Origin of the sequence: Pontibacter kalidii (assembly GCF_026278245.1) — a bacterium.
Lineage (GTDB): Bacteria > Bacteroidota > Bacteroidia > Cytophagales > Hymenobacteraceae > Pontibacter > Pontibacter kalidii.
This window is the reverse complement of the sequence record NZ_CP111079.1, coordinates 3903186-4133871: the sequence shown is the minus strand read 5'-3', so window position 1 is coordinate 4133871 and position 230686 is coordinate 3903186. Positions and strand designations below refer to the sequence as shown.

The following is a 230686-nucleotide window of genomic DNA, read 5'->3' as shown; positions in this document are numbered from 1 at the left end:
AAGAAAATGGCACACAAAAAAGGAGCTGGTAGTTCTAATAACGGCCGCGAATCGCATTCTAAACGACTGGGTGTTAAGATTTACGGAGGCCAGGACATTATCGCAGGTAACATCATCGTAAGACAAAGAGGTACTTCGCACCACCCAGGCAAAAACGTGGGTATTGGCAGAGACCATACTTTGTTCGCCTTGGTTGACGGCGTGGTAGAGTTCAGAAAGAGCGTGAAAAACCGTTCTTACGTTTCTGTAGTACCTAAGGTAGAAGCAGAAGCTTAATTTAAGCTAAGCTGATAGCAAAAAGAGGGATGCCCGGCAGGTGTCCCTCTTTTTTTAGGAAGTATTTCAGGAATACGTAACCAACCACCATGGCGGGCGTACATATAAGCAGGGATTGGATTTGCGATTAAACGAAAAAGATCCTGAAGGAAAAGGACACGAAAGTGTCCTTTTCTGTTTTTATACCCTCTCCTGCTTGCTTCGGGCCCTTCGCTACAATTTAAGGGCAACTAATTTCCTTTTTCCACGGATATACCTTTACTTTGTTATTCTTATCAAGAAAGACTGAGGGATAGGGCCCGATGACGTCTTAGCAACCATGTATAAAGCTTGGTGCTAACTCCCTCCTGGTGCATCAGTAGCCAGGGAAGATAAGATTGATCCTGTCTCTCTTCAGGTGTCCTTCTTGATAAGTTGTGTAAATGACGAACGAGAAGAAAGACACCGGCCATGACCAAAACACATCCGATTTATACTTTGCTGCGGGAACGCGTGCTTGTGCTTGACGGCGCGATGGGCACCATGATCCAGCGTTACCAGCTCACGGAAGCCGACTTCCGCGGCGAACGCTTTAAAGCCCATCCCTCCGATCTGAAGGGCAACAACGACCTGCTTTCCATCACGCGGCCGGACATCATCCGAGCCATCCATACCGAATACCTGCAGGCCGGTGCCGACATCATCGAGACCAACACCTTCAGCTCTACCAGCATTGCCATGGCCGATTACCACCTGGAGCACCTGGTGTACGAGCTCAACTATGCGTCGGCAAAGGTTGCACGTGAGGCAGCAGATGAGGTGGAGGCGAAAGATCCTGCGCATAAACGTTTCGTGGCGGGCGCCATTGGGCCAACCAACCGCACTGCTTCACTCTCGCCGGATGTGAACAACCCTGGCTACCGCGCCATTACCTTCGATCAGTTAGTAGAAGCATACTATGAGCAGGTGCGTGGTTTGGTGGATGGTGGCTCTGATCTGCTGCTGGTAGAAACCGTGTTTGATACGTTGAACTGTAAGGCGGCTCTTTTTGCCATCCAGCAGTTCGTAAACGATGGCGGCAAAGAACTGCCGATCATGATATCCGGCACCATTACCGACGCCAGTGGTCGTACATTGTCCGGGCAAACCGTAGAGGCTTTCTGGCACTCGATCTCGCACGCGCCCATCCTGAGCGTAGGCTTTAACTGTGCCCTGGGAGCCCGTCAGCTGAAGACCCACATCCAGGAGCTCTCCCGCATTTCAGACTGTTACATCAGTGCTTACCCGAACGCCGGTTTGCCGAACGCCTTTGGCGGCTACGACGAAACAGCCGAGCAAATGGGGGCCATTGTAGAGGAATACCTGAAAGAGGGGCTGGTGAACATACTTGGTGGTTGTTGCGGCACGACGCCCGTGCACACCAAGGTCATTGCAGACTTAGTGCAGAAGTATAAACCGCACGTTCCCACGCCGGTCGCTCCTCTCCCTCGCTACAGCGGCCTCGAGCCCCTTACCATCACTCCTGAAAGCCTTTTTGTGAATGTCGGCGAGCGCACCAACGTGACCGGCTCCAAGATGTTTGCCCGCCTGATCGTAAACGGGCAGTTTGAAGAAGCTTTGGCCGTAGCCCGGCAGCAGGTAGAGGGCGGTGCGCAGATCATTGACGTAAATATGGACGAGGGCATGCTCGACTCGGAGCAGGCCATGACCAATTTCCTCAACCTGATCGCCTCCGAACCCGACATCGCCAAGCTGCCGATCATGATCGACTCCTCGAAGTGGAGCGTGATTGAGGCCGGGCTGAAGTGTGTGCAGGGCAAATCCATCGTTAACTCCATCTCGCTGAAAGAAGGTGAAGAAGCCTTTAAGAAACTGGCCCGCAAGGTGCGTCAGTACGGTGCCGCCGTGGTGGTGATGGCCTTCGACGAACAAGGCCAGGCCGATACGCTGGAGCGCCGGAAAGAAATCTGCGAGCGCTCTTACCGCATTCTGGTAGACGAAGTAGGCTTTCCGCCGCAGGACATCATTTTCGACCCGAACATCCTGGCCATTGCCACGGGCATCGAAGAGCATAACAACTATGCAGTCGATTACATTGAAGTAGTAAAATGGATCAAGGCCAACCTCCCACATGCGCTGGTAAGCGGCGGCGTGAGCAACCTGTCTTTCTCCTTTAGAGGCAATGACCTGGTACGTGAGGCGATGCACACCGTGTTTTTATACTATGCCGTGCAGGCTGGTATGGACATGGGCATTGTGAACGCCGGCATGCTGGGCGTGTACAGCGAAATTCCGACGGAGCTGCGCGACCTGATAGAAGATGTGATCTTTAACCGGCACCCGGAGGCAACCGAAAAGCTCGTGACCTATGCCGAAACGATAAAAGGCAAGGGCAAAACAGCCTCCGCTGCTGATACTTCCTGGCGCGAAACTCCGGTAGAAGAGCGCCTGAAACACGCCCTGGTACGCGGTATTGTTGATTACATTGAAGATGACACGGAGGAGGCGCGCCAAAAAGCTGTAAAAACGCTGGATGTGATCGAAGGGCCGCTGATGGCCGGTATGTCGGTGGTGGGGGACCTGTTTGGTGCCGGTAAGATGTTTCTGCCGCAGGTGGTGAAGAGCGCCCGCGTGATGAAAAAGTCCGTGGCCTACCTGCTGCCCTTTATGGAAAAGGAAAAGCTGGCGTCCGATACCTCCAAATCAACCGCAGGTACGATCCTGATGGCGACCGTGAAAGGCGACGTGCACGACATCGGTAAAAACATTGTGGGCGTGGTGCTGGCCTGTAACAACTACGAGGTGATCGATCTGGGTGTGATGGTGCAGCTAGACAAGATCCTGGCAGAAGCTGAAGCCCATAAAGTAGACATCATTGGCCTGAGCGGCCTGATCACGCCCTCGCTGGACGAGATGGTGTATGTGGCGCAGGAAATGGAACGCCGCGGCATGAAAATTCCGCTCCTGATTGGCGGCGCTACCACGTCGCGGGTGCATACGGCCGTGAAGATTGCGCCGCAGTACAGCGGGCCGGTGGTGCACGTGCACGACGCTTCGCGTAGCGTAACCGTGGTCAGCAGCCTGCTCAGCAGCGAGCGCGATAGCTATATCGCAGAGATTAAGGCGGAGTATCAGAAAGTGAGAGAAGACCATTTGGGCCGCACCAAAGACCGCGCCTTTGCCAGTATAGAAGAAGCCCGCGCCAACAAGTATAAAGTTGACTGGGACACAACGCAGCCAGTAAAACCGAGCTTTATCGGCAACAAGACATACACCAATTTTCCACTTTCGGAGATCGTGCCCTACATCGACTGGACGCCATTCTTCCATACCTGGGAGCTTAAGCGCCAGTACCCGAAAATTCTGAACGATCCGGAGTTAGGTACCGAAGCAACCAAACTGTTTAACGATGCCCAGCAAATGCTGCAGGAGATCGTGGATAAGCAGTTGCTGGAAGCGCGCGCGGTGGTAGGCTTTTATCCGGCCAACGTGGAGGCGGATGATACCATCGAAGTATACGCTGACGATTCACGTGGAAATGTGCTGACGGAGTTCCACACCCTGCGGCAGCAAGGTAAGAAAGGTGCGAATGTGCCGAACCTGGCTTTTTCGGATTTCATAGCACCTAAAGAAACCGGCGTAGCGGATTACATCGGAGGCTTTGTGGTGTCGGCAGGCTTTGGCATCGAGAAACTGCTGGAGCAGTATGAGGCCGAGCACGACGACTATAAGTCCATTATGGTAAAGGCCCTGGCCGACAGATTAGCCGAAGCCTTTGCTGAGTTGATGCACCTGAAAGTACGCAGAGAGCTTTGGGGCTACGCACCGGAAGAGAGCCTGACCAACGAGGACCTGATCAAGGAAAGCTATAAAGGCATTCGTCCTGCACCAGGTTATCCGGGCTGCCCGGACCATACTGAAAAGATCACGCTTTTTAACCTGCTGGATGCCGACAGAACATCAGGTGTTATACTGACCGAGAACCTGGCTATGTACCCGGCTGCTTCGGTGAGCGGTTTATACTTCTCGCATCCGGAATCCCGTTACTTTGGCTTGGGCAAAATTGGCGAAGACCAGGTAGCAGATATTGCGCAGCGCAAAGGTATGGCCAAAGAAGAGCTGGAACGCTGGCTCTCGCCGAACCTGAACTACGAGCCAAAGCCGGTAGCACAGCAGGCGGTGTAGTCTTCGAACCACCCCTACCCCTCCTTAACGAAGGAGGGGAGCTTGTACTTACTGCTGGCTGCTCTTCGGGATTACAAATCCCGAAGCACCTAACATGAGGATTTGCAATCCGACTTTGCTCTTAGCCGCAGCACAACAGATGGCAATATGTATAATCGGATTACAAATCCTGATCATACCATACTTCCGGATTGCAAATCCGAAAGAGCAGAGAGGGAGCCTGATGTTACTGCCGCTCCTGTCATCTTAATAGCATTACTTTACCTTTTTGTCATCCTGAAAGGATCTTGGTGGAAGGAAAATTAACAGCGGCTTCGAAGTATAAACCTACACAGCAGTACAGTAATTCCCCTCCTTGGAGGGGCGCAGGGGTGGGAGAAGCGGATACGGATAACCTCGGGCAGGACAAGTTCCGGATTAGGAAATCTAGAACAACGGATGATCAAAGAAGCATTACTTATAAGCTCCCCGCCTTAGCCAAGGAGGGGGTGGACTCGGTAAAACCAACAACAAAATAGTTATCAGTTTAATCGTCAATATAACTTGAAAGTAACAGACCACTTTAAAAACGCCAACGGCAAAACGCTTTTCACCTTTGAGATACTTCCTCCGCTGAAAGGCGAGAACATGCGGACTTTGTTCAGCCACATCGACCCGTTGATGGAGTTTAAGCCGCCGTTTATTGATGTGACCTACCACCGCGAAGAGTATGTATACAAGCAGCGCGAGAACGGGTTGCTGGAGAAAATTACCACGCGTAAGCGCCCGGGCACGGTAGGTATTTGCGCCGCCATTCAGAACAACTACAAAGTGGACACCGTGCCGCATCTGATCTGCGGGGGCTTTAACAAAGAAGAAACCGAGAACGCGCTCATCGATCTTCATTTTCTGGGGATAGATAATGTGTTGGTGTTGCGTGGCGATTGTGTGAAGAGCGAGCAGCGTTTTGTGCCGGAGCCGGGCGGACACCATTATGCAACGGAGCTGATCGAGCAGGTGGTGGCGATGAACAATGGCTGCTACCTCGATGACGAGCAGGTGAGCAACAGCTGCACCAGTTTCTGTATCGGCGTGGCGGGCTATCCGGAAAAGCATTTTGAGGCGCCGAACATAAAATCGGACCTGCGCTGGCTGAAGAAGAAGGTGGAACTGGGAGCCGAATACGTTGTCACGCAGATGTTTTTTGATAACCAGAAGTACTTCGACTTCGTGAACCGCTGCCGCGAGGAAGGCATCAATGTGCCTATCATCCCGGGCCTGAAGCCGATGACGACCAAATCGCAGCTTAGCTTACTGCCGAGCTTATTTCACATCGAAATCCCCTGTGATCTGGCCGATGCCATCGAGACCTGTCCGGACAACAAAGCGGCGGCTCAGGTGGGTGTGGAGTGGGCTATTCAGCAATCAAAAGAGCTGATGGAATTCGGCGTGCCCTGCCTGCACTACTATTCCATGGGCAAATCAGGATCGGTCAGGAAGGTGGCCGAGGCGCTGTTTTAAAGAGAATACCTATTACACACTACCTATACTTTAACTACCTTAGGCTGGAGCTACAACTCCAGCCTTAATTTTACCCTGTCGGTGCACTGGAGGCCGTTCTCAAAGATTGGCTGCGGATAGTTTCGCAGGAAATAACCTTTGTCTATACTTTCAATAGTAAAACCACAACGCTTATAAAGCGCTAATGCCGGTAGTGTGCTGTTGCCGGTGCAAACAAAGAGCCGCTTTATACTTTGCTGACGTGCCAAATCTATTGCATATGCTACAAGTTGCCGGCCTATCCCTTTTCCCTGCCAATCTTCTTCAACGGCAACATTCATGATCTCAGCAGTAGAGTTATCTTGTAGTTGAAATACCAGGGCGCCCACTATCTCTGTAGCATGTTCGGCAACAAAAGTATGGCTCTGATGCAGGTAGGAAAATATGATTTCCTCGCTTGGGTCGGCAAGCAGAAGCAGTTGCATCGGTGGGGGCTCATCAGGGGCTAAGGCACGAATTTTAAACTGTAGCATTTATACTTGCTCCGGCTTAAAAATTTCCGCGATCATACAGCGCACGCTGCCGCCACCGCACTGCTCGATTACGTGTATCGGGAAGTATAGCAGGTAGTCGTTGTGCTTTTTGAGTCTGGCCAGCTGATTTCCTGAAAGCGAAGTATAAGCCGCCTCAGACATGACAAGTATACGTTGGTTCTGCTTGTTGCGCAGCTGCAGCATGTTGCCGGCAAAATGGTGGTGGGTTTGGCTGGCGGTAAGCTCGATGATCTCTTTTCCGGTACCTTCCAACTGCTGGCGCAGCCGCTCTCTGTCCCCGGCAGCTACCACATCCATCCCTACTACGGCAAAGGTATCGCCCACGCAAAGCATGACGTTGGTATGGTAGATAAGCTCACCGGTAGGTCCGTAGGCGCGAAACGTAACCGGTTTATACTTTAACGTATCGCAAAACGCTTGCAGCGGCCCGGCTTCTGTTCGGGGAGATAAGGCAGCATAAGCGATTCGGTTTTCTCTGTCGAGGACCATACTTCCGGTTCCCTCCAGAAATGCTGGCCGGGGCAGGTCTTCGAAATACTCCAGCTTTACGTGCTCGCGGTAGCCATACTTCTGCGTGAGTAAATCAATCACATCCTGCCGGCGCTCGCCACGTCGGTTTGCGGGAGCCATGGGGTAGGTCACCAGCTGGCCGTTCTGGTGCGTCGAGAACCAGTTGTTGGGGAAGATGGCATCAGGCGTGCAGGAATTCTCCACATCCCGTACCACGATTACCTCCACACCGTTTTCCTGCAGTTGCCGCACCATCTGCCTGAACTCCTCCAGCGCCTTGGTCTGTACTTCTGCCGGCGTTAGTCCCTCGGCCTGTTTCTGGAATTTATTCGTTTCGGCGGCATCCGGATTGTAACAGAAATTGGTCGGCTCAATCATCAGAATGGTGTCGGTGGTCTGCTTCCTGCTTGCCATAGCCTACAACTCCGGAAAAACTGGCGACAAAGTATAAAGTACAGGCTTACTCGGGCTGGCGTCGAGTTGCAGGCTGGCAATCTGCAGGTTCAGCAAGTATAAACCATCGGCAATGTGGTCCGGAACATAGATCAGCTCGGTAATGGTGGCGCCGCAGCGGATGTTTTTAGGATATTGCCAGAACGCGTGGTGGCACAGCAGCTTGCCTTCGTCCATTTCGCGGTCTACGGATGGTAGGTCCAGGAGCAGGTGCTGTACGCCTTTTTCTGCCAAATACTGCCCGATGGTATGCTCCAGGTAAGGCGGATTAGTGCCGGAATAGTGGCGCGTAAGTTTAAGATCAGTGTTTGGCAAGGTGCGAAGTATAAGGGCCTCGGATTTTATACTTTGCAGCTGTGCTTTCACGTCCTCCAGCAGCACCACCTCATCGCCGTTTTCCAGTTTCTGCGGCTGCACGGTTATCAATTGCGCCACAAATAAGAAGCGTTTGAGGCAGTTGTGGATAGTGGCGTTCTCATCAGCGGAGATGTGGCCGTAGCACTCGGTGTGGGTGCCGTTGCCATGGGGCGTCAGGTGCACGCGTTTGTAGTTGGTGCTGCCGCCTGCTGCCACCGATCCCACAAAACTCCCTACCCGGATCACATCAAACTGAACCGGCTCGGCCCAGAAGCACTCCGGCTGCAGCTCCCCGTTGTGCAGCGGCATTGAGATATCCAGCGGCTGCAGCGGGTTAAACGTATACGTTTGGTCGAGGTAGGTGATGGTGGCTTCCATGGGGTGGCAGGCTTTTTGGCAAGTATAGCAGAAAATACCGAAAGCTACGCGCCGCGGCGCCGAAAGTATGGGCGGTTAGTTTTCCAGCAGCCAACGCACGGCTTCCTCTTCCGAGGAAAAGTCGCGGATCTCGTAGGTCAGTTCGCCGGCTGCGCTGGCACGGGTGGTGACGGAGGCCAGAGCCAGTTTCTTGAAGAGGTTGTCGGGCATTACGCGCGCCATCTTCTTCAGCGGTGTGTGGCAATACAAAGCAAAGTAGATGTTAGCGAGCCAGTCCTTTGTTTTAGGGCCGATGACGGACACCTGCATCGCGTTTACCAGCACTCTCTCCGCTTTCCTGGAGGTGATGGCCTCATGGGCCCTCATGGCCTCGACCACAAACCGCTCCTCCACTACGGGCTGCAGCCATTCCGCCCTGACGTACGCATGCGCATCATCAACCTCTATCTTAAATTCGTCTGAGAGAAAAATCGTTCTTGGTTGCAGCATGTGGGTTCCTGTTTCCGGACTAAGGGTTGTGGCTATATGTTGATACGAAATCAGCAGCATTAAGTGCCTGCCATTGATTCTCCCCAGGCGGCAGAAGCGACGCTACTCCATCATCAGGTCCAGCGTGATCTGGTCGGCGAGCAGCTTTCCTTTATCGGTCAGGTAGAGCACGCCATCATTTATACTTGCCAGCTCCTTCTGCTGCAGCTCCTGCAAGTATACCTGGTGCGATGCCTGCGCATCATACTTATACTTGTCGCGGAGCAGAGCCAGGTCGCAGCCCCAGATGGTGCGCAGCGTGGTGAGCAGGTAATCGTTTGCCTGGTCGGCCCGGCTCAGTACCTCTGTTTCGGCAGGGATGGTGCCCTCACCGATGGCGGCCGTATACTTGCGGTTGTTGGACACGTTGTACTGCCGGCTGTGGCCGTTAAACGAGTGGGCGCTCGGGCCCACGCCCAGGTAATGCACCCCGCGCCAGTAGTTGCTGTTGTGTTTAGACTCAAAGCCTGGCTGGCAGAAGTTGGAGATCTCGTACTGCACAAAGCCGTGCCGCGCCATCTGCTCCAGCAGGATCTCGAACTGCTGCGCCGTAAAGTCATCCTCCGATGGCCTGAACTTGCCTTTCTTGCTCCAGCGGCCCAGTGCCGTGTCGGGTTCTATGGTAAGGGCGTAGCAGGAGACGTGCTGCACATGCAGCGAAAACAGTGTTTTTAAATCTTCCCGCCAGATGGTGTGGTCCGGTGCCGGGATGCCGTAGATCAGATCCACGGTGATGTTATCAAAACCCGCTGCCTGGGCGTCATGCACGCATTGCAGGCTTTCGGTGGCGTTGTGGGCGCGGTTCATCAGGCGCAGGTGCGGCTCATGAAACGATTGCAGGCCTATGCTCAGGCGGTTGATGCCAGCCGCCTTCAGCTCCCGCAGCTTCTCCGGAGAGAGGTCATCGGGGTTAGCCTCCAGCGTAATTTCGACATCCCCCGAAACTATAAACAGCTTTTGTATGGTTTGTAGCAATAGCTCCAGCTCTGCCTGTGTGAGCAGCGAGGGGGTGCCGCCGCCAAAGTATATGGTGTGCACCGTTTGCCCCTGCAGGTACTCCTGGCGCAGCTCCAGCTCACGGGCAATGGCCGCTATAGTAGCCGCCTTATGCCCCATCGAGGTGCTGAAGTGGAAATCGCAGTAGTGACAGGCCTGCTTGCAGAAAGGGATATGGAGGTATATGCCGGACAAAATTTAATGTGCTAAAGGTTTAATGCGGTAATGTGCTAATGGATGAATGTCTAAAATTGGTTATTTGTTCATTCCAGAATCATTATGCATGTTTTGCTAACAAACAGCCGCTGATTTGTGCTTAATTTTGCTGAGATTTATACTTGCTGCGGACTCACAGTTAACTAATCATCACATCAGTACATTAAAACCACTAGCACATTACCCAACGCAAATGTACAAAATAGCTGCCTTCTTGTGTTGCCTGATGCTGTGCCTGGTGCAGGTGCGTGCGCAGGAGGTGCAGCCGCCCCCTACCCCGGCGAAGCAGGAGCCGGCCAAAAAAGCGGAGGAGAAGCAGCCTGAGAAGACGCAAAAAGCGCCGCCCGCCAACAGAATGCAGCTGTCGGTGAAGGCGGTGGATGCCGGCGGGGCGCAGGTGCTGCGGCGCTATAACTTCCGGCAGGCCCTGCCCGACTCTGCCGAGGCATTGAAGGAGGTGCGGGCGCTGGTGTACCGGCTGCAGCAGGATGCCTTCCTGCTGGCCTCTGCCGACAGTTTATACTTTGGCCGCGACACGCTCCACGTGAAACTTTATGTGGGGCAGCCCTTTGCGTGGGCGCAGCTGCGCAACGGCAACCTGAGCGAGGGGATTCTGGTGGAGGCCGGGTTCCGGGAGAAGTTCTACAACAATGTGCCCTTTAAGCCTGCCGAGTATGTGAAGCTGCAGCAGCGCATCCTCGACTACGCCGAACGCAACGGCTACCCCTTCGCCAACGTCTGGCTCGACTCTGTAAGTATAAACGGCAACCAGGTGGCGGCCACGCTGATGGTGGAGAAGGCCTTCGCAGTGACGTATGACACGCTCGAGATCGTGGGCAAAACCAAGACGCAGCCCAAGTTCCTGATGCGCTACCTGCAGCTACTGCCCGGCCAGCTCTATAACCAGGACCAGATAAATGCCTCCGAGCGGATGCTCACGCAGCTGCCCTACATCAAAGCCACGCGCCCGGCGCAGGTACGCTTCACCAGCGATAAGGCCAAGGTGTACTATTACCTGGAGGACAGGCAGGCGAATCAGATCGACGGTGTGGTGGGCTTTCTGCCGGACCCTAACCGGCAGGACAAGCTGCTGATCACGGGCGAGGCCAATCTCAATATCCGCAATATCCGGGGCTCGGGCAAGCAGCTAGGGCTGCAGTGGCGGCGGGTAAGCGCGGGTTCGGTGGTGCTGAACGGCGAGTACCTGCACCCCAACTTCCTGGGTAGCCCCTTTGAGGTCGGCACTAAGTTTAGCCTGCTCAAGCAGGATTCCACCTTCATCACCGTGCAGCCGCGCCTGCAGCTAGGCTACTATACTTTGAAGTATGGCAAGTTCAGTGTGTTTACCGAGTGGCGCAACTCCCGCATACTTTCGGAGGTAAGCCCGCAGCGCCTGCAGCAGCTCGACCTGGCCGACGCCCAAACCACCACCTACGGCCTGAACTACCTCTGGAACAACCTCGACGATTTCTACTTCCCGCGGCGCGGGCGGTTGCTGGAGCTGCAGTTCTCTGCCGGCACTAAAAAGCTGCTGCGCAACGCCGATCTGGAGAAAAGCTTTTACGACACGCTGGACATGAAAACCTCACAGCTGAGCCTGAGCCTGCGGCTGGAGAATTTCCTGCGGCTGGGCAAAAACAGCGCCCTGCTCACCAGGCTGCGCGGCGAGGCCCTGCTTAACGACCAGATCTTCCTGAATGATATGTATCGGCTGGGTGGTCTTTCCTCCCTCCGCGGCTTCGACGATTATTTCTTCTATGCCTCCAGCTACGCTGTGGGCACGCTGGAGTACCGCCTCTTCACCGCCTCCGACTCCTACGCGCTGCTTTTCTACGACCAGGGCTATTACCGCAGCGACCTGGAGCGGCTCTCTGCGGAAGATTACCCGTTCGGCGTAGGGGCGGGAATCAGTTTCAGCACGGCGGCAGGCATTTTTCAGTTGGTGTACTCGCTGGGTCAGTCGGAGCAGCAGTCGCTATCGTTTAAGTATTCCAAGATACACTTTGGGATAACGAGTAAATTTTAGCAGGGCCTAACTTTTTTAACGTTTTTAGGTATATACACTTGCATGGTAAACATCTTTAGTATACTTTTGCATCATACAAACAGTGCGGGGTGGAGCAGTTGGTAGCTCGTTGGGCTCATAACCCAAAGGTCGCAAGTTCGAGTCTTGTCCCCGCTACCTCAGAAAAATGCCTGATTCAGAAATGAGTCAGGCATTTTGTTTTATACGTTTACCGCCTCTGTTAAGCCCCTCCAAGTATAAACTCCTTCCACAAAGTATAGCAGCCGAAATTATATTTTAAGCAGGTGCTGTAACTACATATCCAATCCAGTATATTGTGCCCAGAATTATACCTAATCCTGCGATAGCCTATACTATTGATAGCATTGCGGCTGGTGCAGCAGCAGTGCTTGTATTTTTCGGATAGCCTCTCGTTTATTATCAATCCAATCTTTTTACAACCATTTTATGAAACAACTTTACATTTTTCTGGCGCTCCTCGTGTGCGCTTTCTCTTCGAGTGCCCAAACCGACTCCCTGCAGCTGCAGATCCAGGAGATTGAAAACTCGCTCAGCTACCAGTATGGCGAGATAGCACTGGGTGACGGACTGGCTAAGATCACGGTGCCGGAGGGCTTTAAGTACCTGGATGCGGAGCAGTCGGAGTACGTGCTGACGGAGCTTTGGGGCAACCCTGCCTCTGGCACCACCATGGGCATGCTTGTGCCCCAGGATAAAGGCGTACTGGACGACGATGTGTGGGTGTTCGACATAGAGTTCGACGAGATCGGCTACGTGGAGGACAAGGATGCCGGTGACATCGACTATACTGAACTGCTGGCCTCCATGCAGGAGGACATGCTGGCAGTCAGCAGAGAGCGTATGGCCAATGGCTATGAGGAGATTCAGCTCATTGGCTGGGCTTCTGATCCATACTATGACCAGGAAAGCAAGATTCTGCACTGGGCAAAGGAGCTGAAGTTCGGAGAGTCAGAAACAAACACGCTGAACTACAACGTCCGGATACTGGGGCGCAGAGGCGTGTTGATGCTGAATGCCATTGCTAACATGGAGAGCTTGCCCGCGGTGAAACAAAACATTCCGCTCATTATAAGCAGCGTTGCCTTCGAGCAGGGGCACAGTTATTTCGACTTTAACCCCGATATTGATGAGGTGGCCAGTTGGACCATAGGAGGCTTGGTGGCCGGCAAGGTGCTGACAAAAGTAGGCTTCTTTGCGTTGATCCTTAAGTTCTGGAAAGTGATAGCCGTTGCTGTAGTTGGTTTGGGTGGTGCTTTATGGAAGCGCCTTAGAGGCAGAAAAGAAGAGGACGTGCCCGTTGCAGAGGAAGAGCAGGAAAAAGTGGTGAGTTAGTGTCGTCCTTGTTGCTAAGCAAAAACGCCCGGTACAGGAATGTGCCGGGCGTTTTGGTTTTATTCAAGCCTTCACAAGGCCCCAGCTTCCGAGCCACATAAAAGGAGCCCCGCATACTTTAGCGGCATGTGTTCCTGCGCCGGCACTGCGCCTTTCATAGGCACTATATCCGTCAGGTTCTATAGTTGCTCCGGCTGCCTGCCACGGTGTCCCGGTAAGTACTCAGGTTGAGCTTCACCCACCCCTGCCCCTCCCAAGAGGGGAATTTTGAACAAAGCACGTGATTCCCCTCCTCGGAGGGGTTAGGGGTGGGTTAAAGCTTTCAGCTCATTTATTAATCGCAACTTGGGTTAATCAGGTAAACTCCGGGGATCATACACGGCACCCCCGCCTCTGGCTAACACTAACCGGCTCTATGGTGGGCGCAATTACCAATTTACCATCGCTATCCTGGCAGCTGTTCCGGCGGAAAAGGTAACGTTCAGGTGGAGTGGCGTAGGGCTGCTTTGTTTTAAAATATAACCGTTCAAGGTGTGTTCCCTACATGAAAAGGGCTCCAACAACGGTCAGCGATATACCGCGGAGACTGCCCTGATCATTTCCTGTGCCTCCTGCAGCGCCTCGGCATAAGGTTGGTACAGGATGCGTTGCGGTATTTCGCCGGGGAGCTGTTCCGCATCCCAAAGCCCTGCATTGTTCCAGGGTAACAAATGGTCCCAATCCGGGCGGTCGATGACCGGGTAGAGGCAGATGCCCCAGAAAGGAATGCCTTTCTGCAGCACGGCAGCGCACTCTTCGGCAACAAAGCGGATCCAATGGGGGCGGTCTATGCCAGGGTGGCTGGTCTCAGTTAGCACCACGGGTTTGTTGTAGCGCTGGTATACTTCTGCTAACATGTCCCGCAGGCCCAGCCACCGCGCGTCGGCATGCTCTTTTACCCAGTTCAGGGTATCATGCGTGCCTATCTCCCATTGGTTGTTGTAGTAATAGTTTGCGCCCAGTATATCCACGTAATCCCGGGAACCGCCCAGCTCCGGGCAGGTGCGGCCACAAAGTATATCTATTGCCTGGTACTGGGCCTCATGTGCTTGTTGTGCCTCGGCCATCTGTTCAGGGCTTGCATCCAGGGGAGCCACCACATGCACCAGCGGCTCTGTCGTCATGATCCGGACCGAAGGATCAAGCTCCCGCATACCCGCTACCCCTTCAATGTAGGCGCGCATCAACGCATACTTTACCTCCCACCCCAGCCCGGTACAATAAGGAGAGGTGCCCTTTACATCGCCGCCAAGCCAGGAAAGAAAGCTTACTTCGTTGATGGGGGTTACCACCAGAGTATCGTCGGGGGAGTTGGAGCGGTAGAAATCAACAAAAGCGCGGCACATGGCCGCAAAGCGCCTTGCAAACATGGGGTGCAGGGGTGTCAGGTCGTCCGGGAAGCCGAAATGACACAGGTCCCATACTTGCTGTATCCCAAGTGCCCTGCCTTGTTTTAGCATTTGCTCTACCGCTGACCAGTCATATTGATAGGGGCTTTTCTCTACCTGGCTCCAGCGGATGCCTTCCCGCACGGTTCGGATATTGAATGGGAGCAGGTTCTGGTAATCCTCCCGGAGTTGTTGCAGGTGCCCGGTCAGTAAAAGGAAGTCGACCCTGTTGCCAAAGGCGTTAAGTTGGTCGGTGCATTCAAAGCCTGCCATCCAGAAAGAGCGGAATGGGCTTTCCGGCAAGGGTTGGTAAGATTGAATGGAAGATTTGTCTGCCATGCGCTGTTTACAGGGTTAATTCTTGCTGATGATCAAGCGGGGATGCTCACAGCATTAAACAGCTTCCCCATACCCGCTCTTACCGATGTTGAGTTCTGCACCGTGCTGTTTTGAGCCATTAGGCCTTGGTTTTTTTACGCTGTCAAGCAGTTCCGATCTTTCCAGCTCCGCTATTTTTCTAAACAGGGTGAGCGCCTGGGCCACCACCTGGTCCATGTTATAGTATTTGTAGGTGGCCAGCCGGCCCACAAAGTATACACCTGGGGTAGCGTCGGCCAGCTTTTTATACTTGTTGTAGATCGCTGCGTTCTCAGGCCGCGGCACGGGGTAATAGGGGTCGCCCTCGGCCTGCGGGTACTCATACACAATGCTGGTTTTCGGGTGCTGCTGCCCTGTCAGGTATTTAAATTCCGTGATGCGGGTATAAGCATGCTCGTTGGGGTAGTTGACTACGGCGGCAGGTAAGTGTACGGACTTATCCAGTGTCTCATGCCTGAACTCCAGCGAGCGGTAACGCAGTTTGCCATACTTGAAACCAAAATATTCATCCACGGGGCCGGTGTAAACCATCTCCCGGAACGGAATCAGGCCCAGAATTTCATGGTAATCTGTATTAAGCATGATTTTGATGTTAGGGTGCGCCAGGAGCTTTTCGAACATGGCCGTGTACCCGTGCAACGGCATGGCCTGGTAGGTGTCGGTAAAGTAGCGGTCGTCGCGGTTGGTGCGTACCGGCACCCGTGAGGTGACCGACTTGTCCAGCTCCGAGGGGTCCATGCCCCACTGCTTGCGCGTATAGTTGCGGAAGAACTTCTCATACAGCTCGCGCCCCACCCGGCTCACCACCACATCCTCCGAAGTACGAACCGGCAATACCTCCTCCGCCACAGACTTAAAGAAGCCGTCAACATCAAAGGCAGTCAGGTTAAGGCCGTACAGTTTGTTGATGGTGTCGAGGTTAATCGGAATGGGCACCAACTGCCCGTCCACGCTGGCCAGCACCCGGTGCTCGTAGGGGCGCCAGGCTGTGAACCGTGACAGGTACTCGAACACCTCTTTGGAGTTGGTGTGGAAGATGTGCGGGCCATACTTGTGCACCAGTACCCCTTCCTCGTTGTAATGGTCGTAAGCGTTGCCGGCAATGTGGTTCCGCCTGTCGATGATCAGCACCTTTCTGTTCAGTTGCGATGCCAGCCGCTCCGCCAGTACGCTGCCTGCAAAGCCTGCACCCACGATCAGGTAATCAAACATACTACCTCCCCTCGCTTTGGATGCCGCTTTTTCTCTTTACCACATGGGCCATCAACGCTACCATGGCGCGCCAGGTCTGGTCCCAAGACATGTCGCGCATAAAGCTGCTCACCTTTTGCTGCCATGCCTGGTCATTCTGCTGTGTCATGGCCGCCTCCACGGCTTTCACGAATGCCGCCGACGTGCCGGCGATGTGCACCAGGCCCTCCTCACCGTAAGGGCGCACTACGTCCCGGATAGGGGTAGATACCACGGGCTTGCCTGCCGCCAGGTACTCAGGTGTTTTGGTGGGGCTGATAAAGGTTGTGGACGCGTTAAGGGCAAAGGGCAGCAGGGCCACCTGCCAGCCGCTTATGTAGGCTGGCAACTCCTGGTAAGACTTGACTCCCAGGTAATGGATGTTCGGGCGCTGCGGCAGCGTGTCGGGGTCTATTTTCACCACCGGGCCAATCATCACGAGCTGCCAATCCGGCCGTGCGTCGGCGAGCGCCGTTAGCAGGTCCACATCCATCCGCTCGTCTATCACACCGAAGAAACCGAGGCGGGGCATGGGTATGTCCCTCTGATCGGCAGGTGGTGTAAGTGCCTGCTTGGCCCGGGCGAAATGGTCCTTGTCGATGCTGCTGGGGAAGGCCGTTATCGCGGAGTGCCAGCTGCGCTTTGCCTCATACAGGCTCTGGCCTCCCGTAAACACCAGGTCGGCCCTTTTAAAGAGCTCCAGCTCCAGTTCCTTCAGGCGTGGCGGTGCAAACTTAAAAGCCGACAGCTCATCCATGCAGTCGTAAACCGTGAGGGCGGGCTTGAGGTGCCTGGTAAAGCCAAGGGCCATGGGGGTGTAGTACCAGAGAACGGGCGCCTCCAACTTGTGCTCCGCAAAGAACTGGTCCAGAAGGTGGCGCTGGATAGCCTCAATCTGCTCTTCCCGGAGACCGTGCGGTAGTTGTGGTACCACTAACAGGAGGTTCTCACCTCTGGAGGAGGTATGCAGGTATGGCTCCTCCACGTTCTCGAACACCGGCTCCTCTATAAAGAACAGGCGCCCGTAGTGGGCAAAGCGAGATAGAAGGTGCTGCGGCCGCTGGTACACAAAGTCCCAGCGCAAATGCGAGAGGCACACCACATCCCGGAGTTGCTGCAGGAAGCAGCTTATTTCCTTTTGCTGCGGACTATCTGGGCTTTCGCGGGTAACTATCGGAGGTGCAGGGGCAGTCTCGCTCCCTGAGTGTGGCGCGGGCGTGTCTTTGAACATAAGTTTGTTTCTTTAGAATGTATGGGTGTCTGCAGGTGCAATTATAGGGATAGGTACTGCCACTGCCTGATTGGTATAGTACGCTTTCTGCAGGGAAAGGTCATGATGAAAAGTAAATAAATGCAATTTCTGTTTGGCGATGCCGCTGCCTCAGGTGTCCACGCACGCATTTGCTGTGTAGAGTGGGGGTAGGGCCTGTGGTAAAAAGCGCGCCAAATGACTAATTTTGGATGTAGGTTTTACCATATAATGAGAAGGCAAGGGTTGGAGAAGTCTAAAGAGCAGGAAGAGAAAAAGGCAACGAGCAGCGGGATCGGGGTGCAGAACGAACGCTCGCTGCACGCGGCCCTGAAGCAATGGTATGCGCAGCCAGAAGACAATTTTGAAGTGCCGTTAAACGGTTTTTTTATTGACCTGGTGCGGGGCGAGCAGTTGGTGGAGATACAGACGCGCAACTTTGCGGCTATCCGGCAGAAACTGCAGACGCTGGTACAGGAGCACCGCGTGCACCTGCTCCACCCTATTACCTTTGAGAAATGGGTGCTGCAGGTAGATGAGGCAGGTACAAAAGTAAAATCGCGGCGCAAATCTCCGTACCGGGGCAAACTGACGGACATCTTCGAGGAGCTGGTCCGGATTCCGGAACTGATAAAGCATGAGAACTTTACGATGGAGTTTCCGATGATCCGGGAGGAGGAGGTGCGTTGCCGTGACGGCAGGGGCAGCAAGTACAGGAAGCGCGAAAGCATAAAAGACAGAAAGCTCCTCGAAGTGGTCAGTTCCCATCGCTTTACAACAGCGGCTGACTTTCTCCGCTTCCTTCCGGAGGGCTTGGTTCGCCCTTTTTCCAATAAAACGCTGTCAGTAGCGCTTTCCCTGCCTATTCACCGTTGCCGCCAGATTACGTATTGCCTGCGCAAAATGGAAGTGATCCAGGTGGTAGGCAAACAAAAAAATGAACTCCTGTTTGAAAGTGCATGAGGATAAACTCCTCTCTTTCTCTCTGCCAAAGCCGCCTGGTGCGCCCTGTAATCGGGCGGCCCTGTAGTAAGGCTTCGTTGTGGCTGCGGTGGTGCAACTTACAGGCGTACGGTGTCCCGCGCTAGATCGGCAGTGCCTGCAATTCCGGTTGCAGGCACTATTGTTTTAGTGGTCTTTCGGCACAATTTGCAGGAACACAATGCGTTAAGTATTTACATCTTATAAAAATCGAAGACGCCATGTAACCTTTTGTAGGTTTTGGCAATAGAGGTAAAGGGTGGCGTGGCGCCTTTTTTGTCGCTGCCGCTCTTCTGCTGGTCTTTTCTCTTCTGCACAGTGGCTAATGCTAAGCCATTGTGGTCGATACAAAGCTATTAATGGTGTATCTTAATATATATGATTTTCGTAATACAAAACTCTGAGCCTATAGATCACCCTTAACTCCTATCTAGATGCGCCTTCTTTTTCAAAGGTATTTGTTTCTTAGCCTACTCTCCTTATTGCTGCTGCTTAACCACACCGGCGTGGCACAGGATAGTTGCCCTACTACTATTACCGTGAACGGGCGTACCGTACTTTGTGAAGGAGAGACTACTGAGCTGCAGGCGCCTGAAGGAGATGGGCTCAGCTACCAATGGATAAAAGACGGTGCGGACTTAACCGGGCAAACGGGGCGGATACTGCAGGTGAGTGAATCCGGGGCTTATCAGGTGCGGGTTACAGGCAGCACCTGCGATACGAACACCTCCAGCGAACGGGTGATTACCGTAAACCCCAAGCCAACTTCTCCCGGCTTTATCGTTTCCCCTACTCCGGCACCCAACAACCCTATATGCTCCGGCGATGAACTCACCTTCTCTGTAAACGCGCCCGATCCTGACGTAACCTACACCTGGCTTTTTGGGGATGGCAGCACAGCCAGAGGATCAGAAGTGACACACACTTATACTTCGATTGGCGTGGGAGATGAGACGTTTGAAGTAAAGGCTTTTGCTGCCAACTCTCTGGGCTGTGAATCTGATACAGCCAGGCAGGTTATCCGTGTAAACAGCCTCCCGGAAATCAGTTTTTCAGAAGAGAGCAATTTTCAGGTATGCTTGCCGGATACTGTAGAGGATAGTGAGATAGAGGAGTTTGCCATAATCAACAATGAAGTAGCAGAGCCTTATCTCTCCGACATCCGTACCTACTTTGTGGATTGGGGCAACGGAGACCCTGAGCAACAGTACAGCCGCGGCGATTTCCCGATCTCCAACCCCACCGCCTACGATACCATCGGTACGTTTCCCATCACCATCAGGGCTATTGCCGGTAACGGTTGTGAGGTGACCTTTACGCAGGATTTCAACGTGAGCAAGGAGCCTAAGGCCAACTTTTCTATTGCGGAAAAGAAGCGGGTGGAGGAAGACCAGCAACCGCCCTGTGTGCCTATTATCGTTACCCTGGCTGATAGTGCCACGGGGGGCGGGCTTTCCTATAAATGGTCGGTGCAGCCGGCGCAGGGGTGGTCCTTCGAGACAGGCGACTCTGCCTCCGCAGAGCCAAGTATAAGGTTCACGCAGTCCGGCGTCTACACGATTGAGCAGATCGTAACCAACGGCTGTGAGTCTGATACCACCTCGCAGGGTATTGTGGTGGGCTGGCCGCAGGTGCAGCTGCCGCCAAGTGTTACCGTTTGCGGGCCTACGGAAATAGACTACAGCAGCAGCGGCCCGGGCGGTGGTTTTGGCGGCGGCCTGTTTGTGGATAAGAATTTAGGGGAAAATATTACCGTCAGGCTAACCATAACCGGCCCTACCAGCACCACGCAGACCTTTCCCTCTGATGTGTTTCAGTACAAGTATACCTTTTCCCAACCCGGCAAGTATACGGTGTCGTTGGAGGCGATAAATGAGTGCGGCAGCTCCAATGCCATTTACCAGGGGCAGCCGGCGCCGGTGCAAGAGGTGGTTATACTGCAACAGCCCGCAGCGCCTATTGTGCAAACACCCATTACCGCTTGCGAAGGCGATATGATCGAGCTCACCCCATCCGGCCCGGGGCCGATCTTTGCCTGGTTCGATACCAACGATCCCGCTGCAGCACCTTTGTTTACGGGGCCTACTTTCACCACACCTTCCCTAACAAACGATATTACCTTCTATGTAGCGGCCATCGACACGGCTAATGGGGTTGTTTGTATCAGCGACTTTACCCCCGTACCCATCACCGTGGTGCCCGCCATCGACGGTAACACCATAGAGGTGCAGGGAGAGCAGGTGCGAAGCCTGTGCGTAGGGGCTGTGCCGCCCTCCATAACCGGTTCTACTCCTACTGGCGGAGCCCCGGGCGCAGCGCCCCGCTATCGTTGGGAGGTCAGCACCACCAGCCCGACGGCAGGCTTCACGGCTGCTCCCGGGACAAATAATACCAAAGACTATACCCCCACCGAGGCCGTGTCCGGCGATACCTGGTTCAGGCGCGTGGTCTTCTCCGGAAGTTGTGCCGAAAACATCAGCAATGTGGTTTCTATCCTAGCTGTGGATCCGGTGCCAGCCAGCGCCAACACTATCGCGGTTAGCCCTACCGAGATTTGCGAGGGCGACACACCCGGACAGCTTATCGGTTCAGAGCCTACGGGCGGCGGCGGCAGGCCTTATACTTTCCTGTGGGAGGTAAGCACAACCGGCCCTGAAACTGGCTTTGCCAGCGCGCCCGGAACAAACGACGACGTAAACTATGAGATACCGGCAGGCGCGCTGCGGCAGGGGGAGACTTGGTTCCGCAGAGGGGTAACCTCCGGCGGCTGCACGTCCTATTCAGAGGCAGTTAAGGTCACGCTATACCCAAGGCTGGCGAATAATGAGATCAGCACCGACGAGCCTCAGGTGTGTGTCGGTACCGCGCCATCCATCCTTAACGGCACCGAGCCGACTGGCGGCAGTGGCAGCTACAATTACTTATGGCAGAGTAGTACCACGGGGCCAAACGCAGGTTTCAGGGCAGCTGCAGGAGCAAGTACGGGCCAAAACTATTCGCCAGGTATACTTACTACCACCACCTGGTTCCGCCGTGTGGTAAGCTCTGCCTCCTGTAATGCCGACACCTCCGACGTGCTGGAGATAAGGGTGGCCCCTGCTCTGCGCAACAATGCCATCACGGTGGCACAGCCTGAGGTTTGCCAGTCGCAGGAGCCGCCACAGATAACCGGCAGCACGCCTACAGACGGTGCCGGCGGTTATACGTACCTGTGGGAGAGCAGCACTACAGGGCCGGATGCCGGATTTGTGGAAGCGGCTGGTACGAACACTGGGCAGAGCTATCAGCCGGCAGCCCTTATCCGGGAAACCTGGTTCCGCAGGATCGTGTTTTCCGGTGGCTGTTCCGATACCTCTAATGTGGCAAGTATAAACATACTCCCTCTGCCTGCTGCGCCTACAGTTGCCGTGAACAATGCAACAGCATGCTTTGGCGAGTCGGTTACGCTGGCGGTAACCAATGCCAATGGAATGGACTACAGGTGGTATACTTCCTCAACAGGCGGTAACCCTGTCTTTATCGGGGCAGAGTTTCCGGTGGATAATGTTACCCAGTCTACCACCTACTATGTGGAGGCGGTGAATACCCAGCAGTGCGCCAGCACGGCCCGAACTCCGGTTACGGTGTCGGTGGTAGTGGCAGAGGCAAGCGCCGGCGAGGATGTGACCATTATACAAGGCCAGCCCGTGGAGCTGCGCGGCTCCGGCGGCGCAACCTACTTATGGGAGCCAGCCACTGGCCTCAACGACCCGACCCTGCAGAACCCTGTGGCCAGACCAGAGGAAACTATCACTTATACGCTAACCGTCACCACGGCCGAGGGCTGTGTGGATACGGCGAGCGTAACGGTAGAGGTAATCCCTGCCGTCGAGGTGCCGAACGCCTTCTCCCCGAACGGCGACAATGTGAACGAGGTGTGGGAGATCAAGAACTATGAGAATTACCCGGACATGCGGGTGGAGGTATTTAACCGCTGGGGCAACAAGATCTTCAGCTCTAAAGGGTATGGCGTGCCGTGGGATGGTACCTACAATGGAAAGGAGCTGCCGGTTGCCACCTACTACTACCTCATCTACCTGCGCAGCGCCAACGAGGAGCCGCTTTCCGGTAACGTGACCATTATCCGTTAAAACATGACCAAGCCGCTTATACTTATACTTTCGTTGATGGCCGTGGCCATGCAGGCTATGGGGCAGCAACGGCCGCAGCATAGCCAGTACATGCTCAACAACTACCTGCTTAACCCGGCCATCTCAGGCATCGAGGATTACGCCGACATCAGGCTGAGCCACAGGCGGCAGTGGGTAGGGATCGACGGTGCCCCGAGCACGTATTATCTATCGGCGCACACGCCGCTGAACAAAGGTGCGGCCAGCAACAAGTACCACCGCGCGCTGGCCCACCATGGTGTCGGGGCGATCCTGCACACCGATAAAACAGGGCCGCTGCGCCGCACGGGCCTCAGTGTGTCCTATGCTTACCACCTGCCCCTTACCACCAGCCTGAACCTCTCGGGGGGCGTCTCCACCGGCCTTATCCGCAACTCCATCAACGCCAGCGACCTTGACTTCTCGAACGATAACGACCCCTTGCTGGCTGGCGGCAACATCAACAACACCGTGCTGGACCTGAACCTGGGCCTGTGGCTGTACTCGCGTAATTTTTCGGTGGGAGTGGCCGGGGCGCAGCTGCTGGAGGATGCTGGCAGCTTTAACGCAGACAGGAGCGGCGAGGCAGTACTGCCTCTGCAGCGGCATTACTTTATTACCGGCAGCTATCGCCTGGAACCAACCGAAAGTATAGACGTAATCCCGTCGGTGATGGTGAAGCTAGCCGACCCGAGCCCGGCTTCCATCGATGCCAGCCTGCGGGTAATGTATGCCGAGCGCTTCTGGCTGGGCGGCGCCTATCGGCATAACGACGCGCTCACGGCCATGGTGGGTGTTTACATCAGCCCCCTACTCGACCTCTCCTATTCTTATGACTTCACTACCTCCGACCTGAACAGGGTAAGCGCGGGCACGCATGAGGTGGTGCTAGGCTTTAAACTCCTAAATGACAGGCGCATCATTTGCCCGCAGTGGGTTTGGTAAGTATAAACTAAGCTTTCTATACTTCTACAGCACCGCCCCTGCAGCTGCCTCCGCCGCTGCAGGGGCGGTTTGTTTTATTCCAATATATCCTTTAGAAAAAATCTCCGCAGCGCATGTATGCGATGTTACCTTGCTGGCCAGCTGCAATGGGTAAGGTATAAATGCAAAAAGTAATAAATGCCGGGAAGGTGTTTTGTAGAGGAAAATAAGCCTATATTAGTGATATATATGTCTTTGTATATATAGTGCAATGTTATTTGATAATGAATAAATTTAAATTTTTAAGCAAAACTTGTATTGTGCCAAAAATTGTGAAATAATAGGTGTATCATAGAGGATAAATGCATGGTGCCGATTTAATAATTTTTCTATGTAACTTTTAAAGTCTATTATTGCACCTGAAAAATTGACTCAGTGAGTAAAGCCTGCCCGAGGTTGTTGATTTAGTACAATGTAGAATACCAGAGCAAAACTCAATGTTTCACCTTAAAGAGTAAGGATATAAGAAAATTTTACAAATAACTGAATGAGAAGCTGGTTAGAAAAAGTCATACTTCTGGTAGTGTGCTTTTGTGTAGTTGCTGCCGGGGCTGTTGCCCAGACGGCGCCTACGCTTGGGGCTATGTATGAGTTTGGGGCCTTGGCGTCATCATCCATTACGAATACGGATAGTACAGTGGTACAGGCCAAGGTTGGTGGAACTACTGGTGCTGGGAATTTAACTGGTTTCCCCCCCGGAGTAGCAGAGCTGGGAATACATCCAAACGATGCTTTGGCACAGAAGGCGGTGTCCGACGCACGTGCCGCCATGACTTTTATGGCCTCCCGAACTGGGAGCAGTCTCCCTGTTGGCAACCTCGGTGGCCTAACCATCACGCCTGGTGTGTATACCATAAGCGGAGATGCTATACTTAACGGCAAACTTACGTTCAATGGCCAGGATCAAGACGCACCGGTTTTCATTATCAAAGTAACCGGCTCACTGGATATTGTGAAGGCAGAGTATGAGCTATCAGGTGGCGCCGCAGGCATAAATTTATTCTGGCTCGTTGAGGGTGATGTAACGGTACGAAAGAGTGCTGCTGCCCTAGGTAACATTTTCTCCATAAGCAACATCACCATGGAGGATGGTGCGCAGTTACAGGGGCGCCTGGCCGCCATTTCCACTGGTAGTAACGGCAAAATCACCCTCTCCAACAACGTAATTACCCATCCTGCTGATTTAGAGGTTACGCTTACAAAAGAACCTGGTTCCAGGGGGCGCGATACCTACGCCTTTGGAGAGGAAGTTACCTACTACATCAGGGTAAAGAACAACGGACCTACTAATGCAGAGAATGTGGTGGTTTCCGGTGAGGCTCTTACCGGTGTGATTCTGCGGCAATTTTCCACTGATCCTACCGTAACCTTTAGCGGCTCAAGTTGGAGTATAGGAGACCTCGATTACAAAGAAGAAATTATCATTACGGTGGTCACCAAGACAAACAAAGCGGGTATCCGCTCAAGTATGGTGAGTGTGGAAGGTACCACTGTAGACGAGATCCATACGAATAACACCAGCAGCCTTAACTTCTGCGTGCTGGTATCCGAAACCGGTGTCATTTCGGGCCCAACGGAAGTATGCCTTAGCAATGAGTTTGTCTACAGCATCTCGCCTGTAGATGGAGCCACCAGCTATGCATGGAGTGTTCCGTCTGGCTGGAGCTTTACACCAATCGGCACGCCTGGCACGGCCACTTCCATAAGGGTAAAGGTAGGTAGCGCACCTACGGCGGATAGAATGGGATTTGTGAAGGTAACAGCCAGTAATACCTGCGGCGAAGGCCCTGCCAGAACATTAGATATAATGATCCAATCAGACGTACCGCAGCAGCCCGGCCCTGTAACCGGCCCAGAAGCTATTTGCCGGGGCGCGACAGGGCTTACTTACAGCATTGCACCTGTGGCCAATGCCACATCCTATACCTGGATTCTTCCTGCCGGATGGGCTTTTGCTTCAGGGCAAGGCACTACGATGACAGGTAGTAACTTAACAGAGGTTATAGTGAACCCAGGCGACAACAGCGGCACCATCACAGTTATTGCCTCTAATGCCTGCGGCGACAGCGAACCGCAGACCAAGTATGTGCAGGTGGATGACGCCACGCCGGACGCTCCTACCAGTATCACCGGCACGCAGCAGGGTTGTGTGGACACCGTTGTACCATATGAAGTGGGAGAAGTGCCTACAGCAGTTGAGTACCTCTGGGAAGTACCAGCGGATGGCGGCTGGGCTATCGTGTCGGGCAACGGCACCAGCAAGGTAATGGTGAGAGTAGGTTCTACGGCCGGAAACATTACGGTAAGGGCGAAGAACGGGTGCGGTGTGAGCGAGCCTTTCTCCAAGTTTGTAGAGCCAGTTACCTCGCCGAGTCCTGCGCCGGGGCCTATCACAGGAGATGTTTATACTTGCGTAAACCAAACGGGCCTGGAGTACTCCGTTGAGGAAGTGCCTACTGCGCTGTGGTATGAGTGGAGCCTGCCGGAAGGCTGGGAAATTGTGAGCGGGCATAACACCAACAAGATTGTCGTAAACGCCAAAGCCAACGGAGGCGAGATCTCTGTAATAGCATGGAACGACTGCGGCGAGAGCGACCCGAGTACACTAACCGTTATACCTACAGAAGATGTGCCGCAGCAGTTGGGGCCAATCACGGGTGGACAATACGGTTGCGTAGGTAAAACTACCACCTATAGCGTCGAAGAAGCGGATGGGGTTAACTTCTATCAGTGGGAGGTGCCGAATGAAGGAGGATGGGCAATTGTGAGCGGCCAGGGCACAACCAGTATTGAGGTATTAGCAGGGTCTACGAATGGTAAGATAAGCGTAACCGCCGTTAACGGTTGCGGGAGCGGTGCGATGAGCACGTTGGATGTTGTGCCTCAAACGGCGCCTCCTGCTGCCCCCACGCCAATCATCGGCCCTGCAGAGGTCTGCGAGGGAAGGGCTGGCTACGAGTTCCGGGTAAATCCTGTCGTGGGCGTGAACTACTATGAGTGGAATGTGCCGGAGGGCTGGATCATTACCGAGGGCCAAGGAACGGCACGCATCGTTGTAACAGCCGGTGCAGAAGCAGGAACCGTTACAGTGAAGGGCGAAAATGACTGCGGTGAAGGAGCCGAAGCGAGCTTAACGGTAACAGTAGTGCCATCGCCACCAGATCAGCCGGGGGATATTACAGGCCCGCCGTCTGTCTGCATTGGCCAGCAGGGCATAGAGTTTTCCATTGAACCGGTAGCTTTTGCCTCTTCTTACATATGGTCTGTAGGCGAAAACAATGGTTGGGTGATCGTTTCTGGCCACGGCACCACCAGAATTGTGGTGAATGCCGGTCCTGAGCCAACAATTATCAGTGTCAGAGCTGTTAACGCCTGCGGTGTAACCGGCGAGACGCAGCTGGCAACCATCATGACAAGTGAGAAGCCAGCTATGCCGGGCCCTATAACGGGTGAAACAGTACCGTGTGCCGGTGGTACCTACACCTTTAGCATTGGCGAGGTAGAAACAGCCTACAAGTATAACTGGTACTTCCCGGAAGGTTGGAAAGTTATTGAAGATAACGGTATCTCTATCAGTGTGGAGACAAACGGGACAGGCGGAACAGTAAGGGTTTCTGCAGAAAATGGCTGCGGACCTGGTGGTGAGCAGACGCTGCAGGTAGCTCCTAGCACCGTGCCGCCGGCAGCTCCGCTAGCCATACTTGGCGACCTGGATGCCTGTGCAGACAAAGAGGCGACATTCTATGTAGAGGAGGTAAACGAAGCATCAGAATACATCTGGGATCTTCCGCAAGGATGGTCTTTCATATCCGGAGAGGGCACAGCCAGCGTAGTGCTGCAGGTGGGTACTGTTCCGGGAACCATTTCAGTTACTACCAAGAATGGGTGCGGTGTGGGTGGCTCTGTTTCGCGGGAAATTAACCTGAACACAGCACCACCAGCAGCCCCAGGCCCTATTACAGGAGCACCACTGGTATGTACAAAAAGCACCTTCACGTATAGCATTGAGCCGGTAAATACAGCCTCTTCATACTTCTGGCAGGTACCAACCGGTTGGAGAATAATAAGCGGCCAAGGCACTACAAGTATAGAAGTGGAAGTTGGTACAACCACAGGCGATGTGGGCAGCGTGTCTGTGACAGCGATCAACAGCTGCGGCGATAGCGGCACTACTAAACTAGCGGTAAACGCGTCGGATGATACGGCCATCACCATAGGTGCCATTACAGGCCCGGCGACCACCTTCTGCGAGAATACGGAAGGCCTTACGTATAGCATTGAGCCGGTAAACGGTGCTGTTTCCTACGAGTGGACAGTACCAGCCGACTGGACAATCACGGCGGGAAGAGGCACCACCAGTATCACCGTAACAGCCGGCACTGAAGCAGGGGACGTAACAGTAACAGCCAAGAATGCCTGCGGAAACGGAAGCACTGGCCGCAAGGCAGTCATGTCGCAAACCACGCCGCTGACACCGGAAATATCCTTGGGATCGGTAAACCCTTGCCAGGGCGTGACCACCACCTATAGTGTTACGGCCAGCGCCACAGGCAACGTGGATACCTATATCTGGGAAGTGCCGAAGGGCTGGGAGATCGTGTCAGGGCACAACACAAGCACCATCGAAGTTCTCGTGAACGGCACTGCAGGAAAGATCAGGGTAACGGCGAAGAACAGCTGCTCGGAGAGCGGTACTGCCGAGATGGAGGTAATACCATCACCGGCCCTGCCTGAAACACCAAGTGCTATAGTAGGCACTCCGGAGGTATGCGCCGGCGGCACCGTAACCTACAGCGTGCAGAACCCATCCGTTGGGGCAACCTACGAATGGACCACACCGGAGGGATGGGAAATCCTGTCGGGACAGGGCGAAGCTACCATTACAGTAAGAACCGCTCCGGGAACAGGAACAGTTACAGTAAAAGGTACAAACGGTTGCGGCACAACAGCCCCGGCCTCTTTGGATGTAGCGGCTATGGCTGAAGGTGGAGTCACGAGCATAAAAGACCTCAGCACACCGTGCGTTGGTCTGAGCTATGAGGTAGAGCCGGTGCCAGGAGCCACCAATTATACCTGGACGGTTCCGGCAGGCTGGACGATCACCTCTGGGCAGGGCACGACCACCATCACGGTAACGTCTGGTTTCGGCAACGGCGACATCTCGGTAGTGGCCAGCAACGGCGGCTGCACCGACGGACCAGTGTATTATACTCCGAACCCGACATTTGCAAACAGTGAGCTGCATTTCCCGAACGTGTTCTCGCCTAACAGCGACGGTACGCACGACCTGTGGGAGATCCGCAACCTCACCAACTATCCTGACAACGAAGTAACGATCATAAACCGCTGGGGCAACCAGGTATACCACAGTAAGTCTTACAAGAACAACTGGAACGGCGATAACCTGAGCGAAGGCACCTATTTCTACGTGGTGCGCGTGAAGCTCTGCGACGGGCAGGACAAAATGTTTAAAGGTTACGTGATGATAGTAAGGTAAGGAGATGGAAACGAACGTGAAGGCAATACAGAAACTACTCGTGCTGCTAGGTATTGTGCTGGCCCCGGCTGCCTTTGCTCAGCAGGCGCCGCAGTATAGCCAGTACATCTTTAACGAGCTGGTGGTAAACCCCGCCTATGCCGGCAGCAAGGAGATTCTGAGCATTAACGGCACCTACCGTACCCAGTGGACGGGGCTCCCAGGCGCACCAATCTCACAAACCCTGAGCGTGGACGGGCCAACCGGCCACAAAAGCCTGGGTTGGGGCGTGCACCTGGTAAACGACGAGATCGGGGCGCAGAGCCAGACCTCAGCCTATGGTGCCCTTTCCACCCGCATCCGGCTGGACCGCTACTCCGACCTGGCGCTGGGCGTGGCCGTGGGAGCGTCCCAGTATGTGCTGGACGGCACACGTCTGGACCCGGGAAGTGAGATGCCGGATCAGGCTATACCGGAAGGGCGGGTGTCGCAGGTGTTGCCGGACGTGAAAATTGGAGCCTTCTTCAACACCGAGCGCTTCTACGTAGGGCTATCGGCCGCCAACCTGGTCCCGTTTAAAGATGATAAGACCGAGATCGCCACACCGCGCCGCCACTACTTCCTTTCCAGCGGCTATGTGTTCGACCTGAGCCGGGATATCCGCCTGAAACCAAGTATACTTATCAAGGAGGATTTCAGAAGCCCGACCGCCCTGGACGTGAACGCTTTCGTGCTGCTCTACAACCGCTTATGGCTCGGGGCGTCCTACCGTACGGCGGTGCCGATGTTTGCGAATCAGCAGATGAAGCAGCTGGACAAGCGAAACGCCGTGGCGCTGATTGCACAAATTTATGCCACAAAGAAGCTGCGGATTGGATATTCTTACGATATTAGCCTAAACGAACTTAGAAATTACTCTAGCCACGAAGTATCGGTGGGCTACTATTTCCTGAAAAAGAAGTATGGCCGCATCCTGACGCCTCGAAACCTATAGCTTAATGCCACCCTTATATGAAGCGAATTTTTACCCTTGCCCTGGTGCTGGTTTTACTGGCCACCTGCAAGAGCCTGCCTGTGCTGGCACAGGAAATGAAGCAAGCTGACAAGTACTTTAACAACTTTGAGTTTAGCCTGGCCCTGGAGTCCTACAAGAAGGTGCTGGAGAAGGAGGAGCCGAGCCTGAAGGTGGTGCAGCGCATCGCCGATAGCTACCGGATCCTGAACAACAGCAAGGATGCCGAGTTCTGGTATGCGCAGGCTGTCGCCTTCCCCAACGCAGACCCGGCCAACATTTACCTGTATGCGGAGGCAGCTAAGCGAAATGCCAACTACAGCAAAGCCAAGCAGCTGTTTCAGGAGTATGCCGAAAAAGTGCCGGAGCAGCGCGAGACAGCTCTACGCATGGTGGCCTCCTGCGACACGGCCATGAAGTGGATGAAGTACCCGGAGCCCTACGATATGGCACGGCTGGAGGCGATAAACTCCGAAAGCGCTGATTTCGGGCCGGTGCGTACCGAGGCGGGCCTGCTTTTCTCATCAGACAGGCTGGAGGCAAAGGGTAAGCGCAACAACTGGACCGGCAACGGCTTTATCCAGATGTACCTGGCCCCAAAAGAAACAGACAGCACCTGGGCGAAGCCGGAGCTACTCCCCTCGTCCATCAATACTGATTACCACAACGGCCCGGCCGATTACCTGGAGAAAGACAAGACGCTATACTTTACCCGCACGCACGTGGTCAAGAAAAGAGCCGTACCGGGCAATAATTCCGACCCTACCAGCTGGTTTAAGGGCAGCGACAAAGGCACGCACACCAACCGCCACGGCATCTACATGTCCAGGTTCAATGGCAAGAAGTGGGAGAAGCCGCAGGCCTTTAAGTATAACAACACCGATGAGTTCTCGATAGGGCACCCGGCCATTACACCGGATGGTCAGGTTTTATACTTTGTATCGGATATGCCGGGAGGCCACGGCGAGACGGACATATACTACAGCGAGCGCCAGGCAGACGGTTCGTGGGGGCAGCCGACCAATGCTGGTCCCGTAATAAACACCAGCGGCCGCGAAAGCTTCGCAAGCCTGGGAGAGGATGGTAGTTTATACTTCTCTTCCGACGGACACATGGGCATGGGCGGCCTGGACCTGTTCAAGGCTGTTGGCACGCACAAAGCCTGGACAAAGGTGGAAAACCTGAAATACCCGCTCAACACCTCGCAGGACGACTTCGGGATACAAGTAGACAGCACCGGCAAAAAAGGCATGCTTTCATCGAGCCGCTTCTCCGAAAATGGCTTTGACGACATCCTGACCTTCAAAAAGTATGAAGTACCGTGCATCCTGATAGGCACCACCATAGAAAAGCTTGCGCAGGAAGGCACCGTGAAAACACGTATCTCGCCGGTTTCGGAGGCAAAGCTGCAGCTGTATGTAAGTGGAAGCGAAGAGTTTGTGGAGGCGGTTTCTGATGCGAAAGGCAGGTTCTCGTTTCCGGTTGTGGCCGGCACCAAATACGTGATCAGGGGCAGCAAGCCAGGTTACCTGGAGCAGGCGGTAACATTTACCCCGGAATGCCTCTATAAAACCGACACAGTGCAGGTGGAGCTGATATTTATCCGCAGCGCGCTGAACACACCGATCGTGATTGAGAATATTTACTATGACCTGGATAAGTTCGACATTAAGCCCCAGGCCGCAAAGGAGCTGGATAAACTGGCGCAGACACTGGAGGTAAACCCGCTCATCCGCATCGAACTGAGCTCCCACACCGACAGCCGCCAAACACACGAGTACAACCAGGTACTGTCGCAGCTGCGCGCGCAGGCGGCCGTGGATTACCTGGTGTCCAGAGGCATTAGCCGCGACAGGCTGGTGGCAAAAGGCTACGGCGAGACAAAGCTCATCAACAAATGTAAGGACGGCGTAAGCTGTCCGGAGCAGCTGCACCAGGAGAACCGCCGCACCGAGTTTAAGATACTGCGGTAGCAGCAGCAAGAAAGAGTAGCAAGTATAAAAGGGGAGTCCCGCGGCAGCTTGTCGCGGGACTCCCCTTTTATACTTCTAGTAGCTGATTTATACTTGCCCAAAAGGGCCGCCTCTCGCCTAAGAATAGGGGAAGAAAATTTTGCAGCCCTGGGTCCAACCACCCCTACCCCTCCTTAACCAAGGAGGGGAGCCTGTAACTGCTTTAGCCGAGGCATAAATTTCATAGCCTCTGTCTCTACAAGTATAACTCACCCCTAGCCCCTCCCGAGAGGGGAATTGTTCAGTATGCGATTATCATCCCCCTGCCCCCTTCAAAGGGGGACATATACTTGTTCCATAGCAATGGCAGCAGCTATCGAACTGATACCCAGTCCTTGGGTTGAGCGCCTTGTGAGATTCCGGTGCCGCCTTGGCGGCATTGCGACTGAAGGGTAGCAAAGGAAAGGAACACAGCGCGATGCCAAAGGACGAGGCCTCCCGGCCTAGAGGGCACCAAAGTATGAAATGAAACAAGTAAGTTGTAAAGCCGTGGATCAGCGGCAGCTAGCAAGAATAGCCTGGTTCAAGTTGAAGGGAACAACGGCTATGGAAGTATAACTCAAGTATGAAGTATAGCTCTAAGAGTCAGTTGGGTTGCAAACCCGCGGCAGCGATAGAATGAAGTATAGCAGCAAGTAAAGACACAAGCGGACGCTTGCGTCAACAGGAGCAATGAAGTATAAACTGACAAGTATAAAAGTATAGCCCGAGTATAAGGATGGCTTTTCAAGCCAGTCGAGCCACAGACCCGACAGCATAGCAGGACACAAGTCGGAAGATTTGCGCCAGATGAGGCTGGCAAGATAAAAGGGATAACTTCCCTCCGCTTGCAGCAGAACGTATAAGCGAGATGTACCAGCCCAACCTTAACCCCTCCCATACTAGCAGAGCCTCTTTCATAACTTTTATCTATCTAACTACGAAAAAAATCGTAATCAAATTTCCTATTACGAAACAATTCGTATATACTTGCAGTACAAGATCCTAAGACTACTTAACTGCTTATTCGCTATGACTTTACATCAAGTCCCAAAACCCACAGAGTCGGAACTGGAGATACTGCAGGTGCTGTGGCAGCACGGCCCGAGCACGGTGCGCTTTGTGCACGAGGAGCTCCGTAAAACCAAGGATGCCGGCTATACCACTACCCTTAAAATCATGCAGCTGATGACGGAGAAAAAAATGCTGGAGGCCGATAAGTCGAGCCGCTCGCACATTTTCCGGCCGCTGCTGCAGGAGGAGGACACGCAGCAGCAGCTGCTCGACCGATTTCTGGATACGGCCTTCCGGGGTTCGGCCAGCAAACTGGTGATGCAGGCGCTGGGCAACAGCCGCGCATCCAAGGAAGAACTCGACGAAATCAGAGATCTGTTAGATAAACTGGAAGGAGGAACCAAATGAACCTGATACAAAGCCTGATGCCGGAGGGACTGGTGAGCGCCCTCGGCTGGACACTGCTACATGCGTTGTGGCAGGGTGCCCTGGTGGCGCTGCTCCTGAGCCTGCTGCTGGTGCTGCTGCACCGCCACTCGGCCAGAACCCGTTATGCAGTGGCTAGTTCGGCCATGCTGCTGCAACTGCTGCTCTCGGCGGGCACGTTTGCCTTCTACTTTAGCAAAGCAGGTTTTGCAGCAGCACCGATGCAACGTATGGCTGAGGCGGCGGATGCGCCTGCAATACGTATAAATGCCTCGTTCTGGACCGATCCGCTGGGGGTAGCGCAGGTGTACTTTGAGCAGCACCTGCCGCTGTTGGTAACGCTGTGGCTGCTGGGCCTGGTGCTGATGTCGGTACGGTTTATAGGCGGGCTAGCCTACACGCAGCGCCTGCGCCATTACAAAACCACTGCTTTGGGAGAGCAGTGGCAGCAAAAGCTTAATGGCCTACAAAAGCGGCTTGGAATGCAGCAGGCGGTACGGCTGGCAGAGTCGGCGCTGGTGCAGGTGCCCATGGCCATAGGCGTTGCCAAGCCGGTGATCCTGCTTCCGATGGGAGCTGTTACGGGCCTTACGCAGGCGCAGGTGGAGGCCATACTTGCCCATGAGCTGGCGCACATCCTCCGCAAGGACTACCTGCTTAACCTGGTGCAGTCGGTGGTGGACATGCTATACTTTTACCACCCGGCCATGTGGTGGGTTTCCGGGGTGGTGCGTGCCGAGCGTGAGCACTGCTGCGACGATGTGGCTGTGGCCCTCTGCGGCGACTCCCTGACGTATGCCCGCGCCCTTACCGAGCTGGAGGCGATGCGTATGCCCGCCGCACCAGGTATGGCGGTGGCCTTCTCGGGGCAGCGTGGCTCTTTAATGAACCGCATCCGGCGCCTGGTGGGGCAGCCGTTAAAGCCGACTTTCACGGAGGGCTTTGCCGCGGGGCTAGTGCTGGTGGTGGGGATGCTGGCGCTATCGGTTGGGGCGATGGCGGAGCGGCAGCCGCCGAAGGCAGAGAAGCTGCCCCAGCCTGAGAAAGAAGTAGCTGAGGCGGCGGCGAGCGTGGCCGAGGAGGCAGGAGAAGCCATGAGTTTTACCGCACAGGATGCGCAGGGCAACAACCGTAACGTGGTCATTATCACGAATAAAAAAGGCAAGGTAAAAGAACTGTACGTGGATGGGAAGCGCATCCCGAAAAAGGAAATCGATAACTATAAAAGCCTGATAGACCAGCGCCTGCAGGCCACGAATAATGCGCCTGAGGCCACCCGTGAGGAGGTAGAGCTGCTGATGGAGCAGGAGCGCGAGGCTATTGCCCGTACCCAACGCGGCACCCGCCAGGAAAGAATCATCATAAACCGCTACAAGGGGCAAGGTGTTCCGCCGCCGCTGCCGCCAGTGCCGGGCGAGCCGCCACTTCCGCCTTTAGCGCCACAACCGCCTGTTCCCGGGGTGGGCCCTCCACCGCCTCCCCCTGCCCCATCGGCGCCCCCTGTAGGGGCGAGCAAGAAAGAGCAGAAGGCGTATGAGCGCGAGCTGAAAAAGTATGAGGAGGAAATAAAGCGCTACGAGCTAGAAATGGGTCAGGCGATGAGGCGGTATGAACGAGAGGTCGTGGATAGGCGTATAGGGCAAGACAGCCTGAGACACAAAGAAACCATGATCAGAAACCATGAGAGAGCCGCTGAAATGCGCGCCCGGCAGGAGGCGCGCCAGCATGAGATGCAAGCCCGCCGTGCCGAGATGGAGGTGCGCAGGGCAGAAATGGAGAAGCGCCGCCAGCAGCAGGCCGAAAACATGCGCCAGATGAAGGAGGAGATGGTGAAGGATGGCCTGATCGAGAGCGATAGCAGCAACCTGAACATCCAGGTAACGAATGGCGAGATGTTCATCAACGGCAAAAAGCAGCCGCAGAAAGTGTACGACAAGTACCAAAAGTGGATGAGGCCGGAGCGAAAACAGTAGCCTGGGCCTGGGCCGGGGAGATGCAAATTTGATAATAAAGCCTACCTTTAATGTACAGAAAGGTAGGCTTTATACTTTTTAACTGCCTGGCATACTCTATTTTATAGTTTGCTTATACATCCCTAACCGGGGTAAATTGCGTAAGTAGGCGTACCTGCCCCTGGGCCGGCCCTGAAACGTTTGTTTAAAAATGTTATCATCCATACCTTGCTTTATGGCTAAAATGTTTCCCCTAACCCAGACGTGCCTGCGCGCTGCGCATGTATGGCTGCTGCTCCTGCTCTGTTTTGCCGCCTCTGCCTCTGATACCCAGCACATGATACCGCTCTCGCTGCAGGAGCGGGTGCAGCACGCCGAAATGGTGGTAGAGGGCGAGGTGGTGCGGCAGCAGTCTTTCTGGGATGCCCGGCAGGAAAATATCTATACTTCCAACATCATTAAAGTATACAAAGCCTTTAAGGGCGAGGTGCAGGCGGAGCTGATCGAGGTGATTACCGAAGGCGGCACGGTTGGCCTGAAAAAGCACGTTTTCTCCACGGCGCTCAAGCTAAGGCCGGGGCAGCAGGGCCTGTTCTTCCTGAAGCGCCAGCAGATGCTGCAGCGCACGCCCGGCAACCTGCCCCTGAGCACCCGTGCCTATGCCAGTGAGCAGGGCTTTGTACGATACGATGTGGAAAACCGCACTGCACGTGGCGTTTTCGAGAACTACAGCAGTGTGCAGGAGCTCTACAAGGCCGTGAGCGAGAAGACCGGCCAGCAGTTCCGGACCATCTCCGAAAACCAGAAACTGAAGGCATCCTCCGTGCAGAACGGGCAGAAAGAGGAACAGGCCACCACAGCCCCGCTCATCACCGGCTTCTCTCCGACAGTAGCCAGCGCAGGCACCGGCACCATCCTTACCATCACCGGCTCAGGCTTTGGCAGCAGCCGCGGCAATGGCGCTGTGGAGTTCCCGAATGCCGACGATGGCGGGCAAACGTACGTAAGGCCCCTCCCGTCGGAGTACATCTCCTGGAGCAACACGCGCATTACCATGTATATCCCCTCGGTAATGCAGGACGAGGGCACAGCGGGCTCTGGCCGCATCCGCGTAACCACCAACGACGGCAGCTCTTTTACCTCTATTGGCCGTATCGAGCTGGAATTTGCCTACTCTAACATTGATTTTAACGATAGATCCTTCCAACCTATACTTACTAACCAGAACGGAGCCGGTGGCTACACCATTCTCTACTCTGAGAGCATGGACAGCCGGCTGGCTGCCAAGGAGGGCTTCCGCAGGGCAGTGAACACCTGGGTGTGCGTGTCGGAGATTAACTGGAGGCTGGGGGGCCTTACCACCATTAACGCCGCCTCCGACGACGGCTCCTCGGTGGTTCGGTTTGCCCCGCAGACAACGGTGGGCGAGTCGGTGCTGGCGCGAACCATCAGCCGCTACGAAGGCTGCGCCAACCGCGACACCAAAGACACGCTGTTCTGGGTATCGGAGTTCGATATGGAGATCAACAGCGAGATTGACTGGCAGTATGGCCCTGGCGGCCCCGGCGGGAAGCAATTCGACTTCGAAACAGTAATGCTGCATGAGCTGGGCCACGCGCACCAGTTGGGGCACGTCAATATTCCACGCGCTGTTATGTTCTACGCCATAGAGTTTGCCCGCCTGGAGCGCGACCTGAGCCCGCTGGATATCCGGGGGGCGCAGCTGGTGATGGACAAAAGCGCCGGGGAGAACAGCTGTAACGTTGCGCCCATGGTGCCTAACCCGAACGGCGAGTGCAATCTGGCGCCTGAGATACTCACCTTGGAGGCAGCGTTTACCTCGACTAACGCGGTGGAGTTAAACTGGACAAGCCGCGGCGAGCAACAGGTGGTAAGCTACACCGTGCAGCGCAGCCCCGACGGCGTAACATGGGAGGATGTGGGTAGCGTGGTCGCCGAAGGCCCAAGCGACACAGACCTGTACTACACGTTCACCGATCCGGATCCGCTGCGCGAACAGTCCTACTACCGCCTGGAGGTAGTATACGGCAACAGTGAGAGCAGCTTCTCGCCACGCGTGATAGTGGTTAACCCGGCCGACCTCCGCGTACTAAGGTTCTTCCCGAACCCTGTGGCAGGGGAGAATACGCGGGTAACCCTGCGCTACCTGGTTAGCCGCAGCACTACCGTGCAGGCACAGCTCTATGACGCCAAAGGGCAGGCGGTAAGAGAGTATACCATCAGCTTCAGCAGCGGCACCAGCGCCTACACCATAGACTTAGAGGGACTTGCTGCCGGCATTTATTTCCTGAAATGGCAGGAAGGCAACAGAAACGGCACGGAGCGGTTACTGAAACTGTAGCAACAAGTATAAAAACAGCAGTGCCGGGGCTATAAACCCCGGCACTGCTGTTTTTATACTTCCTGTTCTTTTAATCGATCTTGATCTTGCGGGTTGGTTTCTCTTTGTCCTTGCCCTTGGGAACGGTTACGTGCAGCACGCCGTCTTTGTAGCTGGCCTTAATATCATCTTCCCTCACGGAATCCGGCAGGCGGAAGGAGCGGCTGAAAGAGCTGTAATTATACTCCCGGCGGGTGTAGTTCTCCTGCTCGTCATTTTTCTCTTCCTCCCGCTCGGAGCTGATGGTCAGCATGCCTTCGTTCACATCAATGGTGAAGTCCTCTTTCCGCATGCCCGGGGCGGCCACCTCAATGCTGTAGTCCTTGTCGTTCTCGCGGATGTTGGTGGCAGGCACGTTGGCCATCATCTGCTGGCCCATACGCGAGGGCATTCCCCACATGTCGTTCTCAAAGAAGCGGTCTACATCGCTAAAGAAATCGGAGAACACGGAGCGGGCCGGAGCCATGCTTCCCCTGTTTCTCCTTGTCATTAAGTTTGCCATGATTTGGTCCTCCTACTGTCTTTAAGTTTAGCAACTAAATTTAAAACCTAAAACTTTGGCTCTTACCATTTTCTACGAGCGGGTATCGTATACGTTGTGTTGTGGTAGGCCTGTTGGCAGCCAGGATAGGGCACTTCGCTTAAAATACACGCTCGCTCGCCAGGAGATTAACGTATAAGGATGCACTCTGTGGGGGCTGTGCCAGGGCGGAAAACAAAGCAAAAAGGCAGGCAACATGTAGTTGGGGAAACTAGCTGTTGCCTGCCTTTTCAGGTAATGGCACCTGTTATACTTAAGCCTAGCACATGGAAGAAACTACAGGCTCAGTATACCTGCCATAACTGTAGAGGTTTTAGAGCATTAAGGGTTTTCTTAGCTTGGAAGGACTGTGAACGATGAAACAAAAGTGCGCACCTGCTGCCTATAACACAAGGTATTTGGAGACCCTTTTGTAACATCAGGAAACAAGCGTTTTGCTTTTAATTGCAAGCAGAAAAGTGTTATTACAGGAAGTAAAGGCCTTTTTTAGTTGTTGAAAAAGCAGCCATTTGTCACATCAGGCCTCCAAAAAAAATATGTTATACCATTAAAAAACGCTGGCCGCAAGCGTAAAAAACAAGGTGCGGGCGCTGTTACAGGGGTAGTGGGTGGTAATATTATAGGGATAAAAGTATATTTGAGCTAGCCCGGAAGAACCCGGTCTGCCCAGCCGCCAATTATGGAAAAGAAACGACGCAAGTTTACGCAGTGCCCCAACTGCGGCTACATATTTGAGGAGGTAAACAACTACTGCCCCAACTGCGGCCAGGAGAACCACGACCTGAATGTGCCGGTGAAGCACCTGGTGGAGGAGTTTCTGGAGGGCACGCTGCACTACGACGCCAAGTTCTGGCTTACCTTGAAGTACCTGCTGTTTAAACCGGGGCTGCTTACCGAGAAATTTATACTTGGGCAGCGCGCCTCCTACGTGCCACCGTTCCGGCTGTACGTGTTCATCAGCCTTGTTTTCTTTTTCCTGCTGGCCATTAGCCCCAACACCATGCAGGTGGACCTAAACAACCCGGACAGGCTGGCGCAGCTGGACCCGGAGGACAAAGAGGCGCTGGCAGAGCTGGACTCTGTACGTGCCACTTTAGGAGGGCCTGTGGCCGAGCAGCAGGAGCTCGATAAAAGTATGGGGGCCCTGGTGGAGAAGGCACGGGGCGGAGACGTGGATACCAAGCAGGTGCGTGATAAGATGATCAAGAACACCTCTTTCCTGATGTTCCTGCTGATGCCGCTATTCGGGTACCTGCTCTACCTGTTTTACAGAAAGCAGCGCCGCAACTACGTGGAGCACCTTATGTTCTCCATCCATGGGCATTCCTTCTTTTTCATCCTGTTCACGGTTTACCTGGTGCTGAAGTTCTTTTTGCCCCAAAGTGCGGAGATTTTCTTTTTGGTGCCGCTGATTACGGCAGTTTATGTTTACTTTGCCATGCGGCGTGTGTACAAGCAGTCATACCTGCAAACGCTGCTTAAGTTTATACCTGTTTCATTCCTTTACGTGTTCTGCCTGGCCGTTGCTCTTCTCGGAAACGTGGTGGTGAGCCTGCTGCTGAGCTAATTTATACTTCCCCGTTATGCCGCAATCCATACTTACCTGGGACAAGCTGATTTCTAAGAAACGTTTTGAGACCACCGATAGAAAGTATACCTCCGATGAGTCGGTGCGGGGCGAGTTTCAGCGCGACTACGACCGCATCGTGTTTTCCTCGGCCTTCCGGCGGCTGCAGAACAAGACGCAGGTAATGCCCATGCCCGAGAGCGATTTCGTGCACACCCGCCTCACGCACAGCCTGGAGGCATCGGTGGTCGGACGCTCGCTGGGCCGCATCGTGGGCAAAAGCATACTGGAGCGGTACCCGCAGCTGGCGCAGGAGAAGAACATACAGGAGGCCGATTTCGGGGATGTGGTGGCCGCCGCCTGCCTGGCCCACGACATCGGCAACCCGCCTTTTGGGCACTCGGGCGAAGACGCCATCTCGGCATACTTCAAGAGCGATGAGGCCCAGCCATACCTGCAAAACCTGTCCGAGGCTGAGAAAGCAGACTTACACAGCTACGAGGGTAACGCCGCCGGTTTCCGGGTGCTGACCTATACCTATCCGGCGCACTGCAAGCTGCCTGATGGCGTCAGCCACAGCGGCCTTAGCCTGACCTATACCACCCTGGCCACCTTCACAAAGTACCCGAAGGAGTCGCTGCCGAAAATAGCCGGCACTAAGCATACCAGTGAGAAAAAGTATGGCTTCTTTCAGACGGAGAAGGAGTGGTTTAACACCATTGCACAGGAGCTGGGGCTACTGAAGAAGGGCGAGGATGAAGAGGTGTTTTACCACCGCCACCCGCTGGCCTTCCTGGTTGAGGCCGCCGACGATATTTGCTACCGCATCATCGATTTTGAGGACGGCCTGAAACTGGGCCTGGTGCCACAGGAACAGGGTATGGACTTGCTCCGCCAGATCCTCAACGATGACCCCAACCGCAAGTCCAGCCTTACTTTTTATGACTGGAAAGAGGAGATCGGCTACCTGCGGGCGCGTATCATCAACAAGCTGATAGAAGAGACAACGGCCATCTTCCTGCAGCACGAGGAGGAGATGCTGGCCGGCGTCTATGATAAGCCGCTGATCAACGAGGTAAGCAGCAAGCCTGTGCTGGATGAGATAAAGGAGCTATCCATAAAGCTGATCTACCAGAACCGGCCGGTGCTGGAGATTGAGGCTGCCGGCTTTGAGGTGCTGGGAGGCTTGTTGGACGCCGGCATAAAGGCCGTTTTCAGGCCGGAGTCGAAGCACCACCGCAAGTTGGGCGCACTTATCCCCCCGCACTACCTGCAGCTCCCCGAAAACGTCACTGACTACGAGCGCATCCTCCACATCTGCGACTTCGTGACCAGCCTCACCGACCAGGCCGCGCTGGGGCTCTACCGCAAGATAAAGGGAATCGAGTTGCCGAGGATGTATTAGGGAAGTACAGACCTAGCACTACTCGTCCCCTCCTGCTTTATCCACATTTCGTTTGTCTATGAAATGCAAAGGTTCATCTGTGCCCCTGCCCAATCAGCCCTCTCCTAAGTCTCCCATTTCGTCTATGAAAAAACAGGGTTCATCTTTGTCCCTCTCTGATCTGTATAATGAGAGCGCCTGGCGTAGCACAGACTCTTTATTAGCATTACTTTTATACTTTATAGAATAGCGCTACAGGCGTAACCTTCGGGTTAAAATCACCATCCCTAAACAAACAAAAACACATGAAAAGCAAGTTTATTTTCTGCCTGTTGTGGTGCGTTACCAGCCTGTCGGCTATGGCGCAGAGCAATGGCAACAAGATTGAGTTCACGGAGTATACGCTCCCGAACGGCCTGCACGTGATCCTGCACCAGGATAACTCCACGCCTAACGTGGCGGTGTCGGTGCTGTACCACGTGGGCTCTAAAAACGAGGTGGAGGGCCGCTCTGGCTTTGCCCACTTCTTCGAGCACCTGATGTTTGAGGGCACCGAGAACATCGGCCGCGGCGAGTATAGCTCACTGGTGCAGAAAGCTGGCGGCGCCCTGAACGCGAATACCTCTTTCGACCGCACGTATTACTACGAATTGCTGCCGTCTAACCAGGTAGAACTGGGGCTGTGGCTGGAGGCCGAGCGCATGAAGCACGCCAAGGTAGACGAAGTAGGTGTGGAAACCCAGCGCAAGGTGGTGCAGGAGGAGAAGCGCGAGCGCATCGACAACCAGCCTTACGGCTCGATGGGCGAGAACGTGTTTTCCCTGGCTTATACCAAGCACCCTTACAAAACCATGCCGATCGGCTCTTTCGAGGACCTGAACGCCGCCAGCATTGAGGAGTTCCGCGACTTCTACAAGACCTTCTATGTACCGAACAACGCTACACTTTCCGTAGCCGGCGACATCAATGTAGAAGAAACGAAAAAGATGATTGAGAAGTACTTTGCGGGTATCCCGAAAGGTACCAAAGAGATCCCGCGCCCGAACATTACAGAGCCAAAGCAGACGGAGGAGCGCCGCAAAACGGTGTATGACAACATCCAGCTGCCCGCTGTGATTCAGGCATACCATGTGCCGGAGCAGGGAACGGATGATTTCTATGCCCTGTCGATGCTGACCACGCTGCTGAGCGGTGGCGAGAGTGCGCGCCTGCCAAAGGCGCTGGTAGATAAGCAGCAGAAAGCCGTAGCTGCCGCTTCTATCCCCTTCCCTACCGAAGATCCGGGCCTGTTCCTGACCTTTGCCATTGCCAACATGGGCGTAGAGGTAAACGATTTGGAGCAAGCCATGGATGCCGAGATTGAGCGCGTGAAAACCGAGCCGCTTTCTGACCGCGAGTTCCAGAAGCTGCGAAACCAGGTAGAGAGCAACTTTGTGCAGCAGAACCGCACGGTGGCCGGTCGTGCCGAGAGCCTGGCCAACTACCATGTATACTTTGGCGATGCCAACCTGATCAACACGGAGCTGCAGCGCTACCTGAACGTGAAGAAGGAGGACATCCAGCGCGTAGCGAAAGAGTACCTCACCAAGAACAACCGCGTGGTACTGCACTACCTGCCAAAGTCAGCGGAGGCAAAACAGTAGTTTTTAGACAAAGGAATTAGCTAGACAAAGGACTTTATGACAAAGGACAAAAGAGGGATTATACTTTCAAATAGTCTTTTGTCCATCGTCAAACCATCTTTTGTCAAAGTATAATCAACGAAAAATCATGATAAAGAAACTATATAGTACCGCATTGCTATCGCTGGCGCTGCTGTGCGTCATGCCGGCGCAGGCGCAGCAAACCACGCCTCCTGCTCCGGGCCCTGCTCCTAAGATTGAGCTGGGCGAGTATGAGCACTTCACGTTGAAGAACGGCCTGAAAGTATACGTGGTCGAAAACCACAAACTGCCGGTGGTATCCATGTCGCTGGTGCTGGACCGCGACCCGATTCTGGAAGGCGAGAAAGCCGGTTATGTACAGGCCGCCGGCCAGATGATGCGCACCGGTACCGTTAGCCGCACCAAGGACCAGTTCGATGAGCAGGTAGACTTTATCGGCGCCGACCTGAGCTTCTCTTCTACCGGCTTCAACGCCTCTTCCATGAAGAAGCACCTGCCTGCCCTGCTTGATCTGACTACCGACGCCCTGCTGAACCCGAAGTTTACGCAGGAGGAGCTGGACAAGATCAAAAAGCAGATGAAAGCGAACCTGGCGCAGGCTAAGGACAACCCGGATGCCATTGCCAGCCGCACCCGCAACCTGGTGCTGTACGGCAAAGATCACCCTTACGGGGAGCTGATGACCGAGCAGACGGTGGATAACTTCACGCTGGAGGACATTCAGAAGTACTATAACACTTACTACAAACCGAACATCGGTTACCTGGCCGTGGTGGGTGACGTGACGCCGAAGGAGATGAAAAAGCTCCTGAAAAAATCTTTTGTCAAGTGGAAGAAAGGTGATGTGCAGGAGATAAAGTATGACCTGCCGCAGCAGCCGGAGCAAACGCAGGTGGTTATTGTGGATCGCCCAAGCTCGGTGCAAAGCTCGCTTATACTTACCAACCCGGTGGATATGAAGCCGGGTGCGGAGGATGCGGTGGCAGCCTCCCTGATGAACAACATCCTGGGCGGTGGCATGGATGCCCGCCTGTTCCAGAACCTGCGCGAAACGCACGGCTATACCTACGGCGCTTACTCTTCTATCAACTCCGATGAAATATTGGGCCGCTTTAATGCCAGCGCCAACGTGCGCAACGCCGTGACCGATAGTGCCGTGGTAGAGTTCATGAACGAACTAAGCAAGATCCGCAACGAGCGCGTGAGCGAGGAGGAGCTGCAGGACGCCAAGGCTTACATGATGGGTAGCTTTGGCCGTGGCCTGGAGAACCCGGCAACGGTGGCGGTTTACGCCATCAACACCGCCCGCTATGGTTTGCCACAGGATTACTACCCGAACTATCTGAAGAAGGTGGAGGCTGTAACAGCGGAGGACGTGCAGCGCGTGGCGCAGAAGTACATTAACCCCGACAAGATGTACGTGCTGGCCGTAGGCAACGCTTCTGAGATTGCCGATAAGCTGCAGAAGTTCGACAAGGACGACAGCCAGATCACCTACTACAACACGGTGGGTGAGAAAGTAGACCGCGCGGCCATGGGCGTGCCGGCTGGCTTAACGGCAGAGCAGGTGATCAACGACTATATCAAGGCGATCGGCGGCAAAGCCAACATCGAGAAGCTGAAGGATATCAGCATCACAAGCAACGCCACCATCCAAGGCATGACGCTGGTGTTTAAGCAGCAGCAGAAAGGCAACGACAAGTTCCTGGTGCAGGTGCTGATGAACAACAGCCCGATGCAGCGCGTGATCATCAACGGCGACAAAGGCAAAATGGAGGCCCCGATGCAGGGCGTGAACAAGGAGATGACGGCAGAGGAGCTGAAAACGCAGAAGCTGGAGGCAAACCTGTTCCCGGTGCTGCAGTACGAGAAGCTAGGCATTGAAACCAAGCTGACAGGGGTAGAGGATGTTGACGGTACCCAGGCCTACGCCGTAGAGGTGAAACAGCCGAATGGCCAGAAAGCCACCCATTACTTCGCTAAAAACACAGGCCTGCGCCTGAAAGAGGTAAACAGCCTGGAGACGCCTCAGGGCGTTATCACCCAGACCAAAACCTTTGGGAATTATAAAGAGGTGAAGGGCGTGAAGTTCCCATACGTGGTAGAGACAGTGGTTGGCCCGCAGGCAATAAAAGCTGAGGTGCAGACCATTGAGGTAAACAAAAACCTGAGCGACGATACGTTCAAGCTCTAAGGTTTATACTTGCTGATTAAGTATAAAGCGGCTGTTCTTAAAGGAGCAGCCGCTTTTTTGTTGGTGCTTTCCTGATAAAAGCTTCCCTGGCGCAAGCGTCCGCTTGGGCCTCTCTTAGCCGCAGCTTCCTGTAGCTTGAAACTAGCTATCCTTTCTAGCTGCCGTTCACCCTCTAGACTCACTTACCTATCGTTGCATCTTAAGCTTTGGCTCCCTCCAGGCCGGGAGGCCTCGTCTTTGGGCATCGCGCTGTGTTCCCTTCCTGCCTTCGCTGCGCTGCGGCTGCCCTTTCAGGGCACCGGAATCTCACAAGGCGCTCAACCCAAAGACTGGGATCTGGTTCGATAGCCAGAGCAGACAGAGCTTGAACAGAGCTCCTCCCCTTTGATAAGGTGGGATGATTGAGCCTGGCAAAGTATAAACTCAGAACGAGGTAGCTCAGAACAACTCCCCCTGTACCGGCTGCACGTACTTCTTCGGCAGCTTTAAATCAAAGCCGCATACTTTGTTTAGCCTCTCGATAAGGTAGGTAGCCAGCTCCGGGGCCAATGTATTGTCGGGTTCGTGCACGAAGAAGTATAGCTGACGCAGGCCGTTAGCAAACCACTCCTGCAGGCGCTCCACCCAGGCATCGATGCGGGTATAGTCGGTAGGGTGCAGGCCATTGCCTACGAAGCGAATCATGGCGGAGGGTGTGGTGAGGCGCATGTGCAGCACGTCGCGTCGGCCAGCCACATCGGTTATCACGGCGCCCACTTTATACTTCTCCATCACCTCAAAAAGCTCCAGGCTGGCCACATTATCCACAAACCAACCCTCGTGGCGCAGCTCTACGGTAATAGGTATGCTTTCGGGGATGAAAGCAAGGAAGGCCTCCAGGTCGGGCAACTGGGCAGGGGCAAAGTATGGCGGCAACTGCAGAAAGGCCTCCCCTAGCTTGTCCTCCAGCCCGGCAATGGCCGCGCAAAAGGCAGCGGTTACATCCTGGGTGCTACGCAGCGCAGCCTCGTGGCTGATGAGCTGCGGGAACTTAGGGCAGAACTTAAAGCCGCGCGGCACCATGTTGCGCCAGCGGTCGATGGTGTCGGGGCTGGGGATGTGGTAGTGGGTACTGTTAAGCTCAATGGTGTTAAACTGCTTTCCATACCACAGCAGCGATTCCTTCTCGGGCATCCCGGCAGGGTAATACTTCCCCACCCAGGCCTTGTTTACCCACACGGGCAAGCCTACGTATACCTGCGGCTTCAGGTAAGAGCCCGACTGCTGCAGCAGCGGCAGCGTGTCGGGGTGGTTGGAGGGCAGCGTAAAGTCTACGCGGCTGATGTCGGGCAGCTTTCCAAAGTCCATACTTTATGCTTTTAATTGCTATACGTGCATCTGGCTGGCAATGGCAAACGTAGCATAACCTGCGGCTTTGTTTTTGCCAAAACGCAGTAAAAACAAGGCGAAATTTAGGTAAGACCGACTTGACAGGGAGAAAATTTTTAATTATTTTTTATAGCCTATTTTCTATACATCTAACGCATGAAAATATAGCCATACTTACTATAAAAGGCGATTTCTGCATTATCTGCCCCAGGTTAAATTTCTCTCTTCTACCCATATCCCCCCACGCTCTCTGTGCAATAACGGCGTAAAAGGCCTCGTTTAAAAACAAATTCCGTAATTTCGCGGCTTCACCAACTAATAAGTGATATGAAACATAATAGAAAAAAGTGCTTTATTTTTTCCTTAGTCATTTTTCTATTTGTCGGCATTAGCCAACCAACATTTGCACAAAACAACAAGGCCGGCCTGGCTAAACTACAGCAAGGCGAGGCATCCTGGTACGGCAGCCGTTACCATGGCAGGCAAACCAGCAGCGGCGAGCGTTACAATAAAAACGACATGACCGCCGCCCACAAAACGCTTCCTTTCGGCACGAAGGTGAAAGTGACCAACCTCGACAACAACCAGTGGGTCATCCTGCGCATCAACGACAGAGGTCCCTTTGTAGGCGACCGTATTATTGATGTATCAGAGGCGGCTGCCCGTAAGCTCGACTTCCACAGCCAGGGCATTGGCAACGTAAAGGTGGAGGTGCTGGAGACGAAGGCAGACCTGGCTTCGGCCGCAGGCTTCTCGTTCGACGTGCCTTCCTATGCAAAGAACCAGCTTGGCTCCGGCCTGGAGTCTGCGGCCTGGCTTAGCTTAAGGTAAGGTGCGCAGGCTGTTGCAGCCATCTTAATTTCCTGGAGTAATTTACCGCTTTAGAAGCGTGGTGCCTGCAGAGGCACTGCGCTTTTGTTGTATATAGCCGACTTTAGTCTAGAAGTATGCTTGCTTCATCTATAAAAAGCTGTTCTTGAGCTTTTAAGCCACGTCCATACTTTGAGATATAAAATGGAATCGCTATACTTAGATACCGAAACCTAACTCTTTTAAACTTTAACTAACCTGCTATACTTTGAAAAGACGAAATTTCCTCGAATTGTCGGCCCTGGGCTTTGGAGGCTTAATGCTGCCTTCCATCCCTGTCTTCGGTGACACAGTTTCGCCAGAGCGCTTGCTGGAGACCGTTGACACGGCCCTCAAAAAGAAGCTCGCCGACGTTGCCCTAAACACAGCCAAATCCAAGGGCGCCTCTTATGCCGACGTACGCATAGGCCGCTACCTGCAGCAGTATGTCTTCACCCGCGAAAAGCAGGTGCAGAACATCGTGAACGCCGAGTCTTACGGTGTGGGCGTACGCGTGCTGGCCAACGGCACCTGGGGTTTTGCCGCCACTTCTGATGTAACCGACAAAGGCATTGCCAAAGCCGCTGAGCAGGCCGTGGCCATTGCCAAGGCCAATGGCAAGCTGCAAAAGGAGCCGGTGAAGCTGGCCCCGGTGAAAGGCTACGGTGAGGTAAGCTGGAGAACACCCATCGAGAAAAACGCTTTTGAGGTGCCTGTAGGCGAGAAAGCCGACCTGCTGCTGGCTGCCAACGCCAAAGCCATAGACAACGGCGCCAACTTTGTAAACTCGGCCCTGTTCCAGGTGAACGAGCAGAAATACTTTGCCTCTACCGAAGGCTCCTATATCGACCAGGACATCCACCGCATCTGGCCAAACTTTACGGTTACGGCTGTAGATAAGGCTAGCGGCAAGTTCAGAACCCGCGAGGCGCTGAGTGCCCCGATGGGCATGGGCTGGGAATATATGATCCCGAAGGCATCTGAGAAGATAAAAGGACCTGAAGGCACCGGCCTCACCGGCTATCGCTATGCGTACGACATGCTGGAGGATGCGGCCCTGGCCGCCAAGCAAGCCAGGGAGAAGCTAACGGCAAAATCGGTGATGGCAGGTAAGTATGATCTTATACTCGACCCGAACCACCTCGGCCTGACGATACACGAATCCGTGGGGCACCCGCTGGAGCTGGATCGCGTGCTGGGCTACGAGGCCAACTATGCCGGTACCTCTTTCGCTACGCTGGATAAATGGAGATCGAAGGACTTTAAGTATGGGTCCGATAAGGTGAACATCTTCGCCGATAAAATACAGCCAGGCTCGCTCGGCTATGTGGGTTGGGACGACGAAGGCGTGAAAACAAAGCAGTGGGACCTAATCAAGGACGGTGTGCTGGTGAACTACCAGGCCATTCGCGACCAGGCCCACATCATCAACGAGCCGGAGTCGCACGGCTGCTGCTACGCCGATAGTTGGAGTTCGGTGCAGTTCCAGCGTATGCCAAACGTGTCGCTGGCGCCGGGCAAGGAGAAGAAGAATGTGGATCAGTTGATAAGTGGTGTGGATAAAGGCATCTACATCGCGGGGCGCGGCTCCTACTCTATCGACCAGCAGCGCTATAACTTCCAGTTTGGCGGCACTACGTTCTACGAGATCAAGGGAGGTAAGATTGTTGGCCCGCTGGAGGACGTGGCGTACCAGAGCAACACACAGGAGTTCTGGAACTCCTGCTCCGACATGTGCGACCAGAGCGATTACCGCCTGTTCGGCTCGTTCTTCGACGGAAAAGGGCAGCCAAGCCAGATCAGCGCGGTGTCACACGGCTCTGCACACACCCGCTTCGATGGCGTGAACGTGATCAACACAGCGCGTAAGATCTAACGATTTTAAGTTTAGAGTTAAAAGTTGATAGTTAAAAGTGGATTCACTGGAGAGCGGCAGCACTTACAGCAGCCGACTTTCTGGCCTTCTGCCTTTTTAACTTTCTAACTCCCTTAACTCATAACTCTCAACCCTTAACTAACATAAGATGGCAATATTAACGAAAGAGGAAGCTCAGGCGATACTGAAGAAAGCGCTGGGTTTTTCGAAGGCTGATGAGTGTGAGATCACGCTCAACGGCAACACAGGCGGCAACATCCGCTACGCCAGAAACGAGGTATCCACGAGCGGTGCGGAAGAAAACATTTCTATGGCGGTGGAGTCGCGTTTTGGCAAGCGCTCCGGAGTGGCCACTATCAATGAGTTCGACGATGCGTCGCTGGAGAAAGTGATTCGCCGCTCGGAGGAGATCGCGCGCCTGGCGCCGGAGAGCCCGGAGTACGTGGAGCTACTCGGGCCCCAGCAGTACATCACCACCAAGGCCCACTTCGACTCCACAGCCAAGATAGACCCGGCCTACAGAGCCGAGGCAGCAGCCAAAAGTATAAAAGCCGCTACCGCCAAAGGTCTGACAGCCGCCGGCTTCCTGGAGCACTACACCAACTTCACGGCCAAGATGAACAACAAGGGCCTGTTCGCCTATCATCCGTCTACCGTGGTGGACTTCTCGGTAACCATGCGTACCGAGGATGGTACGGGCTCCGGTTATGTAACCCAGGACTTCTCGGATGTGAGCAAACTGGACACGGGCAAAGCCTCGCAGATAGCCGCTGAGAAAGCCGCCAACTCGCGCAACGCCCGTGCACTGGAGCCAGGAAAGTATACGGTTATCCTGGAGCCAGCCGCCTCGATAGACCTGCTGCAGAACATGTTCTACAACATGGACCAGCGTAATGCCGAGGAAGGCCGCAGCTTCCTGAGCAAGCCAGGCGGTAAAACCAAGGTAGGCGAGAAACTGGTGGATGAGCGCATCACGGTATACTCCGACCCAACGCACCTGGAGGTGCCGTCTTCGCCTTTCGCCGGCGATGGCCGTCCGCAGAAAAAAATCACCTGGATAGACAAAGGCGTGGTGAAGAACCTCTACAACAGCCGCTTCTGGGCATCCAATAAAGGAGCTGTCTCCGTACCGCCGCCAAACAACATGATCATGGAAGGCGGCAATACCAGCCTTGAGGATATGATCAAGAACACCAAGCGCGGTATACTGGTTACACGCCTGTGGTACATCCGCTCCGTGGACCCGCAGACGCTGCTCTACACCGGCCTTACCCGCGACGGAACGTTCTACATCGAGAACGGCAAGATCCAGTACCCGGTGAAGAACTTCCGCTTTAACGAGAGCCCGGTGATCATGCTTAACAACCTGGAGGCATTGGGCAAGCCGCAGCGCATCAACGGCAGCCTTATCCCGCCCATGAAGATCCGTGACTTTACGTTTACGAGCCTTTCGGATGCGGTGTAACTGCTGCTGATTTATATCTCGGATGCCGTATGCAGCTTGCTGTGTGCGGCATCTGTTTTTCATGTTTGATGATAAACAATGCCTACTATACTTCGCGTACATGGCTTCAGGTTCTTCTTTTTTAGCAACGAGGGAATGAGCCACCACACATACATGTAGAAAAGGCCGAGGCTTATGCAAAATACTGGCTGGAGCCAGTTGAGCTTGCAAGTTCCTATGCCTTTGATGCAAAGGAACTGAATCAACTCCGTAAATTAGTAACAGAAAACAAGGCGCTCTTTGAGCAAAAATGGCATGAGTATTTTAGCTAGAAAGTCTACACCGCAGGCACAGAAAATATGGTTTACAGATGCTAAGATGTATGTTCTCCTAACAGATGGAAGGGAAGTAGGCGTTCCTTTAGAGTGGTTTCCTACTCTCCGTGATGCCTCTGAGGCAGAACGTATGAACTGGCGCTTAATTGGTGGTGGCGCAGGTATTCACTGGGAGGAGCTTGATGAAGACCTTTCTGTGGCCGGCCTACTGTAAGCAACTCTTAACTCTACACTTTTAACTCTTAACTCCCCTAGTGCAACCCTTCACCTTCGTGCGCCTGCAATACCGCTCCGGCAACTGGGATACCGACCCGCGTATGCCGAGCAATTTGCTGCACTCGCTTATCCAGTACACTACGGTGCCGGTAAACGAGCAGGAGAAGGTGGTGTCGCTGGAGAGCGCGGAGTTGTTTAACTACCCCTTCAGCTACCTGAGCGGGCATAAGCTGGTGCAGTTTAACCAGAAGGAGCGGCAGAACTTTGAGACCTATGTGAAGAACGGCGGCTTTGTATTTGTAGACGACTGCAACCACGACGTTGACGGGCTTTTTGCCAAGTCGTTTGAAGAGCAGATGCGGCAGATATTCGGGGCGAATGTGCTGAAGAAGATCCCGAACAACCACAAGCTCTACCGCAGCTTCTTTACTTTTGAGGAAGGCCCGCCGACCACCAGTTTTGAGCTAAACGGCTGGGGCGATGACCTGGTGCACGATTATCTGAAGGCAATAGAAGTGAATGGGCGCATCGCCGTGCTTTACAGCAACAAAGACTACGGCTGTGAGTGGGATTATGACTTTCGGAACAAGCGCTGGCTGGCCGAGGATAACACCAAGTTCGGCGTCAACATCATCATGTATGCGCTTACCAGTTAATGTTGCCGACCCCGCAGTGTGCGCAGCTCCTGCGAGTGTCTAATCATACTACCTAAGTATAAAATGACTGAACAAGACATAAAACACCTGCTAACAAAGCTGCCCCGGCTAAAGCAGGAGATACAGAAAGTAATTGTGGGCCAGGAGGAGGTGCTCGACGAGGTGCTGATCACCATGATGGCGGGCGGGCACGGCTTGTTGGAAGGCGTGCCGGGCTTGGCCAAAACGCTGCTCGTGCGCACGCTCAGCAACGCCATGGATCTGGGCTTCCGCAGAGTACAGTTCACACCGGACCTAATGCCCACCGACATCCTGGGTACCGAGGTTCTGGAAGAGGACCATGCCACCGGCAAGCGCTTTTTCAAGTTTAATGAAGGGCCGATCTTTTCGAACATCGTGTTGGCTGACGAGATAAACCGCACGCCACCCAAAACACAGGCTGCGCTGCTGGAAGCCATGCAGGAACACGAAGTAACCTATGCCGGCACGACCTATTCGTTACCGAAGCCATTTTTCCTGCTGGCCACCCAGAACCCGATAGAGCAAGCCGGAACGTATCCGCTGCCCGAAGCACAGTTAGACCGTTTTCTCCTGTTCATCAAAATAAAGTACCCAACCGAGCAGGAGGAGCTAAACATACTGTCCAGCACTACAGGCACCAGGCAGGTGCAGGTGCAGCCCATTATAAATGGTGATGAAGTATTGCTGCTAAGGCAATTGGTGCGGGATGTAAGTATAAGCGAAGAGTTCCTGAGCTTTGTAAATCAGCTGGTTCGCGCCACCCGCCCCGACAGCACATCGCTGGAGTTTATCAGAAAATACTGCCGTTGGGGTGCCGGCCCACGTGCCGGGCAGGCTCTTATACTTACTGCCAAAGCCAGGGCATTGCTCAACGGCAGGTTTGCTGTAACGGCAGACGATATTTACACCATGGCTTACCCGGTGCTGCGCCATCGCGTGCTGGTAAGCTTCGCCGCCGAGGCAGAGCGCATCACGCCGGATAAAGTAGTAGAGGAATTGCTGCAAAGTATAAAGCTGCCAAAGGCAGTGCTGGTTTAAAAGACGCTAGACACAAGACTTTTCCTGGCAATATGTGCTCTTTCGGACTTGAGGTTTGGAGCAGCAGTATAATATTCCCCTCCTCGGAGGGGTTGGGGTGGGTTCATACTTGTGAGTGAATGTTTAAAAGCAGAAACAGATGGAAGAGACAGCAACTATAAAGCTGACGGAGGCAAGCACACAGCTCCTGAAGAAGATCGTGGGGGAAAGGATCTGCTACTTCTTTACTGAAAGTATAAAGGTACACGCTACCGATGGCAAGGTGCTGTACTGGGCGCCGGAGTTTGCACTAGGCCTCACAAAGAACAAGCGCGACCAAAGTTTTATCAACATCAGCGCCGATTACAGGCTCTCTGACAAGTCCTCTACCACCTACTATACTTTTGAGGTAGAGGAAAGCAATACTCCGCTTCGCTGCGAAAAGCTGCTGCAGTCCGGGCGGCACTCGGAGCTAAAGCTGCTGTCGTCGCCGGTGCTGATGATAGAGGTGTACCAGGACTGGAACCAGGAGTTCGACGAGGCCATACATTACGACGCTGCCATTGTTTTTTACACTGACGCCCGAAAGTACATGCTAAAAGTGCGCGAGGAGCTAATCGGCGGTGTGGATATCATACTGGATGAAGCAGCTATCGAAGATGAGCTAAGGGATCTGAAGTTGCGGCAGAGTTTGGTGTAGTTATCCTAATTATGAGTATGGTAAGGTAGCATGAATAGGAACTTCAGAAAGATAGCTGTAAGTATTAGTATCACAAGTGTAGTACTAATACTAGGAGGTGTATTCATGCTTTGGTTCGCTCTTGAAAAGAGCTTTTGGCTGACTACGAGAAACATCTGCGTTGAACTAAGTGATCAAGAACAATTAGTAATGATTTCAATTGATGAGCAAGCCACCTATCCTAATTCTATGGAACTGAAAATGACGGGTACAATTAACGGACATGGGCTTCTTAAATTTGGGTGGAGCGATACTTCTTTTTACCGCTCAGATACGCTGAGAGATGACTTTAACATACATTATGAAAGACTGGATTGGTACAGCGATACTTGCTACTTCAAGTATGTGCCATTGACAGCAACAAAGGGTGATTTGAATATTGATTGCAAGATCTTTTCGAGTAGAAAATGATGAGGTAATCCTGACTATACTATAAATCCTGAAAATCCTGATTTACCCTTGACCACCCACAAGTTCATCGATCCAAAGGTATTGGCTACCATAAAAGACCTGCCGCTGTTGGCAAAAACGGTGGTGGAGGGTTTTTTGGCGGGACAAAACCAGAGTTTGCGGCGCGGGGCGGGGCTGGAGTTTAGCCAGTACCGCAGCTACCAGCCTGGCGACGATCTGCGGCAGCTCGACTGGAAGATGTTTGCCCGCTCCGACCGCTATTACATCCGCGAGGCCGAGGTAGACACCAACATTACGGTGCGGTTTATTCTGGATGGCAGCGCCTCGATGGCGCATGAGGATGTGAATGGCATCAGCAAAATGGAGTATGCCCGGTTTCTGGTAGCCTCGCTGGCCTACCTGGCCACCACACAAGGCGACGCGGTGGGGCTGTACGTGCTGCACGAGAACCGGCTCATCAACCTCACGCCGCGCTCCGACAACATGCACCTGCAGCGTTTCTGGCACCAGCTGGCCGAGGTAACCCCGCAGGGCAAGTTTCCGGGCATGGAGGTGGCCGCCAACCTGTTTGCCGACAGGCGGCAGAAGGAGCTCACGGTTTTTCTGTCGGATTTATATGAGCACGAGCACGAGATAAAGGACCTGCTGTATAAGCTGGGTGCGCAAGGACACGAGCTGCTACTGGCCCACCTGATGAGCCGCAACGAGCTCGACTTTGCCTACACCGGCACCCTCACCTTCGAGGACCTGGAAACAGGGAAAACGCTACAGGTAAGCAGCGCCGCCCAAAAGCAAGCCTACTTAGCCAAACAGCAGGAGTGGCTGCAGGACATCGAAAAAGACATGCGCCACAGCCACATCGCCTACGACCGCTTTGTAACCGATGAGCCGCTGGACAAGGCGCTAAGGGCTTTCCTGCAAAAACGACTGCTTTACGGCTAATTTTGAATGAGCGAATGAGTGATCGAGTGAATTGTCAAACACAAAATAACGCTCCCCTGTCATCCTGGAAGAATCTTGTTCGAAGGGAGGTTAAGCCTCCAAACATGGCCACCAGGATTCTTCCAGAATGACAGAAAAAAACTTTCTAACTCTCTAACTCCCAAACTCTCTAACTCCTAAACTCTCTTGACTTTCCTCTCCCCCATATGGCTTTTTGCAGCGTCGGCTATACTTATCCCGATCGCCATTCACCTGTGGAACAAGCGGCAGGGGAAGACGGTGAAGGTGGGTAGCCTGCGCTGGCTGGAGGCCTCGGCGAGTAACCGCTGGAGCAGTATAAAGCTGAGCAACTTCTGGCTGCTGGTGCTGCGCTGCTTTGTACTTATACTTTTAGCGGTGGCGCTGGCGCAGCCGGTGTGGGAGCGTCAGGCACAAAAGCAGCAGGGGAAAAGAGCAGTGGTCATCGGCGAAGAGCTGCTTTATTCTTCCGCCTTAAACCCCCTTAAGCCGACCATAGATTCGCTGTTGCAGCGCGGCTATACCTTGCATAAGTATACACCAGACTTAGAGCAGATACCGCAGGAGGCTTGGCAGCAGATTAGCAATCGGACACAAGATAGTCTGGTAAGTAGCAAGTATAACTACTGGAGTCTGCTACCGGTCCTGGCAGCAAAGTATAAATCGCCCCAGGATAGCGTGCTGCTCCTTACCTCGGACCAGCAGCAGTACTTCGCAGGTGCTCGCCCCGAAGCAGTTCCGCAGCACATCCGCTGGATTCCGGTTGCCACAGCTGCAAGTATAACATGGCTGCAGGCTGCCACTCAGACCACACCCGATAGCCTGCTGCTTATACTTGGCCACAGCTCCCGCGAAGGCACAAAGTACAGCAGGTACAGAACAGCCGCATCCGCACAAAGTATAAACCTGCCCGGCAACCAGAAGCTGCAGCTGCAACGGCAGCAGGACTCGCTACAGGCTACTATTTCCGGTAACATAAGCAAAGTAAAAATACAGACTGAGCCGCTGCAGATAGCCATACTTGCCGGTGAGGCGCAACAGGCGGAGGTATCCTACTTAAGCGCCGCATTGCAGGCCATCAGCAGCTACACCAACTTGCCAATTCAGGTGAAAGCCGATACCGCACAGGCCGATTGGATTTTCTGGCTGCGGAACGAGCCGCTGCCCCAAAGCATAAACCAGCAGGCAAAGCAGGGGCTGCAGGTGTGGGTGCAGCAGGGACAGGAGCCACAGCCGGTAAAAACTAGTTTCACAGGGGCAGGCGGCACCACTATAAGCGTGCATCGGGTTGCGAAACACGAGCTACAACAGCAAATCGGTGAGCTTTGGACAGCAGCGAGCGGAGAACCTTTGCTATACACTAAGAACATTGGCCAGGGCCGAATCTATACTTTCCAGAGCGGGTTTGCCCCAGCTTGGAGCGAACTGGGGCAGAGCGCGCAATTGCCTGAGCTACTGCTGCCGCTGCTTTTGCCGCAGCCGCAGGCAACCTACGACTACCGCGCCCTGGACGAGCAGCAGCTGCTGCCGGCAGCCCGTGTGCAGGCAGCTACAGCAAGTGCAGACAAAACCACCCGCGTGCCACTGCTAAGGTGGTTTGTTTTAGCGGCCTTTGTGTTATTTTTAATCGAGAGAACCATCGCCAGCAGGCGCAGCAGTCTATAAATGGCCATACCAGAGAGCATCCATACCTTACAGCGGATCCGCAGGCAGTACGTGCAGGCGAAGCTGTGGCTGTATGCCCTGCAGGCGCAAGCGGCAATACTGGTAGCGGTGGCTATACTTTGGCGCTGGCAACTCGAGGCCCCTTTGCTGGCTGTAACGGCCTTTGGCATCCTGCTGTCCGCCGTTTTATACTTTATACTTCGCTGGAAATCGGTTTCGAAGATTGGCTTGCAGCACGTAGCGCGCCACCTGAACCGGCAGTACCCGCAACTCGAAGACAGCACCGAACTGCTCCTGCAGGAGCCACAAAACCTGCTGCAACGGCTGCAGCAACAGAAAGTGGCGGCTATCCTTCAGGAGCTTCATCCGGAGAAGGTCTACACGCTGAAAGGCGCACCCACGTATGTGGCGCTGGGGCTGGCATTGGCGCTCTCCGTAGGCATTTTATACTTGCCAGCGGCCCCGCTGGCGGCTCTCTCTCCGGGTAAAGAAGTGGAGATCACGTTCCCGGAGGCACCCGCTGCAGCTGCCGACACCGCTGCGCAGATCCAGAGTATAGACATCGCCATCACACCGCCCCGCTACACGGGCAAGCAAACCTACAAAGCCGAAAGTCCGAACCTGCGCGTGGAGGAGGGGGCTACCGTTACCTGGCGCATCCGCACCAGCAAACCCGCACAACTGCAGCTGGAGCTGAACGAGCAGCCACCGCAGGCCTTTAAGCAGGGGCAGGAAGGGTATGCTTTCTCGCGCAGTTTTACAGAGCCCGGCCTCTACACCATTAACCTGAACGGAGAGAAATCAACCTTTTACACGTTGGAGATCATCCCCGACGAAGCTCCTTCTATCCAAATCAGCAAACCGAAAGAGTATACCGAGATTAGGTTGGGAGAGCAGCAGCGGGTAACGCTACAGGCGCAGTTCAGCGACGACTACGGCATCCGCGAAGCGAACATGGTCGCGACGGTAGCCAAGGGTAGCGGCGAGGCCGTGAAGTTCCGGGAGGAAGAGATCAAGCTGAACCTGCGCGGCAACAGCCGTAGCTACCGTGTCAGTCAAACGCTCGACCTGCAGCAGCTTGAGATGAGCTTCGGCGATGAGCTATACTTTTACCTGCAGGCCTGGGACCACCACCGCGGCTACACCCGCTCCGAAACTTACTTTGTGCAGATCGAGGACACCACCATCGTAGAGGCTGATTTCGACATGACGGCCGGCGTGAACCCGGTACCGGAGTACTTCCGCAGCCAGCGTCAGATTATCATAGATACGGAGAAGCTGATCAAGGAGCAGAAAAGCATCAGTAAGGCAGCTTTTGAAGAGCGCTCCAATAACATTGGCGTGGACCAGAAGCTGCTGCGCCTGCGCTACGGCAAGTTCCTGGGCGAGGAGTTTGAGAGCGGCATCGGTCCGGGAGGCGGCATACCCGAGGGAGCGGAGGAGCATGAGGAAGAAACGCATTTTGAAGGCGACGGACACGACCACCCGGAGTTCGAGAACCAGAACAGCCCCGAAGCCCTGCTGGACCCATACCTGCACAAGCACGATATGGAAGAGGCCGCCACGATTTTTGAGCCTGCCGTGAAAGCCAAGCTGAAGGGCGCGCTGGCGCAGATGTGGGAGGCGGAGCTACGGCTGCGCACGCACAAGCCCAAAGAGGCCCTGCCCTTCGAGTACAAAGCCCTGCGGATGCTGAAGGACGTGCAGCAGTCGCAGCGGGCGTATGTGGCCAAAACCGGCTTTGAGGCACCACCGCTAAAAGAGCCGGAGCTGCGCCTGACCGGAGAACTAAATAAGATCACGCCGCAGAACGGGCAGCAAAGTATAGACCAGCAGCAGGAGCTACCGCATACACGCGCCGTGCTAAGCTGGCTGGCAAAGTATAAACAAACAGGCAAGTATACACCTGCCGATGCGCAGTTGCTGGAGCAGGCAGGGCAAGAGCTGGCGGAGCACGCCCTCAGCAACTCAGGCAAAAATTTAAAAGCGCTGCAGGATGTGCGGCAGCTGATCTCAGAAATAAAAGCAGGCAAAAAGCTGTGCGCCTCATGTTTGGCAGCAGCAGAACAAGCCTGGGCGGAGCTACTGTCCCCAGCCAGGCAAACACCGCAGCCAGGGCAGGCGGTGCGAAGCAAGCTGGCGGAGGAGTATAGGAAGCGGTTAGAGAATTAGAGAGTTTAGGAGTTAGAGAGTTGGGAAGTTAAAAGGTTAGGCAGTGCCGGGTCCAACTACCCCTACCCCTCCTTGGCTAAGGAGGGGAGCTTTTCACCTCTCCCCAGCCCTCTCCTAAAAACAGGAGAGGGAGTTTATACTTACCATTATCCCTGTCATCTCGAGTACTCTTGAGGCGGGAGCCGAGGAGAGCCAGCGTAGCTGTGAGAGATCTATCCAGAGTTCTAAAGAGATCTCTCCCAAGGGTCGAGATGATAAATAGCGGAGGCTATCGAACCTGTTCCCAGTCCTTGGGTTGAGCGCCTTGTAGATTTCCGGTTTCGCTTCAGCGAAATTGCGGAGACCGCAGGTCAAGCAAAGGAAATGTACACCGCGCGATGCCCGAGGACGAGCCCTCCCGGGTTTGAGGGAGCCAAAGCCAGAAATGAAACGAGCTGGTCGTAAAGCCGTGGATGAACAGGACTTAGCAGGGATAGCTTAGCTCAAGATGCGGGAAGCGGCGGCAAGGAAAGTAAGGACAAAGTATAAACCAGGTATGAAAGTATAACTCAAGTATAAATCATGGCTTTTCAAGCCAGTTGGGTTGCAAACCCAACACCATAGCAGGACACAGGTCTGAAGACTTGCGCCATAAAATAATAAAAGGCACAGCCAGGAGAGGCAAAGAAACTATAACACAAGCATGATAACCTTCCAAACCCATATCGGCCTATTACAACACCTCCCCGGCATGCACTACCTGGAAGTGCCGCAGGAGGTAGTGCAGGATTTGGGAACTCTCAACATCCGCCTGATCTGTAAGGTAAACAACACGCTGAACTTTCAGTGCGGGTTGATGGCGCTGGGCGAGGGCAAAGCCTACATCAGCATTAGCAAGAAGCGCATGCAGCAGCTGGGCGTAGCGCTGCACGATGAGGTAACGGTAACGCTGGAGAAAGACGATAGCCAATACGGCACCGAAATGCCTGCCGAAATGGAGGAGCTGCTGCAGCAGGACGAGGAGGGGAACAGGCGTTTTCTGTTGCTCAAGCCCGGCATGCAACGCTACATGCTCAACCATGTGTCGGCGGTAAAAAGCCCGCAGCTGCGCGTGGACCGCGCCATAACCTTAATCGAGAACCTGAAAGAGCTGCCGGAGGGCAAGGAGAACTTCCGGGCCATGCTGGGCCTGCCCCCGCGCTAATAAAATAAGATGATGCAACTAACCTGGCTTATAGCGATACCTGTAATCCTGCTGCTCCTGTGGCTGGCCTGGCGCCGGCCTAACCGGCAACGACTGCCGTGGCGGCTGCTGGCTAGCGCTATGGCCGGAGTGAGCCTGGTGCTGCTGGTGTTTCCGCCCGTAACGCAGCAAGCGATCAGCCCCAGTACGGCTATACTTCTAACAGAAGGCTACCATGCTGATACTTTAGATGGGCTGCTGCAAAGGCTGGAGGCAAAGCCGCAGGTCTATACGTATCAAGCTGCTTCGTTTAAGGGCGAAGCCATTAACTCATTAGCCGAGCTGGAGCAGCGGCAACCGGGCCTGCAGACGGTACATTTACTAGGCTATGGGCTGGACGAGCAAGGTTTAGAGCAGCTGGAGCACCTGAAGTTGCTGCCCCACCTCACGCCGGCGCCTGCCGGGGTGCAGTCGGTAAGTTGGCCGCAACGCATAAAGCTGGGTGAGGCCGTGGAAGTGGCTGGCAAGTATGCTTCCGGGGCAGCAAGTATAAAGCTGTACCTGCACGCCGCTGGCAAAGCACAGGATTCTGTAGAACTGGTTGCTGATAGTACCCACACCTTCCGCCTCCGCTACACCCCGAAAGTGCAGGGCCGCTATACCTATACTTTACTGGCGAATACCGATACGCTGGGGCAGGTACCGGTGCAGGTGGAGCCGCCGCAGGAGCTGGGGACGCTGCTGCTGGCCTCCTCCCCTAACTTCGAATTCAAGTTCCTGAAAAACCACCTGGCGGAGCTGCAGCACCGGGTGGCCTTGCGCACCACCATCAGCAAGGAGATGAGCCAGAGCGAGTGGCTGAACATGCCCCGCACCGATCTCAGCCGCATCACCCCTAAACTGCTGCAGCAGTTTGATGTGGTGATAACCGAACCGGAGGCGCTGCAAAACATAAGTGCCGCCGAAAGAGATGCGCTGAAAAAAGCCGTGACAGAAAACGGGCTGGGCGTGCTAACCATTGCCACTGCGCCTGCTACGCATCGCAGCACAGCCTTTTTTACAAACTTCCGGAGCAGCAGGGTATCGCAGCAGAGCACCCGCAGCGCCCGCGCCAGTTGGGCCGGAGCCACAGAAGTTACACTCACCGCCGCACCTTACGCGTTGGCAGATGCCGCTGCATTAACAGCCTTGGTAGAGGAGCAGGGCAATAACTTATTAGCCGGGGCAAAGCGTGCAGGCTGGGGGAAAGTAGCCATGAGCCTGGTGCCGCAGACATTCCCGTGGCAACTGGAGGGCAAACCCGAAGTATACGCCAGCTACTGGGCCAGCCTGCTGTCGGCGGTAGCCCGGGAGCAGGTGCAGGAGCGGTTCTGGCAGGTAGTGCAGCCGCAGGTGCCACAGCCCGGCGCGCCCGTTATACTTACTTTCACGGATCACGCTTCAGAAGGAGCAGTGCCCACAGCCGCCGTTACCAGTACAACCGACACCACAAGTATAAACCTGCCGCTGGCACAGCATACGCATCAGCCGGAGAAGTATAGCGGCACCTTCTGGCCCCGCAGCAGCGGCTGGCATCGAGTGGAAACAGCAGGCGCCAAACCCTACTTTTTCTTTGTGCAGGATTCCACGGATTGGACGTTTGAAAGCATCGCTACCAGACAAACCGCTACACAGGCTTTTGCCGCGCAGCAACGTATAAGCCCTGCCGAGGCTGCGGTTGCTTATAAAGAAGAGCCGCTGCCGCTAATCTGGTTCTTTGTGCTGTTTGTGCTCAGCAGCGCGTTTCTGTGGCTGGAGGAGAAGTTGTAGTATGATGGTGCAGGTGCCGGACCCGTATAGTCCCGGCATTAAATGCACTTTTAAAGCAGCGGTCGACAACCGCTAGTGCATCAGCGCCGATTTGATCATGATGAACTCGTTGATGTTATCGGTGTTGATAACGCCGGCCAGGCGACCGTTCTCGAGCACAGGGTAAAGCGGCACGCGTGTTTTCTGTAGCTCGGTATAGGCGTCGGAGAGCTTGTCGTGCACGTTAAACGTCTTCACTTCCCCCGACATGACCTTGACCACGGGCGTCTCCATCTGCTCCTCTTTTACCGCTTGTATCAGCTGTGAGCGCGTTAAGGTGCCTACCACCATGCCTTCCTCCTCCACTACGAACTCATGCTCAGAGCCGGTAAGCAGTTTGTTCAGCGCATCACGTACAGTGTCAGTGGGGGCAAGCGTCACAAAATTGGTAATCATGCCCTCCCGTACAACATGGCCGCGCAGAAAGTCGAGGTGCTGTACCACCACGTTCTCCGAGTAGGCTCCGAAAAACACGAAAGCACCGATCAGGATAAGAAAGGGGTTGTAGAACAAACCGATGAACACGAAGAAAATCGCCAGCAGCTGGCCCAGGTTGGCCGCAATCTGCGTGGCCCGCACACGCCCCAGCTTAAAGGCCAGCAGCGCCCGCAGTACCCGGCCGCCATCCATCGGAAAGGCCGGTATGGCATTGAACACCACCAGGACCACGTTCACAAAGAGCAGCAGGTAAAGGAAGTTCGCAGGCGTAATGCGCAGGAAAAACTCCTCGTCGGGCGTGGCTGAGAACGAGGGCAGCACCAGCCAGAGCATAAGCGCGATCACCACGTTTACGGCAGGGCCAGCCAGGGCAACCAACAGCTCCTGCTTCGGCTTTTCGGGCATCTTCTCCAGGCTGGCCACGCCGCCAATGGGTAGCAGCGTAATCATTTTAGTGCTGATGCCGTAGTGCCTGGCCGTAAGGGCGTGCCCCAACTCGTGCAGCACCACACAGAAGAAGACTGCAAGTACAAACCCCACGGCCAAAAATATGGTTGCCGTATCGCTGCCGCGCTGTGCCTCGGTAAAAGCCACCCACCCCAGCAAGAGTGCAAAGGTCCAGTGCACGAGTATTTTTATGCCTGCAATCCTGCCTAAGTTCAGCGACCACTTCATCAGCTTTATACTTTAGTTCTCAGTGGAATAACGCACTACGCAAGCCTAATGTTTACACAGCTCGCCCAGCCCGCCACAAAGCATAAGCCACGGTGCCGGTAAATGTTTTTTCATACTTTTGATAACAGATGAGTAGCTTTAGCCGCTGTCGCCCGTAAACGCCGCACGGGGACTGGGTGCAGGCGCTCACGTACTACAACGTATAAATCCGGAGGAAATGGCAAACTTAGAAGAGAGAGGGCTGGAACGGGAACTGCAGTTTCAGGCATCGCGGAGTGGCGGGGCCGGCGGGCAGAACGTGAACAAGGTGAACACCAAGGTGGAGCTGCGGTTTCAGGTGGAGGGCTCGGAGCTGCTGACAGAGGAGGAAAAGGCGCTGGTGCAGGAGAAGCTCGGCAGCCGCATCAACAACGAAGGCTACCTGCAGGTAGTGTGCCAGACCGAGCGCAGCCAGCTACAGAACAAGGAGCTGTGCGTGCAGCGGTTTTACGAGCTGCTGCGGCAGGCGCTCACCCGGCAAAAGAAGCGCAAAGCCACCAAACCCACCCGCTCCAGCGTGCGCCGCCGCCTGGAGGGCAAGAAAAAACAGGCCGATAAAAAAGCGAGCCGCGGCTTCCGGGGCGATTTTTAGTACAATTTATTACGCACTACCCTTGCTCCTGCTGCGTTAGGTAAGATATTTGCGACAACAGCATCAGCGTTTTTCACCCTTATTTATGATCAAGAGATTACTGTTTTTGGCTTGCCTTGTTTTTGGCGTAAGTATGGCCGCCCAGGCCCAGAAGTATAGAACGGCGGCGGGCGTGCGCCTGGAGAGTGACCGCTTTGGCGTAAGCCTGCAACAGAAACTGCACGAGAGAGGCACCCTGGAGGGCATTGTGCAGGTGGGCTCGCGCGAGTACAGCGGCACCGTGCTCTACGAGTGGCACCGCCCCATCCTGGGCAAGCGCTTTAACTATTACCTGGGCGCAGGCGGGCACATCGGCAACCTGAAGGATAGCGGCGTTTTTACCGGCGTAGACGCCATTCTGGGGGTAGAGTACAAGGTCAATGGGCTGCCGTTCCTGCTCTCAGCCGACGTGAAACCGGCCGTGCACATCAACCACGATGACTGGGTGCACCTCTCCTCCGGCGTATCTATACGCTATGTTATCGTGAAGGAGAAAAAGGAGAAAAAGAAGTTGTGGCCCTTTGGCAGGCAGGCCGACAACGATGACAGAAAAAAGAAGAACCGCAGACAGGAGGAACCACAGCAGCCCCGCATCCTTGATATCTTCAAGAAAAAGGACAACTAGTAGAAGGGCGCTATACGCTTAGCGCCTGTGCATACTCATCGGTCCTGATTTATATAATTAGTAACAAAGGAAGGAAGAACCAGAGACCTCAGCCTATGGTGGAAGTATAGGCTGAGGCTGGTGCAGGGGTAGCAGTGGCAAGCAACTGCTGGCGCGCAGCCACCTGGGCTGGGTAGTCGGTCATGGGCCGTAGGATGTCTTTACCGGCAAGGTAGAGGCTCACAAGTATGGCGACGATCAGGAACAGGATTTTCATAGTTTTATTTTTTTTGCTGATCTGTCCGGACTTAGGCGCGGTTGGCCACCACTTCTACCACAGGCAGCAGGTTCGGCTGCGACTTATACTTGTTCAGCTCCAGGCGCTCGCTGATTTCTTTGGTTTCGCTGGCGGATTTCTTAATGGTGGCGCCAACAGCCAGCAGGATAACGAAGATTAGGATTACGATTTTCATGGTTGTATTTTGATTTGGAGTTTTAGGTATAGGTTAAGAATTGGTCGGATGCGCTGTGCCTTACTTAAGTGCTGGGGCAACGATCTCTACTTCTGGCAGCAGGTTAGGGTAGCGCTTATATTCGTTCAGCTCGATGCGCTTCTTTACTTGCTCCATTTCATCAGCTGACTTTTTGATGGAGGCTCCCATGCCAGTCATTAATGCGAGGATTACGATTACGATTTTCATAGTAGTAGATATTTAAAGGTTTTAGTTTCTTTATCGTTTCTGACTTAATAGATAGCGGCTGGAGGCATATGGTTGCTTGGGCTGCTATAATTTTTTTTATTTCTGATTGTGGTATTACACGTTGTGTGCCAAACTGCATAACTAACTGTGAAACAGTTATTTAAGCTTAAAACCCTGTCTTGTACGGTATAAAAACTGTCCGCTGTCGAACACTTTGCTGTACGCCACCGAACAGTTTATTGCGCCCCTCCTGCAGCTCCTAGTAAATAAGCATATTTCATTCTGCCGCAGGGGTTGCTCAGAGGCATAATGTGGGGCATAGCGCAGGCTCCAGGTCAGCCACCTGGCAGGGCAGGAGCCGCGGCACGTACAGCCTGCAAGTATAAATCCTAAGTATGGAATATAGCTGCCCTGCTCTTTCTTTTGAATTGGTAATCAGTGCTATAGGAGAAGGGTGCGGCAAAGGCAGCTGAAACGAATCAACCTCATCATAATTTATATAGTATAAGAAGGCAGTTTAAGTGCAAAAGAACCTATGAAGCCAGTGAAAGGAACATTGATAGCGTTGGGTGGAGGAGATGATGATGGCTTGATCAGGCTGATCAGGTCGGAAGTGTGCAGCCTGAGCTCCCGCATAGAGGTAATCGCAACGGCTACACCCCGGATTCTGGATGCAATAAATTCGGGTAAGGCCTATAAAGAGGCATTTGAGGAATTAGGCTGCGCCAATGCCCATTTTATGCATATAGACGAGCAAAACCCCGCCGATACACCCGAGCACCTGGAGCGCATCCGCCAGGCCGATGTCGTGTTCTTTACCGGCGGTGACCAGGTACGGCTGGCCAGTTTCCTGAACGGTACTGAGTTGTTGCGTCTCATGCGCCACCGCTACCGCACCGAGAACATCATCATCTCGGGCACCAGCGCCGGCGCCGCCATCATGTCCGACAGCATGATCTACGATGGCTACGGCCACTACTCGCTCATAAAAGGCGAAATGAAGACCACGGAGGGCTGCTCCTTCATCAAGAATGTATACATCGACACCCACTTTGCAGAACGGGGGCGCTTTGGCCGCCTGGCGCATGCCGTTGCCCATGATCCGGAGTATGTAGGCATCGGGCTGAGCGAGGAGACAGGCATCATCATCAAGGAGGGCGACCAGGTGGAGGTTTTTGGGCCGGGCGTGGTAACGGTTATAGATGCCAGCGAGATACGGTTCTCCAATACCCGCGAGGTGAACGACAACGAACCTATAGCCGTGGAGAACCTTAAGATGCACCTGCTGGTGCATGGCTACCGTTACTGCCTGCGCGAACGTCTCTTTCAGGCGGTGCCGCAGGAGCCGAGCGAGGAGGTGGTGTAGAAAGAGGGGGTTATCTGTAATACCCAGGTTGCGCTTTACTAATGCAGTGCAGGTGTAAACCCACCCCAACCCCTCCAAGGAGGGGAATCACCTACTCTTTTGCGAAATTCTCCTCCTCTGGACTAGCCAAAACGCGAGTTTTGAGCTAGCGAGCGCAGCTCTCAGGAGTGGGTGAATCGCACGTGAGTTGTATAGTTGGTGTAGCCTCAGAAAAGGGTTTCGCAAAAAAGGAGATTTGCTTATAGTGGACTATACCTCTTCTCCATTCCCAGCCCCCATATTTTCTAACCTTCTAACTTTTTAACTTTCTAACTCCCAAACTCTTCAACCCTCTAACTTTCATCACTTTCTGTCCTCCTGTTGCAGCTCCATGTTAATGGCTACGCCGGCTTTGGCGCCTTCGGCGGCGGCTACGATAACCATCTGCATGTCGCGGGCGGCGTCACCGGCCACAAAAAGGCCCGGGATGTTGGAGTGCTGTTGCCTTCTGGTCTTGATCACGCCTTTGTTGGTAAACTCACAGCCCAGCTGCTCGCCCAGATCTGATTGTTGTTTGGTGCCCAGCGAGAAGAACATGGCCTGCTGCGGGCGCTTTTCCCCGTTGCCCAGCACAATGTGCTGCAAAGCGCCGTCCTCGCCCTCCAGCCGCACAATCTTCTCCCGCTGCACCTTTACCCCGTTTCGCTCCAGCAGCTCCAGGTCATCGTGGCGCAGGCTGTCGGTGCCGTCGGTGTAGAGGGTTACATCGTCGCTCCAGTTCTTCATGGCCAGGGCCTGGCCAATACCTTTGCGCTCGCGGCCATACACGGCAATGGCTTTGTCGCGGCTTTCCCAACCATCGCAGTAAGGGCAGTGGTGTACACTTTTGCCGTACAGCTCCTCCACCCCCTCCAGTTCAGGCAGTCTGTCTTTCAGGCCTGTGGCCAGCAGCAGCTTACGCGAGCGGTATACTTTGCCATGCTCATCGTTCACTACAAACTCGCCTTTGGTATAGGTAGCGCTTTCTATCACCACATCCACCAGCTCCACCTCATACTTCGCCAGCTCGGCCCGGCCTTTCTGTATGAATTCGCGCGGGTCCATGCCATCGCTCGACAAAAAGCCGTTCATGTTCTGCGACCAGCGGTTGCGTGGTTTGCCACTATCAAACACAACCACTTTGCGGCGCGAGCGGCCCAACAGCATGGCCGCATTTAGCCCCGCAGGCCCGCCGCCTATAATAATTACATCGTACATGTCGTTTGCTTTCGGTTCAGGAGTTTTATAACGCAGGGCAGCTAAATAAGATAGAGCCTGTGACAGGATAATGTTATACTTTACCGCTGTAGCCCTTATTTGCCGCCCGTATTGCCAGTTTATACTTTGCTGAGGCGCGGAGGCCCTTCAACAATGACAAGGGCAGGTATGAACTGATACATTGAATGTGATAAAAAATGCCCTGATGAGCTGTGAGTACAGGAAATGCTCCCTTTATACCTGTTTTTCGACTCATTCTTAAAAATATTTGAAAAAACATTGTGAGCCGATGGAATAAACATATATTTGTTTAGAGCAATTATCTCCCTACAATAACTAATTAAACCTTATGAAAAGCAGAATTTTAGCCTTACTAGGTGGCACGCTTCTGTCAGCGTCGGCCATGGCCGGCGGCTATCAGGTAAACCTGGCCAGCCAGCGGCAGATAGGTATGGGTCATACAGGAACAGGCTTGGTAACCGGCACATCCAGTATCTTCTTTAACCCGGGTGCTATGAGCCATCTGCGTGAAAACGGCGTTACAATCGGTGCAAGTGCACTGGTTTCTAAAATTGCGTACCGGGCACTGGAGCCGGGAAATGCGGAGGCAGAGGTAGATAACCCTGTGAAAACGCCTTTTCAGGTGTATGCCGTGTATGGCATAAATGACAAGCTGAAGGCAGGTATTGGGGTGTATACACCATTTGGTAGCACGGTAAGGTGGGGCGATGAGTGGCCGGGCCGCTTCGGCCTGAATGAGCTCTCGCTGCAGGCTATTTTTGTGCAGCCTACCCTGAGCTACCAGATTACGGACAAATTAGGCGTGGGTGCCGGCCTGGTGTTGGCGTTTGGTAGCGTAAACCTGCAGAAAACGCTTCCGGTGCAGGGCCAGGACGGCCAGGAAGGACAGATTGAGCTGGACGGCGACGCGAACACTGCTGTTGGCTTCAATGCTGGTATCTTCTTCAAGCCTTCAGAAAAACTGTCGCTGGGCCTGAACTACCGTTCCGAAGTAAAGATGGAACTGGAGAATGGCGACGTGACCTTTTCCAACATACCTGCGGCCGCCTCGGGTAACTTTCAGCCAGGCACGCAGTTCTCTGCTTCCCTGCCAATGCCTGCCACTCTTAGCTTTGGTGTAGGCTTTACGCCAACCGAAAAACTGACATTGGCCGCAGACTTAAGCCATGTGGCCTGGAGCGCCTATGAGCGCCTGCAGTTCGACTTTACCAAGCCTGTTGCAGGCAATACCTCCTCCGTAAACGAGCGTAACTACGAAGATGCCTTTATCTACCGTATAGGCGCTGAATATATGGTAACTGATGCCCTTGCCCTTCGTGGCGGTGCTTACCTCGATAAAACGCCGGTTCAGGACGGCTACCTGACCCCTGAGACGCCGGATGCCGACTCGCGCGGCCTCTCCGTTGGCCTGGGTTACACCATTTCCGACAATATCAGCCTTGATGCCTCTTTCCTGTACATCAACAAGAAAGAGAGAACTGACCTTGCTAACAAGTCCAATGGTATTGGCGGCACTTTCAAGTCAATCGCTTACATCCCTGGCCTTGGTCTCAACTTCTCATTCTAATTTCTTCTGAAGAACATGAAAAATTCATTTTATAAAACCGGTGCGCTGGCGCTTTTTGCCAGTGTGCTGCTTACAAGCTGCGACCCTGAGGTTGATGGCACAGCGCCGTCGAAAGGGGAAGCTGATTTTGCGACATATGTCGCCTTAGGTAACTCGCTAACAGCAGGTTTCCAGGATGGCGCTCTTTACAGTGAAGGGCAGGTAAATTCTTACCCGGTTATTCTGGCGCAGCAGTTCCAGGCTGTTGGTGGCAGCAGCACTTTTACCCAGCCGCTGATGGCAGAGGGGGTGAGTGCCGGTACACCTGGTGCTAATGGTGTACCGCAGGCATTAGTGCTAGCGCCATCTACTAACTGCGCAGGAGAGGTGTCTTTATCGCCAAAGGTACCAGGTTATGGGGATATGTCTGTTTTTGCACGGCCTGCCAACCAAGGGCCTTACAATAACTTAGGGGTGCCGGGTGCGAAGGCGATGCACCTGCTAGCTCCAGGTTATGGGAATCCTTCCGGATTGGCAACTCAACCCGCCACAGCGAACCCTTTCTTTGTAAGGTTCGCTACGTCGCCCAATACAAGTGTGCTTGCTGATGCTATGGCGCAGGATCCGACTTTCTTCACCCTTTGGATTGGAAACAACGATGTGCTGGGCTATGCCTTATCAGGAGGAACGGGAGAAGAGCCTACTGCTCCAGCCATGTTCGGAGGAGCTATAAATATGATTCTGACGCAATTGGCAAAAGATGCCCAGGGAGCGATAGCCAACATTCCGGATGTGAGTAAGATACCGTATTTTACCACTGTACCCTATAACGCCTTGGATTTGGATGCCGAGAAAGCAGCTCAATTATCCGGCTATTACAAGCAAATGGACCCTGCCACGGAGATATCCTTCAAAGCCGGCAAAAATCCTTTTGTTATCAAAGAGGACGGTGTTGTAAGGCAAATCAAGCCGACGGAGCTTATACTTATGACAGTGCCTGCGGCTCAGATATGCGAGGGCCTGGGCTCGCTCATCCCGATTGAGGATCAATATGTTTTATCAGAGGCTGAGCTTAAGAAGATCGCAGACGCGACGCAGGCCTATAATACGATTCTAAAGGATGCCGCCAATACGTATAGCCTGGCCCATGTAGATTTTAATGCTTACCTGAACAGGCTGGCAAGCGGGATCAAAATTGATGAAGTAACATATGCACCTACCATGGTTACAGGTAATGTATTCAGCCTAGATGGTATACACTTTACGCCACGCGGAGCGGCGATAGTGGCCAACGAGTTTATTAGTGCGATCAACGCCAAGTATAATGCAAACGTACCTGCCGTAGACATTACAGAGTACCGCACAGTGCTGCTCCCTTAACCAAGGAATGTATAATCAACAAAAAAAGCACCTCCCAAAGGAGGTGCTTTTTTTGTTAGTCTGAATCAAGATTTACAGGATTAGTATGTTCAGAAGCGAGGTATGAGCAGGGCAATTAGTACAGTCTCTATACACTGCGGAACATCCTGCCCATCCAACAATCCTGCAGCTCCAGCTCCTTAATGCGCTTCCAGCCAGTTGTCGCCTACACCCAGGCCAACTTCCATGGGCACGCTGAGCGGGAGGGCATTGGTCATCAGCTCCACAATTTTTGGCGTCACGATCTCGATTTCCTCTTTCGGGGCGTCGAACAACAATTCGTCATGTACCTGCAGGATCATGCGCGTCTGCAGCTTCTCCTGGCGCAGGTAATCGTGTATGTTGATCATGGCGATCTTGATGATATCAGCGGCGGTACCTTGGATAGGCGCGTTGATGGCGTTGCGCTCGGCAAAGGCACGGATGGTTTGGTTGCGCGAGTTAATGTCGCGGAGGTAGCGGCGGCGGCCCAGCAACGTTTCGGCGTACTCCAGCTCACGGGCTTTCTCAATGGTGGTATCCATGTACTCCTTCACGGCCGGGAACTCGTGGAAGTATGCTTCAATGATATCGGCGGCCTCGCGGCGCGCAATGCCCAGGCGCTCTGCCAGGCCAAAGGCCGAAATGCCGTAGATGATGCCGAAGTTTACCGTCTTGGCCTTGCGGCGCATCTCGCTGTCCACCTGCTCCAGGGGCACATGAAACACCTTGCTGGCCGTGGAGGCGTGAATGTCCAGCCCATTCTTGAAGGCTTCCTTCATGGTGGGGTCGCCGCTGAAATCAGCCATAATGCGCAGCTCAATCTGCGAGTAGTCGGCGGAAATGATCTGGTGCTTGCTGTCACGGGCTACAAAGGCCTTTCGGATCTCGCGCCCGCGCTCTGTGCGGATCGGGATGTTCTGCAGGTTCGGGTTCGTGGAGCTGAGGCGGCCTGTGGCCGTCACCGCCTGGTTAAAGGAAGTATGCACACGGCCATCTAGCTCGCACACCAGCTGCGGCAGCGCATCAATGTACGTGGATTTCAGCTTCGTGAGCTGGCGGTGGTCCAGAATAAGCCGGACAATCTCATGCTCGCCCGCCAGTTTCGACAGGATCTCCTCGCCGGTGGCATGTTGCCCGGTTTTGGTTTTCTTGATCTTGGATTTGCCGTGCAGCTCCAGCCTGTCAAACAGGATCTCGCCCAACTGTTTTGGCGACCCGATGTTAAACTGGGTGCCGGCAATCTCGAAAATGCGCTTCTCTATGTTGATGATCTCGCTCTCGAGCTGCGTGGAGAAATCAGCCAGGGCCTCGGAATCAATTCGCATGCCCTCGTTTTCCACGTCGGCCAGCACTTGCACCAGCGGGTTCTCCACATCGCGGAACAGCTTCATCAGGCCCTGTTCCTGCAGTAGCGGTTCAAAGTATAACTTCAGGCGCAGCGTTACGTCGGCATCCTCGCAGGCATAGTCTTTTACCTCCTCCGGCTCCAGGTCGGCCATGGTTTTCTGGTTCTTGCCTTTCGGGCCGATCAGGTCGGTGATGGGTACCGGGCTGTAGTTAAGGTAGGTTTCGGCCAGCACGTCCATGTTGTGGCGCATCTCGGGCTCCAACAGGTAGTGCGCCAGCATGGTGTCAAAGATCGGCCCCTGCACCTCTATTTTATACTTCTTCAGCACCAGGATATCGTACTTGATGTTCTGGCCAACCTTAGCGATGTTCGGGTTCTCCAGCACCGGCCGGAGCTCATCTAGAATACGTTGGGCCTCCTCCAGATTGTGAGGCGGCACCGGCACGTAATAGGCCTCACCGGGGCGGTAGCAGAATGACATGCCCACCAGCTTGGCCGTGATCGGGTCTATGCCGGTGGTCTCGGTGTCCCAGGAGATTTCCTCCTGCTTTAAAAGGTACTGCACCAGGCTTTGGCGCAGCTGGGGGGTATTGATGAGGTGGTAGTCGTGCAGCGTGGTTTTTATACTTTGCATCGTGGCCGGAATGGCGTCTTCGGCCACTTCAGCAGCTTCTGCAGCAGCGGCAGGAGCACCGAAAAGCGACGTTTGGTTAGCGGCCGCGGCCTTGCCTTTTCTGCTTCCCTTAGCGGCGGGCGCGGCAACAGCTGTCTCGCCCAGGCTCTTGCCCAGTACGCGCTGCGTCAGCTGCCGGAACTCCAGCTCGGCAAACAGCTCCGCCACGCGCTCCTCGTTCGGGCCGTCGAAATGCAGGCCCTCCTCACTAAACGGAACCGGCACATCGCAATGTATGGTCGCCAGCTCCTTCGACATCATGCCCTGGTCAGCAAACTTCTCCACGTTCTCTTTCTGCTTGCCCTTCAGCTGGTCGGTGTTGGCGAGCAGGTTCTCCACGGAGCCGAAGCGTTGGATCAGCGATTTTGCTGTTTTCTCGCCGATACCGGGTATGCCCGGGATATTGTCCACGGCATCGCCCTGCAAACCAAGTATATCAATTACCTGCTCCACGCGCTCAATCTCCCATTTCTCCAGCACCTTTTGCACGTCCCATACTTCGATGGCATTGCCCATGAAGGCGGGCTTGTACAGGAAGATGTGCTCGGTTACCAGCTGGCAGTAGTCCTTGTCGGGCGTCATCATGTACACATCGAAACCCGCTTTCTCGGCCTTCTGCGCCAGCGTGCCGATGATGTCGTCGGCCTCGTAGCCATCCATGATGAGCACCGGGATATTAAAAGCCTCCACTATCTTCTTACAGTAAGGGATGGCAATGGAGATATCCTCGGGCTGGGCCTGCCGGTTTGCCTTATAGTCGGCGAAGTTGTCGTGGCGGAAAGTCTTGGCGGCCGAGTCGAAGGCTACGCCGATGTGGGTGGGCTGCTCCTTCTGCAGTACCTCTACCAGGGTGTTGGTAAAGCCAAGGGCGGCGCCGGTGTTCATGCCTTTGGAGTTGATGCGCGGGTTCTTGCTGAAGGCAAAGTGCGCGCGGTAGATCAATGCCAGGGCATCTAGCAGGAAAAGTTTCTTTCGTGGTTCGCTCATGGGGCTAATTTAGTCATTTTCGGGCTAATGAGTGGCACAGCCTCTGGCGGCGGCCTCCTGGTTTATACTTTAACCATACGCGGCAGGTTAGGCTACCCCGCCACTGCCCCTGTTACGATACAGCCTGCGGGCGCTTCTCTACAAACTGTAGAAAATATCAGCAAAACAACAAAATGGCTAATAAAATTTTAAACCATGACCATGTACTGGTAATCAGTGAGTTGCGTGTGTTTTTGGTTTCTGGCACAGTTATCTCATAAGGGAATGGCAGAACAGAACATATTTATAAACTGAACTAACACCATGAAAAAAGTAACTGTACTAGCGTTTGCCTTCGCGGCATTCGGATTTATATCAACTGAAGCAACAGCACAAACTCAAACTAACCCTTCTACGCAGCAGTCACCACAGTCAGAGCAGGTGCAGCAGGGGCAGCAGGATGCCAACAAGCAGCAGATCACAGAAGAGGAGCTGCCTGAGGGCGTAAAGCAGGCGCTGCAGAACGACGCCCTGAAAGACTGGCAGGTAAGCGAAGTATACAAAGTAGCTCCAGACGCTGCAGCCGGTGCTGAAGCTAAAGCCACTTACGAGGTCTTCTTCACCAACGCTGAGCAGAAGAAAGCCGTAGCCCGTTTCGACGAGACTGGCAAGCCGGTAGCACAGGCAGCGGCAGCTGAGGCGGCAGGAGAAGTTAAAGAGTAACCCTTACCATCATTAACCCTAGAAATCTATAATTATGAAAAAGATAAGCGTATTAGCATTCGCCTTCGCGCTGGTTGGCTTTACAGCCCAGGCGCAGGAAGTAGCCACTGAAAATGCCCAGCAGCCTGCCCAGCAGGAGCAGGCCCAGCAAGGGAAGCAGAAAGTTGCCCCTGATGAACTGCCGGATGCCGTGAAGCAGGCCATTACGACAGGCGAGGAGTACCAGGGTCTGACACTGGGCGAGACGTACAAAGTGCAAGGTGCCGAGGAAGGAGCCCCAGCTACCTATGAGGTGCAGTTTATTAACGGCGAAGAGCAGCCGGTAGTGGTTCGTTTCGACGAGACTGGCAAGAAAATAGAAAGCTAGTATACTACCAACGCTTTATATATAATCTACAGGACAGCCCCCGTTGTAAGACGGGGGCTGTCCTGTTTTATGTCTAGCGAAAAAGGAGTTATATTGGCGGTTTATCGGACGGGTAGAACATAAAGCAGGTAGAAATCGTTACTAAGTAGCTTCCTGCATCACCCGGCGGGTAGTAATACGGAGATTCCAACTATGCCAAAAATACTTCTGATTGATGACGATCCAGCTTTCTGCCTGATGCTGAGGGGCTTCCTGCAGCGCCAAGAGTATGAGGTAGCCACGGCCTACACCGCAAACGACGGGCTTCGCCAGCTCAAGGGGCAGAGTTTCGACCTGATCCTGACGGACTTCCGGCTGCCGGATAAAGACGGCCTGGAGCTGCTCTCGCAGATACGCGTGCTGACGCAGGAGGTGCCCGTTATCCTGATGACAACCTATGCTGATATCCGCACGGCGGTGAGAGCGATCAAGATGGGCGCCTTCGAATACATCACCAAGCCCATCAACCCCGACGAGACACTGTTGGTCATCAAAAACGCTTTGGCCAAGAAAGCAGAGCCAAAGCAAGGGACAACCGCTATTGCCCAGGCAGGCAGCCTGCAGTTTGTGCGTGGCCAGAGCGCGCAGGCCGAGCAGATAGAGGAGTTTATCTCGCTGGTGGCCCCCACCAACCTTTCCGTGATAATAGAAGGCGAGAGCGGCACGGGCAAGGAGTATGTGGCCCGCATGATACACCAGCAAAGCAAGCGCCATAACAAGCCCTTTATAGCCATAGACTGCGGCGCCCTGTCGAAAGAACTGGCGGGCAGTGAGCTGTTTGGTTATGTGAGAGGTGCCTTTACGGGTGCCCAGAAAGATAAAGAAGGCCAGTTTGAGGCTGCCGAGGGCGGCACCTTGTTCCTGGATGAGATTGGGAACCTGCCTTACGAGGTGCAGGTAAAACTGCTGCGTGCCCTGCAGGAGCGCAAAGTGCGCAAGTTGGGCAGCACTACCGACCAGGATGTGGACGTGCGCGTGCTGGCCGCCACCAATGAGGACCTGGTGCAGGCCGTGTCGAACGGTCAGTTCAGGGAGGATTTATACCACCGCCTGAACGAGTTTAAGATAAACATACCGGCACTGCGCGAGCGCGATGGCGATGTGGTGCTGTTTGCAGACCATTTTCTACAGCAGGCAAACCGCGAGCTGGAGAAGGAGGTGGAGGGTTTTGATGCCGCCGCCGAAGAGGCGCTGCTAAAGTATAACTGGCCGGGTAACCTGCGCGAGCTCAAGAACGTGGTGAAACGGGCTGTGCTGCTTGCTAAGGCTGAGTATGTTACGCTGCAGGAACTCCCGCAGGAGATCGTGTCCTATACGCCTGCACCGGCACAGCAGGCTGCGGTAAGCTATGCCTCGGCACCTGACCCGATGGAGACGGATCTTAAAAGTATAAATGAGCGCAACGAGCGCGAGATGATCATGACCATGCTGGAGCGCGTGAAGTATAACAAGTCCAAAGCAGCGCGCCTGCTAAACATAGACCGCAAGACACTGTACAACAAACTCAAACTTTATAACATCGAGATCTAATCAGTCGCTTAGCCGGCCTCGGCCATCTCGTTTATACTTTGAAGCTCTCGCTGCAGGGCCCGTAACACCTGCTGTACCTGTGGCTGTACTGCCTCCACGGCTTGCTTCAGCACCGTACCCTCCTGATGTCCGGTGTGCAGCGCCTGCTCCAGTTGCATCAAGTGTGGTGTTACCGTGTGGGCTTTCATATGTTTAAAGGCAGTCAGCATCTTGTGTGCCATGTTGCCTGCCGCTTCCCAATCCTGGGTATCGGCAGCTTGCCGCAATTGCTCCAGGTTCTGCTCCTGGTCCTTTACCAGCACCTCCAGCACGGCGGCCAATGCCTGGTGATCATCTCCTGTGAACAGGCGCATCTCACTCAAGTCATACAACTCTTTTGCTTCAGGTGTTGCTGCGGTCTCTGTGACAGTGCCTCTCGCCGCAGGCACGGCTTCCGGAGCGATAGGGTCGGCAGGCAGGGCCTGGGCTATTTTCTGATGCAGTTCCTGTTCTGTAAACGGCTTTAGCACGTGGCCTGTAATAGCGGAGTTCTTAAAGAAACCGGCGTCGTTGCTCAGAATATTGGCCGTGAGAGCGATGATCGGCACCTGCTTATCGAGCTTGCGGATGTTGCGGGCTACGGTTTTACCGCTCATGCCCGGCAACTGAATATCGGTCAAGACGATATCGAACGAATGCTGCTGCACCAGATCCAGTGCCTCCTGCCCATCGTTGGCCAGGTGCACCTGCATGCCCCAACGGCTCAGGATCAGGTTACAAAGGGTGCGGCTGTAGGCATCATCATCCACCACCAGGGCCTTAAGCCCTCTGAATGAAACAGGTAAAGGCGCAGCCTCAGCCGGAGAAGCAGGCAATTCTTCCTGCGATACCTGCATCGGCAGCACGATGGTAAAGGTGGTGCCCTCGTTGGCTGCACTGTTTACGGTAAGTGTTCCGCCTTGCATATCCACCAGCTTTTTACTGATAGAGAGCCCCAGCCCGGTGCCGCCATACTTGCGAAGGATGGAATCATCGGCCTGGTTAAACTCCCCGAACACGTGCTGCAGGCGCTCCTGCGGTATACCTATGCCGGTATCAGCCACAGCTATACTTAAGGCTACGCGGCTACGGCGGCGGCTGCGCAGGCGCACATCTACATGCACCTGCCCCTGGTGGGTAAACTTAATGGCGTTATCCACCAGGTTAAACAGCACCTGCTTCAGGCGCAGCGCATCGGCACACAAGTTGTCAGGTATGGTTGCGTCAACGCTGAGGCTAAGCTGTATATCTTTGCTGGATGCCTTCAAGGCAAAGGCCTGCTCTACCTGCGTGAGGAGCTGGCGCAGGCTGAACGGCGTATGATTTATCTGCAGCTTGCCCGCTTCCATTTTAGAAAGGTCCAGTACGTCGTTCACGATGTGGAGCAGGTGTTGACCGGCCCCGTCTATGGCCTGCAGGTGCTCTGCCTGCTCCGGTTGCAGCGGGGTATGGCGCAACTGTTGCGTAAAGCCCAGCACCACGTTCAGCGGCGTGCGCATCTCGTGGCTCATGTTAGCCACAAAGGCCTCTTTGGCGCGGGCAAGCTTCACGGCTTCCTTCTGGGCCTTTATCAACCTTGATTTATAGTTGTTGCTGCGTGTAAGGTCGCGGAGGATGATGAGGATAAACCCAATGCCACTACCCAGGCCAAGCAAGCCTATGGCGAGCATGATAGTGGATGTCTCCTGGGCCACCTGGCGTGCCTTGGCAGAGTTAAGCTCGGCCTTTTCATGCTCGTGGCGCTCCAGCTCGTGCATCATGGTCCGAATCTGGTCCATCACCTGCTTGTCCTGCTGCAGCAGGGCCAATTCCTTGGCCTGAAGCTTGCGGGCCTGCTCGTCGGCTTCGCGCTGCACGTTATGCAGAATGCGGCGCACCTGGTTGAGGGAGGCAACCGGTACATCGGCTATGCTGGTATCTATCTCCACCTCCTGCTTTACCTGCAGTTGGGGCATAATGACCTTGGGAGGCGGCGGAAGCTCGGTTACGGGCTTTTCCTTTTTGGTGAACAGCTTGCCGAAAAACCCTCTTTTGTCCTCCTTCTCCTCTACCTGTGGGAGCTCCACCTCTACCTCCTCGTCGGTGCCGTTCAGGTTCAGGCGGTCAGAGATGGTGGTCGTGGTGCTCTTGTGGATAGTGGTAGAGAGCGGCTTCTGCCTGGCCGTGGAGGCGATCTGGCGCATGGCCTTGCCGGAGTAGGTATGCTCTTTCTGCTGCTTTTTCAGGGCCACGTACAGGTCCAGGCTCTTGTGCTTTTCCTGCAGCAGCACGGAGATGGAGTCTACCTGCGCGAGTTCCCGGGGGCTGTCCTGCATCAGGTGCTCCAGGGAGTCTATCCGGCTTTGGATGGTGTCGAGGTGGCCCAGGTAAGCTCTAAAATGCTCCTCGTTGGTGGTAAGGGTATAGGCGCGGATGGCACTCTCGGCGGTGGCAATAGTCGAGAGGGTTTGCTGAAGCTCCACCAGTTTATGATTTGGCTGCGAGAGCATTTCCACGGAATCGAGCAGTTTGGTAAAGCTGGAGTAGGTGAGGTAGATGGCTGCCGCCACGATGCTCAGTGCCAGCGTAAAGCCCACCACCACCTTGGTTTTAATGCTATCCCCGAATATCTTCATGTAGCTAAAATACAGTTTTTCGCGATGCCAGCAGGTGGCTTTGGTCCTTATAACGCCATTACAACAGAAATGATTACAGAAGGGTGCCGGTTTGGGGGATTTAGGGTGATTTTATACTTGCCCTCAGCTGTACTTTATACTTCTAGATCGCTTTTCTGGTATGTCGCTTCCCTGGCGCAAGCGTCCGCTTGTGCCCTCGATGAACCGCTGCTTCTGCTCCCGCTGGCGCGGGCTTGCAACCCGTGTCCTTTTATACTTCTACACTTCTACACTTGCCGGTCTATACTTCTCTGAGCCCCTGCTTCCCGCAACTGGAACTTAGCTATACTTGTTAGCTACCGTTCATCCACGGCTTTACAACCTGCATTGTTTCATTTCATACTTTGGTGCTCTCCAGCCCGAGGACTGGGTATCATTTCGATAGCCACGGCTGACGAAGCTTGAACAGAGCTCCCCTCCTTGGCTAAGGAGGGGTAGGGGTGGTTGGACCAGGTACAGCAGAACTCCCTCTCCTGTTTTGGGGTAGGGGCCCTCGAGAAAAGGAGAGGGCTGGGGTGAGGTATAATTCCCCTCCTCGGAGGGGCCAGGGGTGGGTTTATACTTTACCAGTCTAAAAGGCACAAGCGGGCGCTTGCGCCAGAGGCACTAAGCTGCAGCAGAATTTGTACTTTGAAGATAGCTGTGCAGAGGGGCTTATAGAAGCTAAAATGACAAAATAATAAACCGGGCAGCGGCAAAATTTTCCCTTCGCCACTGCCCGGTTTATATTTTATATCATAAGTTATACTTTTACCAACTGCTGCTGGCGCCGCCGCCTCCGAAAGAGCCCCCGCCAAAGCCGCCGAAGCCTCCCCCGCCTCCACCAAAGCCGCCGCCGCCGCCGCCAAACATACCGCCGCCGGAGCGGAAGGTGCCGAAGCCACCGGGCACAATGATAGGGCCGCCGAAGGTACGGGCATAGCGTCTGCCTCCACGGCCTCCACCTCCTCCGCCAATCCTCGAAAGTATAAACACTACCACCATCACCAATATGATGATAAACAGCAGCGATGGTCCGCCTTCGTTTTCACCTAACTGAGACGGGTCGGCCTGATAAGCGCCGCTCGCCAGTTCTATAATAAGGCTGGTGGCCTGGTCGAGGCCCTGGTAGAACTGCCCTTGCGAGAAGGCTGGCTTTAAGGTCCGCTCGGTGATGCGTTTGGCAATGGCATCCGGAATATACTCTTCCAGCCCGTAGCCGGTCTGAATGGTAACAGTGCGCTCCTCCTTTGCTACAAGTATAATAATGCCGTTGTCATACTCGCCGCCGCCCACGCCCCACAGCTCGCCCAGCTCGGCGGCATACTGGTTCGGGTCGTAGCCGCCGATAGAGGTAACCAGCGCCACCGCGATCTGCGTGGAGGTAGTGTCGGCATAATTCACCAGCTTCTGCTCCAGCGCCTGCTCTTCCTGTGCGGAAAGCATGTCGGCGTAATCGTTGACCAGGCGGTTGGGCTTGGCCGGAAAATCGCTGCTTTGCGCAAAGGCTGCCAGGTTTAGAAAACAGAAGTATAGGAAAAGGGATAAGTGCTTCATACGTATACTTATTCTCCGAAGGAGACGTCGTCGCTTAGTTCGTTGGTGTCGCCGTGGCGATCGTAGGGGAAGTGGGTCTTCAGTTGCTGGCCGGCCATGCGGATACCTTGTGCCAGCCCTTCGGCATACTTTTTATGCTTGAAGTGCTTTATCACCTCGGCCGTAATGTCCTCCCAAAAATGATCCGGCACGGTGGCGTTGATGCCGGCATCGCCGAGCACGGCAAACTGGTGGTCTTCCAGGGCTACGTAAAACAGGACCCCATTGCGGAGCTCGGTCTGGTGCATGTGCAGTTCGGCAAACACCTCGGTGGCGCGGTCCAGCACATCCTTATCGCAGTTGCTCTCCACGTGCACCCGTATCTCGCCAGAGGTTTGCTGCTCAGCTTCCTGTATGGCCGCTATTATCTTCTGCTCCTCGGCGGGCGTTATCGTGTCTCTAGGCATAGGTTTGATTGTTGATAGTTAATTGTTGTTAGTGCTCAGAAAAACAATCAGCAACTAACAATCAGCAATTAAAATTCCACCGTAGGAGCCTGCTGGGCGCCGGCCTCTGCTTCGAAATAGCCCTTCCGCTCGAAATCGAACATGCCGGCTATCAGGTTGCGCGGGAAAGAGCGGATGTAGGAGTTATAGTCCTGGACGGTCTCGTTAAACTTGCGCCGTTCCACGGCAATGCGGTTTTCGGTGCCCTCCAGCTGCGCCTGCAGCTCCAGGAAGTTCTGGTTCGCCTTCAGCTCCGGGTATCTCTCTACGGATACCAGCAAGCGGCTCAAGGCACCGCTCAGCTCGCCCTGTGCCTGCTGGAAGCGCTCAATATTCTCGGGGGTGAGGTTGTCGGGGCTGATGTTGACGCTGGTGGCCTTGGCTCGGGCCTCAATCACGTCAGTAAGGGTTTCGCGCTCGAAGTTGGCGGCTCCCTTTACTGTGTTCACCAGGTTCGGAACCAGGTCGGCGCGGCGCTGGTAAGCGTTCTGCACGTTGGCCCATTGGGATTCCACCGTCTCATCTTTCTGCACCATTGTGTTGTAGCCACACGACGACAAGGAACTGATCATCACGAATCCGATGAGGTAAAAAAACAGTCTTTTCATGGTTTTTAGTCTATATTTAAACTATACGCTTTTGTATGCCGGGAAGGCGATATGAGTACGAATTTAACAAACGCTTGTTAGACAAGGGCAGTAAATATGTAAAAATTAACAGGAAGCTATGTTTAAAGGTTTAGAAGTGCCGCCGTTGCAGGCAAGAATTGTCTGTTTTTATTGCGGTGCTACTACCTGGCAGCCTTTACTTTATGAGATAAAATCAATATATTGCAGGAAATGTATAGTGGATGAAAGCAATTATACCTGTAGCTGGCGTTGGTTCAAAGCTTCGGCCGCACACGCACACGCAGCCTAAGTCGCTAGTGCCTGTGGCCGATAATACCATACTGGGCCATATTATAGATAAACTGCTGGAGGCGGGTATAGACGACTTCGTGTTCATCATCGGGTACTTAGGCGAGAAGGTGGAGCGCTACGTGCGACAGAAGTACCCGCAGGCGAAGGCCGAGTTTGTGGTGCAGGAACCGCGTGAGGGCCTGGGGCATGCGCTGTGGGTGGCGCGCCATACTTTCGAGGGCGAGGAGAGTGTGCTGATCATGCTCGGCGATGCCATTGTGGACGTAGACCTGGAAGCCATCATACAGGCGCCATACTCGGTGCTGGGCGTCAAGAAGGTGGCCAAGCCGTCACTTTTTGGTGTTACCGAGATGGGCCACGATGAGTTTGTGGTGAAGGTGGTGGAGAAGCCGAAGATTCCGAAGTCGAACTTTGCGCTGGTGGGGCTTTACAAGATCGTGCATCCGCAGAAACTCATTGCTTCGTTGCAGCACATCATAACAGAGGACGTGAAAACCCAGGGCGAGTATCACCTGACCGATGCCCTGATGCACATGATCAAGAACGGGGAGAAGATGGTGCCCTGGAGTGTGGACCACTGGTTTGACTGCGGCCGCAAGGAGACGCTGCTGCAGGCCAACGCCACGCTGCTCAGCCGCCCTAAGTTCCGCGAGCGCGATTACAGCAGGCTTTGCCCGGGCTGCATCATCATCCCGCCGGTAAGTATAGGCGAGGGCTGCACCATCACGAACTCTATCATTGGTCCCAATGTAGCTATCGGCGATAGCACCACTATTACCAACTGCGTGCTGAGCAATTCCATTATCGGTTCTTATTCCGAGCTGCGTTTCGCTGTGATGCACGACTCTATCATCGGCAGCGATGCCTCCTTCAAGGGCTTCAGCCACAGCCTCAACATCGGCGACAGCACAGAGATTAATTTCGGACAGTAGGTTTTTAGGCGTAGCACGTATCTCGACCTGGGACAATAGACTTTGTGACAAAAGACAAAAGATCTACATAACAGGTGCAGTCTAAATAGTCCTTTGTCAAGTGGTCTTTTGTCTAAGTGTACGATATCACAATCGTGATACCTGATACGGGCTACGTGCTACCGAACTACAAAAACGTCAGCTCGTTCAATTGGTCCAGCATCCAGCCGGTGAGGCTGTAGCGGTGGCGGGTGGCCACCAGCACCTCGTGCGGGATCATATCCGCTCTGAAGCAGGCCAGGCGGCCGGCGATCGGCAGGATATCCACTTCCTCTTCGGAACCATCCTCCTGCGGCAAGTATAAACGCAGGTTGCCGCCGTGCTCGGGCAGCCAGCTCTCATTCAGATAGCAGATGAAAGACAGGCGACGGTGGTCGTTTTCCTTAAACTGATCGATGTGGCGCTGATATACGGTGCCCGGCGGGTATACTGTGAAGTGGAACTCATAGTCCTTGAGGCCCAAGAAGCAGGTGCGGTTGATATAGCGCATCACCTCGTCCATGCGGTCGAGGAACACCTGGGTGGGCGGTAGCGCCTCTGATGGCTCTATCCAGCGGATATAGTCGCCGCGCACTTCCTTGTCTACCACTACACGGTCGGCAGAGCCGATGCCGGCTTTCTTGAACGTGCCCTGCTCCTTGTGGTGCGCGAGCACCTCCAGCAGGTTACGCACCTCCTGCGGCTCCAGGAAATTGTCGACAATGGCGTATCCCTTCTCAGAAAGCCTGTCGGCGATCTGTTCAAACTTGAGTAGCAGCTTTTCTTCTAACTCTTCTTCTTTCATCCGTAAAATGCTATACTTGTCTCTATGTCAGGAGAAAAGCCTGCAAAAGTAAACGCAAAATAAATCGCTTGTATACCAGCGCTACCAGAATTTTTTCGCGCGGATTTATAGTATACTGCCTGTCGCCGCAAGGGTTGCCGGGAGCAGATTGTGGCATATTTTTCGTAACTTGTGTCGTCGGTTTTCGCCAAAACCTGAAACAAATCACCAGACTAAACACTTATGAAAAAAACAACTGTATTTCTGCTGGCCGGCAGCCTCACGGCTGTGTCGGCCTGCTCATCATCCCAAACCGATACAACTGCCACAGGCATGACGACAGAGACAACCGCCACTGAACAGGCGCTTAATTACCCCGATACTAAGAAGATAGATCACATAGACGATTACTTCGGCACGAAAGTGGCCGACCCGTACCGCTGGCAGGAAGAGCACAACGAGGAGCTGGACGAGTGGATCGCGCAGCAGAACGAGGTAACGCAGGGATACCTGAGCAGCATCGACTTCCGCGATAACATCAAGGACCGCCTCACTGAGATCTGGAACTACCCCAAGTATGGCGCTCCGTTTAAAGAGGGCGGCAAGTACTATTTCTTTAAGAACGATGGCCTGCAGAACCAGAGCGTGCTGTACGTGCAGGAGAGCCTGGAGGCTGAGCCAAAGGTGTTCTTCGACCCGAATAAGCTGAGCGACGACGGTACTGTGGCCCTGACGGCGCTGCAGTTTTCGAAAGACGGCAAATACCTGGCCTACGGCACCTCGAGCGGCGGCTCCGACTGGAACACCTACCATGTGATGGAAACGGCCACCGGCAAGAAGCTGGACGACCAGCTGGAGTGGGTGAAGTTCTCGGGCCCGAGCTGGAGCGGCAACGGCTTCTTCTACAGCCGCTACGATGCCCCGACCGAGGGTAACAAGCTGGCCAACAAGAACGAGTACCACAAAGTATACTACCACAAAGTAGGCACACCGCAGAGCCAGGACCAACTGGTGTATGAGGATAAGCAGAACGCGCTGCGCAACTTCTACGGCCAGACCACGGATGACGAGCGTTTCCTGATCCTGAACGTGTCGGAGGGAGCGAGCGGGGCCAACGCTTTATACTACAAAGACCTGAAGGATCCGAAATCCACCATCAAACCGATTGTGGATAACTTTGAGAGCGAGTATAATGTGGTGGATAACTTCGGCGATCAGCTGCTGGTGATGACGAACAAGAATGCGCCGCGCTACCGCCTGGTGATGATCGACCCGAAAAAACCGCAGGAGCAGCACTGGAAGGTGATTGTGCCGGAGTCGGAGAATGTGCTGCAGGGCGTGTCTGCCGTGGGCGGCCGCATCATTGCCACCTATATGAAAGACGCTACCAGCCAGGTAGTGGTGTTTGACCAAGCAGGCAAGCGCCTGAACACGGTGGAGCTGCCAACGCTGGGCACCGTGAGTGGCTTTAACGGCAAGCAGAGCGATAAAGAAGTGTTCTTCACCTTCACCTCCTTCACCTACCCACCCACCATCTACCGCTACGACGTGCCAAACAACAAGGTAACGCAGTTCCGCAAAACGGAGGTAAACGTAAATACCGATGCCTTTGAAACGAAGCAGGTGTTTTATACTTCCAAGGATGGCACCAAGGTTCCGATGTTCATCGTGCACAAAAAAGGCCTGAAGCTGGACGGCACCAATCCGACCTACCTGTACGCCTACGGCGGCTTTAACATCTCGATGACACCAAGCTTTAGCATTGCCAACATGTTGTGGCTGGAGAACGGCGGCGTGTATGCCATGCCGAACCTGCGCGGTGGCGGCGAGTACGGCGAAGACTGGCACAAAGCCGGCATGACGCCAAACAAGCAAAACGTATTCGACGACTTCATTGCGGCTGCCGAATACCTGATCGACCAGAAGTATACTTCGTCGGAGAGACTGGCTGTGGCCGGTGGCTCTAACGGCGGTTTGCTGGTAGGCGCCTTTATGACGCAGCGCCCGGAACTGGCCAAAGTAGCCCTGCCTGCGGTAGGCGTAATGGACATGCTGCGCTTCCACAAATTCACCATCGGCTGGGCGTGGGTGCCGGAGTACGGCTCATCAGAGGATGAGGCGCAGTTCAAGAACCTGTATACTTTCTCGCCGCTGCACAACATCAAAGAGGGCGTGAAATACCCGGCTACCCTGGTAAAAACCGCCGACCACGACGACCGCGTGGTGCCGGCGCACTCGTTCAAGTTCATCTCTGAGCTGCAGGATAAGGGCGCTCCGGGCAATCCATACTTAATCAGGGTGGATGTGCGCGCTGGGCACGGTGCCGGTAAGCCTACCTCACTCGTAATCCAGGAGTATGCCGATACCTATGCCTTCATTTACGAGAACATGGGCGTGAACCCGTATCAACAAAATCAATAGTAAGTATAGATCTGCCAACTATACTTCTGCCGCGCCGCCTGTATCAGGTGGCGCGGCTTTTTTGTTGGTGGAGGGGCAAAGTAGCCGGAGGCCACAGGATAGCTCACACTCGCCGGAGGCGAGCGAGGCTATGCTAATTTTGTTCATACTAAAACGAAACCACAACGTACCCGTTTCTGGTATATGCCTTTTAGTATATTTAGGAAGAGCTATAAACCTATAACGTATAAACCTGCCGTATGAGACCAGAAACACATAATGACACAGGCCCCAACGAGCTTTACCTGGACGTGAGTCTGCTCCAAAGTCTTTCCGACACAGCCAAATGGGGCAAAGTGCTGGCGGTGCTGGGGTTCATCCTCTCAGGGTTTATACTTGTGTTTGGGCTATTTATGCAGCAGATGCTAAAGTCGCCGGGTATGGAGGAGCGCGCCGCCGACGTGGGCCTCTCCGGCTTTACGCTGGTGGTGTATGCTTTTGTGGCGCTAGTATACTTTTTCCCGTCGCTGTACCTCTACAACTTTGCCTCAAGCATGCAGCAGGGGGTGCAGGAGCGGAGCCGGCAGAAAGTAGGCAAAGCCATCAGCAGGCTGCGGATCCTGTTTAAGTTTATGGTGATTATGCTGCTGCTGTTCCTGGTGCTGTTTGCCGTTTCGCTGCTGATGCTGGCCACCGGGGTAACGGAGCTGGAACTTTAACAAAGTAACGCTGCTACAGTATAGAAGGAGCACCTGCTGCAGAAAGAGGTGCTCTTTTATATGAAAAAAGCGAGATAATAGGGGAGTTGTTGGTGGAGTATAGGAAAATTTTTATACTTTGTAGTATATGTTCACCTAAGCACAAACTTATATGAATACAGAACTTTACGGCAATACACCGGCACGTCTTAACATCACGCCGCACTCGGCAGGGTATCTAAAGGAGGTCGCAAAATGGGGGAGGTTTCTGGCGATAGTCGGTTTCGTGGCAATTGGGCTAGTGGTAGCGGGCGGGTTGTTTGCAGGGGCCGCCATGAGTACGATGTTTCTGCCCCAGGAGTCGGCCGGTACCGCAGCTGGCAGTTTCTTTACGTTTTTTTACCTGCTGTTTGCGCTTTTATACTTCTTCCCGGTGCTCTACCTGTACCGCTTTTCCGGTGGCATGCAGGAGGCGCTGCGCCTGCAGAACGAGGACATGCTCACCGTCTCCTTCAGTAACCTGAAGTCGCTGTTTAAGTTTGTAGGCGTGCTCACCATCATTGTATTGGCCTTTTACGCACTGGGCCTGCTGTTCATGTTCCTGGGCGTGGGCATTGGCGCCATGATGTAAGTATATTGCAGGAGCGCCAACAGCAAGAGCACACCCTACCAACAGGTGTGCTCTTGTTTTTTGGTGGCGCCTGCCGCAATTCTTACGTACCTTAGCATCCGGACAAGTATAAACTGAGCTATGAAATCAAGGGCAGGGGAAAGTGCGTTTACCGTTCGCTCCGGCGAGATAGACTACCGGGGCAGGGCCACCATGCCGGCATTGGTAAGCTATATGCAGGAGGCCGCCTGGGAGAACACCCGCGACCTGGGCATTTCGATGTACGATTTGCTGGAGCGGGGGCTGACGTGGGTGCTGCAGCGCATGCGCGTGGAAATGTTCCGCTACCCCGGCCATAACGATAAGCTAACTGTGGAAACCTGGGCCTCGGGGCGCGAGCGCGTGTTCCTGCACCGCGATTTCAGGGTTTACAGCGAGGAGCGGGAACTGCTGGGGCAGGCCACCAGCGTGTGGCTGGTGATGGATGTGGTGAAGCGGCAGCTCGTCTCGGTGCCCGATTTTATCATGGCCCTGGAGGTTGTGCCGGAAAGCGAGCCACTTCCGTTTGCCAAGGGCAAGCTGCCACAGCTGCAGGAGGCGCAGCACGAGCAGCAAATGCCGGTGCGCTGGCACGACATCGACCTGAACCGCCACGTAACCAACACCCGTTACCTGCAGTGGGCCCTGGACACGCTGCCACTGGAGGTGCTGGAACAGAAGCAACTGCAGGAGGTAGATATCATCTTTAAAGCAGAAAGTATACTGGGCGATACCGTGGTGTCGGCTGTGGCGCCAGCTGAAGCGGAGGGTCGTACATACTTGCACAAGCTCACCAGCCGGGAAAGCGGTAAAGAACTGGTACAAGCCAGGACAGTTTGGGAGTTAGAGAGTTTAGGAGTTTGAGAGTTAGAAGGTTAGAAAGTTTGGAAGTTATAAAGTATGTAGGAGCTTATGCATCAGTAAAGTCTCCTTCATCACTGGCCAAACAATCAACAAGGAGCAATCAACAATTAACATGATAGAGATAAGAAAAGGAACGATAGATGATCTGCCGCAGGTGTATGCGCTGATTAAGGAGTTGGCGGCGTATGAGCGGGCGCCGGATGAGGTTACCAACACGCTGCTGGAAATGGAGCGTGACGGCTTCGGCGAAAACGCGATTTACAAGTTTTTTGTGGCTGAGACCGAGGAAGGCGTGGTAGGCATTGCTTTATACTACACGGCCTACTCCACCTGGAAAGGCAGGATGCTGTTTCTGGAAGACCTGGTGGTAACCGAGCGGCTGCGGCGTACCGGCATTGGTAAGCGGCTGTTTAACGCGGTGGCGCAGGAGGCAAAAGACACGGGCGCCAAGCGCTTTAAGTGGCAGGTGCTGGAGTGGAACGAGCCGGCCATTGCCTTTTACAAGAAGATCGGCGCCGCTTTGGACAGTGAGTGGATCAACTGCAGCCTGAACGAGGAGCAGATACGGCAGTATGCCTCTTAACCTAACATAAGGCAGCGGCGCCAGCGATTTGCAGAAAATCGCTGGCGCCGCTGCCTTATACTTTACTCCTCTCCCTTACGCTCTACATCGCGGGCTACCACCTCCAGCATGGAGCGGAACACCACATACCTGCCCTGGTAACGCTCGTGGTGGCGCAGATCGATCTCAGGAGCCTGCTCGCGCTGGTACTCTTCCAGGTCTTCCAAGCTGTGGCAGGTATACTGCACGGCATAGGTGGTGCCGTCATTGGCCACCTCGTGCATCAGGCGGCTGATCTGGTTGCCCAGAAAGTAACCCGTGTCCATTACTGCCGGAATATGAACTTCCTGCATCCACTGCAGCCACTCATCGGCCACCGTGTTTTCAATACTTATCGTCTCATTATACAGAATCATACTACAAAAATACGAAAATCCCGGCTAACATGGCCGAAAGTATAAAAGAGGAGCCCGCACCTTACCGGCACGGGCTCCTCTTGTTTTTAAAATTGGCTAAGCCTTACCTGCAGCTCCAGCGGCCGATGGTGCCATCGTAGTAGCCATCGCTCGGGTTTGGCTGGTACGCCAGCACGAGTGGCTCCTCGTTGGCCTGTGGCAGTAGTTGCAGCTGCCCCTGGCTTAGTTGCAGAAAGATCTCGCCCTTCTCGCTCACCACGGCGCGCAGCGTGTTGGTGTTGTTGTTCACCTTATAGCTGTTGTTGCTGTTAAGGCCTGTGGCGGTAAGTTCGGTAACTCTGTACACTTTCTGCTGCGTAATGCCTCCTGAGTTTGCCAAATACGCTTTGCTCTGGCTTTCAAGCTTGCCCCCGAACCACAGGTCTTCGCCCAGGCAGCTGGAGGTATTGGCAATCAGGTCGAAATAAACCTCATCGGATTGGCTCTGGAAAGAGGCTACCGTAACGCTGGGCACCTTTTTAGAGGCTACCACGGCCACGGTAGTATCCTGCTGCTTCTTGTCTGTCTCGCGCTCCACGTGGGCAGAACAGGCAGCTATAAAAAGCACTGGCAGCAGTAACAAAACAAATCGGTTTAATACGGAAATAACAGAAGTAGAAATTCTAAACATAGGCATAGATATTATTAAATATGTTTTTAACTATATTTAGTTATACTATGCTACTCTGATTAATGTTGCCCCTGTGTTAGGAAATCTTTAAAATAGGCCCTTAGCAGGCGCTGGGGAGGGATGAAGAAGACAGCTGTAGTGCGTAGTGCTGGTTTATACTTATGCCGTAAGCATAAAGTTGCCGGCTGGATTCGGCAGTTGTTAAAATGCCTGCATCAGGTGCAGGAGTGCAATTTTTGTAGTAATTTAGTCAGGGTTATACTTCTCAACTCCTAACTATACGATGGCAGACCTCGGAAAGAAACTACAGCTCAAAAAAGAGCAAGCTATACTTTTGTTGATGGCCCCTGAGGGTGCAGCGCAGGCACTGCGGCAGGAGGGATATACGTTTACAAGAGCCGATGAAGCACCAGGTATAGGTTCCTACGAGGCGGTGCTCCTGTTCGTGCAGCAGGCCAGCGAGCTGGCGCAACTGGCCCCACAGGCAGTGGCCTTGCTGCAGCCCGAAGGCATACTTTGGGTGGCTTATCCTAAAAAATCATCCGGTATAAAAACAGACCTTACCCGCGACAATGGCTGGCAGGTGATGGCCCAGATGCAGTATGAGGCGGTGCGGCAGGTGGCGGTGGATGAGGTATGGTCTGCCTTGCGGTTCAGGCCGCAGGCGGAGCGCAAACAGGCCTCCATGTTTGGCGTGGACATGCCCGGCATCGACCGGAAAGCTAAAACCGTGGTGTTGCCCGATGACCTGAAGGAGGCGCTGCAGGAGGCAAGCCTGCTGGAGGCATTTGAAAGTATGGCTTTTACGCACCGCAAAGAGTACGCAGTGGCCGTGCTGGAGGCCAAAAGACCCGAAACCCGGGCTCGGCGCGTAGCCAAAGCCGTGGAGGAGGTCGCTAAGAGGAAAGTATAAGTATTAAGTATAGGTCAAAGTATAAATGAAGAGGCGCAGCTCAAACGAGCTGCGCCTCTTCTTACTTTTATATAGCCTATACTGCTACTGAATCGTTACTTTGAAGGTCGCTGCGACGTCTGTTTCACCAACGGTTATATCGCTTTCGTCGTTTTTCAGGTCTGGCTGGTGCTTCAGTGTAATTTTCAAATCTCCTGTTCCTCCGGCATTGCCAGTAACCATTCTGGTCGTCAGTCCAACCGGACGGCCGTTACTGTCAAAGTCTTCCGGGATGATCTTCTGTACCACTACCAGGTCCTCAGACACTTCAAAGAAAATTTCATGGTCTTCTGCCTCTTCCCTGATTTCGTCCTCAATCTTATCGTTGAAGGTGATGGTGGCGGTATACTGCGTATTTGACCTCAGGTTTAAAGCTGGTGTAGTGCCAGCCGTAAAAGTTGCTTCTACAGGATCAATGCCTTTATCAGTGGCAACTGGCTCTAGCCTCAAGGTCATCGAGGTGATATTTTCCTCTTCAACGATTGGCTCCGGATCATCGTCGTCGCCGCAAGAGGTGGTGGAGATAAGTAGGGCGCCTAGTAAGAATGCAGTAAGATAAGGTCTAAATAGTTTTTTCATGATATAGGTGTTTAGGAATATACAACAATACGAGGTTTCAAAATAAATGATACTTAATTTTTTTGGTTTACTAAAACTTGAGCGGCACCCGTACCCGCAAGAGCAGCATTCGGCCTAACTCATCGGCGAAATAACGTTGCTTGTTCAGGTAGTCGCGGTAGACGGTGTTTAGCAGGTTGTTGCCGGTTATGCCTACCTCAATTGGTTGCTTGCCAACGTGGAGGGTGGTGCCTGCCTCCGCCTGTAACAGGAAGTACCCCTCCGGCGCCGGGGCATAATCCTGCTCGGTTTTTTCGGGGGCACGATTCTGTCTGGCCACATACACCCCTCCCACCGACACAAAGGCATCTGAGAGCTTACTGCCATCGGCAGAGGCAAACTCATAACGCAGGCTGTTGTCGAAGCGGTTGGCCGGCATGTAGATCAGGTAATCGTTGGTATCGAGGTTACGTGCATACAGCAGCGAAGTTTTCGAGTCCAGCACCAACCCCGTGGCAATTTTATAATCCCAGCTCAGGTCCACGCCCGAAAGTGTGGCATCGGCCTGGGTATAGGCAAACGCCGGGAAAGCCCCACGAATGGTAAGTACCGGCTCCGGCAGAGGCTTCAGATAAATGTAGTCGCGGATGTAGTTGTGGTACAGGCTCAGCGTGCCGTTCAGGCGCGGATTGCTGAAATAATCCACCGAGAACTCCAGGTTATACGCCTGCTCCGACCTGAGATTGGGGTTGCTCTTCTCGTAGGCGGCTGCGCTGTGGTGTACCCCCTCGCTGAACAGCTCGTTCGCGCCCGGCGCGCGCCAGGCCGAGGTGGCGCTCAGGCCAAAGGTCAGGTGGTAGCCCACATCGTACATGGCTGCCAGGGTGCCGGAGAGGTTGTTGAACTTGTACTCCGGCTTGATCAGGATGCGTTTACTGCCAGAGGTTTCCTCATCCTCCTTTTCATACTTTTTTACTAGCAGGTGCTTGTAGTCGTAGCGCAGGCCCGCCTCCAGCTGCAGGCGGTTTTTCTTCCATGTTTCCGTGGCAAAGATGCCTGCTGTGGTGCCGGTAAAGTATGGCAGGAAGTCGCTGTAGCGGTAGGTGTTCTTCTGGTAGATGGTGCTGATGCCCACAGAGCCGGTAAAGTTGCCCAGGGGTTTGTGCGCGAAAATGGCCTCGGTGGTGTGGGTGTTGAGGGTAAGCTGCAAGGTAGGCGCCTGGCTTACGCGCCTGCGCATGTCGTACTCCTGGCGCAGGTTGCGCTGCCAGCCGTACACAAACTCCAGCTTGCCCGCCTCACCCAGTTGCCAGAAGCCCTTGGCCTTGAACAGGTCGTGCTGCACATCCTGGTAAGGGCGATCGATGTCATACGTGAACTCTGCGTTATCGGCTTTGCTGGGCCTGCCGCGCTCGATGGCGTAGAGCAAATCCTGCACGCTGCCGATGTGCGACTCGCGCAGCACCCCCAGTTCCGTGCTGAAGCGGCTGTAGAACAGCTCCGCGCCGTACGTCTCCTTGTTATAGCCCAGCGCTGCCGAGAAATTCTGCTCCCGCAGGCCGGTGTTCTCCAGGTAATAGTCCGGCGTTTTGGCGTTGCCGGCCTTGCGCAGGGTACCCTGCAGGCGCCAGCTCAGCGGCGGAATTTTTTCGAAGTTGCCCTCTACCGTGGCCGAGGTTGTCAGCTGGCGGTTATTGGTGCTGCCCAGCAAGTATACATCGCCGCTGACACCGGGTGTGGTAGGCAGCGCCTTGGGCTCTACCAACACGACCCCGCCAATGGCGTCGGCGCCGTAGCGCACCCCGGCAGCCCCTTTAATCACCTTCATCTCAGAGGCGATAAAAGGATCTATCTCCGGCGCGTGTTCGGCTCCCCACTGCTGTCCCTCCTGGCGCACGCCATTGTTGAGCAGCAGCACGCGGTTGCTGTGCAGGCCATGGATAACAGGCTTGGAAATGGTAGGCCCGGTTTGCAAGGTGGTAACGCCAGCAATGCCTTTCAACGTTTCGGCCAGCGCCAGGCCACGCGTTTGCTCCAGCTCCCGGCCGCTTATACTTTGCTGCGTCTGGGCCTGCTCGCGCAAGTGCTCCCCGGTTACCTCCACCGTGCGCAGCAGGCGGGCATCGGCGTGCAGTTGCAGGTCGCGGGTGAGCGAAGAAGCCAGCCTTACGGCAAATTGCTCGTCCTCATAACCCACATACCTTACCTGCAGCGTATAGGCACCACGGCATAGCTGGTGGAAATGGTAGTTGCCGTACTCGTCAGACATGGTGGCACGATCCAACTCTGGTAAGTAGATCGTAGCCCCGATCAGGGGCTCACGCGTGTCGTGGTCCAGCACCTTGCCCGAGAGCGTAAGGCCGCAATCCTGCTCTGCATCCCCTATCATCGGGGCGGGCAGCGACTGCGCCAGCAGCTGCGGTGTTGGCAGCGCCAGCATCGCCAGGGCAAAAAGTATGGTTTTCCGGATTGGTTTCGTCTTCAACGCTTCTTTGTTTTTCAGCAATAACTAAAGAGTGGCTATAGCAAGTACAGCCAACGCCCTGCGGCGGCTGCACCTTGCCAGTAGCAAGCGTGTGCCCCAAAGGCTTTTAAAGTGTAAAAAGGAGGGTATGCACGCCCTAAACCATACAGTATAAAGTATAGCCGGAGTAGCGGTGCAGGTTTGCTGAAAGTCAGGCCACAGGCGGGCCGCGAAGATAATATAAAGCGGGTTTGCTGCCTTGCCAGCTGCAAGTATAAGCATCGGCATAAACAGCAGTGTGGGTAATGTTTGTAAAGCTAAGGGAGAGCGCTGCGCCTTGGTAGGGTGTGTTGAACACATCCTCTACGGTGCAGTGCTTGTGCTTCATACCTACCTGTGCCTCGTGGGTATCCGAGTGATCGGTGTGCACGGTATGCGTGTGCGGGTGCAGCTCCTGAATAAGCTCGTCCGGAACCATGGCTCTGCTAAAGAGCAGCAGCAAGGCAAGGGCGATATGTTGGATGTAGCGGTGCACCTTCAGTATTCGGGTTAAAACAAAGATATGTTATTTTCTACAATGTTGCATTTAGCCGGGCAAATGTTTCTACTTTTATTGTAGGCACAAGTATAAATTGTATGCACAAGTATAAAACGGGTGCCATGGCAGGAGGTTAGATGAAAGATTGGCGCCAAGGTTTAAAATGGGGTGTCCGAAAGTATGCCGCGGCTGTAGTTTTTTTCTCCTCTCTCTGACATCCTGTCACTCCCCTGCCCTCTGGAACAGGATTTGAAAGCAGGGCTGAAGCGTAAAGCAGCAAAAGATCAACCTTAACCATATAACGTTTAGACAATGGAAGAAAGAGGTAATATCTCCATCCACACCGAGAATATTTTCCCGATCATCAAGAAATTCCTGTACTCCGACCACGAGATCTTCCTGCGCGAGCTGGTGAGCAACGCCGTGGACGCGACACAGAAGATCAAGCGCCTGTCGTCTATCGGCGAGTACAAAGGCGAGCTGGGCGAGCTGAAGGTGAAAGTAGCCGTTGACAAGGAGGCCAAGACCATCACCATCTCTGACAACGGCCTGGGCATGACAGCCGGGGAGATCAAGAAGTACATCAACCAGATCGCGTTTTCGGGTGCCACGGAGTTTGTGGAGCGCTACAAGGACGCCTCTGCCGACAAGGACCAGATCATCGGCCAGTTTGGTTTGGGCTTCTACTCGGCCTTTATGGTGGCTGAGCGCGTGGAGATCGTAACCAGGTCGTACCAGGAGGGCGCTGAGGCCGCTCGCTGGGATTGCGACGGCAGCACCGAGTTCACGATCACAGCAGCTGAGCGGGCAGAACGCGGCACGGACGTGATCCTGCACGTAGCCCAGGACTCGGAGGAGTTCCTGGAGACGGCCCGCATCCGCACGATACTGGACAAGTACTGCAAGTTCCTGCCCGTGCCGGTAGAGTTTGAGGGCGAGACGATCAACAACCCGAACCCGATCTGGACCAAGCAGCCTTCGGAGCTGAAGGACGAGGACTACAAGGAGTTCTACAAGGAGCTGTACCCGTTCTCAGAGCCGCCGCTGTTCTGGATTCACCTCAACGTAGACTATCCGTTCAACCTGACGGGTATTCTATACTTCCCGAAACTCAAAAACGACTTTGAGATTCAGCGCAACAAGATCCAGCTTTACTCGCGCCAGGTGTTTATTACCGACGAGGTGAAGGACGTGGTGCCGGAGTTTCTGATGCTGCTGCACGGCGTGATCGACTCGCCGGACATTCCGCTGAACGTGAGCCGCTCGTTCCTGCAGGCCGATGCCAGCGTGAAGAAGATCAACACCTACATCACCAAAAAGGTAGCCGACAAGCTAGCCGAGATCTTCCGCAAAGACCGTGAGACGTTTGAGAAGAACTGGGAAGACATCAGCGTGTTTGTGAAGTATGGCATGCTGAGCGATGACAAGTTCTATGAGAAAGCGAAGGATTTTGTGCTGCTGCAGAATACGGAAGGCAAATACCATACGTTAGAAGAGTACAAGGCGCTGGTGCAGGCTAACCAGACTGACAAAAACGAGCAGCTGGTGCTGCTCTACACCACCGACGCCGACAAGCAGCACGCCTTTGTGGAAGCCGCCCAGAACCGTGGCTACGACGTGCTGAAGCTGGACACGGTGATAGACAGCCACTTTATCGGTATGCTGGAGCAGAAACTGGAGAAAACTACCCTCAAGCGCGTGGACTCCGAGACAGTAGACAAGCTCATCGAGAAGGACGAGGCGAAGGAAAGCGTGCTGAGCGACAGCGAGAAAGAGGAACTGAAGAAAGTATACGAGGAGGCTATCAGCAACCAGCACATGACTGTGGAGGTAGCGCCGCTTGCCCCGGACGACGCGCCGGTGGTGATAACGCTGCCCGAGTTTATGCGCCGCATGAAGGATATGAGCCGTGCCGGCGGTGGCGGCATGATGTTTATGGGCGATATGCCGGATACGTATAACGTGACCATCAACGCCAACCACCCGCTGAACCAGCGCGTGTTGAAGGCGGAGGAAAAAGGCAAACTGGCGCGCCAGGCCTTCGATCTGGCCCTGCTGTCGCAGAACATGCTGTCGGGGGCAGCCCTCACCAGCTTCGTGAAGCGCAGCTTTGAGCTGATGACCAAAGAGTAGTACCTTTATTATTAATACCTAACAGCTAAGGCAGTGTCCGTTTGGGCGCTGCCTTTTTTGCTTTTAACTGATCCTAAAGTATAAATGAAACTTACCCGTTGCGGGTACAGTTATAGGGGGCGAAGCGCGTGTTGGTGCGTATACTTATATTATAATTGCTAAATTGCTTTATTGTTAAATTGTTGGTTTTCCTGAAGAAGAGTTATAGTATAATAAGACCAGCCATTTGGCAGTTTAACCGTTAAACAATAGAACGATTCAAAATTGAAGAACCCGGTTTATACTTTGTTGATAAGCGTTATGGTGCTAAGCCTGGGCAGCTGCGGTCAGCCTCAGTGGAACAGTGATTATAACCTGAACATGGCGCGCCTGAAAGAGGGCAGCAAAGCGAAGGCCGATGCCCTGGCCGCTGCCGACACCACCCAGCCAACCGTTGAGACGCGCAACCCGCTGGAGGAGGAGATTGCGGAGAAAAAGAAGAAGCGCAAGGTAAAGCGTAGCAAGCGCGAGTTTCTGGGCTACAAGATAAAGCGCGGCTACACCAAGAGCGGCGGCCGCTACAAAGAAACGGTCGAGACCTTTGGCTACCTGCCCGAGTACCAGGAGCCGGACCGTTACGCCCCCCTCAAGTATTATTATGACACCGACAAGCGCAAGCTGGCCCGCTCCGGCTCTAACGTAACAGACACCGACCGCTACAAGGTGCTGCATGGCCCCTACAAAAAGACCCTTGATGGCGAGGTGGTGGAGGAAGGCTACTTTTACGTGGGAACCAAACACCTGCGCTGGGAAAAGTACCGGAACAACGACGATCATACCCTGGTGGATAAGGAGCACTATGAAAAGGGCTTCCTGCGCGATGCAGTCGTGACTTACTACGGCGATACTAAAAAGATAAAAGAGGTGATCCCTTACGAGTATGGCCAGGTGCAGGGCACGTATTACCGTTTCTATGAAAACGGGCAGCTGGAGTGGAGCGGGCAGTATGAGAAAGGCCGCAAGGTAGGTGTCTGGATCAACTACTACGATTTCCGTAACCGCCGCCGCTACGAGTACCAGTATCCTAAGACTGCCTACGATGCACCGCACGAGCCCTACCTGATCAGGGAGTACGACCGCCACGCCACACCCATCTACGAGCGCGGCAAGTTCGATAAACGCTCGCAGGCAAGCAGTAAGTAGGAACTAGCCACCGTCCTCGTGTAGGTGGTTTTATATAAACTCACCCCCTGGCCTTCCCAAGAGGGGAATTGTCCGGCATGTGATTATCATTCCCCAGTCCCCTTACAAAGCGTAAACCCACCCCTAACTCCTCCGAGGAGGGGAATTATACTTACTCCTCTCCGTGTCATCTCGAGCAGGGCGAGAGATCTATGCAGAGTTCTAAATAGATCTCTCACTACGTTCGAGATGACAAATAGCTGTGGCTATCGAAATGATACCCAGTCTTTGGGTTGAGCGCCTTGTGAGATTCCGGTGCCGCGACAGCGGCATTGCGACCGAAGGGTAGCAAAGGAAGGGAACACAGCGCGATGCGGGAAGACGAGCCCTCTCGGGCTTGAGAGCACCAAGGCATGAGATGCAACAGTAGGTTTGTGGGAACTAGAGGATCAGCGGTTGCTAGCAAGTATAGCTTGGTTCAAATAGAAGGAAGCAGCGGCTAGTGAAGTATAAATCAGCAAGTATAAAAGTATGGCTAGGGCAAGTACAAGTATAACCTCAGTAAAAAGCATCCTCAATATGATGAATCTCCGGCGGAGAGGTTAAAGTAACCGAGATGATATCAAACCGCACCTCATGCTGCCACTCCTCCTGAAGTATAAACTCCTCGGCGGCACCCAGCAGCAGCGCCTCCTTCCTATCATTAACCGCCTCTTCCGGATACCCGTACCTATTAGTAGCCCTGGTCTTTACCTCCACAAACACCAGCAGCTTGTCTTTCTGTGCAATCAGGTCTATCTCGGCGCGTTTATACCTGTAGTTCTGCCGCAGGATAGTATAGCCCTGGCCCCGCAGGTAAGCGGCGGCGTGGTTTTCGCCCAACCGGCCGGTATGGAGGTGCTTGCTTATTTGAGAAGCCATATAAAACTTGTACTTTGCGGGCAGCTAAGGCTGCTGCACCAACTTTAGCGACTATGAAACAACATATCGAAGGCTTTACCCAGCAGCTGCGCCACGCCCTGGAAATTGGGGAGGGCGCTGCTGTTACTTTCCCCCGCCCCAAGTATAACCACGTAGTCATGGCCGGCATGGGCGGTTCGGGCATCTGCAGCAGCATTCTGCAGGCTTACGTAGCCGATAAGCTAAAGGTGCCTGTGGTGGTGCAGAAAGGCTATACCTTGCCGGCTTTCGCCGGCCCAAGTACCTTGGTGATTGCGTCCTCCTTCTCCGGGAATACGGAGGAGGCCCTTTCGGTGGTGCGGCAGGCCATGGAGGCGGAAGCCGGCGTGGCCTTTGTGACCTCGGGTGGGGAGATGCTCCGCATGGCGCAGGCCAACAACATGCCGCACATCGTCATCCCTTCGGATGCGGGGCAGCCGCGCGCCAGTCTGGGCTTCACGCTGGTGCAACAGTTATACTTGCTGCATTATGCAGAGCTTTTGGACGATACCTTTAAAACGGAGCTCAGGCAAAGTATAACCCTGCTGGAGGAGCAGGCCGGGAGTATAAAAGTACAGGCCAGCGCACTGGCCAGCTCGCTGCGGGGCAAGCTACCCATGCTGTACGCCAGCGATGCCCTGGCGCCGGTGGCGCTGCGCTTCCAGCAGCAGCTTAATACCAACGCCAAGCAACTGGCCCACGTGAATGTCTTGCCCGAAGCGAGCCACAACGAGGTGGAGGGCTGGCAGCAGCCGGCGGAACTATTCAGTAACCTGGCTGTTGTGTACATCAAAACCGGCTACGACCACCCCCGCGCCAGGCTGCGCATGGAGCTGGCCAGGCCGGTGCTGGAGCACAAGGTGCAGGATGTGCTGGAGGTAGAGGCCGTGGGTGCCACTTTGCTGGAGCAGATGCTCTACCTCATCCACCTGTTCGACTGGGTATCGCTGTACCTGGCCGGGCTGAACAAAGTGGACCCGAACACGACTGATAATATTAACTACCTGAAAGTAGAACTTTCCAAAGTATAACGTGCAAAAGAATACCGACATACAGTTTCAGCACCTGGGCCTGATCGACTACAAAGAGGCGTGGGACTACCAGGACAAGCTCTTTACCGCCACCCTGGAGTTAAAAGTACAGAACCGCGCCGCTGCACCGGAGGCGCAGGTGCCAACGCCCAACTACCTCCTTTTCTGCCAGCACCCCCATGTATACACGCTGGGCAAGAGCGGCCATGAGGAGCACCTGTTGCTGAACCAGGAGGGGCTGCAGGCCAAGGGCGCCACCTACTATAAGATCAACCGAGGCGGTGACATCACCTACCACGGCCCCGGCCAGATTGTAGGCTACCCCATCCTGGACCTGGAGAACTACTTCACCGACATCCACAAGTACCTGCGTTTCCTGGAGGAGGCGATCATACTTACCCTGGCAGACTACGGCGTTGCCGCTGGCCGCATCCCGGGTCTTACCGGCGTGTGGCTCGACCACGTGGAACAGCGCAGCCCGCGCAAGATCTGCGCCATGGGCGTAAAGTGCAGCCGCTGGGTAACCATGCACGGCTTTGCCTTCAACATCAACACCGACCTGGATTACTTTAATAACATCGTGCCGTGCGGGATTTCTGATAAAGCCGTAACTTCGCTGGCCAAAGAGCTGGGGCATGAGGTGCCGCTGGCCGAGGTAGAGGAGAAACTGTTAAAGCACCTGGGCGCCTTGTTCGGGTCCACTATTACAACTGCTGCGCATGAAGAAGGACATTGATTTCGGGACGGTAGAGGGCATTGCGGTGGCCGTTGCCAGATCCGCAGACGCCACCACCGACCAGCCTGCCTGGAGTGTATACCTGATCAACTATAATAATTTCCCGGTGGAGAACGTGCTGGTGGCTTCCAAGGGCTACGGCCTGGTTGGCGGGGAGGAGGTAAAGACCTCGGTGCTGCGCCATATGTTCGAGCACGTGGAGGCCAAGAGCTTCGTACAGGTAGAGCCCATCGATCCGGCCATCTTCCATATCAACAACGAGTACTGGGTAAGCTACTACATCGGCCGCCAGATCTACGACAAGCGCTTCGTGTTCGTGCCCGACTCTATTGTGGAGGATAACCTGATTGAGATAGGCATGCTGCAGCTGCAGGGGGTGCTGCACTCTTAAGCACACTCAGCAAAAGTATAAGTATAAAGTATAATCCGGCTGTCGCCGCTGTACTCCGTTAACCGTTTACGCCGTGCCCAGAGCGTTTCCAAAGTATAACTTCATTTTTCTGCTGCTTTTTATAGGATGGCAGGTGCCCCTGCAGGGGCAGGTATTGCCGCTGGAGCAGAAAAACACCATCACGGGCAACTGGCTGGTGCAGCCGGGCGGGGAGGCCCAGTTGGTGCCGTATGTGGCTGGCCAGCACGCCAGGTATAACGCCCTGCATCAGTGGCTGCCTATTACGCAGGCGCAGCCCTTCAACATTGCCTTTGCCGCCCCGCGCGACCTGTGCCTGTTCCTGAACAACCGGCTCATCTTTAAAGCCGACTCTACCGCGAATTATACGTTAGACCTGGCCAGGTATAGCGGTGGCACCGAGCCCGTGGAAGGCAAATACCTGCTCACGGTATGGCACCCGGCGCAGCAGCCAAACGTAGCCACCTTCCGGAATGTGCCTCTGGTGGCCGCCACCAAGCAGGAGGAAGGGCAGCGCCCCTTCTCGGTGCAGGTGCGGGAGTACGTGAACCATAACGCCTTCATTATTTTTATGCTGCTGATCGGGCTGATCTATGGTTTGCTGCGCGTCAGCTACCCTGCCGACTTCAGAAGCCAATTCGACCTCAACCGTTTTCTGCATTCCAGCCCCCAGGAGGGCCTTTACTCGGTGGGCAAGCCCGTAGGGGCCGTCTCCAACATGCTGTTTGTGCTGGCCTTCTCGCTGTCGATGGCCCTGCTCATTGCCGCCATCCATACCAATGTGCAGCACGTGCGGCTGTTTAACCGGCTTTTCCCGGTCTCCGAGGCCGACATTACCACCAAGATTCTGTTCTATACGTTGCTGATCTTTGGCATCGTGCTGCTAAAGTATGTTTTTTTGAAGGTGATGGCGTTCGTGTTCGGGCTCGAGAGCCTGGTGCAGCTGCAGTACCGCGAGTTTCTGCGCTCGCTGCTGTTTATGGGCCTGTTCCTGCCGCTCGTCATGCTGCTCTACCTCTCGCTGAACATGATGATGCCCGAAACAATCCTGCTTATTTCGAGCCTGGCGGTGGCGTTGTTGCTGGTTATCACGATACTGCGCGTGTTTTACGCCGTAAATAAGAAAGCCTCGGTGATAAATTTGCATTTATTTTCGTACCTTTGCGCCACAGAAGTGATTCCGCTGGCGATAATGCTGGAGCTGATCGTTTTCAATTTTTAAGCAAGATTACGGCGGATATCGCAGCAGGCGAACTTATAAGCATCATTTTATAATATGGCTGAAAGCAAAGCAAAGGGCTCTGCGAACCCTGAAAGACACAAGATTCCTATTAAGAGTATTCTGGTTACACAACCACAGCCAACCACCGACAACTCCCCCTATTTGTCTATTGCGGAGAAGTATGGGATCAAGGTTGACTTTAGGGCGTTTATAGAGGTGGAGCCGGTCCCTTATAAGGAGTTCCGCAAAGACAAAGTGGATATCCTGTCGCACACGGCTGTGATCTTCACGAGCCGCAACGCCGTGGACCACTTTTTCCGCATCTGCCAGGAGAGCAAGATCGAGATGCCTGCCGACATGAAGTACTTCTGTATCTCCGACCAGACAGCCTATTACCTGCAGAAATACATCACGCTGCGCAAGCGCAAGTTGTTTGTGGGCGAGAAAACGGCCAAGGACCTGTTCGAGGTGATCAAGAAGCACAAGAACGAGAACTTCCTGTTCCCGTGCTCGAATATCCGCAAAGATGATATCCCGGAGTTCCTGAAGGCAAACAAGATCAAGCACACCGAGGCGATCATCTACAAGACCGTTGCCGCCGACCTGTCTGACCTGGACGACGTGACCTATGACTGCCTGGCCTTCTTCAGCCCGTCAGGCATCCACTCGCTGTTCATCAACTTCCCGGACTTTAAGCAGAATAACACGCGTATTGCTGCTTTTGGCCCCACCACAGCCAAAGCCGTGCGCGATGCAGGTCTGGAGCTGGACATTGAGGCGCCGCACCCAAATGCGCCATCTATGACCGGCGCCATAGAGGTATACATACAGAACCAGATGCAGGAGGCAAAAAAGTAGTTCGTAACGCAACTTTTAAGCCTTTTTTGCATACTAACTAAAACGCAAACGCTAGCACTGCACTACGCAGCGCGGCATTTGCGTTTTAGTGTTTAATAGCTATATTTGAAAAGCGTTCTGTCCAAAATAGCTCATCTTAACCTTGCCTTCTTGCCGCAGCCTATGAAAAAGCTTCTACCTGTCTTGTTGCTGGTGCTCCTGATGGCAGCGCCATGCGCCTATGCGCAGCAGCAACCCCAGTTTACCCACTATGGGTTTAATGGCATGCAGATAAGCCCTGCTTACGCGGGCATCACCAACCGGCCGGAGTTCATGTCTATTTACCGCTACCAGTGGCTGGGCTATGATGCCTCCTTCGATGATGGCGGTGCCCCGCAGACGCTCTTCCTGTCAGCGCACACGCCGGTGAGGTTGCTGCACGGCGGCGTGGGCCTCAACCTGATGCGCGACAAGATTGCCAACACCACCATCCTGACGGCAGCCCTCTCCTATTCCTTCCACATCAACATAGGCGAGACAGGAAAGCTGGGGCTGGGCATACAAGGGAATGTGAACAACTATAAAAAAGGCCGCTACCGGGCCATTGATGAAGGCGACCCCAACGTGCCCTTCAACAGCGAGGACACGAAGTTTGACCTAGGCGCAGGCGTGTGGTATGAGTCGGAAACATTTTACGCCGGCGGTAGCGTAACGAACCTGCGGAAGGCAGAGTATGAGTTCGCAGACTCCACCAATACCGGAAAGGGAACGCTGCTGGGCGAGAACCACGTGTATGTTACGGCCGGCTATCACATGCCGCTGACTAATGACCTGGTTCTCACGCCGACGGTGCTGCTCAAGCACGACACCGAAACTTTTTCGTTCGATGCAGGAGGGCGGGTAACCTATCAGGAAAAATATTGGGCCGGAGTGAATTATCGACATGAAGAAGCTGTTAGTGCCCTTGTGGGAGTGTCTCTGCTTCAGGATAATGCGCTACGGATAGGATATGCATTGGATTTAACCACCTTTCATACATCTGCCAAGGCTGCCACTTCGCACGAGGTAATGGTGAACTACCGCCTGCCCGAGCCGGTGATACGGTTTAAGCCGCCTGTAAGAACGCCCCGCTACTTTTTTACAAGGTAAGATGGTTGGTAATTGTAATTGCTTTTTTACTTTTAGGGGCTATTCTTAAAAAAGTGCACAAAAAAATACTTGTACATCACAATAATAATCAATGCCTTAACGCGTTAAAAAAATTAAAAAAGGTGTTGTAGTGAATTGTTTTTTATTTATTCCTAATTCTCATATATTTGCTACACTCGTAGAAGTGTGCTAAAATCTATTACAGAAAATTTACTTTTTAACAGTCATCATGAATAAACTACTTAAGCTGTCTTCCTTCGCATTGGCGGTGGTACTGCTTGCAAGCTGTGGGATGAGACGCGGGCCGCAAGGAGATCTTGTAGGTGCCGAGGACAGACCAGAGTACAATCCGCAGGAAGTGCCTTATGGCATGGTGGCCTGCCCAGGCGGTACGTTCCACATGGGCCAGGCTGACCAGGATATAGCGGCATCTATGGCAAACTTAAACAAGCAAGTGACGATTGGTGGCTTCTACATGGATGAAACCGAGATCACAAACAACGAGTACCGTCAGTTCATTAACGTGATGATGGAAGACTCGCTGGATGTCTTGGGTGAGGAGTACGTGATGACGCAGCTGTATCCCGATACCACTGTATGGGTGAAGGATTATACATACCACATGGGCGATCCGCTGATGGAGTACTACTTCTCGCACCCTGCGTTCGATGACTACCCGGTAGTGGGTGTGGATTGGTTTGCTGCCAAGTATTTTAGCGAGTGGCGCACCAAGCACAAAAACCAGGCAAATGCTGAAAATGGACGTGCTCCCATGCCGCAGTTCCGTCTGCCTACAGAGGCAGAGTGGGAATATGCAGCACGTGGCGGCCGTGATATGGCCGTTTACCCTTGGGGTGGCCCATACCTGCGTAACGCCAAAGGTTGCTTGCTAGCTAACTTTAAGCCAGGACGTGGCGACTACTACAGCGATGGCTTTACGTATACGGCCCCTGTCGCACAGTTCTTCCCGAACGACTTCGGCCTGTATGATATGGCCGGAAACGTTGCCGAGTGGTGCGAAGATGCCTATTCTGATGCCACTGTTCCGATTACCTGGGACTTGAACCCTGTTTACAACGATGACAACGAGCCGCGTAAAGTAGTAAGAGGAGGTTCCTGGAAAGATATCGCCTACTTCCTGGAGACAGGTACACGTAACTTTGAATTCCAGGACTCTGCCCGATCATACATTGGTTTCCGTAATGCGATGATTTACCTGGGACGTTCTTCAGGCAGAGAGTTTTAATAGAAAATAATCAAATATTTTTATTCCCAATCCCCCATTTATCCTTTTAATCAATCGTTCACTACTTAATTAGAAAACAAAATGAGCAAAGCTAAAGGTCGCAGTTTCTTGTTCGACGTTTTGATGCCAAAAATTTATGGTATTGGTGCTGCCGTCGTAATTGTGGGTGCGTTGTTCAAGATCCAGCACTGGCCAGGAGCCGACTTGATGCTGATCCTTGGTCTGAGCACAGAGGCAGTTATATTTTTCCTGAGCGCCTTCCAGCCACAGCATGCTGAGCCGGATTGGGCCAGAGTATACCCACAACTTGCGGATGACTTCGCCGGAGAGGGCATCGTGCCTGCTACAAGTGCCGTAGCTGGTGGTCCGTCCGTTACAGGTAAACTCGACGAAATGATGCGTAATGCTGATATTACGCCAGAAACAATAAACCAACTTGGTCTGGGCCTGAACCGCCTGAGCGAAACTGCCGCGAGCATGGCTGACATGAGCAACGCAGCTGCCGCTACAGAAGAGTACACCGTGCGTGTAAGAGCTGCCGCCGGCCAATTGGATAAGATCAACAGCGCGTACGCTACTACAGCGGATGCTATCTCTCAGATGGCAGTTTCTGCTACAGATGCACAAGAGTACCATGCGCAGATACAGGGCATGACCCGCAACCTGGGTGCTCTGAACGCAGTGTACGAGATGGAGCTTCAGGATTCTAACAACCACCTGAAGACCATGAATAAATTCTATGGCAACCTGAGCATGGCCATGGAAAACTTAACTGACGCCAGCAAAGATACAGAACAGTTTAAGCAGGAAGTTTCTCGCCTGACGCAAAACCTACACTCTCTGAACACGGTGTATGGCAACATGCTGTCAGCTATGAAAGGCTAATTTCCGGTTTAAATAAGTTCTATCTAAAGAAAACACAGTTAATATAGTATAAAATGGCTGGAGGAAAAGAGACACCAAGGCAGAAGATGATCGGTATGATGTACCTTGTACTGACCGCGCTTCTGGCCCTTAACGTGAGCTCGGCGATCCTGTTAAAGTTTCAGTTCCTAGACGAGTCTTTACAGACTGTGAACCGAAAAACAGTAACAGATAACGCCGGGGTCGTATCAAACATACAGGCTGCCATTGCAGAGAATAAGAACCCTTCTGCCAATGACCAGCGTGTGCTGAAAACAGCACAGGAAGTACGTAATCAGACATCAGAAATGGTTTCCTATATCCAGGGTCTGAGAAAACTTCTGATTGAACAATCAGGAGGAATGAATGATGAAGGTACGGCATACAAGCAGCCGGAAGGAAATGACATTGTGGCCATGAATATGATTGGCGCGGCAAGCAAGAACAATGGTAAAGGATATGAGCTGGAGCAAAAGCTGAATGACTACGCCAAATTCCTGCGCCAGTACAATGAGCAGGTTCCACAAAAACTAGCCTTGAGTGGCAAAGAGGATCCGGTAGCACAGAATGACCCGGCACAGAAGCGTAAGGACTTCGCTCAGCTGAACTTCGAGGAAACACCCATGGTGGCTGCCCTGGCAGTACTTTCTCAGAAAGAAGCAGAGGTTTTGAAGTATGAGGCGGATGTGCTGCAGAAACTTGCCCAGCAGGTAGGTGCTGACATCATTAAGTTCGAGAAGATTTTTGCCATGGCCCGCGCCGAGTCTAAAACGGTGGCAGCTGGTACAAAATACTCAGCCGATATGTTCATTGCGGCTTCATCTGATAACATCACCCCTAAAATGTCTTACCAAGGCAAGCCAATCAAAGTTGAGAATGGCATGGGTAAAGTAGAGTTCGTGGCTTCTGCCTCTAACTACGATGCCGATGGAAACTCAAAGCAGACATGGAAAGGCCAGGTAACAATCAACCAGAACGGTAGAGACACTACCTTCACCGTAACAGAGGAGTATATCGTTGCCAAGCCTGTGATTCAGGTGCAGTCTGCTTCTGTGCAGGCGCTGTACTTCCAGTGTGCCAACGAGCTGAACATCCAGGTGCCAGCGTTGGGTGCGGTATATGATCCTAGCTTTAGCGCTAACGGTGGTACTGCCATCAAAGGGGCTAAGAAAGGTGAAGTAACCATTATCCCTAGCGGTACCGAGGTAACCATCAACGTGAGCAGCGGCGGTAACGCCATCGGTTCAGAGAAATTCAAAGTGCGTCCGATCCCTAAGCCAGAGCTGGTGGCGCTGGTAAATGGCAAGCCAATTGATGTGAAGCGCGGCGTACCGGCACAATCCTTCAGAGCCGTAGAAATACAGGCTGTGCCAGAGGAAGGCTTCAAACAATTATTACCTAACGAGGCGCGTTATAGAGTAACCAAGTGGAGAGCCTACCTGGTGCGCGGTAACCAGCCGGTAGACCAGGGCGAGTTTAGCGGACCTACTGCTAACCTAACCAGCTTTGCGGCCAAAGCCAATAAAGGCGACCGCGTAGTGATTGAGGTGCTGGATGTGAAGCGCCTCAACTACAAAGGCCAGGCGGTGGATGTGAACGTAGGAACACCGAACTTCCAGGTTCCTTTAAATTAACATTTAGAAGCTTACAAGGAGTATGAAATTAGTTAAAGCAATAGGTGTAGCAGCCGGTTTGATGTTATCTGTAGGTGCCATGGCACAGCAGGTATCAAACACAACAGCCAGCAACCCTTCGGCAAGGCCTATTCCGGAGTCTGATATCCTGTTCAAGAAAACAGTATGGCGAAAAATTGACCTGCGTGAGAAGCAGAACAAGCCACTGTTCTCTGAAAACAGAGAAATCACGAAGGTAATTATAGAGGCTGTTAAAAGCGGTGAGCTGACGGCCTACAGAAGCGACTCTGTAAGTACACCTATCACGCGCGAGGAATTCATGCAAAACCTGACGCCAAAAGAGGCAGAAGGTGGCCTGAGCGAAGAGGAACTTGCAGCTGGTTTCGGTGAAGTAGAAGAGGAGGATGATGCCTGGGGTGAAGCCTTAGGTTCATCGGCCGGAACGACAGAAGCGGCTCCTGTAAGCAATGAGTACTTCCCTAAGCAGCTTTACCTGCTGGAGCTGAAGGAGAACGTGGTGTTCGATAAGAAGCGTTCGCGCATGTACCACGATATCCAGACGATCAGCATTAAAGTGCCTGCCACGCTTAACCCCCTGGGATTTGAGCAGAATGTGGCAAGCTTTAAGATGAGTGACCTGGTAACCCTGTTCCGTAACAACCCGGAGACAGCGATCTGGTATAACGCACAGAACGATGCACAGCACAAGAACCTGGCTGACGCATTTGACCTGTGGCTGTTCAGCTCCTACATCACCAAGATATCGAACCCAGGCGACCAAAACCTGGCCTCGATCTACGGTGGTGGCAAAAAAGGCCTGCTGGCTGCACAAGATGCACTGGAAGCACTGATCGAGTATGAGTATAGCCTGTGGAGCTACTAAGCAATACAGTAACAAGCAATATAAAAGGAGGCTCAGTGAGCCTCCTTTTTCTTTTTATACCTGGTGAGGATAAAAGGGCAGCTAAAAATGCTGCAGTGGAAGTTTATTTTATACTTGCTTCCCCTCCTCCGCAGCGTGCAGGTAGGTATAAAGTATAGCCGCTTTGGCTTTTCCAATCTCTGCTGTAAGCTCATCCATTGTCAGGTCACGGAGCTTTTTAACCGATCTGTACTTTTGCAGCAGCGCGTCTGCCGTAGAGGGACCGATGCCCTTGATATCGGTCAGGGCGGTTTTGAGGGTTCCGGCATCGCGCTTGCTGCGGTGGAACGTGATGGCAAAGCGGTGCGCCTCGTTGCGCAGGCGTTGTATAAGCTTCAGCGACTCAGATTTCTTGTCGATATAAAGCGGTAGGGAGTCGCCGGGGTAGAAAATCTCCTCCAGGCGTTTGGCGATCCCGACCACAGCGACCTGTCCATAAATGCCAAGATCGCGTAAGGCCTTCACCGCCATACCCAGCTGGCCCTTGCCCCCGTCAATCACGATCAGCTGCGGGAGGGGCTGGTGCTCGTCCAGCAGGCGGCGGTAGCGACGGGTCACGATCTCATACATCGAAGCAAAATCGTCTGGCCCTACCACAGTTTTGATGTGAAAGTGGCGGTAATCTTTCTTGCTGGGCTTGCCGTTCTTGAAGCAGACCATCGAAGCAACGGGGTTGGCACCCTGGAAGTTGGAATTGTCGAAGCACTCGATCTGGCGGGGCAGCTCCGTAAGGCGAAGGTCCTTCTTCAGCGTCTCGAGCACCCGCAGCTCCCGCTGCTCGCTTAGCTCCTTGTTCTTTTCCTGCCGCCCCTCGCGCTCCTTACGCAAGTATAAGGCGTTCTTCAGCGACAGACTCAGAAGCTTTTTCTTATCCCCTATCTGTGGGTAGGTAACCGTGATGCTATCCAGCGGAAGCTGTAACTCAATGTTGGTGATCACCTCGCGCGAGGTGCTCTCGAACTCCTGCCGCAGCTGCACCACCACAGAGGCAAGGATGTCGGCATCCTCCTCGTCCAGCTTCTTCTCCAGCTCCAGCGACTGGGTAAGTATAATGGAGCCGTTCATGACCTTGAGGTAGTTGATGAAGGCGCACTGCTCGTTGCTGGTGATGGTGAAGACATCGATGTTGGTAAGCGTGTTGCTAACCACCGTGGACTTGGCTTGGAAATCTTCCAGCATATCCAGCTTCTGTTTATACTTGTGGGCCAGCTCAAATTGGTAATCGGCGGCGGCGGCGGCCATATGCTCCTTAAAATAGGCCTTGGCTACGGAGAGGTTCCCCGAGAGGATGTTCTTGATCTGCGCGATATTGGCATTATACTCCGTTTCATCCACCAGGGCCTCGCAAGGGCCCTTGCAGTTGCCGATGTGGTACTCCAGGCATACTTTAAACTTGCCTGCGGCGATGTTCTCCGGCGAGAGGTTGTAGGTGCAGGTGCGCAGCGGATAGAGGGTCCGGATCAAGTCGAGAACGACGTACATGGCCGTGCCGCTCGGGTAAGGGCCAAAGTAGCGCGAGCCATCGTTCTTTTTGTTACGGGTGGTGATAACGCGCGGGAAGCGCTCATTCACAATGCAAATGTAGGGGTAGGTCTTGCCGTCCTTCAGCAGGATGTTATACTTTGGCTGGTACTGCTTGATGAGGTTGTTCTCCAGCAAGAACGCATCAGCCTCCGTGTCTACGATCGTAAACTCAATGTCCTTTATTTGCGAGACGAGCTTGAGCGTCTTTTTATTATGCTGGGTAGAGCGGTTGAAATAGGAGCTGACGCGTTTCCGGATATCAACCGCTTTGCCCACATAGATAATGCCATGCTCGTCGAAGAACTTGTAGATGCCGGGTTTGTGCGGCAGGTGCGATATTTTCTCCTTCAGCTTCTCGTTTGCTGGCATACGTATGGGAATTAGATCTCTGCGTCCAGGTTAATCTCGGTTGGCAGGTTCAGGAACTCGTCTTGCTGCGCCGAGTCAACCTGAATGCCGCGATTATACTTTTCACAATCTAATTCTACAGATATAGGCATAGAAGGTTTAGGGAACGGGTCTTTTGACACATCCAGCGATTTATCATTGTATACTTTTTGCATAAAGGAGCCGTAGATAGGCATAGCCAGCCTGCCGCCCTGCCCAAGAGCAATCGTCCTGAAGTGGATGGAGCGATCCTCGCCGCCTACCCAGGTGCCGGCAACCAGGTCAGGGGTGATGCCCATGAACCAGGCGTCGGAGTAGTTCTGGCTTGTGCCGGTTTTTGCACCCATCTCGTTCTTTAAACCGTTCCGGAAGCGCAGGCCATAATAGGCAGTACCGCCCGGCTCTGCCGCTGCTTTGAGCATATGCACCATCATGTAAGCGGTTTCCTCGCTAAGGGCCTCCACCGTTTTGGGAACAAACTCCGCGACGACGTTGCCATGCTTGTCCTCGATGCGGGTGATGTAGTTGGGCTGCACCCAGGTTCCGCCGTTCACGAAGGTGCCATAAGCGCCCACCATGTCAAACAGCGTCACATCACTGGTGCCAAGCACCAGCGCAGGTGTTTCATCCAGTTTGGTAGTGATGCCCATGCGGCGGGCAGTTTGTGCCACAGCCGGGGCGCCAAGTTTGTTCACCAGAAAGGCTGAAATAGAGTTCACCGACTCGGCCAATGCTTTGCGCAGCGTATACTTCTCGCCGCTAAACTTGTTGTCCGCGTTTTTAGGGCACCACATCTTGCCATCCGGCAACGGAATACAGTTTTCCGTGTCCAGCACCTCGTAGCAAGGCGGGTAGCCGTTTTCGATGGCTGTGGTATAGAGGAAAGGCTTGAAGGTGGAGCCCGGCTGGCGAGCGGCCTGCCTCACGTGGTCATACTTAAAGTGCTTGAAATTAATGCCACCTACCCAGGCCTTGATGTGGCCCGTCTGCGGTTCCATGGCCATAAAGCCCGTCTGCAGGAAGTGTTTGTAGTACTTGAGCGAGTCCATTGGGCTCATTTCTACCTGCTTATCACCATCCCAGGTAAAGATGGTCATCGGTACTTTCTTGTTCAGGTAATAGTTGATGGAGTCTGTGTCATCCCCGAAACGGGCTTTCAGGCGGCGGTAACGGTCGCTGCGCTTGATGGCCATCTCGGGGAATCCTTTAAGCTCGCGCATGTTCTCGTCTACCCACGGGTTGCGGCCCTTCCAGTGCTCAAAAAAGACCTTCTGGCGATCCTTCATATGCTCCGCTACGGCCTCTTCGGCATACTTCTGCATGCGTGAATCGATGGTGGTGAAAACACGGAGGCCATCGGCGTAGAGGTCGTAACCGTTTTCACGGCACCACTGCAGCAGGTCCTTGCTTACCTCGGTGCGGAAGTAGGGCGCCATGCCAACGTTATGGCTCTCCACACGGTAATCGAGCGCGATATCCTCTCCCTTCAGCTGGTTAAACTCCGCATCGGTCATGAAGCCATACTTGACCATCTGGGCCAGCACGGTGTTGCGGCGGCGCTTGGAGTTCTCCGGGTAAAACTTAGGGCTGTAGTAACTCGGAGCCTTCAGCAGGCCTACCAGTACCGCCGACTCCTGTACCTCCAGCTCCTCGGTCTTTTTGTTGAAGAAAGTTCTGGCTGCCACCTTGATTCCAAAGGCGTTCGAGCCAAAGTTCACCGTGTTCAGGTACATGGTCAGGATCTCACGCTTGGTGTAAGAGCGCTCCAGCTTTACAGCCATAATCCATTCCTTTGTCTTCAGGATGAGCATGCCCAGCCCAGGTATATCGTTCAGGGCACCATTGTTGAGTTCCTCACTACGTGTATCAAACAGGTTTTTGGCTACCTGCTGCGTGAGCGTACTGCCCCCGCCCTTTTGCTCCCCAGTAAGGATACCTGCTGCCACACGCACCATAGACTGCGGGTCGATGCCGGCGTGTTCCTCAAAGCGTATGTCCTCGGTAGCGATTAGCGCGTTGACCAGGTTATCCGGTAGCTCCTCATACTCCACCGGCGTGCGGTTCTCGCGGAAATATTTGCCCAGCAGCTGGTTATCGGCAGAGTACAGTTCCGAGGCTACCTCACTCTTCGGGTTCTCGAGCGTGCGCAGGTCGGGCATCTCCCCGAACAAATTCAGGAAGTTGATGCTTACCGCGTAGATATAAAGTATAAAAGCTGCGAAGCCGCCGATAAATAGCAGCCACAGTGTCGATACAACTTTTGGGTAAAAGGATCTTTTCGGAGTGAGGGTTTTTTGACGCGTAGTCATGTAATTAATAATTGTCTTTGAAGAAGGTCAGGTAAACTTCAGGATCTTTCCTCTGTATGAATTTCTGGTAATTGGCAGAAGAGATAACAAAGGTAATGAAATCTATGCCTCTAATTCTACCTATCGGCGCCTGCGGTGCCTTTTGTTTGATGTTATAAGAGGTGGCCAATTGCGGATCCTGAAAAGAGCGGGACACCAACATGGTTTTCCCGCCTCCAAAGTCCAGCGTATCTATAGTCAGTCCCTCTTTTTTATAGTACATGCCGTTATACTTCTCATACTTTTGCGCAATACCGGCAAATGCCTTGGCATCGCTTGGGTAGATCAGCACGAAATAATATGCTGAGTCGGCCTCTGCTTTGTACGCCAGCGGGTCGGCTGCAGGCTCTGCTAAGGAATCCCTGGCCGCTGCTACCGGCTGTTCCGCTGCCTGCTGCATCAGCGTGTCTGCCGCTGTTGTTGCCGGCAGCGCGGTGTCTGCGGTTGGCGGCGTCGCTACAGGAGGTAAGACAGGCGTGGCCCTGGCGGCTGATGCGGTAGCCTGTGCAATTTCTGTGCTAACTTTTTGCTCCGGCGTCTGTTCCTCCCTTTTCTGTTTGGGCGCCGGCGGGGCAGGAGCCTCCGCACGAAGCTGGTTTTTCTGCTCCAGCTCCTGGTAGGTGGCCAGCAACTTGTCGGCCTGCTTCACCAGCGGGCTGCCTTTGTGTTCTTTCTTAAAGCGGTTCAGTTTATCGCGCAGCACCTCCGGCTTCTCGGTGCGGGCGGCTACCATGGCATCCAGGAACATTACCTTATCCTGAATATCGTTGAAGGGGTACTGCGCCGTGATGATGTTGAGCTGCTCCACGGCCCGTTTGTACTCCTGCGCTTCGTAGTGCGCATAGGCCGAGTCGTACAGGGCGTGCACCCTGATGTTCTCCGCGGCGGTTTTGGCCATAAAGCCTTTGTCATCCAGCAGGCGGGCGTAGGTGGTGTTCGGGAACTGCTGCTTTATCTTGGTATAGTAGGCCTGCTGCTGCTCCTGGTTGCCGGCGCGGCCATAGAGCAAGTATAAACTATAGTAGGCTTCGGCGGCATGGGAGGTTTGCGGAAAGCGCTGCAGCAGCTGTTCATAGGTGGCAATGGCCTCCTGTGGTGCCTGCAGGTTCTGGGCATAGATGACCGCCAGGCGGAAAAGTGCCTCCTCCACCATCCGCTCGGACTGCTGCAGCGCGGCGATGGTCAGCGGCAGGTTCTGCAGGTACGCCTCTACCTGAGCCTGCATGCGCTCCTGTGGGTTATCCTCTGCTTCCGGTTCGGCTATACTTTCCGGAGCCTGGGCCACTACGGCAGGTGTGTTCCCTGTCTCGCCGCGGGTACGGGTGCGCCAGAAATCCTGGTTGGGCCGGTCGCCCCAGCGGCGGGTAAACTCGGCGCGCGCCGTGGCCATGGCCGTAGGGTTGTCGAAATACCATACACCGCCTGTACTGCTAGTGCCGAAGGTTTCATTTCTGTTAGAAGTGGTGCGCCCCTGGTTGCGGCGGTTGTTCTGCTCCTGGCGCTGTGTCTGCTCCTGCTGTTGCGCCAGCAGGGCTATTCTTTCTTCCTCCTCGCGTTGCGCCAGTTGCTGCAGGAGCTCCATCCGCTCCGTTTCCGGTAATTTGGCGATGCGCTGCAGGCTATCCTGCGTCTGGATGGTGGTGTATTGGCGGGCAAAGTCCGCCAGAATATCACGCCGCTCTGCCACAGCTTCATACTGTAGGGCCTGTTGCGGATACACCTGCACGGCGCTGTCGTAGTAGGCGGCGGCAAACTCATACTTGTTCAGGTGCTCGAAATAAATCTCACCGGCCAGCACATAACTATAGGCTTTCTGGTTCGGCAAGGCGCCCGGCGTACGCAACGACTGGTTTAGGTACTCCAGCGCCTTGTCGTAGTGCTGCTGGCGTAGCGCGAAGCGCGCCATCTCATAGTATATCTTGTCGTGGTACTCCTTGTTCTTCTCGTCTTTCAGGAGCTTCTGGTAATAGCCTTCGATGCGCTCTATGTCGTTGTGATCGGCCAGCTCGGTTACCTGCCCCAGGTTCAGGCGGCTGAAGAAGCCCAGGTCGTAAGGCGGGTTGTTGCGCAGCACCTTGCTGTATTGCTTGTCGGCCTCCTTGTTCTGGCCCGTCAGTTGGTAGAGTTGTCCTAATGTATAGCGCACCCGCGATTCCGCATCCTTCTCATCAAAGTTGGGTAGCGAGAGCGCCAGGTTCTCGATCACCAGGGCCGTATCGCCCTGGAGGCGGTGGTATTGGGCGCGGGTCAAGTATAGCTCGCGGGCGTTTTCCCTGTTCAGGCGCTCCTTGCGCAGGTACTCCGATACCTGCTGCGCATTTTCCATCTCACCTAATATAATAAAGGAGCGCATCAGCCACACCAGCGCTTCGTGCCGCTCGTCTTTGCCCTTGCCGTTGGCGTTTACATACTTAAAAGTGCGCACGGCCTCCTCGAAATTCAGTCCATAGAAGTTGGCCTGGCCAATCAACACATAGCTATTGTCTACCCACTTGCTGTTGGGATGGTACTGTATCGGGAAAGAGGCCTTCTTCTTGATGTCTTCCAGGTCGGCGGCTAGGGCCGTGGCGGTGGCGGTGTCGAGGGGCGGAAAGATGGGAAGCACCTGGCTATAGTCATAGGTCGTCTGCTCCTGCAGCTGCTCCTCCAGCAGACGCATTTTCTCCTTCGCTAGGAAATAACCGTTGTAGCGGGCGGTGGTGTTGTGGTAAGTCTTGCTGAGCGGGTTGTTGCGCTCGGCAGAGCATGCCGCCAGCAACAGTCCGGCAAGTATAAAAAATATGTGCAGCGGTTTCTTGTTCAAGGCGATGGTGTGCAGCAGGTTTGGGTGCTCCTTATATATAAAGTAAAAACGTTCTCGCGGCGGCTAAAAGTATAGCCATGCTTGCTGTAGCAGCGTATGCAGCAACTCTTCTCAAGTTACTACGTTCAGGGCTATCTACAAAAATACAATAATCATCGGATAGTTAAGCATATAGCCCATTTGTAGCCTGCTATTGAACTATACAAAAAACCAAATGGTTTCAGACGGGGTATTCTTTGCCGATGTTGCACTGCTTTCGCGTATAAGCCCGTAAAAAAGAGTACCTTTGCAAACTTCTGAAGCACATGGAAAACGATCCGGAGAAAGAGCAGAAGCCTGAGCAGCGCAGGCAGGACAGTATCAAACCATACGTGAAGTACTCGGGCATGGCGTTTCAGATGATCGGGGCGCTGGTGCTGGCCGCCTTTGCCGGGCAGTGGCTGGATGATAAGGTAGGCAACGACAAGCCCTGGTTTACCATCGGGCTGCTGCTGACAGCCGTTATCGCCACCATGGTGCTGACCATCGTATCCATCAACAAAAAATAACCCCAAGTGAAGTTTGTTCGGAACCTGGCCATGCTTACGGCCATACTTTGTGTGATAATAGGCGTGCTGCTGCAATTTACCGGTTATGCCCTGCTGCACAGTTATATATGGTATATACTTGCCTTCTTCGTCTTTATCACCGGTTTTACCTATTACCTCACGCAGTTGGGGTATAAAAACGACCCTGAAAACTTTCAGGTGTACTATTTTGCCTCCATGGGGTTCCGGGTGGTGCTGAGTATCGGGGTGGTGGCGCTCTACGTGTGGTTCTTCCAGGAGGGCAGGTTGCAGTTCGTTTTCAACTTCTTTGCGTTATATTTCCTGTTTACCGGGTTTGAAATTTACAGTTTGTTGGCTAACTTGCGCCCGCATTTGAGAGGGCAGAATTAACGGTAGGTTCTGCTTGTAAAATATTGCTTCTAAATCATTCTTAATGAAGAGGTTATTCGTTCTATTGTTTTCCTTCCTTACGCTGAACGCTTTTGCTGAGGCACCTGCGGAGGGCGGTGAGTTTGAGCCAGGCGCTATGATCACGCACCACATCGCGGATGATTATACATGGCATTTTGCAGACGGTGCAGTAGTTTACCTGCCCGTTATACTGGTAGACAATGGTGAGTTCAAAGTATTCTCTTCTCACAATTTCTACAACGAGAGCCACGAGACAGTGCCCTACGACGGGTATGCGCTGGACCATGGCCATATTATTAAAGTAGATGAGGCCGGTGAGCCGCTGGCAGAGCAGGCAGGCTTGCTTGACTTCTCTATTACCAAGAACGTCGCCTCCATGCTGGTTAGTGTGGCGTTGCTGCTGGGTGTTTTCTTCGTGATCGCGGGCCGTTATAAGAACAACCCGAAGGCTGCCCCGCGCGGTGTTCAGTCTTTCTTTGAGCCAATCATCATTTTTATCCGCGACGAGATAGCTAAGGCGAACATCGGCCCGAAGTATGAGCGCTACATGCCCTACCTGCTCACTGTGTTCTTCTTTATCTGGTTTAACAACCTGCTGGGCCTGATGCCGGGCGGCGCTAACCTTACCGGTAATATTGCGGTAACGCTGGTGCTGGCAGTGCTTACCTTGCTTATCACCATCTTTAGCGGTAACAAGAGCTACTGGAAGCACATCTTTGCTACTCCTGGCGTGCCAACATGGCTTGCCCCGATCATGATCCCGGTGGAGCTCATCGGCATCCTGACAAAGCCATTCTCCCTGATGGTCCGACTTTTTGCCAACATCACAGCCGGCCACATCATCATTCTGTCGCTGTTCAGCCTGATCTTTATTTTCGAGAGTATATCGGTGGCGCCGCTAAGCGTGGCCTTCTCCATCTTCATGATGTTCCTGGAGCTGTTCGTAGCCCTGCTGCAAGCTTACATCTTCACGCTGCTTTCTGCCATGTACTTTGGCGGGGCGGTAGAAGAGCATGACCATGTGGATGATATGGGACACGGCGACGGAGCCCATCATTAATACGAATTTTATTTTTTTAACTATATATAACTATAACTATGTTGTTAGCAATTCTGCTTCAAGCTGTTTCTGAAGGTGCTGGTCTTGGTATCATGGGTGCCGGTATCGGTGCAGGTCTAGTTGCCCTTGGCGCTGGTCTTGGTATCGGTCGTATCGGTGGCTCAGCTATGGAATCTATTGCTCGTCAGCCAGAGGCTGGTGGCAAAATCCAGACTGCCATGATCATCTCTGCCGCTCTGATCGAGGGTGTAACCCTGTTCGGCGTGGTAGTGTGTCTTCTGATCGCTATTGCTTAATTACTTTTTCTGAAAGTAACGAGCTAACATTATCTGATCTCACGTCTGGGCGCATGGCCCAGACGATGAGGTCAAAACGCATAGTTCTGATATAGTTAATTAGCGGCCAAAATGGCTGCTGCAAAAGAACCTAATATTCAACTTACATAAACGATGGAATTAGTAACCCCTGGTATTGGTCTGATTTTCTGGCAGACGGTAGTGTTCCTACTCGTACTGTTCCTGCTTGGCAAGTTTGCTTGGAAGCCAATCATGAGCGCCCTTCACGAGCGCGAGACTTCTATCGAGAACGCCCTGAGCGCAGCGGAGAAAGCAAAGCTGGAGATGCAGGCGCTGAAAGCCGACAACGAGAAGCTGCTGGCTGAAGCCCGTATGGAGCGCGACAAGATTCTGAGAGAAGCTTCAGAGGCAGCCAACAACATTGTGGAGGCCTCCAAGCAGAAGGCGAACGAAGAGGGTGCCCGTATGATTGAGCAGGCTCGTGAGGCTATCGAGAACGAGAAGCGCGCCGCTATCACGGAAGTGAAAAACATGGCCGCCTCCCTATCGCTGGAGATCGCTGAGCAGATCCTGAGAAGAGAACTGAGCGACAAGACCTCACAGCAGGCGCTGGCGCAGGACTACATCCGTGAAGTAACGCTTAACTAACAACGTATAAACGCGGCTGCCCCGGCAGCTTGCTGCATTATAAACAAGCACTATGTCAGATATTAGAGTTGCTTCCAGGTATGCGAAGTCGCTGATTGAGCTGGCTGCGGAGAAAAATGTGCTGGAGCAGGTACACGCAGACATGCAACTGTTCTCGCAGGTAGTTTCCCAGAACCGCGATTTCAGGCTGCTGCTGCAAAACCCGATCGTAAAGTCAGACAAGAAACTGGCGATTTTAAACGGGGTGTTTAAAGGGAAAGTGAACGAGATGACACTCGCTTTCTTTATCCTGATAGCCCGCAAGAACCGGGAGGCTATACTGGATGCCGTGGCGACCGCCTTCCAGGAGCAGTACCGCGTGCTGCAGGGCATTCAAAGCGCCGAGGTAGTTTCTGCCGTGCCGCTCACACCGGCCCTGCGCGATGAGCTTGGCCAGAAACTGGTCGCCCAAACGGGCAAGCGCATCGAGTTGGTAGAGCGCGTAGATCCATCTCTGATCGGAGGATTTGTACTGCGTGTAGGAGATAAACAAATCGACAACTCTGTGAAGAATAGCCTTCGCAAGTTGAAAAATCAATTTAAAGACAACCCATACATTAATAAACTATAATCATGGCAGAAGTAAGACCTGACGAAGTATCAGCCATATTAAGAGAACAGCTGTCTAACTTCCGTACCGAGGCGGAACTGGAAGAAGTAGGTACTGTACTGCAAGTGGGTGACGGTGTCGCTCGTATCTATGGCCTTTCCAAGGCTCAGTCTGGTGAGCTTTTAGAGTTCGAGAACGGCCTGCAGGCACTCGTTCTGAACCTGGAGGAGGACAACGTAGGTGCCGTATTGCTCGGTGACTACAGCGAGATTAAAGAGGGCGCCACTGTAAGAAGAACCAACCGTATTGCCTCTATTAAAGTAGGTGAAGGTATTGTTGGCCGCGTTGTCAACACCCTGGGCCAGCCAATCGATGGCAAAGGCCCTATCGCCGGTGAGATGTACGAGATGCCACTGGAGCGCAAGGCTCCGGGCGTGATCTACCGCCAGCCGGTAAACGAGCCAATGCAAACTGGTATCAAGGCGATCGACTCCATGATTCCGATCGGCCGTGGCCAGCGTGAACTGATCATCGGTGACCGCCAGACAGGAAAGACTGCGGTTGCTATCGATACTATCCTGAACCAGCGTGAGTTCTACGACAGAGGCGAGCCCGTTTTCTGTATCTACGTAGCCGTTGGTCAGAAAGCTTCTACGGTAGCCCAGGTGGTGAAGGCCCTGCAAGAGGGTGGTGCCATGGACTATACTGTAGTAGTAGCTGCTTCTGCTGCTGACCCTGCTCCAATGCAGTTCTTCGCGCCGTTTACAGGTGCTGCCATCGGGGAGTTCTTCCGTGATACCGGCCGTCCTGCACTGGTGGTGTATGACGACCTTTCAAAGCAGGCGGTGGCTTACCGTGAGGTGTCCCTGCTGCTGCGTCGTCCGCCAGGGCGTGAGGCTTACCCAGGTGACGTGTTCTACCTGCACTCCCGCTTACTGGAGCGCGCCGCGAAGATCAACGCATCGGATGAGATCGCTCAGAACATGAACGACCTGCCAGAGTCTATCAAACACCTGGTGAAAGGTGGAGGCTCCTTAACAGCCCTTCCCATCATCGAGACGCAGGCTGGTGACGTTTCTGCCTATATCCCGACAAACGTGATCTCGATCACAGACGGTCAGATCTTCCTGGAGACAAACCTGTTCAACGCAGGTATCCGCCCGGCCATTAACGTGGGTATCTCGGTATCGCGTGTGGGTGGTTCTGCGCAGATCAAGTCGATGAAGAAAGTAGCCGGTACCCTGAAGCTGGACCAGGCGCAGTTCCGTGAACTGGAGGCTTTCGCCAAGTTCGGTTCCGACCTGGATGCCGCCACCAAGCTTACCATTGAGCGTGGTCGCCGCAACCTGGAGATCCTGAAGCAGGCGCAGTACTCGCCGGTATCAGTAGAAGAGCAGGTAGCAACCATCTACGCCGCCACAAACGGCCTGCTGGACACGGTGCCGGTAACGGAGGTGAGGAACTTTGAGAAAGACTTCCTGCGCACGCTGCGTGCCCAGTATGCAGGCGTCCTGCAGGCGCTGAGAGCCGGTAAGCTGGATGACGAGACAACTGCCGTTATCAAGCAGGTGGCGAAGGAAACTTCTGCCAAGTACAACAAATAAGACGTTAAGTAACGAGGCTGGGGTTAGAGGCGATGCGCCTCTGACCTTTGGCTTTTGCTCATAGCAAAAATATATGGCAAGTTTAAAAGAGGTTAGAGGCCGCATTACATCGATCTCATCGACGCAGCAAATTACCAAAGCCATGAAAATGGTGTCGGCTGCTAAGTTACGGCGTGCACAGGACAACATACTGCGTATGCGCCCTTACGCACAGCGCCTGAGCGGCATCCTGACGAACCTGTCGTCTATGGCTGAGGGATCTGTAACAAACCCCTATGCGGAGAAGCGTGACGCCGTAAACAACGTGCTGATCATTGCGGTAACCTCTGACCGTGGTCTGGCGGGTGCCTTTAACTCCAACATTGTAAAAGGCGTGACGGCACTGGTAAGTGGCAAGTATAAAAGCCAGTTCGAGGCCGGTAATGTGACTATCCTGGCCATTGGCCGCAAAGGATTAGACGCCTTCCGCAAGAGAGGCTACAATGTGATAGGCGACTACAGCAACGTTTTCGCTACCCTGTCCTTCGACGCTGTGCGTGTTGCTGCGGAGCGTGCCATGGCCGGTTTTGTGGCAGGAGAGTTCGATCAGGTGGACCTGGTGTACAACGAGTTCAAAAACGTGGCAACGCAGATCGTGCGCCAGGAGCAGTTCCTTCCTATCGAGGAGAAGCCGGCTGAGGAGGCAGATGCGGAGATGACGCTGATCGACTATACCTTTGAGCCGTCTAAGGAGCAGATTGTGGAGGAGCTTATCCCGAAATCGCTGAAGATCCAGGTCTACAAAGCGGTGCTGGAGTCCAACGCCTCGGAACACGGTGCCCGTATGACAGCCATGGACAAGGCGACGGAAAACGCCGGCGAGCTACTGAAGCAGCTGAAACTGACTTACAACAGAACAAGGCAGGCCGCCATCACGAAGGAGATCCTCGAGATTGTTGGTGGTGCAGAGGCCTTAGCTTCAGAATAAGCAAAAGCAAAAGATTCAAAAGCAGCGCCCACCCGTACAAGTGGGCGCTGCTTCATTTATAAGCACCATCAAAAAGAGGTGTTCCCAATTCATGAAATAAGCGTTACGACACTGAGAAAAGCGCATTAGTGAGCGGTACTTCTTATATTTGTTGGAAACGAGCTATAGAAGAATGAGATACAACCGGTTATTGACGTCACTGGGATGGGCAAAAGCTACGGTAGCCGCTGTGCTGCTGCTAAGCGCCTGCGCCGGGACTACACCCAACGCACCTGTCGCATCCAACGGGAGCGAGCACCTGAATACAGAAGAGAGCCCGATGCTGCAGCGGCCAAAGCTGGTAGTAGGCATTGTGGTCGACCAGATGCGCTACGACTACCTGTACCGTTACTGGAGCAAGTATGGCAACGATGGCTTTAAGAAGATTCTGTCGCAGGGCTTTAACTTCAAGAACACACAGTACAGCTACGTGCCGACCTATACCGGCCCCGGACATGCCTCTATCTACACAGGAAGCGTGCCGGCCCTGAACGGCATCATCGGCAACAGCTGGTACGACCGGAATCAGAAGAAAGATATTTACTGCGTAGAAGACAATACCGTGCAAACCGTAGGCAGCAGCTCCAATGCAGGGTTGATGTCGCCGGCTAACCTCAAGACCACGACCATAACCGACGAGCTTCGCTTAGCCACAAACAAGCAGGCCAAAGTGGTGGGGGTGGCCCTGAAGGACAGGGGCTCCATACTTCCGGCCGGGCATTTGGCCAATGGCGCTTATTGGTTCGACTCGCAGAGCGGCAACTGGATCACGAGCACGTATTACCAGGAGCAGCTGCCACAGTGGGTGCAGGAGTTTAACAACCGCAAACTGGCGGATCAGTACCTGAGCCAGCCCTGGGAAACACTGTTGCCGCTAGCGGAGTATACCGAGAGCACCGCCGATGACATGCCATGGGAAAGGCCGCTGAAGGGCGAGGAGAAGCCGGTGTTCCCGCACAATGTGCCTGCCATCAGAGGGAAGGATTTTGACCTGATCCGTTCTGTACCTGCCGGTAACACCATTACCAAGGACTTTGCCCTGGCAGCCCTGAAAGGGGAGGAACTTGGGAAAGATGACGTAACCGATTTTTTGACGGTAAGTTTCTCCACGCCGGATTATGTAGGGCACGCTTTCGGACCGAACTCCATAGAGGCACAAGATGTATTCCTGCGCCTGGACCGTGAGATGGCGGAGCTGATCAGCACCATAGAAAAGGAGGTAGGAAAAGGTGAGGTACTTTTCTTCCTGACAGCCGACCACGGTGCCGCGCACGTGCCAGCCTTCCTGCAGGAGATGAAGGTACCGGCAGGAGTAGGCTCCTCTGCTATCGTACGCGATTCGGTGGACGCATACCTGGATAAAACCTATGGCAAAGCCGATTGGATAGAACGCTACATGAACCAGCAGATCTACCTGAACAGAGCCGTCATTGAAAGCAAAAAGCTGGACATAGCTGAGGTGCAGCAGCGAGTGGCAAATTACGTGCTGCGTATTAATGGCGTGATGCGCGCTGTGCCAGCCACGACCCTGCAGAGCAGTAACTGGGGCACCGGCATGATGGCCCGCGTGGAGAACGGCTACAACGCGAAGCGCTCCGGCGACGTGGTACTGCTGTTGGAGCCAGGCTGGTTCGAGGGGTACGGGAAAGAGCCGAAGGGCACCACGCACGGCTCCCAGGCCAACTACGACACCCACGTGCCGTTGCTGTGGTACGGCTGGCAGGTAAAGGCAGGCGAGAGCGACGCACAGGCAGAGGTGGCTGACATCGCGGCCACACTGGCAGCCTGGCTATACATTCAGGAGCCAAACGGAAGCGTGGGCAAACCTTTACAAGTATACATGAAATAAAACCACAGCGCCTGAAGAAGAGCATAGGATTGACGGCGCCCTTAAAACTAATGTTGAATATGGAGAACACAGAGGACAAGAACAACCCCTGGCATAGTGTGAGCTACGGCGAAGCATCGCCGGAAGTGGTAACGGCTATCATTGAGATACCGAAGGGATCGAAGGCAAAATATGAATTGGACAAGGATAGCGGGATGCTGAAGCTGGACCGTGTGCTTTTCTCTTCGGTGAACTACCCGGCCAACTATGGCTTTATCCCACAAACTTACTGCGACGACAAAGACCCGCTTGATATACTGGTGATCTGCTCGATTGATGTACAGCCCATGTGCCTGATCGATGCAAAGGTGATTGGTGTGATGCAGATGATCGACAACAACGAGGAAGACGACAAAATCATTGCCGTAGCCTACAACGACATGTCGGTGCGCCACATCAATGATATCTCGGAGCTGCCGCCGCACACGTTGCTGGAGATGCGCCGCTTCTTTGAAGACTACAAGAAGCTGGAGAACAAGGAAGTGGTCGTGGAGCAGTTCCTCGGGCGTGAGCACGCTTACAGGATCATCCAGGAGAGCATAGAGCTTTACAACACGACCTTTGGCGAGCCCACTAAAAAGGAGCAAACGCTTTAACCCTATTACTTTTCCTGTTAAAGCCTGGCATGGGGTAACCCGGGCCGGGCTTTTGTTTTTTCAGGTAGTATCAGCACAAAGTAGAAAGCGCCCCCGTACAGCCGCAGTTAAATGCGTTTGATTGGCGGAAGATTTGTTGCGTACTTGCAAAGTAGATGAGCGCGAACAGAGACATCGGCATAAGAGAGGCGGAGCGCCACCCGTACAGGCTGCTGGAGGGGCTGCTGTACAGCAGCGTCTTTATCGCTTTCTGCGGCTTTGCGCTGACCGTAGAAACCTACCTGCTGGCGGAACTGCCGGTGTCATGGGCCATGGCGGTATTCGTATTTCTGGCCACCCTCTTTACCTACAACATGAGCAGCGTGCAGAGCATCCTACGGCGGCCGAATCAACCTGAAAAGAGGTATGATCCTATCTGGAGCCAGCGGCATAAAAAAGAGCTGGCGGTGCTGGGGCTGCTAAGCATAGCCGTGGCGGTGGGGGTGTACTTTTGGTTTAATCTCCGGATAAACCTGTGGTTTGTGTTGCACCTGGCGGTGATCTCGGTGGGGTACACGGTGCCGGTGCTCTACAAGCGGAGGCGCGTAAGGCCCCTGCGCAGCGTGCCGCTGCTGAAGGTGTTTCTGATCGCCTATGTGTGGGCGGTGGTAACGGCCTTGTTCCCGCTGCTGGATGCCGGCCTGGAAGTATGGCAACCGGAAGCCCTGTGGCTGTTTCTGCGCCGCTTCCTGTTCATCCTTGCCCTCGCCCTCCTGTTCGATATCCGCGATTATGCCTATGACCGCGACATGAACACGCTGACGTTTCCGGGCTGGATAGGCGTGCGCAACACCAAACGGCTCTCACTGGGGCTGCTGTTGTTGTACATGCTGGTGGTGCTGGCAAGTGGCGAGAGCGGCCTCATACTTGGGGCATTGCTGGCAAGTGCCGTGGGGGCGGCAATTATCGTGTGGCGGTCAGCGGAAAACCGGCCACGGGTATACTTTGCCATATTGGCTGATGGAGCTATGCTGCTGCACGCGGGGCTGGTGCTGCTGGCTATGGCAGTGGCCGGGTGAGGTGCAGGAAAGCCTTGGGCAGGTGGTCGATCACATCAGAGGCTGTCATGGCAATGTCTCCTACGGTTTGCAGCGCCAGGTCGGCGGCAAGCCCATGTATAAATACCCCCAGCCGGCAGGCCTCTTCTAAAGTATATTGCTGCCCCACCAATGCCGTAATGATGCCCGTCAGCACATCGCCGGTGCCGCCGGTAGCCAGGCCGGGGTTGCCGGTGGTGTTCATGTATACCTTGCCCTCCGGCGTGCCTACAGCGGTGTGGCTGCCCTTTAGCACCACGTAGCAGCCATACTCCAGGCAGAACTCCCGCAGGTGCTGCAGGCGGTCGTAATCGTTTTTTACCTTGCCCACCAACCGCTCAAACTCCTTGGGGTGCGGTGTAAAAATGAGTTTTTTCTTGTACAGCTGCCCTTTCAGCTTCTCACTCGCAGCTATAAGGTTGATGGCATCCGCATCTAGTATGATGGGGTGCGGGGCGGTAGCCAGCAGCTGGCCTATGGCTGTTTTGGTGACACGCTCTGTACCGATGCCCGGGCCGATGCCGATTACGTTATACTTGTCCATGTCCTGCGGCAGTTCCGAAAGGTGCTTCCGGTTCTTGTCGGTCAGCGTCATGGCTTCGGGCACGGCAGTTTGCAGGATGGGATAGCCGGCCTGCGGCACCTGCACCGTCAATAGGCCGATGCCGCTGCGCAGGCAGGCGCGGGCCGCCAGTACGGCGGCCCCCATTTTGCCGTATCCGCCGCAAAGCAGCAGTGCGTGGCCGTAGGTGCCCTTGTGCGAGAACTTTTTACGGGGTCTCAGCAGTTGCTGCACATCTTCCTGCCTGGTGCAGTATACATCAGATTTTGCTGCTGCGATAAATTTTTGACTCAGCCCGATCGGCACCACATGCCACTCGCCCACGTAGGGCTCGTGCTGTGGTAGCAGAAACGCTAATTTAGGCAGCTCAAAGCTGATAGTATACTTTGACCGGATGATGGCCCCTTCGTCGGGCGTCTGGCTGTCGGAGAAGAGGCCGGAGGGGATATCGATAGAGGAGATGGTAGCGCCGCTGCTGTTGAGCTTCTCGATCACCTTGCCATACAAACCCATGGCCGGGCGGTTTAGACCGGTGCCGAAGAGGGCATCGATCACCAGTACATGGCTATCCAGGGCAGGTATAGCATCTTCCTGTTCCACGTGGATAGGCTGCAGCTCCTGCGGCAGGCGCTGCAGGTTTACGTTAAAATCATCGGAAGCCTTGGAGGTATCACCCACCAGGTAAGGCTGCACCTTATACTTGCGTTCGTGCAGCAGCCGCGCCACTGCCAGCCCGTCGCCGCCGTTATTGCCGGGGCCGCAGAAAAGGTGCACCTCCGCGCCCGGTTGAAACTTATTCTCGAACCACCCGGTAAATGCTTTTGCTGCCCGTTCCATCAAATCGGTGGAGGAGATGCCTTCTTCACGGATGGTATAAGCGTCTGCTTCGCGTGTTTGGGCGGAGGTCAGGATTTTCATGTGGAACAGTTGTGTTAGGTACGCCTACTTATACTTTGTGGCCATGCTTCGGTTGCGGGTGTTGCGAGAGGTTTTACCGGTTCCACTTTTTATCGGACTCACTAAAGCCTGCCCATAAAAAAGCAGCGGCTGTGGCACAAAATAGGTTAAAAAGCAGTTTATTAGCTACTGCTCAACTTAAACCAAAGAATAGAAATTGAATCTGAAGAATAGACTAACCATTTTTTTGTTGGGGCTGGTCATGCTGGCAAACCCTGTGCTGGCGCAGCAGCCAAGTATAAGCAAGGATAGTAGCACTGTGCTGACGGACACGGGTATCTCAATTGCTGCAGATACCGCCCAACCACCAGGCCTTGAATTGCGCAACAAGGCCATCATTACGACAGAGGGTGACACGATTTATCCGGGCCAGAAAGAGCCTTTCACGGAGGCACAACTACGGGAGGGTGAGAACAAGCGCTTCCTGAAGCGTGCCGTGCTGCCATCCACCGTCCTGATCGGCCTAGGCATTTACACCATACAGGACCGGGGCTTGTTCAGCAGCTTTGATGCCCGCGATGCGCGCAACCGGCATACCCCCGACTTCGCCACCAAGGTGGATGATTATGTTTTCTTCGTGCCGCTGGCTTACTTGTACGGCTTCAACGCCTTCTCCTCCCAGAACCGGCACGAGGTGGGCCGGCAGACAAAACTGCTGATCGCCTCCGGCGCCCTGACCTCCGCCCTGGTGTGGCCTACCAAAAAGCTAACGGATATTGATCGCCCGAATGGGGATCCAACCGCCTTCCCGTCGGGCCACACGGCCTATGCCTTTACCATCGCCACGGTGGTGGATAAGGAGTTTCGGCACAAGAGTCCTTGGGTAAGTGTGGGCAGCTATGCCATAGCCACTGGCACGGGTGTAATGCGCATGCTCAACAACGAGCACTGGATGGCCGATGTGCTGGCCGGGGCCGGCGTAGGCATCCTTTCGGTAAACACGGTATACTGGCTGCACGATAAATTTGCCAAGGATAAAGGCCTGAACACGATGGTGGTGCCCACGGTGCTGCCAAACGGAAGCCCGGGTGTGGGGCTGAGTGTAACCTTTTAAGTCCTACTATATGAAGAGCGGAAGGCGCTGCAGGAGTGGCGCCTTTTCTTTTTAACTTTACCCGATGCCATACGTCCGCCACCTCCTGCTTTTATACTTGTGCTTGCTCTGCGGCACTGCCTTAGCGCAGGTACGGCAAGTGCAGGGGGTGGTGCGCGATGCGGCCACCGGCGAGCGGCTGCCCTTTGTAAGTATAACAGCCAACGAGGGGGAGACCGGCACCACCACCAACCTGGAGGGGGAGTACTTGCTGCGCCACCGGCAGCCTCTCCGGAGCCTGCGCTTCAGCTATGTGGGGTATCTGCCCAGTATCATCTATCCGGACTCGGTGGAAAGTATAAATGTGCAGCTGCAGCCCACAGCGGCGCGGCTGCAGGAGGTGGTGGTGCTGGGCACCGGCGAGAACCCGGCCCATCGCATCATTAGATTAGCTGCGGAAAATCGGGAGCAGCACCGCCTGCAGCACCTCGATAACTATACCTACCGCACCTACAATAAATTCATACTTACCGCCGCCGACGTGGGGGAGCAGGAGCTGCGCGATACCCTGCAGCTCACTAAACGCGACTCGGCCTACCTGAAGATGCGCAGCCTGCTGGGGCAGCAGCACCTGTTCCTGCTTGAGAGTGTGACCGACTACGCCTTTCTGCAGCCTAACCTCACCAGAGAAACCATCCTGGCCACGCGCGTGTCGGGGCTGCAGCAGCCGAGCTTTGGCGTAGTGGCCGCCGAGGCACGGGAGTTCTCGGTGTACGACGACCTGCCCGTGTTCTTTGGCAAGCGCTACCTGAGCCCTTTGAGCCCGGGCAGCACCCGCAAGTATAACTTTGTGCTGCAGGAGACGGTGGTGCAAGGCCAGGACAGCATCTTTATCATCTCTTTTGAGCCGGAGCAGGGCAAGAATTTCGAGGGGCTGGAGGGGTTGCTCTACATCAACAGCAGCGGCTGGGCGGTGCAAAATGTGCTGGCTGGCTCGGCAGGCGACGACGAAAAGCGCAACATCCGGCTGCAGCAGCGCTACGAACGGGTGGGGCCGCAAAAGCGGTGGTTCCCCACCGAACTAGACGTGGAGCTGACCATCCCGCAACTCAGCCTGAACGGGCACCAGCCTTATGCCCGCCTGCGCACCTACATCACCAACATCAACCTAAACCCAAACCTGCAGCCCACCGACTTTGGGGTGGTGGCCCTGAAGCAGCAACCAGACGCCCACCGCCAGCCCGACAGTTTTTTTCAGGCCTACCGCCCCGACTCGCTCACACAGTTGGAACAGCGCACCTACGAGCGCCTCGACAGCGTGGGCCGTGCCCGGAAACTGGACCGCACCATCCGGACCATGGAGTACCTGATGAGCAAACAGATCCCCATAGGGGCGATAAGTTTGGACCTGAGGCGCCTGTTGCGCGTGGGTGCTCTTGAGGGCATGCGGTTAGGCATGGGCGCCTATACCAACGACCGTTTCTCGGAGAGATGGAAGGTAGGTGGCTACGGGGGCTATGCCTTAAAGGACCGCAAGGCCAAATATGGCGCCGATGCCGCGGTTATACTTTACCGGCCGCTGGAGCTGCAGTTAAAAGCTACCTACTTTAAGGATATCCTGGAAACCGGCGGCCGCAGACTGGCTTTTGAAGAAGGCTACGGGTTACTGGGGAACCTGCGCCGGGCGCTCCTGACGGACATGGATTACACCACCCACCAAAGTATAGCCCTGCAGGGCCGCGTGCTGCGCTACCTGCAGGCCAACGCCCAACTGCGGCAGGAGGAGCGGCAGCCGACCTTGCTGCAGCAGGAAGGGCAGCCGCTATCCACCTTTAACCTTGCGGAGGCGGTGCTGAGCCTGCGCTACGCCCCGGGCGAGAAGTACATGCAGCAGTTCAACCGCCTGGTGCCGATGACGGGGGAGGAACAGCCGGTGCTGTGGCTGCAGTACACCCGCGGCCTGGATGGCTTTCTGGAGGGCGATTACGGCTACCACAAGTATGACCTGCGGCTGAAGACTTTGCTGCGCCACCGCACCTTCGGCGAGAGCAGGGTTATACTTGCGGGGGGATGGGTAGAGGGCAATGCACCCCTGGTAACGCGCTACAACGGCTACGGCAGCAACAACCGCGACTACAAGCTGTACACCAGCGAAGGCTTTGAGACCATGTACCCCTACGAGTTCTTCACCGACCGGTATGCTGCCCTGTTCTTCTCCCAGAACTTCGGCAAGCGCCTGCTCAACACCCGCTTCTTCGCCCCCGACCTGGTGGCGGTCACCAACATTGGCTTCGGAAGTATGGAGGAACCGCTGCAGGAGCTGCCGGAAGTGGCTTTCAGAAGTATGCGCAAAGGTTTTTTTGAGTCCGGGCTGATGCTCAACAATATCATCAGTTCCCCGTTCAGCGGTGTGGGAGTAGGGGCTTTTTACCGTTACGGCCCATACGCTCTTCAAAACTCCCGCGAAAACCTCCGTATAAAGCTTACCGTGAGCCTGTTGTTTTAAGGATGCCCAAGGGGTGGAAGTACAAGGTATGGGGTAAACCAGCTATTGTCAATTATATAATAATATAGCTGTGATGATGCGATTATGCTTGCGGATCAGAGGATTAATAAACAATTTTCAAAGTATAACGCAAGCTAAACTAGAAATCAATAACTTAGCAGGACCTTCTTTTTACTCAGAAATACGATACCATGACAGTTTCTAAAATGGCGCAGAACCTGATCGGCTCCGAGATTATTCGGGTGGCCGGCGAGGTGAACGCAATGATTGCAAAGGGCGAGCCTATCTGCAACCTCACCATCGGCGACTTTAACCCTGGCATATACCCCATCCCGGAGGAATTGCGCAAGGGCATCACCAAAGCCTACGAGCAGGGGCACACTAACTATCCACCTGCCAATGGCGTGGCGGTGTTGCGCAAGGCGGTGGTGGCTTTCACGCAGGAGTGCCTGGGCCTTACCTACCCGGAGAACGACATCCTGGTGGCAGGCGGCTCACGCCCCCTTATCTATGCCACCTACCTGGCGCTGGTAGACCCGGGCGACAAGGTGGTATACCCCACCCCGTCCTGGAACAACAACCACTACTGCCACCTATCCGGCGCTACGCCGGTGGAGGTAAAGACGCGGCCGGAGAATAACTTTATGCCAACCGCTGCCGACGTAAAGCCGCACCTGAAAGGCGCCACCATGCTGGCCCTGTGCTCGCCGCTGAACCCGACAGGCACGATGTTCTCCAAAAAAGACCTGGAGGAGATCTGCGACCTGGTGCTGGAGGAGAACCGCACCCGCAGTGAAGGTGAGAAGCCGTTGTACATGCTCTACGACCAGATCTACTGGATGCTAACTTTTGGCAGCGCCGAGCACTACGACCCGGTGAGCCTGCGCCCGGAGATGCGCGACTATACGATCTACATCGACGGTACCTCCAAATGTTTTGCCGCCACAGGCGTACGCGTGGGCTACGCCTTCGGTCCGACGGTGGTGATGGATAAGATGAAATCCATACTTGGCCACGTGGGTGCCTGGGCGCCTAAGGCGGAACAGATGGCTATGGCCGAGTTCCTGCAGAACCGGCAAGCGGTGGATACCTTTATGAATGAGTTTAAGCCGAAGGTGCAGGAGAGCCTGAACGTGCTCTATAACGGTTTCCGGGAGCTGAAGTCGGAAGGCTTTGCCGTGGATGCTATTGAGCCAATGGGTGCGATTTATCTTTCTGCCAAGATCGACCTTGCCGGCAAAACCACGCCGGAGGGCAAGGTGTTGGAGACAAGCCAGGATGTGACGTTCTACGTGCTGCAAGAGGCGAAGCTGGCCGTGGTGCCGTTCTCGGCCTTTGGCTCCGGCAAAGACGTTAACTGGTTCAGACTATCGGTAGGTGGTGCCTCTCTGGAGGATATCAAAGCATCGCTGGGCAGGCTGCGTGAGGCGCTGCAGAAACTGCAGTAGTATGACCCTCTCCCCAGAGGGGGAGGGCTACAATTTATACACATGCTGTACCTGCCGTAAGATGGCATCTTGTGGCTTTTGATGAGGCAAGCTTTCAGCTTGCAAAGGTATAAGGGAGCCCTCTGACGGCAAACGTAAGCTGAAAGCTTACCATCATGGCAAACCACGAGTTGAAAACTCGCGGTAGGGGCCCGCATCATAAACCAATAAAATAATCCCCCTTTAAAGGGTTAGGGGACAATCATTTCCCAAAAACATACTTTATACTTTGTAGAGACGCTCTAACCGGCGTCTCTATCTTTTACCCGTTACTCGATCTTGATCTGCCGGTTTATACTTTCCTCCAGCGAGATCAGCGTCTCGGTGCGCTGCACCCCCTCTATAGACTGCAGTTTCTCGTTCAGCACCTCGCGCAGGTGCTTGGTGTCGCGGCACACGATCTTGGCAAACATGCTGTAGGCACCGGTGGTGTAGTGTAGTTCCACAATCTCAGGGATGTTCTGCATCTTCTCCACCGTCTCCTTATACTCCGAGCCCTTCTCCAGGAACACCCCGATAAACGCGCAGATATCAAAGCCAACCGCTGAAGGGTTTACCAGCAGTTGGGCCCCCTTCACCACGCCCATTTCCGTCAGTTTCTTCATCCGCACGTGTATCGTACCGCCCGAAACATTCAGTTCTTTGGCAATATCAGTGTAAGCGCGGGTCACATCCTGCATCAGCAGGCGCAGAATCTGCTTATCCAGGTTATCAATTTCGTAATTCATAGGCTCCTGTACGTGCTGCTGTTAACATAATCACAAAGATAAGACTATATCTTTGAAAATATATCAACCTTCGAAAATTTTTTTTAACAAATTCGCATATTAAAGCAACTGTAATTATCTTTGTGATGTAAAAATCTTTAATTCTTTAACAAAATTTCAAAAAAATGACAGAAGAAGTTACACTTACGCAATCGGCGGTGCTCGATGACACCGTGAGCCACCTGAGCCGGGCATCGCTGCCCAAGATCCTGAAAGTGCAGCAGGGCATTGTGCGCGCCGCCCACGATTTTATGTACCGCAAGGGCCTGACGCAACTCATGCCGCTCATGCTCTCCCCCATCACCGACCCGCTGAACCATGGTGTGGTAGATGCCTCCATTAGCTACGCCGAGCAGCGCTGGAGCCTTACCAAGTCCATGATCTTCCACAAGCAACTGGCCCTGATGAACCCCGGGCTCGACAGCCTCTACATCGTGTCGCCGAACGTGCGCCTGGAGTTCTCTGACCGCGCTGAGACCGGCCGCCACCTGTTCGAGTTTACGCAGATCGACTTTGAGTTTAAGGGCAAAGACCGCTTTTTTGTGATGGAGTTTATGGAGGAGCTGGTAAACTTCGTGTTCCGCCGCCTGAACGAGGAGTTACCGGACATCATACTTGAGCTACGTGGCGAGCTGCTGCCGCAGTATGAGAAGTGGGAAGTATGCCGCACCGAGAAGCTGGAAGCCGCCCTGGGGTCAGACTATGAGCATCTTAAGTCGAAGGAGGCCACGGAGCCGTTCTGGCTGCTGAACCACAAGCGCGAGTTTTACGACAAGGAGGATCCGAAGAAGCCGGGCACCTACCTGAACTACGATGTGATCTGGCCAGAGGGCTTTGGCGAAGGGTTATCGGGAGCAGAGCGCGAGTATGAGTATCACCAGATCAAAAAGCGCATGGCAGAGGTTGGCACCAACCAGGAGGCTTTTGCGCATTACCTGGAGGTGGCTAAGGAAGGCGGCATACCAAGAACTGCCGGTGGTGGCTTCGGTGTGGAGCGCATGACCCGCTTTATCTGCCGCCTGAAAGATGTGAATGAGGTAACCGTGTTCTCGCGCAAGCCTTTTACCAAAGCCATTTTCTAACACGCGCTAATGTATGCTTAAATGAATAGGATATGGATGACAATAGCGATAATGCGGACAATCCTGCGAATTATAGGATAGTCGACTGGTTTAAGATGATGTAAGAAGGCCTGCTGCTATGATGCTGCAGGCCTTTTTCTTGAGCCAGCACGGCGGTTAAAAGGGATTAGGTAGCTTTGTGCCTGCAGCCTCCTCTAAAGTATGAATGTATACTTTGCCCGAGTTCAGCACCTGCATCGCCAGGCACTTAGTTCATTCTCTAAGTAGGAATTAATACTAGTATTAAGTGGCTCGTGCGCATCTAAAAAACATTAACCCACCCCTACCCCTCCAAGGAGGGGAATTGGCTTTACTTGACAAAGCATCTAATGTGCTTAAATGAATTCATATTGGTATAACATACATCAGAAACAAAAAAGGCAGAAGCCGTAGCCCCTGCCTTTCATACTTGCCGGCGTTTACACGTTAGAAGTTCAGGATCACGTCCTCAATGATGTCGCTGCACTCCTGCAGTTGCTCCTCCGTCATCACCAGCGGTGGTGCGAAGCGGATGATGTCGCCGTGGGTTGGCTTGGCCAGCAGGCCTTTTTCCTTCAGCTCCACGCACACATCCCAGGCGGTGCGGCCATCCGGTGTCGGGTTGATGATGATGGCGTTCAAAAGGCCTCTGCCGCGCACCAGTGTTACCAGCTCCGGCCGCTTCTCGATCAGGCGCTGCATGCGCTCCCGGAACAGCTCTCCCAGTCTATAAGCGTTCTCCGTCAGGTTTTCATCTTTGATTACCTCCAGCGCGGCAATGGCCACCATGGCAGCCAGCGGGTTGCCGCCGAAGGTAGAGCCGTGCTCGCCCGGCTGTATGCACAGCATGATCTCGTCGTTGGCCAGTACGCAGGAAACCGGCAGCACGCCTCCGGAGAGCGCCTTGCCAAGTATAAGTATGTCGGCCTTCACCTCGTCGTAGTAGCTGGCCAGCAGCTTGCCGGTGCGCCCGATGCCGGTCTGTATCTCATCGGTCATCAACAGCACATCGTACTCCCTGCACAGCGCGTGGGCCTTGGACAGGTAGCCCTCGTCAGGCACCACTACGCCCGCCTCGCCCTGGATCGGCTCCACCAGGAAACCGCACACGTTCGGGTTCTCCTTCAGGGCACGCTCCAGCGCCTCCACATCGTTGTAAGGAATCACCTTATAGCCCGGCATGTAGGGGCCGAAGCCCTTGGTGGAGTCCGGGTCGGTGGAAAAGGAGATGATGCCCGTGGTGCGACCATGGAAGTTATGCTCCACCACAATAATCTCGGCGTTATGCGGCGCGATGCCCTTTTTGGTATAGCCCCACTTGCGGGCCAGTTTAATGGCCGTCTCCACGGCCTCGGCACCGGAGTTCATGTACAGGGCCTTATCGTAGCCAAACAGCTCGCAGATGTACTTCTCGGCCAGGCCAAGCTTATCGTTGTAAAAGGCGCGGGAGGTGAGCGTGAGCTGCTGTGCCTGCTCAGTGAGGGCGCCCACGATCTTCGGGTGGCAGTGGCCCTGGTTCACGGCACTGTAGGCCGAGAGGAAGTCGTAGTAATGCTTTCCTTCCACATCCCAGAGGTGCACCCCTTCGCCGCGGCTTAGCACCACGGGCAGTGGATGGTAGTTGTGGGCACCGTACTTGTGTTCGGTATCAATTGCCTGCTGGCTGGAGGTGATGGTTTGAGTGTTCATAGTTTTCAATTATCAGCTTCTTTGGAGGACGGCAGCGTGGCTGCTTACCATTATTACAGAATATGGGCTTTATTGTTGTCAAAATTACACATTTCAGGCCCACTTCAAAATCTACGGCAGGCGCCTGCCCCAGGTGGCAGATGAAGGCTTTCATGGCCGGGCAGCGGGCAATTAGGAGCAGGCCTTGGCCCGGAATGTATAAATGACGTACTTTGCGTAACAGATAAGTATAACGGTGGCGCAGAAGTTAACAGAGGGCGAGGACTTTTACTTCAACCAGCAGGGGCTGATGGTGCTGACGGCAAAATACCTGCTCAAGCGCGGGTACTGCTGCAAAAACGCCTGCAAACACTGCCCCTACGGCTTTCATGAGAAGGTGGCGGCAGCGCAGAAGAAAGTATAAAACATGTTACCGGGGCAGGTGCCGCGAAGCAGATTCTACACGGCAAAAGTAAAATTTTAGCTATAGGTTTGATATTGTGTATCTTTTTATAGATATTTGCACCCCTATTGAATAAACCAGAAAAGAATACAAGATGGCACGAGTTTGCGACTTAACAGGTAAAAGACCACAGGTAGGTAATAACGTTTCGCACGCTAACAACAAGACGAAGCGTAAGTTTTATCCAAACCTCCAGAAGAAGCGCTTCTACATCCCGGAAGAGGATGCTTGGGTAACGCTGAAAGTTTCTACTTCTGCACTGAGAACCATCAACAAGAATGGTATCACTGCGGTATTGAAGAAGGCTGTAGAGCAAGGTTACATCCTGTACTAGTAGTGCTGTATTTCCGGCCGCGCCGTCGGCGGTAGCTTCAAAGCGCCGCGGCAACAGGCACATCCGGAGAAAGCCATCTGGTACTTTAAGATAAAACATCGGCAACGGAGAGAAGCTGTAGATGCTTTCCTCCGTTGCTCTTTTTTTGACCTTTGCCGTTTCCGCTGTGGCAGCAGGAGCGGCACGCTACGGCAAGTGTAAATTGTGTGAAGCGCCGAAGGGTGGTTCTGCAAGAAAATTTATACATTGTTTGTAATTAGAGATTTAAGCTTTTATATTTGCAGTCCTAAATAAAAAATTACTGTCGAGATGGCTAAAAAAGCAAAAGGTAATAGAATCCAGGTTATTATGGAGTGCACAGAGCATAAGGCTACTGGCATGCCTGGAACTTCAAGGTACATCACTACCAAAAACAGAAAGAATACTCCCGAGCGCCTTGAGCTGAAGAAGTATAACCCTGTGTTGAAAAAAGTAACTGTACATAAAGAAATTAAATAACCATGGCTAAGAAGGTAGTTGCAACCCTAAAGACCGCTACAGGTAAAGACTGGGCAAAAGTGATCAAAGCTGTGAAGTCTCCAAAAACTGGTGCTTACAGCTTTAAAGAGGAGATGGTGCCTGTTGACAAAGTACAGGAGTTCCTATCCAAAAAGTAATACAGCCTACTCTACATCGATAGATAGATAACATGAAGAAGTCCCTTTACCGGGACTTTTTTAGTATATTACCGTATCAGTGAGATAGCATTCACCCTACATCAAGAACCGGCATGGGAATTTTTGACTTTTTCAGCAAAGAGAAGAAAAAAGAATCGCTGGATAAAGGCCTCGAGAAAACCAAGAGCAACTTTTTCGGTCAGCTAAGCAAAGCCGTTATGGGCAAATCCACCGTGGACGTGGAGGTGCTCGACGAACTGGAGGAAATCCTGGTGCACGCCGATGTGGGGGTAGAGACCACGGTGAAGATCATCGACCGCATTGAGAAGCGCGTGGCCCGCGACAAGTACGTGAGCACCGACGAGCTGGACAACATCCTGCGCGAGGAGATAGCCGCGATGCTGGAGGAGAACCGGGCCGGCGACGGCGCCAACTTCGACCTGCCCAAAGACATCAAGCCATACGTAATTATGGTGGTGGGCGTGAACGGCGTAGGCAAGACCACCACCATTGGCAAGTTGGCATCCCAATTCCATAAAGCCGGCAAGAAAGTCGTGCTGGGTGCTGCCGATACGTTCCGTGCCGCGGCGGTGGATCAATTGATCATCTGGGGCGAGCGCGTGGGTGTACCGGTTATCTCACATGGCATGAACACCGACCCCGCCTCTGTGGCATACGATGCCGTGAAGAAGGGCGTGGAACTGAATGCCGATGTGGTGATCATCGACACCGCCGGACGACTGCACAACAAGGTGGGGCTGATGAACGAGCTTTCCAAGATCAAGCGCGTGATGCAGAAGATAACACCGGACACGCCGCATGAGGTGCTGCTGGTGCTGGATGGCAGTACGGGTCAGAACGCCCTGCTGCAGGCCCGCGAATTTACCAAGGCCACCGATGTGACGGCGCTGGCCATCACCAAACTGGATGGCACGGCCAAAGGCGGTGTGGTGATCGGTATTTCCGATGAATTTAAGATTCCGGTGAAGTATATCGGTGTAGGCGAGAAAATTGAGGACCTGCAACTGTTCGACAAGCACGAATTTGTGGACTCCTTCTTTTCACGTAAATAAAGTATAGCCATGGCAAAGTTCCTGCTGCTGGCGCTGTTCCTCTCGCAGTGCAACGGTGCCAACCAATCCCATCAAAACACACAAGAACCGATGGAGAACCAGGAACAGGCAAAAGACGCACAGGAGCAACAAGCTCCCATAGCACAGGGCATAAGTGGCCAGGTGCTGTGGGTGTCGGGTAACCAGATGCCCTCCCCGGACGCGCCTCCCAGCAAAGGCCGGGGTGTGGAGCGCACACTTTATATCTACGAACTCACCAACGCCAGCCAAGCCCAAACCACAGACGGTGTTTTTCACACCAACATCCAAACTAATCTAGTGACTCAGGTTGATACAGATGCTAACGGCAACTTTGCGGTCAGCCTGAAGCCCGGTACCTACAGCCTTTTCTCGAAGGAGGAAAAAGGCTTGTTTGCCAGCCTTTACGATGGGGAGATGAACATCAACCCAGTGGAGGTGCAAGAGGGGCAGGTAACCAGCGTAGAGTTTCTGATAAACTACCAGGCAAGTTATTAGGCCGGTAGTATAACATCGCCTGCGTCATATAACTGCCAGAAGGGGAGCGCTGCTACAAGTATAAAACAAGTGCCAGAAAGAGCTTCAGGAAAACGGTGCAAAGCGATCGGGTTTAGATAAATTTTAATTAAGTTAGGACTCATTTTAGAATTTCGACTGAATGAGTGTTACCAGGTATGACTTAATGGAATTAGCCTACGATGAAGCGAAAGGTATCCTGCATGTATCCTGGTCGGATGACCTTAGCGTAGAGTCGGCCCGGTTCCTGCAAACAGTAGTCTACTTATTCACTACCATTCAGGAGCAAAAAGTATCACATCTGATCATCGACTCCGGTTTGCCTGCCGGTGGTGTGTTAACCGAAGAAGTGATCCAGTGCTTTATCCATCACATCCCCCACACGACCCTCCGAAAAATCGCCCTTCTGGATTCCCCGGACTATCTCTGGGACTACAACTTGTTACAGGTGATCTCACTGCTCGTTGCTAATTATAAACTGCCGATTGAGGTAAAGCTGGTGAGTAGCCATGCAGCCGGCCTCAGGTGGTTTGCTGAGACCGAGTAGGTCAGCATCAAAGCAAGCTAACATTTTGGCAGCTTCCTCTCTTTAAGACTCATTTCCCTTTTGATCTTTGTGTTAAGACTAAGGGTTTGATTGTCAATTTCTTGTGTGATTTTCCTTTATTAGCTAAACATGTTGTACCTTTGCGGGCTGATATCCGGAACGAACCAATCTGCCTTGGCAGAGGTTTTTATCAATTGTAGCGTATCTCATTAATTAATAATACATCAGTGAAAGTAAGATCACTTAAGAAAGATAAAGTAAACGTAGTTACCTTGGGTTGCTCTAAAAACCTGGTGGACTCGGAAGTGTTGATGGGGCAGCTGCGCGCCAACGAGTTTGAGGTGGCGCACGAGTCTGATAAGGATGATTCCAACATCATCATCGTGAACACCTGTGGCTTTATCGACAACGCCAAGCAGGAGTCTATCGATACCATTCTGCGTTACGCCGAGGCCAAGGAGGCAGGGCAGATCGACAAGCTGTACGTGACAGGCTGCTTGTCGCAGCGCTACAAGGACTCGCTGGAGCAGGAGATCCCACAGGTGGATGCCTACTTCGGTACGCTGGAATTGCCGCGCCTGCTTAAAACACTGGAGGCCGACTACAAGCACGAACTCATTGGAGAGCGCCTGTTGACGACTCCTTCGCACTTTGCTTACTTTAAAATTGCCGAGGGTTGTAACCGGCCTTGCTCGTTTTGCGCCATCCCACTCATGCGCGGCAAGCACGTGGACCGTCCGATTGAGGATCTGGTGCGCGAGGCAAAGCGCCTGGCAAGTATGGGCACGAAGGAACTGGTGCTGATTGCCCAGGACCTGACCTATTACGGCCTGCAGCACTATGGTGAGCGTAAACTGGCCGACCTGCTGCGTAACCTGTCGGATGTAGACGGCATTGAGTGGATCAGGATGCAGTATGCTTACCCGTCGCAGTTTCCGATGGACGTGTTCGACGTGATGAACGAGCGCGAGAACATCTGCAAGTACCTCGACATGCCGCTGCAGCATATTTCCGATAACATGCTGAAGTCGATGCGCCGTGGTATAAGCAAGCGCCGCACTATTGAGCTGGTAGACCAGATCCGTCAGCGCGTGCCGGACATCGCTTTAAGAACGACCCTTATAGCCGGCCACCCGGGCGAGACCGATCAGGACTTTCAGGAGCTGTATGACTGGGTAGAGGAGACCAGGTTCGATAGGCTGGGCATCTTTACCTACTCGCATGAAGACAACACTCACTCTTATACGCTGGAGGACAGCGTGCCGGAGGAAGTAAAGCAGGAGCGCGCCGATGCGATTATGGAGCTGCAGCAGGGCATTTCAGTCGAACTGAACGAGGAAAAGATCGGCAAGACCTACAAAGTGCTCTTCGACCGCAAGGAGAGCGGTTATTTTGTGGGCCGCACCCAATACGACTCTCCGGAGGTAGACAACGAGGTACTCGTACCAGCCGACAGCACCTATGTACGTTTAGGTGACTTTGCGAACGTGAAGATCACGGATGCCTCGGATTTTGACTTGTATGGGGAAGTGGTGAGTTAGGACCTCCCCCTGCCCCCTCCTAAAAACAGGAGGGGGTGTAAAGATATTTTTCGACAAAGACCTTTCTCTGTCTATTAGAGAAAGGCCTTTGCTTTTTGGAACATTAATAATAGGAGTAAATGTTAGCCGACAAAGTATAAAAAATGCGGAAAGATCAGCTACACAATATTCCTAACCTGAGGCAGGAGCGATCCATACTGAGAAATAGCTTAACTCCTGCGGAAGAGGAACTGTGGCGTTTGCTTCGGAAGCATAAATTAGGTGGTCGTAAGTTCAGGAGGCAGCACAGCATTGGGAGCTACATCGTGGATTTCTACTGCGCCTCTGAAAAAATGATCATAGAAATAGATGGCTCTGTGCATGATACGCCCGAAGCCATCGCAAATGACCAAGTACGCGACGAAAAGCTACAGCATCTGGGCTACAAAGTTATCCGCATCAGAAACAGTGAGATTTTTGAGCAGCCGGAAAAGGTGCTACAAAAGATAACTGCATTATTTAAAAATGGCTAAAACACCCCCTCCTGTTTTTAGGAGGGGGCAGGGGGAGGTCCTACTTCAGCACATACCTGCTCAGCACCCGGTAGGCCTCGTTAATATTGTCGCCTTTCCTGAAATCCTGCTTAATAGTCGGTTCCACCTCCCCCGTAAGCCAGATCTTCAGTTCCGCGTCCAGGTCGCCGATGCCGGCGCTTTCTTTGGAGAACATCTTGATGCTACCGTAGGGTATACTTTGGTAGTCGGTTTTAGAGCCCGTAAGGCCCTGCTTGTTCACAAGTATCAGCCGCTTGTTGGTAAACACCAGCATGTCCCGGATCAGTTTGTAGGCGCGCTCGATCCGCTCGTCGTCGATCAGGATCGGCTGAAATTCCTTCGCCAGTTTTTCGATTGACACCTCGGAGGCGTGTCCCATCATGCCGCTCAGTAATCCCATAGGTATAGAAGTATAAGTTACAAGTATGATACTTCCTGCTTTACGTGCAAGGGCCGCATCCGTAAGTATAAAGTATAAAATAATGCAGGCCGCAGGCAGTAGAACTGTGAGTGCGGTATAACCCCCTCCGGCGCAAATTCCCCGAACCCTGGCACAGAAAAGAAAATAAACGCGTACTTTGTGCAGCGGCGGCAAAGTATGAATTAGCTGCAACACATTTCGCACTAAACTGTTAAAAGGGCTAAACCTACGGCTATAAAGCAGATGGAAGTACAAACCATGAAGATCACCAAAATAGACTACGCCGCCACCGGCGCCTTCTCCAAGACGATAAGCGACTACCTTTGTTGTAGCGAGCAGCTGCAACCGTTCTATAACCACTTCCCGACCTTAGCGTCCTTCGCGGCCCAGCTGCAGGAGAAAAACTTTGACCAGGAGCAACGCCAGACCTTGCATCAGGCACTGCAGGAGCAATATACTTCCATCCCCGACATCAGCCCAAAAGTACAGCAGCACATCGATCTGCTGTTGCAGCCCAACACCTACACCGTTACCACTGGCCACCAGCTCAACATCTTTACCGGCCCGCTATACTTCGTTTACAAGATCATCACCGCCATAAACACCTGTAAGCAACTGCAGGAGAAGTACCCGGACTACAACTTCGTGCCGGTATACTGGATGGCCACCGAAGACCACGATTTCGCCGAGATCAACCACTTTAACCTATTTGGGAAAACGTATACCTGGGAGACAGACCAGGCCGGTGCCGTGGGCAGGTTCTCCACCGAAAGCATGGCTCAGCTGCTGGAGGAGCTTCCGGAAGTGTACCCTGTGTTTGAGGAGGCTTACCGCAACAGCAAAACCCTGGCAGATGCCACGCGTGCCATTACGCATGCCCTGTTTGGAGAGTATGGCCTGGTAAGTATAGACGGTGACCACGCAACACTGAAGAAGGCACTTACGCCGGTAGTAGAGCAGGAGCTGACCGGGCAGCTATCGAACCAACTGGTGGAGGAGGCGAGCGCGCAGCTGGAGGAGCTAGGTTACAAGCCGCAAGTATACTCGCGCGAGATAAACCTTTTTTACCTGACCGATGACCTGCGCGAGCGCATTGTGGAGGAGGACGGCAAGTATAAGGTCCTTAACACAGATCTCACCTTTACGCGGGAGCAGATACGGCAGGAGGCGCAGGAGCATCCGGAGCGCTTCAGCCCGAACGTGATCCTTCGCCCGCTGTACGAGGAGCTTATACTTCCGAACCTGGCCTACATTGGCGGCGCCGCCGAGGTGGCCTACTGGTTTCAGCTAAAAAAGCTGTTTGCTAAGTATAAAGTGGCCTTTCCGCTGCTGATGCTGCGCAACTCGGCCCTGTACATCAGCCGCAGCAACGCCAGCCGTATGCACAAACTGGGCCTGCAGCCGCAAGACCTGTTCCAGGACTTCCAGGAGCTGAAAAAGCAGCTATCCGGCCAGCTGCACGAGGAGGAGATTAGCCTGGCGGCGCAGCGCGAGGCGGTGGCCGCTGCCTATGCCGAGGTGGAGAAGCTGGCCGAGAGCATAGACCCGACCTTGGTGAAGGCCGTGGGAGCCGAGGCGCAGAAAGCGGCCAACTCGCTGCAGATGCTGGAGAAGAAGCTCTCCAAAGCCCGCGACAGCAAGCACGAGCAGACCTTTAAGCAGCTGGAGAACCTGAAGGAGAAGCTCTTCCCGGGAGGTAGCCTGCAGGAGCGTAAAGATAACCTGCTTACCTTCCAGACCAACAACCCGGACTTTATACCGGCGCTGGTGGAGGCCTTTGATCCGCTGGAGTTCAAGTTTACCATCCTGGAGGAGGCGTGATGCTGAAGGCAGATCTACGAAAACACATGCTGCGGCAGCGGCGCACTTTGCCGCAGGAGGAGGTGCAGCAACGCAGCCAGCGCATCGCCGAGGTGTTTTTCAGGCACTTCCCGTTGCGGGCTGGCCAGACGGTGCACGTGTTTCTGCCTATCCTCAAAAACAACGAAGTAAACACCTGGGCCATTATCGAGCGGCTGCGGCAGGAGCACCCCGAGGTGCGCGTGGCGGTGCCGGTAACCGATGCCGGGCAGAACGTACTCACCCACCACCACCTCACCGACGAGGCTGTGCTGATAGAGAATGCCTGGGGCATCCCCGAGCCGCAGGACGCGCACATCATCCATGCCCGCGAGGTGGATGTGGTGCTGGTGCCGCTGCTGGCCTTCGATAGGGCAGGCCACCGCGTAGGCTACGGCAAAGGCTTTTACGACCGCTTCCTGGCCGACTGCCGCCCCGATGTGCTCAAGGTTGGCCTCTCGCTGGAGCCACCCGTGGAAAGCATCGCCGATCCTAACCCGTTTGACGTGCCGCTGGATGCCGTGGTGATGCCACAGGGGGTATGGCGCGCGGCAGTATAACAACAGACGAATTTTTTAATTAATTTGTGGAAACAAATGTATTGTCTCAGGTGCTTAATTATTAATTAGCTATATTGTACTTTTGTATTTAGCCTTAACAGGCATATAGCAAAGCACTGTACCTGCCAAACCTGTTGCTGATGTAAGAATAACCTGCTATTTAGTACCAAGATGCCCAAAACCAAGAAAGAAATCATCCTAGACACTGCATTAAACCTCTTTGCTGAAAAAGGGTACGATGCCACTCCCACCAGCCAGATAGCCAAAGCTGCCGGCGTATCAGAAGGACTTATTTTTAAGCATTACATCAGCAAGGAGAACCTGCTGGAGGCAGTCGTGAAAGCCGGCTACAGGCGTATTACCGAGAAGAGCAAGAAATCGGTGGAGGAGAACGACCCCGCCAAACTGATCAGCAACGTGCTGGACATGCCACAGAAACTGGTGGAGGATGAAAGGGATTTCTGGCGGATGCAGTTCCGCATGGTGGACGAGGAGGTGGCGCAGCGCCATCACCAGCGCTACCTTAACTCGGTGAAGGCAAAGCTGGTAGAGGCATTCCGTAAGCTGGGCCACCAGGAGCCGGAGCTGGAGACGGAGATCCTGATGCTGTTGGTAGAGGGCCTCTGGAGAGCCTACCTCACCAACGAGGACAAGACGCACTTTACTAAAATGCTGGACCTGACGAAGGCAAAGTTCATAAAGCAGAGCTAGCGCATAGAACCGACGTCGTTATAAACAGAAGCGCCTCCCGATTGCTACCGGGAGGCGCTTCTGTTTCAGGGCTTTGTAAAAGTACTTAGCCTTTGTAGACGATGTTGAATTTCTTTAGCTCGTCCACCGGTCCGAAGTGTTGCTTCTCGATGGTTCTGCCGCGGCGCTTCAGGTGCACCTCCACTGGGGCCATGGTTCTGGTCATGTCGGAGTTGATCACTTTTACGTAGAATTTCCTGGCTTCCTCGGAGGCGCCCTTCTCAAAGGTGTGCTTTTGCTGGTTGCCGTTTACCGGATGGCCCGGGATTACCTGGTAAGAGGTGCAAACCACTTCATACTTAGGAAGAAATGGCTTGATGATGCTAGAAGATACTTTTCTAAGTAAGCTTTTCATATGGTGAACGATTAGGGGATACTTTTCTGAAGTGCAATGTAAGGTTTTATTTCTTATTTCAAAGTATGGCACCTGCAAAAAAGTGCAATTTAGTCCCTAACTATTCTGTTTTAAATTAGGTTCATCTTTGATGCAGACAATCCTGAAAAAAGTAAGCCATGTCCCGGAAGCGCTCACGCGCAATGCAGCCTTGTTGGGAAACAGTGCAATGCGTAGTATAACTATTTGAATGTCAGGGCAGGTGTAAGGGCTACCTGTCGGCAGGCAGGGGCTTCAGGCCGCGCGTCATCTCGCGTTTGCCCGGAGGGCCGGGCAGTGCCTCCACTACAAAGCCGGCGGCTTTCAGGCTGCGCTTAAACGAGCCTTTGGCGCAGTAGGTAACCAGTATGCCGCCCGGCCGGATGGCCTTGTACAGTTTCTCAAACATGGCGTCTGACCAGAGCTCCGGCTGCTTCTCAGGGGCAAAGGCATCAAAGAATACCACATCGTAGTAGGAGTTCGGGGCCACGTACTCCTCCAGGGACTCGTGCATTTTCTGCAGCGTGAAGTAGGGGATAATATCGGTGGGCTCGTTCCAGGGCGCCGCGTGCAGCTTCAGGAAATATTCGTACAGTTCTGGATTCAGGATGATGTTTTCGTAGTGCAGCTGCTGCACCACCTCCCCGGCAAGCGGGTACTTCTCCAGCGTGTCGTACTGGATAAAAGCCTTCTTGGCCAGCGCAGACGGGAACGCAAGGATGGCATTCAGGCCGGTGCCGAAGCCGACCTCCAGCACCTTCAAATCCTTCTTCTGCTCCAGCGCATACTCCAGGCCATGCTTTATAAACACATGCTGCGACTCCTGCAGGGCCCCATGCACCGAGTGGTAGTGCTCGTTCAGTTCGGGCACGTAAAGGGTGTTGGAGCCGTCTTTCGTCTGTCGTATTTCGAGGTGCATGGTTTTTGTGTTACCTTGCAAAGGTACGCATTACTGCCTTGAGGCCGCAATATATCATAATCAGAATTTAATAAAATTATATAAGCCGGGCAGAAAAAATAAAAGTATAGCTGCAGCGGCACCCATATCATGGCACGAGTTAAAGTAGACATCCCCGCCCACACCCACTTTACGGCCCACATTCCGGTGCGCGTAACCGACCTGAACTACGGCAATCACCTCGGCAACGACGCCCTGCTCTCCATCATGCACGAGGCGCGCATGCAACTGCTAAACCACTTCGGCTGGAGCGAACTAAGTATAATCGGGGCCAGTATGATTATGGCCGATGTGGCGATAGCGTACAAAGGCGAGGGTTTTTACGGCGATGTGTTAGCTATAAGTATGGCCTTTGATGACCTGAACAAGTATGGCTTCGATATCACCTACCACATCACCAACCAAAACGGCAAGGAGGTGGCCCGCGCCAAGACCGGTATGCTGTGCTTTGATTACCAGGAGCGCAAACTAATGCCCCTGCCCGCTGAAGTAAAGGCAAAGATTGAAACTAAAGCCTGAGGATTTTTGTAATTTTGCAGTATGACTTTGATTGCAGATATAAATATCATAAACAGGAAGGATATCCGGAAGCTGACGCTGGATGACCTGAAGGCGTGGCTCGTGGAGAACGGGGAAAAGCCTTTCCGGGCCAAGCAGGTATACGAGTGGCTCTGGAAGCATTCGGCCCAGTCGTTTGCGGAGATGAACAACGTGAGCCTGGCTTTGCGCGAGAAACTAGAGCAGCACTTTGCCATTAACGCCGTGCAGGTGGCTACCGAGCAGCTGAGCAAAGACGGCACGATTAAGTCTGCCTTCAAACTGTATGACAGCAATATTGTAGAGGGCGTGCTGATTCCGCACGACGAGCGCAAAACGGCCTGCGTGAGCAGCCAGGTAGGTTGCTCGCTTACCTGTAAGTTCTGCGCCACCGGCTACATGGACCGCGTGCGCAACCTCGACGCCGCCGAGATCTACGACCAGGTGGTACGCATCAACGAGCAAAGTATCCGGCAGTATGGCCAGCCGCTCACCAACATCGTGTACATGGGCATGGGCGAGCCGATGCTCAACTACGCCAACGTGATGAAGAGCATCGAGCGCATCACGGCGCATGATGGCCTGGGCATGGCCGCGCGGCGCATCACGGTAAGCACGGCCGGTATTGCCAAGCTGATCAAGAAAATGGCCGACGATGGCGTGAAGGCTAACCTGGCCCTGTCGCTGCACGCAGCCAATGATGAGAAGCGTAACCAGATCATGCCGATCAACGAGACAAACTCGTTGGAGGCCTTGAAGGATGCCCTGAAGCACTATCACCAGGTAACCGGCCGCAAGGTAACGTATGAGTACATCGTGTTCGATAACTTTAACGATACCCTGCAAGATGCCGAAGAGCTGCTGCGCTTCTCCAAAATCATCCCGTGCAAGATCAACCTGATCGAGTATAACCCGATCGAGAACGCCGACTTTGTAAACACCGACGACGACCGCCTGCAGGCGTTTATCTATTATCTGGCCGACCGTGGCCTGCAGGTAAATGTGCGCCGCAGCCGTGGCAAGGATATCGACGCGGCCTGCGGCCAGCTGGCCGTGAAGGAGAAGCAGCCGGCGTAGTTTTCTGTAGCTCGTATTCCGTAGCATGACTTTCGCAGCCAATTAGCTAGCGCAATAATAAAATATAAAAACCGGCTCCTGCTAAATTTAGCAAGAGCCGGTTTTTATATTTTATCTATACCTGGAGTGTTACCCCTGGCGCAAGTGTCCGCTTGTGTCTCGATTAGCCGCTGCCTTCTGCAATCCGAACCAAGCTATACTTGCTAGCTCCCGTTCATCCACGGCTTTACAACCAACTTGTTCCATTTATACTTTCTGCTCTCCAGCCCGAGAGGGCTCGTCCTGGGGGTAGGGGCCCTCGATAAGGGCATCGCGCGGTGTACATTTCCTTTGCTTGACCTGCGGTCTCCGCAATTTCGCTAAAGCGAAACCGGAAATCTACAAGGCGCTCCACCCAAGGACTGGGATCAGATTCGATAGCTCCCGCCCTTGCTGTCATCTCGACCTATGGGAGAGATCTCTTTAGAATTCCGGCTAGATATCTCGCCCTGCTCGAGAGGACAACAGAAGTAGCAGAGCTCCCTCCTCTGTTCTTAGGGGAGGGTTGGGGTGGGGTGACAATTCCTCTTGGGAGGAGCGGTTTCATACTTTGTAGGGACAGGTCGCAACCTGCCCTCGCAAAGACTGTAGCTATAGAACTCATACTTGTGCTAAAGTAGTTACAGGCTCCCCTCCTTGGATAAGGAGGGGTAGGGGTGGTTGGAGCCGGACTGCAGGCAACCACTTGAAGCAAAGACAAACTGTTACAGCAGACTATTTGCCAAACAACGAACAACGAATAACTACCCCTCAAACCTACCCTCGGATTTTGGCCGGCCGGTGCCCCTGCGCTCTTCGCGCTTATCCACCACCTCGCGCTCCTCAATAAACACGGCGTGTGCCTTTGGCGTGATGCGCTGGCCATACTTATGAGCGTACTGCTGCGTAAACTCCGCCCCGAAGAACACGATCATGGAGGAGTAGTAGATCCAGACAAGTATCAGGATGATGGAGCCCGCCGCACCGTAGGCCGAGCCGGGGTCGGAGGTGCCCAGGTACCAGCTGATAAGGAATTTACCAATCGTGAAGAGCAGCGCCGTGATCAGGCCCCCGATGAGCGTGTCTTTCCAGCGGATGTAGGCATCAGGCAAATACTTCATGATCAGGGCGAAGAGCAGGGTGGTCAGACCGATGGATATCGTGAAGTCGAGAAACTTGATGAGCCATACGCTGATGTCCGGCAATAAGCGACCGAGGTAATCGCTCAGCACGGAGATAGCCGCGCTGATGACGAAGGAGATGAGCATCAGGAGCGAGATGCTCAGGATAAGCCCGAAGGAGAACATTCGCTCCTTGGCCATGCGCAGGATGCCGCTGGTGGGCTTTACTTTCAGGTTCCAGACGCTGTTAAGCGACTGTTGCAGGGTAACAAAGAAAGTGGTGGCGGCAAAAACGAGCGTACCGATGCCCACCCACATGGCCCATCCTGTGGATTCGGTCGTGCTGGCGTTCTGCACCATGGTTTGGATAGAGGAAGCCGCTTCCGGGCTGATGGCCGCGGACGCCTGCTCCTCCAGCTTGCCCGACACGGCCTTCTCGCCAAAGAAGAACCCCGCCGCCTTAATGATGATGAGCAGCAGCGGGGGAATGGAGAAAATAGCATTGAAGGCGAGCGCCGCCGCCAGCCGCAGCGCGTTAGCATCCAGGAAGCCATTAACAGAGATTTTGAGCAGCTGGAAAATTCCTCTAGGTGTATATTTGGCCATAGGGCATATTTGTCGTCTCTGGTGTGGCTTAAACTACGCAGCGCCTTTACGTTGGGTTGGTATACCCTTGCCGGCAAGCCTTTAGGAGCATCCTGTGCCAGTATAAATCCGTACACGGGAGCGCAAATAAACACGTACGCTTATGCTCCTTCGATACCTGCTAAAACCACTGCTCCTGTGTCTGGTGCTGTTACCCCTCTCCTGCGCACAATCCCCTGAAGAAAAAGCCCAGCGTATTGCCCGGGAGGTGATAGACAATATGGGCGGCGAAGAAGGCTGGAAGGATACCCGCTACCTCGCCTGGACCTTCAATGACCAGTATCAGGTGTGGGACAAGCAGCAGAACAGCTTCCGCTGGGAGAAAGACAGCCTGGTGGCCATCATCAACACCGAAACCAAGGATGGCAAAGTATACGCAGACGGCAAGGAGCTGCAGGGCCCGGAGGAGAAGCAAAAGCTGCTGGAGCGCGCCTATGCCCTCTGGATAAACAACTCCTACTGGCTCGTGATGCCCTTTAAGCTACTGGACCCCGGCGTTAATCTGACTTATTTAGGCGAGGAAGAAACCATGGACGGAGCCCCGGCTGATGTGTTGGAGATGACCTTTGCGCAGGTGGGGCTGACGCCCCAGAACAAGTATAAAGTATGGGTGGATAAGGAGCAGGGGCTGGTAACGCAATGGGCCTTCTTCCGGAGCGCTGAGGATGCCGAGCCCTCCTTTACCCGCCGCTGGAGCGATTACAGTGACTACGGAAGTATAAAACTGGCCTCCGACCGCAGCAACTCCCAAAGCGATTTCGTGCTGACCGACATAGCCGCCCCCGCCACGGTGCCGGAAGAGGTCTTTAACAGCCCCAGGCCAATCGGAAAGCTCTGATTCTTGACAAAAGACGAAAGGCGTATCACGTATCCTTGACAAATGACCATTAGACAAAGGACAAAGGACTTCTTCCGGGCAAAGTAATCCCTTTGTCTTTTGTCACACAGTCTTTTGTCGTGCTACGTGATACGCAGCTAGAGCTTATCTACTGTAGCAGTTAGCGTGCCTCTGGCATTTACCACGGCTTTTATGCCATCCTGGGTCAGGTACAGGTTATCCGGGGCGATGTGGTTTATACTTCCGCGCAGCAGCACCGACTCGTGCACACGGGCCTGCTTATCCAGCGTGGCCTGCAGCATTTTGCGGGCGTTCTCCAGTTCATGCTGCACCGGTATACTTACCTGCTGCTGTATCATCTCCTCAAACTTGTTCTGGGCCAGCCAGCTGGCAGTGCTCAAGATTCTGTCTTTCGTGTCGAGGTCGTAGGCCACGTCGCGCACCCGGATGGAGGCAGTCTCGGCATCGTAGTAGGGCGTGCCGCGCAGGTATACTTTGCCCTCTATCTTCTTTATGAAAATACCGGCCTTGGTCTTGCCTTTCACGTCCAGCATCAGCACCAGCTGGTTGCCGCCGGGCGTAATGGCCGCCTCGTTTACCGTAATCTCACTCTTGCCACCATCGAAAGTATACGTTTGCCTGGCCACCTGCTCCTGCAGCATTTTGCTGGCATGGGCGTAGGGTATGCTGGCCGTTAAACCGATCTGTACGTCGTCACTCATGCGGCTATCCACGATCAGCCTGGGCAGAGTTCGGTTTACCTGCACCTGCGGCTTACCGTCGGTGGTAACGGTAATGTAGGAGGTAATGCCGAGGCGGGTGTTCAAATGGCCGTTGTGAGCTTGCAGCGGCGCCATGCGTATCTCCTGCGGCACCACCGTAAGCCAGGCATTCAGGTTATCGTCGAGTTTTACGGGCTGCTGCAGCTGCTGCCATGCCTCCGCAATATACTGCTTCACGTTCAGGCGGTTCTGTAGCTCCGTGTCCAGTTGCCTCGATATCTTGCTCATTTGCTGGCGCAGCGCCGGCTCCACAAAACGCGCCAGGCCAATGCGCAGTGGTCCCAGCTCGATTACGGGCTTGGTGTTGCCCCACTCAAAGTCGCCGCTCGTGATGGTGTTGATCTTGTAATCCTCCGTCAGGCCGATTTTGCTCTCGGTCTTGATGATCATGTCGAAGGAGGTGTCCTCGGTCTTGTCGATGGAAGGACAGATCTTACACGGGTCCCACTTCCAGCGGCCTTTGGCGTAGATGCGCAGCGGCACTGAGAAGTATACTTTGTCCTTGTCGGCGCGCATGCTCAGGTTGCCGTTCCGGGCCACCGTCACGGCCAGGTTGTCGTCGCTGAGATTGGTGTCTTTGTAGAGGATGTCGGCGATCTCCTGGTTCAGCCTGCCCTCCAGGGCGGCTACGGAGATGGAAATGGGCACGGTAACTGACGATAGCTGTGGCTTATACACAGGAATCGCCGCGGCTGTGGCGGCAGGAGCAGCCGGGTCGAGTTGCTCGGTGCTGGAGCAGCCAGGTAGGCCGAAGCCGGAGGCCACGAGCAGAAGCAGCACAGGAAGTGTACGGAGAGTTCTTAGGGTCACGTTTAGCTGGTTAAAAAAGCGGCGCAAGGTAGCACAGGTTTTCCTTAACAGCTACAGGGCAAAGGTCGTTCCGAAAAAAAGGAAGGGTCAGGAAAGTTGCAACAGCCTGCGCAGCATTTCCCGCAGCTCTTCCTCGGTGGCGGCGATGCCGCAGTCGGTCAGGGTGCCGTTGTGGTAGGTGGCAAAAAAAGGGGTGCCTTTCAGCTTCACCTCCCGGCTCGACACGGGGTTCTCCTTCGCATCCATCCGCAGGAAGGAGATCTCTTGATACACAGGTTCTTCTGAGATCTTTCTATACTTCGGTTCCAGCGCCTTGCACACGGGGCAGTCCTTAGCTGTAAACTTCACAATTACCTTACTTCTCTCGAATATTATTTTCCTTAGTTCGTTGTCGTTTGATTCTGTTACCATCATAGTTTGTTTTCATCAGTGGCGCCACAGGTGCAGGTAGTATAGACGTGTTCTTTGAAATATGGGTTAAGGCAGATATTAGCCTAGGCCGGGAATGGGCAGGGAAATAAATAAAGAAGGGCAGCAAACTGAATTGCCGCCCTTGCTCCGGAAACCGCTTCTCTTTAGAAGGCAAAGCCAATCCTTAAGTTGCCATTCGTAAAGGTTCTAAAATCAAGTCCATAATGCCCCTCTGAGTTGATGTTACGTGTAAAGTCATCTTTATACTTTACTTCCACATCGGCATAGTTCAGGTAGCTTAAGCCTATGCCTGCCTCAAAGCCTACATAAAAGTTTTTTACAATATAGAGGTCCACTCCCGCAAGCCCGTTTACACCGGCAGAGAAGTAGGAGCGGTTGTAGTTTCCGTATACGCCAGGGGAGTCTGCCCCCTTCGCCTCCACCTGGTCATCCTTGTAGCTTTTGGTGCTAACGGCGATCGGGACAGCAAAACCCAGGTACGGAGAGAGTCTTCTGGTCCTCCCAAAATGTTTCTCAAAGCCAGGGGCAAAACTTAAGGTAAGGTTGGAACTGCTAGCATCTTCAGCAGGCTTTGTGTAGCTGTAGGATATGCCTGTAGTATAGCGTAGTGCCACTTGCTCAGACTTGAACTTGCGGAACTTTATTTGTGTGGAGGGACCTCCGGAAAAGTTCAGGGTTGCTTCCAGGGTCTTGTTGCCGGCAACAGGTTTTAGGGTTTCTTCCTCTACAGTTTGTGCGTGGGCAGCAAAGGAGAGGCCGCAGGCAAGAGCCAGCAGGGCAAGTTTGTTTTTCATGATTATTTAAATATTTAGTTATGAATATCTAAATATATCACTTTCTTATATTAGAACAAATCTATGAAGCTGACCCCAAGCCAAGTGTCCACTTTTTATACTTCACTTCCGCCTGGTAGAGTGCCTGCGCCAGTTCGTTGTCGTCCTTGTATTGCAGCTGCGTTAGCAGCCGGTATTCTACCCGCACCTCCAGCTGCTGCTGCGCGAAAGGCCAAGGTTCCACGTGTACCGTTCCGGCTTGCAGCTGCCTTACAAAGTATGGCTTCCCATCCGGGCCCGTGGTTATTTCCAGCGCGCGTTCATCGGCGGGAAGTTCGTTGCGGCAAAGTATAAGCGAAAGGCGGTCGCACCACTGCATGATGGCGTAGGCCTGTCGAGCTTGTTTTTGAGTGATGCCGAGGCTGCGGCGGCAGTTTTGCTGTAGCGCCTGCTGTTCATCCAGAAAGGTGTCGGTGCCTTTGCGCTCGCCGCGGCGGGGCTCGTAGAGGTAGCTCATGTGCATGGAGGTGAGCAGCGCCACCCATCTCCCCTGGAAGCGCACTGCATGCATCAGCGCCCTGGCCTGCTCCAACGTGTTGGGCTGCAGCATGAAGTCGGCGGGAGCGCCGGCAGGTGTCAGCCCATCCTTGCCGCGCCAGGTGCGCTGGCGGTTGTCGTGGTTCGCGATAGCCACGAGCGTCTCTACCCAATGTGCACACTGCAGCTCCGGCTTCAGTTGGTAGGCCAGCTCCGCGGCCAGTATGCCGTGCGCCTGCTGGTAAATCACCTCCCAGCCTTCGGGTATCTGGTTTACGATCATAGATCAGGGTTTACGGGATTTAAGGATGATCAGGACGTTGCTAGCGGCAGATTAGTGCGGTGTACTACCTTGGGGCCTCAGAACTGCGTATCCATCCACCCTTTTCACCCCTCCCCAGCCCTCCCCTAAAAACAGGGGAGGGAGCTCGGTAACTGCTCATAATAAAGTATAAGTTTCATAGCGGCTGTTCTCGCGCGGACAGGTCACGACCTGTCCCTACAAGTATAAACCCACCCCTAGCCCCTCCCGAGAGGGGAATTCAGCACTTATTATACTTTATTGTCATCTCGAGCAGGGCGAGAGCTCTATCGGGAATTCTAAAGAGAGCTCTCCCATAGGTCGAGATGACAGTAAAGCAGCGGCTATCGAATCTGATCCCAGTCCTTGGGTTGAGCGCCTTGTGAGATCCGGTGCCCGCAGGGCAGCGCCTTGGCGCAGGAGGGAGCACAGCGCGATGCCCGAGGACGAGCCCTCTCGGGCTTGAGAGCTCCAAAGTATAGGTGCAACGATAGGTTTGTAAAGCTGGGGGATCAGCAGCGGCTAGCAAGTATAGCTTATGTCAAGTTGAAAGAAGCAGCGGCTAATCGAGACACAGGCGGACGCTTACTCCAGCAAAAGACAAACCATACAAAAGCAAAAGGCGATGCTGCTGCACCGCCTTCTCTTAGGGTTTATACTTTTAGAACCGAAGTTATACAGCCTGCTCCTGTTTTATCTTTTTCAGGTTCACCAGCATGTCCTCGGTCATGGCATCCAGATCGTATGCCGGGTTCCAGCCCCAATCCTGCTGGGCGGCGCTGTCGTCTATACTTTGCGGCCAAGAGTCGGCGATCTGCTGGCGAGAGTCCGGCTTATAGGCAATCTCGAACCCGGGGATATGCTTCCGGATAGAGGCGGCAATCTCCTTCGGGGAGAAGCTCATGGCGCTCAGGTTGTAGGAGTCGCGCACTTTTATCTGCTCTGCCGGGGCGTGCATCAGGTCCAGGGTAGCTTTCAGGGCGTCTGGCATGTACATCATCGGCAGATAGGTGTCTTCGCTCAGGAAGCATTCGAAAACTTCTCCTTCCAGGGCTTTGTGATAGATGTCCACAGCGTAATCGGTTGTTCCGCCGCCCGGCAGGGCTTTGTAGCCGATCAGGCCGGGGTAGCGGAGGCTGCGCACATCCAGGCCATACTTCTGGAAGTAATACTCGCACCAGCGTTCACCAGCCTGCTTGCTGATACCGTATACGGTGTTCGGGTCCATCACGGTCTGCTGCGGCGTATGCTGGCGCGGCGTGCTCGGGCCGAAAACAGCAATAGAGCTTGGCCAGTATATGCGTTCCACTTTCTGCTCCAGGGCCAGGTCCAGCACGTTAAAGAGGCCGTCCATGTTCAGCTTCCAGGCGAACTTGGGGTTCTTCTCGCCGGTGGCCGACAACACAGCCGCCAGGTGGTAAATATGCCTGAATTTATACTTTGATGCTAACCCGGCCAGCACGTTTGTGTCCAGCACGTCTACCTTTTCAAAAGGACCTGAGTCGCGCAGGTCGGCTTGCTTGGGAGCCGCAATGTCTGCTGCCACCACGTTTGCATCCCCATACATCCTGCGCAGCTCCATCGTTAGTTCAGAGCCCAGCTGCCCGCAGGCACCAATCACCAATACCGTGTCACTTGTGTTTGCCATAGCGAATAAAAATCTTTGCACAAAGTAACCGAATTCGGTACAATCCTGAAAGTATACTTGCCAAGAAAGCTTTTGCTCCAGCAGGTATGGAAAGCAAAGAAGCCGCAAACTCCGGGTCCGCGGCCTCTTCATCAACCTAATTAACTAACTAACCTTTATTTCACCTTGGCAACAAAGGTAAAACAGCTTTGGGGCGGCTGAAAGAGGGAAGGGCAGAGTTAATGATTAGATAACCCCGCGTAAAGTATAGGTAACCTTTGCCCGGCGTGGCAGGCGGATTTTCTTATATTTGTAGGGATGCCGGTACAAAGCAACGCGCAGGTAGCCATTTTGAGCCTGAAAACGTAACTTGCGGCACCAAAGGCCTGTAACGTATGACATTTGAGGAGTTTCTGGTAAAAAAGCGGATAAGCAAGGCGGCCTTTGAGGCGGCTGATCCGGGGCGCTTTGCGGCCTGGCAGGAAATGTACGCCCAGATGCATCCGAACAGCTTCCTGGTGCAGGTGAAGATGGTGCTGAACGATGTGCGCCTGCGTTACCACCTGGCCGAGGCAGATATTCTCAAGCCAGCGCCGGCCGCCGCTGCCCGTCCGGCCGCAGTACGCAGGGCTGTTGCGCCCAAGCCTGCCACGGAGGAAGCTGCCGCCTCCGAAGAAAGTATGCCCAAGCCAAGGCCAGTGTTGCGCCGACCTGCCGTTGTGCAGAAGCCGGCGGAGGGTGAGGCCACAGAAAAGCCGGCAGAAGCAGCCGATGCAGCAGAGGCCAAGCCAGCCGCACGCCCAAGGCCTGTGGTGAAGCAGCCCGTTGTGCCCAAGCCAGCGGCAGAGGGAACAGAAAGTATAAAAGAGCCGGATGCATCTGAAGCTGCGAAACCAGCTGCACGGCCGAGGCCGGTGATCAAGCGGCCTGCTGCGTTGCAGCGGCCGGAGGGGGAGAGTGCTGCTGCCAAACCATCAGAGGAAAGTATAAAACCGGCTGCCGGGGAAGCGCCAGAGGCCAAGCCTGCGCGTCCGCGGCCGGTGATTAAACGCCCGGCGGCACTACAGCAGTCTGAGCCGGGAGAAGAAAAGCAGGAGCAGACTTCGGCAGAAGCCCCAGCGGAAAGTGTGGCTAAACCGCCTCGGCCACGGCCAGTGATAAAAAGGCCAACCGCCTTGCAGCAACCGGAAGAGGAGACGCCAACGCCTGAAGAAACACCGGTACAGCCAACCGAAGAGGCTACAGCAAAGCCGCTCCGCCCGAGGCCGGTGATCAAGAGGCCGGTGGCCCTGCAGCAGCCAAAAGAGGAGGCGCCGAAGGAGGATCAAAGTATAAAAGAGGCATCTGCACCTGCAGGGGAAGATAAACCAAAGTCTCCGCGTCCGCGACCTGTGATCAAACGGCCTGTGGCGTTGCAAAAACCAGCTACGGAGGCATCAGAAACAGAAAGTACAAGTATAAATCCGCCTGAAAAGGAGGCAGAGCAGCCGCAGGAGCCAAGCCAGGAGCAGCCAAAGCCGAAGCCCCCCAGGCCAAGGCCCATCATGCGCAGGCCACCGGCAAAGCCCGATGAGACCGGCGACGCCACCGGCCTATAGATCATACTTTAAGAAAAGCCAACAACGAGCAACGTATAACGATAAACGAGACTATGTACGAGACCTTAAAACCAGACTTAGAACAGCAGCTTGCCGAGATAAAAGAGGCAGGGTTGTATAAACAAGAGCGTATCATCACCACGCCGCAGGGCGCTGATATCGATACCACGCAGATGCATCACGTGCTTAACTTCTGCGCCAACAACTACCTGGGGCTGTCGGCGCACCCGAAGGTAGTGGAGGCGGCCAAGCAGGCTATCGACACACACGGTTACGGCATGAGTTCGGTACGTTTTATTTGCGGCACCCAGAATATCCACAAAGAGCTAGAGCGCAAGATATCGGAGTTCTTGGGCACCGAGGATACCATCTTGTACGCGGCCGCTTTCGATGCCAACGGTGGTGTTTTCGAGCCTTTGTTTGATGCAGAATCAGCCATTATTTCCGATGCCCTGAACCACGCCTCTATCATTGATGGGGTGCGTCTGTGCAAGGCGCAGCGTTTCCGCTACGAGCACAATAACATGGCCGACCTGGAGGCGAAGCTGCAGGAGGCTGTGAACGCCAATACCAAGCACCGCATCATTGTGACGGACGGCTCTTTCTCGATGGATGGAACGGTGGCTCAGCTGGATAAGATTGTAGCACTGGCCGATAAGTATAATGCCCTGATCATGGTGGATGATTCCCACTCGACCGGCTTTATGGGCAAGACCGGCCGTGGCGTGCACGAGTATCATAACGTGATGGGCAAGATCGATATCATCACGGGCACACTGGGCAAAGCCCTGGGCGGCGCGATGGGTGGCTTCACGTCAGGTCACAAGGAGATCATCGATATGCTGCGCCAGCGTTCGCGCCCCTACCTGTTCTCTAACTCACTGGCGCCATCTATTGTGGGTGCCTCTATTGCGGTGCTGGACATGCTGAGCTCTACCACCGAACTGCGCGACAAGCTGGAGTGGAACACCAAGTACTTCCGCGAGCAGATCACTATGGCAGGTTTTGACATTAAGCCAGGTGACCATCCGATTGTGCCGGTGATGCTGTACGATGCCCCGCTGGCGCAGGAGTTTGCTGCCCGCATGCTCGACAGAGGCATCTATGTGATCGGCTTCTACTACCCGGTGGTGCCGAAAGGCCAGGCCCGAATCCGTGTGCAGTTATCCGCCGTGCACGACAAGGAGCACATCGACAAATGTATCGCTGCTTTCGTGGCAGTAGGCAAAGAACTGGGCGTGATCAAGTAAGTATACACCCACGTTAAAGTATAGAAAAGCCACTCCTGCCATGGGAGTGGCTTTATTTTTTTATACCTTGTGCCGAACTCAGGATACATCAGAAGTATGAATAACATCAAGATAAAGCCGGGGCAAGTACTATTGGGGACCGTGTTGTCGTGGATGGTGATCTCCTTTCTGGCCTATACCACGGCCGGGCTGCGCGGGGAGGCCGACATTGTGTACACGCTGCTACAGATCGCGTTCTACTTCTCGTTGCTGCTGTCGGTGGAGGCGTACCTGAGCATGCTGCTGAACCCGCAGTGGACCCGCGTAAACTTCGGCACCATTCTGCTGCTGATCGCGCCGGCGCTGCTGTACCTGATGTGGTTTGTAAGCGAAATCCTGTTCTAGCCCATGGAGCTGCTTGCACGTAACCCCGAGATTTTCCTGCTGGTCACGCTGAACTACCTGTTGGTTGCCGTGGCGCTTATCCATCTCATCTTTAAGTCTGATTACCCGGTAGGCTCCCGCCTTATCTGGATGGCTATACTATGGCTGGTGCCGGCGCTCGGCATTGCCCTTTATTGGCTAGTGTGGTACAGGAGGGAGGGAAGGATTTAAAGTATGAGTTGAGGAGTTTGGGAGTTAGAGAGTTATAGAGACGCCATGCGTTGCGCCTTTACAGTTAGGAAGTTAGAAAGTATAAATGCCTGGCGCCAGTATCCAACCGGTGACGCACAGTGGGCGGCGAGTCTCCAGACTCGCTTGTGTCTGTTGCACCAAGGCAGGCCACTCTTTATACTTACACGCTGCTGCCGCCTGTTCTGGCTTGTTCGGGAGAGTAGCTTCGATAAACTCTTCTCTTAAAGTATAAAGCATACCTATACCGTGGTGCTCACGGATTTCTCGGAGGCTGCCACAGCTGGTTTCTGGTCGGTGTCGAACAGGAACTGATTGAGCTTGACGCGCAGGTCGGCGGATGAAAGGTTGCGGTAGGCCTCTCCGTTACGCACTAGGGCAATCTGCCCCGTTTCTTCGGAAACGACCAGCACAATGCTGTCGGTGATCTCGGTAAGCCCGATGGCGGCGCGGTGGCGCAGGCCCATGGAGGCCGGGATCTCCTGGTTTTCTGAAACGGGAAGGATACAGCGGGCCGCTTTGATGCGGTTGCCCGAGATGATGACGGCGCCATCGTGCAGCGGGCTGTGCTTGTTGAAGATGGACAAGAGGAGGCGCTTCGATATCACGGCATCAATCAAGTCGCCCGACTCGGCGTAGTACTTCAGCTCGGAGCTTTTGGCGAACACGATAAGGGCACCGGTGTTCTTGCCTGCCAACGATTTGGCAGCCTCAATGAAAGGCGTCAGACTCAGTTTCTCGCTCTGCTCACGGCGCCAGGCAAAGCCCCAGAAACGGTCGTGGTTGAGGGAGGTGGTTTTGCCGATCAGCAGCAGGAAGCGCCGTATCTCGGGCTGGAAAAGTATGATGGCGGCTAGCACACCCACGCCCATGAACTGGCCAAGTATAATGGTTAGCAGTTCCATGCCCGCGGCACGCACCACCAGGTATAAAAGGTACACCGACAGCAGGCCCAGGAAGATCTTTAGCGCCACACTGCCCGTCAGTAGCTTGTACAACTGGTACAGCAGCGCCGTAACAAGCAGGATGTCGATTATTTCGGTCCATCCGATCTCTAAAAACCCTATGCTGAATAAAAAGATCAAAGTTTAGTCTTTTCTAAAAGTATAATAGTTTGCTTAGTTTCTTTTACGTCGTGCACTCGCAAAATGTCGGCACCTTTCATCAACGCCACCGTGTTCACGGCTATTGTGCCCGTCAGGGCATCGGCCTGGTGTATGCCCAGCGATTTGTATACCATGGACTTGCGCGACAGCCCGGCCAGTACGGGCAGGCCTAAGATACGGAAATCCTCCATGTGGCGCAGCAGCTCGAAGTTTTGTTCCACGGTTTTGGCAAACCCGAAGCCCGGGTCCAGGATCACGTCCCGCACACCTAGCTGCTGAAGTTTGGCGAGTTGCACCTGCAGCTCGCTAAGCACGTCTACCACCAGGTTATCATACTTTGTAAGGCTTGCCATGGTCTGCGGAGTTCCCCGCATGTGCATTAAGATGTAAGGCACCTGCAGCCGGGCGATGGTCTCGAACATGGTATTGTCCAATAAGCCGCCGCCAACATCGTTGATGATGTGGGCACCGGCGGCTATACTTGCCTCGGCCACGTCGGCCCTAAACGTATCTACGGAAATAATGGCCTCCGGGAAGCTGCGGTGTATGGCCTCAATGGCCGGCAGAATACGGTCCTGCTCCTCCTGCGCCGATACCTCTGCCGCGCCGGGGCGGGTACTGTAGCCGCCAATATCCAGCATGTCAGCGCCGTCGGCCAGCATCTGTTCTGCCTTGCGCACAGCCTCTTCGGCGGAGCTCAGGCGGCTACCGGGGAAAAAGGAATCCGGGGTAAGGTTCAGGATGCCCATCACGAGCGGCACCTCCAGCGAGAGCAGCTTTCCGCGACAGTTTAGTGTGGAATTTTTCTTAAAAAGCGTATCTTTCGCTTCCAATGTTGGCATGTAAGTCAATTGTTTTTAAAATTAAAGCTAAAAAGTTGATTAGTCAAACACTGCAGGAATATAATCAGGTAGTACAACGCTGCAAGGATACCTTCGTGAAGAAGACCAAGGATTACGGCACCGCCTGGCGTGTGCTGCGGCTGCCTTCCATCACCGATCAGATCTTCATCAAGGCCCAGCGCATCCGCTCCATCCAGGAGAAGGGCACGCAACTGGTGGCCGACGATATCAACGGCGAGTTTGTCGGCATCATCAACTATAGCGTGATCGCGCTGATGCAGCTGAACCTGCCCGCCGACGCCCCGCTGAGCCTTTCGGCGGAGGAGGTGGAGCGGGAGTATAGCCGCCACATCGAGGAGAACATCCAACTGCTGAACGCCAAGAACCACGACTACGGCGAGGCCTGGCGCGACATGCGCGTGAGCTCCATCACCGACATTATCCTGATGAAGCTCTACCGCACCAAGCAGATCGAGGACAACGAGGGGCAGACGTTGATCTCTGAGGGTGTGGAGGCCAACTACCGTGACATGATCAACTATGCCGTGTTTGCGCTCATAAAGTCAGGATTTGCGGAGAAGGTCGGCTAAGGTACGAGCTGCAAGCTCGCACCAGCGGTAGGTGGTTGGATACACAAGTATAACTTTCTAACCTTCTAACTTCCTAACCCTAAAGTCGCAAGTGTTGCGTCTCTGCAACTCCCAAACTCCTAAATTCTTTAACTCCCAAACTCTCTAACTCCCAAGGTTGATGAAGTTCATAAGTAATATTTTCTGGCTGTTTGTAGCCGTGCTGTTCATTTTTTCAGGGCTGATTAAGATAAATGACCCAGTGGGTACGGCGATTAAACTGGAAGAGTATTTTGAGGTGTTCTCGCAGGATATCGCGCCCTTCTTCAAGAGCTTTGAGCCCTACTCGCTGTTTTTGTCCATCTTCCTGAGCGCGGCCGAGATCGTGCTGGGCGTGGCGCTGCTGGTGCGGTTCAAACTCAAGGCGGTGCTGTGGTTGCTGCTCGTCATGATCGTGTTCTTCACCTTCCTCACCTTTTACTCTGCCTACTTTAACAAAGTAACCGACTGCGGCTGCTTCGGCGACGCCATCAAGCTGACACCGTGGGAGTCGTTCACGAAGGACGTGGTGCTGCTGGTGATGATCCTGGTGCTGCTGTTTACGCAACAGTACCTGCAACCCTTCATGCGCGCCTCTTCCGGAGCTATTATCACCATCATCACCACAGCGCTGTCGGTGGCGGTGGGCTGGTACGCCTACGAGCACCTGCCCTACATCGACTTTAGGGCCTACAAAGTGGGCAACGATATCCCTGCGCTCATGCAGCCATCGGAGCCGCTGCGCTACAAGTATATCATGACAAAGGGCGGCCAGGACGAGGAGTTTGAGGAATACCCGATGGACACCACCTATACTTACAAGGCGATGGTGGCCATAAACCCGGAGGCAGGCCCTAAGATCACCGACTTTAACGTATGGAACGACGAGGCTGACCATACGCAGGAGGTGCTGACGGGTAAGAAACTGCTGATCATAGTGCACAGTGTGCACAAGGCTGAGCAGGAGAACATGGGCGATATTAATAAGCTGGTAAAGGCCGCCGAGGCGGCGGGCATTACACCGTTGGTGGTAACCAGCAGCAGTGCCGCCGACTTTGAAAAGTTCCGCCACGAGGTGAACCTGGCTGTGCCCTATTACTTCGGTGACGACACCGTGCTTAAGACCATTATCCGCTCCAGCCCCGGCCTTGTGCTGCTGCAGGACGGCACCGTAAAAGGCAAATGGCACCACAACGACACCCCGGAGATTGAGGAGGTGCAGGAGTTGCTGGCAGAGGAGTAGTTGGCTAGGTGCCAGGTTCTCTTTTTCCTAACAGCTCTACTCCCAAACTCTCTAACTCTCAAACTCTCTAACTTCTGATGCGGATCTTTCTGATAGGCATGATGGGCAGTGGCAAAACCACGCTGGGGCGGCGACTGGCGCAGCAGCTCGGCTATACTTTCGTGGACCTGGACGAGTACCTGGTGCAGCGGCAGGGGCAAAGCATTGCGCAGATTTTTGAGCGGCAGGGGCAGGAACACTTCCGGAAGCTGGAGCGGCAGGCGCTGGAGGAGGTGGTGCAGCAGTATGAGAAAGCTGTGATCTCCACCGGAGGTGGGGCTCCCTGCTTTTTTAATAACATCGAATACATTAACCAACATGGCAGGAGTTTCTACCTGGATGTGCCGGTAGAGCAGCTGGTGCATAGGTTGTTAGCTCAGGGGCTGGAGGCGCGCCCGCTGCTGGCGGGCAAAAGCCCCGCAGAATTAAATTTATACCTCACCGAAACATTAGCCCACCGAAAGCAGTTCTACGAACGCGCAACGTATACTTTGGCAGGGGACAACGCCATCTCCCAGCGCTTGCTGCGCCTGCTCAACTAATAGCAGACGCACCTCGTTAATAGCAGTACAAATGCAGCCCGTTCGGGCAAACTTTAAAATTTTAAGTAGTTTTGCAGCGTTAACTGATACAGCAAAATCTAACTATGAAACCTAATCACAAAGGAAGCGCACAGCTTTTCAAGAACCCGATTCTGGAGAAGATGACCAGAACGCACATTGCCGTACCCATCACTATATTCTTGGTGATAGCCACGGGGCTGATCTACTATGGCATCACCCACGGGTTTATCAATATTTTTGAGGCGATCGGTTTCTTTTTCCTGGGCTGGTTTATCTTTACGCTGCTGGAGTACCTGGCACACCGCTATGTTTTCCATATGGACACCGACACGCCGCTGAAGGCGCGCCTGCAGTACCTGTTCCATGGCAACCACCACGAGTACCCGAAAGACAAGAAGCGCCTGGCCATGCCTCCGGTGGTGAGTATACTTTATGCTTCCGCTTTCTTTTTCATCTTTAAGGTGATCTTCGGCACGTTTGTGTTCGGCGTGGTGGCCGGCATGCTGTTTGGCTACGCCATGTACCTGCTGGTGCACTATGTGGTGCATGCGTACCCGCCGCCAAAAAATATCCTGAAGCAGCTCTGGATCAACCATAGCATCCATCATTACAAAGACCCTGAGGCAGCCTTTGGCGTGTCAACGCCGCTCTGGGACTATATCCTGGGCACCATGCCGAAGCGTGCTAACAAATAGAGAGCAGCAAAATATAGAACGCAGAAAAGGAGCCTTTATAGCTCCTTTTCTTTTGTGTGGCATTACCTGGTTTACCTTCTGAACTTGCGGAAAAGCCAGGTGACCAGCAGTACGATCAGCACGATAATGATCAGCGCTGCCCACATCCCGGCCTCAAAAATGTCTCCTATCACCTCGCAGCTACTCATAGTAAAGGTTAGTAGCACGAGTACTACCATCAGGTATGGTTTTATATTTTTCATTGTTTTTATACTTTAATCCATGCGCTGGCCTTAAGCAAATTGGCAACAGTACAGCCAGGGCTAAATATGATAGTATCGCCATTTATAGTTACTGTAAATCAGTAGAAAAGGTTAGCAGGAGGGCTGTACGGGAGTAGCGGAGCAAGTGTAAAATAAAAACAGGCACCCGGGTTTCGGGTGCCTGTTCTGTAGTATCAAGCCTTAGCGTAGCTTAGTTCTGCTTGCCTGTCTTCCACTCGTTGTATGCCGTAACAACAGCCGGAATCTCCAGTATCTCAAACTCCTTGTTCTCTATTCTGGCGGCCAGCTCGGGGTAGTCGGCAAAGTACTCGCCAGCCAGTTTCCGGAAGGTTCTATTGATGTTGATGCCGATGGCGCCAGAGGTGAAGTACATCCCCACCATGCTGGCCCCCTCCTCATCGGTACGCTTTGTAAAAAAGCTGATATCGTTCACGTTGTGGTTAAAGCCGCTGCGCTGGAAGCTCATCCTGGAGCCTGTTGCGTAGAGCGATACCGGCCCTTCCATCAGTTTCTGCGCCCAGGTCGGCTCTTTTCTCTTCTTGCCATTATACATCAGGTATATCGGCACGTATTCTGCCGAGTCTAACGTGAAGTAAATTTTGCTCAGTTCGCTGCTGCTGATCTTCTCGTTTTTAGAACCCGCCTCAGCCGCCCTGTACACGATGCTCTTTTCGCCAACCGATGAGGCCTTTACCAGGCCAGTAAGTTCCTTGCCATCGGCAAACAGCACTTTGGCCTGCTGGAAATCTTGTGCAAAAACGATGGTGCTGCAAAACAGCAAAACAAGTGTAAAGAGTGTTTTCATAATAGTATATGTTAAAGGTTATTAATGGGTTCAAATATATTAATTAAGTTATATATACTATTGTGCCGGTGCGGGATTTTTTTGGTGTCTTACTTCAGATCGCTTGTTGGGTTTGCACGCCAGGCAGCATGTTTATACTTGTAGCCTGTGGAGGCATGGCAGGTTTCATACTTTAAGCCGACGGGCAGCTATGGCGGCAGGCAACGGCAGGGCTTTCCTGGCCGGGTATAAAGTATAAAAATCAGTGCAAAAAAATAATCCCCGGCTTACGTGATGCAATTGGTGCTGAACCTTGTAGCTTTGTAATGTGAAAAGCCCTGTAAAATACATTCTGCTGCTCATCTCCGCGGTGCTTGCTTTTGCTAGCTCCAGCGAGGGCAATGGCGGAAGCGCGTTTTATACTTTGCCGCAGGCTGTTGAGGGGGAGTACTCCCCGGAGAGCTTGTCGGGCAACGAGCTGCACAAGTATGTGGGGCTACAGCGGGCAGAGGAGCAGGTTAATGTTCTGAATAACCTGCCGGCCCCACCTTCAAACAACCACATCAGTGGCTTTGCCGCCAACCCGTATGCCTTTGAGTTAAGAGTGCAGGCCATTGCCTCGCGGTATATCTTGTACTCAAAATGCATGCAGCGGAGCCTGACCATCGGCGACATTATCTTTCCTTCCCACTATTTTTGGTAATCCGTCTTATACTTCCTGACCTGGGCTGAGCACTCCTCAGCCAGTTAAAGCCGTATGGGCGCCAGCAAAAATGTTGCTGCGTGCGCTGCTATGGCATGTTTTGCATGTAAAGAAATATCAAAGATGGATTTAACAACAATAGTAATAGGATGCCTTGCCCTGGCGGTTTTCATTGTACCGATCATGTATCTCCAGCGCAAGCAGAAAGAGAAAACCGGGAAGGCTTCGGCCGAGTTCCTGGCCATGGGCGAGCAACAGCAAGTGAGGCTTGCAAAGTATGAGCTTTGGAACGACCGCTACGGCATTGGCCTCGATGAGGAGCAAAAGAAGCTGTTCTACCTGAGAAAAGATGATGCGCAGGAGCAAAAGCTGCTCCTAAACCTGGCCGACTTTAAAAAGTCCTCGGTAAGCAGTGCGAGCAGAGACGTCAACGGCACCAAGGTTTTCGACCTGATTGAACTTCGGCTTACTTCGCGCAACGCTAAGCATTCTGAACTGCGCCTGGAGGTTTATGACAAAGAGGTGAGCATTATGCTAAGCGGGGAACTGCAGCTCGCCGAGAAATGGAACACCCTAATCAACGCCAGTATCGCGGCAGCCACCCCGGCTGACCTAGCCTCTGAGAAGGCAGTTTCAGCTTAGCACAGCGCTTAATCCATACTTTAAAAAGGACCGGGAGCCATGCTTCCGGTCCTTTCTTGTTTATTACTTACCACAACTTTTTTTGATTGATATTTTCAAATTAATCGTTGAAAAATCTAATATCCGCGTATCGCGTATAGTTTATTGTTGTCTTATACAGGCTGTAAATATTTATACTATTCACTCCCTTTTGATCAATTCAGCGAACTATGCAAAAGAATACAGTCAGCAACTTAGACGCTAAGACTCTAAGTGCTTCTAAAGTAGAAGTTATCACTGGTGATAGGGTATATAAACTACTGTCAGATACAGCTTTTCTATCCGGCTGGACAAACCTGTATGAAGCTTGCCCATGGGCTACGGTTTTTCAGAGCAAAGAATTTGTAAGCGTATGGTATAAAGTATATGGCCAGGAACACATGCCAGTTGTGGTAAAAGAGGAGCTTAATGGTTGCCTTACAGGGCTTCTAACGCTGGCGAAGGATGTAAAAGGTTTGGGTGTTACGGCTGCAGGGGGATGGAGCGCATACTATCATACATGGCTTGTGGCTGATTATGGCGATAATGAATTTATAAAGAAGGCGTTAACGTTGATCAGGCAGAAGTTTCCCGGGCAAAAAATCACGTTTAAGTATATTCCTCCCCATACGCCTCTTGGTTGGTTAGTAGGAGGTACCTACTGGAGCAGGCGGCACATCATCCGCCCGTTCCTGCGGCCGGTGATGGACTTTGCAGCCCCCGATGTGGGGAAGCTCTTCAGCAAAAAACAGTTCAGGGAGGGCCGCAACCGCCTGAGTAGACTCGGCAACCTTACCTATGAGCAGGTTACGGATTATGATGCCTTCGTTTCCGTACTGGATGAGCTTGCCGACCAGTATGACTTCCGGAAAGCGGTGACACTGAATAAAACCCCGTTCAGAAAGAACCTGCAGAAAAAAGAGTTTCTAATAGCCCTCTACGAGCAAAACATCCTGCATGTAACTGTGCTAAGGGTGAACGGCCATATCGCTGCCTCACTTGTGGCTACCGAAGGCAAAAACAGGTGGCTTCACGGTGCCGGTATAAACACGCACTCTCCTCTTTATGGCAAGTATTCCCCGGGCTATTTGATCATGGTGATGCTCGGTCAGCATTTGTACGGGAAAGGGTACCAGGCCTTTGACCTAACCCCAGGAGGGCACGAGTATAAAGAAAGGTTAGCCAATGCACACGAACAGCTCTACGAGCTCTGCATCACAAGCCAATGGGATGCGGTGTCCACAAAGTTATACTATGACTACCTTAAGGAGGGGAGCAAGTTACTCTTCTCTGGTGCAGGCATTAACCTGAAGCACGTGAAGCGTTCTATTGATAAGAAGCTAAAGCTTGGGAAAGAAAAGCTTAAACTAGCCAGGCGTGGAAGTATAGGAGCCTTGGCTGATCGGGGCAGTAGGGTGGAAAGCAGTAGAGTCTTCAGGATAGAACTGGCTATAAGTAATGCTGCTGCTGGTGTCCTTGTAAAAGTTAACAGCCTGAGTGATCTCCTTGGTTTTGACGCTGGAGGAGGGGCTATCACACGCTGGGAGTTTCTAAAAGAGAGTGTGCAACGATTTGAGAATGGGGAGCAGGCGTATACTTGGGTAAAAAACGGACGATTGGCAGCCTGCGTGTGGATGTTGCTGGAAAACAAAAGTAAACAGGAAGGCGCAATTTTGCTGGACGGGATGTACTGCCATACAGATGCCCAGGAAGCGCTTCCTGAGTTTTTAACGGCTGTTACCACCCAGGTTCGGATAGGTAAAGAGAATCAGCCCATCTATGCCAGGGTGAGCGCCGCCGATAAAGCAATGATTGCCGCGCTACAGCAGGTACCTTTTGCTACAGAGGTTTCTGATGAGGTTTACTCTCATTAGGCCTAACTTGAAAGGTGGGTAGCGCCGGGTCTTGCGCTTTACCTGGACTCGAGGAGCTGCGTCAGCGCGTTGAGCGGATTTCTGTGGCCGGGGTGTGTTGCTTATCCTTGTATGCTGGAAATTGTTCTAAAGCCGTAGCATCGGCTTCGCTTTAGTTTTCATGCGACTAGAAGTAGTAACTCCAAAAATTAAATCATATCTGGCTGATTATACCACAGAAAAAACAAAACCCCAGGTATACCTGGGGTTTTGAGAGCTGTTTCAACGGATTAAAAGAAACCTACCGGTGATTTGTCATAAGAAATAAGCATGTTCTTCACTACTCGGTAGTGATCCAGAGCCATTTTATGGTTTTCACGACCGAATCCTGATTCTTTTACACCGCCGAACGGGGCATGAGCAGGATATGTGTGGTATTGATTTACCCATACTCTACCGGCTTGTATAGCTCTTGGTACCTGATAGAGCTCGTGTGCATCTCTACTCCATACGCCAGCACCTAAACCATAAGCAGTGTCATTGGCAATAGCAATAGCTTCTTCAGTAGACTTAAAAGTTGTTAAAGAAACTACCGGACCAAAGATTTCTTCCTGGAAAACGCGCATACCATTATTACCCTTCAGAACGGTTGGCTGAATATAATATCCTTCAGACAGTTCTCCTTCGTAATTACCTGGCTCTCCACCGGCCAGAACAGTAGCACCCTCTTCTTTGCCTATTTTAATGTAGTTGAGAATTTTATCAAATTGTGCTTTAGAAACCTGAGAACCAATCATTGTCTCAGGATCCAGGGGATTGCCGGTCTTTATCTTTTTCAAACGCTCTTGCATTCTTTCAATAAACACGTCGGCAATATCTTCATGCACAAGAATGCGCGTTGGAGCAGTACAGATTTCTCCCTGATTAAGGGCAAACATGAGGGCTCCTTCAACAGCTTTGTTGAAGAACTCATCATCCTTATCTGCCACAGACGGGAAGAATATATTAGGAGATTTGCCACCCAGTTCCATCGTCACAGGAATCACATTTTCCGCAGCATTGTGTAAAACTTTACGTCCGGTTGCTGTAGAACCTGTAAACGATAGCTTTGCTACACGCTTAGAGCTAGCCAAAGCTTCTCCTGCTTCGTTTCCAAAACCTGTCACAATGTTTAGCACACCTTTTGGTAAAATATCACCAATGAGCTCCATTAAGCACATTACGCTGGTTGGTGTTTGTTCTGCCGGTTTAACAACTGCTGTACAACCTGCTGCCAGTGCCGGAGCTATTTTCCAGGCTAACATCAGCATCGGGAAGTTCCACGGGATAATCTCACCCACTACACCAACAGGCTCATGCAAAACTATGCTTACTGTATTTTTGTCGTGCTCAGAAATACTTCCTTCATCTGCCCGAATAACGCCGGCAAAGTATCTGAAGTGATCAATGCAGTAAGGAATATCTGCTGCTCTGGCTTCGCGAATAGGCTTACCATTGTCAATGGTTTCTAGAGTAGCTAAATACTCAAAGTTATCTTCCATAACCTGCGCAATCCGTAACAACAGGTTGCTGCGCTCTGTAGCAGAAGTTGTGCTCCAGCTTGAGAAAGCTTCATGTGCTGCGTCTAAGGCAAGGTTCACATCTTCTTCTGTAGAGCGGGCGGCTTTAGTAAAAACTTTGCCATCTACAGGAGATACATTATCAAAATATTGTCCTTTTACCGGCGGCACAAATTCACCGTTAATAAAATTGCCGTACTTTTCTTTAAAAGTGGGCTTAGTTACATTTGCCATAATTACTGTTTGTGTTTCTAATTGAACTCGATACAAAGGTATGGCCATTGTCTTGAACCGAGGTTTTCAAAAAGAGTCAGATAATTATGATAAAAGGTCGTTTTTCGGATGGGGGTATTCAGACGGAAGCTGACTTGGAGAAGTCCTTCGGACTAAAACCAAACCTATTCTTGAAAGCCGTACTAAAGCTGGACAAGTTGTTATACCCGATCTCCATATAGATATCCGATGGACTCAGTTGGGTTTGCTCTAAAAGTAACTTTGCCTTTTGCAGGCGCTTTTCTATTAACCATTTGCCGGGGGTAACCTTATATTCATTAATGAAATGCCGCTTGAAGGTAGACAAACTCATATTGCATAAGAATGCTATTTCCTCCAGTTTTAGATCAGAGTAGATATAGCGCTCTACAATTTCTTTGAATGTAGAAGTTTCATCTACTATCAAGGATCTTAAATAAGACTTCATACCATTGCCATACTTGCCGATGAGATAAAGCATAATCTCTTCGAATTTTACAGATAGAAATTTGTCGGATAGCAAGGATGGATAATCGTTGATCGAAGACAGCGAATCCAAATAGGAAGTGATGTATTGGTCATTTTCTATAGTGAAAAAAGGCGCTTCCTTTCTATGTTCGAAGGGATCGAGTATGTGCTCCTGCAGAAAGTTCTTCAGAATCCTTTCTGAAAAGAAAAACAACTTACAATAGTAAATCCTTTCGGTATCTAACAACTCAGTCCATAGGCAATTCCCTTTTCTTATCAATAAAGACTGATCTTTATTTACGGCTACGGAGGTTCCGGCAAAGTGAACCTGCTTCTTACCTACCTGTAAAAAGCTGAACATATTCATTCTTAGATTCACCTTGGTCTTTAAGGTGTCGGTAGTCATCTTAAAATCGTGAACAAAAAGGTCCTGATTTTCTTTAGGCGTGCTAATGAATGTATCCGGTATGTTTTCTATAAGCATGAGGCTATATCTTCTTTGAGTAGAAGTGACAAAAGTAACACGGAAAAACTAAACTGTTTCCGCTTAGCAGTCTGTGTCCTGCTGAGAATGGGGGAACAATTGTAACTTAGAGATTAGGTCCCAGCCTAAGCTGCGTTTTTTCTTTGTCCGCAAATTTGATATAATTTACATGGCACTAGCTGAAGTAGGGGCAAGTGTACAAAGTAGCTCGAAGGAAGCTTTCCAGGAGCTATTTGAGGCGCAATGAAAGCGCTGCTTTTCTATATTTTTTAGAAGCTGTCTCATAAATAGGGATGATCTTTAGTTGTACGGTGTTTATTTGTCATGAAGTTGACGGATAAGCAATGGGAAAAGTTAAAGGATTTAATTCCTGATGGAGTAAAGAGGCCAGATGGCCGTGGCAGGCCCTGGAGAGATAAGCGGGAGGCGCTCGAGGGGATTCTCTGGATCTTGAAGACCGGGGCCCAATGGAGCCACTTGCCGCCCGTGTATCCTCCATACCAGACCTGCCACCGCAGGTTTCAACAGTGGCAGGAGCAGGGCGTGATGCAGCGGGTGGTGGAGGCGCTGGCCAGGGACCTTCACGAAAGAGGCGGTGTGGACCTGAGCGAGTGCTATATTGACGGCTCCTTCTGCATGGCCAAAAAGGGGGATCTTCTGTTGGCAAGACTAAACGAGGGAAGGGGACCAAGGTCATGGCAGTCACAGACGCTGGTGGTACTGTATTATCTGTCTCAGTCGAATCAGCATCTCCCCACGAGGTGAAACTAGTGGGAAAGGTGTTGGAGGAGCGATTCATTGAACCTTTGCCTGAGAGGCTCATTGGTGATAAAGCCTATGACTCTGATCCTCTGGATCAAGCGCTGCAGCAGAAAGGCATTGAAATGATCGCGCCTCACAGAGGCAACAGAAAAAAGAAGAAGACACAGGATGGCAGAAAGCTCCGCCGTTACAAGCGCAGATGGAAGGTAGAGCGCTTCTTTGCCTGGCTCTTCAATTACAGAAGATGCGTGACCAGGTATGAGTACAAAGTAGAAAACTACAAAGCTTTTATTTTGCTGGCGTGCATGTTAATTCTGCTGAAACCATTTATGAGATAGCTTCTAATATTTTAGGAACAGGCTGAAGGTTCGGAGCAACCACGTGTAAATCTTATGCTTTGAATGCTTACCACCACTATTTAATTAACAGTAAGCTGTTCGGGAAAACTACCAGATAGTTGATTTAGGTTGTTCCCGGCGGGGAAGGGCAGCCTGTTAACGGTTAATACTTTTCCACAAGTTAGATACTGGGGATCAAGCGGAATAGTTGTGGGGTAGCTCTTCTCAGGCATAGATGTTGGCTAGTCGGAAGAGGAAAAACGTTGTATCTCTGACTCCCCTGAAGGTGGCTCTGAAGGCTTTTACCTTAGCATTGAAGGATTCGGCCGAGGCATTGGTGCTGCGGTTATTGAAGAAATTGAGGATGTGCTCATAATGATTCTGTACCGACCGGGCCACCGTGCGAAAGGAGTCTATACCGGAGGCCTCCACTTCATTGTACCAGATGGCCAGGCGCTTGAATGCCTGCTGCTTGCTTTTGCAATAGGTAAAGATCTGGCCCAGCTCCATGGCCAGGTCATAGGCCCTGCCCAGCAGCGGATACCTGTAGAAGAGCATATCGGCTCTTTCCTTTTGGGAGGCGCTCCATCTGCTTCGGTGCTTGAAGAGCAGGTAGCGGCTGCGGGCCAGCAGCTGCTTCAACGTGTCCCCGTTAGATGGTACTTCCGCGTCAAAACGCTGCCTGCTCCTTTTCGCCTGCTCTAACCGCTGGTTTTCCTCATCCAGGGCTTGCCAGCGGTACTTGATACGAAGCTCCTGCACCGCTTCATAAGCCAGCTTCTGGACATGGAAACGGTCAATGACCCGGCAAGCTTTGGGAAAGCAGCCTCTCACAGCCTTGGCCATGTCCAGGGTCACCTCCCGGACTTTGGCTCTGGCCGTCTGGGGTATGCCTTCCAGCACTGTGATAATGTCTTCTGCCTGTGTGCCCCTGACCATCGCCACCAGCGCGCCTTTTCTGCCTTTAGCGGCTTTGTTGGTCAGGATGGTGTAGAGCTCTCCATTGGAGAGGGCTGTCTCATCAATGCTCAGCTCTTGGCCAACGTTCTGGGGAAAGCGCATCCAGTCGGAGGCGTGCTCCCGCTGCTCCCATTGGTGAAAGTGGCTGATGTGCTCCTTGTACTGCTCCTGGAGCTGTTTGCCGTCCAGGTGGAAGTAGCTGGCCAGTTGCCGGCAGCTGACGGGGGTGTTATCCAAGTGCTGCTTTTAAAAAAGCGGCGAATTCACTTGTCATTCGCGTTCCCTGTTGTACCAGTTTCCAGTCTCTGGTGATTACCTCTCCCGAGTCAGGTAAGTGCCAGCGGCGTCTTTTGATGCAGAGGGTGACCTGCTGGCCACGGATAGGGAAATCCTGCAGCTTAATCTCAGGCAGGAAACCTTTGGACTCAGAGCGCTGGCCATGATAAACTTCGGGGAGGAGGTTCTTCTCCTCCAACTGCAGCTGCAGGCCTGCCGGGCCTTGCAGGACATGTGTTACGTTGAAGTACTCCAGAATACCTTCTGGCAAGAGACAGCGGATAAGAGTGAGGTAAGGATCTTGCAAGGGAAAAGCGTGTGTGGTGAATTATACGCACGCAAAGCTGCTCTTTTTTTCACTGCCCCACAAGTTTTCGGATTGATCCGATACTGGGAAGGGGAATGCCACCGGAATTGAGAGGTGCAGCAGCAGAAAGAGCGTGCATTTGTATGCAAACAAAAAAGCCACTCATTTCTGAGTGGCTTTTGCTCCCCCTCCTGGGCTCGAACCAGGGACCCCCTGATTAACAGTCGTAATATTAGTTCTACACCTGATAATATCTGTTTTCCTATACTTGCCTTAGGGAGCAAAATAAGCTGTTTTTCTTGTCAACCAATGATACCCGGTAAGATGTATTTTCCGGATCCGTATGCAAATCGTATGCAAATGGCTTTCGGTGAACCTCAGGGACGCATGGTCGAGCTAGGGCAGGCACTATGGCGTCACTTCGGCCTGTGCTGCTTCCTCTCCAACACTAAAGTCCATCAGCTTGTCAGATATCTCCCGCTTCACGCTCTCCTCAAAACCGCTCCAGTAGTGCATGGTGGTTTTAATGTCGCTGTGCCCCAGGCTCTCCTGGATCATCTCCAGGCTTGCACCGTGCCGCACCGCGTTGGTGGCGTAGGAGTGCCTGGCCCAGTAGGTGGAGATGTCACCGGTCACACCCGCGGCCTTCGCTAGCGGTTTAATGTGCTGGTTTATATAGCGGGTGAAGTTCTTGACAGCCCTGTCCTGCTGTGTTGCATCCATTCCCTTGGAGAGTATAGGAAACACGTAGTTGTCCCGGCTCTTGTTCTTATTGCCGTACCTCTCTATCATAGACAGCGGAAAAAAGGACAGCGGCACGAGGATGGGCTTCTGATTTGCCTTCGAAGTGTCAGCCGTCTTGGCCCGTGTGAACACTAACCTATCCTCCTGCAGATCGCCGTACCTTAGGTTCGCGATGTCTTTTACGTTCATGCCGTTGCAGGCATAGCTAAAGAACCAGAAGTCCCGCGCCTTCACCTGATCGGGCACAAGGGGCTCAAACGAGAAGAGTTTCCCCAACTGCTCCTTGCCCAGCGCCTTCTTCAGGTTACGCCCTGCCGGGATCTGATACTTCCTTTTGCCAAAGGGGTACGTGTCTCTGATGATATCCCCCTCCTCAAGCGCCAGGTTGAAGATACACCGTAGTGGCCGCAAATAAATCCCCACGGTCGTTCGGCTCTTTCCCTTCGAGAGCATCCACCGTTCATACCGATTCAGGAAATCCACCGTAATGCTGTCAAAGAACAGGTTTTTGGTCTCCTTTCTTCCATGGCTGTTGACAAAAGCCAGGAGGCTTTTCAGGCTCAGGTCGTAATTGGAGGCAGTAGTGACTTTTCCCGCAGCCTGCAGCTTGCTGATGTAGCTCCGGTAGTGATAGGCAGCGTCGCCGTCTGCGTACTTCTCCCGGAAAAGCTCCCGCTCGAACTTCTCGAACGTAAATACCTTCATGCCATCCAGGATCTCATAGGCATGCTTCTCCTTGGCAATGAGTTCCAGCTTTAGGTCCTTAAAGTCGCCCCTTGGCTTCGGCGCCAGGTAGGAGCGCTCAAAGTCCTCTATGGTGAGGTCTATGCCCAGCGGGTAAAGTTTCTGCTTGCGCTGCTCACCGCTGCTCAGGTACACCCGAAGCTTGATGGGGTACAGACCGTTCCCTTTTGCTCTCCTCGTATCCTGGTAGATGTTTATGATGGGCTTCAACATAACGTTAACTATTTGGAGTATATACTGTCTTTAACCTCATTCTGGGTCTTTTTTCTTCCCGCCTCTACCCACTCGGTTAGCTCACCGCGGTCGAAGTACAGCTTGCTGCCCTGCTTTCGGAATGGCACCTCCCGGTTGCTCACCCGCTTGTAGAGGGTGGACACTGATATGTTCAGGTACGCAGCAGCTTCCTGGGCGCTCATCGGCTTGTCCGATGACGCATGCGATACGGCACAGGTGACGTTATGGATGGCTCTGAAGATTTCCTCAAGTATACCTTCCATTCTTTGCTGGCTTGAGTACAGTGTTTCAAAAGGGTTTTCCATTTTGCTGGTTAATAATGAGTTAGTGTTGATTTAAATTAAATACGGCTTAGAATCTCATTCTATTGATGAGTTCAACATCTCCGAGCAGTAGTTCTTCAGATTTTATCCAGGCTTTTACTAATTCCCCACCTAGTTCAACGGTTTCTATCATAGAACAAATGACCCAGATTGTTCCATATCTACCTTTAGATGAGGTTACCAGCACCTGATGATATTGGTACTGAGCATCTGAATTTCCTCGCATACCAATGTAATTTAACCTGTACGTGCTTATTAATTTAATACGGCTTGTTCCTCGCCTATGCGATGTTATATAAGGCAGTCTAAACGAAAAGGCCAAAGTCAGAATCTCAAAATATCCAATATTCTCCTGTATGCTCTTGTACTTTTCTACGTCGTCTATACCATGGAACTCCAGTGTTGCTATCATCATCTGTTCCCAATCCGTAAAATACTTCACCATTTAAGCGTTTTTGTTAAACATTAAACAATAAGAAACCACCCTTCTCGCTCCATGGCTGCGACAAGGCAATAACGTTCCGGTGGCCCCACGGCTATGGAGCCTGTAGTGATACCAGGAAAATCAGTGATTGAATTAAGACGTAACTATATTTATATATAGTAGTCTTTTTTGTGGTTGCATCCTATTATACTGATTTCAGAGGAAAATGTTACACCGTCCTTTTAGAATTTTGAGGCTCAAATTAAGGTGTTGATTACGAGTGTTTTAGGAAAATCCTGTCTTGTAGGTGCTATATGGGCAACAAAGGCGGGGTAAGCCCAGGGAAGGAATTACAGGTGGCCTGTGGCTATGACAGGAGCAGTTGCAAAACCTGGTGGGGGTGTAGCTAAGCCGGCACTCAGTAACTCCTATACTACCCACTAGCCCGGTAGTTATAGGTCCTCTGTCTTGCCGGATGCGGCTAGCTGCACCTGTGCTTAAAACTACCTATAACTGGTAGAGGGGTGGGGAAGAGCCAGGAAGGGCATCAAGGGCAAAGGTATAATTTGGCAGAGCCACACGTAAAGCTTGCGCAGCCTTATGCCACAACGGTAATAGTAGCTTGAACAGGCAAAGGCTACGCAAAGTACACCTGCAGGCCCTCCCGCTCCAGAGCGATGTCTATACTCTCCAGGACGGACCTGTAGTTAGGGTGGGAAGGGGCAGCCAGGTGGCGTTCCAAGTCAGTGATGGTAGTGGCACCTGAATCGCCGTCAAAGAACCGAAGCCAAAGTTCTCCCTCTCCGGCTTCCTGCTCCAGTTGCCGAAGCCCGATCAGTAGCTCCTGTGCATCGCCTGTCTGGTGAAATTCCTTAAAGAGGGCTTTTACTGCCTCAGTTTGTGATATCGCTCTTTCCATGTCGTAAGATAGCTTTTTTCTGGTATTCTTCATCCGGAAAATAAAGGCTTCCTTTTATGACCTACTCCAAAGTTTAAACTTGCACCAAGTATACTATTTTCCCTATCTTGTTGTACCTTGTCTGGTTTTACCGGTCCTATACCGAGAATACAACTTTTAGCTTACCCATGTCTGAAAACCACAAACGACAAATAGAACAACAACTCTGGAACATCGCCAACACCCTGCGCGGCAAGATGGATGCTGACGAGTTCCGGGATTATATACTTGGCTTTATCTTCTACAAATACCTGTCGGAGAAGATGGCGCTGTACGCCAATAAGATACTGGCAGAAGACGGCATCAAATACCACGATATAAACGAAGCCAGCGAAGAGGGGCAGGAGTACCTGGAAGCGATAAAGGAAGAGGCGCTGGCCAGCCTGGGTTACTTCCTGAAGCCGACCGAGCTATTTAGTGAACTGGCCCGCAAAGGCAACGCCAACAGCAAAGAGGAGGGGGCGAGCAATTTTATACTTGACGAGCTGACGCAGGTGCTCAGGCACATTGAGCAGAGCACCATGGGCACCGAGAGCGAGGACGACTTTAACAAGCTTTTCGAAGATCTGGACCTGACTTCTACCAAACTGGGCCGTACCGAAGCTGCCAAGAACGATTTGATAGCAAAGGTGCTGGGCCACCTGGACAAGATAGACTTTAAGCTGGAAGACACCGAGGCCGACGTACTGGGCGATGCCTACGAGTACCTGATCGGGCAGTTTGCGAGCGGCGCAGGCAAGAAGGCGGGAGAATTTTACACCCCGCAGGAGGTATCGAAGGTACTGGCCAAACTGGTGACCACCGGCAAGGACAAACTCAAGTCGGTGTATGACCCTACCTGCGGCTCGGGCTCGCTCTTGCTGCGCGTGGCCAAGGAGGTGAAGGAGGTGTCTACCTTCTATGGGCAGGAGCTCAACCGCACCACCTACAACCTAGCCCGTATGAACATGATCCTGCACGACGTGCACTTCCGGAAATTCGACATCCGGCAGGAGGACACGCTGGAGCACCCGCAGCACCTGGAGCACCGCTTCGAGGCCATAGTGGCGAACCCGCCGTTCTCGGCCAACTGGAGCGCCAGTCCGCTGCACCTCTCCGACGACCGCTTCAGCCAGTACGGCAAGCTGGCCCCAAGCTCGAAGGCCGACTTTGCCTTTGTGCAGCACATGATCCACCACCTGGCCGAGAACGGAACCATGGCCGTGGTGCTGCCGCATGGCGTGCTGTTCCGTGGCGCGGCCGAGGGGCACATCCGCCAGTACCTGATCGAGGACCGCAACTACCTGGATGCCGTGATCGGACTGCCAGCCAACATCTTCTACGGCACAAGTATACCTACCTGCATCCTGGTGTTCAAGAAGTGCCGTGAGCAGGCCGACAACATCCTGTTCATCGACGCCAGCCAGCACTACGAGAAGGCTAAGACGCAGCACTACCTGCGTGACACCGACATTGAGAAGATCATCACAACCTACCGCGAGCGCCGCTCTGAGGACAAGTATAGCTATGTGGCCAGCCTGGAGGAGGTGCGCGAGAACGACTACAATCTGAACATCCCGCGCTACGTGGACACCTTTGAGGAGGAGGAGCCGGTAGACCTGAACGAAGTAGCCGTCGCCCTTGCTCAGCTGGAAGACGAAATGCAGGCGACCGACAGCACCATTGCCGCCTACTGTGAGGAATTGGGTATAGCTAAACCGTTTTAACTATGGAAGCAACAGCAGAAATAACAGCAGCCGTGAAAAACGTGCCTGCGCTTCGCTTTCCGGAGTTTGAAGGGGAGTGGGTGAAAAAGAGTATTGGAAGTATAGCAGTTAAAGTTGGAAGTGGCAGCACTCCTTTAGGTGGTGAGAAAGCATATCAAGACACAGGTATACCGTTTATCAGAAGCCAGAATGTTAATGATGATAAACTTATACTTGGAAATGTTTCTTTCATTTCAGAAGAGATAAATGATAAGATGAAAGGAAGTATAGTTCGGGCAAACGATATGCTTCTGAACATTACTGGTGGCTCTATAGGAAGAAGTTGTGTTGTTCCCGATGATTTTATAGTTGGGAATGTAAACCAGCACGTTTGTATAATCAGACTGGATAAACAAAATAATCCAGCTTTTTTGCAGGCCCACTTGAGCTCTTATAATGGTCAGAAATCATTAGAGAGAAGCCAGGTAGGAAGTGGAAGAGAAGGTTTGAATTTTCAGAGTATAAGACTGATCAAATTTGCTTTCCCAACTATAGCCGAACAGCAAAAAATAGCTTCTTTCCTCTCGGCCGTTAATGACAAGCTCCAGCAGCTGAGCAAGAAGAAGGAGCTGTTGGAGAAGTATAAAAAAGGGGCGATGCAGCAGCTCTTCTCCCGGCAAATCCGCTTCAAGGACGACAACGGTCATGACTTTCCGGAGTGGGAGGAGAAGAGGCTAAAAGACGTTGCTAAGAGAGTAACAATCAAGAACAAAAAGGACGACATCAACTTTGTATTGACCAACTCTGCCACACAAGGTATAGTTAGCCAGCAGGACTACTTCGATAAAGACATTGCCAACCAAGAGAACCTGGAAGGCTACTATGTAGTGGACGTAGATGATTTTGTTTACAACCCGAGGATATCAACTGCCGCACCTGTTGGGCCGATCAAGAGGAACAAACTGGCTAAAGGTGTCATGTCGCCTCTCTATACAGTATTCCGCTTCGAGAAGCAGAACCTGGAGTTTCTGGAGTTCTTCTTTGAGACTACGGTTTGGCACAGGTATATGAAGAGCGTCGCCAATTACGGTGCACGACACGACAGGATGAGCATCACCAATGATGACCTTCTTGGTCTACCAATCCCTGTACCTTGTCAGGCAGAACAGCAGAAAATTACGGCGTTCTTATCAGCAATAGATAACAAATTATACTATACCAAAACTCAACTGGAGCAGGCGCAGCAGTTCAAGAAAGGCTTGCTGCAGCAGATGTTCGTGTAAGAGAAATAAATGATAAGCGAAGAAAAACTTAGTCACCTGCTGGGCCACACCAAGACGATCATCGATCATCAGCGGGAGCTGAAGAAAGCGCGGGGCGAGACGTTCAACGTGTTCTCCATCCTCAGCATGGAGCGCAGCGAGAACAAAACTCACTCTGTCTTTCTGGCCGAGCTGCTGAGCCCCAAAGGCTCCCACCTGAAGGGGAATGCTTTCCTGCGCCTCTTCCTGAAGGTGCTAAAGGAGGAGAGCATCGATGTCGCCACTGCCCAGGTAAAGGTAGAGCACTACATCGGTCTGCGTGACGACAAAGCCAAAACCGGCGGCCGCATAGACATCTACCTCTGGGACAAGAACGGAAATAGCATCTCGATTGAGAACAAGATAGACGCTGGCGACCAGAACGCACAGGTCGAACGCTACTGCAATTACAGGAAGGGGAGCAACAAAGTATACTACCTCACCCTGAAAGGCGCAGAGCCATCCGAGGCTAGTAAAGGCAAACTGCAGAACGGAGAAGACTTCCATACCATCTCCTACCGCGACCAGATACAGGAGTGGCTGGAGCGGTGCATTAAAGAGGCCGCCGAACAGCCCATACTTCGCGAGTCCATCAAACAATACAAGATCCTGATCCAAAAGCTTACCTCCACCATGGATAAAACGCACCAGAAGAACCTGAACGAGATCATGCTAAGTCATATCCGGGAGTCAGCTTACATAGCCGAGAACTTCGCTAAAGTCAGCGCGACCATAAAGGAGGGGGTAAGACGAAGTGTCCTGGAAAAGTTAAAGGAGCGCTTTGGAGCTACCCTTACTATGGCAGCAGGTAGAGACATAAATGATCGTTACTCCCAGATCTGGATAAAGTTGAAAGGGATGGAGAAGCGTAAAATGTTTTTTGGCTTAGAGTCCTTCAGCGGTCAGGGGCATAAAGGGGGAGTGCTGTTTATCGGGGTTTATAATAACAGCAATAAGAAAAACGAATACACAGAAAAAAGCGAGCGTTTCACCAGCAACTGGTATAATTTAAAAGAGCTGCCCAACTATGACGGGTACGTGCTGAATTTTGGGAACCCTGACACCCTTCAGAAGCTACACGCCGACGCCAGCTTTAAGGAAAATCTCGTCGACCACATCGTGAACGAGGTAGGGGTCTATCTTGAACAGCATGCCGACCTATTACGTGCCTATCTTGAATCTGAAAACTAAGATATGGGAACGCAACCGGAACAAGTACTCGAAGACAACTTAATAAAGCAGCTGCAGGGGCTGGGCTACAGCTACGTCGCCATCAAAGACGAGCGCGACCTCCTGGCCAATCTGAAAACCCAGCTAGAGAAGCACAACGGGGTTACGCTGACCGAGAAGGAGTTCGAGCGCGTCCTGAACCACCTCAACAAAGGCAACGTGTTTGACCGCGCCAAGATTCTGCGCGACCGCATGCAGCTGACCAAGGACGACGGCACGAGCGCGTACCTGGAGTTCCTGCAGCAGGAGCACTGGTGCCAGAACCTCTTCCAGGTAACCCAGCAGGTAACGATGGAGGGCACCTACAAGAACCGCTACGACGTGACCCTACTGGTGAACGGCCTGCCCCTGGTGCAGATCGAATTGAAACGGCGCGGCCTGGAACTGAAAGAGGCCTTCAACCAGGTAAACCGCTACCACCGGCACTCCTTTAGCTCGTCCTACGGCCTGTTCCAGTACGTGCAGCTGTTTGTCATCAGCAACGGCGTCAACACCAAGTACTACGCCAACAACCGCCACCAGTCCTTCAAGCAAACCTTCTACTGGGCCGACAAGGATAACAGGCTCATCACCCAGCTGGAGGCCTTCACCAAGGCTTTCCTGGAGCCCTGCCACATGGCCAAGATGGTCACCAAGTACATCGTGCTCAACCAGACGCACAAGATCCTGATGGCGCTGCGCCCTTACCAGTTCTACGCCACCGAAGCTATCATCGACAAAGTAAAAAACTCGGATAAGAACGGCTACATCTGGCACACCACCGGCTCCGGCAAGACGCTCACCTCCTTCAAGGCCAGCCAGATCCTGATGCAGCTGCCCAAGGTGCACAAGGTCCTGTTCGTGGTGGACCGCAAGGACCTGGACTACCAGACCACCAAAGAATTCAACAGCTTCTCGGCCGGAAGCATCGACGGCACCGACGACACCCGCGCCCTGGTGGGGCAACTCGCCGGCGACACCAAGCTCATCGTCACCACCATCCAGAAGCTCAACAACGCCATCGGTACTGCCCGCTACTCCGGAAAGCTGGAGCATCTCCGGGAAGAGCGCGTGGTGTTCATCTTCGACGAGTGCCACCGCAGCCAGTTCGGCGAGACGCACAACCGCATCAAGGGCTTCTTCACCAAGGCGCAACTGTTCGGCTTCACCGGCACCCCGATCTTTGCCGAGAACGTGATCAAGAACGACCTGGGCAAGCGCACCACTAGAGATTTGTTTGACGAGTGCCTGCACAAGTACCTGATCACCGACGCCATCAAGGACGAGAACGTGCTCAAGTTCTCCGTGGAGTACGTGGGCCGCTATAGGGAGAAGGAAGGCAGCAATACCGAGATTGACATTGAGGTGGAGGACATCGACACCAAAGAGCTGCTGGAGGCTCCGCAGCGCCTGGAGAAGATCGTGGACTACATCATCGAGCACCACCCCCGCAAAACGCACGGCAGGGAGCTGACCGGCATGTTCTGCGTGGGCAGCGTAGAGACGCTCATCGCCTATTACGAGCTGTTCCAGCAGCGCAAGGCAGAGGGCAGACACAACCTGAAAATCGGCACCATCTTCAGTTTTACTTCCAATGAGCAGGACAGGGAGGCCACCGGTATACTTCCGGACTATGACGAGGAGGTGCTGACGGCCGCAGAGCCCAAGCTAGCTTACGTGGCCAACAGCCACACCCGCGAGAAGCTGGACGCCTTCATCGCCGATTACAACACGATGTTCGGCACCAAGTTCTCCACCAAGGATAACCAAGGTTTCTACAACTACTACAACGACCTGTCGAAGCGGGTGAAGAACAAGGAGGTGGACATCCTGCTGGTGGTGAACATGTTCCTCACGGGCTTTGACTCGCCGCCGCTCAACACGCTCTACGTCGATAAGAACCTGAAGTACCACGGCCTGATACAGGCCTTCAGCCGCACCAACAGGCTCTACACCGAGCAGAAGTCGCAGGGCAACATCGTTGTCTTCCGCAACCTCAAGCAGGCCACCGACGAGGCCATCACGCTTTTCTCGAACAAGGAGGCGAAGGATACGATCCTGATGGCGCCGTACGAGGAGTATGTGGCCAAGTTCAACATGGCCTTTGCCGAGCTGCTGAAAGTGGCGCCCACCGTGGGCAGCGTGGACAGCCTCCCGAGCGAGGAGGAGGAGCTGGCGTTCATCAAGGCCTTCCGTGAGCTGATGCGCCTCAAGAACGTGCTCACCACCTTCGTCGACTTTAGCTTCAGCGATCTGGCCATGGCCGAGCAAAGCTTCGAGGACTACAAGAGCAAGTACCTGGACTTCTACGACAAGGTGAAGACCGGTACTGTGAAGGAGAAGGAGTCGATCCTGGACGACGTGGACTTTGAGCTGGAGCTCATCCACCGCGACGAGATCAACGTGGCCTACATCCTCAAGCTGCTGGCCAGGCTGAAGACCGCCAGCCAGGAGGAGCAGGAGCGCCAGAAGCAGCAGATCATCGACACGCTCACCGGCGAGGCCACCCTGCGCAGCAAGCGCGAGCTGATCCGCAAGTTCATCGAAGAGAACCTGCCGCACATCGAGGACATCGACGACATCCCGGAGCAGTTCGAGAGCTTCTGGGCCCGCGAGCAGCAGCTAGCCTTCCATGCCATGGCCGCTGAGGAAAAGCTAGACCCGGTGAAGCTACAAGCCGTGCTGGGCAACTACCTGTTCACCGAGCGCAAACCACTGCGCGACGAGGTGCTGGACATGCTTCCGGCCAGGCCAAAGCTGCTGGAGCGCAAGCCGATCGCCGAGCGCATCACCGCCAGGATGATCGGCTTTGTGGAGACGTTTATCAGTGGAATGGGACTGAGGGGATAGGGTTTTCTACATTAATGTTTTTATAGAGCGAGAATTATACTGATTTTTCCTTTTCTAACGATAGAGGTAACCTCTGCCAACACTGTATCCCAGATTTCGATCATCCCAGGCTTCAGTTCGTGGTGCTGTTGCAGCAGTCCGGACTTTAGCTCAGAATTAGTGAGAATATTTTTGAATCGAAGATTGTAACCTTCGAACCTGAATGTAGCATGAGGCTGTATAGCTTTTAACCTTGTTAGTGCCTTGTCTTTGAAAAGCTCTGGTGCAGACTGATAAATGCTTGTTTGGGTGTAATCCTTTAATGTTTTCAGGGGTTTGTATTTTATCATTATACAGAAAATGTGAGGCAGGTTTTAAATTGTTAATGCTTGCAGTATAACTTTTTTATAAATCATTGATTATGAGTATGGTTCTTTTTGCTGAACGTACAACCATGACCCAGGAGGAGTTCCTTATCCAGCACCTGACAGAGGATAAAAGCTACAAGAGCATCCTGAGCGAGAACCCAAGTCTGGAGCTCCACATGCTGCAGGAGTGGTGGGCGACTGGTACCGACCTGAGGGATAAGATCAAAAAGTCTAATGCCCTCTTCTCAAGCAGGAAGGGCAAGCCGGCTTTCGCTGCCTTTGAGCAGGCGGGCAAGCGGCCATTCTTTGAGTGGTTCCGAAAGCAGCCAAGGATCTGCGCCTACTGCGGTATAGAGGAGCACAAGCTGGAGGAGCTGTTTGCCGCCGGCGTGCTCTCCACTAAGCGGGGGCGCGGAAAGTCGTTGGAGCTGGAGCGGAAAGATTCCAAGTCGAACCTATACACAGAAGGGAACTGCGTGCTGGCCTGCTATTTCTGCAATAACCATAAAAGCGACATCATCTCCGAGGAGGACCACCGCCAGTACTTCGCACCCCACATCAGGAAGTTCCTGGAGGACAAGTACAGCCACTTCAAAGGCCATGGTAACTGATAGGGAGACGAACCAGGTATACTTCTCAGAACTGCTCGCCACAGACGGGCGCTACAGGGATGCCTGGCGCAGCATCACGGCTGCGCTGGATAAGCACGGAGTCCGGTACGGTCTGCTGAAAGGCACCAAAGACATCTGGTGCCGGGACTACATGCCGGTGCAGCAGTCTGCAGACAGCTTCATCCAGTTCCGGTACGAGCCTTCCTACCTGAGCGCGCATCCGCACCTTAAGACAGATCCGGCGCACGTCCTGCAGGTGTACGGGCTACGGGCGCAGCACAGCGACATCAACCTGGACGGCGGCAACGTTCTTCGCTGGACTGACAGGGTGATTCTCACCGACCGGGTATTTGAGGAGAACCCTGCTCTCACTAAAGCCAGGCTGCACGACCAACTGGAGAATCTGTTCGAGGCGGAGGTCATCATTATCCCTGCTATCCGATCGGACATGACGGGCCACGCCGATGGGCTGGTACGGTTCTACGACCGGCAAACGCTTATCTGTAACCGTATGGCAGATGAGTACCAGTACTGGCAGAGGGGCATGAGGAAGGTTATCAGCCAGTATGGCTTCGACTACGTGGAGCTGCCCCTGTTCGAGTACAAGGAGAAGCAGTATCCCTTATCTGCCATCGGATGCTATGTCAACTACCTGGAAATAGGCGACCTTATCCTGGTGCCAGTGTTCGACGTTCCCGGCAACAAGGATCAGGAGGCTATCGATACCCTGGCTCAGGTTTTCTCGAACCGCACTATTGAAACAGTGAATATCAACGCCGTCGCCAGGCAGGGTGGGCTGCTGAACTGCGTGACGTGGAATGTCCTAGATGATAAAGTATAATCTTCGGTGAGGATGTTGCCAATAAATGTACTGAGATAGGTTAGAGCCTGCTAGAACATTTCAACTGCCCCTATTTTACCTGCCGCTCACCAACTAGGTCTTCCTGCTGCAACAAAATTTTTACGCCTCATAGCGACACCGTCGATATTAAAACCTAAGTCTAATACTCATTTACACAGCACACCAGCAGTTTTAGACTGTATATGTTTGTATTAACTTATAATTATATTTAAATATATTTGTCCTTTAGATATAGTTTCTCTAATAATATAACCAATACATGATAAAAGGACCTGATAGAAGCATGAAAACGAACACATTAAAGGCATTGATGCTGATTGCTGTACTTTTATACCTATGCGTGCAGCCCTTGCTGGCTCAGACGCCAGTTAGGAAGGTATGGGATAAACGGTATGGTGGAAGTGGAAATGATGCAGTAACAGCCATAGTTAATGATAATGATGGAGGGTACATCATTGGGGGGGTATCCAACTCTTTGGAATCAGGTGGCGATAAGAGCAGTGGGACCAAAGGAAAAGCCGACTTTTGGGTGGTGAAGGTAAACTCCTCCGGTGAGAAAGTATGGGATAGAACTTTAGGAGGGAGTGGGGTCGACTTTTTGACTAGTATAACTCTCACACCAGACGGGGGTTTTCTGCTGGGCGGCAGGTCAGACTCGGGCGTCGGCGGCGACAAGACTGAGGCGTCGAGAGGGAGCAATGACTTCTGGGTGGTTAAAATGAACGCCGCCGGCGAGAAGGTGTGGGACAGGACCTATGGAGGAGAAGGTGATGACGGGGTCAGGGTCATAGCCACTGCTCCAGATGGAGGCTATCTACTGAGTGGGTATTCGTCTTCAGATATAAGCGGCGATAAAAATAGTGAGAACAAAGGCTCCTATGACTACTGGATAGTAAAAATAGATGCTAATGGTAAAAAGATTTGGGATAAATCATTCGGAGGGTTACATAGTGAGGACCAGTATGCAGGAAAGACTATTCCACTAACTGGAGGAGGATATTTGATAGGAGGCGCTTCTAACTCTGGTGTTAGTGGTGATAAGTCAGAAAGCTCTAGAGGATATGCTGACTATTGGGTGGTGAAGGTAAACTCCGCTGGCGAGAAGGTGTGGGACAAGACCTTCGGGGGAATGAGTAGTGAAGAACTATATGGATTAGCAGAAACGGGCGATGGTGGCTATCTGCTGAGTGGATGGTCCACATCCGGAATAGAAGGTGATAAAACCGCACCTCCAAAAGGACGTCATAGAGCATACTGGGTAATCAAGATAGATGCCGCCGGCACCAAAGTATGGGACAAGACATTTGGGGGCAGTGACAATGACGAGCCGTTTGCTCTAGCCCCCACACCAGACGGAGGCTTTCTACTGGGCGGCAGGTCAGACTCAGGCGTCGGCGGAGACAAGACCGAAGCGTCAAGAGGAGGCTATGACTTCTGGGTGGTTAAAATGAACGCCGCCGGCGAGAAGGTGTGGGACAAGACCTATGGGGGGAGCGATGATGACGGTATACAGGCCATAGCGGTCACTCCTGATGGGCAATTTATTGTTGGAGGCTATTCACACTCAGGTGCGAGCGGCGATAGAACGGAGGAGTCTAGAGGAGGCGGTGATTTTTGGGTGGTAAAGTTCGCCGAAGGATCAGCGCCTGTCATAACTGCTCATCCTACCTCAAGAACTATTACCGGTGGGCAGAACACCAGCTTTACAGTAACCGCCAACGGCACAGACCTTGCCTATCAGTGGCAGGTGAGCAAGGACGGGGGTAACACCTTCTCCAATATCAGTAATGGCTTGGGCTATAGTGGCGCAACTACGGCCACACTGGCTATCACCAAGGCGCCGATTTCCATGAATGGCTACAGATATCGGGTAATGGTGAGTAACGGCACCGTTTCTACTTCCACTACAGCAATGTTAACCGTTAACTTACCGGGCTTTAACAATTCCCGCGTTTGGCAACCAATTGGCACATCCGGCTTTTCCACTGGCCAAGCCTCATGGAATAAAGTCATTATAGATGCTAACGGTACGCCTTATGTGGCGTTTACGGATGTTGCTAGAGAGGGAAGGATTACAGTCATGAAGTATAACGGCTCCGTCTGGACAGTCGTAGGGGCGCCTGGTTTCTCTGGACGTCTGGACCCCGGCCTCGACAACCTTTCATTCGCGTTGGATAGAAACGGGGTCCCTTACGTGGCCTACGAGGATGAGGATAATGGCAGAAATGTTTCTGTTATGAAGTTTGATGGCGTCAGATGGGTATATGTAGGCACGGCCGGTATCGCTGTGTATGTAGGAAGCTCTCCATCTTTAGCTTTTAGTACTGATAACACACCTTACCTAGCTTATTCAAATTACACTGGTGTGGGTTATAGTGGTAAAGCCATTGTAAAGAAGTTCAACGGCCGAGATTGGGAAAATGTAGGTGACGCGGACTTTTCGGCCGGTCATGCCTCAGGTCTTTCTTTGGCCTTTGACACTAACGGTACACCCTATGTGGCTTTTAGTGAGTCACCATTTGGGACGGGTGAGGCTGATTACAAAACCACAGTGATGAAGTTCAATGACACAGATTGGGAGAATGTAGGTGCCCCTCGTTTTTCGCCCGGATACGCAATGGGTCTATCTTTAGCCTTAGATGCCAATGGCACACCATATTTAGCCTATTACGATAAATCTTATGGAGACCATGGGGGCCAAGTGGTGAGAAAGTTCGATGGCAGCAACTGGGTATCGACAGGCGGCGATGTAGTTTCATTCGGTGGTAGCGCTGTCAATATTTCTCTTACTGTAGATACTAGTGGTGTTCCTTACATAGCGTTTGAGGAGACCAATAATCCTACTTTGATGCGGTTTGACGGTACCAGCTGGATCAAAGTAAACAGATCAGGTCTTTCTAAAGGCATGTACACCTATGCTTCCCTAGATGCTAATGATGTGCCTTACATCGCTTATAGCGATGAGATTAGTGGCAAAGCGACTGTAATGAAGTTTACACCCGTTCAGAACGCAAGGCCATCAAATATTGATCTCTCCAATTCATCTGTAGAAGAAAACATGCCTGCAAATACACTTGTGGGGACATTTATCACTACGGACGCAGACGCTGGTGACACCCACACCTATACCTTGGTGGCTGGCGAGGGCTCTTCAGGTAATGCCGCCTTCACCATCGACGGCGACAAGCTGAAGATTCTACAGTCACCGGATTATGAAATCAAGAACTCCTATAGCATCCGTGTGAGAACCGATGACGGAAAGCCTGGCGGCACCTTCGAAAAGGTGTTTGTAATTCAGGTAACCGATGTGGAAGAAGTACCAAGCGCATTCGAAGTTTATATTTCATCCAACAATGCCGATTCCACCATGGCCAAAGTTGGTGACGTGGTGCTGGTGCACATGCATAGTTTCAACCCAGACCAAATACGAAATGGTGTGGCTACCATTGCTGGCCATACTACTACCCCATCTGGAGGAATGCTTGATAATACGTTTCGTTACACCATGACGGCCCAGGACGCAGAGGGTGTCATTCCATTTACCCTCACCTTCTACGACGTGGCAATCAGCAAAGAGGTCACCGTGACGGCTGTCACACGCGGCAAGCGGGTGGTGTTCGATAAGACGCCTCCATCCCCATCTATTACTAGCACGGTGAGCGGCACCACCAATAAGGGAGTCATCCCGCTGACCCTAACCTTCTCGGAGGCGGTAACAGACCTGGAGGCAAGTGATTTCAAGGTGGTGAACGGCAGCGTGAGCCGCATTTCCACCACGAATAATGTTACTTACACTGTGGACTTCACCCCATCAGCAAGCGGGGCCGTGTCCGTGACACTCCCTGCCGGGAAGGTGAAGGATGCCGCCTCTAACCTGAACACCGCCTCCAACACCTGGACGGCCTCCTATGACGGTACCCGCCCTACAGTAACGCTGTCCACACAGGCACCCGAGGTTATGAACGTACCCTTCACAGTGAGCTTCACCTTCAGCAAGGCTGTGACAGGCTTTGCCGTGGGCGACATCACGGTGGAGAATGGCACGGCCTCAAGCTTCACGGTCAAAAGTAGTACTACCTATGAGGCTAAGATCACCCCAGCCAGTCAGGGCCAGGTGCGCGTAAACGTGGCGGCCGACGTGGCACAGGATGCGGCCAAGAACGGCAACACGGCCTCCTCTGTCCTCACCAGGACTTATGACAGCCTTGCACCAACCGGTTATGCTGTAGCCTTTAACCAGACAGTTATCAACTACGGCAATGAGAGAAGCGCCTCTGTGAAGGTGACCGGCGCGGAGGTGGGCGCTACTTACAGTTACGCTATTACGAGTGCCGGGGGCGGTACAGCTGTTTCGGGAACAGGGCAGGCAGGGGCAGCCACCTTCGACATCCCTAACCTCAACCTCTCCGGCCTGGGGAACGGGCAGCTAACCCTGGTGCTGCGGATGACAGATGCGGCCTCCAACGCAGGCCCCGAGGCCAAGGCTCAGGTGATGAAGCACAGTCGGAACCTCAACTCCTACACCAAGCCGGCAGAGATCCGGGTGCCGTTCCGCACCACCTTTGGCCGATTGAAAACCCTGCTTCCCTCTCAGGTGGAGGTGACTTACTCGGACAACACCAAAGGTATGGTGAGCGTGGCATGGCAGGAAGGAGCCTATGACGGGACTATGGCAGGAAGCTATACCCTCAGTGGCACCCTGACGCCAGCAGAGGGAACAACCAACCTGGACAATATAGCCGCCAGCGTGACGGTGGTAGTGGGGGCCAGCAGGGCTGCCACGGCCATTGCCCTTAGCCGTAGCGACATGGACGAGAATAATGAGGTGGGTGCCGAGATCGGCACGCTTTCGGCCAGCGACCCGGATCAAGGCGACACCCACACCTTTGCCCTGGTGGCAGGTGAGGGCGCCGCAGACAACGCTTCCTTCACCATTGAGGACAGCGTACTCAAGGCTGCTGTTGCCTTCGATTACGAAACCAGGAGCAGCTACAGCATCCGCATCCGCACCACAGACAGCGGCGGCGCTTCCTTCGAGGCCATCCATACCATCACAGTCAACGATGTGGAGGATGTGGTAACGGGCATCGCCGAGAAGGAGGATACAATGCTGAAGATCTACCCGAATCCGACCAGCCGCTACATGGTGGTGAGCTTCGACAAGGTGATGGACTCCGTGTCACTGGTCAGCGGCACCGGCAGTGTTGTGCTGCGGGAGGAAGGACGCTTCACGCAGGCTAGGCTGGACACTGACGCACTTGCCCCAGGAGTTTACGTCGTAATGATCCACGCCCAAGGCAAGGTTTATACCAAGCGTATTCTTGTAAGTAAATAAGGTTGGCTATCGGAAAAACCAAAGCTACCTCTTGAAGTACTCATGTTCTACTGTTAGCACTCCTGGTATGGCGGTTAGGTGACTTTATGGCGGTGAGGCTGTTGCAAAGCCTCACCGCCTTTTTTATGAAGCTACAATCAAGATAGCACCTGAACTTCAGGGGTGCCCTTAGTGCGGCAGGTAGTTTTACCATTGCTTTGATGCAAAAGCCAGTCTTCAAAGAACCGCTTGTTCAACTTTAGTTGAAGACAGTAAACGATTGTGCATAAAGTATAAAAATGATTTTAGCAGGATATGTATGGTTAAACTTTAATATAATAATATTATTATATATTTTCGCCCCGCAATGAAAGGGGCTGACACTTCAGCCCCGCCTCCTTGAAAACAAATCTTAATACATACATAATGCTAACAAGAAAGCTTACGGCCATGGCACTCTGCTGCCTGGTTTTATTCTCTGGCTGCGATAAGGATGACAGCAGCGCAGAGGTGGAGCAGCTCGAGAAGGAGCTGATCGCCGAGAAAGGCAAAACAGTCGTGGACCTCAGGAAAGAGGGCGATAACCTCGTTATCGTCTACAGCAACGGAACGACATCTACGGTGCCCTATACCGAAGCCATGAAAGGCAACATCGGGGCGGCACAGGACGGAGTGGGCATCAAGAACATCACCTACAACGGGGAAACCGGCATCCTGACCATCACGCTCACCAACGGGGAGGTGAGCGAGTTCAAAATCACCACCACGGACATGGAGTGGGACGCCGTACTGGTGGGGGACACCAACGGCAGCCTGTTCATTACCGAGGCGCTGCTTGGATCTGTGCCCGTGATAAAGGCCGAGTACAACGACGCTTTCCAGCTAACCTATCTGGAAAGCAACAAGGCGGTCGACATGCAGATACGCAAAGACTTTGACCTAACCAAGGCTTATAAAGGGGACGCTTTAGAAACCTATACACTCAGGACGTATTCTCTGGAAGAAAAGGTAAACCACTCCTACGAGTATGTCCCCGGAATGGAGCCTGTGGAGACCGTGTTCATCGAGCACAAAGGCAACTACTTTAAGACTTCCAATGGGGATGGTACCTATACGATTTACCGGTATCATAGCTCGAAATGGGAGAACAATGCCGAAAAGTTCGTTTATCAGAAGCTAGCAACCAAAGCCATCGTAATCTCATCCGGAGAGCAAGAGTATTACTACTCGGAGATTATGAGAAAAAAGAGCGACAGTGAGTATTACTATTACAGGCAAGTCAGCAACTGGTACGCTGAAAATGAGCGTGCGTACGTGCTGAGCGAGATTATCAAGGTTGGCAGCAAAAACCCAGCGGGTACCCTTTTAAGTACGAAAGTGGTTAACGTGGAAACCGATGCCCAGGGGCGCGTGACCAAAGCATACGAGGCGCAGGGTGAGGGAGAGCAAGCCACCCGCTACATGAGTTATGAGTACAACGCAGCCGGGCTGGTGAAGACGACAAAAGTCTTTGTAAAGAATACAAAGGGAGCCTGGGTGGCCAGCGGTGAGTTTGAAACCTACACTTATAATTTAGACAACCGTCTGGCCTCTATCGTTCGCACGTTCGCTGATGGAACGACCCAGCAGGTGCAGAAGGCCAACTATGACAAGAACGGTAACCCGACAGAAATCTGGGCGTGGCAGCCGGCTGAGCGAGAGTATCGCTGGAGGTCGAACCCTGCGACAGGCAGCTGGTATGGGTACGTGGAGACTATCCGGGAGGCTGGCCTGTACAAGGTGGCCACGATAGAGTATGACTACGCCTTCAAGAACTTCTTTGGAAATACTGTCACGGCGCTGGTACCGGAACTGGAAGGGTACAAGGTGGTGAACGCCATCAAGCGCGCCACCGTGCCGAACTCCTATTCTTTCGCCCATGTGGAGTACAAGGATTTCAATGAGCATGGCTATCCCCGTAGAATGGTGATGAATGCCTCTGGCGACGTGGGTGACTTCGACAACGCGGCCCACCTGGAAGTGGTGCTCAACTACAAGGTGAAGAGCAAGTAGTAAATTTATTGCATGCCCCCTGCCACGCGGTAGGGGGCTTTTGCTGTTATGAGGGGTTCGGTACTACTCTTATTGCTTATACTCTCTCCTGCCTGGCTGTTTGCCCAAGTGGAGGGTACTGTGTTCGATGCAGAAACCAGGCTACCGATAGCGGAGGTAGTCATCAGCACCCCGTCAGCCCATGCGGTCAGCGATGGGAGGGGGCGCTTTTCCCTGCCTGCCTGCATCCCAATAGATAGTCTCCTTCCGCTTCGCATGAGCCACACCCGCTACCAGGATACCACCGTGCTGGTAAGGCCCAAAGTGCAGCTAAGCCTGTACCTAAAGCGGGACAACATCAGTTTGGGGGAGGTGGAAATTATTGCCCCCGCATCACCCGGTACCGAGACAGCAAAACTTTCCCGAAAAGAACTGGAAGCCATAGGCAAGCCGCTGGGGGAGGCGGACCTGATGCGGGGCCTGCAATACAAGCCGGGGGTGCTCCAAACAGGCGAGATGCAGTCTGGTCTCTTTGTGCGCGGCGGAAGCAACTCCCATACGGCCATTCTCCTGCAGGGTGTACCTGTCTTCAACCCGGCCCACCTCATGGGAATCAACAACTCCCTGGACCCAGACGCCTATGAGTCTGTTTCCCTTACCTCTGGCGGGTTCGCAGCGAGCAAGGGCGGTTGGCTGTCGGCTTACCTGGAGGCAACGCCTCGCGCCAGGGAGGTTTCCTCACCCCAGCTGAAGGTAGGGGTGGGGGTGCTGAGCTCAGAATTAAGTTACCAGCAGCACCTGCCCAAGTACAAGACCAGCGTGTTTGCGAAGGCCAAGTCTTCCTACTACCAGCTTCTGGCGAAAGCCTATGAGCAGCTGCACCGTGAAGAGGGACAGGACAACCCGCTGCCGGACTACGCCTTCCAGGACATGAACCTACAGGTGTACACAGCCCTGCCGAAGGGGAGCCTGTCGGTGGCGCTGTTCGGGAGCCGGGACAGTTACGACGGCACCACGAACCGCTTCTCGCTTGCCTCCGGCTGGGGCAACCGGCTCCTGTCTGCCCGTTGGAAGCACCGCTTTGGCCCCGCTTGGCTGGAGCTCACCCAAGGGTACAGCCGCTACGCCTTCTCCATGGAGCACAGGCGCCAGGAGACGCGGTTGCTGGACCAAGCCACCTCCGGACACTTCTCCAAGCTATTGCTGGGCATGCCTCTGGGCAAAACGGGTTTCGTGGAGGCTGGGGCTTTCCTGCAGCACCTGCAGGCCGAGATGGCATCCATTCAGGAGGACCGGGAGGGACGCCTGCTGCAGGAGAGCGCTTATACGGAGAAACTGCCCCTCCTTGGCGCGTTCGCGCAGGCGCAGGCCACAGCGGGCAGGGTCACCTACTCCGCCGGAGCACGCCTGTACAGGCATAACGGGACTGTGCTATCTGCCCCGCGTCTGAAGCTGGAGATAAGTGAAGATAACTGGACAGGCAGCCTCTACTACGACCGCACTTATCAGTTCCACCACCAGGTGAACGTGCTGGGCATCCACATGCCCTTCGACTTCTTCCGCTTCGCCTCCGGCAGGCTGCCTGTGCAGCGCTCGGACCAGGTAGGGCTATCATTAAGCAGGCCCGTGAAGCAATATAAGCTGGCTGCCGGGGTGTACCACCGCTGGCTGGAGGGGCAGCTCCACTACGCCAACGCCTCGGAGCTGCTGTCGGACTTTACCACCTCCTTCGAGCCTCATGCAGGCCGTGCCTACGGCGCGGAGCTGGAGCTGCAGGCCCAGTGGTCTCGCCTGGCGCTGACGGCAAGCTACACCCTGGCCTACAGCAGGCTGGTGATGGAGGGGGAGAACGGTCAGAGGGAGTGGCTATACCCCGTGCAGGACGTGCGGCACCAGCTTTCCACCACTGCCCGGTACACCTTCAACGAGCGATGGCAGCTGTCGGGGCAGTGGTTCCTCCAGACGGGCAGCCCCTATACCTTCCCGGTGGGCATCATCCCGGCGCAGGGCATGATACCCATAGAGGCCCCAAGGATACTGCCTGCCTTCGGGCAGTTCAATAACGTTCGCACGCCTATGCGTCATAGGCTTGATGTAGGCGTCACTTATAAGAAACGCCATACCAGCAGTACTTCGGAGTGGAACGTGGGTATCTACAATGCCTACAACCGCGCCAACCCGTACTTCCTCTACTTCGACGTGGTGCGCCAGGAGGACGGCACGGGCCGGATCGTCTCCAGGCAGCGTTCACTGCTTCCCTTCACTCCAACCCTTCGCTACACATGCACCTTCGACCTTTAGTATTTCTGCTGCTGCTCCTCATAAGCTCCTGCTCGCTGAAGGAGGAGTCTGAGCTGGTGATGCCGTTTAGTCCCGCTAAACTCTTCGTAGAGGGCTACCTCGTGCCGGGGGAGCCCATCCGTCTGAGCCTAATCCGTACCAGCACCTTTCAGGAGGACCTGGCCCTGCAGTTGGTTTGGAATGCGGAGGCGGAGCTCCTGCTTCCTGATACAACGATACAGCTGCAGAACATCTTCTACAAAGAGAAGGAAAGCGGAAAACTAGTCAACTACGCCAGCGCCTACATAATGCCTGCCATCCTTCCGGGAGACTCGGTGCGGCTGCGGATCATCACCGGGGACAAGGCCGACACGCTCTATGCCGCCACGGAGCCTGTGGAGCAGGTAAAGATCATCGGCTGGGCCTTTGACGGCACCCAGATCAGGGTTAGGTGCGAGAACGGTGCCGAGCCTAGGAACCGCTTCTACGGTATCTACCTGGAGTACGAGCAGGAGGGGAAGACCAAGAGGAAAGCGGAGTACTATGATCACTCGCTCTCAGGAGAGGGGGAGTTGACGTTCCGACTGGACGTTCCTGCCACACACTATCCCTACCGCGTCGTCTTATACCGGGTCACTCAAGCCAACTACTACTTTCAGCGGGCACTGCAGCAGGCTGCCCGTGCCAACGAGGATCCATTTGAGCCGCCCGTCGTGCTGCCGACGAATGTTCGGGGAGGGCAGGGGATCTTTACTTATAGCACACAGGATACTTTGGTCATAGGAGAGTAGGTCGCATACATTTACATTCAACCAATTTTTTAAGACGAGGCTTACTGCTATACCATTCTAGTTACGGGATTCTTTATAATTTTTTATAATCCTTAAGTATCCCACTAAGATTCTTACCCCAAAAAATTTTATTCCCTGGCCCGCGTGGAGGGGGGTAGCTTCTTGAATTCTGAATCCAAAATTTTGCAAGGTCCGGTACAAGTAGTACCCACAACATTATCTCCCCTCCCACCAGTGGTAGGGGAGAGGGGATACAACCACCTCCTCCCGGGGGAGGGTATATAACCTAACAGCAGAGGCTTTAGCGGCCCAGTTTCCATACCTTATTAGGTAGTTTTGGTGCCGATAAACTTAGGTTATGGTACGCATAAATTTCCCCGCCTCAACTATCTTGAAAGCCCCAGCAGGGGCCCCTGATGGGCATCCAGGCACTTCCCCTAACAACCAGCGGGCAATAGCCAACGATACACCACCGAATCATAGCCCCCCTGTGTGCGTGAGGGGAGGCCGACACGTCTATAAAAGCGAGGCTACGCTGCGGTGCCTCGCTTGCAATTTCCTCTACCGTGTCAAACTCCCCCACCGGCCACACCGTGGGCGTGGCTTCGGCAGGTGCCGTGTCGTCGGTCACCAGGAGCGTCATGGCGTATTCCATTCGCTCCAGTACCTGCCTAGTCTTTTCCGGGCTGCACCAGTCGATGTGATCCTTCACCAGCAACCTGATTTTCTCTTGGTTTTGCTGGGTGTTCCCCTTATAGCCGTATCTCTGGCTGTAGCGGGTAACCGGCAGGAGCCTGTACTCTCCCTCGCGGATGTCACGCTGCATGGAGTGTATTACCTCAATGTCGCCCTCGGCTAGGTAGCGGCTGACACACTCCCGGATCTCCCTGCGGTCTGCCCTGATTCTCCTGGCCTCGTCGGACAACCCTGCTTTCTTCCTTGGCTGGAGCTCCTCCACCTCGAAGAGGTCCTTGTTGAGCAGACTGATAGGCTCAGACGTATAATTAGGGAGGCTAAGATTAGCCTTGTTCTCCTTCAGGTTGAAGTCCAGGTTCTTCCCCACCGCATGCATGAAGATGGACCACAGGAACCCCTGCTCGACCAGCCTGCTGATAGGAATGTCGAAGTCACCCAGATACTGGCTCCCCATCCTCTCCTCAATCCTGGTTATACCCCTCTTGTCGTTTAGGTCGAATTCAAGGCGTTCGAAGTGGTCCAGTATCCACTGCTTTTCGTTGTCCCTAGCCTCCTTCACCTTGTTTGGATATATAGAGATGACTTTCCCTGTCTTCTGGCTTCCGATAATGATGGAATTCTTGGATTCTGTGAGAGTTGCCTTCCCACACTTGGTGAAGGTGTGCTTGGTGCTTATCTCTTCACAGTAGTGTAAAAGGAACTTAAGGATTTTAAACTTGCCGTAGCTGTCGTAGGCGATGTCGAGGCGGTGGAGGCTGTGCTCCACCAGCCCCAGCGTCTCGGTGATCAGCATGTAGTACTCCAGCCAATCACCGTACAGCAGCTCGTTCTCCATCTTGAGCTTGACAAGGTCCTTATTCCATCTTATCGGCTCAATGCTCAGCCTGGCCACGCGTTGGCCGTCACAGCTGACCTGGAGCACGTACCGGTAGTTCTCTCCCTTCTCTGTCTCACGCAGCAGGCTCAGGTGCATCCTGTCGTTGATGTGGAACTCATTCGTCAGCACCTGGCCCTCCTGCTGGTATCTTTCTCGCAGGCCTGCCAGGGTGAGCTTTCCCACCAGGGATGTCAGGTTGACCTCCAGCCAGTCCAATACACAGGCTGCTTGGACGTCATCTTTATAGTGTTCCCCCAGGAGAATCGCCTGGAGCTGTTTGTTGAACTTCTTATCTGTCAACTCACATGTCAATATGGGTTTGGCTATAACTAGCCGGCTACCCTTGGAGCCCTGAGGTTATTTGCTAATCCCGGTTCGCGACTATGCCGAATCCGGGACGGGAAAGGTGTGTGATGCGACAGACGCACCACTCCGGGGCTATGCAACGGCCCCACACCTCCCTTCTTTGACGAACATATGTTTAATATTTGGGATTTGTAGCGATAGCCTGGAAGAAACAGGGGGGAATAAGGTGTAGAATTGTAACTCCCTGAATATGAGCCTTTAATTTTTTAAGTGAGTTCAGCAACCCAGGAACCGCAGCAGGGGATCTCTGACCGCAGGGTTCCAAGGGGTGGGCCCCCTAACGTACATGGGACCTCTACGGCAGCATACCACTAGGGTTTTATCATAGAGTTCCTCTGGCCCCTTCGGCATAGTAACTATGTGCATAGTCGCATAGCTTGAAATACTGGTAGTGCTAGGACCTCTACAGGGTTGTCGTCCAGTAGGAGTAGGGGGATCCTATTTTGTCTAGAGGAATATAGTCTATACTCTAGACTATAGTATAGTCTCTAACATAGTCTTTATTATAGTCTCTATTGTAATGGATTAAAGGTATGGGGCTCCTTTTCCTGCTGTTCCTCTTTTTCTATGAAGGGCGAAAAAGGGCACCTCTTTCCAGTAAGGAGGCAAGGTGGCACCTCCCTTTCACCTATCTTTTACGTGCTTTGGTGCTGACGTTTTTTGCTTAAAAACTATGCTTAATAGTATAAGGAAATTACCTCCGCGCTCAGCGGCACAGAGCCCCTACAAGCACACTTGCTCCGTAGACCGACTAACCTTTCCCCGGCTCTCTCGGTATGCTGAAAACGCAGTATATTGCGCTCACAAACCATTTCAGGAAGACAGACATGTTCAGGCACCTACCATCCCTCTACAGAGAGTTCCCTGCCCGAAGGGTACGGCCTTACAGCGCCATGGAGTGCCGCTTCGTCGAGTTGGGCTTTAGCGAGGCAGAAATCGGTTGGCTCTGGGTCCATGAGGAGCACGGCCTGGTCATTGAGGTGTTCGGGAGCTTCTCCGGCACGATGTTCGAAGGGATCATACCCAAGTGCCTGCTTTACCACAAGGGACAGCGGGGGGACGTAAGCAGCTTTGAGGGTATCGCCAGAGGCAGCGAGAAGGAAGTGGCCTCTGTGGCAGAGCGTATGATGGCCGAAAGGTGCCTTGGCTAAGACGAATACTACTACGGCGTCACCACATGCCAGGTAAGGAGTTGGCCTTTGCCAGGCATACACATGATGCGGCTTCTTGTTATCTTTAACCTCATAAGTAGTAGTGTCGATAAAGCTTACCAGTCCAAAGTGCGGTAGGGAAAAGTGAAGTCGTCGGTTTGCCAAAAGTAGCATTTAAGGCCTTTTGTATGCAAATCGTATGCAAATAAAAAGAGCCACTTAACGATTTGACTCGTAAGTGGCTCTCTATCAGGCTCCCCCTCCTGGGCTCGAACCAGGGACCCCCTGATTAACAGTCAGGTGCTCTAACCGACTGAGCTAAGGAGGAATCTCGACATTATCATAAGCAGTCTCCCGCCGTTTGATGATGCAATATTACGGCAGTAAAGCTTAATACGCAAGTATGGCCTCAAAAAAATCTTTTAAAATAGTTTAAGCTGCTGTAAATCAATTCTAAAAAATCAGTTGGAAATATAGAGTGTAGAGGCTACCAGCGAAGTTCGATACTGTAGGAGGGCTGAAATAGCCGGACCGCCGATTACTTGCCCCTGCAGGTTGAACTGAGAGCCGCAGCACGGGTCGGTGATGTACAGCCGCGAAGGGTCTACTTCCAGCACACACTCGTTGGTGGGATCGTAAGTGCAGGTGCGCTCGAAGGCGAGGTAGCTGCCAGCGTTCTGCCGTACCACAATAATCCCTTTGTAGCCATCCGGCAGGTAAGCATAACCACCATCCTGGCGCAGGTCGGGGTATAGCTGGCTGTTGATGTTGAGCTGTGCGTTTACCGGCACATAAGGTATAATGGGGCTGTTGCTGTTGTCTTTGCTACAGGCACCGGCAAGTATGGCCAGCAGGGGCAGCAACAGTAACTTACTTCTCATATGTATAAAAGCCTTTGCCTGACTTGCGGCCGTGGTGCCCTGCATCCACTTTCTGCTGCTGAATGCGGCTTGGCCTGAATTTGGCGTCATAATGGAAAGCCTCGAACATGGAGGTGGTTACGGAGTAATTCGTATCAACACCAATCAGGTCCATGAGCTCAAAAGGGCCCATTTTGAAGCCGCTGGCCTGCATTAGCTTGTCTATAGTTTCCACGTCTGCCACACCTTCCTCAAGCAGCTTCAGGCCCTCCACGTAAAAATGGCGCGCCACGCGGTTCACGATAAAGCCCGGCGAGTCCTGGGCCATCACGGCAGTCTTGCCGAGCTTCTCGGCCAGTTGCCTTATAGTTTGTGCCACCTCAGGGGAGGTAGCAGCACCGGAGATTACCTCCACCAATTTCATGATATGAGCCGGGTTAAAGAAGTGCATCCCCACCACGCGCTCCGGGTTAGGTACGGCAGCGGCAATCTGGGTTATCGGAATAGAGGAGGTGTTAGAGGCAAGTATGGTATCGGGTGTGTTGATGCTGGCCAGCTCCTGGAAAATGCTCTGCTTCACCTCCAGCCGCTCTACCACTGCCTCTATGATCACATCGCAGCTCAGCTGCAGCGTGTCGCCGGTATAGGTAAGGTTTGCCAAAGCAGTTTCTTTTTCGGTCTCGGTCAGCTTACCTCGCTCAATGCCCTTATCCAGGTTTTGGATGGTGGTCTGCTGCGCCTTCTCCAGCACCTGTGCGTTGATGTCGAACAGGATGGTAGTGTACCCTGCCTGCGCGCAAATCTGTGCAATGCCCTGGCCCATGGTTCCGGCACCGACTACGCCTATGGTTTTGATATCCGCTAACGTCATCTGGTGAGTGGTTACATTGTTAAATAGTTAAACGGCTGGATCGATGTTAAGCTCGGCTATACTTGAAAATTAACTACCAGCGAAGCTCAACAATTAAACAATTTAACAACCAGCAATTAAATCACCCCCTCAAACTGGCGCAGGAAGCGCACGTCGTTTTCGGTGAAGAGGCGCAGGTCCTTGATCTGGTACCTGAGCATGGTGATACGTTCGATGCCCATGCCGAAGGCAAAGCCGGAGTATACTTCCGGGTCGATGCCCGAGCTCTGGAGCACGGCAGGGTCTACCATACCGGAGCCACCAATCTCTACCCAGCCTGTACCTTTGCAAATGTTGCAGCCCTCACCTTTGCAGATGAAGCAGGTAATATCGATCTCGGCGCTAGGCTCGGTGAAGGGGAAGAACGACGGGCGGAAGCGTATCTGTGTGTCCTGCCCGAACATCTCCTTGGCAAAGTAGTACAGCGTCTCTTTCAGGTCTTTGAAACTCACCCCCTTGTTTACGTACAGGCCTTCTACCTGGTGGAACACCATGTGCGCACGTGCCGAGATGGCCTCGTTGCGGTACACACGGCCCGGCATGATGCTGCGTAGTGGCGGCTGGTTATTCTCCATCAGGCGTACCTGCACGGTGGAAGTATGGGTGCGGAGCAATTTATCCTTATTCTCGCTCAGGAAGAAGGTGTCCTGCATTTCGCGGGCCGGGTGATTCTCCGGGAAGTTGAGAGCAGAGAAGTTGTGCCAGTCGTCCTCCATCTCCGGCCCCTCAGCTACGTTAAAGCCGATGCGCTCGAAAATGCGCACGATCTCCTGGCGCACCAGCGAGAGCGGGTGGCGCGTACCCAATGTGTTTGGTATAGTGGGCAGGGTAAAATCGAAGCCCGTGTCGCTGGTAGCATCGGTGGCGCTGGCCAGTTGCTCCTGTGCCTGGTCAAAGCGCTCCTGGGCACGGTTCTTCAGCGTGTTCAGTTGCTGGCCCACCTCGCGGCGCTGCTCCGGCGCCACATCCTTCAAGTTATTAAACAGGTCAGCGATGCGGCCTTTACGACCTATATAGGCAATACGGAATTGCTCCAGCTCGGCAGCGTTGCTAAGCGCTGCTGCTTCTATCTCTTGTGCTACTTGTTGTATTTTCTCCACCATAATTCACAAAGATAATAATTTGGTGTGTTTTCACTCTATTTAGGTCATGCTGAGTTACAAGAGGAATGTAGGGGGAGTACCGATTCCAACCGCCCCTGTCCAAAATAGGGGGAGCTCTGTGCTCGCTTTGGCTAAAGTATAAGTTTCATGGCTACTGCCATCGCGCGGACAGGTATAAACCCACCCCTAGCTCCTCGGAGGAGGGGAGTTCTGTAGCACTTGGTCCAACCACCCCTGCCCCTCCTTATCCAAGGAGGGGAGCCATACTTACTCCTTCCCCTGTCATCTCGACCTTTGGGAGAGATCTATCCGAAATTCTAAAGAGATCTCTCCCAAAGGTCGAGATGACAAATAGCCACAGCTATCGAATCTGATCCCAGTCTTTCCGTTGAGCGCCTTGTAGATTTCCGGTGCCCTGAAAGGGCATTGCGACGTTAGGAGCAAAGGAAATGTACACAGCGCGATGCGGGAAGACGAGCCCTCTCGGGCTGGAGAGCACCACAGTCAGAGATGAAACTTTAGGCTCGTAAGTCTGGAGGATGAACGGCAGCTAGTAAGAATAGCTTGTATCAAGCTGCGGGAAGCAGGGGCTAATAGAGGCACAAGCGGACGCTTGCGCCAGAGAAGTATAAGGTATGGCCGAAGAATAAGTATGACTCTTCAAGCTAGCCAAGCTGCAAGCCCGACGCCATTCATAGACACAAGCCTGGAGACTTGCGCCATGCGAATGAACTTAGGGTAATCGGAAAGGATAACCCACAGAAGCTTAACTCCCCAAACCTACCGGTAAATTGCAGAACCACCTTTGCCTTCGTAGCTTACCGACCCAAACCTGCAGCTTACCGATTTCTCTCCCGCATCCGCCTATTACAACTAGACGCGCGGGCTCGATTAGAGTACCTTTACAACAGAAACCTAAAGAAAAGGAACTATGGAAAATAGAAATCAAACTCCAAACAGTAACTACGGCGACAACTGGCCAAACCAGCGCGGTGGTACCAGCGGCAAAGTGCTGGCAGGCTTGCTGCTCATAGCGGTGGGCGTGGTTATACTTGCCTCTAAACTTCATATCTTTTTCCTGCCGAGTTGGGTGTTCTCGTGGCAGATGCTCCTGATCGTAATCGGCCTTTTCGTGGGCTTTCGGCAGAACTTCAGACGGTCGGGATGGTTGGTGCTGGTGTTGATCGGTACGGTTTTCCTGATAAACGATTTGGTGGCGGGCTTTAACCTGCGCATCTACTTCTGGCCTATCCTGCTAATAGGCATTGGCTTATGGGTGATGCTGAAGCCACGCAACCGCTATGACCACCGCCTGGACCCGCCCGCCTCCGACGCAGGGCAGGCAAGCCAGCCTTACACCCCCCACGGCGACGCCAGCGCCCCCCACACAAGTACCTATAACGATGCCACTTATTCCACCGAAGATATAGTGGATGCCACAGCCATACTTGGCGGTATCAAGAAGAACATCATCTCCAAGAATTTCCTGGGAGGCGAAGTGGTGAGCGTATTTGGTGGCACGGAGCTAAACCTGAGCCAGTCCGATATACAGCACCCGGTTATACTGGAGGCAACCCAGATATTCGGAGGCACCACGCTGATCATTCCGCCGCACTGGCAGGTGAAGTCGGAAATGGTGGCCATACTGGGAGGCATAGATGACAAGCGCCCGATGCTGCCCGACGGCTACGATCCAAGGAAAGTCCTGATCCTGAAAGGCACTACGCTCTTCGGCGGCCTCAACATCAAGAGCTACTAAAGTATGGAGTAGTTGTTAGTTATTGGTTGTTAGTTATTAGTGTTTGATTGCTGATTTTCTTAACACCAAACTTTCTAACCTTTTAACTTTCTAACTTTCTAACTCTCTAACTCCCAAACTCTCTAACTCCTCAACTCTCTAACTCCAAAGCATGTCTCCGGGTCGGGTTATACTTGCATACCTTGTGTGGGCGCTGCTGTGGGCGGCGGTGCAAACGGTGCTGTTAGCGTCGGTGGGCTTTAGCCTGCAGGTAGCCGCTACCGACGCGCTGCTCACCAACCTGCTGCTCACGGCCGGCGGCTATGCCATGGGTACAGGCCTGCGCTACTACCAGCCAAGTATAAAAGAGGCCGCCTACCTGCTGGGCTGGAGCATGGGCTTGGCTACTATCAGCATGGTGCTGTTTTACTGGATCTCTTCCAGGCTATTTGCAGGCGATGTGGTATACCTGGACTTTGTGGAGGCCACCTTGGCGGTACGCTTTGTGTTTACCTGGCTGATGGTGCTGCTGCTGTTGCTGCTGAGTTGGTTCTGGTTTTATACCCTGGAAAGGCAGCAGGACGAGCAGCGAAAGGCCACGGCCGAGAAACTGGCCCGCGAGGCGGAGCTCCATACCTTGCGCCAGCAGCTGCAGCCCCACTTCCTGTTCAACAGCCTCAACTCCATCTCGGCATTGGTGGTGGCGCGGCCGGAGCAGGCGCGCAGGATGATACAGCAGCTTTCCGATTTTTTGCGCGGCACTTTGCGCAAAGACGACCAGCAGCAGGTAAGCCTCTCTGACGAGTTACAGCAGCTGGAGCTTTACCTGGAGATAGAGAAAGTGCGCTTCGGGCACCGCCTGCAAACCGCCATTGAGGTACAGGATGAAGCGACGCACATGCGCCTGCCGGCCCTGCTGCTGCAGCCCGTGGTGGAGAATGCCATCAAGTTTGGCCTTTACGATACCGTAGATGACACCGTGATAAGTATAAAAGCCACTGCCCAGGACCACCAGCTGCTGCTACAGGTACAGAACCCTTACGACCCCGCCACTTCCCATCCGCAGCGCGGCACCGGCTTCGGCCTCAGCTCTGTGCAGCGCCGCCTGTACCTGCTCTACGCCCGGCAGGACCTGCTGCAGACGCGGCAGGAGGAGAATCAGTTTATCACCAGCATTAAAATCCCGCAGAAAAATGATTAAATGTTTAGTTATAGACGATGAGCCGCTGGCTCGCAGCATTGTGGTGGAGTACCTGCAGCAGCACCCCGAGATACAGGTGGCGCAGGAGTGCGGCGATGGGTTTGAAGGACTAAAGGCCATCCAGCACCACCAGCCCGATCTGATTTTTCTGGACATTCAGATGCCCAAGATAAACGGCTTCGAGATGCTGGAGTTGGTGGAGCAGGCGCCAGGGGTAATCTTTACCACCGCCTTCGACGAGTATGCCCTGAAGGCTTTTGAGGCCAACGCCGTGGATTATCTGCTCAAACCCTTCAGCCAGGAGCGTTTTGATGCCGCCGTAAAAAAGTGGCTGGAGAAGCAAAGTACAAGGGCAGCGGAAAGCAACGTAGAGGACCTGAATGAAGTACCGGCCAAGCAGCCCGAGGAGCACCTGCGCATCGTGGTAAAGGCCGCCAACGACATCCGCATCATCCCGGTAAAGGACGTGTTATACTTAGAGGCTTATGATGATTATGTGAAAGTGCATACCTCAGAGGGCCTCTTCCTCAAAAAGAAAACCATGGGCTACTACGAGCGCGTGCTTGACCCGAAGCAGTTCGTGCGCGTGCACCGCTCTTACATCATTCCCCTCACCCAACTCACCCGCATAGAGCCCCTGGAGAAAGACAGTCATGTGGCGCTGCTCAGGAGCGGCGTGCGCGTGCCCCTGAGCCGCAGCGGCTACAGCAAGCTGCGCTCGGTGCTGGGCATTTAAGCAAGAAAAATTTTTATGTGATACTGTCGTGTCGCCTGCCTTCGTAACGGCCGGCGCATGCTTGTCTGTTCGTCTGCAGAAAATATGGTTTGGTCTGTACATTCCTGCGGTTTGTCTTTAAACCTGGCGTCAGGCAATAGCTAAATGCTAGCCACAGGCTTTGTAAGTAAGCTATAAATGAGGATCATAGGCTCCGTGAACGCGCTGATTTTTAGAGTAGGAAACTTTTGATACAAAAAATGTTTCCATAGTTTTGCCGCTCAAACAACTGATATGGAGATCGCAGAGAAGTCGGGAATAGAGTTGAGAATCCTGAAAGCCTCTTTTGAGATGTTCCGCCAGCGGGGCTTCAAAAGCGTGTCTATGGACGATATTGCCCAGCACCTGGGCATGTCGAAAAAGACGCTTTACAAGTGGTTCCGCAACAAGGACCAGGTGGTGTACGATGCCACGGCTTGTTACCTGCGCAGCATTCAGGAGGAGTGTGAGGGATACATTTGCCAGGCCCCGAACGCCCTGGAGGAGCTCTTCCGCATTATGGCGCTGACCAAGCAGGTCTTCTCTGATATGCACCCCTCTATTTTCTACGATCTGCAAAGGTATCACCCCGACAGCTGGGAGCTGTGGATGAAGCACAAAAACGGCTTCATGCTGGAGAAGGTGAAGGACAACATTCGGCGGGGCATAAAGGAGGGACTCTACCGCAAAGATCTGGATGTGGAGGTGCTGGCCCGGATGCGCCTGGCCCTGATTGAGCTGCCTTTTAACCGGGAAGTTTTCCCGTCGCACGAGTTCAACATCAGCCAGGTGCAGCTGGCGGTGCTGGAGCATTATATGTTGGGGATGGCCACCCTAAAAGGGCACAAGCTGATAAATGAATACAAGCAGATTACTGAAGAGGAATAATCACTACCTACCACTACCAATCAAGATAAAACATGAAAAAACAGATTAGCCTGCTTTTAGCCATACTTGCCCTGTGCGGAACCGGCCTCGCCCAGGGGCAGCAGCAGGAACCCATGCGCCTGAGTCTGCAGGAAAGCATAGACTACGCCCTGCAGCACCGCGCCAGCCTGCAGGCCACCCGCAACGAGGAGCGCAGCGCCAAGGCCAGGGTGGGCGAGATACGCGCCATGGGCCTGCCGCAGATAGATGCTACGCTGGATGCCGGCGATAACTTTATACAGCAGCAGAGTTTCCTGCCAGCCGAGTTCTTCAACGACCCGGACGACCCCAACTCGCCGCAGCCAGGCACCTTCGTGCCGGTTACCTTTACGCCAGCTTATACCAGCAATGCCGTAATTTCAGCCAGTCAGTTGCTTTTCGATGGGTCCTACCTGATTGGTTTGAAGGCAGCCAAGACATACACGGAGTTGTCCCGCAAAAATACCACGCAGAGCGAAATTGAGGTGGCCGAGCAGGTAAGCAAGGCCTACTACAGTGTGCTGGTGAGCGGGGAGCGCATGGAGTTGCTGGAGCAGAACATCATCCGGCTCGACACGCTGCTGTTCCAAACGCGCATTATGTTTGAGAACGGCGTGGCCGAAAAACTAGACGTAGACCGCCTGCGCGTGCAGCTGAACAACCTGAAGGTGGAGCATCAGAAAACGCAGCGCCTGCTGCAGCTGAGCGAAAACCTGCTCAAGTTCCAGATGGGGCTGCCGCAGAGGCAGCCCGTGCTGCTAACCGACAAGCTGGAAGAGGTGGATATTGACATGAGCCAGCTGCACCCCCAGCACTTCGACTACAGCAACCGCATCGAGTACTCGCTGCTGGAGACGCAGCAGAACCTGGCTGAGTTGGACTTGCGCAACACCCGCTCCGGCTACCTGCCAAAACTATACTTAAATGCCCGCTACGGCTATAACGCCGCCAGCAATGAGTTTAAAGAAATCACCACCACCAGCAATTACCTGGAGTATGGCTATGCAGGCGTACAGCTCCGGGTGCCGATCTTCGACGGGTTGCGCAAGCACTACCAGATACAGCAGAGCAAAATAACGCTGGAGAACACTAAGCTGGGCTTCGAAACGCTGCGCCAAAGTATAGACCTGGAGCTGGAGCAGGCCTCCACAGAGCTAACCAATGCCCTGGATGTGCTGAAGGCACAGCAGGAGAACCTGACGCTGGCCGAAGACATCGCCCGCGTGGCCAAGATCAAGTTCCAAGAGGGCGTGGGCTCGAACCTGGAGGTGGTAACCGCCGAAACCGACCTGCGCGAGGCCCAGACCAACTACTACGCCGCCATGTATGACGCCCTCGTTGCCAAGGTAAACCTGGAAAAAGCCACCGGAACACTACTTGTAAAATAAAACTATCGAAAAACCAATCCTACCACACCAAACCATGAACCGAATTATAGCAATAGCAGCCTTTGCCTGTATACTTGGCCTCGCCTCCTGCGGCGGTGCCGATGATAAAAAAGCCCAGTTAGAAGACCTGAAGGCCCAGCAGGCCAAGCTGCAGGAGCAGATCGGAGCGCTGGAGGCAGATCTGAAAGCGGAGGGCAAGGCGGTGGCCGTGCAGCAAAAAACCGTGCCGGTATCGGTAACGGCGCTGGCTCAGGATACTTTCCGCCACTACCTGCAGGTGCAGGGCCGGGTAGACTTTACGCAGAACGTGCTGGTGAGTCCCAAAGTACCGGGCGTACTCACGAGCGTGCGCGTAGAGCGCGGCGACCGCGTGTCGAAGGGGCAGACCATGGCCACTATTGATGCGCAGGTGCTGGAGCAGAATATCGCTGAGGTGAAGACCCGCCTCGACCTGGCCCGCGTGGCCTACGAGAAGCAGAAGAACCTCTGGGACCAGAAAATAGGCACCGAGATGCAGTACCTCACGGCCAAGAACAACAAGGAGGCCCTGGAACGCGGCCTGGCGGCTTTGCAGCAGCAGCGCGACCAGTACAACATCAAAGCGCCTATCAGCGGCGTGGTGGATGAGGTGAGACCGAATGCCGGAGAGGCCGTGTCGCCGGGCATGGGCATTATCCGGGTGGTAAACCTGCAGGGCGGCAAGATCGTGGCCGAGGTATCGGAGGCCTACCAGGACAAGATCAGCAAAGGCGATGAGGCCGTGGTATACTTCCCGGACCTGAAGAAGGAAGTGCAGACGAGCGTGGAGGTGGTGAGCAGCTTTATCGACCCGACCAGCCGCACCTTTACGGTGGAGCTGCGCCTGAAGCGTGACGCAGCTATTGCGCTGCGCCCCAACATGGTGGCCGTGGTGCGCATCCAGGACTATAAAAACGAGGGAGTGCTGACGCTGCCGGTGAACCTGGTGCAGCGAGACGAGAAATCAAGCTATGTGTACGTGGCCCAGAAAAAAGGCAATGAGTACGTAGCTACCCGCAAGGAGATAGAGACAGGCCTGAGCTACGGTGGTAAAGTGGAGGTGCTGCGTGGCCTTGCGGCGGAAGACAAGGTGATCACGGCAGGCTACCAGAGCGTGAATGAGGGGCAGCCGGTGGTGTTTGCTGAGAGCAGCCTCACGCAGAAGTAATACGCTAAAGTATAAAACTATGAAAGAGTTTAAGCCAACCAGTTGGTCGATCGATAACAAGACCAGTATCTATATCATCACCATCATCATCTCACTGGCGGGTATTTTCTCCTATGTTAACCTGCAGAAAGAGAACTTCCCGGACATCGTGATCCCGACGATGTTTGTGAGCACGATTTACCAGGGCACCTCGCCGTCGGATATGGAGAACCTGGTGACGCGCCCGATCGAGAAGGAGATAAAGGCCATCTCCGGGGTGAAGAAGGTGACTTCCAACTCCATGCAGGACTTCTCCATGATCGTGGTGGAGTTTAACACGGACGTAGAAGTGTCGGATGCGAAGCAGCAGGTGAAGGATGCCGTGGACAAGGCCCGCACCGACCTGCCCACCGACCTCACCCGTGAGCCGGACGTGCAGGAGGTGAACTTCTCGGAGTTCCCGATCATGTACGTGAACGTGTCGGGTAACTATAGCCTGGACCAGCTGAAAGATTATGCCGAGGAGCTGCAGGACCGCTTTGAGGCCTTCCCGGAGATTACGCGCGTGGACATGGTGGGTGCCCTGGACAAGGAGGTGCAGGTAAACGTAGACCTTTACAAAATGCAGGCTGCCCAGGTGACTTTTAACGATATCTCCGCGGCCATTGCGCGTGAGAACATGACCATCTCAGGTGGTAACGTTACCGTGGGCGAGGCTAAGCGCTCGGTGCGCGTGGTAGGGCAGTATACCGACCCGGAGAAGATCGGCGATATCGTGCTGCAGTCGCTGGGTGGTGCCAACATTAAGCTGAGAGACATTGCCGAGGTGAAGGAAGGCTTTGAGGAGCAGGAGAGCTACGCGCGCCTGGGCAACGAGCCGGTGATCACGCTTAACGTCATCAAGCGCAGTGGCGAGAACCTGATCGAGGCCTCCGATAAGGTGCGCGAGACGATCGAGGAAATGCAGGGCTCCGCGCTGCCGGCCGATCTCAACATCACCCTCACCGGTGACCAGTCCAAGATGACGCGCCATACGTTGAACGACCTGCTTAACACCATCGTCATCGGCTTTGTGCTGGTAACCCTCATCCTGATGTTCTTCATGGGAACCACCAACGCCATATTCGTGGGCCTGTCGGTACCGATCTCCATGTTCCTAGCCTTTATCCTGATGCCCACGTTTGGCTTCTCACTGAACATGATCGTGCTGTTCTCGTTCCTGCTGGCTCTGGGTATAGTGGTGGACGATGCCATTGTAGTGATTGAGAACACGCACCGCATTTACCATACCTCTAACCTGAGCATCATGAAATCGGCGAAGGTGGCCGCCGGTGAAGTGTTTGTGCCGGTGCTGGCCGGCACACTGACTACCGTGGCGCCGTTCCTGCCGCTTGCCTTCTGGCCGGGCGTAGTGGGCAAGTTCATGTTCTTCCTGCCGATCACGCTCATCGTTACCCTGGTGTCGTCGTTGCTGGTGGCCTTTATCATCAACCCGGTTTTTGCCGTGTCTTTTATGAAGAAGCACGATGCGGAGCCGGCCGCGTCGCGCGGCAGCAAGCGTTTCTGGATACTGACGGGTATTGGCTTTGCCGTGGCTACTGTAGGTTATATTTCGGGCTGGTATGGCACGGCTAACCTGGTGCTGCTGCTGGTGCTGCTGGTGTTGCTGAACAAGTTTGTGCTCAATAGCCTGATCGCCCGGTTCCAGGAGCGGGTGCTGCCGCGCTTTATGTCGGGTTACGAAAGGCTGCTGCGCTGGATGCTGGTGGGCTGGCGGCCGGTAGGCGTGTTTGTGGGGACGGTTCTCCTGCTGTTCTTTTCTGTCATCATAACCTTCCTGTTTCCGCCTAAGGTAGACTTCTTCCCGAGCGGCGACCCGAACTTTGTCTATACTTACATCAACATGCCGATCGGTACCGACCAGGCTGTGACGGACTCAGTGACGAAGATCGTGGAGAAGCGGATTTACAGCGTGATAGGAGAAGATAATCCCGATGTAGAGTCCGTTATCTCGAACGTGGCCATCGGCGCCGGAGACGAGAATGATCGCTCCACCACGGCACAATCTCACAAGGGAAAGGTTACCGTTGCCTTTGTGGAGTATAAAGACCGGGCGGGCGAGAAATCGACCACCGATTACCTGACCGGCATACGCGAAGCCGTGAAAGGCATACCGGGGGTAGATATTACGGTGGATAAGGAGCAGAATGGCCCGCCGGTGGGCAAGCCGATCTCCATCGAGATTGCCGGAGAGGACTTTGAGGACCTGATCGCGCTCTCGAAGCAGGTGGAGCAGTACCTGGACCAGCAGCAGATTGGCGGCATAGAGGAACTTCGCTCCGACCTGGAGGACAGCAAGCCGGAGATCGTGGTGAATATAGACCGTGACCGTGCTAACCGTGAGGGCATCAGCACTGGCCAGATTGGGCAGGAGGTGCGCACGGCTATTTTCGGTACCGAGGCCTCTAAGTTTAAGCTGGATGAGGAGGAGTACCCGATACAGGTGCGCTACGCCAAGCCGTACCGCGAGAACATCGATGCCCTGATGGATATGCGCATCACGTACCGCGACATGAATTCCGGCCTCATCCGTCAGATCCCGCTCTCGTCGGTGGCGACGCTGGAGTATACGAACACGTATGGCGGCATCAAGCGCAAGAACCTGAAGCGCGTGGTAACGCTGGAGTCTAACGTGCTGGATGGCTACAACGCCAACGAGGTGGTGCAGCAGATACAGCAGTCGCTGCAGCAGCTGGAGACGCCGGAGGGCTACGGGATAAGTATGGGGGGCGAGCAGGAGGAGCAGCAGGAAACGGCAAACTTTCTGCTGATCGCGCTGGTAGCGGCTTTCTGCATCATCTTTCTGATACTGGTCACGCAGTTTAACTCAGTATCGAAGCCGTTCATCATCCTCTCGGAGGTGCTCTTCTCGATCATCGGGGTGCTGCTAGGCTTTACCATCTTCGGCATGGATATGTCCATCGTGATGACCGGGGTGGGCATTGTGGCGCTGGCCGGCATCGTGGTGAAGAACGGTATACTTATTGTGGAGTTTACGGACATGCTGATCGGCGAGGGCCGGGAGCTGAAAGAGGCCATCGTAGAAGCCGGTAAAACGCGCCTGAACCCGGTGCTGCTGACAGCCACGGCCACCATACTTGGCCTGATTCCGCTGGCAATTGGCTTAAACCTTAACTTCTATACTTTGTTTACGGAGTTTGAGGCGGGCTTCTTCCTGGGCGGCGACAGTGTGGCGTTCTGGGGCCCGCTGGCCTGGACCATCATTTTTGGCCTGGGCTTTGCTACCATCGTAACCCTGCTGATCGTGCCGGTGATGTACCTGCTGAACGAGAAGCTGAAAGACAGAGTGATCGGAAGAAAAAAACGCCATGTGCTCAGGCTGCAACAGCAGGAGGAGCAGAAGGTGAACGGAAAAGTTAGAGAATACACATTATAACCCTATGCTTATAACAGATACCGCTATTGAGAAGGAAGTGATCCGTATCATTAGCAAGACCAAAGAGATTACACCGGACCGCTTGTGGGCAGACAGACTGCTGAAGGATTTCGGCTTCGACACTGTAGACGTAGTGGACATTATCCTGGAGTTGGAGAAGATCTTCAAGATCACCATACCGGATGAGGTGCCGATAGATACCGTGGGCGACTTTGTTGAATTTGTGGCGACCCACACGATAAAGAAAACTACCAGCTGATCGGAGGGATTTATTCTTAAAAGCAGAAGCACCGGGACCTAGGTTCCGGTGCTTTTTTTATGATCTGTATCAAAGAGCTGTGGATTTGTGGCTTATACTTTATACCTGCACCAGGCTTCCCTAGCCTCTACTAGCTACTGCTTCCCACAACCTGAACCAAGCTATACTTGCTAGCTGCCGTTCAACCACGGCTTTACAATTTACTCGCTTCATTTCCGGCTTTGGCTCCCTCCTGGCCGGGAGGCCTCGTCCTCGGGCATCGCGCGGTGTACATTTCCTTTGCTTGACCTGCGGTCCCCGCAATTTCGCTAAAGCGAAACCGTAAATCTACAAGGCGCTCCACCCAAGGACTGGGATCAGTTCGATAGCAGCTGCTTTGCAACATGAACCGAACTCCCTCTCCTGTTTTTAGGAGAGGGTTGGGGAGAGGTGAATTCCCCTCTCGGGAGGGGCTAAGGGGTGGGTTTATACTTTGTGCGGACAGGTCGTGACCTGTCCGCGCGAGAACAGCTGTCATGAAACTTATACATTAGCAGCAGCAATGACAGACTCTCCTCCTTCTACAAGCCTCGGACCCCGGACTTGTTTCGGGGGAGGGGCAGGGGGAACCGCTAATAAACAACTCAGCAAATCCGAAGCGACAGGTTATACTACCAAAAACAAAAAGCGCTGCAGGTTAGCCTGCAGCGCTTTTATTGTGCGCCCAGCCGTAGAGAAAGGGCGCAGTTATACTTTTGAGCAGCAGCCTCCCGGGCCGTTGCCAGTTTGTTCTCAATCAGCAAGTATGAATCGGGTTAGTAAAGTATGGCAATAGGCAAGTTCTTAGAAAATGGAGATTCTGTAGGCTTTCAGTTTTTTGTCAAGGGCTCTGGCGTTGCCACAGACACTGTCCAGCAAAGACCAGAAGCGCGGGCCGTGGTTTTTCTCTACCGTGTGCGCCAGCTCATGCAGGATCACATAGTCGCAGAGAGCGTCGGGCAGGCGCATCAGGTGCAGGTTCAGGTTAATGTTGTTGGTGTGCGAGCAGCTGCCCCAACGGCTTTTGGCGTTCTTAATGAACACGCTCTGGTACTCAAACCCAAACTTGTCGGCGAAGTAGGCCACGCGCTCCGGCAGGTACTGCTTGGCCTCCTTGCGGTAAGCCTCCTCAATGGACTTGCGGATAAATTTCTGCACGTCCGGGTCGTTGACCTCCTTGAAAGCCGGATAAAATACATTGATGTGGCCGTTCTGGATAACGCAGCGCATGTCGTAGCGGGCATGGGTGAGCAACCGCAGTGCGTGGTACTTGGTGCTGAATTCACTGTTGTGGTCATACACGGTTACCTGCTGCTCCTGCTGCTGCATGCGCGTCTGATGCTCTTTAATCCAGTCGGCCTTGGTGTAGATGAGCTGTTCTGCTTTCTCAAAGCTGATGTGCGGCGGCACCGCTACCCGCACCCCCTTCAGGGGCCGAACGCTGATGCTTAGTCGCTTAGCTTTGTCGCTCCGCTCAAACAGCACCTTTCCGATCCCGTCGATGTGTAGGTTGACGGAAGTAAGACGTAAGAATGATGAAGACACTGGCTAAAAGTTAAAGTACAAATTTCTTTGTCCAAAGATAGATAATAATTTAATTAAAAAAAGACTGAGGCATAAGCTTTTGTAGCTTTTTATTTAAATTAATGTATTTAAATTGTTATATATTTTAAAGATTAGGGATAAGAAAACCCGCTAAAATGACACTGCTGCACGAGGCGTTTAAGCTGAGCAAAGTACAAGAAAGCAGGAGCGGCAGACCATAGAATGACCTGCCGCTCCTGCTCTGTGGTGGGAATGGTGGTTTAACGGACGTTGCCGCCGGTAGGGGCTTCGTCGTTACTGCTTTTTGGCGCCCGGCTGCTGTCGGTGGTGGCAGAGCGCAGGGTCTCCTCGTTGGTGTTGGTCACGGTGCCTTTGGCATCAGTGCCGTGGCCCTGCGATGTGTGCTTCGCTTGGGGTTTGTCTTCCGGCGCCTCCTGCTGGTCTCTGGCTTTCTTGCCCCGGTCTTTTTTGTTCGCTTCCATAGTATGAGTAAGTGTGTTAGTATCCTGGTTTAGATTCGGTCTGGATATCGCCGGCGGAGCGGTCGCTATACTTAGGCGTGCCGAACGAGATGTCGGCGTCGTGCTTCTCGGGCGTGTGGTGCTCCGCTTCTTTCGGGGCTACCCTTATCGGGCGGGTGGCCTCCCACTCCTTAAACTTATCGAGCTCAGTTTTTATACTTGCCATGAACCAGGCTAGCAGGCTGGCGTCGTCCAGCAGGCCAATCACCGGAATCACGTCCGGAATGATATCTATCGGCATTAGGAAATAAATGAGTACGGCCACGCCGCCAACCAGTGTAGCGGTGGGGATGCCCTTGTACTCGCCGGAGCTGGCGGCTTTGAGCATGCGCGTGAGCAGCTGCAGATTCTCCCATACTTCGCCGGCTATGGCGCCCACGCCTTTCTTGGCGGTGGCCTTCTTCAGGGTCTCGCTAATCAGCCTGGCCACCTCCGAGGGGTGCTTCAGGTAGGCCTCTGCCTTCTCCAGTAACTTCTTGAAAATGGGGCTCTCGGCAACCTTTTTGCCTTCCGGTTCTTTGTTATCTGTCATTCTTGTTTTGCTTATACTTGTTTTGCCTGAGCTGCTTGCCCGGGCTGGTTCGGCTGCAATTTTCGTAAACAAACGGTAACCTTCCTATACTTGCTCCCTATAAAATTGTTATGGTTTAAGCTCATAAAAAGCGAAGGAGGAGTAAGGTTTAGCATGTGGGCTAGGCCTTGTAGGGTAGCAGAGATAGTGCGTATTACGAAGAACTGTTCCCTCAGGTGGAACAACCTGCCACAAGTCAGGCCGCGCTAAACCCGCAGCATGCTCTAAAAAGCCCCGTTGTCCTTATTCCGTTGCCAAGTAAGCAGTCGCTGCCAGTTAATTTACCCGGCCGGCGGCGAAGTAGCGTTTGCGGAAGTATGGCTCCGAAAGCGAGCTAACCATAACGCCCTTGCTGGTGGAGGAGTGGATGAACTTGTTGTTTTTCAGATAGATGCCCACATGGGAGATCGGGCTTTTGGCGCTGCGACGGAAGAACACAATGTCGCCGGTACGCACGCTGTCTTTCTGTACACGGGCCACATCCTGGAACATGGAGCGGGAACTGCGGCTGAGGTTGATGCCGTATACTTCCTGGTACAGGCTGGTAACGAAGCCGGAGCAGTCGGTGCCGCGCTTGCTGCTGCTGCCGTAGCGGTAAGGGGTGCCTATCCACTTAGAGGCGGCCTCTACCAGCTCGCGGTAATCGGGGTTCCGGAACCGGAGGCCCAGCGATTTTACGTAATACTCCTCGCGGGGTTCTTCGGCTGGCAGCGGCTGGTGCCATTCTATCGCCCGTAGCATGTCTTCGGGCGTGTTGATGGCGTAAGGCGTTACCAGGCTGACCTGCTCCGGGGCGGGCTCGCCGGTTGGGGCCACCTCGTAAAAGTAGGAAAGCACCAGCGACAGGATCGCCAGAGCACTTAGTATGGTTGCTTTTTTCATAGAGCTGAGCAAATCCTGGGTCGCCGCAGCGGCTAGGTTTTGCTGTTAAAAGTATGGTGCCGGCTTCAGCAGCAGGTACTGCCAGGGGAGCCAGCGCATCCCGATCAGTGCAAAAATACGTTATACCCTGCTAAGTATAAAATGTTTAAGGGGCGCCCTGGGGCCGGGGGGCGCGCAATTTCTGCCCCAGGCGGGTAACTTTCAGAGCCGGCACCTAAGTATAACAGTTATATGTAGCCTCGCAGGAAGCACTATTCTTTAGGTTGATCTATGGATTTTAAAGTTGTAGAACGCTCGTTTTTTGCCAGAATTGCGCGCATGGTGCTCAAGAGTAGCAATGTAGCCATGGTGCTGGGTAAAACCATATACCTGAGCGGTGTCAGCCGCGATACATTTCTGAAGGATGAGGGCTGGCTGGCGCATGAACTGTGTCATATCCGGCAGTTCAGGGAGCATGGCTTTTTCTGGTTCCTGTGGCTGTACTTGAAGGAATCGTGGCGGGTGGGCTACTATAACAATAAGTATGAGGTAGAGGCGCGTTTAGAAGGCATGAAGCACCGCCGCTATAGGAGCCCGGCGCAAAAGGCAGCCAGCGCCATTGCGCCCACAGAAGCCCCACTGCCTATAGACACCAAAAAAACAGAATAGCTAGCCGCCCGACGTATACTTTATTCCTCGCCAGTGGCAACCTCACGCCCACTCCTGGACCACTCGCTCCAGGAGCCAACATATAGTTTTGGCATCTCCATGCCGGCATAATCCATGGCCAGTAAGGTATGGCAAGCCGTAACGCCGGAGCCGCAATGCACCATCACCTCCGCCGGTTTCCGGTTGCCAAGTGCCGCTTCATACTTGCTGCGTAGCTCCTTCTGCGGCAGGTAAAAGCCGTTGCTGTCGAGATTGGAGGTATAGGGGATATTTACCGCACCCGGAATATGGCCCGCCACCAGATCAATTGGTTCCACCTCGCCACGGAAGCGCGCGGCGGCACGCACGTCTATCACCAGGCTGTCGGGGTGCTGCACTGCTTTTTCTATTTCCTCAACGGTTGCTGTAGGCAGCTGCCAGCCTTTTTGCGGGTAAGGCGGCTGTGGCGTAGGCTGCTCCGATTGGCTGTTGACCGAAATACCGGCTGCCACGGCGGCATCGTAACCGCCATCCAGCACCTGCACTTTCTTATGGCCTATGGCCCGTAGCATCCACCAGAAACGCGCGGCGGCGTTGGCTCCGCTCACATCATCATACACCACCACATGGCTATCGGGCTGTATACCAAGCTGCCCCAGAAACTTGGCAAAGATGGCAGCATCCGGCAGCGGATGCCTGCCGCCCTCGGCGGCGTTGGCCGGAGGGGTAGCCAGGTCGCTCTCCAGGTCTACAAATTGCGCGCCCTGTAAGTGCCCGGTCTTATACTTGTCGCGGGCGGTTGGGCCGGAGCGGGCGTCTACAAGTATGGGTGCTTCGTTTTGGATGAGGGTAACTAATTCCTGTGGTTTGATGATAGGTTTCATAGTTTTAGCATTTAGGGTGTTGATGTTGAGGGGTAGCTGCTCCGGGCATCAGGGCTACGCCCGGAGCAGCAGTTGGTTTGGTCTTTTACTCGCCGCCGGCTACCACGTTCCAGGGGCGCACCTGCCACTCTACAATCAACCCATTCTTTACATAGGGGTCGTTGTTGGCAAAGGCCTCGGCCGCTTGGGTGTTATCACCTTTAAAGATAAATACGGCGCTGTCGGCAGGCTCGGCCAGGGCACCGGCCATCACCAGGTCGCCATTTGCATGGGCTTTGTTGATCAGGTTCAGGTGTTCGGGGCGGTAAGCGCCGCGCTTTTCGAGGTAGTCTTCGGTGGTTTTGTAAAAAAGGATGTAGTACATGTTTAGGTATGGATAAGTGGTTTTAGGTAGGGGTAACGGACTTGTGTAAACTGCGGCGAAAGCCGTTGGCCAAGATGCCATTTACACTTTGTTGGGCGTAGGTTTTTCTATTCGTACATCTGGAAAGTTTCCGAGTCACTGGTTTTAACTATACCATAGTTTTCTTCATCACGGAAATTCACAACACCTGATTTTATTGTTTCTTTATCTTCACTAAGTTCCTTTGCTAGCTTTCCTATTTCTAGGGCAATTTGTTCTTTTTCAGCTGGAGAGTAATCAACAAATTTTGGGTCAATAAGTGATACAGTCAATTCGTTATTGTTCTTGATGTTTATTTCAACTTTCTCCGTTTCATATTTCTGGGATATAGATTCTTTTAGTTGATTCATGTATTTAAATTCTCCGCTCATTTCTGAACAGCTGAATAAGGTAGTTAGCAGAATCGTTAGGATAGCAGATGTGATTTTTTTCATTCTCATGGTTTTGGTTTATCATTAAATATTTTGTGGAACTTACGATCAACTATGATATAAACGGAAGTCTATTCGGTTTATCTGCACTATGTGCGGAGGTGGATTTACCTGTTTTAGCTCGGTTTATGGAGCTTTTAAATGGTGATTATAACCCTTTTATGTAGGCAAATTAATATAGTCGATAAGTTACTTTACTTCAGGTAAGCATGCGAGTTGGCCGTATCGTCGCAGCCTTTGCCGCGTGCTTTGTCGGCTGCAGGTGTTACTGTTTTTTGTTATCATGCAACCAGGCTACTTTTTGTTCCGGATGATGGACCTGGCCAATGATGTCTTTATATAGCTCCGGCCGTCTGGCTTTTAGGTATCTGTACCCGCCAGCCTGCGTCAGTTTTTCAGGCGTTAAGGTCACTGTTACCAAATCATCTCCCAAAGTGCGGCACTCTCCCAATACATCCCCAAAAGGATCGATGATCATAGAACAGCCGTTTTTCAACTGGTCGTCATCCATGCCTATGGGATTCGAAAAAACAGCATAAATAGCATTGTCGTAAGCCCTAGCCGGCAGCCATTTCATTAACCAGTCGCGGCCTTTCATGCCATCAAATTCCAGGCGCAAGGAGGTAGGGTCCGTCTCCCTGTTTTCCCAAAGTTCTGGTGCTACAAAGCCTGCTCCCGGTCGGGCGGATGGGGTACACATCGTTACATGAGGCATAAAAATAATATCAGCACCCAACAGGGTAGTGGCCCTCACGTTTTCAATGATGTTATTGTCGTAACAGATCAGGATGCCGCACTTCCAGCCAAAAAGCTCGAAAACGCAGTACTGATCACCCGGAGTAATATGTGGGTTGATGAAGGGGTGGAGCTTTCTATACTTAGCTACCAGGCCATTTTTATCCACACAGACATAAGCCTTGAAAATGTTATCCGCTTCATCTTTCTCAAAAAGACCGGCCAGAATAACAATATTGTACTTCCCGGCTATTTCGGTCAGCCTGCGCACGCTTTCGCCATCAGGTATAAATTCAGCAACATCCAGCAGTTGTTCCTTCGATAAATGGCGGGCAAAGGTATAGCCGGTAATAGAGCATTCGTGAAAGGCAATCACCTGGGAGCCTTCTAAGGAAGCTTTTCTGGAGAGCTTTTCGATGACTAAAAGGTTATAGGCTTTATCAGCACTTCTATTCTCAAACTGAGCAGTTGAAATTTTTATCTTTTCCATTACAGATAATTTCGTTTCGAATTAGTGAGGCTTCCAGGCTAACTTATAGCAATATAGTTAAGTTAGCATATTGTATTATCAAATCAAAAAAGCCATACTTATTGCAGTTATTAAATGTTTAGGGGTGGGTACCGGGGCCAATCATCTCTGGCCAAGTATAAACCCCTCCCCAGCCCTCCCTTAAGAACAGGGGAGGGAGCTATACTTGCTACTTTTCTGTCCTCCTGAGCGCTTCTTGTGGGAAGGGAGGTGAAGTTGAGGCTACTAGCTACGAAATCCAACCACCCCTGCCCCTCCTTGTCTAAGGCGGGGAGCCTGCTTTTACTTTTGCAAAGTATAAGTTCTATAGCAAGAGAAACTGGAGGAACATCCCCCTGTCCCCTTCGAAGGGGGACTCTGGTTCTTGTTTCTTAGCAAAGGCCGTAGCTATCGAACCAGATCCCAGCCTTTGGGTTGAGCGCCTTGTGGATGTTGCGGTGCCCGGCAAGGGCAGCCCGCAGCGCCAGCGAGGAGCAGCTTCAGGCACGCCGCGCGATGCCCGAAGGCGAGGCCTCCCGGCCTAGGAGGGAGCCAAAGCAGGAAATGCAACTGTAGGCTAGTGGGAACTAGAGGATCAGCGGTAGCTAGTGAGGATAGCTCGGTTCAAATGGAAGGAAGCAGGGGCTTAGGGAAGGCACAAGCGGACGCTTACGCCAAGTAAGTTCCAGGTAAGTCTAAAGTATAGCCGATGTATAAAGTATAGCCAAAGCAAGTATGGCTCTGTGAGCCAGTCGGGTTACAAACCCAACGCCATTGTAGGACACAAGTCTGAAGACTTGCGCCAGAAACAGAGGAATAAAAAAACCGCCAGGGCTTAAAGTATAAACCATGGCGGTGGAGAATCTTTATAGCTTAGAATTTAGCTGGCTAAGGTGGCATGCGCCGTAGTGCGGATAACTTTTCCGGGTTTCTTCTTTTTGCGGAGCTTGTTAATCCAGATCAGCGTTCCGGTAATCGGCAGGCTGGTGGCCACAAGACAGGCGATGAAGTATAAGATCTTGGAAAAAGTGCCATATACGTTGCCCAGGTGCAGCGGCTTTATCAGCCCTACAATTTGTTCGTTTAGCGGCTTATCGGAGAACTTCTCTACTTTCAGCGGCTCGGCGGTGTGTTTGTTCAGCTGTACTTTATCGGAGGCGGCCAGGGCAAAAAATCCGGTCTGGCTTTTCTGGATCACAACGGCGGTGGTGTCATCGGCTGGCAGCGATACGCGCAGGTCGCCGGCGTAGGGTAGCAGCAGGCTAGCCTGTGCTATATAATCTTCCGGTGTAGCTGTGGTTGGTGCAGCGGCAATAGTGGCAGGCTTCTCTTTACGGCCTTTAAACACCTCGGCGCCCATCACTTCGCTCAGTCCATTGCGGTACCACTCAAACGACCAGCAAAGGCCGGTAAGCGCCATGATCAGCAGCAGGATGGAGGAGTAGAAGCCCAATGTGTTGTGCAGGTCGTGGTTAACACGTTTCCACTTGGCGTTGGTCTTGATCTTGAGCCCTTGTTTCCAGTTCTTGCGCTTCACGGGGAACCACAGCACCAGCCCTGTCAGCACCAGAAATGTAAAAATGATCGTGGCGGCGCCCACTATCACACGGCCCACACTATCGCCTAACAGCAGCCAGCGGTGCATCTTCATCACGGTTGTGAAGAACTCTGCCGTGGCGCTCTCGGGAGTGCCGACTACCGCGCCGGTGTAAGGGTTAACAAAGTAGGTAGCTGGTTTGCCGCCACCTTGACCTTTCCCTTTTTCTCCGCCCTTTGCGCTGCCTTCGCCTTTTTTAGCGCCCGCTGCGGCGGCGGGGGCCACGCTTATACTATAGGTGCTGGCCTTATCCTCGGGTATGCTTATACTTACCACCCGCCCTTTCAGCTCCTGCTCCAGCTGCGCAATAAGGGCGTTGGTAGCCATAGGCTGCGCGTTGGCCGGCACTTCCACGGTATACTTCTCAGGGGCCATCAGTTCCTCCACTTCCTCCCGGAAAGTATAAATCGTGCCCGTGAGGCATACTACAAACAGTACTAGGCCGCTGGCAATGCCCAGCCACAGGTGCACATCATTAAACAGGTTTCTTAAAGTATACTTTTTCATGGTGTTGTAGGAGAGTGGGTTTGGAGGCTGCTAAAAAAAGCTACCGGTAAATATCGGTAGCTTTTTTATTATTTGGAATCAATCTAATTAAAATTTATAGGTAACTACACCGGAAACGTTTCTGGGCTGTATTCTGTCGATGAAGCTGCTGCGGTACGCATCGTAGCCAACCGTATCGAACACGTTGTTGAACAGCGCCCGCACGCCCCAGTGCTTCTTAAACTCATAGCCGATCTGCGCATTCACGATGGTGTAAGCCTTGTTGTACCAGGGCGCGGTATTCGGCTCGATGTTGTGGTACTGCACCCCCTCGATGGTCCAGTCGTTGTAAGGGCGCTCACCCAGGTAATAGGCGCCGGCACCGAAGTTAAGGCCTTGCAGCAGGCCGCTGCGCAGGGTATAGTTGGCGTAGGCGTTAAAGGTGTGCTTTGGGGTGTTGTTGGGCGCAGAGCCCGGTACAAAGGTGGTGTGGTCCTTATACTGCGCGTCGATGTAAGCGTAGCCCGTTACGATCTCCAGGTTCTCGAGCACGCGGCCGGTCAGTTCCACCTCTATGCCTTTGCGCTCGTCGTTGCCGCCTTTCGTGTAGTAGCCGGTTTCCAGCACAACGCCGTTTTCATCCACGGTAAAGGCCTTCAGGTTCATGTCTTTGTTGTTGATCTTGAAGAAGGTCAGGTTAAAGCGCAGGCGGTCGTTAAACCACTCCGACTTGATACCTGCCTCTAGCTGATCGATGCGCTCGGCACCCAGCGGGTCGCCGTTCACGTCTACCACGGAGGCAGAGCGCGGGTTGGTGCTGTTGGTGTAGGAGCCGAAGATGTTGAGGCCATCCTTTACGGTGAACATCACCCCGGCGAGCGGGTTCCAGAACTCCGTGGTGGCGCTTTCCTCGCCCTCGTCTTTGGTTTTATTGGTGCTGTAGCGCACGCCACCGTATACCCTGGCCCACTTCGTCAGCTGGATCACATCCTGGAAGGTAACGCCAAAACGGTAATCGTAAGCCCTTGTGCCGCCGGTGCGCTCAAAAGCTGGCACATTCTCTGGCAAAGTATGCGAAATAGTAGCCGGGTCGAACACGTTGATCTCGTCGATCGCAATTGAGTTGTACGTTGGCTGGAACAGGTCGATGTAGCGGTAATCAGCACCTAGCTGGAACGTGTGGTTGATCTTGCCCGTCTCAATTTTGCGGCCCACCAGGTCCAGCTGCAGCACAGTGCTGTTGTCCTCGCGGGCAGAGTTGTGGGCAATGGAGCGGCGGTACAGGTTCACCTGGTCCACGTTTACGCCCGTTTCCGGGTTCGCTTTTAAAGCCGACAGGTTCGACTTGATGGCGTCGTAGTTGTAGTTGGAGTTAAAGACGGCGGCACGCACGTATACATTGTTGGTGATGTTGTAGTTGTAGCGTGCGGTATAGGTTGTATGCTTCAGGTCTGTTTTGTCCGACTCAAAGCCCAGGAAGCGTTCCGATGGCAGGTCGTAGATCTTGTTCTCTTTGTTGCCAACCGACAGGTTCACGGTGCCCACGTCGATGCCCTGCTCCTCTTTGAAGTAGTCCATCTCCAGTGTTAAGGTGCTGCGGTTGTTTGGCCGCCACTCCAAAGATGGGTTAATGTAGAATGATTCATTGTCCATGTGGTCGCGGAACTTGCCGCCGTTCTCGTAGGCGCCGTTCAGGCGGATGGCCACCTTGTTGTCCTTGTCCAGCACGCGCTGCACATCGAACGTCGGTCTGATGAGGCCCCAGCTGCCTGCGCGCAACGACACGCTGCCGGAGTTCTCGAATTTAGGCGTCTTGGTGACGATGTTCACGATGCCGCCCGGGCCACCCAGGTCGGTGGCGGCACCCATGGTCACAGAGCTGGCGCCTTTCAGCACCTGCACGCTCTCCACCCCCTGCATATCGGTGGAGAAGCCCTGGCCGCGGAAGTCGGTCATCACGCGCACCCCGTTCTTCAGGGTCGGGATGCCCCGGAAACCGCGCGACGAGATGCTCTCCCGCACGCCGCCGTAGGTAGCATAAGTATAAACGCCCGGCACGTTGCGCACGCCTTCGATCACGGTGAGCGCGCCCTGCTGCTCAATGAGTTTTTCCGAGATCACGGAGATGCTCTGGATCTGCTCGCTCGGCTTCAGTGGGAGGCGGGTGATAGCATCCAGCTTCTCCGGCTGCTTGTCCCTCACCCCGAAGACCTCGATCTCGGACACCTGGTTCGCCTTGACAGCCAGGCTAAAATCGATGGTTTTTGTTTCATCGTGGGCTAGCTGCACCTTAGCGGTACTGCTGTTGTAGCCCATCATCATGGCTCTTACCTGGTAGGTGCCCTCTGGCAGGCGCCCGATTTCGAAGTAACCGTTCTCGTCGGTAACAGTGCCCAGCTGTGTGTTTTCGATCACGATGCTAGCCGCGGCTACTGGCTTGCCATCTGCCTCCAGCACGCGGCCCTTAATGGCGGCGCCCTTGTGATGGGAGCGGTGTTGCTGTTGCTGCTGGTGTTGTTGCGCCGACGCCGTGTGGCAGAGCGTGAGTAGCGCAGCGAATAAAGTATACTTTTTAAGCATATAGCGGTTTAGTTTATGGCGGCCCCTGCGGTGCATTCGGTTTGCTGCAGGAGTGTTTTTTTATTTAGACTAATTACAAATAGTGCTGCAAACTTAGGCTGAGCATTCCAGAACCACAAATAAAATTTGATAAAATATTAGCAAACCTGAAGATACAGGGGTGAAGCAGCAGCAAAACCGAGTTAACAAAAGGCGTACTACACCGTTATCTACATAAGACATGTTTAACCACTAAAAACAAACTTAACAATGGCGAATAAACTAGAAGGAAAGAAGATTGCGATACTAGTAGAAGAAGGATTTGAGCAGGTGGAACTGACCAAGCCACTACAGGCCCTGAAAGATGAGGGGGCGGAGGCGCACATCATCTCCCCGAACAAGAACAATGAGATAAAGGCGTGGAACCACACTGAGTGGGGCGATAAATTTAAGGTGGATAAGAAGCTAGGCGAGGTAAGCGCGGACGATTACAACGGCCTGCTGCTGCCTGGCGGGGTAATGAACCCGGACCACCTGCGTGGCAACAAGGAGGCCGTGCGCTTCGTGAACAAGTTTATGGAGAGCGGCAAGCCAGTGGCTGCCATTTGCCACGGCCCCTGGACCCTGATCGAGACGGGTAAGGTGAAAGGCAGGAAAATGACCAGCTACCACACCTTGCAAACCGACCTGAAAAACGCCGGCGCCGAGTGGGTGGACCAGGAAGTGGTGGTAGACCAGGGCCTGGTAACCAGCCGCAACCCGGACGATATTCCTGCCTTTAACAGGAAGATGGTTGAAGAGTTTGCCGAAGGAAAGCACAACCGCTAAGCCGGTTTATACTTTATAACTGAAACGGGCCGCACTTTATACATTAAAGTGCGGCCCGTTTGTATCTTGAAGATGTAGCTCACTCCTGTTTCCTTCGAAACGGACTTGGTTCAAGCTCCGTCAGTGGTATTATTTAACCACTCCTAGCCCCTCTCCCGGAACAAGTCCGGGATCCGAGACTTAGCCAAGGAGGGGAATTCTGCAGTTACTGATGCTGAAGTATAAGTTTCATAGCCGCTATCTCGCGGATAGGTCGCGGCCTGTCCCTACAAGTATAAACCCACCCCTACCCCTCCAAGGAGGGGAATTTAGTATTTGTTATACTCCACTGTCATCTCGAATGAAATGAGAGATCTATCGGGAATTCTAAAGAGATCTCTCCCATAGGTCGAGATGACATATAGCGGCGGCTATCGCACCTGTTCCCGGTCCTTGTCCAGAAGCAGATTATCATCCCCCTACCCCCTTCCAAGGGGGACTTGGTTCTAGTTCCATAGCAATGGCTGTGGCTATCGAATTGATCCCAGTCCTTGGGTTGAGCGCCTTGTGAGATCCGGTGCCGCGCAAGCGGCAGCGCCTTGGCGCAGGAGGGAACACAGCGCGATGCCCGAGGACGAGCCCTCTCGGGCTAGAGAGCACCAAAGCAGTAGATGAAACAGTAGGTTTGTGGGAACTATAGGATGAACAGTCGCTAGTAAGTATAGCTTGGCTCAAGTGGAAGGAAGCGGTTGCTAAAGGCACAAGCGGACGCTTGCGCCAGAGAAGTATAAAAGTATAGCCAAAGCATGTATGGCTTTTCAAGCCAATCGAATTACAAACTTGATATCATCATAGGACAAAAGTCTGGAGACTTGCGCCAGAAGGGGTAAATAGTAAGTTTTAACTGGAAAGTATAGATTACACTTTATCACTCTACTGCACCATCCGGAAAAGTGGCTCCGCATAATTCTCCAGCAGCACCACCAGCACCACGTCCAGCAATAGCAGGAAAGCTCCCTGAAGTACAATGGACTGCCCCCAGCCCTGCAGCTGTTCCGCTTTTATGGCGGTGCGGGAGCGCTCTTTCAGGTAGGCTCCTAATAGTATAAAACCAAAGTCGAGGCCAATGCTCAGGTACAGTACTTTCTTAAACGAGTCGTGCAGTTGCAGGCTTTCGGCAAGGCTAAGGGTGGCGCTGTCCCTGGAAAGGATAACATAGAGCGCGAAGCTGGCAATCAGCAGGTTGATGATGTTCCAGTACACGTTCATCTGGTAAAGATACTTGCGGTGGCGTGTGGCCTTCGTCAGCTTAAAGCTGCTGAAAAGTATGTTGAGAATGGCCCACCCGCCAAGTACAAGCATACCTGTCTCCAGCGTGCGTGCCTGCCCCTGGTTAAGTTGGCTCAGGCTCTGGCCCTGGGCGTTGGCTGTGAGGCTAAGGAAAAGCAGTGGGAGCAGGTAGAGGTATTTTCTCATAGGTAAACGGTGGTTTTAAGAGTAGGAACGCACAAAAAACGGCTTTAGCATGCGGCTACAGGTGTTTGTGCCGGCAGCACCGCAAAGTATACCTTGCGGCTGCAGTATAAGTTGCTGCATGCTAGGGTTTTCGTCGGGTTGCTACTATGTCCAGGCCAATGTTAACCTCGGGGTGTATGGTTTTGTCTCCTAAAGAATTATCGGAGCGGTACACGAGGCCCCACTTGGTGCGGTCTATGTTGAAGTTGGCTTTCGCGCGCAGCAGGGTATCCTCCAGGGTTACCCTTGCCGGAAAGGACACGCTCTTGGTCTGGCTGCGGATGGTGAGGTTGCCGGTAATGCGGTGCGAGGGGTTTTTTATGCGCAGTTCGTCGTAGCGGGTGCTGGCGCTGCCGCCCTGCTGTGCGCCGGTGCTGTCGTAAGGGGCGATTCCGGTCAGCTCAAAAGAGGCCGAAGGGTACCGCTCCGAGTCGAAGAAGTCGGGGGAGCGCAGGTGCGTCGTAAGCTTCTGGTTGCCCTTCTCATCTATGGTCTTGTCCTCGGCCCGCACCGTGGTCATGTCCAGTTCTATGTTGCCGCCGGTCACCAGACCGTTGGTCATATACAGTTCGCCCTGCTGAATATCTATCACGCCGTTATGGCGGCCGGTCATCTTCGCCCCGATCCAGGCTACCTCGCTGCGGGTGGTGTCGATGGCAAAGGTATCGGTGGGCAAGGCGCGCTCCTCCTTCACTACGGCATCGCCTATCATCGCCTCGTCGGTTTTAACGGTAGTGTCGCAGGCGCTGGCCACAAGAAGAAGCAGGCCCAGCTGCAGGAAGGGGTGTCGGAGTATGTTGCCCATACTAGTTTGCTCGGGTGAATGTTGTGCCGCCAAAAGGCGGCGGTTTCACCTCATCGTACGCTTTAGAAGGCCAAAACGATATAGTTTATACTTGCTGCGCGTTCCGCAAGGTACGGAAGCAGGCGGAGTTCTCTGTACTTGGCGGAGCGGGGAGCACTTAGAAACTGACGCCCACGTATACTTGTATCACCCCATTTTTGATGCTCTCGTCTATGCTGTTGCCGCTGTCATCCTGCTTGCGCAGGTCGCCAAAGCCGTGGGCGTAGCGAGCCCCCAGCCTAAACCTATCCAACTTACCCTCCAGACCGGCGGCAAGGCCATAGTCAAAGGTGTTGTAGGGCTCCAGGTCTCTTTCCTTGTCCTCCACCTTCGCCGACATCATCACGCCCACCTGCGGGCCTAGGTGCACGCTCAGGTTATCGGAAATGTTAAACACTGCCAGCACCGGCACCTCCAGGTAATCATACCTGAAAACGGAGTCCTGGCGCTCGAATCCCTTGCGCGAGTACAGCAGCTCGGGCTGCAACGAGAAGAAGTCGCTCAGGCCGAACTGGGCGAAAACACCGGCGTGGAAGGAGGTATGGCTGTTGGTAGAGCCGAATTTGTCTTTGTCGCTGCCGTGCACGCTGGCAAAGTTTACGCCCCCCTTAATGCCAATGCCTGAGTTAGGCGAGCGGCTGAGTAGATTGTGGTTCTGCATAATCTTGCTGGGGACCTCTGCCTCCTCCTGTGCAAAGCCTGTTACTGACCAAAGCAGTAGCAACGCCGCAAAAAGTGTTTTTTTCATCTTTCCGGGGGTTAATTCCGAGCCCTTTTACTTTTAGAGCTATATATAGGGCTTATACTTTGTTCAGCGCCAGAAGTTTTGCGCCAGCGGGGAATAGTTCAGGGGAAATTTAAGTATAAAACACAGGCAGTCTGGGTGTGGGTTTTTTTGTGTTTTAGAGTGAATAGAAAAAGTGATATTACCCCACTCGGTGGGTGTGGCAACATTTACCGGGAGTGTGGATAAATTCTACAGTTCAGCAGATTTTCACTGAAATATCAGAAAAACAAGCCCTTCTTAACATGGAGTTAACATAATTTGGTGGATAAACACGTGTAATCAACATAGTTATCCACATTTATCTACGGGAAAACGGCGGAAAACTGCGCATCTGCTTGTAAATTGGAATGGTTGCAAAAGTTATCCACCGGTAGTTAAGGAATTACAACAAATTGTATTAAACTTCTTTAGGTTTTAGGGTTAAGATATGTGCTTTTTCTGCTGGGTTTGCTGAACATGGAGAGGGGTATTCTTGTTAGTTTTGTGCTATGCTGAAGATTGCCTGGTCCGAAATATTTGCCCACAGTCTGCCCAAAGGCCACCGCTTCCCGATGGCGAAGTATGATTTGCTGCCCGAGCAGCTGCTGTACGAGGGCACCATTACCCGCGATAACCTGTTTGCGCCGGAGCCGCTGGAAGAGCGTTTTATACTTGACACCCACGATACCGATTACTGGCAGCGGCTAAGCAACCTGCAGCTCACACGTTCCGAGATCCGCAAGACGGGTTTTCCGCTCTCAGAGCAGCTGGTGCAGCGCGAGGTGGTGATCATGAACGGCACCGTGCAGGCCAGCCTGTTCGCGCTGGAGTACGGCATCGGGATGAACATTGCCGGTGGCACCCACCACGCCTTCACCGACCGCGGCGAGGGCTTCTGTCTGCTCAACGATATCGCCATCGCCGCCAACCACCTCCTCAAGTATAAAAACATAGGCAAAGTGCTGGTGGTGGACCTGGATGTGCACCAGGGCAATGGCACCGCACAAATTTTCGAACACGAGCCGCGCGTGTTCACCTTCAGCATGCACTGCGGCCACAACTATCCGTTCCATAAAGAAAAGTCGGACCTGGACGTGCCGCTGGCCGAGGGCACCGACGACAAGACGTACCTAACTATACTTCGGGAGAAGCTGCCGCGCCTGCTCGACGAAGTGCAGCCGGAGTTTGTGTTCTTCCAGTCGGGGGTGGATGTGCTGGCCACGGATAAGCTGGGCAAGCTGGGCATGAGTATAGAGGGCTGCAAAGAACGCGACCGTATGGTGCTGGAGCTGTGCCGGAAAAACAACCTGCCGGTAACGGTAAGCATGGGCGGCGGCTACTCCGAGAAGATCGCGCATATTGTGGAGGCGCACGCCAATACGTTTAGGTTGGCGCAGCAGCTGTGGTTTTAGGGGAGGAATTTTGAATGAGTGAACTTCTAATCCTGCGCACCCTTCAATCCTGTAAGTTCTGATTCAGTCAGTAAG

At 53.4% G+C, this 230686-nt stretch carries 197 protein-coding genes, 2 tRNA genes and 1 riboswitch; of the genes, 124 read left to right on the top strand and 75 right to left on the bottom strand.

Annotation, left to right across the window (positions count from 1 at the left end):
- Positions 1–6 precede the first annotated feature (6 nt).
- The 3 genes from rpmA to metF all read left to right on the top strand — a co-directional run bounded on the left by rpmA (position 7) and on the right by metF (position 5940).
- On the top strand, positions 7–276 hold the full coding sequence (gene rpmA / locus OH144_RS17290) for a 50S ribosomal protein L27 (RefSeq protein ID WP_266203526.1): 270 nt from the start codon (positions 7–9) through the stop codon (positions 274–276).
- Between the two features lie 269 nt (positions 277–545).
- Positions 546–654, top strand: a riboswitch (SAM riboswitch).
- 72 nt (positions 655–726) lie between these two features.
- Entirely contained in the window at positions 727–4440 is a 3714-nt protein-coding gene (gene metH, locus OH144_RS17285) for a methionine synthase (protein ID WP_266203525.1), read from the top strand.
- A 543-nt stretch (positions 4441–4983) separates the two neighbouring features.
- Positions 4984–5940 carry a methylenetetrahydrofolate reductase [NAD(P)H] gene (gene metF, locus OH144_RS17280; RefSeq protein WP_266203524.1) on the top strand — a complete coding sequence of 319 codons (957 nt, stop codon included), beginning with the start codon at positions 4984–4986 and terminating at the stop codon, positions 5938–5940.
- Between the two features lie 50 nt (positions 5941–5990).
- On the opposite strand, the gene OH144_RS17275 is transcribed toward metF, so the two are convergent.
- The 5 genes from OH144_RS17275 to hemW form a co-directional block, all read right to left on the bottom strand.
- Positions 5991–6452: a GNAT family N-acetyltransferase gene (locus tag OH144_RS17275; RefSeq protein ID WP_266203523.1), complete on the bottom strand. Its 462-nt coding sequence runs from the start codon at positions 6450–6452 to the stop codon at positions 5991–5993.
- On the bottom strand, positions 6453–7397 hold the full coding sequence (ctlX, locus tag OH144_RS17270; RefSeq protein WP_266203522.1) for a citrulline utilization hydrolase CtlX: 945 nt from the start codon (positions 7395–7397) through the stop codon (positions 6453–6455).
- 3 nt (positions 7398–7400) lie between these two features.
- Positions 7401–8171 carry a cyclase family protein gene (locus OH144_RS17265; protein WP_266203521.1) on the bottom strand — a complete coding sequence of 257 codons (771 nt, stop codon included), beginning with the start codon at positions 8169–8171 and terminating at the stop codon, positions 7401–7403.
- 75 nt (positions 8172–8246) lie between these two features.
- Positions 8247–8660, bottom strand: a complete 414-nt coding sequence (locus OH144_RS17260) for a hypothetical protein (RefSeq protein WP_266203520.1) — start codon at positions 8658–8660, stop codon at positions 8247–8249.
- Between the two features lie 102 nt (positions 8661–8762).
- Positions 8763–9890: a radical SAM family heme chaperone HemW gene (hemW, locus tag OH144_RS17255; RefSeq protein WP_266203519.1), complete on the bottom strand. Its 1128-nt coding sequence runs from the start codon at positions 9888–9890 to the stop codon at positions 8763–8765.
- Positions 9891–10104: 214 nt separating this feature from the next.
- Here hemW and OH144_RS17250 point away from each other — a divergent pair, with 214 nt between their 5' ends.
- The 3 genes from OH144_RS17250 (at position 10105) to OH144_RS17240 (ending at position 13290) form a co-directional block, all read left to right on the top strand.
- Positions 10105–11937: a BamA/OMP85 family outer membrane protein gene (locus OH144_RS17250; RefSeq protein ID WP_266203518.1), complete on the top strand. Its 1833-nt coding sequence runs from the start codon at positions 10105–10107 to the stop codon at positions 11935–11937.
- An 83-nt stretch (positions 11938–12020) separates the two neighbouring features.
- A tRNA-Met gene (locus tag OH144_RS17245) sits at positions 12021–12093 on the top strand.
- 291 nt (positions 12094–12384) lie between these two features.
- The gene (locus tag OH144_RS17240; protein WP_266203517.1) at positions 12385–13290 is read left to right on the top strand and encodes a DUF2167 domain-containing protein; all 906 of its coding nucleotides are present in this window, start codon (positions 12385–12387) and stop codon (positions 13288–13290) included.
- 566 nt (positions 13291–13856) lie between these two features.
- Here OH144_RS17240 and OH144_RS17235 read toward each other — a convergent pair.
- From OH144_RS17235 to OH144_RS17225, 3 genes are read right to left on the bottom strand one after another with little or no spacing between them, the layout of a single operon-like run.
- Positions 13857–15056 (bottom strand): glycoside hydrolase family 1 protein, encoded by a 1200-nt coding sequence (locus OH144_RS17235; protein ID WP_266203516.1) that lies wholly within the window; start codon positions 15054–15056, stop codon positions 13857–13859.
- A gap of 54 nt (positions 15057–15110) precedes the next feature.
- Positions 15111–16307 (bottom strand): UDP-galactopyranose mutase, encoded by a 1197-nt coding sequence (gene glf, locus OH144_RS17230; protein WP_266203515.1) that lies wholly within the window; start codon positions 16305–16307, stop codon positions 15111–15113.
- A gap of 1 nt (position 16308) precedes the next feature.
- The gene (locus OH144_RS17225) at positions 16309–17556 is read right to left on the bottom strand and encodes a glycosyltransferase family 1 protein (protein ID WP_266203514.1); all 1248 of its coding nucleotides are present in this window, start codon (positions 17554–17556) and stop codon (positions 16309–16311) included.
- 249 nt (positions 17557–17805) lie between these two features.
- Between OH144_RS17225 and OH144_RS17220 the strand changes: the two genes are divergently transcribed.
- On the top strand, positions 17806–18537 hold the full coding sequence (locus OH144_RS17220; RefSeq protein WP_266203513.1) for a hypothetical protein: 732 nt from the start codon (positions 17806–17808) through the stop codon (positions 18535–18537).
- 212 nt (positions 18538–18749) lie between these two features.
- On the opposite strand, the gene OH144_RS17215 is transcribed toward OH144_RS17220, so the two are convergent.
- On the bottom strand, positions 18750–18872 hold the full coding sequence (locus OH144_RS17215) for a hypothetical protein (RefSeq protein ID WP_266203512.1): 123 nt from the start codon (positions 18870–18872) through the stop codon (positions 18750–18752).
- A gap of 189 nt (positions 18873–19061) precedes the next feature.
- Here OH144_RS17215 and OH144_RS17210 point away from each other — a divergent pair, with 189 nt between their 5' ends.
- The 8 genes from OH144_RS17210 to OH144_RS17175 all read left to right on the top strand — a co-directional run bounded on the left by OH144_RS17210 (position 19062) and on the right by OH144_RS17175 (position 37920).
- On the top strand, positions 19062–22685 hold the full coding sequence (locus OH144_RS17210) for an Ig-like domain-containing protein (protein WP_266203511.1): 3624 nt from the start codon (positions 19062–19064) through the stop codon (positions 22683–22685).
- A 3-nt stretch (positions 22686–22688) separates the two neighbouring features.
- Positions 22689–23648 (top strand): PorP/SprF family type IX secretion system membrane protein, encoded by a 960-nt coding sequence (locus OH144_RS17205; RefSeq protein ID WP_266203510.1) that lies wholly within the window; start codon positions 22689–22691, stop codon positions 23646–23648.
- A gap of 526 nt (positions 23649–24174) precedes the next feature.
- Positions 24175–29184, top strand: coding sequence for an ice-binding family protein (locus tag OH144_RS17200; RefSeq protein WP_266203509.1), 5010 nt, complete (start codon positions 24175–24177; stop codon positions 29182–29184).
- Positions 29185–29188: 4 nt separating this feature from the next.
- Entirely contained in the window at positions 29189–30157 is a 969-nt protein-coding gene (locus OH144_RS17195) for a PorP/SprF family type IX secretion system membrane protein (RefSeq protein ID WP_266203508.1), read from the top strand.
- Between the two features lie 17 nt (positions 30158–30174).
- The gene (locus OH144_RS17190) at positions 30175–32148 is read left to right on the top strand and encodes an OmpA family protein (protein WP_266203507.1); all 1974 of its coding nucleotides are present in this window, start codon (positions 30175–30177) and stop codon (positions 32146–32148) included.
- A gap of 1050 nt (positions 32149–33198) precedes the next feature.
- Entirely contained in the window at positions 33199–33588 is a 390-nt protein-coding gene (locus tag OH144_RS17185) for a BlaI/MecI/CopY family transcriptional regulator (protein ID WP_266203506.1), read from the top strand.
- Entirely contained in the window at positions 33585–35579 is a 1995-nt protein-coding gene (locus tag OH144_RS17180) for a M56 family metallopeptidase (protein WP_266203505.1), read from the top strand. The genes OH144_RS17185 and OH144_RS17180 overlap by 4 nt, the downstream gene beginning before the upstream one ends.
- 214 nt (positions 35580–35793) lie before the next feature.
- Complete coding sequence (locus OH144_RS17175; protein WP_266203504.1) at positions 35794–37920, top strand: T9SS type A sorting domain-containing protein; 2127 nt, start codon at positions 35794–35796, stop codon at positions 37918–37920.
- Between the two features lie 70 nt (positions 37921–37990).
- On the opposite strand, the gene OH144_RS17170 is transcribed toward OH144_RS17175, so the two are convergent.
- On the bottom strand, positions 37991–38449 hold the full coding sequence (locus tag OH144_RS17170; protein ID WP_266203503.1) for an Hsp20/alpha crystallin family protein: 459 nt from the start codon (positions 38447–38449) through the stop codon (positions 37991–37993).
- Positions 38450–39179: 730 nt separating this feature from the next.
- On the opposite strand from OH144_RS17170, the gene OH144_RS17165 reads away from it, so the two are divergent.
- From OH144_RS17165 to OH144_RS17150, 4 genes are all read left to right on the top strand, one after another.
- Complete coding sequence (locus OH144_RS17165) at positions 39180–40067, top strand: DUF3667 domain-containing protein (RefSeq protein WP_266203502.1); 888 nt, start codon at positions 39180–39182, stop codon at positions 40065–40067.
- A 16-nt stretch (positions 40068–40083) separates the two neighbouring features.
- Complete coding sequence (dgt, locus tag OH144_RS17160) at positions 40084–41472, top strand: dGTP triphosphohydrolase (protein WP_266203501.1); 1389 nt, start codon at positions 40084–40086, stop codon at positions 41470–41472.
- A 284-nt stretch (positions 41473–41756) separates the two neighbouring features.
- Positions 41757–43094 carry a M16 family metallopeptidase gene (locus OH144_RS17155; RefSeq protein ID WP_266203500.1) on the top strand — a complete coding sequence of 446 codons (1338 nt, stop codon included), beginning with the start codon at positions 41757–41759 and terminating at the stop codon, positions 43092–43094.
- A 127-nt stretch (positions 43095–43221) separates the two neighbouring features.
- Complete coding sequence (locus tag OH144_RS17150; RefSeq protein WP_266203499.1) at positions 43222–45309, top strand: M16 family metallopeptidase; 2088 nt, start codon at positions 43222–43224, stop codon at positions 45307–45309.
- A gap of 438 nt (positions 45310–45747) precedes the next feature.
- Here the strand turns inward: OH144_RS17150 and OH144_RS17145 are convergent, their stop codons facing one another.
- Positions 45748–46656, bottom strand: coding sequence for a DUF72 domain-containing protein (locus OH144_RS17145; RefSeq protein WP_266203498.1), 909 nt, complete (start codon positions 46654–46656; stop codon positions 45748–45750).
- A 348-nt stretch (positions 46657–47004) separates the two neighbouring features.
- On the opposite strand from OH144_RS17145, the gene OH144_RS17140 reads away from it, so the two are divergent.
- The 14 genes from OH144_RS17140 to OH144_RS17075 all read left to right on the top strand — a co-directional run bounded on the left by OH144_RS17140 (position 47005) and on the right by OH144_RS17075 (position 62009).
- The gene (locus OH144_RS17140) at positions 47005–47508 is read left to right on the top strand and encodes a septal ring lytic transglycosylase RlpA family protein (RefSeq protein ID WP_266203497.1); all 504 of its coding nucleotides are present in this window, start codon (positions 47005–47007) and stop codon (positions 47506–47508) included.
- A gap of 247 nt (positions 47509–47755) precedes the next feature.
- Entirely contained in the window at positions 47756–49402 is a 1647-nt protein-coding gene (locus OH144_RS17135; protein WP_266203496.1) for a TldD/PmbA family protein, read from the top strand.
- 148 nt (positions 49403–49550) lie between these two features.
- Positions 49551–50867, top strand: a complete 1317-nt coding sequence (locus tag OH144_RS17130) for a TldD/PmbA family protein (RefSeq protein WP_266203495.1) — start codon at positions 49551–49553, stop codon at positions 50865–50867.
- Positions 50868–51016: 149 nt separating this feature from the next.
- Positions 51017–51178 (top strand): DUF4160 domain-containing protein, encoded by a 162-nt coding sequence (locus OH144_RS21585; RefSeq protein WP_323670677.1) that lies wholly within the window; start codon positions 51017–51019, stop codon positions 51176–51178.
- Entirely contained in the window at positions 51147–51395 is a 249-nt protein-coding gene (locus OH144_RS17120) for a DUF2442 domain-containing protein (RefSeq protein WP_266203494.1), read from the top strand. Before OH144_RS21585 ends, OH144_RS17120 begins: the two co-directional genes overlap by 32 nt.
- 40 nt (positions 51396–51435) lie before the next feature.
- Entirely contained in the window at positions 51436–52053 is a 618-nt protein-coding gene (locus OH144_RS17115; protein WP_266203493.1) for a DUF4159 domain-containing protein, read from the top strand.
- A 63-nt stretch (positions 52054–52116) separates the two neighbouring features.
- The gene (locus tag OH144_RS17110; RefSeq protein WP_266203492.1) at positions 52117–53112 is read left to right on the top strand and encodes an AAA family ATPase; all 996 of its coding nucleotides are present in this window, start codon (positions 52117–52119) and stop codon (positions 53110–53112) included.
- 139 nt (positions 53113–53251) lie between these two features.
- Positions 53252–53791, top strand: coding sequence for a hypothetical protein (locus OH144_RS17105; RefSeq protein ID WP_266203491.1), 540 nt, complete (start codon positions 53252–53254; stop codon positions 53789–53791).
- A 189-nt stretch (positions 53792–53980) separates the two neighbouring features.
- Positions 53981–54241, top strand: coding sequence for a hypothetical protein (locus tag OH144_RS17100; protein ID WP_266203490.1), 261 nt, complete (start codon positions 53981–53983; stop codon positions 54239–54241).
- Between the two features lie 48 nt (positions 54242–54289).
- The gene (locus OH144_RS17095; protein ID WP_266203489.1) at positions 54290–55183 is read left to right on the top strand and encodes a DUF58 domain-containing protein; all 894 of its coding nucleotides are present in this window, start codon (positions 54290–54292) and stop codon (positions 55181–55183) included.
- Between the two features lie 186 nt (positions 55184–55369).
- Positions 55370–56866: a BatA domain-containing protein gene (locus tag OH144_RS17090; protein WP_266203488.1), complete on the top strand. Its 1497-nt coding sequence runs from the start codon at positions 55370–55372 to the stop codon at positions 56864–56866.
- The gene (locus OH144_RS17085; protein ID WP_266203487.1) at positions 56867–59038 is read left to right on the top strand and encodes a DUF4175 family protein; all 2172 of its coding nucleotides are present in this window, start codon (positions 56867–56869) and stop codon (positions 59036–59038) included.
- A gap of 682 nt (positions 59039–59720) precedes the next feature.
- Complete coding sequence (locus OH144_RS17080; RefSeq protein WP_266203486.1) at positions 59721–60221, top strand: DUF1905 domain-containing protein; 501 nt, start codon at positions 59721–59723, stop codon at positions 60219–60221.
- 9 nt (positions 60222–60230) lie between these two features.
- Entirely contained in the window at positions 60231–62009 is a 1779-nt protein-coding gene (locus tag OH144_RS17075) for a hypothetical protein (protein WP_266203485.1), read from the top strand.
- Positions 62010–62081: 72 nt separating this feature from the next.
- Here OH144_RS17075 and OH144_RS17070 read toward each other — a convergent pair whose 3' ends face one another.
- Positions 62082–63161, bottom strand: a complete 1080-nt coding sequence (locus OH144_RS17070) for a site-2 protease family protein (RefSeq protein ID WP_266203484.1) — start codon at positions 63159–63161, stop codon at positions 62082–62084.
- A 217-nt stretch (positions 63162–63378) separates the two neighbouring features.
- On the opposite strand from OH144_RS17070, the gene arfB reads away from it, so the two are divergent.
- Both arfB and OH144_RS17060 read left to right on the top strand, forming a co-directional pair.
- Positions 63379–63792, top strand: a complete 414-nt coding sequence (gene arfB / locus OH144_RS17065; RefSeq protein WP_266203483.1) for an alternative ribosome rescue aminoacyl-tRNA hydrolase ArfB — start codon at positions 63379–63381, stop codon at positions 63790–63792.
- A gap of 85 nt (positions 63793–63877) precedes the next feature.
- Positions 63878–64456, top strand: coding sequence for a hypothetical protein (locus OH144_RS17060; RefSeq protein ID WP_266203482.1), 579 nt, complete (start codon positions 63878–63880; stop codon positions 64454–64456).
- Between the two features lie 88 nt (positions 64457–64544).
- Here OH144_RS17060 and OH144_RS17055 read toward each other — a convergent pair whose 3' ends face one another.
- The 3 genes from OH144_RS17055 to OH144_RS17045 are packed head-to-tail and all read right to left on the bottom strand — an operon-like array spanning position 64545 to position 65136.
- Entirely contained in the window at positions 64545–64712 is a 168-nt protein-coding gene (locus OH144_RS17055) for a hypothetical protein (protein WP_266203481.1), read from the bottom strand.
- Between the two features lie 31 nt (positions 64713–64743).
- Positions 64744–64908 carry a hypothetical protein gene (locus OH144_RS17050; protein WP_266203480.1) on the bottom strand — a complete coding sequence of 55 codons (165 nt, stop codon included), beginning with the start codon at positions 64906–64908 and terminating at the stop codon, positions 64744–64746.
- Between the two features lie 60 nt (positions 64909–64968).
- Positions 64969–65136: a hypothetical protein gene (locus OH144_RS17045; protein ID WP_266203479.1), complete on the bottom strand. Its 168-nt coding sequence runs from the start codon at positions 65134–65136 to the stop codon at positions 64969–64971.
- Positions 65137–65671: 535 nt separating this feature from the next.
- Between OH144_RS17045 and OH144_RS17040 the strand changes: the two genes are divergently transcribed.
- Positions 65672–66502, top strand: coding sequence for a cyanophycinase (locus OH144_RS17040; RefSeq protein ID WP_266203478.1), 831 nt, complete (start codon positions 65672–65674; stop codon positions 66500–66502).
- A gap of 342 nt (positions 66503–66844) precedes the next feature.
- On the opposite strand, the gene OH144_RS17035 is transcribed toward OH144_RS17040, so the two are convergent.
- On the bottom strand, positions 66845–67738 hold the full coding sequence (locus OH144_RS17035) for an NAD(P)/FAD-dependent oxidoreductase (RefSeq protein WP_266203477.1): 894 nt from the start codon (positions 67736–67738) through the stop codon (positions 66845–66847).
- A 349-nt stretch (positions 67739–68087) separates the two neighbouring features.
- Between OH144_RS17035 and OH144_RS17030 the strand changes: the two genes are divergently transcribed.
- Together OH144_RS17030 and OH144_RS17025 are read left to right on the top strand one after the other, a co-directional pair.
- Positions 68088–69326: an OmpP1/FadL family transporter gene (locus tag OH144_RS17030; RefSeq protein WP_266203476.1), complete on the top strand. Its 1239-nt coding sequence runs from the start codon at positions 68088–68090 to the stop codon at positions 69324–69326.
- Positions 69327–69341: 15 nt separating this feature from the next.
- Entirely contained in the window at positions 69342–70685 is a 1344-nt protein-coding gene (locus tag OH144_RS17025; RefSeq protein WP_266203475.1) for an SGNH/GDSL hydrolase family protein, read from the top strand.
- Positions 70686–70864: 179 nt separating this feature from the next.
- Here OH144_RS17025 and polA read toward each other — a convergent pair whose 3' ends face one another.
- Positions 70865–73714, bottom strand: a complete 2850-nt coding sequence (gene polA, locus OH144_RS17020) for a DNA polymerase I (protein ID WP_266203474.1) — start codon at positions 73712–73714, stop codon at positions 70865–70867.
- A 303-nt stretch (positions 73715–74017) separates the two neighbouring features.
- On the opposite strand from polA, the gene OH144_RS17015 reads away from it, so the two are divergent.
- From OH144_RS17015 to OH144_RS17005, 3 genes are all read left to right on the top strand, one after another.
- The gene (locus tag OH144_RS17015) at positions 74018–74416 is read left to right on the top strand and encodes a hypothetical protein (RefSeq protein ID WP_266203473.1); all 399 of its coding nucleotides are present in this window, start codon (positions 74018–74020) and stop codon (positions 74414–74416) included.
- 34 nt (positions 74417–74450) lie between these two features.
- Entirely contained in the window at positions 74451–74783 is a 333-nt protein-coding gene (locus tag OH144_RS17010; RefSeq protein ID WP_266203472.1) for a hypothetical protein, read from the top strand.
- A 192-nt stretch (positions 74784–74975) separates the two neighbouring features.
- The gene (locus tag OH144_RS17005) at positions 74976–76352 is read left to right on the top strand and encodes a sigma-54-dependent transcriptional regulator (protein WP_266203471.1); all 1377 of its coding nucleotides are present in this window, start codon (positions 74976–74978) and stop codon (positions 76350–76352) included.
- 8 nt (positions 76353–76360) lie between these two features.
- Here the strand turns inward: OH144_RS17005 and OH144_RS17000 are convergent, their stop codons facing one another.
- The 4 genes from OH144_RS17000 to OH144_RS16985 form a co-directional block, all read right to left on the bottom strand.
- A complete protein-coding gene (locus OH144_RS17000; protein WP_266203470.1) occupies positions 76361–78985 on the bottom strand; it encodes an ATP-binding protein in 2625 nt (874 codons plus the stop codon).
- A 789-nt stretch (positions 78986–79774) separates the two neighbouring features.
- The gene (locus tag OH144_RS16995; RefSeq protein ID WP_266203469.1) at positions 79775–80560 is read right to left on the bottom strand and encodes a TPM domain-containing protein; all 786 of its coding nucleotides are present in this window, start codon (positions 80558–80560) and stop codon (positions 79775–79777) included.
- Positions 80561–80568: 8 nt separating this feature from the next.
- Complete coding sequence (locus OH144_RS16990) at positions 80569–81006, bottom strand: TPM domain-containing protein (RefSeq protein WP_266203468.1); 438 nt, start codon at positions 81004–81006, stop codon at positions 80569–80571.
- 68 nt (positions 81007–81074) lie between these two features.
- Positions 81075–81653 (bottom strand): LemA family protein, encoded by a 579-nt coding sequence (locus tag OH144_RS16985; RefSeq protein ID WP_266203467.1) that lies wholly within the window; start codon positions 81651–81653, stop codon positions 81075–81077.
- A gap of 242 nt (positions 81654–81895) precedes the next feature.
- Between OH144_RS16985 and OH144_RS16980 the strand changes: the two genes are divergently transcribed.
- Positions 81896–82897, top strand: a complete 1002-nt coding sequence (locus OH144_RS16980) for a sugar phosphate nucleotidyltransferase (RefSeq protein ID WP_266203466.1) — start codon at positions 81896–81898, stop codon at positions 82895–82897.
- 166 nt (positions 82898–83063) lie between these two features.
- Here the strand turns inward: OH144_RS16980 and OH144_RS16975 are convergent, their stop codons facing one another.
- Entirely contained in the window at positions 83064–83720 is a 657-nt protein-coding gene (locus tag OH144_RS16975; RefSeq protein ID WP_266203465.1) for a 2OG-Fe(II) oxygenase, read from the bottom strand.
- A 222-nt stretch (positions 83721–83942) separates the two neighbouring features.
- Here OH144_RS16975 and OH144_RS16970 point away from each other — a divergent pair, with 222 nt between their 5' ends.
- Positions 83943–86120 carry a prolyl oligopeptidase family serine peptidase gene (locus tag OH144_RS16970; protein ID WP_266203464.1) on the top strand — a complete coding sequence of 726 codons (2178 nt, stop codon included), beginning with the start codon at positions 83943–83945 and terminating at the stop codon, positions 86118–86120.
- A gap of 18 nt (positions 86121–86138) precedes the next feature.
- Here the strand turns inward: OH144_RS16970 and OH144_RS16965 are convergent, their stop codons facing one another.
- Positions 86139–86267, bottom strand: coding sequence for a hypothetical protein (locus tag OH144_RS16965; RefSeq protein ID WP_266203463.1), 129 nt, complete (start codon positions 86265–86267; stop codon positions 86139–86141).
- Positions 86268–86359: 92 nt separating this feature from the next.
- Between OH144_RS16965 and OH144_RS16960 the strand changes: the two genes are divergently transcribed.
- The 4 genes from OH144_RS16960 to OH144_RS16945 all read left to right on the top strand — a co-directional run bounded on the left by OH144_RS16960 (position 86360) and on the right by OH144_RS16945 (position 88893).
- Positions 86360–86818, top strand: a complete 459-nt coding sequence (locus OH144_RS16960; protein ID WP_266203462.1) for a hypothetical protein — start codon at positions 86360–86362, stop codon at positions 86816–86818.
- Between the two features lie 151 nt (positions 86819–86969).
- Positions 86970–87428: a DUF5362 family protein gene (locus OH144_RS16955; RefSeq protein ID WP_266203461.1), complete on the top strand. Its 459-nt coding sequence runs from the start codon at positions 86970–86972 to the stop codon at positions 87426–87428.
- A 120-nt stretch (positions 87429–87548) separates the two neighbouring features.
- Positions 87549–88310, top strand: a complete 762-nt coding sequence (locus OH144_RS16950) for an acyl-[acyl-carrier-protein] thioesterase (RefSeq protein ID WP_266203460.1) — start codon at positions 87549–87551, stop codon at positions 88308–88310.
- 112 nt (positions 88311–88422) lie between these two features.
- Complete coding sequence (locus OH144_RS16945; protein ID WP_266203459.1) at positions 88423–88893, top strand: GNAT family N-acetyltransferase; 471 nt, start codon at positions 88423–88425, stop codon at positions 88891–88893.
- A gap of 62 nt (positions 88894–88955) precedes the next feature.
- Here the strand turns inward: OH144_RS16945 and OH144_RS16940 are convergent, their stop codons facing one another.
- On the bottom strand, positions 88956–89288 hold the full coding sequence (locus OH144_RS16940) for a DUF4286 family protein (protein WP_266203458.1): 333 nt from the start codon (positions 89286–89288) through the stop codon (positions 88956–88958).
- Between the two features lie 103 nt (positions 89289–89391).
- A complete protein-coding gene (locus OH144_RS16935; protein WP_266203457.1) occupies positions 89392–89910 on the bottom strand; it encodes a hypothetical protein in 519 nt (172 codons plus the stop codon).
- Positions 89911–90241: 331 nt separating this feature from the next.
- Between OH144_RS16935 and OH144_RS16930 the strand changes: the two genes are divergently transcribed.
- Positions 90242–90871 (top strand): YdeI/OmpD-associated family protein, encoded by a 630-nt coding sequence (locus OH144_RS16930; RefSeq protein WP_266203456.1) that lies wholly within the window; start codon positions 90242–90244, stop codon positions 90869–90871.
- An 84-nt stretch (positions 90872–90955) separates the two neighbouring features.
- On the opposite strand, the gene OH144_RS16925 is transcribed toward OH144_RS16930, so the two are convergent.
- From OH144_RS16925 to OH144_RS16915, 3 genes are all read right to left on the bottom strand, one after another.
- Positions 90956–91489, bottom strand: a complete 534-nt coding sequence (locus tag OH144_RS16925) for a hypothetical protein (RefSeq protein ID WP_266203455.1) — start codon at positions 91487–91489, stop codon at positions 90956–90958.
- A 70-nt stretch (positions 91490–91559) separates the two neighbouring features.
- Positions 91560–93953, bottom strand: a complete 2394-nt coding sequence (locus tag OH144_RS16920; protein WP_266203454.1) for a TonB-dependent receptor — start codon at positions 93951–93953, stop codon at positions 91560–91562.
- 190 nt (positions 93954–94143) lie between these two features.
- Complete coding sequence (locus OH144_RS16915) at positions 94144–94467, bottom strand: hypothetical protein (RefSeq protein WP_266203453.1); 324 nt, start codon at positions 94465–94467, stop codon at positions 94144–94146.
- Positions 94468–94782: 315 nt separating this feature from the next.
- On the opposite strand from OH144_RS16915, the gene htpG reads away from it, so the two are divergent.
- Together htpG and OH144_RS16905 are read left to right on the top strand one after the other, a co-directional pair.
- Positions 94783–96603, top strand: coding sequence for a molecular chaperone HtpG (htpG, locus tag OH144_RS16910; RefSeq protein WP_266203452.1), 1821 nt, complete (start codon positions 94783–94785; stop codon positions 96601–96603).
- Positions 96604–96888: 285 nt separating this feature from the next.
- Positions 96889–97785: a toxin-antitoxin system YwqK family antitoxin gene (locus OH144_RS16905; protein ID WP_266203451.1), complete on the top strand. Its 897-nt coding sequence runs from the start codon at positions 96889–96891 to the stop codon at positions 97783–97785.
- Between the two features lie 537 nt (positions 97786–98322).
- Here OH144_RS16905 and OH144_RS16900 read toward each other — a convergent pair.
- Positions 98323–98685 carry a YraN family protein gene (locus tag OH144_RS16900; RefSeq protein WP_266203450.1) on the bottom strand — a complete coding sequence of 121 codons (363 nt, stop codon included), beginning with the start codon at positions 98683–98685 and terminating at the stop codon, positions 98323–98325.
- A 53-nt stretch (positions 98686–98738) separates the two neighbouring features.
- Between OH144_RS16900 and OH144_RS16895 the strand changes: the two genes are divergently transcribed.
- The 10 genes from OH144_RS16895 to porN all read left to right on the top strand — a co-directional run bounded on the left by OH144_RS16895 (position 98739) and on the right by porN (position 108753).
- Positions 98739–99734 carry a bifunctional phosphoglucose/phosphomannose isomerase gene (locus OH144_RS16895; RefSeq protein ID WP_266203449.1) on the top strand — a complete coding sequence of 332 codons (996 nt, stop codon included), beginning with the start codon at positions 98739–98741 and terminating at the stop codon, positions 99732–99734.
- A 1-nt stretch (position 99735) separates the two neighbouring features.
- Positions 99736–100470: a lipoyl(octanoyl) transferase LipB gene (gene lipB / locus OH144_RS16890; RefSeq protein WP_266203448.1), complete on the top strand. Its 735-nt coding sequence runs from the start codon at positions 99736–99738 to the stop codon at positions 100468–100470.
- Complete coding sequence (locus tag OH144_RS16885; RefSeq protein ID WP_266203447.1) at positions 100454–100861, top strand: hypothetical protein; 408 nt, start codon at positions 100454–100456, stop codon at positions 100859–100861. The genes lipB and OH144_RS16885 overlap by 17 nt, the downstream gene beginning before the upstream one ends.
- A 73-nt stretch (positions 100862–100934) precedes the next feature.
- On the top strand, positions 100935–102101 hold the full coding sequence (locus OH144_RS16880; protein WP_266203446.1) for a DUF4271 domain-containing protein: 1167 nt from the start codon (positions 100935–100937) through the stop codon (positions 102099–102101).
- Positions 102102–102155: 54 nt separating this feature from the next.
- On the top strand, positions 102156–102959 hold the full coding sequence (locus OH144_RS16875) for a uroporphyrinogen-III synthase (protein WP_266203445.1): 804 nt from the start codon (positions 102156–102158) through the stop codon (positions 102957–102959).
- Positions 102960–103121: 162 nt separating this feature from the next.
- Positions 103122–104087, top strand: coding sequence for a PorP/SprF family type IX secretion system membrane protein (locus OH144_RS16870; protein ID WP_266203444.1), 966 nt, complete (start codon positions 103122–103124; stop codon positions 104085–104087).
- A gap of 229 nt (positions 104088–104316) precedes the next feature.
- Positions 104317–105333, top strand: coding sequence for a T9SS ring complex lipoprotein PorK/GldK (porK, locus tag OH144_RS16865; RefSeq protein WP_266203443.1), 1017 nt, complete (start codon positions 104317–104319; stop codon positions 105331–105333).
- A gap of 81 nt (positions 105334–105414) precedes the next feature.
- Entirely contained in the window at positions 105415–106218 is an 804-nt protein-coding gene (gene porL, locus OH144_RS16860) for a type IX secretion system motor protein PorL/GldL (protein WP_266203442.1), read from the top strand.
- Between the two features lie 53 nt (positions 106219–106271).
- Positions 106272–107870, top strand: coding sequence for a type IX secretion system motor protein PorM/GldM (porM, locus tag OH144_RS16855; RefSeq protein WP_266203441.1), 1599 nt, complete (start codon positions 106272–106274; stop codon positions 107868–107870).
- A 22-nt stretch (positions 107871–107892) separates the two neighbouring features.
- Positions 107893–108753 (top strand): type IX secretion system ring subunit PorN/GldN, encoded by an 861-nt coding sequence (porN, locus tag OH144_RS16850; protein WP_266203440.1) that lies wholly within the window; start codon positions 107893–107895, stop codon positions 108751–108753.
- 108 nt (positions 108754–108861) lie between these two features.
- On the opposite strand, the gene uvrC is transcribed toward porN, so the two are convergent.
- From uvrC to porW, 3 genes are read right to left on the bottom strand one after another with little or no spacing between them, the layout of a single operon-like run.
- Positions 108862–110685 carry an excinuclease ABC subunit UvrC gene (uvrC, locus tag OH144_RS16845; RefSeq protein ID WP_266203439.1) on the bottom strand — a complete coding sequence of 608 codons (1824 nt, stop codon included), beginning with the start codon at positions 110683–110685 and terminating at the stop codon, positions 108862–108864.
- Between the two features lie 11 nt (positions 110686–110696).
- A complete protein-coding gene (locus tag OH144_RS16840) occupies positions 110697–113012 on the bottom strand; it encodes a penicillin-binding protein 1A (RefSeq protein ID WP_266203438.1) in 2316 nt (771 codons plus the stop codon).
- Between the two features lie 4 nt (positions 113013–113016).
- Positions 113017–115854 (bottom strand): type IX secretion system periplasmic lipoprotein PorW/SprE, encoded by a 2838-nt coding sequence (gene porW, locus OH144_RS16835; RefSeq protein ID WP_266203437.1) that lies wholly within the window; start codon positions 115852–115854, stop codon positions 113017–113019.
- A gap of 305 nt (positions 115855–116159) precedes the next feature.
- On the opposite strand from porW, the gene OH144_RS16830 reads away from it, so the two are divergent.
- The 11 genes from OH144_RS16830 (at position 116160) to OH144_RS16780 (ending at position 125558) form a co-directional block, all read left to right on the top strand.
- Positions 116160–116402, top strand: coding sequence for an AtpZ/AtpI family protein (locus OH144_RS16830; protein ID WP_266203436.1), 243 nt, complete (start codon positions 116160–116162; stop codon positions 116400–116402).
- Positions 116403–116408: 6 nt separating this feature from the next.
- Positions 116409–116792 (top strand): hypothetical protein, encoded by a 384-nt coding sequence (locus OH144_RS16825; RefSeq protein WP_266203435.1) that lies wholly within the window; start codon positions 116409–116411, stop codon positions 116790–116792.
- Positions 116793–116835: 43 nt separating this feature from the next.
- Entirely contained in the window at positions 116836–117873 is a 1038-nt protein-coding gene (gene atpB, locus OH144_RS16820; RefSeq protein WP_266203434.1) for a F0F1 ATP synthase subunit A, read from the top strand.
- Positions 117874–117911: 38 nt separating this feature from the next.
- Positions 117912–118169: an ATP synthase F0 subunit C gene (gene atpE, locus OH144_RS16815; protein WP_266203433.1), complete on the top strand. Its 258-nt coding sequence runs from the start codon at positions 117912–117914 to the stop codon at positions 118167–118169.
- A gap of 153 nt (positions 118170–118322) precedes the next feature.
- Positions 118323–118817: a F0F1 ATP synthase subunit B gene (locus OH144_RS16810; protein WP_266203432.1), complete on the top strand. Its 495-nt coding sequence runs from the start codon at positions 118323–118325 to the stop codon at positions 118815–118817.
- 52 nt (positions 118818–118869) lie between these two features.
- The gene (atpH, locus tag OH144_RS16805) at positions 118870–119427 is read left to right on the top strand and encodes an ATP synthase F1 subunit delta (RefSeq protein ID WP_266203431.1); all 558 of its coding nucleotides are present in this window, start codon (positions 118870–118872) and stop codon (positions 119425–119427) included.
- A gap of 2 nt (positions 119428–119429) precedes the next feature.
- A complete protein-coding gene (gene atpA / locus OH144_RS16800; RefSeq protein ID WP_266203430.1) occupies positions 119430–121010 on the top strand; it encodes a F0F1 ATP synthase subunit alpha in 1581 nt (526 codons plus the stop codon).
- A gap of 73 nt (positions 121011–121083) precedes the next feature.
- Positions 121084–121977 carry an ATP synthase F1 subunit gamma gene (gene atpG / locus OH144_RS16795; protein WP_266203429.1) on the top strand — a complete coding sequence of 298 codons (894 nt, stop codon included), beginning with the start codon at positions 121084–121086 and terminating at the stop codon, positions 121975–121977.
- A 172-nt stretch (positions 121978–122149) separates the two neighbouring features.
- On the top strand, positions 122150–123865 hold the full coding sequence (gene pafA, locus OH144_RS16790) for an alkaline phosphatase PafA (protein WP_266203428.1): 1716 nt from the start codon (positions 122150–122152) through the stop codon (positions 123863–123865).
- 59 nt (positions 123866–123924) lie between these two features.
- The gene (locus OH144_RS16785) at positions 123925–124500 is read left to right on the top strand and encodes an inorganic diphosphatase (RefSeq protein WP_266203427.1); all 576 of its coding nucleotides are present in this window, start codon (positions 123925–123927) and stop codon (positions 124498–124500) included.
- Between the two features lie 155 nt (positions 124501–124655).
- Positions 124656–125558 (top strand): UbiA family prenyltransferase, encoded by a 903-nt coding sequence (locus tag OH144_RS16780; protein ID WP_266203426.1) that lies wholly within the window; start codon positions 124656–124658, stop codon positions 125556–125558.
- Here the strand turns inward: OH144_RS16780 and OH144_RS16775 are convergent.
- Entirely contained in the window at positions 125539–127056 is a 1518-nt protein-coding gene (locus OH144_RS16775) for an NAD(P)H-hydrate dehydratase (RefSeq protein ID WP_266203425.1), read from the bottom strand. The genes OH144_RS16780 and OH144_RS16775 overlap by 20 nt on opposite strands.
- A 196-nt stretch (positions 127057–127252) precedes the next feature.
- On the opposite strand from OH144_RS16775, the gene OH144_RS16770 reads away from it, so the two are divergent.
- The 3 genes from OH144_RS16770 to OH144_RS16760 all read left to right on the top strand — a co-directional run bounded on the left by OH144_RS16770 (position 127253) and on the right by OH144_RS16760 (position 132082).
- Positions 127253–128149 (top strand): phosphatase PAP2 family protein, encoded by an 897-nt coding sequence (locus tag OH144_RS16770; protein ID WP_266203424.1) that lies wholly within the window; start codon positions 127253–127255, stop codon positions 128147–128149.
- Between the two features lie 64 nt (positions 128150–128213).
- Complete coding sequence (locus OH144_RS16765) at positions 128214–130634, top strand: DUF5686 and carboxypeptidase-like regulatory domain-containing protein (RefSeq protein ID WP_266203423.1); 2421 nt, start codon at positions 128214–128216, stop codon at positions 130632–130634.
- Between the two features lie 191 nt (positions 130635–130825).
- Positions 130826–132082 carry a pyridoxal phosphate-dependent aminotransferase gene (locus OH144_RS16760; RefSeq protein WP_266203422.1) on the top strand — a complete coding sequence of 419 codons (1257 nt, stop codon included), beginning with the start codon at positions 130826–130828 and terminating at the stop codon, positions 132080–132082.
- Positions 132083–132390: 308 nt separating this feature from the next.
- Here OH144_RS16760 and OH144_RS16755 read toward each other — a convergent pair whose 3' ends face one another.
- Positions 132391–132849 (bottom strand): Lrp/AsnC ligand binding domain-containing protein, encoded by a 459-nt coding sequence (locus OH144_RS16755; RefSeq protein ID WP_266203421.1) that lies wholly within the window; start codon positions 132847–132849, stop codon positions 132391–132393.
- Between the two features lie 164 nt (positions 132850–133013).
- Here OH144_RS16755 and OH144_RS16750 point away from each other — a divergent pair, with 164 nt between their 5' ends.
- The gene (locus OH144_RS16750) at positions 133014–133970 is read left to right on the top strand and encodes an asparagine synthetase A (RefSeq protein ID WP_266203420.1); all 957 of its coding nucleotides are present in this window, start codon (positions 133014–133016) and stop codon (positions 133968–133970) included.
- 465 nt (positions 133971–134435) lie between these two features.
- Here the strand turns inward: OH144_RS16750 and rocD are convergent, their stop codons facing one another.
- Complete coding sequence (rocD, locus tag OH144_RS16745) at positions 134436–135677, bottom strand: ornithine--oxo-acid transaminase (RefSeq protein ID WP_266203419.1); 1242 nt, start codon at positions 135675–135677, stop codon at positions 134436–134438.
- Positions 135678–135912: 235 nt separating this feature from the next.
- Here rocD and OH144_RS16740 point away from each other — a divergent pair, with 235 nt between their 5' ends.
- From OH144_RS16740 to OH144_RS16700, 9 genes are all read left to right on the top strand, one after another.
- Positions 135913–136080 (top strand): DUF5522 domain-containing protein, encoded by a 168-nt coding sequence (locus OH144_RS16740; RefSeq protein ID WP_266203418.1) that lies wholly within the window; start codon positions 135913–135915, stop codon positions 136078–136080.
- A gap of 133 nt (positions 136081–136213) precedes the next feature.
- A complete protein-coding gene (gene rpmB / locus OH144_RS16735; protein WP_073851608.1) occupies positions 136214–136453 on the top strand; it encodes a 50S ribosomal protein L28 in 240 nt (79 codons plus the stop codon).
- A 309-nt stretch (positions 136454–136762) separates the two neighbouring features.
- Positions 136763–136951 carry a 50S ribosomal protein L33 gene (rpmG, locus tag OH144_RS16730; RefSeq protein WP_073851609.1) on the top strand — a complete coding sequence of 63 codons (189 nt, stop codon included), beginning with the start codon at positions 136763–136765 and terminating at the stop codon, positions 136949–136951.
- Positions 136952–136953: 2 nt separating this feature from the next.
- Positions 136954–137109 (top strand): DUF4295 domain-containing protein, encoded by a 156-nt coding sequence (locus OH144_RS16725; protein WP_140620040.1) that lies wholly within the window; start codon positions 136954–136956, stop codon positions 137107–137109.
- Between the two features lie 113 nt (positions 137110–137222).
- Positions 137223–138182, top strand: coding sequence for a signal recognition particle-docking protein FtsY (ftsY, locus tag OH144_RS16720; protein WP_266203417.1), 960 nt, complete (start codon positions 137223–137225; stop codon positions 138180–138182).
- Positions 138183–138191: 9 nt separating this feature from the next.
- Positions 138192–138698: a carboxypeptidase-like regulatory domain-containing protein gene (locus tag OH144_RS16715; RefSeq protein WP_266203416.1), complete on the top strand. Its 507-nt coding sequence runs from the start codon at positions 138192–138194 to the stop codon at positions 138696–138698.
- Positions 138699–138882: 184 nt separating this feature from the next.
- Positions 138883–139263, top strand: coding sequence for a hypothetical protein (locus OH144_RS16710; RefSeq protein WP_266203415.1), 381 nt, complete (start codon positions 138883–138885; stop codon positions 139261–139263).
- A 227-nt stretch (positions 139264–139490) separates the two neighbouring features.
- The gene (gene rimO / locus OH144_RS16705; protein WP_266203414.1) at positions 139491–140804 is read left to right on the top strand and encodes a 30S ribosomal protein S12 methylthiotransferase RimO; all 1314 of its coding nucleotides are present in this window, start codon (positions 139491–139493) and stop codon (positions 140802–140804) included.
- 143 nt (positions 140805–140947) lie between these two features.
- Positions 140948–141316: an endonuclease domain-containing protein gene (locus tag OH144_RS16700; protein ID WP_266203413.1), complete on the top strand. Its 369-nt coding sequence runs from the start codon at positions 140948–140950 to the stop codon at positions 141314–141316.
- A gap of 40 nt (positions 141317–141356) precedes the next feature.
- Here the strand turns inward: OH144_RS16700 and OH144_RS16695 are convergent, their stop codons facing one another.
- Positions 141357–141737 (bottom strand): PH domain-containing protein, encoded by a 381-nt coding sequence (locus OH144_RS16695; protein WP_266203412.1) that lies wholly within the window; start codon positions 141735–141737, stop codon positions 141357–141359.
- 264 nt (positions 141738–142001) lie between these two features.
- Between OH144_RS16695 and bshC the strand changes: the two genes are divergently transcribed.
- The 3 genes from bshC (at position 142002) to OH144_RS16680 (ending at position 144868) form a co-directional block, all read left to right on the top strand.
- A complete protein-coding gene (bshC, locus tag OH144_RS16690; RefSeq protein WP_266203411.1) occupies positions 142002–143579 on the top strand; it encodes a bacillithiol biosynthesis cysteine-adding enzyme BshC in 1578 nt (525 codons plus the stop codon).
- On the top strand, positions 143579–144157 hold the full coding sequence (locus OH144_RS16685) for a 5-formyltetrahydrofolate cyclo-ligase (protein WP_266203410.1): 579 nt from the start codon (positions 143579–143581) through the stop codon (positions 144155–144157). The genes bshC and OH144_RS16685 overlap by 1 nt, the downstream gene beginning before the upstream one ends.
- 171 nt (positions 144158–144328) lie before the next feature.
- A complete protein-coding gene (locus OH144_RS16680; protein ID WP_266203409.1) occupies positions 144329–144868 on the top strand; it encodes a TetR/AcrR family transcriptional regulator in 540 nt (179 codons plus the stop codon).
- 85 nt (positions 144869–144953) lie between these two features.
- Here OH144_RS16680 and OH144_RS16675 read toward each other — a convergent pair whose 3' ends face one another.
- Complete coding sequence (locus tag OH144_RS16675; protein ID WP_266203408.1) at positions 144954–145262, bottom strand: hypothetical protein; 309 nt, start codon at positions 145260–145262, stop codon at positions 144954–144956.
- Between the two features lie 250 nt (positions 145263–145512).
- Entirely contained in the window at positions 145513–146199 is a 687-nt protein-coding gene (gene mnmD, locus OH144_RS16670) for a tRNA (5-methylaminomethyl-2-thiouridine)(34)-methyltransferase MnmD (protein WP_266203407.1), read from the bottom strand.
- A 129-nt stretch (positions 146200–146328) separates the two neighbouring features.
- On the opposite strand from mnmD, the gene OH144_RS16665 reads away from it, so the two are divergent.
- The gene (locus tag OH144_RS16665) at positions 146329–146757 is read left to right on the top strand and encodes an acyl-CoA thioesterase (RefSeq protein ID WP_266203406.1); all 429 of its coding nucleotides are present in this window, start codon (positions 146329–146331) and stop codon (positions 146755–146757) included.
- Between the two features lie 21 nt (positions 146758–146778).
- The gene (gene rlmN, locus OH144_RS16660; RefSeq protein ID WP_266203405.1) at positions 146779–147852 is read left to right on the top strand and encodes a 23S rRNA (adenine(2503)-C(2))-methyltransferase RlmN; all 1074 of its coding nucleotides are present in this window, start codon (positions 146779–146781) and stop codon (positions 147850–147852) included.
- Between the two features lie 782 nt (positions 147853–148634).
- Here the strand turns inward: rlmN and OH144_RS16655 are convergent.
- On the bottom strand, positions 148635–149597 hold the full coding sequence (locus OH144_RS16655; RefSeq protein ID WP_266203404.1) for a YihY/virulence factor BrkB family protein: 963 nt from the start codon (positions 149595–149597) through the stop codon (positions 148635–148637).
- Between the two features lie 142 nt (positions 149598–149739).
- Between OH144_RS16655 and OH144_RS16650 the strand changes: the two genes are divergently transcribed.
- Complete coding sequence (locus OH144_RS16650) at positions 149740–150474, top strand: hypothetical protein (RefSeq protein WP_266203403.1); 735 nt, start codon at positions 149740–149742, stop codon at positions 150472–150474.
- Positions 150475–150611: 137 nt separating this feature from the next.
- Here OH144_RS16650 and OH144_RS16645 read toward each other — a convergent pair whose 3' ends face one another.
- The 5 genes from OH144_RS16645 to OH144_RS16625 form a co-directional block, all read right to left on the bottom strand.
- The gene (locus OH144_RS16645) at positions 150612–152066 is read right to left on the bottom strand and encodes a DUF4403 family protein (RefSeq protein ID WP_266203402.1); all 1455 of its coding nucleotides are present in this window, start codon (positions 152064–152066) and stop codon (positions 150612–150614) included.
- An 87-nt stretch (positions 152067–152153) separates the two neighbouring features.
- On the bottom strand, positions 152154–152480 hold the full coding sequence (locus tag OH144_RS16640; protein ID WP_266203401.1) for a thioredoxin family protein: 327 nt from the start codon (positions 152478–152480) through the stop codon (positions 152154–152156).
- Positions 152481–152641: 161 nt separating this feature from the next.
- Positions 152642–153292: a hypothetical protein gene (locus tag OH144_RS16635; RefSeq protein ID WP_266203400.1), complete on the bottom strand. Its 651-nt coding sequence runs from the start codon at positions 153290–153292 to the stop codon at positions 152642–152644.
- A gap of 61 nt (positions 153293–153353) precedes the next feature.
- Complete coding sequence (locus OH144_RS16630) at positions 153354–154091, bottom strand: DUF3891 family protein (RefSeq protein WP_266203399.1); 738 nt, start codon at positions 154089–154091, stop codon at positions 153354–153356.
- Positions 154092–154782: 691 nt separating this feature from the next.
- On the bottom strand, positions 154783–155757 hold the full coding sequence (locus tag OH144_RS16625) for an NAD-dependent epimerase/dehydratase family protein (protein ID WP_266203398.1): 975 nt from the start codon (positions 155755–155757) through the stop codon (positions 154783–154785).
- A 374-nt stretch (positions 155758–156131) separates the two neighbouring features.
- On the opposite strand from OH144_RS16625, the gene OH144_RS16620 reads away from it, so the two are divergent.
- The 4 genes from OH144_RS16620 (at position 156132) to OH144_RS16605 (ending at position 159178) form a co-directional block, all read left to right on the top strand.
- Positions 156132–157334: a hypothetical protein gene (locus OH144_RS16620; protein ID WP_266203397.1), complete on the top strand. Its 1203-nt coding sequence runs from the start codon at positions 156132–156134 to the stop codon at positions 157332–157334.
- Positions 157335–157387: 53 nt separating this feature from the next.
- On the top strand, positions 157388–158584 hold the full coding sequence (gene kbl / locus OH144_RS16615) for a glycine C-acetyltransferase (RefSeq protein ID WP_266203396.1): 1197 nt from the start codon (positions 157388–157390) through the stop codon (positions 158582–158584).
- A 96-nt stretch (positions 158585–158680) separates the two neighbouring features.
- Positions 158681–158968 carry a hypothetical protein gene (locus OH144_RS16610; protein WP_266203395.1) on the top strand — a complete coding sequence of 96 codons (288 nt, stop codon included), beginning with the start codon at positions 158681–158683 and terminating at the stop codon, positions 158966–158968.
- Between the two features lie 3 nt (positions 158969–158971).
- Positions 158972–159178, top strand: a complete 207-nt coding sequence (locus tag OH144_RS16605; RefSeq protein WP_266203394.1) for a PLDc N-terminal domain-containing protein — start codon at positions 158972–158974, stop codon at positions 159176–159178.
- Positions 159179–159438: 260 nt separating this feature from the next.
- Here OH144_RS16605 and cdaA read toward each other — a convergent pair whose 3' ends face one another.
- Both cdaA and folP read right to left on the bottom strand, forming a co-directional pair.
- Entirely contained in the window at positions 159439–160281 is an 843-nt protein-coding gene (gene cdaA / locus OH144_RS16600) for a diadenylate cyclase CdaA (RefSeq protein ID WP_266203393.1), read from the bottom strand.
- Positions 160278–161144 carry a dihydropteroate synthase gene (folP, locus tag OH144_RS16595; protein WP_266203392.1) on the bottom strand — a complete coding sequence of 289 codons (867 nt, stop codon included), beginning with the start codon at positions 161142–161144 and terminating at the stop codon, positions 160278–160280. Before folP ends, cdaA begins: the two co-directional genes overlap by 4 nt.
- Positions 161145–161179: 35 nt before the next feature.
- On the opposite strand from folP, the gene OH144_RS16590 reads away from it, so the two are divergent.
- The 4 genes from OH144_RS16590 (at position 161180) to OH144_RS16575 (ending at position 164292) form a co-directional block, all read left to right on the top strand.
- A complete protein-coding gene (locus OH144_RS16590; RefSeq protein WP_266203391.1) occupies positions 161180–161734 on the top strand; it encodes a DUF1599 domain-containing protein in 555 nt (184 codons plus the stop codon).
- A gap of 160 nt (positions 161735–161894) precedes the next feature.
- Entirely contained in the window at positions 161895–162995 is a 1101-nt protein-coding gene (locus OH144_RS16585; protein ID WP_266203390.1) for a BT_3928 family protein, read from the top strand.
- A 77-nt stretch (positions 162996–163072) separates the two neighbouring features.
- Positions 163073–163576 (top strand): shikimate kinase, encoded by a 504-nt coding sequence (locus OH144_RS16580; protein WP_266203389.1) that lies wholly within the window; start codon positions 163073–163075, stop codon positions 163574–163576.
- A gap of 104 nt (positions 163577–163680) precedes the next feature.
- Positions 163681–164292 (top strand): sterol desaturase family protein, encoded by a 612-nt coding sequence (locus OH144_RS16575; RefSeq protein WP_266203388.1) that lies wholly within the window; start codon positions 163681–163683, stop codon positions 164290–164292.
- A gap of 71 nt (positions 164293–164363) precedes the next feature.
- On the opposite strand, the gene OH144_RS16570 is transcribed toward OH144_RS16575, so the two are convergent.
- Together OH144_RS16570 and OH144_RS16565 are read right to left on the bottom strand one after the other, a co-directional pair.
- Positions 164364–164534 (bottom strand): hypothetical protein, encoded by a 171-nt coding sequence (locus OH144_RS16570; protein WP_266203387.1) that lies wholly within the window; start codon positions 164532–164534, stop codon positions 164364–164366.
- A gap of 211 nt (positions 164535–164745) precedes the next feature.
- Positions 164746–165360: a hypothetical protein gene (locus OH144_RS16565; RefSeq protein WP_266203386.1), complete on the bottom strand. Its 615-nt coding sequence runs from the start codon at positions 165358–165360 to the stop codon at positions 164746–164748.
- A gap of 307 nt (positions 165361–165667) precedes the next feature.
- Here OH144_RS16565 and OH144_RS16560 point away from each other — a divergent pair, with 307 nt between their 5' ends.
- The 3 genes from OH144_RS16560 to OH144_RS16550 all read left to right on the top strand — a co-directional run bounded on the left by OH144_RS16560 (position 165668) and on the right by OH144_RS16550 (position 168576).
- Entirely contained in the window at positions 165668–166042 is a 375-nt protein-coding gene (locus OH144_RS16560) for a hypothetical protein (protein ID WP_266203385.1), read from the top strand.
- Positions 166043–166165: 123 nt separating this feature from the next.
- On the top strand, positions 166166–166684 hold the full coding sequence (locus OH144_RS16555; RefSeq protein WP_266203384.1) for a hypothetical protein: 519 nt from the start codon (positions 166166–166168) through the stop codon (positions 166682–166684).
- 209 nt (positions 166685–166893) lie between these two features.
- Positions 166894–168576, top strand: coding sequence for a GNAT family N-acetyltransferase (locus tag OH144_RS16550; RefSeq protein WP_266203383.1), 1683 nt, complete (start codon positions 166894–166896; stop codon positions 168574–168576).
- Positions 168577–168845: 269 nt separating this feature from the next.
- Here the strand turns inward: OH144_RS16550 and OH144_RS16545 are convergent, their stop codons facing one another.
- Both OH144_RS16545 and OH144_RS16540 read right to left on the bottom strand, forming a co-directional pair.
- A complete protein-coding gene (locus OH144_RS16545; protein WP_266203382.1) occupies positions 168846–170348 on the bottom strand; it encodes an aldehyde dehydrogenase family protein in 1503 nt (500 codons plus the stop codon).
- Positions 170349–170466: 118 nt separating this feature from the next.
- Entirely contained in the window at positions 170467–171318 is an 852-nt protein-coding gene (locus OH144_RS16540) for a helix-turn-helix domain-containing protein (protein WP_266203381.1), read from the bottom strand.
- Between the two features lie 324 nt (positions 171319–171642).
- Between OH144_RS16540 and OH144_RS16535 the strand changes: the two genes are divergently transcribed.
- Positions 171643–172418, top strand: a protein-coding gene (locus OH144_RS16535; RefSeq protein WP_266203380.1) for an IS5 family transposase whose coding sequence is annotated in 2 segments (ribosomal slippage) — positions 171643–171970 and positions 171970–172418 — 777 coding nt in all. Because the reading frame shifts where the segments join, the coding sequence is not laid out codon by codon here.
- A gap of 225 nt (positions 172419–172643) precedes the next feature.
- On the opposite strand, the gene OH144_RS16530 is transcribed toward OH144_RS16535, so the two are convergent.
- From OH144_RS16530 to OH144_RS16505, 6 genes are all read right to left on the bottom strand, one after another.
- On the bottom strand, positions 172644–173615 hold the full coding sequence (locus tag OH144_RS16530; protein WP_323134741.1) for an ISAon1 family transposase: 972 nt from the start codon (positions 173613–173615) through the stop codon (positions 172644–172646).
- Entirely contained in the window at positions 173608–173961 is a 354-nt protein-coding gene (locus OH144_RS16525; RefSeq protein ID WP_456107239.1) for an ISAon1 family transposase N-terminal region protein, read from the bottom strand. Before OH144_RS16525 ends, OH144_RS16530 begins: the two co-directional genes overlap by 8 nt.
- Before the next feature lie 408 nt (positions 173962–174369).
- On the bottom strand, positions 174370–175662 hold the full coding sequence (locus tag OH144_RS16520) for a tyrosine-type recombinase/integrase (protein ID WP_266203379.1): 1293 nt from the start codon (positions 175660–175662) through the stop codon (positions 174370–174372).
- A gap of 8 nt (positions 175663–175670) precedes the next feature.
- Entirely contained in the window at positions 175671–175946 is a 276-nt protein-coding gene (locus tag OH144_RS16515; RefSeq protein WP_266203378.1) for a helix-turn-helix domain-containing protein, read from the bottom strand.
- A gap of 88 nt (positions 175947–176034) precedes the next feature.
- On the bottom strand, positions 176035–176451 hold the full coding sequence (locus OH144_RS16510) for a hypothetical protein (protein ID WP_266203377.1): 417 nt from the start codon (positions 176449–176451) through the stop codon (positions 176035–176037).
- A gap of 616 nt (positions 176452–177067) precedes the next feature.
- A complete protein-coding gene (locus OH144_RS16505; protein WP_266203376.1) occupies positions 177068–177349 on the bottom strand; it encodes a hypothetical protein in 282 nt (93 codons plus the stop codon).
- 167 nt (positions 177350–177516) lie between these two features.
- Between OH144_RS16505 and OH144_RS16500 the strand changes: the two genes are divergently transcribed.
- From OH144_RS16500 to OH144_RS16485, 4 genes are read left to right on the top strand one after another with little or no spacing between them, the layout of a single operon-like run.
- Entirely contained in the window at positions 177517–179094 is a 1578-nt protein-coding gene (locus OH144_RS16500; RefSeq protein ID WP_266203375.1) for a type I restriction-modification system subunit M, read from the top strand.
- Between the two features lie 2 nt (positions 179095–179096).
- The gene (locus OH144_RS16495) at positions 179097–180356 is read left to right on the top strand and encodes a restriction endonuclease subunit S (RefSeq protein WP_266203374.1); all 1260 of its coding nucleotides are present in this window, start codon (positions 179097–179099) and stop codon (positions 180354–180356) included.
- Between the two features lie 9 nt (positions 180357–180365).
- Complete coding sequence (locus OH144_RS16490) at positions 180366–181565, top strand: PDDEXK-like family protein (RefSeq protein ID WP_266203373.1); 1200 nt, start codon at positions 180366–180368, stop codon at positions 181563–181565.
- 3 nt (positions 181566–181568) lie between these two features.
- Positions 181569–184433: a type I restriction endonuclease subunit R gene (locus OH144_RS16485; protein WP_266203372.1), complete on the top strand. Its 2865-nt coding sequence runs from the start codon at positions 181569–181571 to the stop codon at positions 184431–184433.
- A gap of 20 nt (positions 184434–184453) precedes the next feature.
- Here OH144_RS16485 and OH144_RS16480 read toward each other — a convergent pair whose 3' ends face one another.
- Positions 184454–184762, bottom strand: coding sequence for a hypothetical protein (locus OH144_RS16480; RefSeq protein WP_266203371.1), 309 nt, complete (start codon positions 184760–184762; stop codon positions 184454–184456).
- Positions 184763–184833: 71 nt separating this feature from the next.
- On the opposite strand from OH144_RS16480, the gene OH144_RS16475 reads away from it, so the two are divergent.
- The 6 genes from OH144_RS16475 to OH144_RS16450 all read left to right on the top strand — a co-directional run bounded on the left by OH144_RS16475 (position 184834) and on the right by OH144_RS16450 (position 196669).
- Positions 184834–185391 carry a hypothetical protein gene (locus OH144_RS16475; protein ID WP_266203370.1) on the top strand — a complete coding sequence of 186 codons (558 nt, stop codon included), beginning with the start codon at positions 184834–184836 and terminating at the stop codon, positions 185389–185391.
- A complete protein-coding gene (locus OH144_RS16470) occupies positions 185381–186232 on the top strand; it encodes an agmatine deiminase family protein (protein ID WP_266203369.1) in 852 nt (283 codons plus the stop codon). The genes OH144_RS16475 and OH144_RS16470 overlap by 11 nt, the downstream gene beginning before the upstream one ends.
- A 304-nt stretch (positions 186233–186536) precedes the next feature.
- A complete protein-coding gene (locus tag OH144_RS16465) occupies positions 186537–191588 on the top strand; it encodes an Ig-like domain-containing protein (RefSeq protein WP_266203368.1) in 5052 nt (1683 codons plus the stop codon).
- A 405-nt stretch (positions 191589–191993) separates the two neighbouring features.
- Entirely contained in the window at positions 191994–193619 is a 1626-nt protein-coding gene (locus OH144_RS16460; protein WP_266203367.1) for a hypothetical protein, read from the top strand.
- A gap of 120 nt (positions 193620–193739) precedes the next feature.
- The gene (locus tag OH144_RS16455; RefSeq protein ID WP_266203366.1) at positions 193740–195899 is read left to right on the top strand and encodes a TonB-dependent receptor plug domain-containing protein; all 2160 of its coding nucleotides are present in this window, start codon (positions 193740–193742) and stop codon (positions 195897–195899) included.
- Entirely contained in the window at positions 195881–196669 is a 789-nt protein-coding gene (locus tag OH144_RS16450; protein ID WP_266203365.1) for a DUF4249 family protein, read from the top strand. Before OH144_RS16455 ends, OH144_RS16450 begins: the two co-directional genes overlap by 19 nt.
- Before the next feature lie 382 nt (positions 196670–197051).
- Here OH144_RS16450 and OH144_RS16445 read toward each other — a convergent pair whose 3' ends face one another.
- Positions 197052–198542, bottom strand: a complete 1491-nt coding sequence (locus OH144_RS16445; RefSeq protein WP_266203364.1) for a hypothetical protein — start codon at positions 198540–198542, stop codon at positions 197052–197054.
- Between the two features lie 893 nt (positions 198543–199435).
- Here OH144_RS16445 and OH144_RS16440 point away from each other — a divergent pair.
- Complete coding sequence (locus OH144_RS16440) at positions 199436–199759, top strand: hypothetical protein (protein ID WP_266203363.1); 324 nt, start codon at positions 199436–199438, stop codon at positions 199757–199759.
- Between the two features lie 254 nt (positions 199760–200013).
- Here OH144_RS16440 and OH144_RS16435 read toward each other — a convergent pair.
- From OH144_RS16435 to pheS, 4 genes are all read right to left on the bottom strand, one after another.
- Positions 200014–200087, bottom strand: a tRNA-Asn gene (locus OH144_RS16435).
- A gap of 133 nt (positions 200088–200220) precedes the next feature.
- On the bottom strand, positions 200221–200640 hold the full coding sequence (locus OH144_RS16430; RefSeq protein ID WP_266203362.1) for a Rieske (2Fe-2S) protein: 420 nt from the start codon (positions 200638–200640) through the stop codon (positions 200221–200223).
- Positions 200630–201490, bottom strand: a complete 861-nt coding sequence (locus OH144_RS16425) for a 3-hydroxyacyl-CoA dehydrogenase family protein (RefSeq protein ID WP_266203361.1) — start codon at positions 201488–201490, stop codon at positions 200630–200632. The genes OH144_RS16430 and OH144_RS16425 overlap by 11 nt, the downstream gene beginning before the upstream one ends.
- Positions 201491–201606: 116 nt before the next feature.
- Positions 201607–202632 carry a phenylalanine--tRNA ligase subunit alpha gene (gene pheS / locus OH144_RS16420; protein WP_266203360.1) on the bottom strand — a complete coding sequence of 342 codons (1026 nt, stop codon included), beginning with the start codon at positions 202630–202632 and terminating at the stop codon, positions 201607–201609.
- A gap of 931 nt (positions 202633–203563) precedes the next feature.
- Here pheS and OH144_RS16415 point away from each other — a divergent pair.
- The 8 genes from OH144_RS16415 (at position 203564) to OH144_RS16380 (ending at position 213500) form a co-directional block, all read left to right on the top strand.
- Positions 203564–204391: a LiaF transmembrane domain-containing protein gene (locus tag OH144_RS16415; RefSeq protein ID WP_266203359.1), complete on the top strand. Its 828-nt coding sequence runs from the start codon at positions 203564–203566 to the stop codon at positions 204389–204391.
- Between the two features lie 151 nt (positions 204392–204542).
- On the top strand, positions 204543–205571 hold the full coding sequence (locus OH144_RS16410) for a sensor histidine kinase (protein ID WP_266203358.1): 1029 nt from the start codon (positions 204543–204545) through the stop codon (positions 205569–205571).
- On the top strand, positions 205564–206307 hold the full coding sequence (locus OH144_RS16405; RefSeq protein WP_266203357.1) for a LytR/AlgR family response regulator transcription factor: 744 nt from the start codon (positions 205564–205566) through the stop codon (positions 206305–206307). Before OH144_RS16410 ends, OH144_RS16405 begins: the two co-directional genes overlap by 8 nt.
- Before the next feature lie 273 nt (positions 206308–206580).
- Positions 206581–207213 carry a TetR/AcrR family transcriptional regulator gene (locus tag OH144_RS16400; protein ID WP_266203356.1) on the top strand — a complete coding sequence of 211 codons (633 nt, stop codon included), beginning with the start codon at positions 206581–206583 and terminating at the stop codon, positions 207211–207213.
- 32 nt (positions 207214–207245) lie between these two features.
- Positions 207246–208619, top strand: a complete 1374-nt coding sequence (locus tag OH144_RS16395; protein ID WP_266203355.1) for a TolC family protein — start codon at positions 207246–207248, stop codon at positions 208617–208619.
- A 34-nt stretch (positions 208620–208653) separates the two neighbouring features.
- Positions 208654–209805, top strand: a complete 1152-nt coding sequence (locus tag OH144_RS16390; RefSeq protein ID WP_266203354.1) for an efflux RND transporter periplasmic adaptor subunit — start codon at positions 208654–208656, stop codon at positions 209803–209805.
- Positions 209806–209824: 19 nt separating this feature from the next.
- Positions 209825–213241 carry an efflux RND transporter permease subunit gene (locus OH144_RS16385; RefSeq protein ID WP_266203353.1) on the top strand — a complete coding sequence of 1139 codons (3417 nt, stop codon included), beginning with the start codon at positions 209825–209827 and terminating at the stop codon, positions 213239–213241.
- Positions 213242–213245: 4 nt separating this feature from the next.
- Positions 213246–213500 (top strand): acyl carrier protein, encoded by a 255-nt coding sequence (locus tag OH144_RS16380; RefSeq protein ID WP_266203352.1) that lies wholly within the window; start codon positions 213246–213248, stop codon positions 213498–213500.
- 822 nt (positions 213501–214322) lie between these two features.
- Here OH144_RS16380 and OH144_RS16375 read toward each other — a convergent pair.
- The 4 genes from OH144_RS16375 to OH144_RS16360 all read right to left on the bottom strand — a co-directional run bounded on the left by OH144_RS16375 (position 214323) and on the right by OH144_RS16360 (position 217037).
- Positions 214323–215063 (bottom strand): M48 family metallopeptidase, encoded by a 741-nt coding sequence (locus OH144_RS16375; RefSeq protein ID WP_266203351.1) that lies wholly within the window; start codon positions 215061–215063, stop codon positions 214323–214325.
- A 260-nt stretch (positions 215064–215323) separates the two neighbouring features.
- Positions 215324–215545: a hypothetical protein gene (locus OH144_RS16370; RefSeq protein WP_266203350.1), complete on the bottom strand. Its 222-nt coding sequence runs from the start codon at positions 215543–215545 to the stop codon at positions 215324–215326.
- 16 nt (positions 215546–215561) lie between these two features.
- Positions 215562–216116, bottom strand: a complete 555-nt coding sequence (locus tag OH144_RS16365; RefSeq protein WP_266203349.1) for a YkvA family protein — start codon at positions 216114–216116, stop codon at positions 215562–215564.
- 315 nt (positions 216117–216431) lie between these two features.
- Positions 216432–217037, bottom strand: coding sequence for a C40 family peptidase (locus tag OH144_RS16360; protein ID WP_266203348.1), 606 nt, complete (start codon positions 217035–217037; stop codon positions 216432–216434).
- A gap of 270 nt (positions 217038–217307) precedes the next feature.
- Here OH144_RS16360 and OH144_RS16355 point away from each other — a divergent pair, with 270 nt between their 5' ends.
- The gene (locus OH144_RS16355; RefSeq protein WP_266203347.1) at positions 217308–217685 is read left to right on the top strand and encodes a hypothetical protein; all 378 of its coding nucleotides are present in this window, start codon (positions 217308–217310) and stop codon (positions 217683–217685) included.
- 20 nt (positions 217686–217705) lie between these two features.
- Here the strand turns inward: OH144_RS16355 and OH144_RS16350 are convergent, their stop codons facing one another.
- The 6 genes from OH144_RS16350 to OH144_RS16325 form a co-directional block, all read right to left on the bottom strand.
- Positions 217706–218548, bottom strand: a complete 843-nt coding sequence (locus tag OH144_RS16350) for a sulfurtransferase (protein ID WP_266203346.1) — start codon at positions 218546–218548, stop codon at positions 217706–217708.
- 85 nt (positions 218549–218633) lie between these two features.
- Positions 218634–218912, bottom strand: coding sequence for a YciI-like protein (locus OH144_RS16345; RefSeq protein ID WP_266203345.1), 279 nt, complete (start codon positions 218910–218912; stop codon positions 218634–218636).
- Positions 218913–219019: 107 nt separating this feature from the next.
- Entirely contained in the window at positions 219020–219391 is a 372-nt protein-coding gene (locus OH144_RS16340; RefSeq protein ID WP_266203344.1) for a hypothetical protein, read from the bottom strand.
- A gap of 256 nt (positions 219392–219647) precedes the next feature.
- Complete coding sequence (locus OH144_RS16335) at positions 219648–220607, bottom strand: nitrilase family protein (protein WP_266203343.1); 960 nt, start codon at positions 220605–220607, stop codon at positions 219648–219650.
- A gap of 898 nt (positions 220608–221505) precedes the next feature.
- Entirely contained in the window at positions 221506–222729 is a 1224-nt protein-coding gene (locus OH144_RS16330; RefSeq protein WP_266203342.1) for a PepSY-associated TM helix domain-containing protein, read from the bottom strand.
- An 87-nt stretch (positions 222730–222816) separates the two neighbouring features.
- On the bottom strand, positions 222817–225288 hold the full coding sequence (locus OH144_RS16325) for a TonB-dependent receptor (protein WP_266203341.1): 2472 nt from the start codon (positions 225286–225288) through the stop codon (positions 222817–222819).
- Positions 225289–225537: 249 nt separating this feature from the next.
- Here OH144_RS16325 and OH144_RS16320 point away from each other — a divergent pair, with 249 nt between their 5' ends.
- Entirely contained in the window at positions 225538–226095 is a 558-nt protein-coding gene (locus tag OH144_RS16320; protein ID WP_266203340.1) for a type 1 glutamine amidotransferase domain-containing protein, read from the top strand.
- Between the two features lie 912 nt (positions 226096–227007).
- Here the strand turns inward: OH144_RS16320 and OH144_RS16315 are convergent.
- The 3 genes from OH144_RS16315 to OH144_RS16305 all read right to left on the bottom strand — a co-directional run bounded on the left by OH144_RS16315 (position 227008) and on the right by OH144_RS16305 (position 229181).
- On the bottom strand, positions 227008–227550 hold the full coding sequence (locus OH144_RS16315) for a DUF6992 family protein (RefSeq protein ID WP_266203339.1): 543 nt from the start codon (positions 227548–227550) through the stop codon (positions 227008–227010).
- Between the two features lie 121 nt (positions 227551–227671).
- The gene (locus OH144_RS16310) at positions 227672–228394 is read right to left on the bottom strand and encodes a YceI family protein (RefSeq protein ID WP_266203338.1); all 723 of its coding nucleotides are present in this window, start codon (positions 228392–228394) and stop codon (positions 227672–227674) included.
- A gap of 157 nt (positions 228395–228551) precedes the next feature.
- Positions 228552–229181: a porin family protein gene (locus OH144_RS16305; protein WP_266203337.1), complete on the bottom strand. Its 630-nt coding sequence runs from the start codon at positions 229179–229181 to the stop codon at positions 228552–228554.
- Between the two features lie 527 nt (positions 229182–229708).
- Here OH144_RS16305 and OH144_RS16300 point away from each other — a divergent pair.
- Entirely contained in the window at positions 229709–230611 is a 903-nt protein-coding gene (locus OH144_RS16300; protein WP_266203336.1) for a histone deacetylase family protein, read from the top strand.
- The last annotated feature ends 75 nt before the right edge of the window (positions 230612–230686 follow it).

Coding starts and splice junctions, on each gene's coding strand:
- OH144_RS16370 (WP_266203350.1), bottom strand. CDS start 215,545: ATGGAAGCGAACAAAAAAGACCGGGGCAAGAAAGCCAGAGACCAGCAG.
- OH144_RS16830 (WP_266203436.1), top strand. CDS start 116,160: ATGGAAAACGATCCGGAGAAAGAGCAGAAGCCTGAGCAGCGCAGGCAG.
- OH144_RS17235 (WP_266203516.1), bottom strand. CDS start 15,056: ATGGCAGACAAATCTTCCATTCAATCTTACCAACCCTTGCCGGAAAGC.
- polA (WP_266203474.1), bottom strand. CDS start 73,714: ATGAGCGAACCACGAAAGAAACTTTTCCTGCTAGATGCCCTGGCATTG.
- OH144_RS16610 (WP_266203395.1), top strand. CDS start 158,681: ATGAATAACATCAAGATAAAGCCGGGGCAAGTACTATTGGGGACCGTG.
- dgt (WP_266203501.1), top strand. CDS start 40,084: ATGCCGCAATCCATACTTACCTGGGACAAGCTGATTTCTAAGAAACGT.
- OH144_RS16995 (WP_266203469.1), bottom strand. CDS start 80,560: ATGAAGCACTTATCCCTTTTCCTATACTTCTGTTTTCTAAACCTGGCA.
- OH144_RS16350 (WP_266203346.1), bottom strand. CDS start 218,548: ATGAAACCTATCATCAAACCACAGGAATTAGTTACCCTCATCCAAAAC.
- OH144_RS16425 (WP_266203361.1), bottom strand. CDS start 201,490: ATGACGTTAGCGGATATCAAAACCATAGGCGTAGTCGGTGCCGGAACC.
- OH144_RS16330 (WP_266203342.1), bottom strand. CDS start 222,729: ATGAAAAAGTATACTTTAAGAAACCTGTTTAATGATGTGCACCTGTGG.
- OH144_RS16355 (WP_266203347.1), top strand. CDS start 217,308: ATGGATTTTAAAGTTGTAGAACGCTCGTTTTTTGCCAGAATTGCGCGC.
- rpmB (WP_073851608.1), top strand. CDS start 136,214: ATGGCACGAGTTTGCGACTTAACAGGTAAAAGACCACAGGTAGGTAAT.
- porN (WP_266203440.1), top strand. CDS start 107,893: ATGAAATTAGTTAAAGCAATAGGTGTAGCAGCCGGTTTGATGTTATCT.
- OH144_RS16760 (WP_266203422.1), top strand. CDS start 130,826: ATGACAGTTTCTAAAATGGCGCAGAACCTGATCGGCTCCGAGATTATT.
- OH144_RS16340 (WP_266203344.1), bottom strand. CDS start 219,391: ATGAGAATGAAAAAAATCACATCTGCTATCCTAACGATTCTGCTAACT.
- OH144_RS16965 (WP_266203463.1), bottom strand. CDS start 86,267: ATGAACAAAATTAGCATAGCCTCGCTCGCCTCCGGCGAGTGTGAGCTA.
- rpmG (WP_073851609.1), top strand. CDS start 136,763: ATGGCTAAAAAAGCAAAAGGTAATAGAATCCAGGTTATTATGGAGTGC.
- OH144_RS17130 (WP_266203495.1), top strand. CDS start 49,551: ATGGCAATATTAACGAAAGAGGAAGCTCAGGCGATACTGAAGAAAGCG.
- OH144_RS16955 (WP_266203461.1), top strand. CDS start 86,970: ATGAATACAGAACTTTACGGCAATACACCGGCACGTCTTAACATCACG.
- OH144_RS16400 (WP_266203356.1), top strand. CDS start 206,581: ATGGAGATCGCAGAGAAGTCGGGAATAGAGTTGAGAATCCTGAAAGCC.
- OH144_RS17175 (WP_266203504.1), top strand. CDS start 35,794: ATGGCTAAAATGTTTCCCCTAACCCAGACGTGCCTGCGCGCTGCGCAT.
- OH144_RS16495 (WP_266203374.1), top strand. CDS start 179,097: ATGGAAGCAACAGCAGAAATAACAGCAGCCGTGAAAAACGTGCCTGCG.
- OH144_RS16655 (WP_266203404.1), bottom strand. CDS start 149,597: ATGGCCAAATATACACCTAGAGGAATTTTCCAGCTGCTCAAAATCTCT.
- porK (WP_266203443.1), top strand. CDS start 104,317: ATGAATAAACTACTTAAGCTGTCTTCCTTCGCATTGGCGGTGGTACTG.
- OH144_RS16565 (WP_266203386.1), bottom strand. CDS start 165,360: ATGAAAACACTCTTTACACTTGTTTTGCTGTTTTGCAGCACCATCGTT.
- OH144_RS17195 (WP_266203508.1), top strand. CDS start 29,189: ATGGAAACGAACGTGAAGGCAATACAGAAACTACTCGTGCTGCTAGGT.
- OH144_RS17155 (WP_266203500.1), top strand. CDS start 41,757: ATGAAAAGCAAGTTTATTTTCTGCCTGTTGTGGTGCGTTACCAGCCTG.
- kbl (WP_266203396.1), top strand. CDS start 157,388: ATGTACGAGACCTTAAAACCAGACTTAGAACAGCAGCTTGCCGAGATA.
- OH144_RS16315 (WP_266203339.1), bottom strand. CDS start 227,550: ATGAGAAAATACCTCTACCTGCTCCCACTGCTTTTCCTTAGCCTCACA.
- OH144_RS16840 (WP_266203438.1), bottom strand. CDS start 113,012: ATGACTACGCGTCAAAAAACCCTCACTCCGAAAAGATCCTTTTACCCA.
- OH144_RS16520 (WP_266203379.1), bottom strand. CDS start 175,662: ATGTTGAAGCCCATCATAAACATCTACCAGGATACGAGGAGAGCAAAA.
- bshC (WP_266203411.1), top strand. CDS start 142,002: ATGGAAGTACAAACCATGAAGATCACCAAAATAGACTACGCCGCCACC.
- OH144_RS16430 (WP_266203362.1), bottom strand. CDS start 200,640: ATGAGAAGTAAGTTACTGTTGCTGCCCCTGCTGGCCATACTTGCCGGT.
- OH144_RS17060 (WP_266203482.1), top strand. CDS start 63,878: ATGATCAAGAGATTACTGTTTTTGGCTTGCCTTGTTTTTGGCGTAAGT.
- OH144_RS17005 (WP_266203471.1), top strand. CDS start 74,976: ATGCCAAAAATACTTCTGATTGATGACGATCCAGCTTTCTGCCTGATG.
- OH144_RS16970 (WP_266203464.1), top strand. CDS start 83,943: ATGAAAAAAACAACTGTATTTCTGCTGGCCGGCAGCCTCACGGCTGTG.
- OH144_RS16925 (WP_266203455.1), bottom strand. CDS start 91,489: ATGAAAAAACTATTTAGACCTTATCTTACTGCATTCTTACTAGGCGCC.
- OH144_RS16475 (WP_266203370.1), top strand. CDS start 184,834: ATGAGTATGGTTCTTTTTGCTGAACGTACAACCATGACCCAGGAGGAG.
- OH144_RS16750 (WP_266203420.1), top strand. CDS start 133,014: ATGACAGAAGAAGTTACACTTACGCAATCGGCGGTGCTCGATGACACC.
- OH144_RS16550 (WP_266203383.1), top strand. CDS start 166,894: ATGCAAAAGAATACAGTCAGCAACTTAGACGCTAAGACTCTAAGTGCT.
- metH (WP_266203525.1), top strand. CDS start 727: ATGACCAAAACACATCCGATTTATACTTTGCTGCGGGAACGCGTGCTT.
- OH144_RS16975 (WP_266203465.1), bottom strand. CDS start 83,720: ATGAAAGAAGAAGAGTTAGAAGAAAAGCTGCTACTCAAGTTTGAACAG.
- OH144_RS17265 (WP_266203521.1), bottom strand. CDS start 8,171: ATGGAAGCCACCATCACCTACCTCGACCAAACGTATACGTTTAACCCG.
- OH144_RS16395 (WP_266203355.1), top strand. CDS start 207,246: ATGAAAAAACAGATTAGCCTGCTTTTAGCCATACTTGCCCTGTGCGGA.
- OH144_RS16870 (WP_266203444.1), top strand. CDS start 103,122: ATGAAAAAGCTTCTACCTGTCTTGTTGCTGGTGCTCCTGATGGCAGCG.
- glf (WP_266203515.1), bottom strand. CDS start 16,307: ATGTTTGATTACCTGATCGTGGGTGCAGGCTTTGCAGGCAGCGTACTG.
- OH144_RS16945 (WP_266203459.1), top strand. CDS start 88,423: ATGATAGAGATAAGAAAAGGAACGATAGATGATCTGCCGCAGGTGTAT.
- OH144_RS16875 (WP_266203445.1), top strand. CDS start 102,156: ATGGCTGAAAGCAAAGCAAAGGGCTCTGCGAACCCTGAAAGACACAAG.
- OH144_RS16300 (WP_266203336.1), top strand. CDS start 229,709: ATGCTGAAGATTGCCTGGTCCGAAATATTTGCCCACAGTCTGCCCAAA.
- OH144_RS17225 (WP_266203514.1), bottom strand. CDS start 17,556: ATGTTCAAAGACACGCCCGCGCCACACTCAGGGAGCGAGACTGCCCCT.
- OH144_RS16885 (WP_266203447.1), top strand. CDS start 100,454: ATGAAGAAGGACATTGATTTCGGGACGGTAGAGGGCATTGCGGTGGCC.
- OH144_RS16950 (WP_266203460.1), top strand. CDS start 87,549: ATGAAATCAAGGGCAGGGGAAAGTGCGTTTACCGTTCGCTCCGGCGAG.
- htpG (WP_266203452.1), top strand. CDS start 94,783: ATGGAAGAAAGAGGTAATATCTCCATCCACACCGAGAATATTTTCCCG.
- OH144_RS16990 (WP_266203468.1), bottom strand. CDS start 81,006: ATGCCTAGAGACACGATAACGCCCGCCGAGGAGCAGAAGATAATAGCG.
- ftsY (WP_266203417.1), top strand. CDS start 137,223: ATGGGAATTTTTGACTTTTTCAGCAAAGAGAAGAAAAAAGAATCGCTG.
- OH144_RS17110 (WP_266203492.1), top strand. CDS start 52,117: ATGACTGAACAAGACATAAAACACCTGCTAACAAAGCTGCCCCGGCTA.
- OH144_RS16605 (WP_266203394.1), top strand. CDS start 158,972: ATGGAGCTGCTTGCACGTAACCCCGAGATTTTCCTGCTGGTCACGCTG.
- OH144_RS16980 (WP_266203466.1), top strand. CDS start 81,896: ATGAAAGCAATTATACCTGTAGCTGGCGTTGGTTCAAAGCTTCGGCCG.
- atpE (WP_266203433.1), top strand. CDS start 117,912: ATGTTGTTAGCAATTCTGCTTCAAGCTGTTTCTGAAGGTGCTGGTCTT.
- OH144_RS16570 (WP_266203387.1), bottom strand. CDS start 164,534: ATGAAAAATATAAAACCATACCTGATGGTAGTACTCGTGCTACTAACC.
- OH144_RS16405 (WP_266203357.1), top strand. CDS start 205,564: ATGATTAAATGTTTAGTTATAGACGATGAGCCGCTGGCTCGCAGCATT.
- OH144_RS16780 (WP_266203426.1), top strand. CDS start 124,656: ATGAGCGCGAACAGAGACATCGGCATAAGAGAGGCGGAGCGCCACCCG.
- OH144_RS17200 (WP_266203509.1), top strand. CDS start 24,175: ATGAGAAGCTGGTTAGAAAAAGTCATACTTCTGGTAGTGTGCTTTTGT.
- OH144_RS16305 (WP_266203337.1), bottom strand. CDS start 229,181: ATGAAAAAAACACTTTTTGCGGCGTTGCTACTGCTTTGGTCAGTAACA.
- OH144_RS16320 (WP_266203340.1), top strand. CDS start 225,538: ATGGCGAATAAACTAGAAGGAAAGAAGATTGCGATACTAGTAGAAGAA.
- OH144_RS16640 (WP_266203401.1), bottom strand. CDS start 152,480: ATGATGGTAACAGAATCAAACGACAACGAACTAAGGAAAATAATATTC.
- OH144_RS16765 (WP_266203423.1), top strand. CDS start 128,214: ATGCCATACGTCCGCCACCTCCTGCTTTTATACTTGTGCTTGCTCTGC.
- OH144_RS17040 (WP_266203478.1), top strand. CDS start 65,672: ATGAAGCCAGTGAAAGGAACATTGATAGCGTTGGGTGGAGGAGATGAT.
- OH144_RS17105 (WP_266203491.1), top strand. CDS start 53,252: ATGGAAGAGACAGCAACTATAAAGCTGACGGAGGCAAGCACACAGCTC.
- OH144_RS17050 (WP_266203480.1), bottom strand. CDS start 64,908: ATGAAAATCGTAATCCTAATCTTCGTTATCCTGCTGGCTGTTGGCGCC.
- OH144_RS16460 (WP_266203367.1), top strand. CDS start 191,994: ATGCTAACAAGAAAGCTTACGGCCATGGCACTCTGCTGCCTGGTTTTA.
- OH144_RS16500 (WP_266203375.1), top strand. CDS start 177,517: ATGTCTGAAAACCACAAACGACAAATAGAACAACAACTCTGGAACATC.
- OH144_RS16410 (WP_266203358.1), top strand. CDS start 204,543: ATGTCTCCGGGTCGGGTTATACTTGCATACCTTGTGTGGGCGCTGCTG.
- OH144_RS17045 (WP_266203479.1), bottom strand. CDS start 65,136: ATGAAAATCGTAATCGTAATCCTCGCATTAATGACTGGCATGGGAGCC.
- OH144_RS17015 (WP_266203473.1), top strand. CDS start 74,018: ATGAAAAAAGTAACTGTACTAGCGTTTGCCTTCGCGGCATTCGGATTT.
- OH144_RS17030 (WP_266203476.1), top strand. CDS start 68,088: ATGAAAAGCAGAATTTTAGCCTTACTAGGTGGCACGCTTCTGTCAGCG.
- ctlX (WP_266203522.1), bottom strand. CDS start 7,397: ATGGCAAGCAGGAAGCAGACCACCGACACCATTCTGATGATTGAGCCG.
- OH144_RS16515 (WP_266203378.1), bottom strand. CDS start 175,946: ATGGAAGGTATACTTGAGGAAATCTTCAGAGCCATCCATAACGTCACC.
- OH144_RS16755 (WP_266203421.1), bottom strand. CDS start 132,849: ATGAATTACGAAATTGATAACCTGGATAAGCAGATTCTGCGCCTGCTG.
- OH144_RS17145 (WP_266203498.1), bottom strand. CDS start 46,656: ATGGACTTTGGAAAGCTGCCCGACATCAGCCGCGTAGACTTTACGCTG.
- OH144_RS16665 (WP_266203406.1), top strand. CDS start 146,329: ATGGCACGAGTTAAAGTAGACATCCCCGCCCACACCCACTTTACGGCC.
- OH144_RS16440 (WP_266203363.1), top strand. CDS start 199,436: ATGTTCAGGCACCTACCATCCCTCTACAGAGAGTTCCCTGCCCGAAGG.
- OH144_RS16540 (WP_266203381.1), bottom strand. CDS start 171,318: ATGCTTATAGAAAACATACCGGATACATTCATTAGCACGCCTAAAGAA.
- OH144_RS16900 (WP_266203450.1), bottom strand. CDS start 98,685: ATGGCTTCTCAAATAAGCAAGCACCTCCATACCGGCCGGTTGGGCGAA.
- OH144_RS16415 (WP_266203359.1), top strand. CDS start 203,564: ATGGAAAATAGAAATCAAACTCCAAACAGTAACTACGGCGACAACTGG.
- OH144_RS16810 (WP_266203432.1), top strand. CDS start 118,323: ATGGAATTAGTAACCCCTGGTATTGGTCTGATTTTCTGGCAGACGGTA.
- OH144_RS16390 (WP_266203354.1), top strand. CDS start 208,654: ATGAACCGAATTATAGCAATAGCAGCCTTTGCCTGTATACTTGGCCTC.
- OH144_RS16930 (WP_266203456.1), top strand. CDS start 90,242: ATGGCAGACCTCGGAAAGAAACTACAGCTCAAAAAAGAGCAAGCTATA.
- OH144_RS17080 (WP_266203486.1), top strand. CDS start 59,721: ATGATAACCTTCCAAACCCATATCGGCCTATTACAACACCTCCCCGGC.
- OH144_RS17100 (WP_266203490.1), top strand. CDS start 53,981: ATGATTTCAATTGATGAGCAAGCCACCTATCCTAATTCTATGGAACTG.
- OH144_RS17250 (WP_266203518.1), top strand. CDS start 10,105: ATGTACAAAATAGCTGCCTTCTTGTGTTGCCTGATGCTGTGCCTGGTG.
- OH144_RS16725 (WP_140620040.1), top strand. CDS start 136,954: ATGGCTAAGAAGGTAGTTGCAACCCTAAAGACCGCTACAGGTAAAGAC.
- arfB (WP_266203483.1), top strand. CDS start 63,379: ATGGCAAACTTAGAAGAGAGAGGGCTGGAACGGGAACTGCAGTTTCAG.
- OH144_RS17010 (WP_266203472.1), top strand. CDS start 74,451: ATGAAAAAGATAAGCGTATTAGCATTCGCCTTCGCGCTGGTTGGCTTT.
- OH144_RS16630 (WP_266203399.1), bottom strand. CDS start 154,091: ATGATCGTAAACCAGATACCCGAAGGCTGGGAGGTGATTTACCAGCAG.
- OH144_RS16675 (WP_266203408.1), bottom strand. CDS start 145,262: ATGAAAAGCTTACTTAGAAAAGTATCTTCTAGCATCATCAAGCCATTT.
- OH144_RS16680 (WP_266203409.1), top strand. CDS start 144,329: ATGCCCAAAACCAAGAAAGAAATCATCCTAGACACTGCATTAAACCTC.
- OH144_RS16700 (WP_266203413.1), top strand. CDS start 140,948: ATGCGGAAAGATCAGCTACACAATATTCCTAACCTGAGGCAGGAGCGA.
- OH144_RS16940 (WP_266203458.1), bottom strand. CDS start 89,288: ATGATTCTGTATAATGAGACGATAAGTATTGAAAACACGGTGGCCGAT.
- OH144_RS16335 (WP_266203343.1), bottom strand. CDS start 220,607: ATGGAAAAGATAAAAATTTCAACTGCTCAGTTTGAGAATAGAAGTGCT.
- OH144_RS17240 (WP_266203517.1), top strand. CDS start 12,385: ATGAAACAACTTTACATTTTTCTGGCGCTCCTCGTGTGCGCTTTCTCT.
- mnmD (WP_266203407.1), bottom strand. CDS start 146,199: ATGCACCTCGAAATACGACAGACGAAAGACGGCTCCAACACCCTTTAC.
- OH144_RS16510 (WP_266203377.1), bottom strand. CDS start 176,451: ATGGTGAAGTATTTTACGGATTGGGAACAGATGATGATAGCAACACTG.
- OH144_RS16710 (WP_266203415.1), top strand. CDS start 138,883: ATGGAATTAGCCTACGATGAAGCGAAAGGTATCCTGCATGTATCCTGG.
- OH144_RS16555 (WP_266203384.1), top strand. CDS start 166,166: ATGGATTTAACAACAATAGTAATAGGATGCCTTGCCCTGGCGGTTTTC.
- OH144_RS16620 (WP_266203397.1), top strand. CDS start 156,132: ATGACATTTGAGGAGTTTCTGGTAAAAAAGCGGATAAGCAAGGCGGCC.
- OH144_RS16985 (WP_266203467.1), bottom strand. CDS start 81,653: ATGAAAAGACTGTTTTTTTACCTCATCGGATTCGTGATGATCAGTTCC.
- OH144_RS17075 (WP_266203485.1), top strand. CDS start 60,231: ATGATGCAACTAACCTGGCTTATAGCGATACCTGTAATCCTGCTGCTC.
- OH144_RS16625 (WP_266203398.1), bottom strand. CDS start 155,757: ATGGCAAACACAAGTGACACGGTATTGGTGATTGGTGCCTGCGGGCAG.
- porL (WP_266203442.1), top strand. CDS start 105,415: ATGAGCAAAGCTAAAGGTCGCAGTTTCTTGTTCGACGTTTTGATGCCA.
- atpA (WP_266203430.1), top strand. CDS start 119,430: ATGGCAGAAGTAAGACCTGACGAAGTATCAGCCATATTAAGAGAACAG.
- atpG (WP_266203429.1), top strand. CDS start 121,084: ATGGCAAGTTTAAAAGAGGTTAGAGGCCGCATTACATCGATCTCATCG.
- OH144_RS16775 (WP_266203425.1), bottom strand. CDS start 127,056: ATGAAAATCCTGACCTCCGCCCAAACACGCGAAGCAGACGCTTATACC.
- OH144_RS16480 (WP_266203371.1), bottom strand. CDS start 184,762: ATGATAAAATACAAACCCCTGAAAACATTAAAGGATTACACCCAAACA.
- OH144_RS16545 (WP_266203382.1), bottom strand. CDS start 170,348: ATGGCAAATGTAACTAAGCCCACTTTTAAAGAAAAGTACGGCAATTTT.
- OH144_RS17220 (WP_266203513.1), top strand. CDS start 17,806: ATGAGAAGGCAAGGGTTGGAGAAGTCTAAAGAGCAGGAAGAGAAAAAG.
- atpB (WP_266203434.1), top strand. CDS start 116,836: ATGAAGAGGTTATTCGTTCTATTGTTTTCCTTCCTTACGCTGAACGCT.
- OH144_RS16310 (WP_266203338.1), bottom strand. CDS start 228,394: ATGGGCAACATACTCCGACACCCCTTCCTGCAGCTGGGCCTGCTTCTT.
- rocD (WP_266203419.1), bottom strand. CDS start 135,677: ATGAACACTCAAACCATCACCTCCAGCCAGCAGGCAATTGATACCGAA.
- OH144_RS17085 (WP_266203487.1), top strand. CDS start 56,867: ATGGCCATACCAGAGAGCATCCATACCTTACAGCGGATCCGCAGGCAG.
- OH144_RS16575 (WP_266203388.1), top strand. CDS start 163,681: ATGAAACCTAATCACAAAGGAAGCGCACAGCTTTTCAAGAACCCGATT.
- porM (WP_266203441.1), top strand. CDS start 106,272: ATGGCTGGAGGAAAAGAGACACCAAGGCAGAAGATGATCGGTATGATG.
- OH144_RS16385 (WP_266203353.1), top strand. CDS start 209,825: ATGAAAGAGTTTAAGCCAACCAGTTGGTCGATCGATAACAAGACCAGT.
- OH144_RS16485 (WP_266203372.1), top strand. CDS start 181,569: ATGGGAACGCAACCGGAACAAGTACTCGAAGACAACTTAATAAAGCAG.
- rlmN (WP_266203405.1), top strand. CDS start 146,779: ATGACTTTGATTGCAGATATAAATATCATAAACAGGAAGGATATCCGG.
- OH144_RS16585 (WP_266203390.1), top strand. CDS start 161,895: ATGAAGTTCATAAGTAATATTTTCTGGCTGTTTGTAGCCGTGCTGTTC.
- folP (WP_266203392.1), bottom strand. CDS start 161,144: ATGCCAACATTGGAAGCGAAAGATACGCTTTTTAAGAAAAATTCCACA.
- OH144_RS16635 (WP_266203400.1), bottom strand. CDS start 153,292: ATGAAAAACAAACTTGCCCTGCTGGCTCTTGCCTGCGGCCTCTCCTTT.
- OH144_RS16470 (WP_266203369.1), top strand. CDS start 185,381: ATGGTAACTGATAGGGAGACGAACCAGGTATACTTCTCAGAACTGCTC.
- OH144_RS16380 (WP_266203352.1), top strand. CDS start 213,246: ATGCTTATAACAGATACCGCTATTGAGAAGGAAGTGATCCGTATCATT.
- OH144_RS17055 (WP_266203481.1), bottom strand. CDS start 64,712: ATGAAAATCCTGTTCCTGATCGTCGCCATACTTGTGAGCCTCTACCTT.
- pheS (WP_266203360.1), bottom strand. CDS start 202,632: ATGGTGGAGAAAATACAACAAGTAGCACAAGAGATAGAAGCAGCAGCG.
- OH144_RS16695 (WP_266203412.1), bottom strand. CDS start 141,737: ATGGGATTACTGAGCGGCATGATGGGACACGCCTCCGAGGTGTCAATC.
- OH144_RS16580 (WP_266203389.1), top strand. CDS start 163,073: ATGCGGATCTTTCTGATAGGCATGATGGGCAGTGGCAAAACCACGCTG.
- OH144_RS17070 (WP_266203484.1), bottom strand. CDS start 63,161: ATGAAGTGGTCGCTGAACTTAGGCAGGATTGCAGGCATAAAAATACTC.
- uvrC (WP_266203439.1), bottom strand. CDS start 110,685: ATGCCAGCAAACGAGAAGCTGAAGGAGAAAATATCGCACCTGCCGCAC.
- OH144_RS17190 (WP_266203507.1), top strand. CDS start 30,175: ATGAAGCGAATTTTTACCCTTGCCCTGGTGCTGGTTTTACTGGCCACC.
- OH144_RS16365 (WP_266203349.1), bottom strand. CDS start 216,116: ATGACAGATAACAAAGAACCGGAAGGCAAAAAGGTTGCCGAGAGCCCC.
- OH144_RS16490 (WP_266203373.1), top strand. CDS start 180,366: ATGATAAGCGAAGAAAAACTTAGTCACCTGCTGGGCCACACCAAGACG.
- OH144_RS16785 (WP_266203427.1), top strand. CDS start 123,925: ATGGAGAACACAGAGGACAAGAACAACCCCTGGCATAGTGTGAGCTAC.
- OH144_RS17205 (WP_266203510.1), top strand. CDS start 22,689: ATGACCAAGCCGCTTATACTTATACTTTCGTTGATGGCCGTGGCCATG.
- OH144_RS17035 (WP_266203477.1), bottom strand. CDS start 67,738: ATGTACGATGTAATTATTATAGGCGGCGGGCCTGCGGGGCTAAATGCG.
- OH144_RS16450 (WP_266203365.1), top strand. CDS start 195,881: ATGCACCTTCGACCTTTAGTATTTCTGCTGCTGCTCCTCATAAGCTCC.
- OH144_RS17185 (WP_266203506.1), top strand. CDS start 33,199: ATGACTTTACATCAAGTCCCAAAACCCACAGAGTCGGAACTGGAGATA.
- atpH (WP_266203431.1), top strand. CDS start 118,870: ATGTCAGATATTAGAGTTGCTTCCAGGTATGCGAAGTCGCTGATTGAG.
- OH144_RS16685 (WP_266203410.1), top strand. CDS start 143,579: ATGCTGAAGGCAGATCTACGAAAACACATGCTGCGGCAGCGGCGCACT.
- OH144_RS16895 (WP_266203449.1), top strand. CDS start 98,739: ATGAAACAACATATCGAAGGCTTTACCCAGCAGCTGCGCCACGCCCTG.
- OH144_RS17165 (WP_266203502.1), top strand. CDS start 39,180: ATGGAAAAGAAACGACGCAAGTTTACGCAGTGCCCCAACTGCGGCTAC.
- OH144_RS17260 (WP_266203520.1), bottom strand. CDS start 8,660: ATGCTGCAACCAAGAACGATTTTTCTCTCAGACGAATTTAAGATAGAG.
- OH144_RS16465 (WP_266203368.1), top strand. CDS start 186,537: ATGAAAACGAACACATTAAAGGCATTGATGCTGATTGCTGTACTTTTA.
- OH144_RS16505 (WP_266203376.1), bottom strand. CDS start 177,349: ATGGAAAGAGCGATATCACAAACTGAGGCAGTAAAAGCCCTCTTTAAG.
- OH144_RS17275 (WP_266203523.1), bottom strand. CDS start 6,452: ATGCTACAGTTTAAAATTCGTGCCTTAGCCCCTGATGAGCCCCCACCG.
- OH144_RS17170 (WP_266203503.1), bottom strand. CDS start 38,449: ATGACAAGGAGAAACAGGGGAAGCATGGCTCCGGCCCGCTCCGTGTTC.
- OH144_RS17025 (WP_266203475.1), top strand. CDS start 69,342: ATGAAAAATTCATTTTATAAAACCGGTGCGCTGGCGCTTTTTGCCAGT.
- OH144_RS17000 (WP_266203470.1), bottom strand. CDS start 78,985: ATGAAGATATTCGGGGATAGCATTAAAACCAAGGTGGTGGTGGGCTTT.
- OH144_RS17140 (WP_266203497.1), top strand. CDS start 47,005: ATGAAACATAATAGAAAAAAGTGCTTTATTTTTTCCTTAGTCATTTTT.
- OH144_RS16715 (WP_266203416.1), top strand. CDS start 138,192: ATGGCAAAGTTCCTGCTGCTGGCGCTGTTCCTCTCGCAGTGCAACGGT.
- pafA (WP_266203428.1), top strand. CDS start 122,150: ATGAGATACAACCGGTTATTGACGTCACTGGGATGGGCAAAAGCTACG.
- OH144_RS16325 (WP_266203341.1), bottom strand. CDS start 225,288: ATGCTTAAAAAGTATACTTTATTCGCTGCGCTACTCACGCTCTGCCAC.
- OH144_RS17150 (WP_266203499.1), top strand. CDS start 43,222: ATGATAAAGAAACTATATAGTACCGCATTGCTATCGCTGGCGCTGCTG.
- OH144_RS17180 (WP_266203505.1), top strand. CDS start 33,585: ATGAACCTGATACAAAGCCTGATGCCGGAGGGACTGGTGAGCGCCCTC.
- OH144_RS16960 (WP_266203462.1), top strand. CDS start 86,360: ATGAGACCAGAAACACATAATGACACAGGCCCCAACGAGCTTTACCTG.
- rpmA (WP_266203526.1), top strand. CDS start 7: ATGGCACACAAAAAAGGAGCTGGTAGTTCTAATAACGGCCGCGAATCG.
- OH144_RS16360 (WP_266203348.1), bottom strand. CDS start 217,037: ATGAAAAAAGCAACCATACTAAGTGCTCTGGCGATCCTGTCGCTGGTG.
- OH144_RS16650 (WP_266203403.1), top strand. CDS start 149,740: ATGCTCCTTCGATACCTGCTAAAACCACTGCTCCTGTGTCTGGTGCTG.
- OH144_RS16345 (WP_266203345.1), bottom strand. CDS start 218,912: ATGTACTACATCCTTTTTTACAAAACCACCGAAGACTACCTCGAAAAG.